The sequence below is a fragment of the Chitinophaga sp. ARDCPP14 genome (assembly GCF_051362515.1).
Taxonomy (GTDB): Bacteria; Bacteroidota; Bacteroidia; order Chitinophagales; family Chitinophagaceae; genus Chitinophaga.
In genome coordinates, this window is record NZ_JBKIXB010000004.1 from 461,372 (window position 1) to 648,565 (window position 187,194).

General features: G+C 46.4%; 143 protein-coding genes, 8 tRNA genes and 1 other RNA gene (1 of these 152 running past the window's edge). 59 read left to right on the forward strand and 93 right to left on the reverse strand.

Annotated elements, in window-relative coordinates; all coding sequences use genetic code 11:
* Together ACLHR0_RS14375 and ACLHR0_RS14380 are read left to right on the forward strand one after the other, a co-directional pair.
* Positions 1-508, forward strand: the 3' portion of a protein-coding gene (locus tag ACLHR0_RS14375) for a Fic family protein (RefSeq protein WP_436487429.1). Its footprint begins 455 nt before the window's first position; 508 of the gene's 963 nt are visible here — the last part of the coding sequence; its start codon lies off the left edge, out of view; it ends in the stop codon at positions 506-508.
* Positions 509-910: 402 nt separating this feature from the next.
* Positions 911-1,507 carry an RICIN domain-containing protein gene (locus ACLHR0_RS14380; RefSeq protein WP_436487431.1) on the forward strand — a complete coding sequence of 199 codons (597 nt, stop codon included), beginning with the start codon at positions 911-913 and terminating at the stop codon, positions 1,505-1,507.
* 118 nt (positions 1,508-1,625) lie between these two features.
* Here ACLHR0_RS14380 and ACLHR0_RS14385 read toward each other — a convergent pair whose 3' ends face one another.
* The 4 genes from ACLHR0_RS14385 to ACLHR0_RS14400 all read right to left on the reverse strand — a co-directional run bounded on the left by ACLHR0_RS14385 (position 1,626) and on the right by ACLHR0_RS14400 (position 8,302).
* Entirely contained in the window at positions 1,626-2,687 is a 1,062-nt protein-coding gene (locus tag ACLHR0_RS14385) for a nucleotidyl transferase AbiEii/AbiGii toxin family protein (RefSeq protein WP_436487433.1), read from the reverse strand.
* 1 nt (position 2,688) lies between these two features.
* A complete protein-coding gene (locus ACLHR0_RS14390; RefSeq protein ID WP_436487435.1) occupies positions 2,689-3,315 on the reverse strand; it encodes a DUF6088 family protein in 627 nt (208 codons plus the stop codon).
* A 349-nt stretch (positions 3,316-3,664) separates the two neighbouring features.
* Positions 3,665-5,095, reverse strand: a complete 1,431-nt coding sequence (locus tag ACLHR0_RS14395; RefSeq protein WP_436487437.1) for a SusD/RagB family nutrient-binding outer membrane lipoprotein — start codon at positions 5,093-5,095, stop codon at positions 3,665-3,667.
* Positions 5,096-5,107: 12 nt separating this feature from the next.
* Positions 5,108-8,302 (reverse strand): SusC/RagA family TonB-linked outer membrane protein, encoded by a 3,195-nt coding sequence (locus ACLHR0_RS14400; RefSeq protein WP_436487439.1) that lies wholly within the window; start codon positions 8,300-8,302, stop codon positions 5,108-5,110.
* A 127-nt stretch (positions 8,303-8,429) separates the two neighbouring features.
* Between ACLHR0_RS14400 and ACLHR0_RS14405 the strand changes: the two genes are divergently transcribed.
* From ACLHR0_RS14405 to ACLHR0_RS14415, 3 genes are all read left to right on the forward strand, one after another.
* Positions 8,430-9,197 carry a hypothetical protein gene (locus tag ACLHR0_RS14405; protein WP_436487441.1) on the forward strand — a complete coding sequence of 256 codons (768 nt, stop codon included), beginning with the start codon at positions 8,430-8,432 and terminating at the stop codon, positions 9,195-9,197.
* 354 nt (positions 9,198-9,551) lie between these two features.
* A complete protein-coding gene (locus tag ACLHR0_RS14410) occupies positions 9,552-10,400 on the forward strand; it encodes a hypothetical protein (RefSeq protein ID WP_429051079.1) in 849 nt (282 codons plus the stop codon).
* A 289-nt stretch (positions 10,401-10,689) separates the two neighbouring features.
* A complete protein-coding gene (locus ACLHR0_RS14415) occupies positions 10,690-12,291 on the forward strand; it encodes an NAD(P)/FAD-dependent oxidoreductase (protein ID WP_436487443.1) in 1,602 nt (533 codons plus the stop codon).
* A 65-nt stretch (positions 12,292-12,356) separates the two neighbouring features.
* Here ACLHR0_RS14415 and ACLHR0_RS14420 read toward each other — a convergent pair whose 3' ends face one another.
* The 6 genes from ACLHR0_RS14420 to ACLHR0_RS14445 form a co-directional block, all read right to left on the reverse strand.
* The gene (locus ACLHR0_RS14420; RefSeq protein WP_436487445.1) at positions 12,357-13,754 is read right to left on the reverse strand and encodes an alpha-L-fucosidase; all 1,398 of its coding nucleotides are present in this window, start codon (positions 13,752-13,754) and stop codon (positions 12,357-12,359) included.
* 37 nt (positions 13,755-13,791) lie between these two features.
* Positions 13,792-15,417, reverse strand: a complete 1,626-nt coding sequence (locus ACLHR0_RS14425; protein ID WP_436487447.1) for a RagB/SusD family nutrient uptake outer membrane protein — start codon at positions 15,415-15,417, stop codon at positions 13,792-13,794.
* A 29-nt stretch (positions 15,418-15,446) separates the two neighbouring features.
* A complete protein-coding gene (locus ACLHR0_RS14430; RefSeq protein WP_436487449.1) occupies positions 15,447-18,788 on the reverse strand; it encodes a SusC/RagA family TonB-linked outer membrane protein in 3,342 nt (1,113 codons plus the stop codon).
* 163 nt (positions 18,789-18,951) lie between these two features.
* On the reverse strand, positions 18,952-19,929 hold the full coding sequence (locus ACLHR0_RS14435) for a FecR family protein (protein ID WP_436487451.1): 978 nt from the start codon (positions 19,927-19,929) through the stop codon (positions 18,952-18,954).
* Positions 19,930-19,991: 62 nt separating this feature from the next.
* Positions 19,992-20,564 carry an RNA polymerase sigma-70 factor gene (locus ACLHR0_RS14440; RefSeq protein WP_436487452.1) on the reverse strand — a complete coding sequence of 191 codons (573 nt, stop codon included), beginning with the start codon at positions 20,562-20,564 and terminating at the stop codon, positions 19,992-19,994.
* A 129-nt stretch (positions 20,565-20,693) separates the two neighbouring features.
* Positions 20,694-23,144 (reverse strand): gliding motility-associated C-terminal domain-containing protein, encoded by a 2,451-nt coding sequence (locus ACLHR0_RS14445; RefSeq protein WP_436487454.1) that lies wholly within the window; start codon positions 23,142-23,144, stop codon positions 20,694-20,696.
* Between the two features lie 456 nt (positions 23,145-23,600).
* Here ACLHR0_RS14445 and ACLHR0_RS14450 point away from each other — a divergent pair, with 456 nt between their 5' ends.
* The 6 genes from ACLHR0_RS14450 (at position 23,601) to ACLHR0_RS14475 (ending at position 32,062) form a co-directional block, all read left to right on the forward strand.
* Positions 23,601-24,119: an RNA polymerase sigma factor gene (locus ACLHR0_RS14450; RefSeq protein ID WP_436487456.1), complete on the forward strand. Its 519-nt coding sequence runs from the start codon at positions 23,601-23,603 to the stop codon at positions 24,117-24,119.
* Between the two features lie 81 nt (positions 24,120-24,200).
* The gene (locus ACLHR0_RS14455) at positions 24,201-25,217 is read left to right on the forward strand and encodes a FecR family protein (RefSeq protein ID WP_436487458.1); all 1,017 of its coding nucleotides are present in this window, start codon (positions 24,201-24,203) and stop codon (positions 25,215-25,217) included.
* An 82-nt stretch (positions 25,218-25,299) separates the two neighbouring features.
* A complete protein-coding gene (locus ACLHR0_RS14460) occupies positions 25,300-28,458 on the forward strand; it encodes a TonB-dependent receptor domain-containing protein (protein WP_436487460.1) in 3,159 nt (1,052 codons plus the stop codon).
* A 19-nt stretch (positions 28,459-28,477) separates the two neighbouring features.
* Positions 28,478-30,184 (forward strand): hypothetical protein, encoded by a 1,707-nt coding sequence (locus ACLHR0_RS14465; protein ID WP_436487462.1) that lies wholly within the window; start codon positions 28,478-28,480, stop codon positions 30,182-30,184.
* A 14-nt stretch (positions 30,185-30,198) separates the two neighbouring features.
* Positions 30,199-30,930, forward strand: coding sequence for a DUF4397 domain-containing protein (locus tag ACLHR0_RS14470; RefSeq protein WP_436487464.1), 732 nt, complete (start codon positions 30,199-30,201; stop codon positions 30,928-30,930).
* 10 nt (positions 30,931-30,940) lie between these two features.
* On the forward strand, positions 30,941-32,062 hold the full coding sequence (locus ACLHR0_RS14475) for an IPT/TIG domain-containing protein (RefSeq protein ID WP_436487466.1): 1,122 nt from the start codon (positions 30,941-30,943) through the stop codon (positions 32,060-32,062).
* A gap of 59 nt (positions 32,063-32,121) precedes the next feature.
* On the opposite strand, the gene ACLHR0_RS14480 is transcribed toward ACLHR0_RS14475, so the two are convergent.
* The 5 genes from ACLHR0_RS14480 to ACLHR0_RS14500 all read right to left on the reverse strand — a co-directional run bounded on the left by ACLHR0_RS14480 (position 32,122) and on the right by ACLHR0_RS14500 (position 35,424).
* Positions 32,122-32,547 carry an immunity protein YezG family protein gene (locus tag ACLHR0_RS14480; RefSeq protein WP_436487468.1) on the reverse strand — a complete coding sequence of 142 codons (426 nt, stop codon included), beginning with the start codon at positions 32,545-32,547 and terminating at the stop codon, positions 32,122-32,124.
* 48 nt (positions 32,548-32,595) lie between these two features.
* On the reverse strand, positions 32,596-32,934 hold the full coding sequence (locus ACLHR0_RS14485; protein WP_436487470.1) for a hypothetical protein: 339 nt from the start codon (positions 32,932-32,934) through the stop codon (positions 32,596-32,598).
* A gap of 151 nt (positions 32,935-33,085) precedes the next feature.
* Positions 33,086-33,159, reverse strand: a tRNA-Gln gene (locus ACLHR0_RS14490).
* A gap of 50 nt (positions 33,160-33,209) precedes the next feature.
* Entirely contained in the window at positions 33,210-33,686 is a 477-nt protein-coding gene (locus tag ACLHR0_RS14495) for a DUF4126 family protein (protein WP_436487472.1), read from the reverse strand.
* A gap of 94 nt (positions 33,687-33,780) precedes the next feature.
* Positions 33,781-35,424, reverse strand: a complete 1,644-nt coding sequence (locus ACLHR0_RS14500) for an FAD-dependent oxidoreductase (RefSeq protein ID WP_436487473.1) — start codon at positions 35,422-35,424, stop codon at positions 33,781-33,783.
* Positions 35,425-35,666: 242 nt separating this feature from the next.
* Here ACLHR0_RS14500 and ACLHR0_RS14505 point away from each other — a divergent pair, with 242 nt between their 5' ends.
* From ACLHR0_RS14505 to ACLHR0_RS14515, 3 genes are read left to right on the forward strand one after another with little or no spacing between them, the layout of a single operon-like run.
* On the forward strand, positions 35,667-36,320 hold the full coding sequence (locus tag ACLHR0_RS14505; protein WP_370912220.1) for a FadR/GntR family transcriptional regulator: 654 nt from the start codon (positions 35,667-35,669) through the stop codon (positions 36,318-36,320).
* A 10-nt stretch (positions 36,321-36,330) separates the two neighbouring features.
* Complete coding sequence (locus ACLHR0_RS14510; RefSeq protein ID WP_429051098.1) at positions 36,331-37,164, forward strand: sulfite exporter TauE/SafE family protein; 834 nt, start codon at positions 36,331-36,333, stop codon at positions 37,162-37,164.
* A 10-nt stretch (positions 37,165-37,174) separates the two neighbouring features.
* Positions 37,175-37,570 (forward strand): DUF1634 domain-containing protein, encoded by a 396-nt coding sequence (locus tag ACLHR0_RS14515; RefSeq protein WP_436487476.1) that lies wholly within the window; start codon positions 37,175-37,177, stop codon positions 37,568-37,570.
* 2 nt (positions 37,571-37,572) lie between these two features.
* On the opposite strand, the gene ACLHR0_RS14520 is transcribed toward ACLHR0_RS14515, so the two are convergent.
* Together ACLHR0_RS14520 and ACLHR0_RS14525 are read right to left on the reverse strand one after the other, a co-directional pair.
* A complete protein-coding gene (locus ACLHR0_RS14520) occupies positions 37,573-37,965 on the reverse strand; it encodes an acyl-CoA thioesterase (RefSeq protein WP_370912218.1) in 393 nt (130 codons plus the stop codon).
* 52 nt (positions 37,966-38,017) lie between these two features.
* Positions 38,018-38,815, reverse strand: coding sequence for a TerC family protein (locus ACLHR0_RS14525; protein WP_429051100.1), 798 nt, complete (start codon positions 38,813-38,815; stop codon positions 38,018-38,020).
* 186 nt (positions 38,816-39,001) lie between these two features.
* Here ACLHR0_RS14525 and ACLHR0_RS14530 point away from each other — a divergent pair, with 186 nt between their 5' ends.
* Positions 39,002-40,102: a fatty acid desaturase family protein gene (locus tag ACLHR0_RS14530; RefSeq protein ID WP_436487478.1), complete on the forward strand. Its 1,101-nt coding sequence runs from the start codon at positions 39,002-39,004 to the stop codon at positions 40,100-40,102.
* Between the two features lie 53 nt (positions 40,103-40,155).
* Here ACLHR0_RS14530 and ACLHR0_RS14535 read toward each other — a convergent pair whose 3' ends face one another.
* A complete protein-coding gene (locus ACLHR0_RS14535; RefSeq protein WP_436487480.1) occupies positions 40,156-40,995 on the reverse strand; it encodes an AraC family transcriptional regulator in 840 nt (279 codons plus the stop codon).
* 91 nt (positions 40,996-41,086) lie between these two features.
* Between ACLHR0_RS14535 and ACLHR0_RS14540 the strand changes: the two genes are divergently transcribed.
* Positions 41,087-42,151, forward strand: a complete 1,065-nt coding sequence (locus tag ACLHR0_RS14540) for an SDR family oxidoreductase (protein WP_436487482.1) — start codon at positions 41,087-41,089, stop codon at positions 42,149-42,151.
* A gap of 1 nt (position 42,152) precedes the next feature.
* Here ACLHR0_RS14540 and ACLHR0_RS14545 read toward each other — a convergent pair whose 3' ends face one another.
* The gene (locus ACLHR0_RS14545) at positions 42,153-42,713 is read right to left on the reverse strand and encodes an RNA polymerase sigma-70 factor (RefSeq protein ID WP_429051104.1); all 561 of its coding nucleotides are present in this window, start codon (positions 42,711-42,713) and stop codon (positions 42,153-42,155) included.
* 218 nt (positions 42,714-42,931) lie between these two features.
* Between ACLHR0_RS14545 and ACLHR0_RS14550 the strand changes: the two genes are divergently transcribed.
* The 10 genes from ACLHR0_RS14550 (at position 42,932) to ACLHR0_RS14595 (ending at position 61,355) form a co-directional block, all read left to right on the forward strand.
* On the forward strand, positions 42,932-44,011 hold the full coding sequence (locus tag ACLHR0_RS14550; protein WP_436487485.1) for a FecR family protein: 1,080 nt from the start codon (positions 42,932-42,934) through the stop codon (positions 44,009-44,011).
* 247 nt (positions 44,012-44,258) lie between these two features.
* Positions 44,259-47,651, forward strand: a complete 3,393-nt coding sequence (locus tag ACLHR0_RS14555; protein ID WP_436487487.1) for a SusC/RagA family TonB-linked outer membrane protein — start codon at positions 44,259-44,261, stop codon at positions 47,649-47,651.
* A 19-nt stretch (positions 47,652-47,670) separates the two neighbouring features.
* Complete coding sequence (locus tag ACLHR0_RS14560) at positions 47,671-49,464, forward strand: RagB/SusD family nutrient uptake outer membrane protein (protein WP_436487489.1); 1,794 nt, start codon at positions 47,671-47,673, stop codon at positions 49,462-49,464.
* Positions 49,465-49,591: 127 nt separating this feature from the next.
* Positions 49,592-52,054 carry an outer membrane protein assembly factor BamB family protein gene (locus ACLHR0_RS14565; protein ID WP_436487491.1) on the forward strand — a complete coding sequence of 821 codons (2,463 nt, stop codon included), beginning with the start codon at positions 49,592-49,594 and terminating at the stop codon, positions 52,052-52,054.
* 151 nt (positions 52,055-52,205) lie between these two features.
* A complete protein-coding gene (locus tag ACLHR0_RS14570) occupies positions 52,206-52,802 on the forward strand; it encodes an RNA polymerase sigma factor (RefSeq protein WP_436487493.1) in 597 nt (198 codons plus the stop codon).
* Positions 52,803-52,893: 91 nt separating this feature from the next.
* Positions 52,894-54,063: a FecR family protein gene (locus ACLHR0_RS14575; protein ID WP_436487495.1), complete on the forward strand. Its 1,170-nt coding sequence runs from the start codon at positions 52,894-52,896 to the stop codon at positions 54,061-54,063.
* 132 nt (positions 54,064-54,195) lie between these two features.
* On the forward strand, positions 54,196-57,582 hold the full coding sequence (locus ACLHR0_RS14580; protein ID WP_436487497.1) for a SusC/RagA family TonB-linked outer membrane protein: 3,387 nt from the start codon (positions 54,196-54,198) through the stop codon (positions 57,580-57,582).
* 11 nt (positions 57,583-57,593) lie between these two features.
* Positions 57,594-59,033: a RagB/SusD family nutrient uptake outer membrane protein gene (locus ACLHR0_RS14585; protein WP_436487498.1), complete on the forward strand. Its 1,440-nt coding sequence runs from the start codon at positions 57,594-57,596 to the stop codon at positions 59,031-59,033.
* Positions 59,034-59,068: 35 nt separating this feature from the next.
* Entirely contained in the window at positions 59,069-59,824 is a 756-nt protein-coding gene (locus ACLHR0_RS14590; RefSeq protein WP_436487500.1) for a DUF4843 domain-containing protein, read from the forward strand.
* Positions 59,825-59,852: 28 nt separating this feature from the next.
* A complete protein-coding gene (locus ACLHR0_RS14595; protein WP_436487502.1) occupies positions 59,853-61,355 on the forward strand; it encodes a PKD-like family lipoprotein in 1,503 nt (500 codons plus the stop codon).
* Positions 61,356-61,425: 70 nt separating this feature from the next.
* On the opposite strand, the gene ACLHR0_RS14600 is transcribed toward ACLHR0_RS14595, so the two are convergent.
* The 4 genes from ACLHR0_RS14600 to ACLHR0_RS14615 form a co-directional block, all read right to left on the reverse strand.
* On the reverse strand, positions 61,426-62,517 hold the full coding sequence (locus ACLHR0_RS14600) for a sterol desaturase family protein (RefSeq protein ID WP_436487504.1): 1,092 nt from the start codon (positions 62,515-62,517) through the stop codon (positions 61,426-61,428).
* Positions 62,518-62,676: 159 nt separating this feature from the next.
* Positions 62,677-64,998, reverse strand: a complete 2,322-nt coding sequence (locus tag ACLHR0_RS14605) for an arylsulfatase (protein WP_436487506.1) — start codon at positions 64,996-64,998, stop codon at positions 62,677-62,679.
* A gap of 26 nt (positions 64,999-65,024) precedes the next feature.
* Complete coding sequence (locus ACLHR0_RS14610) at positions 65,025-66,521, reverse strand: SusD/RagB family nutrient-binding outer membrane lipoprotein (protein ID WP_436487508.1); 1,497 nt, start codon at positions 66,519-66,521, stop codon at positions 65,025-65,027.
* 20 nt (positions 66,522-66,541) lie between these two features.
* A complete protein-coding gene (locus ACLHR0_RS14615) occupies positions 66,542-69,763 on the reverse strand; it encodes a SusC/RagA family TonB-linked outer membrane protein (protein WP_436487510.1) in 3,222 nt (1,073 codons plus the stop codon).
* A gap of 342 nt (positions 69,764-70,105) precedes the next feature.
* Here ACLHR0_RS14615 and ACLHR0_RS14620 point away from each other — a divergent pair, with 342 nt between their 5' ends.
* The 3 genes from ACLHR0_RS14620 to ACLHR0_RS14630 all read left to right on the forward strand — a co-directional run bounded on the left by ACLHR0_RS14620 (position 70,106) and on the right by ACLHR0_RS14630 (position 72,581).
* Positions 70,106-70,798 carry a Crp/Fnr family transcriptional regulator gene (locus ACLHR0_RS14620; RefSeq protein ID WP_436487512.1) on the forward strand — a complete coding sequence of 231 codons (693 nt, stop codon included), beginning with the start codon at positions 70,106-70,108 and terminating at the stop codon, positions 70,796-70,798.
* An 86-nt stretch (positions 70,799-70,884) separates the two neighbouring features.
* Positions 70,885-71,850, forward strand: a complete 966-nt coding sequence (locus ACLHR0_RS14625) for an MBL fold metallo-hydrolase (RefSeq protein WP_436487514.1) — start codon at positions 70,885-70,887, stop codon at positions 71,848-71,850.
* A gap of 95 nt (positions 71,851-71,945) precedes the next feature.
* On the forward strand, positions 71,946-72,581 hold the full coding sequence (locus ACLHR0_RS14630) for a class I SAM-dependent methyltransferase (protein WP_436487517.1): 636 nt from the start codon (positions 71,946-71,948) through the stop codon (positions 72,579-72,581).
* Positions 72,582-72,642: 61 nt separating this feature from the next.
* On the opposite strand, the gene ACLHR0_RS14635 is transcribed toward ACLHR0_RS14630, so the two are convergent.
* The 33 genes from ACLHR0_RS14635 to ACLHR0_RS14795 all read right to left on the reverse strand — a co-directional run bounded on the left by ACLHR0_RS14635 (position 72,643) and on the right by ACLHR0_RS14795 (position 108,174).
* Positions 72,643-74,085: a pectate lyase family protein gene (locus ACLHR0_RS14635; protein WP_436487519.1), complete on the reverse strand. Its 1,443-nt coding sequence runs from the start codon at positions 74,083-74,085 to the stop codon at positions 72,643-72,645.
* 36 nt (positions 74,086-74,121) lie between these two features.
* A complete protein-coding gene (locus ACLHR0_RS14640; RefSeq protein WP_436487521.1) occupies positions 74,122-75,672 on the reverse strand; it encodes a DUF5123 domain-containing protein in 1,551 nt (516 codons plus the stop codon).
* A 34-nt stretch (positions 75,673-75,706) separates the two neighbouring features.
* Positions 75,707-77,515, reverse strand: coding sequence for a RagB/SusD family nutrient uptake outer membrane protein (locus ACLHR0_RS14645; RefSeq protein ID WP_436487523.1), 1,809 nt, complete (start codon positions 77,513-77,515; stop codon positions 75,707-75,709).
* Positions 77,516-77,543: 28 nt separating this feature from the next.
* A complete protein-coding gene (locus tag ACLHR0_RS14650; RefSeq protein WP_436487525.1) occupies positions 77,544-81,023 on the reverse strand; it encodes a TonB-dependent receptor in 3,480 nt (1,159 codons plus the stop codon).
* 206 nt (positions 81,024-81,229) lie between these two features.
* The gene (locus ACLHR0_RS14655) at positions 81,230-82,414 is read right to left on the reverse strand and encodes a FecR family protein (protein ID WP_436487527.1); all 1,185 of its coding nucleotides are present in this window, start codon (positions 82,412-82,414) and stop codon (positions 81,230-81,232) included.
* 73 nt (positions 82,415-82,487) lie between these two features.
* Entirely contained in the window at positions 82,488-83,096 is a 609-nt protein-coding gene (locus tag ACLHR0_RS14660; protein WP_429051132.1) for an RNA polymerase sigma factor, read from the reverse strand.
* Between the two features lie 281 nt (positions 83,097-83,377).
* Positions 83,378-83,448: transfer RNA gene (locus ACLHR0_RS14665), tRNA-Gln, on the reverse strand.
* 104 nt (positions 83,449-83,552) lie between these two features.
* Positions 83,553-84,593: a glycosyltransferase family 9 protein gene (locus tag ACLHR0_RS14670; protein WP_436487529.1), complete on the reverse strand. Its 1,041-nt coding sequence runs from the start codon at positions 84,591-84,593 to the stop codon at positions 83,553-83,555.
* Between the two features lie 10 nt (positions 84,594-84,603).
* Positions 84,604-85,209, reverse strand: a complete 606-nt coding sequence (locus tag ACLHR0_RS14675) for a DUF4254 domain-containing protein (RefSeq protein ID WP_429051134.1) — start codon at positions 85,207-85,209, stop codon at positions 84,604-84,606.
* Between the two features lie 610 nt (positions 85,210-85,819).
* On the reverse strand, positions 85,820-87,253 hold the full coding sequence (locus ACLHR0_RS14680) for an APC family permease (protein ID WP_436487532.1): 1,434 nt from the start codon (positions 87,251-87,253) through the stop codon (positions 85,820-85,822).
* Between the two features lie 78 nt (positions 87,254-87,331).
* A complete protein-coding gene (locus ACLHR0_RS14685; protein WP_429051137.1) occupies positions 87,332-87,946 on the reverse strand; it encodes an OmpH family outer membrane protein in 615 nt (204 codons plus the stop codon).
* Between the two features lie 117 nt (positions 87,947-88,063).
* A complete protein-coding gene (locus ACLHR0_RS14690; protein ID WP_370912185.1) occupies positions 88,064-89,062 on the reverse strand; it encodes a glycerophosphodiester phosphodiesterase in 999 nt (332 codons plus the stop codon).
* 132 nt (positions 89,063-89,194) lie between these two features.
* On the reverse strand, positions 89,195-89,887 hold the full coding sequence (locus tag ACLHR0_RS14695; protein WP_429051141.1) for a DUF4397 domain-containing protein: 693 nt from the start codon (positions 89,885-89,887) through the stop codon (positions 89,195-89,197).
* 98 nt (positions 89,888-89,985) lie between these two features.
* The gene (gene rpoC / locus ACLHR0_RS14700) at positions 89,986-94,284 is read right to left on the reverse strand and encodes a DNA-directed RNA polymerase subunit beta' (RefSeq protein WP_429051143.1); all 4,299 of its coding nucleotides are present in this window, start codon (positions 94,282-94,284) and stop codon (positions 89,986-89,988) included.
* A 121-nt stretch (positions 94,285-94,405) separates the two neighbouring features.
* The gene (gene rpoB, locus ACLHR0_RS14705; protein WP_370912182.1) at positions 94,406-98,215 is read right to left on the reverse strand and encodes a DNA-directed RNA polymerase subunit beta; all 3,810 of its coding nucleotides are present in this window, start codon (positions 98,213-98,215) and stop codon (positions 94,406-94,408) included.
* 219 nt (positions 98,216-98,434) lie between these two features.
* Positions 98,435-98,806, reverse strand: a complete 372-nt coding sequence (rplL, locus tag ACLHR0_RS14710; protein ID WP_370912181.1) for a 50S ribosomal protein L7/L12 — start codon at positions 98,804-98,806, stop codon at positions 98,435-98,437.
* Between the two features lie 96 nt (positions 98,807-98,902).
* Positions 98,903-99,430 carry a 50S ribosomal protein L10 gene (gene rplJ / locus ACLHR0_RS14715; RefSeq protein ID WP_079470669.1) on the reverse strand — a complete coding sequence of 176 codons (528 nt, stop codon included), beginning with the start codon at positions 99,428-99,430 and terminating at the stop codon, positions 98,903-98,905.
* 58 nt (positions 99,431-99,488) lie between these two features.
* Positions 99,489-100,178: a 50S ribosomal protein L1 gene (rplA, locus tag ACLHR0_RS14720; RefSeq protein ID WP_089902929.1), complete on the reverse strand. Its 690-nt coding sequence runs from the start codon at positions 100,176-100,178 to the stop codon at positions 99,489-99,491.
* Positions 100,179-100,222: 44 nt separating this feature from the next.
* On the reverse strand, positions 100,223-100,666 hold the full coding sequence (gene rplK / locus ACLHR0_RS14725) for a 50S ribosomal protein L11 (protein ID WP_079470671.1): 444 nt from the start codon (positions 100,664-100,666) through the stop codon (positions 100,223-100,225).
* Positions 100,667-100,893: 227 nt separating this feature from the next.
* Entirely contained in the window at positions 100,894-102,081 is a 1,188-nt protein-coding gene (locus ACLHR0_RS14730; protein WP_436487537.1) for a transglutaminase domain-containing protein, read from the reverse strand.
* Between the two features lie 89 nt (positions 102,082-102,170).
* Positions 102,171-102,737, reverse strand: a complete 567-nt coding sequence (nusG, locus tag ACLHR0_RS14735; RefSeq protein WP_079470673.1) for a transcription termination/antitermination protein NusG — start codon at positions 102,735-102,737, stop codon at positions 102,171-102,173.
* Positions 102,738-102,938, reverse strand: a complete 201-nt coding sequence (secE, locus tag ACLHR0_RS14740) for a preprotein translocase subunit SecE (RefSeq protein WP_079470674.1) — start codon at positions 102,936-102,938, stop codon at positions 102,738-102,740.
* Positions 102,939-103,038: 100 nt separating this feature from the next.
* Positions 103,039-103,109: transfer RNA gene (locus ACLHR0_RS14745), tRNA-Trp, on the reverse strand.
* 101 nt (positions 103,110-103,210) lie between these two features.
* Complete coding sequence (tuf, locus tag ACLHR0_RS14750) at positions 103,211-104,398, reverse strand: elongation factor Tu (RefSeq protein WP_370912179.1); 1,188 nt, start codon at positions 104,396-104,398, stop codon at positions 103,211-103,213.
* Positions 104,399-104,470: 72 nt separating this feature from the next.
* Positions 104,471-104,544: transfer RNA gene (locus tag ACLHR0_RS14755), tRNA-Lys, on the reverse strand.
* A gap of 114 nt (positions 104,545-104,658) precedes the next feature.
* A tRNA-Thr gene (locus tag ACLHR0_RS14760) sits at positions 104,659-104,730 on the reverse strand.
* Positions 104,731-104,753: 23 nt separating this feature from the next.
* Positions 104,754-104,826: transfer RNA gene (locus tag ACLHR0_RS14765), tRNA-Gly, on the reverse strand.
* Positions 104,827-105,024: 198 nt separating this feature from the next.
* A tRNA-Tyr gene (locus ACLHR0_RS14770) sits at positions 105,025-105,106 on the reverse strand.
* 57 nt (positions 105,107-105,163) lie between these two features.
* Positions 105,164-105,237: transfer RNA gene (locus ACLHR0_RS14775), tRNA-Thr, on the reverse strand.
* Positions 105,238-105,472: 235 nt separating this feature from the next.
* Positions 105,473-105,772: an HPF/RaiA family ribosome-associated protein gene (locus tag ACLHR0_RS14780; protein WP_079470676.1), complete on the reverse strand. Its 300-nt coding sequence runs from the start codon at positions 105,770-105,772 to the stop codon at positions 105,473-105,475.
* Between the two features lie 161 nt (positions 105,773-105,933).
* Positions 105,934-106,875, reverse strand: coding sequence for a tyrosine-type recombinase/integrase (locus tag ACLHR0_RS14785; RefSeq protein ID WP_436487598.1), 942 nt, complete (start codon positions 106,873-106,875; stop codon positions 105,934-105,936).
* Positions 106,876-106,961: 86 nt separating this feature from the next.
* Complete coding sequence (gene rpsU / locus ACLHR0_RS14790) at positions 106,962-107,159, reverse strand: 30S ribosomal protein S21 (RefSeq protein ID WP_079470678.1); 198 nt, start codon at positions 107,157-107,159, stop codon at positions 106,962-106,964.
* A 262-nt stretch (positions 107,160-107,421) separates the two neighbouring features.
* Positions 107,422-108,174 (reverse strand): XRE family transcriptional regulator, encoded by a 753-nt coding sequence (locus ACLHR0_RS14795; protein ID WP_079470680.1) that lies wholly within the window; start codon positions 108,172-108,174, stop codon positions 107,422-107,424.
* 109 nt (positions 108,175-108,283) lie between these two features.
* Here ACLHR0_RS14795 and ACLHR0_RS14800 point away from each other — a divergent pair, with 109 nt between their 5' ends.
* Positions 108,284-108,733, forward strand: a complete 450-nt coding sequence (locus ACLHR0_RS14800; protein ID WP_436487540.1) for a hypothetical protein — start codon at positions 108,284-108,286, stop codon at positions 108,731-108,733.
* Positions 108,734-108,826: 93 nt separating this feature from the next.
* Here the strand turns inward: ACLHR0_RS14800 and ACLHR0_RS14805 are convergent, their stop codons facing one another.
* Positions 108,827-109,498 carry an SdpI family protein gene (locus ACLHR0_RS14805; RefSeq protein ID WP_370912177.1) on the reverse strand — a complete coding sequence of 224 codons (672 nt, stop codon included), beginning with the start codon at positions 109,496-109,498 and terminating at the stop codon, positions 108,827-108,829.
* A gap of 308 nt (positions 109,499-109,806) precedes the next feature.
* On the opposite strand from ACLHR0_RS14805, the gene dinB reads away from it, so the two are divergent.
* From dinB to ACLHR0_RS14825, 4 genes are read left to right on the forward strand one after another with little or no spacing between them, the layout of a single operon-like run.
* Positions 109,807-111,018: a DNA polymerase IV gene (dinB, locus tag ACLHR0_RS14810; protein WP_429051151.1), complete on the forward strand. Its 1,212-nt coding sequence runs from the start codon at positions 109,807-109,809 to the stop codon at positions 111,016-111,018.
* 5 nt (positions 111,019-111,023) lie between these two features.
* Positions 111,024-113,981, forward strand: a complete 2,958-nt coding sequence (locus ACLHR0_RS14815) for a DNA polymerase III subunit alpha (RefSeq protein ID WP_436487542.1) — start codon at positions 111,024-111,026, stop codon at positions 113,979-113,981.
* A 41-nt stretch (positions 113,982-114,022) separates the two neighbouring features.
* Positions 114,023-114,478: a type II RES/Xre toxin-antitoxin system antitoxin gene (gene parS, locus ACLHR0_RS14820; protein WP_370912174.1), complete on the forward strand. Its 456-nt coding sequence runs from the start codon at positions 114,023-114,025 to the stop codon at positions 114,476-114,478.
* Positions 114,479-114,495: 17 nt separating this feature from the next.
* On the forward strand, positions 114,496-114,954 hold the full coding sequence (locus ACLHR0_RS14825) for an RES family NAD+ phosphorylase (protein ID WP_429051155.1): 459 nt from the start codon (positions 114,496-114,498) through the stop codon (positions 114,952-114,954).
* Between the two features lie 48 nt (positions 114,955-115,002).
* Here the strand turns inward: ACLHR0_RS14825 and ACLHR0_RS14830 are convergent, their stop codons facing one another.
* The 10 genes from ACLHR0_RS14830 to trpS all read right to left on the reverse strand — a co-directional run bounded on the left by ACLHR0_RS14830 (position 115,003) and on the right by trpS (position 128,839).
* Positions 115,003-116,325: an aspartate kinase gene (locus tag ACLHR0_RS14830; protein ID WP_370912172.1), complete on the reverse strand. Its 1,323-nt coding sequence runs from the start codon at positions 116,323-116,325 to the stop codon at positions 115,003-115,005.
* 78 nt (positions 116,326-116,403) lie between these two features.
* Positions 116,404-117,477: an Ldh family oxidoreductase gene (locus ACLHR0_RS14835; RefSeq protein WP_436487544.1), complete on the reverse strand. Its 1,074-nt coding sequence runs from the start codon at positions 117,475-117,477 to the stop codon at positions 116,404-116,406.
* An 11-nt stretch (positions 117,478-117,488) separates the two neighbouring features.
* On the reverse strand, positions 117,489-117,803 hold the full coding sequence (locus ACLHR0_RS14840; protein WP_079470689.1) for a DUF3467 domain-containing protein: 315 nt from the start codon (positions 117,801-117,803) through the stop codon (positions 117,489-117,491).
* Positions 117,804-117,885: 82 nt separating this feature from the next.
* Complete coding sequence (locus ACLHR0_RS14845) at positions 117,886-118,383, reverse strand: lipid-binding protein (protein ID WP_436487545.1); 498 nt, start codon at positions 118,381-118,383, stop codon at positions 117,886-117,888.
* 24 nt (positions 118,384-118,407) lie between these two features.
* Positions 118,408-119,895 carry a SusD/RagB family nutrient-binding outer membrane lipoprotein gene (locus ACLHR0_RS14850; RefSeq protein WP_429051160.1) on the reverse strand — a complete coding sequence of 496 codons (1,488 nt, stop codon included), beginning with the start codon at positions 119,893-119,895 and terminating at the stop codon, positions 118,408-118,410.
* 19 nt (positions 119,896-119,914) lie between these two features.
* Complete coding sequence (locus ACLHR0_RS14855) at positions 119,915-123,121, reverse strand: SusC/RagA family TonB-linked outer membrane protein (protein ID WP_429051161.1); 3,207 nt, start codon at positions 123,119-123,121, stop codon at positions 119,915-119,917.
* Positions 123,122-123,814: 693 nt separating this feature from the next.
* Positions 123,815-125,890, reverse strand: a complete 2,076-nt coding sequence (locus ACLHR0_RS14860) for a ComEA family DNA-binding protein (protein ID WP_436487547.1) — start codon at positions 125,888-125,890, stop codon at positions 123,815-123,817.
* A 90-nt stretch (positions 125,891-125,980) separates the two neighbouring features.
* Positions 125,981-126,775 carry a hypothetical protein gene (locus ACLHR0_RS14865; RefSeq protein WP_436487549.1) on the reverse strand — a complete coding sequence of 265 codons (795 nt, stop codon included), beginning with the start codon at positions 126,773-126,775 and terminating at the stop codon, positions 125,981-125,983.
* Positions 126,776-127,147: 372 nt separating this feature from the next.
* The gene (locus ACLHR0_RS14870) at positions 127,148-127,783 is read right to left on the reverse strand and encodes a deoxynucleoside kinase (RefSeq protein ID WP_079470695.1); all 636 of its coding nucleotides are present in this window, start codon (positions 127,781-127,783) and stop codon (positions 127,148-127,150) included.
* 48 nt (positions 127,784-127,831) lie between these two features.
* Entirely contained in the window at positions 127,832-128,839 is a 1,008-nt protein-coding gene (gene trpS / locus ACLHR0_RS14875; RefSeq protein ID WP_436487551.1) for a tryptophan--tRNA ligase, read from the reverse strand.
* Between the two features lie 185 nt (positions 128,840-129,024).
* On the opposite strand from trpS, the gene gatC reads away from it, so the two are divergent.
* The 5 genes from gatC to ACLHR0_RS14900 all read left to right on the forward strand — a co-directional run bounded on the left by gatC (position 129,025) and on the right by ACLHR0_RS14900 (position 132,012).
* Positions 129,025-129,315 carry an Asp-tRNA(Asn)/Glu-tRNA(Gln) amidotransferase subunit GatC gene (gene gatC, locus ACLHR0_RS14880; protein WP_079470697.1) on the forward strand — a complete coding sequence of 97 codons (291 nt, stop codon included), beginning with the start codon at positions 129,025-129,027 and terminating at the stop codon, positions 129,313-129,315.
* A gap of 5 nt (positions 129,316-129,320) precedes the next feature.
* A complete protein-coding gene (locus tag ACLHR0_RS14885) occupies positions 129,321-130,022 on the forward strand; it encodes an ABC transporter ATP-binding protein (protein WP_429051167.1) in 702 nt (233 codons plus the stop codon).
* 87 nt (positions 130,023-130,109) lie between these two features.
* Positions 130,110-130,670: a cob(I)yrinic acid a,c-diamide adenosyltransferase gene (locus ACLHR0_RS14890; RefSeq protein ID WP_429051168.1), complete on the forward strand. Its 561-nt coding sequence runs from the start codon at positions 130,110-130,112 to the stop codon at positions 130,668-130,670.
* A 21-nt stretch (positions 130,671-130,691) separates the two neighbouring features.
* Positions 130,692-131,282 carry a riboflavin synthase gene (locus tag ACLHR0_RS14895; RefSeq protein ID WP_436487553.1) on the forward strand — a complete coding sequence of 197 codons (591 nt, stop codon included), beginning with the start codon at positions 130,692-130,694 and terminating at the stop codon, positions 131,280-131,282.
* 40 nt (positions 131,283-131,322) lie between these two features.
* Positions 131,323-132,012, forward strand: coding sequence for a hypothetical protein (locus ACLHR0_RS14900; protein ID WP_436487555.1), 690 nt, complete (start codon positions 131,323-131,325; stop codon positions 132,010-132,012).
* A 5-nt stretch (positions 132,013-132,017) separates the two neighbouring features.
* Here the strand turns inward: ACLHR0_RS14900 and ACLHR0_RS14905 are convergent, their stop codons facing one another.
* From ACLHR0_RS14905 to ACLHR0_RS14935, 7 genes are all read right to left on the reverse strand, one after another.
* Positions 132,018-133,142, reverse strand: coding sequence for an FAD-dependent monooxygenase (locus tag ACLHR0_RS14905; RefSeq protein WP_436487557.1), 1,125 nt, complete (start codon positions 133,140-133,142; stop codon positions 132,018-132,020).
* Positions 133,143-133,222: 80 nt separating this feature from the next.
* Complete coding sequence (locus ACLHR0_RS14910) at positions 133,223-134,080, reverse strand: AraC family transcriptional regulator (RefSeq protein WP_436487559.1); 858 nt, start codon at positions 134,078-134,080, stop codon at positions 133,223-133,225.
* A 13-nt stretch (positions 134,081-134,093) separates the two neighbouring features.
* A complete protein-coding gene (locus ACLHR0_RS14915; RefSeq protein ID WP_436487561.1) occupies positions 134,094-135,446 on the reverse strand; it encodes a DUF58 domain-containing protein in 1,353 nt (450 codons plus the stop codon).
* A gap of 23 nt (positions 135,447-135,469) precedes the next feature.
* Positions 135,470-136,450, reverse strand: coding sequence for an AAA family ATPase (locus tag ACLHR0_RS14920; RefSeq protein ID WP_370913543.1), 981 nt, complete (start codon positions 136,448-136,450; stop codon positions 135,470-135,472).
* Between the two features lie 3 nt (positions 136,451-136,453).
* Complete coding sequence (locus tag ACLHR0_RS14925; protein WP_436487563.1) at positions 136,454-137,680, reverse strand: DUF4350 domain-containing protein; 1,227 nt, start codon at positions 137,678-137,680, stop codon at positions 136,454-136,456.
* Positions 137,677-138,489: a hypothetical protein gene (locus tag ACLHR0_RS14930; RefSeq protein ID WP_436487565.1), complete on the reverse strand. Its 813-nt coding sequence runs from the start codon at positions 138,487-138,489 to the stop codon at positions 137,677-137,679. Before ACLHR0_RS14930 ends, ACLHR0_RS14925 begins: the two co-directional genes overlap by 4 nt.
* A 1-nt stretch (position 138,490) precedes the next feature.
* Complete coding sequence (locus ACLHR0_RS14935; RefSeq protein WP_429051176.1) at positions 138,491-139,486, reverse strand: stage II sporulation protein M; 996 nt, start codon at positions 139,484-139,486, stop codon at positions 138,491-138,493.
* A 119-nt stretch (positions 139,487-139,605) separates the two neighbouring features.
* Here ACLHR0_RS14935 and ACLHR0_RS14940 point away from each other — a divergent pair, with 119 nt between their 5' ends.
* Together ACLHR0_RS14940 and ACLHR0_RS14945 are read left to right on the forward strand one after the other, a co-directional pair.
* On the forward strand, positions 139,606-140,346 hold the full coding sequence (locus ACLHR0_RS14940; protein ID WP_429051178.1) for an RDD family protein: 741 nt from the start codon (positions 139,606-139,608) through the stop codon (positions 140,344-140,346).
* Between the two features lie 122 nt (positions 140,347-140,468).
* Positions 140,469-141,683, forward strand: coding sequence for an amidohydrolase family protein (locus ACLHR0_RS14945; RefSeq protein ID WP_429062937.1), 1,215 nt, complete (start codon positions 140,469-140,471; stop codon positions 141,681-141,683).
* 59 nt (positions 141,684-141,742) lie between these two features.
* Here the strand turns inward: ACLHR0_RS14945 and ACLHR0_RS14950 are convergent, their stop codons facing one another.
* A complete protein-coding gene (locus ACLHR0_RS14950; RefSeq protein WP_436487567.1) occupies positions 141,743-142,186 on the reverse strand; it encodes a DUF5684 domain-containing protein in 444 nt (147 codons plus the stop codon).
* Between the two features lie 203 nt (positions 142,187-142,389).
* Here ACLHR0_RS14950 and ffs point away from each other — a divergent pair.
* The 5 genes from ffs (at position 142,390) to ACLHR0_RS14975 (ending at position 148,152) form a co-directional block, all read left to right on the forward strand.
* Positions 142,390-142,489: signal recognition particle sRNA small type (gene ffs, locus ACLHR0_RS14955), an RNA gene on the forward strand.
* A 120-nt stretch (positions 142,490-142,609) separates the two neighbouring features.
* The gene (gene fsa / locus ACLHR0_RS14960; RefSeq protein WP_079470709.1) at positions 142,610-143,260 is read left to right on the forward strand and encodes a fructose-6-phosphate aldolase; all 651 of its coding nucleotides are present in this window, start codon (positions 142,610-142,612) and stop codon (positions 143,258-143,260) included.
* Positions 143,261-143,606: 346 nt separating this feature from the next.
* Positions 143,607-145,100 carry a glycerol kinase GlpK gene (gene glpK / locus ACLHR0_RS14965; protein ID WP_370913550.1) on the forward strand — a complete coding sequence of 498 codons (1,494 nt, stop codon included), beginning with the start codon at positions 143,607-143,609 and terminating at the stop codon, positions 145,098-145,100.
* A 34-nt stretch (positions 145,101-145,134) separates the two neighbouring features.
* Positions 145,135-145,845: an MIP/aquaporin family protein gene (locus ACLHR0_RS14970; protein ID WP_436487570.1), complete on the forward strand. Its 711-nt coding sequence runs from the start codon at positions 145,135-145,137 to the stop codon at positions 145,843-145,845.
* 993 nt (positions 145,846-146,838) lie between these two features.
* Entirely contained in the window at positions 146,839-148,152 is a 1,314-nt protein-coding gene (locus ACLHR0_RS14975) for an NAD(P)/FAD-dependent oxidoreductase (RefSeq protein WP_436487572.1), read from the forward strand.
* 57 nt (positions 148,153-148,209) lie between these two features.
* Here the strand turns inward: ACLHR0_RS14975 and ACLHR0_RS14980 are convergent, their stop codons facing one another.
* On the reverse strand, positions 148,210-149,502 hold the full coding sequence (locus tag ACLHR0_RS14980) for a DUF5103 domain-containing protein (protein ID WP_429051187.1): 1,293 nt from the start codon (positions 149,500-149,502) through the stop codon (positions 148,210-148,212).
* 162 nt (positions 149,503-149,664) lie between these two features.
* Here ACLHR0_RS14980 and ACLHR0_RS14985 point away from each other — a divergent pair, with 162 nt between their 5' ends.
* On the forward strand, positions 149,665-150,900 hold the full coding sequence (locus ACLHR0_RS14985) for an ABC transporter permease (protein ID WP_429051188.1): 1,236 nt from the start codon (positions 149,665-149,667) through the stop codon (positions 150,898-150,900).
* Here ACLHR0_RS14985 and ACLHR0_RS14990 read toward each other — a convergent pair whose 3' ends face one another.
* From ACLHR0_RS14990 to ACLHR0_RS15000, 3 genes are read right to left on the reverse strand one after another with little or no spacing between them, the layout of a single operon-like run.
* A complete protein-coding gene (locus tag ACLHR0_RS14990; protein WP_436487574.1) occupies positions 150,901-153,231 on the reverse strand; it encodes a hypothetical protein in 2,331 nt (776 codons plus the stop codon). It abuts the gene before it with no gap.
* A complete protein-coding gene (locus ACLHR0_RS14995; protein WP_436487576.1) occupies positions 153,197-154,219 on the reverse strand; it encodes a hypothetical protein in 1,023 nt (340 codons plus the stop codon). The genes ACLHR0_RS14990 and ACLHR0_RS14995 overlap by 35 nt, the downstream gene beginning before the upstream one ends.
* Positions 154,220-154,225: 6 nt before the next feature.
* On the reverse strand, positions 154,226-154,966 hold the full coding sequence (locus ACLHR0_RS15000; protein ID WP_429051194.1) for a TrmH family RNA methyltransferase: 741 nt from the start codon (positions 154,964-154,966) through the stop codon (positions 154,226-154,228).
* Positions 154,967-155,068: 102 nt separating this feature from the next.
* Here ACLHR0_RS15000 and ACLHR0_RS15005 point away from each other — a divergent pair, with 102 nt between their 5' ends.
* Complete coding sequence (locus tag ACLHR0_RS15005; protein WP_436487599.1) at positions 155,069-157,498, forward strand: BamA/TamA family outer membrane protein; 2,430 nt, start codon at positions 155,069-155,071, stop codon at positions 157,496-157,498.
* Here ACLHR0_RS15005 and truB read toward each other — a convergent pair.
* Entirely contained in the window at positions 157,479-158,174 is a 696-nt protein-coding gene (gene truB / locus ACLHR0_RS15010) for a tRNA pseudouridine(55) synthase TruB (protein WP_429051196.1), read from the reverse strand. The two genes, ACLHR0_RS15005 and truB, sit on opposite strands and share 20 nt — an antisense overlap.
* Before the next feature lie 123 nt (positions 158,175-158,297).
* Between truB and ACLHR0_RS15015 the strand changes: the two genes are divergently transcribed.
* A complete protein-coding gene (locus ACLHR0_RS15015) occupies positions 158,298-159,095 on the forward strand; it encodes a class I SAM-dependent methyltransferase (RefSeq protein WP_429051198.1) in 798 nt (265 codons plus the stop codon).
* Between the two features lie 190 nt (positions 159,096-159,285).
* Here ACLHR0_RS15015 and ACLHR0_RS15020 read toward each other — a convergent pair whose 3' ends face one another.
* The 3 genes from ACLHR0_RS15020 to ACLHR0_RS15030 all read right to left on the reverse strand — a co-directional run bounded on the left by ACLHR0_RS15020 (position 159,286) and on the right by ACLHR0_RS15030 (position 162,493).
* Positions 159,286-160,017, reverse strand: coding sequence for a shikimate dehydrogenase family protein (locus tag ACLHR0_RS15020; RefSeq protein WP_436487579.1), 732 nt, complete (start codon positions 160,015-160,017; stop codon positions 159,286-159,288).
* A gap of 109 nt (positions 160,018-160,126) precedes the next feature.
* Positions 160,127-160,891 (reverse strand): phosphosulfolactate synthase, encoded by a 765-nt coding sequence (locus ACLHR0_RS15025; protein ID WP_370913561.1) that lies wholly within the window; start codon positions 160,889-160,891, stop codon positions 160,127-160,129.
* 180 nt (positions 160,892-161,071) lie between these two features.
* Complete coding sequence (locus tag ACLHR0_RS15030) at positions 161,072-162,493, reverse strand: tetratricopeptide repeat protein (RefSeq protein WP_370913562.1); 1,422 nt, start codon at positions 162,491-162,493, stop codon at positions 161,072-161,074.
* Positions 162,494-162,642: 149 nt separating this feature from the next.
* On the opposite strand from ACLHR0_RS15030, the gene ACLHR0_RS15035 reads away from it, so the two are divergent.
* Complete coding sequence (locus ACLHR0_RS15035) at positions 162,643-163,056, forward strand: hypothetical protein (protein ID WP_429051201.1); 414 nt, start codon at positions 162,643-162,645, stop codon at positions 163,054-163,056.
* Between the two features lie 472 nt (positions 163,057-163,528).
* Here the strand turns inward: ACLHR0_RS15035 and ACLHR0_RS15040 are convergent, their stop codons facing one another.
* From ACLHR0_RS15040 to pafA, 3 genes are read right to left on the reverse strand one after another with little or no spacing between them, the layout of a single operon-like run.
* Complete coding sequence (locus ACLHR0_RS15040) at positions 163,529-164,176, reverse strand: hypothetical protein (RefSeq protein WP_370912441.1); 648 nt, start codon at positions 164,174-164,176, stop codon at positions 163,529-163,531.
* A 39-nt stretch (positions 164,177-164,215) separates the two neighbouring features.
* Positions 164,216-164,995, reverse strand: a complete 780-nt coding sequence (locus ACLHR0_RS15045) for an enoyl-CoA hydratase/isomerase family protein (RefSeq protein ID WP_436487582.1) — start codon at positions 164,993-164,995, stop codon at positions 164,216-164,218.
* A gap of 49 nt (positions 164,996-165,044) precedes the next feature.
* Positions 165,045-166,709 carry an alkaline phosphatase PafA gene (pafA, locus tag ACLHR0_RS15050; protein WP_436487583.1) on the reverse strand — a complete coding sequence of 555 codons (1,665 nt, stop codon included), beginning with the start codon at positions 166,707-166,709 and terminating at the stop codon, positions 165,045-165,047.
* 174 nt (positions 166,710-166,883) lie between these two features.
* Between pafA and ACLHR0_RS15055 the strand changes: the two genes are divergently transcribed.
* The 3 genes from ACLHR0_RS15055 (at position 166,884) to ACLHR0_RS15065 (ending at position 171,959) form a co-directional block, all read left to right on the forward strand.
* On the forward strand, positions 166,884-168,125 hold the full coding sequence (locus ACLHR0_RS15055) for an aminotransferase class I/II-fold pyridoxal phosphate-dependent enzyme (protein WP_429051206.1): 1,242 nt from the start codon (positions 166,884-166,886) through the stop codon (positions 168,123-168,125).
* Between the two features lie 616 nt (positions 168,126-168,741).
* Positions 168,742-169,821, forward strand: coding sequence for a PepSY-associated TM helix domain-containing protein (locus ACLHR0_RS15060; RefSeq protein WP_436487585.1), 1,080 nt, complete (start codon positions 168,742-168,744; stop codon positions 169,819-169,821).
* Complete coding sequence (locus tag ACLHR0_RS15065; RefSeq protein ID WP_436487587.1) at positions 169,818-171,959, forward strand: TonB-dependent receptor; 2,142 nt, start codon at positions 169,818-169,820, stop codon at positions 171,957-171,959. The genes ACLHR0_RS15060 and ACLHR0_RS15065 overlap by 4 nt, the downstream gene beginning before the upstream one ends.
* Positions 171,960-172,032: 73 nt before the next feature.
* On the opposite strand, the gene purL is transcribed toward ACLHR0_RS15065, so the two are convergent.
* Positions 172,033-174,258: a phosphoribosylformylglycinamidine synthase subunit PurL gene (gene purL, locus ACLHR0_RS15070; RefSeq protein WP_429051212.1), complete on the reverse strand. Its 2,226-nt coding sequence runs from the start codon at positions 174,256-174,258 to the stop codon at positions 172,033-172,035.
* A gap of 290 nt (positions 174,259-174,548) precedes the next feature.
* On the opposite strand from purL, the gene ACLHR0_RS15075 reads away from it, so the two are divergent.
* Both ACLHR0_RS15075 and ACLHR0_RS15080 read left to right on the forward strand, forming a co-directional pair.
* Entirely contained in the window at positions 174,549-176,738 is a 2,190-nt protein-coding gene (locus tag ACLHR0_RS15075; RefSeq protein WP_429051213.1) for a glutamine synthetase III, read from the forward strand.
* Between the two features lie 212 nt (positions 176,739-176,950).
* Positions 176,951-177,760: a hypothetical protein gene (locus ACLHR0_RS15080; protein ID WP_436487589.1), complete on the forward strand. Its 810-nt coding sequence runs from the start codon at positions 176,951-176,953 to the stop codon at positions 177,758-177,760.
* A gap of 65 nt (positions 177,761-177,825) precedes the next feature.
* Here the strand turns inward: ACLHR0_RS15080 and accC are convergent, their stop codons facing one another.
* From accC to efp, 3 genes are all read right to left on the reverse strand, one after another.
* On the reverse strand, positions 177,826-179,163 hold the full coding sequence (gene accC, locus ACLHR0_RS15085) for an acetyl-CoA carboxylase biotin carboxylase subunit (protein ID WP_370912450.1): 1,338 nt from the start codon (positions 179,161-179,163) through the stop codon (positions 177,826-177,828).
* Between the two features lie 115 nt (positions 179,164-179,278).
* The gene (accB, locus tag ACLHR0_RS15090) at positions 179,279-179,758 is read right to left on the reverse strand and encodes an acetyl-CoA carboxylase biotin carboxyl carrier protein (RefSeq protein ID WP_429051217.1); all 480 of its coding nucleotides are present in this window, start codon (positions 179,756-179,758) and stop codon (positions 179,279-179,281) included.
* A gap of 136 nt (positions 179,759-179,894) precedes the next feature.
* A complete protein-coding gene (gene efp, locus ACLHR0_RS15095; protein ID WP_370912452.1) occupies positions 179,895-180,461 on the reverse strand; it encodes an elongation factor P in 567 nt (188 codons plus the stop codon).
* A 189-nt stretch (positions 180,462-180,650) separates the two neighbouring features.
* Between efp and ACLHR0_RS15100 the strand changes: the two genes are divergently transcribed.
* The 3 genes from ACLHR0_RS15100 to ACLHR0_RS15110 all read left to right on the forward strand — a co-directional run bounded on the left by ACLHR0_RS15100 (position 180,651) and on the right by ACLHR0_RS15110 (position 182,979).
* Positions 180,651-181,154: a peroxiredoxin family protein gene (locus ACLHR0_RS15100; RefSeq protein ID WP_429051220.1), complete on the forward strand. Its 504-nt coding sequence runs from the start codon at positions 180,651-180,653 to the stop codon at positions 181,152-181,154.
* Between the two features lie 98 nt (positions 181,155-181,252).
* A complete protein-coding gene (gene mdh / locus ACLHR0_RS15105; protein ID WP_370912454.1) occupies positions 181,253-182,194 on the forward strand; it encodes a malate dehydrogenase in 942 nt (313 codons plus the stop codon).
* A gap of 323 nt (positions 182,195-182,517) precedes the next feature.
* The gene (locus ACLHR0_RS15110; RefSeq protein WP_370912455.1) at positions 182,518-182,979 is read left to right on the forward strand and encodes a MarR family winged helix-turn-helix transcriptional regulator; all 462 of its coding nucleotides are present in this window, start codon (positions 182,518-182,520) and stop codon (positions 182,977-182,979) included.
* Here ACLHR0_RS15110 and ACLHR0_RS15115 read toward each other — a convergent pair whose 3' ends face one another.
* The 3 genes from ACLHR0_RS15115 to ACLHR0_RS15125 all read right to left on the reverse strand — a co-directional run bounded on the left by ACLHR0_RS15115 (position 182,980) and on the right by ACLHR0_RS15125 (position 186,323).
* Complete coding sequence (locus tag ACLHR0_RS15115) at positions 182,980-184,215, reverse strand: MFS transporter (protein ID WP_436487594.1); 1,236 nt, start codon at positions 184,213-184,215, stop codon at positions 182,980-182,982.
* A gap of 77 nt (positions 184,216-184,292) precedes the next feature.
* Positions 184,293-184,976: a DedA family protein gene (locus tag ACLHR0_RS15120; protein ID WP_370912457.1), complete on the reverse strand. Its 684-nt coding sequence runs from the start codon at positions 184,974-184,976 to the stop codon at positions 184,293-184,295.
* A 66-nt stretch (positions 184,977-185,042) separates the two neighbouring features.
* The gene (locus ACLHR0_RS15125) at positions 185,043-186,323 is read right to left on the reverse strand and encodes a dicarboxylate/amino acid:cation symporter (RefSeq protein ID WP_429051225.1); all 1,281 of its coding nucleotides are present in this window, start codon (positions 186,321-186,323) and stop codon (positions 185,043-185,045) included.
* A gap of 198 nt (positions 186,324-186,521) precedes the next feature.
* Between ACLHR0_RS15125 and ACLHR0_RS15130 the strand changes: the two genes are divergently transcribed.
* The coding region (locus tag ACLHR0_RS15130) for an amino acid permease (RefSeq protein WP_436487596.1) at positions 186,522-187,194 on the forward strand (673 nt) is incomplete at its 3' end.

The following is a 187,194-nucleotide window of genomic DNA, read 5'->3' on the forward strand; positions in this document are numbered from 1 at the left end:
CTATTTAAAAAGTAATGAAGACCTGCTCCTAATTAAAAGCTGCGTTTTCCATTATGAAATTGAGTTCATTCATCCATTCATCGATGGAAATGGAAGAATGGGACGCTTCTGGCAAACGATTATCCTCAAAGATCATTACCCTGTCTTTGAGTTTCTGCCAATTGAAACGGTGGTGAAAAGGAGACAGGCAGACTACTATAAAGCGCTTAGCATTGCCGGCAAATTGGGAAACTCCACTGTGTTTATTGAATTTATGCTGGCTGTAATAGAAGAGGCGTTGAACGAATTATCGCTGAATCAACTGCTTCCCATAAAAGGAAAAGACAGGATAACACAATTTGCAGCGCTAATAAAGGACGCCTCTTTTTCCAGAAAAGATTACCTGGAAAACTTTAAAAACATATCTGTTGCAACAGCAAGCCGGGATTTGAAAGAAGCAGTAAAAGCGGGTATGCTGGAAAAAACAGGAGATAAGAACACGGCAGTCTACAGATTTAAAAAGTATTGAGTATAAGGATCCGCTTAAAAAAATAAGTATTTTCACATTTGCGGATGGCTATTGCCTGACAATATAACGGTAGTACGACAGACTCTGACACTGTTTGTCTTGGTTTGAATCAGGTCAGACAACAAGCCGGCTAAAATCACAAAAACTTGATCGTAGGCAGCCCTATTGGTGTGGATGGCGCGATCAGTGATGATGAAGCTCTGGATTCGTTTTGTATAGTAATTATCAAGCAGAATATTTATTGAAAATTCTTCCGGTTTATAATTACATTAGGTGTACAGGTAACCAATTTAAAAAATAAAAATCTCCATGTGATCCTATGTACTATGACAAGAACCCAGTCATAGCAACTTATTGTACATGTTAACTATAATCAACATTAATTTTTCTAAACACAATTCCATGAATTATTGTAGCAAAATCATTTTAGTGTTGGCCATTGTTGCCGGACAATCCCTGATGACATCCTGCCGGAAAGAAATAGCAACACCAACCCCTGAAGAGACCGCACTGGTAAATAACACTGGTAAAACATCCCCCGATGGATCATTACTTGGGTACCCGAGCCAGTCCATTGCAAATGGCATTTATCAGTTAAAGGCAGTTCACAGCGGCAAAGCCATGGATGTAGATCGCTTCTCCATGGAGGATGGAACCCCTCTGCAACAGTTTACCTGGAACGGCGGTGATAACCAACACTGGCAGTTTACTTACCTGAACAATGGCTATTATAAAATAACAGCGGTACACAGCGGTAAAGCCATCACTACTACAAATGTCTTTCCTTCCGAAGGTGGACAAATCATTCAGAAAGAATGGGCGAATTTAGTATCCCAGTGGTGGATAGTAAATGACCTGGGTAACTACCAATACTCCATCGTACATGCTCTGAGTGGCAGATCGATCGGTGTTGCTGGCGGTGCCACCTTGGACGGCGCTAAATTAGTTCCACAAATATGGTACTCTTCAAACAGCCAGAAATGGTTTATTGCATACTGATACAGATACCTATATTATTTTAAACTAAAAGATGCCGGCTTCAATAAGGAGCCGGCATCTTTTCATTGACGTTGGACCAGGGCAACACCCGCACATCGGGAAAATTAATACCTCGCATTTACAAAAGGTGGCCGCTAACAGAAGATGGTAGTACCATCCTATTAATTTTGTCGTTTAAATTGTTTAGTTTTTGAATGAGGGAATCAAAATCCTCCGACTTACCATATATCATCTCAGAGCGCATTGTGGCATAGTCAGCCCGATAAATTTCTAAGATTTCTGCTGGAGGTCTGAAGTTTAAAGTTGCCGGCTGAAGTTTATCATAGTTCACCCCTTTCTGACGTATCCAGTATCGCCGGTGTAATAATAGTTTTTCATAAAACTGTGGATCGGTCAAAAGCTGATCTGCAATTCCTTTGTCATCCATTCTGATTAGATCGAATAAATGCCTGGACCCGCGTTCCAGCTTAACATCTTCGGGTAAAATCTGCCTTTGATTAATAATTTGAAATTTTTCATGAAGTAGGAACATCTTTTCCAATAGCGTCTTCATTGGATGGGTAGCTCTTATTTTAGATAACTGCTCCGCATATCTGGGATTAGGAAAATGTTGCCAAAGAAGAGATTGAATGTCCACTGTCTCAAATGGTTCAGTCAGGGATCTTACACTAAACTCAATCTTTACTTCATTTTTCAAATAAGGGTGGGGCTCAAATAAAGAGCGATACCGTACATAAATTGTTTGAGGATCTTTGTCCCGCATTAGAGGATCTATTGCTTCGGCGAACAATTCAATGTTGGCAAGATCTAATCCTGCCTGTTGTAGACTGACTGCCAATTCTTTAATTATAGTATCCGAAGTAAATGCACATCCTTCCCTTTTCAATCCCTTTACATAACTATGGGTAGGCTCATCCTTATACTTTTTACCAAAAGCTTCCGGGGACAGGGCTATATCTATGTCTTCAGAAAAACGCTCAATTAATCCAAACCCTTTACTTAAGGATGTACCACCTTTAAAAATAAAATGTCCTTCATTGGGGGTTGCAAAAAGTGCTTTAAGTACCAGGGTTACCCACCAGTCCTTTTCAATTGCAACAGGAATCACTCCCGATTTAACAGCAGCCTGGTTGAGTGAAGTTCGTCTTTGGGCATCTGTAAGATTTAGCCACTCGATCATTCTAATCGCTTAATAGATGTATAATAAAGTCATAAACCTGGGCAGGAGCTAAAGCCAAATCTTTTGTCAGTGCCTCACTTTTTTCGGTTTGAAGAATTTCCTTAATTCTTTTTTCAAATTCTGCTGAGAGATTTTTGGTTCCAATTTCTATGAGACCTAGTATAACAAGGCTACTTAACTCACCCTCAAATGCCATCTTTTTGGGAGTAGTAGGTTTAAACTCAATATACAAATTGCCCATTTTGATTTGCCTGCGCTCCCCGTCTGTTAAATAGGTCATTTTTGTTGGCACTTGGGTAGTAAGCCCTAATTTGTGCAGCGCCTGAGAACCCGTTGGCCTAATACGTACTTTTTCCTTTTTCGCTACAGCTTCTGCTACCTTTTCGGGATCTGGATATAATTCCCCAAATACGCGATCTTGTTTGGGAACATAATAAATTCCATGAGAAAGTCGCTTTAACTTCCCCTTTGCTGTAAGCCTGGATAATGCCATTTTAATGGCAGCACTTGAACCCTCCCCCCTGAAATCAGCAGGAAAAATGAGACTCCCTTTTTTAATGTGAGAAATTTTATGCTCAATATTGGTTTGAATACTTCCCATATATGCAAATATACCGAAAATCTTCAAAATTGTTACTTTTTTAATAAAAAAGGTAACAAAATTTCAAAACTAATTACTATTAAATCAGTTAAAATCAATTAGTTGTACAAAACATATAAATGCTAATATAGAGAAAATAACGAACCTAAAAAGGACTTCAAGGTCAATACGCAAATCCTTCAAACATTTGAAACTAGGTAGAACAATAACAGCTTATTAAAAGCTGTTATTTACAGATACAATATGAATATTATCAGGTTTGTTATATAATAAAAGTAAGATCCCTGTTAAATAAATAGCTGGTAATTCCTTTATTCGCCGCAAAATAAGCGGCGAATAAAGGAGCTATTATCCGCAGTCATATTCCAAAGCCCTCCTACCTCTCCACATCCCACCATACTCTCCCCGTCAAATCATCCTTGCCATGCAGCCCCGACTGCGCGGCAATAGCATCTTCCACATGCTTGGTATTCACATTGTGCTCCGAAAGCGGGTATCCCTGTCTCCGCGGAATAGGCGTGTTATTATTGTCCGGCGCAGGCGTCAACACAGGATAGCCTGTTCTTCGCCATTCTGCCCATGCTTCATAGCCATTCATATACAAATGCACCCAACGCTGATACGCAATCTGTTTAATGGCAGTAGCGGGATTATAAGCTACTTCCGGGCGTGCGAGATAAGCGGCAACACCGGTGGAAGAGCCCGTCCATTGATTAATGGAGGCGGTAACAGCGGCATTGTAATCCAGCAATGCAGCGGCATCGCCGCCGGGGACCCATCCCAGCTTCGCTGCTTCTGCACGGGCAAACAGCGCCTGCGCATAGGTCACCAAATAAACCGTAGCATCCTGTTTGCGGATAGCCGTGCCCTGGAAAGACACATTGCCCGCTGGTATATTCTGCGCCTCGTTTCCCTGGAGGCCGTAAGGCATGCCCACATAATCGCCACTGCCGGTGGTGCCTGCATATACTTTCAAACGGGGATCGCCCAGCGGCTTCATGTAATCTACCAGTGGCTTACTGATGCAATACCATCTGCGGCCCTGCACAGAATACACGTAATACCAATAGTTCTGGTAAGCTGCTTCTCCCAGGTGCTGTGAAATAGCGTTGTCGTCGTTACTGGTAAAAATGCCATCGCTCAGTGCTGCCGCAAATTCACGCTTGCCCCAGGCAGGATCTACTTTCGATAGCCGCAGTGCCATCAGCGCATGCAGGGTGCCTGCCAGGCGTTTCCATTTACTGATATCACCATAATATAGCACATCGCCTGCTGCTGCAGTTTTACTGTCTTCCAGCTGGGCGGCGGCTTCGGTTAATTCCTTAAACAGATCTGTATAAATATCTTTCTGGCTGTCGTAAGCAGGATCTATTTTTTCACGTCCCAGTAATGCTTCTTTATACGGTACATCTCCCCAGCGGTCTGTGATGAACCAGAAAAAATAAGCCCGGAGTATCCTCGCTACTGCTTTCTGATTATTAGCGGACCCTTCATCTTCATTAAAGTGAACGGTTTTAATGATCTTGTTCAGGTTCATCAAAGCGTCCGCATAGAAGCTGGAAAATTCAAAGGAGATGTTGATATAACGGGAAGCATCTGTATACACTTTTTCTGAAAGATGCTGCACATACAACAACCCATAAGGAGTGGCCATGGTAGTATCCATTCTAAGGATGGCATAGGTAAGCAACTTCGGATTGGAAAAAGTATCCGGCAGATTCGGGTTGCGGTTAATACTGTCTGAAAACTTGGTGCAGGATACTAACGTAAACGCAAGTACGATAACAATATATAATAGCTTCTTCATGATAGTCTGGGTTTACAGCGAAATGTTAAGATTAATGCCAAACGAGCGGGTGGTGGCTAACTGACCTGTTTCCAGCCAGCTGATAGACGACCGCCCGGTGGAAAGCTCGGAAGGATCAAGCCCTTTCGGCGCCTGCTGGTAAATCATAAAAGGATTACGTGCAATAAGCGCCACATTAATGCTGTTGAAAGGCATTTTCCGGTACACTTCACGACTAAACGTATAGCCTACACGGAGTTCCCTCATTTTAATATAGCTGGCATCATACAACCATTCTTCATATACCGATGTGCCCAGCACCGTACGGTAATACGATTTTGCGTCTACATAAGCAGTCACCTCCTCCCCTGTTACACTGGAAATACCATTTACTTTCACACCGCCGCCATCTGCCAGCGGATCACGCACATTCTTTCCTTTATCATTAATGGCTGCTGTTTCTTCTGCCTGACCGGATTTAACACTCAGCATTTTTGTCCAGCTGAAAAATTGTCCGCCCGACTGGAAATCAATCATCGCCGATACATCAAACCGGCCGATACGGAAACTATTCAGCCAGCCGCCGGTGAAATCCGGTACCACGCTGCCAAAATTGTGGTTCTCTTCAAACATCGGTAAATTGGCCGCATCCAGTAATATTTTACCCGTTTTAGCATCCCGCCGGTAAGCATTCCCTACCAGGGTGCCAAACGCAGCGTTTACGTCCGCATTCAGGTAAACGCTTACCCGCGAATAGGTATTCACATCCAGCTGCAGGGTATTTATACCGGGATACAATTCCTTTACCAGGCTCCTGTTCCTGCTCACATTCAGCGTGGAATTCCAGTTGAACACTTTTGTTTGTACAGGCATGGCAGTCAAACTCAGCTCCATGCCTTTATTCTGGATCTTACCGGCATTAATGATTGTATTCTCATAACCAATAGCACCCGACACAGGTATGCTCAGCACCTGGTCAATATTCTGCTGGTTATAATAAGTAAATGCAAGCCCTAAACGGTTTTTCAGCACCTTCAGGTCCAACCCTGTTTCAAAGGAGTTACCCAGCGATGGCCTGATCCCCGGGTTATTAAGCGTGGTAGGCAGGTGCATGGGGAGGTAGGTATTATCGTCACGTCCTTTATACGGCGCTTCCAATATATAAGACTCATAGATCTGGTAAGGGTCCAGGTCTGATCCGGCCTTCGCTAAACTGATACGGACCTTTCCATAAGAGAGCGGCTCCCATTGCAGCAACTCACTAAATACCATACTAAAAGAAACAGATGGGTACCAATAAGAATTATTACCTGCCGGCAAAGCGGAAGAAATATCATTACGTACCGTGGCATCCAGGTAATAAATGTTATCATAGCCAAACGAAACAGCTGCAAACGCACTGCGCACCTCCTTCCTGCGAAGATAATTGGATACATCCGGCCGGTCGATGGACGCGGAAAGATTATAGAAATTAACAACAGATAAACCACCCTGCGTTCTTCCCTGGATGCCGTTATAACGCTGCGTAAGCAGGTTACCGCCCACGTTAGCGTTAAAACTCAGTTTATCAAATGTTTTATTATACTGCGCCAATAGCTCGTAATTCATTTCCTTATTCTCAAATTTCGCTTCGTAGTATTCATTGATATCCCTGCCCCCGTAAGCCTTGCGCTGATCAATGCTCTGCGTATACATATCCCCTCTCACGGCGCCGCTTACTTTCAGGCCCGGTAATACATCATAGCTTAGTCCTACATTACCAAAGAAGCGGTCGCGCGTATCGTGATTAAGATTCTCGTATGCTTCAAAATAAGGGTTGTTCCAGTCGCTGCCCGGCTTCTTCAGGAAATCAGGATCATCAATATCTTCATGATTCCAGTGATAAAAAGTACCGTCAGGATATTTATACTGCTTCAACCGGTTCATATCCAGCGACCGCTCAAACCACTGATAAAAGTTGCGCGAACCCTGGTAATATCCCTGGGCCGGGCGCAAGCCTTTATTGTTGGCGTAATTGAAGCTGGTAGTCACCGTTAGTTTCGGCGTCAGGTTCAGCGAGCCATTGAAGCCCAGGTTATTTCTTTTGAGGTAGGTATTAGGCTCAATACCCTTGATATCAGTATGATTGAACGACAACCGGAAAGTGGTATTTTCGCCGCCACCAGACATGCTGATGTTGTTATTAAAAGTGGTACCCGTTACAAAATAATCCTTGATATTATCGGGATGCGGACTAAACGGCGTCAGCTTGCCATAATCGGGATCAGCAGGATAGAAACTATACATTTGTCTCACCGGTGTTCCATCCATTTTCGGGCCCCAGCTTTCATCTGTGCCGGAAGCCACCAACTGCTCTTGACCGTTCACGGTAATAGTACTGAATTGCTGGCTGCTGCCTGCGCCATAGATGTTCTGCAACGGCATAAAGTTGCCGGCTTTTTCCACAGAAAAAGCGGAGTTAACATCCACGTTCACTTTTCTGTTTCCCTTACGGCCGCCTTGCCGGGTGGTGATCAGGATCACGCCATACTGTCCCCTCAATCCATATAACGCAGAAGCAGCCGGACCTTTCAGCACATTCACGGACTCAATGTCTTCGGGGTTAATGTCCTGCGCCAGGTTTCCCAGATCCGGACCGTTTCTGCCCGCAAAGTTATTATTGGAAATGGGCGTTCCATCTACTACTATCAACGGCTCTTCCTGCCCGTTGATGGAGTTAATTCCCCGGAGCTTTATTTTCTGCGTGCCGCCCATACTGGCGCCGGATGCACCTACTACCTGCACGCCGGCTATTTTACCCGCCAGGGAGCCCAGCACATTCTGTTCTTTGGTAAGTGTAAGGTTGCTGCCTTTTACTTCCTGTACAGAATAACCTACTGCTCTTTCTTTACGGGAGATGCCCAACGCAGTAACCACCACCTGGTCCAGGTTCCGGGTGTCCTGTTTTAGTGTAACGGTAATGTTGCCCTTCCCGCCGGTATTTACTTCTGTGGTGAGATAGCCCACCAGCCGGAAAACCAGTGTCACATCCGTATTGCCGGCGTCCAGCCGGAAATTGCCATCGGTGTCTGTGGAGGTGCCTTTATTAGTGTTCTTTATCTGTACGCTCACGCCGGGCAGGCTTTCACCTTTTTCCCCTGTTACCTTACCGGTAACAATACCTGTTTGTGCAATGGAGGATAAGGAAAAGGTACAGTACACTAATAGGATAGTGAAGAATTTTTTCATTGAATAGAGGTTAGATTTTGGTTAAGATATACTATACAAAATAGCATATTAATCTCTTAATGTCAATAGCAGGGGGAAGCTCCTTTTTCGCTTTTTCTTCGTATTTTCAGTAGAAAAACAAATCGATATGGCAAAACAATCTGGGTTATTCCAATTCACCGGTAAGTTGGATAATGTGATCGGTTACCGGAGAAATGGGAGCTATTTTGTACGCACCATGCCGGTCACTGTAAAACAAACTGCCGCTACGCGGCAGGCATCCCGTAATTTCGGGATCGCCAGCAGGAAAGCAAAACTTATCCGGCAGGCCATTACGCCTCAACTGGAAATCAACCGCGACGGCTCCCTCGTGAACCGCCTCAACAAAGCATTGATTACCGCCGGAAAAGATCAGTGGAAACAAATAGAGGGCTTCCGGTTCAACAAACACACGGGAATCGATAAGTTCTTCCCCCTGCAGCCGGTCATACAAAACGGGAGGTTGAAAATACCCGCCCAAACATTACCGACGCAAGACGCCCTTACACACCTCGAAATAACAGTAATTGCCACACGAATCAGCTTCGTGGAACGGCGGATCACCCGGCAGCATTCCACCACCATAAAAGTGGATATCAACACGCCCTTCAGTGGAGCAGAACTGGATGCCTCCATCCCCGGGAAAGGCATACTATTCATCGTATTGCAGGTAACCGCCCGGAAAGGAGCCGATCTCACCAGGGACCGCCGCTTTATGGCCGCAGATATCCTTTTCACCAGCACACCGGCAACTAAGAAAGAAACTCCCAAAAGGAAACAACAAATACCGGATATTAGGAAGGTATTACCATACAAACCAGCAAAAATACCAGGCGCTCCGGCATTACGCACCGCCAATAAACAGCAACGGGAATGAATCCCCCACTGCATAAAACAATTAATAAAAAAATATCCCCTTACCCCCCGGAGCCATCGTTCCATGGAGCCGCCATGCGCCCCTGTAACACATCTCGCAAAAAAAATCAAAAATCCCCTATCCAACTACCAACAATCAAAAAAAATCATAAAAATCAAATCAAAAATCAAATCAAAAACAAAAACCAATCAAAAAACTAATCAACATAATCAGCGTAATCCTGGTTAAGACAAAATCCGCTTCAAGTCCACCTCCCATCCGTGTACACCGCGTGTATACTGTATATACACCGTATCCCCGAAGCCACCCCACCGCATACACGCAATATTTCCCCAGTTTTCCGTAATTTAACGCATGCGTTATATCACTATCTATATACTCATGCTCCTGTCCTCTATCACCACCGTGGCACAAACCGTAGCCCCGGTAGCGCTCGGCTCCCTGTCTTCCGACAAAATCAAAGAAGCCTCCGGCATCGCCTCCAGCTCCACCCTGAAAGGCTGCTACTGGACGCATAACGACAGTGGCAATAAACCAGAAGTATACCTGCTCAACAGTAAAGCGGCGCTGATTAGCACCGTGAAACTCACTGATGCAGGGAACCGCGACTGGGAAGATATCGCGGAAGGTATAGGCCCCGAAAAAGGCAAGCACTATGTATATGTTGGCGATATCGGCGATAACTCCGGCATCCGGAATCATATCCGCATTTACCGGTTCCAGGAACCCGATAAACTGCCCGCGGCACACGTGGAAGTTACCCCCGATGTGCTCACGCTGCACTACCCCAACAGCCCCCGCGATGCAGAGTCGCTCATGATTGATCCCATCAGCAAACAAATTTATATCCTCAGCAAAAGAGAAAAAGAAATAAGCCTGTATAAAACCAGCCAGCTGTTCTTTAAAGACGGCGATAAAGCTACCCTCGAGAAATTAATAAAACTCCCCTACACCTGGATCACCTCCGGCGATATCTCCAAAGACGGCCATCACATCGTTATTAAAACCCTCACCACCGTTTACTACTGGCACCGCAATACCAATGAAAGCGTGGAACAGGCCATGTCAAAACCTGCAAAAGAACTGCCTTATGTAACCGAGAAACAAGGCGAAGGCATTACCATCCTCCCCGACAACAGCGGCTATGTTACCATCAGCGAAGGAAAACACGCGCCCGTAAATTTTTATAAATGGAAATTCTGAACCGTTAACCTTTATTGCTGCCGTCGCATTTCAGTAACATCGTCTATACTTGTATAGTGCGGGCAGCCCTCATTATCTGCTGCTAACCCATATAATATACACCCTCAAAAAAAACAGGTAATTCCCTTGCCCGGAAATACCTGTCGTAAAACCATTTTTTCTACTATGCCACTAACAAACAGCTTCCACCATTTCTTTGCCCGGGGAATGCCTCTCCGGCAGGTAATTTCCGACAGGTAATTCACAACAGCTCACCTCAGAACCATTTATTCAATAACCTCATTCGCTCATGCAAAAGAAAGCTATCATCATTGGCGCTGGCCCTGCAGGGCTCACTGCTGCCTATGAACTACTACAGCGCACCAGTATCCTCCCTATTGTACTGGAAAAAAGCACAGACATCGGCGGCATCTCCAAAACGGTAAACTATAAAGGTAACCGCATCGATATCGGAGGCCACCGCTTCTTCTCCAAATCAGACCGCGTAATGGACTGGTGGATGAACATGATGCCGCTGGACAAAGAAGCCGCGGAAATATTCTCTATCAGCTATCAGCAAAAAACAAGAGAAGTAAAAGCCGCCCGCAACAGCAATAACACCGATACCCTGGTAGCTCCCGACCCCGACCTCATCATGCTGGTCAGAAAACGCCTCTCACGCATCTACTTCCTGCATAAATTCTTTACCTACCCTATTCAGCTGTCAGTAGATACCCTCCGCAAACTGGGCTTCTCCACCACCATCAGCATCATGGTATCATACCTGTGGGCACAGATCTTTCCCAGGAAAGATGAAAAATCGCTGGAAGACTTCATGGTAAACCGTTTTGGTCTTACCCTTTATCACCTCTTCTTCAAAGACTATACAGAAAAAGTGTGGGGCGTTTCCTGCAAAGCCATTTCTGCAGAATGGGGCGCACAAAGGATCAAAGGCATCTCCATCGGCAAAGCAATTTCGCATGCGGTAAAATCAGCTATCGAAGCAGGAAAGCCAAAAGACCTGAAACAAAAAAATGTAGAAACCAGCCTGATCGAGCAATTCCTGTACCCTAAACATGGTCCCGGCCAGCTTTGGGAAGAAGTAGCCCACCAGGTGATCAACAAAGGAGGCACGGTGCTCATGCAGCACGATGTGAAAAAGATCCGTACCTCCGGTAACCAGATCACGGCCATCGAAGCGCTGGACCGCACCACCGGTGAAGTAGTGCTCCTGGAAGGCGACTACTTCTTTTCCACCATGCCCATCAAAGAACTGGTAGCCGACCTGGAAGCAAATGTACCGGGTAATGTTAGGGAAATCGCGGCAGGATTGCATTACCGCGACTTTATCACCATCGGCATCCTGTTAAAAAACCTCAGCTTCGCGGATAAAAGAACCGGCGAACACAAACCACTGGAACTGAAAGACACCTGGATCTATATCCAGGAAAAAGATGTGAAAGTAGGACGGCTGCAATTATTCAACAACTGGAGCCCCTATATGGTGAAAGACCCCGACACTACCTGGGTGGGAATGGAATACTTCTGCAATAAAGGAGATGATTTCTGGGAACTGACAGACGAACAAATCCGGCAAACAGCCATCACAGAACTTTGTAAAATAGGACTGGCCCAACAGGCAGATGTGCTGGACGCCACCGTACTCAGAATGGAAAAAACATACCCCGCCTATTGGGGCACCTATGCCCGCTTTGAGGAATTGAAAAGTTATATAGATACCTTCGAAAACCTGTTCCTGGTTGGCCGCAACGGTATGCACAAATATAATAACTCCGACCACTCTATGCTCACCGCCATGGTAGCAGTAGATAATATTTCAAACGGCATCGTCACCAAATCAAATATCTGGTCTATCAACACAGAACAGGAATATCATGAAGAGAAAAAATAAAAAATCCGCAGACTTTGTTCCTGGAAATTATCTCCAGGAACAAAGTCTGCGGACAACATCCATTATTACCGTTTCTCGTTATACACGCCAAACTCTGCAATCGCAGGCGTTTCAGCGTAACCGTCTATCAGTATCCTTACTTTATTACCCCACACACGCGGAAAACGGTGAATCCTCACACGCCCCGCATTTTCCCCTGCTGACGGCAATGGCTTCCACTCCCCGTTCTCATTATACTCCAGCCTGTATTGTTTAAGACGCACTTTATCTTCCGTAATCACAATCATGTTAAAACCCTGCTGCCGGTCGAATTCCACTTCAAACCAGGGCTGCTTCACCGCGGGGTTCGACTGCCACGTACTTCTGAAACTATCGTCGTTTGCAAAATCCATGATGTTCATATCACTGCTCCAGCTGGAATTAGCCGCCTGGTGCTTGGCAATATTAGGAGAAATAATGGGAGAGGCATACGCAGGTAATGCCGCTACCGGCCCGTCATTTTTCCATTGTTTGCCCACTTGCTTTAATGTTTCCAGCGCATTGTTGTCAATCAATCCATCCCGGTTGGGCGCTACGTTTAAAATGAAATTACACCATGCTTTATTGAAAGGAACAATGTTTTCATTTACCAGTCTGTCCACACTCTTCACCGGCGTAGTAGGAAAATCAGCTTTCCAGAACCAAGCAGTATTGATAGGCAAACAGGACAGCGCCGGTAAACGGTTATTACCGGTGGAGATATGCTGGCCCGCACCCTGCTCGTAGGATTTGATATCGGTATAAAACAAAGCCTCCGTAGGATACTTGGCGGCATTCAAATCCATTACCAGGCATTTGGGCTGCAGCCTTTTGATCAGGCCGTAAATTTCCTCAAAAGGAACATCATCATAGGAAATCCTTGACCACGGCGCGTCCCAGCCGTCGATGATCAACGCCGTAATGTCGCCATAATTAGTGAGCAGTTCAGTGAGCTGCGCTTTGATCATCTTAATATGCTCCTTTGTAATTTGTCCCGGTCTGATTTTATGATGTGTATCCAGGATGGAATAATACAGCATCACCTTCAGCCCTTTCGCACGAAAAGCAGTGGTATACTCTTTTACCACATCCCTTTTCAACGGGCTGTTCATTACATTATAAGGAGTTGTTTTGGTATCCCAGATGGCAAAACCGCTGTGGTGCTTCGTAGTCAAACAACCGTAAGACATGTTCGCTGATTTGGCCGCTTCCGCCCACTGATTACAATCCAGTTTCTTTGGATTAAAAATAGCCGGCGATGCTTCCGGATCGGCCCAGTCATCATCCATAAAAGTAGGAATATTGAAATGGATAAACATACCAAAACGCAGATCTACAAACTGCTGCTGCAATGCTGGCAGCGACGGCGTTTGCTGCGCTCCTGCCCGCCCCGTTATAAGTAACAGTGCTGCTGCCAAAATGCTGATAACCTGATTCTTTTTCACAAGCTAATGAGTTAAAATATCAAAAAATAAAAAGTACCTACTTCCATTCGGGTTGTTGCACCAATTTGCGGCCCTGATCCAGTATGCCCTGTGGTATTGGCCATACATAAAATTTATCCGTAGTAAAATGCCGGTCTTCCAGCTTTGTTTTAGGATACTTATTTGTTTTGCCGCCAGTGGCAGGAATATCCGTTAAACCGGCAGATGCATCTATGGTGTAGACAGGCCCGTTCAATGCCTGCTGGCCGATCCGCCAGCGCAGGATGTCGAAGTAGCGGTGTCCTTCACCAGCCAGCTCTATCCGGCGCTCATGACGGATAAAAGTACGCAGCGTTTCCTTGCTCATACTCCATCCGTTGAGGGCAAAAGTGGCAGCTACATCGGGCATGCCGGCACGGCGCCTGATTTCATTCAGCGCATTGGTAATATCTGCAGATGGCCCGGTGGCTTCGTTAGCTGCTTCTGCATACGTAAGCAATACTTCTGCATAACGAAGGATCTTCCAGTCGTTGCCACCGTTATCGCGCGATTCCAGTTCTGTTTTATCGAAGATCTTCTTAAAGGCGTAGCCAGTGTATGTTGCTTTATCACCGCCTATTTTATCCAGCGTACTGTTAATAGGATCATACATCTTGGCATTTGCCAGTGTGCTGCCCGGGTAATAGATGGTGGCGTTTAAACGCGGATCGCGGTTCTTCCACGGTGCGTGCACATCATAGGCCGGGTCTTTGGTGTAAGGATAATAACCGGCAGCGCTTTCATAATCATCTACCAGCGAAGGCAAAGGATTCAGGTAAAGCGTACCTCCTGAAACGGAATTCACACCGGCAATATCACGCAGGCCATTGGGGCGTAACTCTTTTACGTGGATATAACTGATGATGCTTTCAGCAGAATAATCTCCCTCCTGCTGAAACAGGTTATAATAATCAGGATACAGGGAATACACCTTGCTGTCAATTACTTTCTTTGCTTCCGCAGCAGCGCCTGCATAATCGCCGGTATATAAGAGTACACGCGCTTTCAGTCCCCAGGCGGCGCCCTGTGTAAAGCGGCCTTTATCATCACCAGTGTAAGATGGCGGCAGGTCCGGCGCAGCTTCATCCAGCCATTTGATGGCCTGGGCAATCACCAGGGCTTTCTTGTCCTGCGGCACATCCGACTCCGCGGGAGTAGCAAATACTTTTGTCACCAAAGGCACATCCCTGAAAAGCGTAGCCATTATAAAATAGCGGTAAGCCAGTGATACCTTTACTTCTGCTTTTAATCTTTTCTTCAACCCCTCGTTCATATCAGGTACTTTGTCCACACGATCCAGGAATTCGAGGCAATGCCTCACCTGGTCGTATTTCCATTCGTCGCCAAGATTACCGGTGGTGGCTACAAAAGTGCTGTTGCCAATCAGCTGTGCATTGCGAAGGGTATTTCCCCAGGAAGCCGTTTTGGAAAAAGCGTTGTCGCTCATTCCTTCATAGCAAACAAAAAAATCGGCGGAAGGAAGGAACTCATATACCCTGGAAGCAAACTTCACCGCATCCGATTCAGTGGTCCAGTAGGTGTCATCAGAGTATTGATCCAGCGGCGCACGGTCGAGGTAATTTTTAGAGCAGGCAGCCAAAAGGCAGCAGGCGCATAATATAGTGAAGATGTGTAGTCGTTTCATGTTCTTGTTGTTTTGCAGTGATAGCGTCATCAGAATTTCAGGTTCAAACCAAAGGTGTATGTCTTCATTTGCGGGAAGTTTACACCCGACTGCCAGTTGTCGATTTCCGGGTCAAAGTTTTTCGGGAAACGTTTCGACTTCAGCGTCAGCGCATTTTCCATCATGAAATAAAAACGGAGCTGGCCAATCTTCGCACGCTGCAAAATATGCGTGGGCACATTATATCCCAGTTGCAGGTTCTTTAAACGTACATATTTTGAATCATACAGCCACCAGTCGGAAAGATCGTAGTTCACGCTCAGGTCCTGACGCATCAATGGATAGCGGGCGCCTTTATTCTCCGGTGTCCAGGAGTCCATCAGGTCGGTGGTAAAGGAACCGCCGTAGTTGAACGGGCTCACGGCATAGCCGGTGAGATAGGTTTTGTTTTTCAGCACCCCCTGGAATAACATGCTCAGGTCAAACTGCTTCCAGGAAAAATTGGCGTTCACGCCAAACATCACGTGCGGGTCTGCATCACCCAGTATTACACGGTCTTCCGGGGTAATTTTTCCATCGCCGTTGGTGTCCTGGTATTTGATATCGCCGGCTTTATTCTGCGGCTTATAGGTAGGCGATGCTTTCACTTCCTCGTCGGACTGATACAGGCCAAGCGCTTTATAGCCGTACCAGGTCCACCGCGACTGGCCCACCATGACAGGGTTTTCCTGCAATACATCCGGTGTGCCGCCCAGGTCAAGGATCTTGTTGCGGGAATCGTAGATATTCACCATTACGCCATACTTCAGCTTATTATCGCGGTTCTGGTAGCCGGCAGATACTTCCCATCCCCAGTTGCTCATGCGCCCCAGGTTCATTACGGGGGCATCACGGCCAAAGGTCGACGGCACACTGGGCGTTAATAAAATCCCGGTGGTCTTCTCTTTAAAAACATCAGCGGTAAGGGTAATTTTCTCATCTAAGAATCCTGCATCCACCCCGATGTTGCCGGTTACTTTTTCTTCCCAGGTAAGATCCGGGTTAGCGGTATTGTTATAGTAGGTAGTGGTTTGCGCCTTATCGTTGAAATAAGAAGCGCCGGTACCTATCAGGCTGGCCCAGGAATAGATACCACGTGTATCCGTTCCCGTTGCATTCTGGTTACCTACTTTACCGTAAGAGCCACGCAGCTTCAGGTTGCTGACAATATCAGACCCTTTCAGGAAATCTTCTTCCGAAATTCTCCATCCGGCAGAAACAGAAGGGAAGAATCCCCAGCGGTTATTCTTGAAACGGGAAGATCCGTCGTACCGGCCGTTTACTTCCAGCAGGTAGCGGTCTTTAAAGCTGTAAGACAACCGTCCGAACATCGACTGGATCGCCCACTCATACGCACCGCCGCCGGTAGTCCACTGGTCTTTTTCCATACTGCCGCCGTTGATGACGTGAATATCATTATTCAGAAAATCCTGGCGGCCCAGGGAATAGGAGTCATATTTCAGGCTTTCCTGGCTGTATCCCAGCAGGGCTTTAAAGTCGTGCTGCTTTACCTGTAATCCATAATTAAGCGTGCCAATAAAGGTTTGGTTAATGGTGGTATTATAATCGTCGTTCAGTGAATTGGGCGATTGCTGGGTGGTAACGAGGTTCTCCTCATCATCATACAACTTGTAGGTAGCCCTGAAAATTTTATGTTTGATATCGCGGGTGTTGTAAGAATACTGTCCTTTTACCGACAGGTTTTTAGCAATACCGTAATCCAGGGTCAGGTTGGTATTAAAGTAATTGTCTTTGTAATTTTCAAATCCGCCGTGATTGATAATCGCTACCGGCTGGGAACCACCGCGGTAGCTTCTGTCGCGGCCCTGCGGTGTATACGCCCATTCTGTAGGGTTTAAAATATACGCCCAGTGCATGGCGGTAGTGTAAATACCGGCGCCTGCAAAGCTTTTAGGGGCATTCATATACACGGTATTGATCCCAAACTTCAGGTTATCCAATATCTGAGTATTCACGTTTACCCTGGAGGTAAAGCGCTCGTTCATGACGCCTTCTACCAGTCCTTCCTGTTTCAGGTATCCAAGTGATACAAAGTAATCCGTATTTTTTGTTCCTCCGGAGATGCCAACGTTATGTTGCATCTGGAGTGCGTTTTCTTTGAAGATGGCACTGATCCAGTCGGTGCTGGGCAATTCGCCGCTGGCGTATTGCTGGATATTGGCGTCGGAAAAACGCACGGTGGCATCGGGATTATCGTTCAACTGGGATTCATTCCATTTGCGCATAAAGGATACTGCGTCTACCAGTTTTGGGAGATAGGTAGGTTGCTGTATGCCTGCGTAAGCATCGTAAGCGAGCGAAGGCTTGCTGTTCAGTTTACCTTTGCGGGTGGTAACGAGTATTACCCCGCCGGAAGCTCGCGCACCATAAATAGCGGTGGCAGAAGCATCTTTCAGGATACTGATGTTATCGATGTCCTGGGGATTTACGGTTTCCAGCTGACCGGCCACGCCGTCAATCAGCACCAGCACGGGGTTGCTGGATAAAGTGCTGATACCGCGGATATTCAGTTTGTTGTTGTTGGTGCCGGGCATACCATCGGTTTGTTGTATAAACAAACCAGGTACTTGTCCCTGTAAGGCGTTTACCACGTTAGGCACGGGCCTTTCCGCTACTGCGGCGCCTTTTACAGAGGATACCGCGCTGGTAAGACTGGCCCTTTTCTGGGAGCCATAGCCTACTACTACAATTTCACCGAGCTTTTTGGTGTCTTCCGTGAGTACGATACGGAGCTGGGTATCCTTACCGCTGGCTATCTCCTGGGTATTATATCCCATAAAAGATACTACGAGTATGGCATTTTCAGGAATTCCCTTCAGTAGGTATTCTCCTTTCTCATCAGTAACGGTTGCCATGGAAGCATCTTTTACCCGGATAGATACACCGGGTAAGGGATCGTCTTTTTCATTTACTACCTTGCCCCGGATATCTTTATACATCAGGCCCGCATCTGCGTCCAGCAGCATGTTTGCCAGCATTTCATTGCTGCGGCGGATGATCACTTTATCATCTGCTATAAAATATTCCAAAGAAAACGGCGCCAGGAGATCCTTCAGCACATTGCCTACTTTCTGGTGCTTTGCCCGGATAGTGACTATGCTGTTGAAAATTTCCTTATTCACCGCATAGCTGAAAGAAAGATTGGCGCTGGCGCCTATCTCATCCAAAGCATCATGCAATGCTCCTCCTTCCACTTTCAGCGTAATTCTTTTTTCAAGCAGTTGAGCTTCGGTATGCTTGGCCAGCAATGTTAGTGTGGTACTACATACAACGACTACAATACACAATGACATTTTCATTAGCATGCCTATTACAGGTACACATTTTTTCATACTTTTACGTAGATTAAGGTTGAGTAAAAACTAGCTGCCATCGGTTACCAGGCCAGTGTGGCATACTAGCGTTAAGACTTAACTTTCAGCCTCCCGCAAGGGAGGTTCTTTTTATGTAGGTGGCGCTTCTTTATGCATAGGTTGGTGGTTTATATCATAACGTTCAGCATTCCTTGTCCTTCCTGATGATGTAAGTGGTCCCTTTGTTTTCCAGTGTGGCATTGAGCGACAAACACAGTTGCCGCAACGCTTTCTCCAAAGTGCCGTTGGTATTAAATTCCCCGAAATAAAAACAGTTGGAAATATCTCCCGTGATCTCAATGTTTACGTTGTAGTAATATCCCAGGTCGGCCGCCACTTCCCGCAGCCCCGCCCGGTCATATTTCAGGATGCCTTCCCGCCTGCTCAGCAAGCCGTTGGTAGCTACCTGGTCTTCCTTCGTGATTTTACCCGTTGCCTTGCTGAATACCGCCCGCTGACTGGGAGATACATGCACCGCGCTATCCGCGTTGCCTACAGCTACCTTACCGGTTAATACGGTTACCGCTACATCCGGCTGCGCATCAAATGCCTGGATATTAAAAGAGGTGCCCAGCACCCGCGTATCTACGCGCCCGCTGTGAATAATAAAAGGCTGCCCGGCATCCGTAGCCACCTCAAAAAAGGCTTCGCCGCTCAATGTAAGTTCCCGGTTCCCTTTCCCGAAAGCATCCGAGTATTCCAGCCGGGAGGCTGGGCTGAGCCAAACAATGGTACTATCAGGCAGGAGCATCTTTTTATGCTCCCCCGCTTTAGTGGCCACTAATTGCTGTTGGGAATGAGCGGACGTTTGCACCGGGGGGCGCTGGAAATACCACCAGCCGGTGGCTATCAGCACCAGCACAACGGCTGCTGCCGCGGCCACCTTAGCCCACCAGATGCGTTTTACCGGCGCTGTTTCCGGCTGCGAGGTTCTGATGCGCAATAATAGCTGCTGCTCCATTTCTGCCTCCAGCAGGGCTTTAGCGCCAAGCTGCGCTTCATCCCATTCGGTGGTAGCCTTGAAGCTGTGATAGTAATTCATTAATGATTGCATCTCCTCCGTGCTCGCCGATCCGTCCATCCATTTATCTATCAATGAAAAAAACTCCTGTCTGTTCATACCGGGTATTTTATCACTAGTGACAAAAAACAAGGCCTACCCCCAAAGCAGGGCAAAAAAAATTATTTATTAACAAGCAGGAGAAGCAGCAAAGCATAGCCCAGGGCGGACCGCAGCTTACGGATGGCAATATTGATCTGGTTTTCAACGGTTTTCACCGAAACATTCAGCTGTGTGGCGATCTCTTTGTGGGAAAGATGTTGGTCCCGGCTCATCCGGAATATGATCCGGCATTTCTCCGGTAAAGTGTCTATCAGGGTATTCAGCAGGGATTGCAGCTCTTTTACGGCGAGCTTACTTTCCGGCGAAGCAGCTTCCATCCGCTCCATCATATGATCAAACAACTCCTCTCTCACCGGGTTTTGCCGGATATACCGGAATACTTTGTAACGGATACTGGCAGAAAGATAAGCTTTCAGGGAAACGGTTAACCGGATACGATGGGATTTTTGCCACAGCTCTGTAAATAGCTCCTGTACCAGGTCTTTACAGGCTTCTTTATCTTTCAGCACCTGGTAGGCCGACAAGAACAGTGGTTCCCAGTGCCGCTTATACAACAGGGTGAGCGCCTGTTCATTACCCGACTGCAGCAACAACAACAATTCTTCATCTGTTTGCCCCTCAATGGCCGGCATGGCTGATATTAATTTTTTATGGTGAAGGCGGAATCCCGGGGTAAATATAGAGTTTAAATTATTATACTTCGGGCAAAAAAGATGAGTGGTTATTTCACGCCGGCCAGGGTCATTTTTTAATTATGAGGACTACTTCAAAAGCGTAAAGGCGCCTTTTTGCAGGAGCATCTGGTTTTCAAAACCATAATACGAATACTGGATAAAATATACATATGCACCTATTGGCTGCAATACATTTTTGTAACGTCCATCCCAACCCATTTTGGTATTATTCGTTTCAAATATCATTTCGCCCCAGCGGTTATAAACGGCCAGGTGATATTTGGCTACTCCATTTATTCTTGGCCGGAAAACATCATTTATCCCATCATTATTAGGTGTAAAGGCATTGGGAACGTATAAGTTCCTTACACTGGATACGGTAACATGCAGCGTATCTGATTTAATGCAATTCAGCCCCGTTTTGGTTGTTACAATGTAGGTGGTATTCTGTAAAGGCATTGCAATTGGATTGGGGCAGGTAGCACAACTTAAACTTTCCGCAGGCGTCCATTCATAATCGGGCGCATTTACCGCTGTAAGTGAAATCGTTTCTCCCATATTTATGGCGATGTCGCTATTAAGGATCTGCACACGCGGATATATATTATTCACCAGGTTGATGGTGGTGTCCATACTGCATTTATTAACATCCAGGATCTTTAAATCATAACTGCCGGCGCCTAAGTTTTCAATAGGGGCCGTTGTTGGCATGCCCTCCCAGTACAAACTATACGGAGGCGTGCCGCCTTTGATGTCAGTTAGTACCTTTCCTGTTTTCCGGTCGCAAAGGTCATCCTCTGTCAGTACCTTCAAATCTATTACCCCGGGCGCCACTATCTCCAGGTAGGCACTATCCAGGCAAACCCCGTTGCGGGTATATACCATGTATTTACCGGGACCAATATCCGTTAAAACAGGTTGCGACTGGAACGGTTGCCCCTTGATAGCATACTCAAAAGGCGGTACTCCTTTTTGTACATTTATGGTAATAGTGCCGTCTGTTGTGGCATTACAGGTGGGCGGTGTGGAGGAAGCCGTTGTTTTGAGCAGTCTGTCTTCCGCTATTTTAACCGCTAAGGTGCTGGTAGTAGCACAACCGTTTTTATCCATTACCTTAAAAGTATAACTACCCTGTGGCAATTGATCAAAAAGAGGGTCTGTTCCCGGTGCAGCGCCATCAATGGAAAATGTATAAGGGGCTGTTCCCCCGGTGGCGGCCAGTTTTATTGCGCCCTGCTTCTCATTACAATCAATATCTGTAATAGTACTGCTAACAGCCACGTTATATATGTCTACTTGTACCTGGTCTTTCGCGGTACATCCGCCGTTACTTACTTCCACTTCATAAACACCGGGTTGGTCAACTGAAATTTTCCGGGTGGTTTCACCGGTATTCCATTTATAGGAAGAAAATCCGGCGCCGCCGTCTAACTCCACCATTGTGCCGTCACATACTACCCTGTCGGCACCCAGATCTACTACCGGCACAGGCAATACCACTATATTTTTACAAAAGGCGCTTTCTGTTAGGGTAAATTCATCCTTTAGCAGATTAATGGTGTAAATACCGGGCTGGTTATAAGAAAACACCGGAGGCTGTTTTGTATTGGCAGAGGGAATGCTGGAATTATTACAATTACTGAATACAAGCCTGGATAAGGTATTGTTATAGGCATTGGTAATAAAAGCATACAGGTTATTTCCTTCCCGGAAAACAGTAGAAATCGAATGGGGGAAGCTGAAATTTCCGTTGGCAGCGATGGAAGTTCCGGTTAACCCGAACGGCAGCTGGCTATTGATTCCATCTTTGAAATCAATTCTTACCATACTGTTGTCTCCCCTGTTTACTGCGAGTGCGAATATATTACCACAATCGTGGATGAGGGACAGGTCGCGGGGACTATTCAATATATTATCCGGATTACCGAGATTTACGCCAGTGGGCGTATTGGAAAGGGAGGTGCCCAAATCCAGCCTGGTAATGGAGGAAGATCCTTCATTGGTAACAAATAAATGCCACTCTCCGTTTTCTTTCATAGCAAAAATGCCGGTAGGATGATCCATTACCCCAAGATTACCAAAATTGGTAGCCACCGGTATATTACTGAACGAGTTACCAAATTCAAACCTGGTAACCGTATTGTTATAATAATTTACTGTAAATCCATACCAGTTCCCACTTTCCTGAGTGATATACAAATCAACCGGGTAATACAGCGAACCTATATTTCCCCAATCTGTCTGGCTAATCACTGCGTTAGCCAGTGAGTTACCCAGATCGAGTTTTACGATCTTTGCAGTGCCGGGATCATTGCCACCTACTATTATCAAATGCCAGCCGGTAGCATCCTTCACCACCTGCAATCCTTCGGTAGTATTGGTCAGCAATCCTCCAAAAGTTCCAAGATCCTGTGAAACCGGCGTATTCAATAAACTGGTACCAAACGATAGCCTCACCAGGTTACCAATGTTATTGGTGTAAAAAGCATAGTAATTAGCCCCCTCTTTCGCAGTCACCAAAAAAACAGGTAAATTCATTAGTCCACCAATGTTTCCCAGGTTTGTAACCTGGGGTGGATTATATAACCCCCCGGAACAGAAATTCCACAGGAAAGTATTCCCTCCAACAGAAGTGTTAGTTATGTTGACCGGCATATTTACACAAACGGTATCCGGCGCAGTGAAACTGGCCTGGCTAAATAATTGATTGGATATCAGGTTAAAAACTATGATACAAAATAAATACAGGGATATACGCATCAAACTATCGGGCTAAATTTAACTCAAGCTACTCAACCTTCCCGAATAAAAAAAGTGCCTCTGTAAATAATATACCGCCGCTAACCGTTCCTGGGCTCCTCCGGCGATTTAACCATCCGGACCGGTAAGGGTTCCATTCCTCCTCCTGACCTCTAAACATGCTTAACAATTTCTTAAAATGCCTCTGCCAGCCGATATGGTAACTTTGAGTACACCGGATCGCTTATACATGAAATGGATAACAGGGATGCCATCTTACAATTATACCAAACACATTATCACACGTTGTTTGCTGCAGGCTGTTATCTTACGGATGACAAGGAACTGATACGTGACTGTATCCACCAGCTGTTCCTCCATTGCTGGCAAAAAAAAGATGAGCTCTCCAAAATACTGCATCTGAAAAATTATCTCACCGTTGCATTACGCAACCGGCTGTTGACTGCCTTAAAGCAGCAGAACAAAATTATTCCCTACGAGCCCGGGGAAATGGATGGTATAGAATACTCTTATGAAGAAATACTGATACGTAAGGCAGATGAAACTGCGCTGCAGGAAAACCTGCAGCGCGCCCTGCAAAGCCTCCCGCCACGTTACAGGGAGGTGATAGAGATGCGTTTTTTCCGTCAATACAGTTACGAAGATATTGCCCGCATCACCGGCCAGCCGGTAAAAACTACCTATAATTATGTATATGAAGCCCTCGCAATGCTCCGTAAGCAGTTGAAGGCAAAACCCTCTCTCCCATATTAAGGAATCGTTAACTCCATTTTTCTTTCATGGAAATTTCTCCACCTTCTTTGTCCTACTAACGGAACAATAAACATTGGATCGTTGGAAGAACAATATTACGCGCTGCCGGAAGATTTTTTATCAGACATTTCGTTCTGCAACTATTGCAAAGGTGCGCCTGAAAAGGATGTGCGTTACTGGGCCAACTGGCTTAAAACGCATCCGGAAATGGCACACGTATTCCGGGAAGCAGAACATCTATACAAGATGATAGGCATTTATGATGAAGGCTACCAACAGGCTTTCGAGCGCTTCAGCAATGAGATCCATACTACTATACAGCCTAAACGCCGCTGGCTCAATGTACGCAATGCAGTGGCTGCAGCATGCGTGCTGGTGCTGGCATCCGCATCGCTTTATTATACTCTGCGTCCTGCAGGCAGTACTTTTATTGCACAAACAAACAGGCCGTTATATGATACAATAGATGCCGGCATTGGCCAGGTGCGCAGCATACAGCTGGCGGATAGCACTACAATAGTGCTCAACAGCCATTCGCGGTTGCTGGTTCCAACTGATTACAATAAACATCAAAGAACGGTAGTGCTTGCAGAAGGCGAGGCATTCTTTAATGTAACCCATCATGCTAACCACCCTTTCACTGTAAAAAGCAAAGGGGTGGAAACCAGGGTACTGGGTACTTCCTTTAACGTTCAGGCATATACGGAACAAGCAGGCATGCGTATCACGCTGCTCACCGGCTCAGTATCCGTGCATACCGGCATTGCGCCAAAGCCCATCCTGCTAAAGCCTGATGAGCAGCTAACAATTGCCGCTAACCGCACTTATGCCGTACAAAAGGTATCAGCCGCCCGGTACAGCAAATGGGTGAACGGTGAACTTGATTTCTACGGCCAGTCATTGCAGGATATTACCGCCATACTCTCCACCCGTTATGGCGCTGCTTTTGTATTTGAAGATAGTATATGCCGCAAGGAACTGTTCACTGCCACCTTTGATAAAGGCATGCCGCTCAAAAAGGTGTTGGCGCTATTAAGCACCAACCGCAACATTTATTTTGTACAAAAGGGAGATACCGTGCTCATTAATAGGCGATAACAAACATTCATATTCATTTCCAGGTCTGATATTACCGCAGCTTTACTGCGGCTGGCCGCTTATTGTCCCATAAAAAACAAATATGCATCAGAGAACTTTACGCTTTTGCTTAGGCTGGCTCCTGCTATCCCTGCTACCTTCATTTGCCGCGAAAGCTGTCGTGGAACAGCAGGAAACACTCGAAGCTGTACTAAACCGTATTGCAGATCATACCGGTTTTCACTTTATCTATGATCCCGCCATTGTGAAACAGAAGGTCGTAACCATTCCTATCACCGTTACCGGTCGAACAGGTATCCGTTCCTGCCTCGACCGGCTTTCTGCCAACACCGCCATGCAGTTTACAATTGATGGCAACAACATCATCGTATCCCTCAAACCCCAGGTGGTGTATGGCAGGATAACGGGCCGCATAGTGGATTTCGAAAGCAGTGAGCCTTTGATCGGCGCTACCGTAAGGGTGGCCAATACTTCCTTCGCCACTGTAACGGATGAAAAAGGATACTATACGATCGATAAAATTCCGCCCGGTAAATACAATCTTATGTTCAGCTATGTTGGGTACGAAACCGGCAGCCTGAACGGTGTAAAAGTAGAGAGCAAAACTACCTTACAGGCCAGTTTTAAGCTACAGCCGAAACGCGGACTGAAGGAAGTAGTGGTAAAAGGTATTTCACACCGTAAGGTCATCAATACCACCGATGCGCAGCTGATAGATGAGGTACGCCAGGCCCGCAGTGTGGTATCCGGCATCTCCAATGAGCAGATCTCCCGCAGCATGGATCGCGATGCGGCTGAAGTGGTGCGTCGCGTAGCCGGAGTGAATATCACAAACGACCGGTTCATTGTAGTACGTGGACTTAACCGCCGTTATAATGTCACCTTTCTGAACGACAACATCGCCCCTGCAACAGAGCTGGACAGCAAAGCATTTTCCTATGACCAGATTGCCAGCAGTATGATAGACCGGATCTTAATTTATAAATCACCCGCACCGGATCTTCCCGGCGATTTTGCAGGAGGCGTCGTAAAAATATACACCAAGAAAAGCCAGCTCACACGTCAATTCGATCTGCAACTCTCTGCTCAATACCGCCCCGGCTCCAGCTTCAGCAATATGTCTACCTACGCAGGTGGCCGTTACGACGCGCTTGGATTCGACGACGGTACACGCGCATTGCCCGCAGGCTTACCGGATTTAGTAACGTTCAATACCGGCGCCCCGAAAGATAACGCCCGCTACTGGAAAGCCTTTCCCAATAATTTCAAGTCCTTCAAGGTGAAAACCGATCTCGATAAACGGATACTGGCGAATTACTACGATGCCTGGAAAATAGGCCACAAGTATATTAACAACCTCACCTCCATTGCTTATACCAACACCACGCAAAATAATACCATACCAGTGTACGACAGCCGTAATGCCAATGGCTCGGAAGGCGTGATCCGCAGCGGCACGCAATCCGCACGTATCACCCTCATCCAGCAAAACACCCTGCCCGTTGGCGACAGCGCACACCTGGAATTAAAGCAATTTGTGAATCAGCTGGGCAACAAACAAATGATGTCGTATATCCTGTCAAGAGAAAGTGATTATAGCGGTCAGAGTAAAGACAACCAGCTGATATTTCAAAGCACCTTCCTCTACACCGCACAACTCAGCGCCTACTGGAACCTGAAGAACAAAGGAAACACCCATCTTTTCGCCAATACAGGTTATACTCTTGTGCGCAGGAACGATCCTGATACCCGCGAAATATGGTACCGCCGGAACAGCCAGGACAGTACTTACCCTGAACATATCGCCGGCGATCCCTGGTTGATAGGCAGTGCGGCGCAAACTTTCGGCATACGCCGCATTTACACCCGCATCAACGAAAATACCGCACAGGCCAATGCAGAGGCCGAGCATTGGTTGTTACCCTGGTGGTCTGCAAAAGCGGGATTCTTTTTCGAGCAGAAGGAAAGACGCGTGAACTTACGCCAGTTCGGCCTTAACCAGGGCGCCGCATATAATGGTGATTTTGAAAACGGCCATATCGGCTATCAGCTCACTGAAGAAATGCTGGATCATTATATGTCGCCGGACAATTTCCGGACAGACAATACCGGTCATACCTGGTTTGAAGAAACCAGCCCATACGACAGCTACTTTGCAGATAACCGTAATCTCTCCTACTTCCTGGCTACAGACATCCGCATCCCCCATTCCAATCTTTCCATCTTCGGCGGCCTGCGGGTGGAAAATAATCGTCTCCGGATTATTGGCGCACTAACAGCCGGCCAGGCCAATTATCCTTTAGTGGTAAAAAATTCCCGCACACATGCCCTTCCCTCCATAAACCTTAACTGGAAGCCCGCAGAACGTATCATTGTTCGGGCGGGATACGGCAAAACCCTTAACAGGCCCGAATTCCGTGAAGTAGCCCCATTCCCTTATGCAGATATAGAAAACTACCTGATGTATGTAGGTAACCCAACGCTGCAGACCGTGAATATTGACAACTATGATATACGACTGGAATGGTATCCCGAAAGCATGCTGAAAAATGAAATGTTTAACCTTGGCTTCTTTTATAAAACACTGGATAAACCTATCGAACAAATCCTGATCAGGGAAAACTACTACGCATCGTTCATCAACGAGATAGGCTTTATCAACTCTGGCCCAACAAAAGTATATGGAATAGAAGCAGAAATGCGTAAAAGTCTCAGCTTTATACCGGGCGCCTTGTTCCGCAATCTTTCCTTTATGATAAACGGGGCGTGGATACATAGCCGTGTAGATATGCAGCCGCAAGGTTCAGATGGTAACCAGGTAGGCCGTAAACGCCCACTGCAAGGACAGGCGCCTTATATCCTCAACTCCTCGCTCAATTATGAAGATCCGGCCATCGGCACCAAAATATCCCTCAGCTATAACATTACCGGCCCAATGATCCTGCTCCTGGGCACTAACAACCACCGGCCCGACGAACAAATTCGGGGTATACCGGATGTAATGCAACGTGGGCAACACCTGCTGGATTTTACCTGGAGCCAGCGCCTGAACAAACATATGCATCTCAAAGCCGGCGTACAAAATCTGCTGGATCAAAAACGGGAATTATTCCTCGACTTTAACCGCAACTATAAATACGATGGGGTAGTGAAAGACCGTAATAACTGGACAAAAGACAGGCCATACCAGCTTTTCAGCCCACGGCCTTATTACTCACTTGCCCTCAATTTTATTTACTAACCCGGATCAATCAATACATATGAATGAGATAAAATACTTCCTGCTACTATTACTACCGGTATGCTTTTCCTGCAAAAAAGCATTCGATGAAGAGCTGAACTCACGGGAGAGGGAATCAGGCATTGTTATGGCAGCCACGAACACGCCCGGTATCGCCATGCGCGGAGAGCCACTCACATTGTACGTAAAGCTCGGTAAGCCGGATGCCGATCTGAAGATTTTTATAGGCAATGCCGAAGCAACCGTGCTCACGCACGGACAAACAAAGCTGGAGGTGCCCATATCCAAATACACAGACGATAAAGAAACGATCGTAGCCGATACCTTCAGAATGTTAGTCCCTGACTCCTCACAGATCGGCGAAACCAGTATCTACATTATAGTAAACGGTATCAGGAGCGCACCTTTCAAATTCACCGTAAAGAAACCGGATATCCTGTATCCAGGCGACGTAACCGTAACCCCCTTGCTCATGACACCCAGCGCCGAGCGTGAACCTATAGACGGACCGGTGGGCACCGCCACCGTTGGGGCCGTGCACGATATAGGCATGGATAAGGAGGGAGCCATTTATTTCATTGATAACGGCGCCTACGATTTTAATCCCGAGCATGGATATAACAGACGTAACATGATCATCAGGAAGTTTGCAAACAACCAGATCGTAACCCTCGGTGGCGGAGGTAACAACGAATTTGCGACGCAGTTGAGTGATCTGAAACTGAACAGCATCGATGCTATGAGGATTGCTGAAGATGGCACCATCTATCTTGCAGTAACCAATGCACCATTAAGCCGTATAACACTCCCAGGCACCACAGAGGTAATAGAATTCGAATTTCGTTTTCATCGCATACTGAAGATCAATCCCCGCACCAATGAAGTGAAAACGCTGGTGGGACGTAACGACAAATATTGCATAGATAACGGTATGGTCTACGAGGTGATCATGGACGGACCTGCTGATAAGGCCATGATAGGTGCTGTAAGAGGTATGGAACTGGATAAAGCAGGTAACCTCTACTTCCTGGATGGCGGACTAACAGGAGGAGGAGCCGTGCTCCGCAAAATATCTGCCGATGGCATGGTGACCACAGAAGCCGGCGCAATAGACGACCTGGCGGATTACGTGTTCTATAACAACGATGGAACCCACCCGGAAACCATGAAAGCCGGCGCTATCGTGAACTCCGGCAGTAATACAGTGGACGGATTTGGTTCAAAAGCCAGGATCTGCTCCCCCAGAGGTATTGTGCTGGGAGGAAACGGCAAAATATATCTCGCGCAAGGAGCAGGCAGCGCTGAAATGAAAGAATGCGTACGGGAATACAATCCACTCACAAAGGAAGTGACTACCATCATTGGAAAGCCTGTCAACGCACCCGATAACTTCCTTTACTCAGGCACCTTTAAAGAAGTAGATATGCGCACCATTACTTCTTTTGATGCAGACTTCGACGGCAATATTCTTATCGGGTACGATGAGCAGATCTATGTGGAAGAACCCCGTGGTATTTATAAAATAGATGTGAATAAAGAAATGGTGTACAAAATAGCCGGTTATAAAGGAGCTTCCGATGCCACAAAGCCACAGCCGGGCCAAACAGCTATCGTAGGTGCGGTGAGCCGCATCCTGTTCGACCAGTTCGGGAAACTATATGTGGGCTATACCCGATACGATTTTTTTGACCAGATACATTTGTCCACCATCTCCATCACCAGGTAATAAATCATTTAACTATGCGAAATATCTTTTTCAGATTATTACTGCCGGTAACTTTTTGCTGGATAACGGCTTGCAATAAGTCAACAGAAGCACCCCCATCACCTGACATTACCCACCTGATGATTTATAATGGCAGCACGGCATTTATCAGTAAACTAAGCCAGGTGTTTGTAGATACCGCCTTTATAACTGCCAGGGCCTACAACGATATCGATGGTTCCGGAATGGGCATGTTTAACAAAGCCAGTTACAACTGGGTGGCTCCGGGCAAACATCGTATCGGCTTTACTGATACCAGTGGCAAGGTAAAGATTGCAGAAAAATACACTACCCTCACAAAGGATACCTGGTATACTTTTTACCTGGCAGATAGTTTAGGCTATTACCAGGTGCTGATGTCTGAAGAAAATATGGCAGATCGCCCGGAACACAAAGCCCGCATCAGGTTCGTGCATCTCTCACCCGACGCCGGACCGCTGGATTTTTTCATTGATACGGTAAAAGTGCCCGGGATGGATAGCCTGACCTATAAAACCATCACCCCCTTTATAGAAATAACTCCGGCAGAAAATCCGTCTTTCCGGGTAAAAAAAACAGGTGCAGCGAAAGATGAACCACACCTGCTCAGAAAGGCGTTTGCCACGTATGCAGGACGTTCCTATACCTTCATCTTCCGTGGATACATACAGCAGCAAGGAGAAGATCCCAACACCACCATCAATATGTCTGCAATTATCAACTTTTAAACATTTAAAAATGCGTATAGTCTATACCGTTATAATACTTGGAATACTGGCATCCTGCCGGCAGGACAAAGATGAGGTCCCTGCACTGCCAACCCCGGAGATCACGGCAATAAGCCGCGAAACTGTGCAATCGGGCGACACGCTGGAACTCTCCGGCAAAAACCTTCAACTTCCCGACTATTCCACGGAAGCTTTCATCGGTGACCGCCCCGCACGCATTATCAGTCAATCTGATACTAAATTACAATTGCTGGTACCTGAAAAAGTATTCACCGGCAATATCGTTGTGCACATAGGTCCGCAAACCACGCTGTGGCCTGAAGTAAAAGTGATCGGCTCTCCGAAAATAAAGGCTGCCAACCCACGCTATGCCTATGCCGGCGATACGATCCTCCTCACCGGCGAAAACCTCGGTAACGACCCCTCGATACTGAAAATATGGCTCGACGGCGTGCCCGTTAACATTGTCACTGTAAAGCCTGATACCGCCCGCATCATCACTCCTGCCGGAACAGGCATACGTGCAGTACTGAGCTGGCAAACCTACAACGGCCCAAAGTACAAGCAAGACGATCTGACCGTAGCAGTAAGGCCGGCGAACATCGTTGCTAACAGCATTCTTGAATACCTGCAAAAGGATCCGGGAATGGATCTTACCGGCGCAGTGATGGATTACATGTCGCTTACACCTGCTAACAAAAGCCTGAACGATACACTGCGTCAATACCTCACCGGCCAGATCCCCTGCATCATGTTCCTGCCTGATAACATTGCAATGAATGCAATAGGTATTTACCAGCACAGCGATGCGCCTAATGCGGGTCTTAATTTCAACGCCTTGCTGAACGGCGTATTGAAACAAACTACTGAGCCGGAGCCGGACAAGCTCTATCCGTCGGAATATACAAACTATGTGTACGAATACTTCGATGGCTTTCCCGACTGGCATGCGTTTATTGTGATCAGGGAAGTAAGTGGCCAGCGGTATGTGCTTTCCACCATCAACACTGCTGCAGACCAATCCATCTCCGAATATGGCCCGCAGCGGCGTATCATCAGGAAGCATCAATGCGGCAACAGTATAATATACGAAATAGATGGACCTATGACTTTTCCGATCGGCAACTGGTAATTAAAACAGCGATGGCGCCTTTCTAAGGCGCCTTTTTTATGTTACATGCAACGATCTTACTAAGAACCTACAAGATCGTGCAACCATTGTGGGATTAAAGCTTCATTACGCGGAAAGGTTTTCAGATCATCGATAAATTTTTCATTAGACGGCGTATATTCAAATTCAGGTTTATTGTCATAATCAAATTCAGTTTGGAACTTCCCGGTATTGTCCACCGTAAAATAAGCGGAATACCAGGCGCCATTACCAGGAGAGAGCCGGTACATTTGTTCGCGTAGGGATTTTATCTTCATAGTAATATCATTACCATTTTCTTCAGGATCAAATGAAAGCATTTTGCCGCCTTCTTCGCAAAAGGCTCCGATTTCTATCATTTTGTTTAATGCCTTTATTGTAATTGAAAGACTATCCCAGGTAGTTGAAGGTATATTGTCGCAAGCCCCCTGAATGATTTCCCTGATTAGTTGGTTCGTCTGTTCCATAACTTGTTTGTTTGCTGAAAAATATTGATTTCTTTAGTTATGCGGGTACTAACTTAACTTTTCAACCTGATCATGCAGCTCCTGGTCCCAAATGAATTCCATATCAAATTGGCCATCAGGGGTCAATGTAAAAATTGCTTTGTTCCATTTGTTATTGCCACCTTCTGTAGTAACTTTATGTAGTTCGTTTAACCAATCTGTAATATCATCATCAATGTTTTCTACCGACATATCCTTTTGCTCATTGTTTGCAAAATAATCTCCGGTATAACCAACAACACCATTACCAACAATCTCAATTTCCAACCTGGCGTTAGTCCAATTCCCGCTTTCAATAACATTAGAGATTTCCTGGCCGATTTTTAAATAAATTTCGTCTGCTGTCATGATAAGCATTTTAATTATTGACTTCTTTTGGATATTCTTCATCCATTTAGAAAGTTAACAATTTAATCGGGTATATTCTTGACGCTGGAATAATTATTGTTGGAGCCTAAAAACAAAAGAGAGAATGGAAATAATTCCATTCTCTCTAATTTGGTTGCCCAACCAGGATTCGAACCTAGACAAACAGAACCAAAATCTGTCGTACTACCATTATACTATTAGGCATTGTTCAATGGGGATGCAAATGTAGTTTTTTTCTCTATGAAAACAAGTATTTATCTTTTCCTCCTGATAGACAATGCCGCGATACCCACTGCCACAGCGTCTTCCAATCCGCCTACCGCTGCATCCCTTACGTGTAGTTTCCTGCCGGTAGCCTTGCGTAAATAGAAAAATGCATATGCTGCGGCTACTGCTGCCACGCCGCCAATCAGCGCCCCTTTCCAGGCTTTCTCACCTTTTGCCTGGTAGATCGTAGCTCCTGCCAATGCACCGGAAAGCGCCCTGCCCGTAATACCGGTAGCGGCTATACGATTTGGTGTACCCGGTGCTTTATCTATCACCAGTTCCCCGGCGGCCATGGTTTGTAAATAGCGGGAAGTCACGTTTTTTTGCATAAACCCCAAAGGCGACTTACGCAGCTTTTCCGAAGGTTGCCGGCTAACAAAATAACTGGCAAAAGCGGGGCCCATCGCGCCGCGCATTCCGGTAACAATACCCAGGCCAATAGCCCGGCAAATAGTAGGTATCATAGCTTTTTTCATACCGCAGCAGCCGCAATCATTGTGCCATCCATGCCGCTTTGCTTCTGCCCGCTGCGGCATGGATGGCCATTGAAATAGTAAGCTATCGCGCTGATAAGCGCTGATGGTCTTTCTCCAGTTGTGCCTTCAACTGCGCATAATCCACTTCCTGTACCGCCTTGTTCCCGTTAATGGCCAGTACTGCTGCCGTGGCAGCACTCTGACCCAGGATCATAAACACCGGCTCCATCCGGATAGAGCCATAGGCAATATGTGACGCCGACATGCATACCGGCACCAGCAGGTTACTGCACTCTTCCCGCTGCGGAAGTATGGACCCGTAAGATACCTGGTAAGGCTCCTTAATATCCACACCGATGTCGCCTTCATTCTGCACATACCCGTCTTTTTTCACATAACGTTGCGCATTATGCGCATCCAGGGTATAGGAACCCATCCCGATCGATTGCGGCACAGGACTTTCGCCAAGTACCGATTGCTGCGTCATCACATGCACGCCTTTCATTCGCCTTGCCTCGCGCACATACAGCTGGTGCGGCCAGTTCTTGTTGTCGCGGAATTCATCGGCCGACAATCCCCATGTTTGCATGCGTTGCTGAATAGCGGCCGGCACACGGGCATCGTGTGCAAGGAAATATAATAAGCCCTGCTGATACACTTCATGCTCATGGATAATCTCCTTCCGGCGTTCATACGTAGCTTCAGGATAATCGTAGTTCATGCCAATGTTATCAAAACTAAAGGGACCGTGATTGTTCACATCTGTTTTATGGTTGGGGATGGGATCAAACTTATTGAATACTTCGTTCCAACCGCTGTCCAGCACACGGATGAGTAATTCATACTGCGTGGCATCATATCCCTCCGGCTTTGGAAAAGGAATGCGGTTGGCAGGCTTATCGGTCAGGCACATACGGAAACAATATGCCTGGATCTTTTTATCTGCCGCTCCTTTTTCACCGGGGTCTTCGCCGGAAACACGGGGCAGTAATCCACTTTTCGCATCACCGGGAATGCGGTACGGACTAATGTTTTGCTTGAAATGATGCCCATGATGTAACACACCGGTTTGCACGCCGTTCCAGCTTTCGCCATAAGTGGCTACTGCTTCGCGTCCTACCGTGTAGCTTACGCCGGCAGCCGCCATCAGGTCGCCTTCATAGGTGGCATCAATAAATACTTTACCGCTATAGGTATGCCCGCTCAGGGTAGTAATTGCCGTTATCTTTCCTCCTTCCTTTTTTACGCCCTGCTGGCGATCCAGCCATTCGTCGCGGTAAATCTTAATATTATTCTCCCGGATATAATCTTCAAATACCTGTTCTGCTACATGCGGTTCAAAGATCCACATGGTGCGCTCCGTACCATCCATTGCCGGCGTGCCCTGGCCTTTATTGCCATACTCCGCCTGCTGTTGCCAGTTCCAGGCGGCAAGTTGCTGGTAGTGCAGCCAGATGCGGTGGTAAAAGTCGCGGGCCAGCCCCCCGATGACTGATTTATTGCCGGTATCGGTAAAACCAAGTCCGCCGGCCGAAAGACCGCCGACATGTTTATCCGGCGATACTACGATCACCGTTTTACCCATCTTATGCGCCTGCACCGCAGCCACAATCGCGGCCGAAGTGCCGCCATAAATAATTACGTCTGCCTTATCCACCGGCGCTCCTGCCCGGGAAAATAAATAAGGGATCACCAGGATCGTTGCTAACAGGACTATTTTTCTCATGTCATAAATTTTTTAAGATATGCGGGATAACTTTTCTTTCCTGATACTAAACGCGGAATGGCAACAAATAACCACTGTATTATAATTCTTCACGTGGAATCCAGCTCGCGTGGAAAGTAAACGGCAAAACTAAATTTACAATTTCACACGGTACCCTGCAACCGGCTAAATTATCATGATTAAAAAATAAAACATCAGATGTTTAACTAAACATCATACCTTTGTAGGGTAAATGAAAATTTATGGAGCAACCATCCAAATTGTCAGACCGCGTGATCAACGCCATCCAGAAAGATATCTCCCAGGGGAAATATAAACCCGGCCAGAAAATACCTGCAGAACCCGAGCTGATGGTACAATACGCCGTAGGCCGCTCTACCGTTCGTGAAGCCATTAAAACACTCGCCATGATGGGCATCCTGCGGGTACAGCAGGGCGCGGGTACTTTCGTCAATGAAACCGTGCAGGCGGAATCGCTGGACCAGCGGCTCAGGCGGGCCGACTTCGAAGAAATTAACCAGGTAAGGCGCATGCTCGACTATGAAATTGTGAAACTGGCCGCAGAAAACCATACCAAAGAAGATCTCCACCAGCTGAAATCATTACTGGAACAACGCAAAAAGGCCATCCTGGAACAAGCATACCAGGAATGCCTGGATGCCGACATCGCCTTTCACACCGCTATAGCAAACGCTTCAGGTAATAATGTGCTGGCCGATCTCTTTCGCAGCTTCACTGCTGTAATCCGCGACTTTTTCACTAAACGCGATACGCAAAGTATCAGTCACTTTGCCATCAGCCACCACCTGCATGAACAATTATACAAAGCCATTAAAAGTGGCAACGCCAAATTATCCCGGCAGGTAATGGAAGACATACTGGACAATAATTATTAAATATCAACAGATGAATATCCTGATCTTTAGCTTAATACTCCTGGCGGGCGCCTATGTGGCCGGGCTTTTAGGCTCCCTCACCGGCTTGGGCGGCGGCGTGATATTGATTCCATTACTCACACTCGTATTTCATGTAGATATCCGGTATGCCATCGGTGCAGCCCTGCTGGCTTCTATTGCCAATTCTTCCGGCGCCGCCACGGCGTATATAAAAGAAGGCATTACCAATATACGCCTGGGCATGTTCCTGGAAATAGCCACCACCGCGGGCGCGGTGGGAGGTGCGCTGCTGGCAATATTCACTCCCGTAAATACTATTGCCATCTTGCTTGGGGTAGTGCTGATATTTTCCGCCGCTATGACCATCCGGAAAAAGCATGAACATGCGGAGCAAACGGGCAGTAAATTATCTTATCTCTTAAAACTAAACAGCAGCTATCCAACACCCACCGGGGAAGTGAGTTACAAACTTAAAAATGTAGCCGGTGGCTTCAGCATCATGCTGATAGCAGGTGTGTTATCAGGCCTGCTGGGCATCGGATCAGGTGCATTAAAAGTACTGGCCATGGATAGCACCATGCGCATTCCTTTCAAAGTAAGTACCACTACCAGCAATTTTATGATCGGCGTTACCGCCGCAGCCAGTGCGGTGGTATACCTTCAACGGGGCTATATCGATCCCGGTATGGCCTTCCCGGTGGTACTGGGCGTATTGGGCGGAGCCTTTACCGGCGCCCGTTTGCTTACCTTCATCAACGCACGCACGCTACGCATCATCTTCTGCGCAGCCATCACATTTGTTGCGCTGGAAATGATCTATAACGGATTAAATCACCAGTTTTAATGAGGATGTTATGAATATATTTAAGAAAATGCTCGGCGACCGCGATATCGAATTACTCATCGGTAAACAACTGAGAACCGGGGTAATTACCGCCAGCTGCATTGCATTGCTGGGAGGCATCTTTTACCTCGTGCAACAGGGCGCTGCCAGCGTACCGGACTATTCGCACTTTAAGGGAGAAGACGCGGAATACACTTCTTTCCGGGGAATTTTTCACGGCGTAGCTACGGGCAGCGCCATCGAGTTTATACAACTGGGTGTACTGGTGCTTTTGGCCACACCTATCCTCCGCATCTTTTTTTCACTGATAGCGTTTGCCGTGGAAAAAGACAGGCTATATGTGTTTATTACTACGTTAGTGCTGGGGATTATTTTGTTCAGTATGTTCGGCGGACTGAAAATATAATACTATTCTTCTCTCAACCGTTCATCGGTATACGTAATGGCTGTTCTGCCATGGGGAACCGGTTTTCCCAGTTCATCCACACTTACAAATACCATTTTATCCACCGTAAGAATAGTTTTTTGTGTAATCTTATTCCGCACCTGGCAGGTAAGTGTAAGGGATGTTCTGCCAAAATGCGTGGCCTTAATACCCAATTCTACAATATCACCCTGACGGGCAGAATTGATAAAATTAATTTCAGACATGTACTTGGTTACACATCGGTTGGTGCCTAACTGGATGATAGAATATATAGCTGCTTCTTCATCAATCCAACGCAGCAAACTGCCGCCAAATAAAGTGCCGTGCGCATTCAGATCCTCCGGCTTTACCCATTTCCGTGTATAAAAATTCATGACCTGTATAATTTTATATCCTTCTCTCTTATTTTTTTGGAAGATGATGACGTTATTTTATTTCCCCCTTCGGAGGCATTTCAGCCTCATTATGCAGCTTCACCGGTTTCTCGGAACGCGATTTTACCTTCAGGTTCAGCACCTCGATAAATACAGAGAATGCCATCGCAAAATAAATATACCCTTTCGGAATATGCTGATCGAAGCTTTCCGCTAAAAGCGAAACGCCTATGAGCAACAGGAACGACAATGCCAGCATTTTCACCGTAGGATGCGTGTTCACAAAACGGCTGATAGATTCTGATGCCAGCAGCATGACGCCTACTGATACCACTACCGCAGCAATCATGATCTCAACATGATCTGCCATTCCCACCGCTGTAATCACGGAATCCAGTGAAAACACAATATCCAGTAACAGGATCTGCACAATCACCTGTCCAAACCTCATAGGTTTGGCGTTGGCGACGCCGTGTTCATCTCCTTCCAGTTTCTCATGGATCTCCGCAGTACTTTTATAAATAAGGAATAAACCTCCTACCAGTAAAATAAGGTCACGACCTGAAATGGCCAGCTTTCCAAGCCACTCCGTATTCTGCACACCAATCCAGTCGCCGATATTAAAAAGCGGTTTTGTCAGCGACATAATCCAGCTGATCGACAGCAGCAATAAAATACGTACAAACATGGCAAGTCCCAGCCCGAGGCGACGGGCCTTCTTTTGTTTATTTTCCGGCAGTTTCCCCGCCAGGATAGAAATAAACACAATGTTATCGATCCCCAACACTATTTCCAGGGCGGTTAACGTTAACAGGCTGACGAGCGAGTCAACGGTAAGCAGGTGTTCCATAATTGACAGTTATATAGATTATGTATGTGCAAACCCGAATATACTTCCTTTTTTGATAGTGATGAAATCTGCTAAACACGTGCTAAAAACATTTGTCGTAAATTGCAGGGTACATACACTGATTAGCACTTCTCCCCTCCTGCTCGTTTTCTGTATCACAACACGTTTTCTGATTAAAATAATAATATGAAAAAAGAGGAATGGCATATAGTGCGCTTTGCTTCGCGCGGTAACAACAGCTTTATTGAATCTGCAAAGGCTGCAGTACAGGATTATTTTTCCGCTAACAACATCTCTGTGTATGCCAACAGGGAAATGTGGATTAAAACGATCGTAATGCTCGCCTTATATTTTGTACCCTATACATTGATGGTGGTGGGCCTCGGCGCAGGAAGCGTATGGCTGTACCTCGGTTTGTGGCTGCTCAGTGGTCTGGGTGTTACAGGCATCGGCGCATCCATTATGCATGACGCCAATCACGGCTCCTTCTCTCCCAAAAAGAGCATCAACAATATGATGGGACATATCCTGGAAATTATTGGCGGATATGCGCCTACCTGGAAAATACAGCACAACGTGCTCCACCACACGTATACCAATGTGTCCGGTCTGGATGAAGATATAGACAGTATTAAACTGCTGCGCTTCTCCCCTAATCAGCCACGCGCCTGGTATCACCGTTACCAGCACATGTACGCATGGGGCTTTTACATGCTCATGACCCTTTTCTGGATGACAGCAAAAGATTACCTGCAGGTACTGCGCTATAAAAGTCATGGTCTGCTCTCAAAACAAAAAGTTACGTTAAAACAGGCCATGTTCAGGATCTCCGTATTCAAAGTATTTTACTACGGATATATCCTGGTGTTGCCGTTAATATTTTCCGGAATGCCCTGGTATTGGGTGCTGGCAGGATTCTTCCTCATGCATTTCACCGCCGGGTTACTGCTGGCCTGTATCTTCCAGCCGGCGCATGTTATGAGCTCTTCCGGGTATGCCGCTCCCGATGCAGACAGGAAAATGAAAGACAGCTGGGCCATTCATGAAATGGAAAACACCACCAACTATGCACCGCGCAGCCGTGTATTATCCTGGTGTATCGGTGGATTAAACTACCAGATAGAACATCACCTGTTTTCCGGCATCTGCCACGTGCATTACCGGAAACTGGCGCCTATTGTTAAAGAACAGGCGGCAGCCTTTAACATACCTTACCAGGTTCAACCTACCTTTATACGCGCCCTGTGGGAACATTCCCGCATGCTCAAAAAACTGGGCCGTCATTAAATATAAAATGGGGAGCACCGCCACCGGTACTCCCCATTTTATTTATATTCCTATTAGGCCAGCCCCTGTACCTGTTCGCGGTAAGCAGAAGGACTCATATCATGATATCTCCTGAAAAATTTATTCAGATGACTCTGATCGTTAAATCCCAGTTCATAACTGATTTCTTTCAAAGAAAAAACACTGTAATGCAACCTGTTTTCCAGCAATTGTAATTTATACTGGTTCACATAATCCCGCAGCGTAGTGCCGGTTTGCTCCTTAAAAAAAGCCCCCAGGTAATGTTTGGAAAACCCAAACAACTCCGCCAGTTGCTCTACCTGGATATCATCCGCCTGGTGAATATGCTCGTGAATATAGTTCAGGATATGCGTTACCCGCGCACCGCTTTTCGGGCCTGCCTCCAACAATTCATGATCCGCCACCTGTTTGATCATGGTAAACAACGCCTGCAACAAAAAGAAAACAGTATCACTGCTTTCCTGCCCGGCAGCTTTCCACTCTGCCGCCACCAGCTGTATCAATGGCTCCATACGCTGAATACCTGTCTTCATCATTTTCTTTTGCCGTGCCTGCAATAACAACTGATCCAGCTCCTGGTTCCAGCTTTGCTGCAGCCGCATATTGCCGGCGCCATGCAGGTACACATTGGTAAATTTGATAAAGGTAAACACCGTAGGCACGGTAATCTCAAAATGATGTGCATCACAGGGCGCCAGCAAAAACAAACACGGCCCCTCATACGGGATATTCATCCCCGAAATACAATGCGTACCGCTGCCTTTATGTATAAAGATGAGCTCAAAATGATTGTGGTTATGCACCGGATGCTCCCATTCCCGGGCAGTAAAGTGCGACACTTTCAGGTATTCGTGTTGTATGTATCTCTTCATTCTTTAAAATATACCAATGAACCCCGCGGATGTACAAGTAATCCTGAACCCGCAACGCTGATCTTTGTACCGTTAAAAATACAACACAGATATGGAACAGCATAATAATAAGAAAGTAGCCCTGATAGCAGGCGCACAGGGAGTAATAGGACGCAATCTTATCGATTACCTGCTTACGCAGCCCAACTGGGATATCATTGGTTTATCCCGGAGAGGTGGTACTGATACGGCCAAAGTAAAACACATCGCAGTAGACTTACTAAGCCTGGAAAACAGTGAACAGCAACTGAAGGCACTTACTACGGTGACGCATATATTTTACGCCGCCTACCAGGACCGCGGCAGCTGGGCAGAACTGGTGGCGCCCAACATGACCATGCTCCGCAACGTGATTGAAGTGGTAGCCCCCATTGCCACCAACCTGCAACACATCAGCCTGATGCAGGGATACAAAGTATACGGCGCCCACCTCGGTCCATTTAAAACACCCGCGCGCGAAACAGATGCAGGCAGCTTTATGCCGCCAGAATTCAATATGGAACAACAACGTTTCCTGGAAGCATATCAACAGGGCAAATCCTGGTCGTGGTCCGCCATCCGGCCCTCTGTAGTTGGTGGCTTTGCATTGGGCAATCCCATGAACCTCGCCATGGTGATCGCCGTATACGCCGCTATTTCAAAGGAACTTGGACTGCCGCTGCGCTTCCCCGGGAAACCAGGCGCCTACGATAAACTCATGGAAATGACCGATGCCGGCCTGCTGGCAAAAGCTACAGTATGGGCAGCCGAAAGTCCTGCCGGCGCCAATGAAGCCTTTAATATCAACAACGGCGACCTTTTCCGCTGGTCTGATCTCTGGCCGCGCATTGCCCGTTATTTTGGCATGGAAACAGCTGCCCCCCTGCCTATGCAGCTCGACGTAGTAATGGCCGACAAAGAGCCCTTGTGGAATGCCATGATGGAAAAATACGGATTGCAATACAGTTATGCGGAAGTATCTTCCTGGAAGTTCGGTGACTTTGTTTTTTCGTGGGACTACGACTTTTTTGCCGACGGCAGCAAAGCTCGCCGCGCAGGTTTTGGAGAGTTTGTAGATACGGAAGTTATGTTCCTGGAAATCTTTGAAAATTTTAAAAAGATGAAAGTGATACCCTGAACTATGCTTTCTCCAATGTGAAATTTACAGCAGCCGTAAGGCGTTTCATGGCAATAGCCAACTGGTTTTCCACCGTTTTAACCGAGAGGTTTAAAATGGTGGCTACCTCTTTATAACGAAGGTCGTATTGCTTTACCAGGATGTATACCATTTTGCATTTGGGAGGAAGCTGTTCGATGGTATGCTCCATTTTGCGGATCATCTCCGCAGAAATCATCAGTTGCTCCGGATCGCTTTCAAAGGCAATTTCCAGCTTATCTTCTTCCGCAAAAACTACCTGCCGGGAGCTGGCCTGTTTGCGCATATGATCAATCGCTTTATTTTTCGCTACCACAAACAGGTATACCTGCGGATTTTTTATGTCCGTCAGTGATTGCCTTTTTTGCCAGCAATACATAAAAACATCGTTCGTTATTTCTTCCGCCACCTCTTTATTACGGGTAAGCGAAAAAGAAAAACGTAACAACTTGATGAAGAAATGATGATAGAAAGCTTTGAAGGCCGCCTGATCATTGTTCACCGTGATGTTTTTAAATAATTCATTGATTGTACACTGATCCATCCCTTTTAAGCCACTGATATTGGTTGCAATAATATATAACGCAGATTACGCTAAAGTTAACAAAATAAATTATCCCGCAATTTATTTTTAAGATCCTCTTTTGGGGAGCCTGGAATGCTGATATCTGCCCGGATTCCGGGGAAAGAAAAAATTTGCCGGTGGCTTTGGGGGTTTTTCATTTTCTTTTCGTCCTTCTGATATAATATGGATAAAAATAAATGATCGAGCGCAACCGGGTAAATATATTGATGGCCAGGAAAGTATCGGGAGAGGCCACCGCAGCCGACCTGAAAGAACTGGAAACATTGCTGATGCAGTTTCCGGAGCTGCAGTACGCCTTTACTATTGTCAGTGATATCAGTTCCGTTAACAGTGCCAGGGGGTTTTCCCCGGCGGAGGAAGAACAGCTGGCCAGCGAAGGAATGGACCGCATCAACCTGTTCCTTCAGCAGGATCAGGAGCAGCCTCCCGCCAAACGGCTGATTCCCTGGCGGATGATCAGTGGTATTGCCGCCGGCATCGCCCTGCTCATCACCGCGTATTCCCTGTGGCCGGTCATGCCGCGCAAACAGGCTTTCCGCAATGAGGTGGTCACCAAAACCGGCTCTAAAACCAGCGTGGTACTCCCTGATGGCACCAGCGTAATACTCAACGCCTGCAGCCGTCTCCAGTACGACGCCACCCGTTTCCTGAACGGCGAGCGTGAAGTGAATCTGACAGGTGAAGCCTACTTTGATGTAAAGCACGACCCCGCGCACCCGTTCATCATCCAATCCGGTAACATCAATATCCGCGTACTGGGCACCGTATTTAATGTAAAGGCCTATACAGAGGATGCTACCGTGGAAACAACCTTACTCAGCGGAAAAGTGGAAGTGAACTTCCCGGATAACGATCATTCCGGAACGAGGAAAACCGTACAACTGCAACCGGAACAAAAGTTAATCATCGGCATAAAAGAAAACAAACAAATACCCGTAAACAGAAAAACCAATTTTAGCATTACACCGGTAAAAACAATCGCTGTTGCCGGCGCCCCTACAACAGCGGAAAAGCCAGCCACCGCCTGGGTGAACGACCGCTTCGACTTCGACAATGTCACTTTTGAACAATTGTCGCACGACCTGGAACGCTGGTTCAACGTAACCCTGCGTTTTAAAAACGATAAATATAAACACGAAGTATTTACCGGCGCATTCCGGAAACAAAGTATTGAAGATGTATTGCAGGCATTACAACTGATGTCTGGCTTTCATTATGAGGTGAACACGAAAGAAAATGTTATTTACATATGGTAAAACACAACATCCAAACGTCATCTATGGCTTGATAATCCACTGATTTTTCTTATTGCAGACAGCAAATAAAAAAAGGGAAATGCAGCAACATTCCCCCTTTTCAAAATGCTGGCTGAACAATGTAAACCGATTTCCTTACGATCTGGTAACGGCTCATTATTTAACCTAACGAAACAAATTTATGAAAAAAAGCTATTGGTGGCCTTCCCATATTCCCCAGCGGAATATGAGGAAACTATTATTGCGTATGAAACTAACCTCCGTATTGCTTTGTGCCGGGTTCTTACAACTAAGCGCACACGGGTTTTCACAGGAACGGATCAGTGTTAATTATAACAATATTAACATTGGTAAGCTGCTGACTGTCATCGGGCAGAAAAGCGACTACACTTTCGTGTACAAAAACGCCAGCATCCCCGACCGGAAAATCTCTATCTCCATGAAAGACGCTCCGGTAGCGGAAATCCTGGACAAGGCGCTCGCGGGCACCTCGCTGGGGTATAAAATCATGAAAGATAACCTGGTGGTAATCCTGGAAGCAGGTGAAACTGCACAGAATGTTCATATAAGAGGACGGGTAACCGATGAAGCCGGCAACCCGCTGATTGGCGTTACCGTGCTGGTAAAAGGTACCACCCAGGGCGCTAAAACAGATAACGAAGGCCGCTTCACCCTGGAAGCGCCGGAAAATGCCATCGTGGAATTTACCTACGTAGGCTACGAAGCCCAGCAGATGAAAGCACGCGAAGGCGCTACCTTTAACATCTCCCTGAAAGCCAATTCCAGCGGCCTTAATGAAGTAGTGGTAGTGGGTTATGGTAAACAGAAAAGGGCTAACCTCAGCGGCGCCGTAGACGCCATCTCCGGTAAAGAGCTGGAAAGCCGCCCCATCGCCAATGTGGGTAACGGCCTGCAGGGATTATTGCCCAACCTGAACATTACCAACGACAACGGCCGCGTATCTTCCGCACCAAAATTCAACCTGCGTGGTTTGACTTCTATCAACGGCGGCGACCCATTCATCCTGGTTGATAACATCCCCTTTACCAGCGACGAAGTATCGCGCCTCAATCCCGCCGACGTGGAAAGCGTAACCACCCTGAAAGACGCCGCCTCCGCCGCGATCTATGGCGCCCGCGCCGCTTTCGGAGTAGTACTCATTACCACCAAATCGGGTAAAGACAGCCGGCTCCAGATGAATGCCAACGCTAACTACGCCGTGCGCACACTGGGCCTGGTACCCAAAATCATTACAGACCCGCTCACCACCATGCAATACAAGCATGATGCCGCCACCCCGCTGTATGACCTCTATCCCGCTGCCGACAGGGCCTATGCAGAAAAACTGGCCAACGACCCTTCTCTGCCAAGAGTAATCGTAAGCCCCACCGATAAAACAAAGTACGCCTACTACGGATCTACCGACTGGCTCCATGAAGTATACCAGAAAACAGCGCCCGCCTATAATGCCAACTTCAGCATTTCCCGCGGAGATGAAAAACTGAATTACTACTTCTCCGGAGATTATTACAAACAGGATGGAATGCTCCGCTATAATCCCGATCAATATACGCGCTATAACATGCGCGCAAAAGCTACCTATACCATCAACGACCGCGTGAAGTTTGGTAGCAACACCATGTACACCAACACCACCTATTCACAACCCGCCAATACCGTTGATTACTTATTTTTTCACAATGCCAACCGCACACCTTCTTTATCGGTACCCCGCAACCCGGATGGAACCTGGACTTCAGACGGCGCGGCCTTACTGGGCAACCTGCAGGATGGCGGCCGCTCCGCAGATACCTGGAGCGAATTTATGACCACCCTCAATGCAGAAATAAACCTGGTAAAAGATGTGTGGACGCTGAAAGGAGATGCTACCTATCGCCGCGGAAATAATGTAGGTAAATCCTATACACTGCCGGTTCCTTACAGCAACGGTCCCGATCAGCCAACCCAATATACCAACGGCAACCAGTCGTCTGCCAACAACAGTACCAATGAACTGAAGTATAATGTGTATAACATTTATACCGACTTCCATAAAACATTTAATAAAAAACACGCCGTTGGCGCACTGGCAGGGTTTAACCAGGAATACCACTACACGAATATATTTAATGTAAACAGGCAGGGACTTATCAGTACTCAATACCCCACCCCGCAACTGGCTACCGGTAATATCACTGAAAAGCAAGCCATCGAAGACTGGGCCGTAAGAGGTATTTTCTACCGCCTGAATTATACTTACGATGATAAATATATTGTAGAAGTAAATGGTCGTAACGACGGATCATCGCGCTTCCGCGCCGATAACCGCTGGGGCTTCTTCCCGTCCGCTTCCGCCGCCTGGGTGATCTCCAAAGAAAAATTCTTCAGTAGTATTAAAGGCATCGACCTACTGAAACTCCGCGGCTCCTATGGTTCTCTCGGCGATCAGCAATGGAAAGCTTACGGCTACATGCCACTCATGTCCGCCGGAAACATCAACTCCGTGTTGAATGGTCAGCTGCCTATCGGCGTATACGCACCCACGCCGGTTACCGCCACCTACACCTGGCAGTCGGTAAAAACGGTTAACGGCGGTATCGACTTCAGCATGCTGAAAGAAAGATTATTTTTCAGCTACGACCGCTACACCCGTTACACCAACGGCATGTTCGCCAAAAGCCAGGAACTGCCCAACGTATACGGCGCCCCGGCTCCAAGAACCAATTCTGCCGACCTGAAAACACGTGGATGGGAAATGACCCTCTACTGGCGCGATCAGTTTAAAATCGGTAACAACGATTTCGGATACGGCGTGAAATTACTGGTGGCCGACAGCCGCTCCTTTATTACCCGCTTCACCAATCCTACCGGTACCCTCGCCAACTATGACGCCGGCTCGCTGGAAAACCGCAACTACTACAAAGGACAGGAAATAGGCGACATCTGGGGCCTTGTTACGGAAGGATTTTTCCAGAATGAAGACGAACTGAAATCACATGCCAACCAATCCAAAGTAGGTTCCGACGACCAGCAGTACCAGTTCTATGTGGGCGACCTGAAATTCAAAGATCTCAATGGCGACGGCTCGGTAGACTATGGCGATAACACCATCAGCAACCCAGGCGACAGGAAGATCATTGGTAACAACCAGCCGCGCTTTCCTTACAGCATTGACCTCACCGCTTCCTATAAAGGTTTCGATTTCCGCGCACTGATCCAGGGTATCGGGAAAAGAGACTGGTACCCCAACCCAGGTAACCACTACTTCTGGGGCGTATATGCACAACCGTGGACAAACGTACAGGTACACAACCTCGATCGCTGGACACCCGAAACACCCAATGGTTACTTCCCGCGCCTGAAATCATATATCGCGGAAGATGCTTCCGAACTGGGCGCACCACAAACCAGGTACCTGCAGAACGCTGCATATACCCGTCTTAAAAATGTTTCCATCGGTTATACTATTCCAAAGTCCTTCACAGAGAAGTATAAGATCTTCCGCTTCCGTGTTTATTTCAGTGCGGAAAATATCTTTACCATCTCCCATCTGAAAGCGAATATCGATCCCGAAGGACTGGACGGTTCTGTATATCCCTACCAGAAAACATACTCGTTCGGATTAAACCTGAACTTTTAATTAATTCAAACATCGGAACATGAAAAATAAAAGGCTTTATTTATCACTCATCATACTGGGCTGTGCAGCAGCTTCCTGTAACAAGGACTTCCTGCAACGCAACCCTCAAACGGAGATCTCACCGGAAGCATACTTTAATTCACCACAGGATCTGAATACCTACATCAACGGCTTATACGATGATAATCTTTCCGCACCGTATGATGATAACAATTCAGATAACGTTTCCGGTAACACCGGCAGCGAAATGGACAAGCTGGTGCACAACACCCTCGATGCAACTACCGTGGGCGGATGGGACGACTGGGACCGGCTGCGTGATATCAACTTCCTGCTGGACAATGCCGGCAAAGCAAAAGGAGATGCAGCCGATATTAATCACTACATCGGTATCGCCCGTTACTTCCGTGCAAGATTTTATTTTGAAAAGATAGCTACCTATTCTGATGTGCCCTGGTACGGTCACGCATTAACAGATGTGGACCCGGATCTGTACAAAGGTCGTGATCCGCGTTCTGCAGTAGCTGATTCTGTGCTCGCCGACCTGCAGTTTGCCGTGGATAATATTAAGGTAGATGATAAAGACAACGGTACCCGCGTAAATAAATACGCTGCCCTGGTGTTAATGTCCCGCTTGTGCCTCTTCGAAGGAACATTCAGAAAATACCACGAAGAAGTAAAACTTGCGAACACCGCAGACGCATTTCTCCAGAAAGCAGTATCAGCAGCTCAGCAGGTAATAAGCAGTAACCGCTATGTGATTTACAACACCGGTAAAGGTGGAGAAGATTACCGCGCTTTGTTTTCCAGCCTTTCATTAAACGGCAACAAAGAAATCATTCAATGGAGAGATTATCCGCAGAGCCTGGGTAAGGGAAACAATACCCATACCGTACTCGGATGGACCTGGTCACTCAGCCAGAGCCTTGTTTACAGCTACCTGATGAAAGACGGCAAGCCATTCACTTCACAACCAGGCTTTGATAAAATTGGCTTCACGGCAACTTTCAGGGACCGTGATCCCCGCCTGGCGGAAACGGTGGCCTACCCCGGCTTTTCCACCACGCAGGATAACAATGTGTACATTGCAAAACCGAACCTCGGCGCATACGACCAGCTGAAATTTTATCCGCGTGATCCGAAACAACGCCAGGGATGGGAAACCAACTACACCGCTTTACCCGTATACCGCTACGCGGAAGTACTGCTGAACTTTGCCGAAGCAAAAGCAGAACTGGGTACCCTCTCACAGGCCGATCTTGATGCATCCGTAAACCTGCTGCGCCGCAGGGTACAAATGCCTGATCTCAACCTCGCTGCCGCCAATGGAAACGTAGACCCGGTGCTGAATGCAGCCTACCTGGTAAGCGGACCCAATAAAGGCGTGCTGCTGGAAATACGCCGCGAAAGAAGAGTGGAACTGGCCTGCGAAGGACTGCGCCTCAAAGATATCAATCGCTGGAAAGCCGGGGCACGCCTCCAGGAAGCGCCACAGGGCATGTATGTTCCCGCACTCGGCGGCATTGATATGACCGGCGACAATGTAGCCGATATCGCCATCCTGCCCAATACTACAGATACCTCATCTATCGCCGGGTTACCCGCTGATGTAAGAGCAAAATTGTCGCGTTTCTATCTCATGGATAAAACCGGGGAGAATAACTTCTACCTCGAAAACGGCACCAACGGTCATATTAAATTTACTGCCGACCGCGCCGGTCGCACTTTTAAAGATCCTCAGTACTACTATCGTCCGATACCCAAACAACAGACGATACTGAATGATAAACTGAAACAGATATTCGGCTGGTAAACCGGATAAATAGTGATGAACCAGGATTACCATGATCCATGTTTTGCAGTGATATTATTCCCGCAACAACATGGATCATGGTAATCCTTTTTAATACCGCCATCATGCTTATAAAATAAACCCATTCATGAAGCAATTACTCTTAACCCTCCTCATCGCCTGCAGCCTGCAAACGCTGATGGCACAAGGATTCTCCGGCAAGGTGTTTATAGACAATAATACCAGCGGACAGCCAAACAACACAGAAAAAGGACTCGCAGGTGTTCGCGTATCCGATGGACTGCACGTGACCATCACCGATGCCAACGGTAACTATCACCTTCCCGGCCACGCAAAAATAAGGTTCATATTTATCACCACGCCGGCCGGGTACCGGTTCACCAAAACATTCTACATACCCGTGGACAGCGCCTTGCAGGCTTACGACTTTGGCGTACAGCCTGTAAATAAAGCCACCGCTGCCACCGCGAAATTCGTACGGCTTACAGACACCGAAACCTACCAGTTCAACAACTGGATCACCGATGCAAAGGCATATGCACAGAACGAAAACGCCGACTTCATGATCCACACGGGCGATATCTGTTACGAAAAAGGCATGGCATTCCACGCGCAATATATTAATACCCGCACCATGGGGTTACCCGTGTATTACTGCATCGGTAATCACGACCTGGTAAAAGGTCCGTACGGCGAAGCACTGTATGAATCCCTGTTTGGCCCGGTATGCTATTCCTTTGACGCCGGCCCCGCCCACTTCATTGTAACGCCCATGCGTAACGGCGATTATCAACCGTCCTACACCCTGGATGATGTGGTACAATGGCTCAAAAATGATCTCGCCAATACCGCACCGGAAAAGCCTGTGATCATATTCAATCACGACCTGCTCACTTATGATACGCTGTTTACCATCCGCTCAAAAAACGACAGCATCAACCTTAATGAGCACCACCTCAAAGCCTGGATCTATGGTCACTGGCATATTAATTTTGCCCGTACCCACGGCAACACCGGTATCCGCTCCCTTTGTGCAGCGCCGCCTCCCGGCGGCGGTATCGATAATTCCGCTTCCAACTTCGATGTAATCGGCGTGGATAAAAACGGACTTTCGTTTGTACAGCGGCGTTATACCTATGTACACGATCAGCTGGTAGCGGTATCGCCATCAGCAGCGGGCATCGCTTTCGACCAGGATAAAATGGTGATCAGTGCAAATGCTTATCATACTTCTTCGCCGGTAAATAAAGTGCTGTTCAGCTTATTCGATAAAAAAGGAAATCTCGTAAGGCAGGTGCCGCTGCAACCCCGCACCGATTGGAACTGGTTCGCCACCACCGCTATTCCCGGCAGCTGGTTAAACGGCGTATATACGGCTACGTTAGAAGCTACATTAGGCACCGGCAGGGTGCTGTTCCGCAGGGATACTTTTACACTGGCAAAAAATATCTCTGTAAAAAATAACGGTAACACACCCGACTGGCCGGAAGTATTACAGAACATACAACGTACAGGCGTTACCGCTATACCTACCGCCGGTCCGCTGCATTTAAACTGGACCGCAAACGTGGGAGGCAATATCTGGAAATCATCTCCCATCTGCGCAGCAGGTAAAATATTCACAGGCACTATTGATGACGAAGGTAATCACCATAGCAGCATCACCGCACTGGATGCACAAACCGGCAAACAGCTGTGGCAATTCCCCACCGGCAACTCCATTAAACACAGCATCAGCTACCACGATGGCCTGTTGCTGGCCACCGATGCAGAAGGCGTTACCTACGCCCTTGATGCCGCTACCGGGAAATTGAAATGGAAACATGCGGGCGATCTTAAAAACCTGCCTGCCTATAATTCTGCCGGCGCTATCCATGAGGACGTTTATTACACCGGCGCAGGCAATTACCTGCAAGCCCTGGATATCCATACCGGTGAGGTAAAATGGACCAACCACGACTGGACCGGCGGCGAAGGCACGCCTGCAGCAATGGCCATCCACAACGGGGTGCTCGTTACTTCCTCCAACTGGAACCACCTGTTTGCACACAATGCCGCCACCGGAAAACTACAATGGAAACGCAGCGATGAAGGTATCCGCTTCCGCAGCGGCACACCCGCTTTCTTTGACAACCGGCTGTATGTACACGGTATCAACAAACTTCATATCCTGGATCCTGCCACGGGGAAAACAACAGACAGCATTCCTCTTACCGAAGATCTGAAAACCATGACAGCGCCGCTGGTCACCAACCAGTATATCATTACCTGCACTGCCGCCGGTGGTATGCTGGCCTTCGACAAAAAAACAAAAAGGGAACTGTGGCGCTTTGTACCGGGTGAAGCCCTGTTTTACTCAGCGCCCTACTCTTCCCCTTCTTCCGCTACTATCGAATCCACACCGTTACTGGCCGGCAACCGCCTCATTGCAGGCGCGTCTGACGGGTATGTATATGTGATTGACCTTGCTACGGGGAAAATGATCAGTCGATTTAATACCGGCGCGCCCGTATTTGCCGATATGGCCGTGTATAACGGCATGCTGTACGTGGCAGATTTTTCAGGAAACGTGAATGCGTTCCGGTTATAAGAATAGCTATCCGGTACAAAAGAGGATATCTCCGTTAAAAGAGATATCCTCTTTTTATATATCAAATTATTGCGTTACGAATATTGCCTCCCTTTTTTAGATTTTTTATTATAGTTTGCAGCGGAAGAGGAATATTGAATACGGAAAGCAATTGCCAATCAACCAAACATATAACGGGAAGGAGCTTCTTTTACAGATAGCAGCGGGAGATGAACTTGCCTACAGGCAGGTATTTAACAGCCATTGGAACCAGATTTACCAGGTGGCCCTCAGCTTCCTCAAAACACCCGGAGAAGCGAAAGATGCGGTGCAAACGGTATTCATCAAACTATGGGAAAAAAGACACAAACTGCCGGAAGTCGAAAATTTCGATGCCTGGCTGTTTATTGTTGCCCGCAATACTATTGTCAACATCCTTCACCAGCAAGCCTCCTTTGTGGATGTTCATCATGTGGAGGATAGCGTTCCGGAAAATTATCTTATCCCCGACGCTTTGCTGGAATACAAGCAAACGGCCTCCCTTATCCAGGATGCCATTGCGCAGTTGCCACCACAACAGTCGCTCATTTTCCGTTTAAGCCGGGAGCAGGGTTTAACGCACCCGCAAATTGCAAAGGAGCTGAATATTGCGCCTGCTACCGTGAAAAGCCATATGGTACGGGCGCTCAACACCATCCGGGAATATGTCCGGAAGCAAGGAGGCAACGCATTGCTCCTCATCTGGCTGCTGGAAAAATTAGGAAAATAAAAAAAGTTTTCCCTCAACTGCACCTATCACCCTTTTTTATGGTCTTTATAGTAAAGACGCAATTTTTGATTGTCTTAAAATGTAATCGTGTATGCACGCTTCAGGGGAATTCCAGTCATTAATGGATAAATACCTCACCAACTCCATCACAGCAACGGAGAAGGAACTCCTGTTCGCCATGATCAGGAGCAGACAACATATGCCCACCCTGGAAAAAGTGGTGGACGATGCACTTGGAACACCCATTGAAGTAAACGAAGACACCCTCCTCAGGGAAGAAATCTTCGCCTATGTAAAAGCACATAACCAGCCGGTAAAAAAGATAAATCACTGGCAGCGCTATGCCGCTGCAGCAGCCATTTTACTGCTCATTGCCGCGGGCGCTTATTATTGGCTGCAACCATCCTCCAAAGCGCCTGCGCCGGCAGCCAACTATATCAGCACCGCTAAACCCGGCGTTAATAAGGCCATTCTCATACTGGCCGATGGCTCCAGCATTGCACTCGACAGCACGGGCGCGCAGCAATTGCAACAGGGCGGCACTTCCATCCGTCAACAGGGCAGCCAGTTGAAATACGATGTACAAAGCAGTGCCCCGGGCGTAAGCTACAATGTATTGCGCACCCCGCGTGGAGGCCAGTTCCAGCTAACATTACCGGATGGCACAAAAGCCTGGCTGAATGCCGCTTCATCCATCAGGTATCCTACCGCATTTACCGGTAAAGAAAGAAGAATAGAAATTACGGGAGAAGTATACCTGGAAGTAAGCCCTTTTAATACAGGCGCCGCGGAAAACACGCCTTTTATAGTGGTATCCGCACATCAACAGGTAACAGTACTCGGCACGCACTTTAATATCAATGCATACGAGGAAGAAGGAGCCACCAGCACCACATTAATTACCGGGAAAGTAAGGGTATCCGCGGGCGGTAACGCCGGCGTTATACTGGCGCCGGATCAACAGGCAGTAACGGCCCATAACGGCACTATCAACACCATCCCGGTACGGTCCGTGGAAACTTCAAAGGTAATAGCCTGGAAAAATGGCTATTTCGATTTTGAAGAAGAGCGCCTGTCCGTGGTTTTACGCCTCCTGTCGAGATGGTATAACGTGGATTTTGAGGCGGATCCCGCCATGCTTAACCTGAAATTCAGCGCGGTAATAGCCCGCTCATCTCAGATAAGCGAAGTATTGTCATTGTTGTCGGCCACCGGCGCCGTGAAGTTCAGGGAAGAAGGAAATAGAATTAGAGTATACTGATTTTTTTATACCAACTGTCTTTTAGAGCAAACCATGCGTACCACCGCGCATCGGGGTAAAGTTTGCTGTGCACTGCAGGCAAAGCAAATGATGCCATCATTCAATAACGCGATTAAACCAAAATCCACACAAATGAAACATTTGTGGCTTTATCATCATTTCCTGCACTATGGCAGCAGGACAAAGACCAAACCATTATCAACCATGAAGTTTAAAGCAATTTTTCTGTTGATGGCCTGCCTGCAGGTAGCAGCAACAGGCTTCTCCCAGGTAACGATCTCAAAAAACAGCACCACGCTGGCAGAGGTATTTAAAGAGATCCGGAAACAAACAGGTTATGTATTCATCTACAATAACGATATGTTACCGGAAGATAAACGGTTTGACCTGCATGTAAAAAATGCGCCGGTGAAAGACGTACTAACGCAATGCCTGAAGGGCTTACCCCTTACCTGGTCCATACGGGACGCCAATACCATCGTGATCAGTCCGTACAAACCATCCGGCAGCACAGACGACCAGGCGCAAACCGTAATACTGCGTGGGCGGGTCTTCGACACAAACGGACAACCATTACCCGGCGCCAGCGTAATCGTGAAAGGAACCCGCCAGGGTACCTCCACCCTTTCAGATGGCACTTTCCTTATCCGTGTACCGGACGAAAAGACGGCTGTCGTCATCACCTTTGTTGGCTTCAAACCGCTGGAACTGAAGCCCTGGAAGGAAGGAATCCGTACCATACAAATGGAAAGAAGCGCCGTGGAAATACAGGATGTAGTGGTGCGTACCGGGATGTTCGACAGGAATAAACTCACCTTTTCCGGTGCAGTAGCCTCCTTCAGCGGCAGGGAGCTACGTCAGGTTGGAAACCTCAACGTAGTCCAAAGCTTAAAAACGCTGGACCCTTCCTTTATCGTTACCACTAATAACATCCAGGGTTCCAATCCCAACCAGCTGCCCAATATAGAAGTGCGCGGCAAAACAAGTCTTTCCTCCAGCACCGTAAGAGACCAGTTTTCCAACGATCCTAACCAACCATTATTTATCCTGAATGGGATGGAAACCACCCTGAGCCAGATCGTTGATCTGGACATTAACCGGGTGGCTTCCATTACCCTGCTGAAAGACGCTGCCTCTACTGCGCTGTATGGCTCCCGCGCCGCTAACGGGGTAGTCATCGTGGAAACGATACAACCCAAACCCGGAGAGCTCAATGTGTCTTATACCGCTGATCTCCGCTGGGAAATACCCGATCTCCGCGATTATAACATGATGAATGCAGCAGAAAACCTGGAGTTTCAACAACTGGCCGGATTGTACAAAAAAGAGTTTGGCTACTCCGGTATCACCAACGACAACCTCTATAATCAACGGCTGGCAGCCGTGCGCAGCGGGGTTAACAGCTACTGGCTCAATGTTCCGCTGAGAAACAGCTTCACCAACGGGCACTCGCTCCGCGTTAGTGGCGGCAGCCAGGAATTTCAATACGGCATAGGACTGAACTACCGCGGGCTGAACGGCGTAATGATCGGGTCCGACAGAACTACCTGGGGCGCTACCGTGGATCTTGCCTACCGGAAGAAAAAACTGAACATCACCAACCAGCTGTATGTAAACGGTACCAACTCCAACGAATCGCCTTATGGCTCATTCAATGATTTCGTAAACATCAATCCCTACTACCGGAAAAAAAGAGACGACGGCAGCCTGAATACCGACCGGTACCTGGAAACATACCTGGTAAATACCAACTCCTTTATCCCGGATACGGTGAGAGTAGGCAACCCGTTATACAATGCCACGCTTAATTCAAAAAACAATACCAACACGCTCCTGCTCCAGAACAACCTGAACTTCATATATGATTTCACACAAAGCTTCCGGTTCTCCGGTGGCTTACAGGTACAGAAAGGCACCACCAAAGGCACCCTTTTTATTCCTGCCTCCAATACCATGTTCGACACGGTGGATACTTACCGGAAAGGCCGGTACACCGATTCCCGGACAGACAACATGAGCTACCAGGCCAACCTGATGCTTACTTACAGAAAAGTTTTCAACGAGGTGCATAGTCTTACCGGGAACGCCCGGACGGAAATGCAGGAACAAAGTCAAACGTATTCCGCGTACACCGCCACCGGTTTCCCCGAAGGCGTAAATCCCAACCCGGCTTTTGCCTATGGCTTCCTGCCAGATAGCAAACCCATATACCAGAAAACAACGGTAAGAAGGGTGAACGCACTGGGCAGTGTTAACTACGCATACGACAACCGCTATTTTGTAGATGCGAATTTCAGGATAGATGGCTCCACTTCTTTTGGCGCTGAAAATAAATACTCGCCTTTCTGGTCGGTAGGTGTTGGCTGGAACATCAGCAGCGAACATTTTATGTCGGAGATACAATGGTTAACCATGCTCCGGATCAGGGGAAACATAGGTACCACGGGTAACCAGGCATTAGGCAGCTATGCTTCCACATCTGTTTACGGGTATGAAAATAACCTGAACATTTATGGACAAGGTCTTTATCTCACCCAACTCGGTAACCCGCTGCTGGAATGGCAGAAAACACAAAGCACCAGCGTTGGTATAGACGCCTCCCTGTTTGACAACCGCTTCACCGCTACTTTCAACGCTTATGAGAAGCTGTCGAAACCACTGATCACCAACGGTTCCCTGCCCGCATCATCCGGCGTGGCCACCTATGTGCTGAACGTAGGAAACCTCCGTACCCGTGGCGTGGAAGCCATTGTACGGTATGCACCTGTCTACCAGCCAAAGAAAAATATCCTGTGGACACTCGGCTACACCGGAAGCTTATATAAAAGCAGGTATGAAGGATTTTCCAACATCCTCAAAAACCTGAATGATGAAGCACAGAAATCCAACTCCCTGCAACGCTATCTCGATGGTTACAGTCCTGATGAACTCTGGGCAGTAAAATCCTTCGGTATTGATCCTGCTTCAGGTAAAGAAGTATTCAGAAAAACAAACGGTGAAAAAACACTGGTATATGATCCTGCCGACATTGTTCCTATCGGCAACGGCAGGCCGCAGGTAGAAGGTGTGATCAGCTCCAATCTTAATATCAAAGGATTCCTGTTTGGCATCAACCTCCGTTACAGTATTGGCGCTTATATTTTCAACTCCGCCCTGTACAATAAAGTGGAAAACATCAGCTTCGATCAGCTGCAGTACAACCAGGATAAAAGAGCGCTGGAATTACGCTGGAAGCAACCGGGCGATGATGCCTTGTTCAAAGGTATCAGTCTCACCGATGTAACACCCATGTCGTCGCGCTTCATCCAGAAAGAGAATTACCTCACCGGTGAATCTATCAATGCAGGTTACGAATTCCGCTCCGTACAATATCCGTGGGTACGGCGCCTGAAACTGCAAACCATCCGGGTGAACGCGTACATGAACGATATCTTCCGCCTGTCGAATATAAAATCTGAAAGAGGAATCGATTATCCCTTCAGCAACGCGGTTTCTTTCAGCTTAAACATCTTCTTCTAAATATCTTTTTTATGCAACCGATAAAACGCATCATTCCGCTCCTGCTGCTTACCACCATCGTTCTTTCGCTGGTGTCCTGCAGTAAATATCTGGATGTACAGCCGGAAGACAAGTTCCTGGAAAACCAGGTATACGGCAGCCAGGCGTCCATTCGCAACGTCATTAACGGCATTTATCTGAACCTGGCCAAACCCACCGTGTATGGCCGTGAGCTCACCGCTACCACGCTCGATGTGCTGGCCCAGTACTATAACTGCGCCGCCTTCTCCCATCCCTTTTATACCACAGCAAGGTATACATACACAGATGCCGCCACTATGTCGCATACCACCGACATCTGGAACAATGCCTATACGGCTATCCTGAATATCAACCTCTTTATTCACAACCTGGATAGCACCAACAATGTATTAAGCGCAACAGAAAAAAGCCTGCTGCTGGGAGAAGCATACGGACTGCGGGCATTTGTAGCTTTTGATATGCTGCGTCTTTTCGGACCGGTATATGCCACCGACTCCGTTAAAGCTTCTATTCCATATCCTGTCACACCGGATTCGAAAATAGAGGCCCTGCTGCCCGCCAATACCGTTATTACAAATGTGCTGGCTGACCTTTCTACTGCGGCAACCCTGCTGGAAAAAGACCCGGTACGCACGGCCGGCATCACGGCCCCGGATGCTACCCCGGATAAATTCTTCAGCCTGCGCAACCGCCGCATGAACTATTATGCAGTGAAAACGCTGCAGGCCAGGGTATTGCTCTACCGGCGCGATAATACAGGAGCTGCCGCCGCAGCAACAGCTGTGATCAATGAAGCCGCTCCCTGGTTCCCGTGGAGCCCCTCTGCCCTCTCTGCTCCCGGCATCGTGAACCCCGACCGGATCTTTTCTTCTGAAGTTATTTTCGGACTGGAAAATGCAGATATGTATGCTACTCAAACCAGCTGGTTTGCCGCCAACCTTAACACCAACCTGCTGGCGCCGCTGCCACAGCGGCTTACCGCTATTTATGAAGATTATAACAATGATTACCGGTACCGGATCAATTTTGATGTGGACAGAACTTCTGTACGGACAGACAAAACTTTTTTCAAATATGCAGATATACAAAACAAAAACCTGCTTTACCGGAAACTGCAACCTTTAATGAGGCTTACGGAACTGTATTACATCGCCATAGAAGGAGAAACGGACGACAGCAGGGCCACCACGCTGTTGAATACCGTACGTTATAACAGGGGCCTGCCTCCCGTTACCATTAACGGCGATAAAAGAATCCAGCTCACTAAAGAGTATCAAAAAGAATTTTGGGGAGAAGGGCAACTGTTCTTCTACTACAAACGCATCAACCTCCCGGCCATCAGCAGCGGCGCTTCCGCCAATGCCACCATTACCATGACGCCGGAAAAATACGTAGTACCGCTTCCGTTATCCGAAACCACTTTCAGATAAAAAGTCTTTAGTCTCAAATGTATCAATGCAATAACATGAAATTTTTTCCAATATACTTCCTTCTCCTCGCCGGCCTGATAACGGGATGCACTAAAAGTGAACTGCTGCGCTATACGGAAGAAAATAACGTTTTCTTCTCCTACGTCCGGTCAGGTACTAACTATGATACTATCATGATCAATTTTGCCTTCCTGGGAAATAGAGCAGAAGACAGCGCCGGGTTTTATGTAAACCTGCTGGGAAAAGTCACCGCTGATGGCAGGTTGTTCAATATGACGGCAGACAAATCTACCACTACCGCGGTGGCAGATAAACATTATCGTTTACCCGTTACCGATAGCCTGCTTATTCCCGGAAACGCCAATGAAAAACTGGTATCTGTGAAAGTCTTCCGCCCGGCAGACCTGCGTGAAAAAACAGTATCGCTTTTTCTGAAGCTCAGTCCTAACAGCAACTTTCAAACAAACATGAGCGTGATCGACTTTGCAGCGACGAATGTAGTATCTGCCACTAACCTGGAAATTATCATACAGGATATTCTTCCAAAGCCAGATCTCTGGGATAACAACATCAACGCGCTGGGGGCATACTCGCGTAAAAAACTTGAACTGTTCATCGCCAACCAGTCGCTTTCGCTGGCGAAGTTCTACTCCGGCACGCTGTATTCCACCACACAGCTCACCAACTACGCCCGGCAATTCCAGGCCTATCTCAACAGCCAGAAGAGTGCAGGTAAAACAATTACAGAAGAAGATGGAACCGAAATGAAAATGGGATCCGCTGTTCAATAATATTCTTTCATCTTATTCAAATACAAACATGAACACTTATTATCTCAAACCAATACTCTTTGCCTTTATTCTTGCACTGCTGCTGCCGGCGTGCATGAAGGATAAAGGTAATTACACCTATACTCCGATCAACGCTATCACTATACAAGGGGTAGATTCTGTTTATTTACTGGATTACGGCAACCGCCTGCAGATCAAACCGGTGCTGAAATTTTCAAAAGATGATCACGAGGATACGGCCAACTATACGTATAACTGGGTAGCGGATCACCTGGTAGGATACACGATGGACCCTACCATCATTTCTACGGCAAGGAATCTTGATACCGTGATCACGCTTGACTATGGCCTCTATGCGATGTACTACCGCGTTACTGATAAAAGGACCGGCGTATTCACCGACAACTATTTTACATTGAACGTAGGCGCTCCTTCCTATGAAGGATGGATGATGCTGTGTGATATGGAAAATGGTAACAGCCGGCTGGATATGATTTCACATAAAGGCAATACCGATACCTTATACCCCGATATTCTTAAAGAAGTACACTCTTCTTACAAACCAACGGGCACTCCTGCTTTTATAGCTACCCAGTTCTCAGACATTGGCGGCCCTACCAACGGATCACTCGGCATATTTGTAGCCACCAGCAAAAATGCGGTGCTGCTCGGACTGGACTCACTGGATTATGTACCGGCTTACGACATGAAGAATTTTATGCAGGCGGCGGAACCTGTCAGCGACTGGACAGGCGCCGACATCTCCCTCCGGTTCTACGGCGGTTTGCTTTATGTCAACAACAATATATATGGAATAGGCTACAGCTCTATTACCAACCCCGTAAATACGCAGGACGGCGGCACCGCGCTTTTCAAACCATCGCGCTGGATGAGTCAGAACACATCGGGGCAGTCGATCCTCTTCAATGAAGACACCAAAACCTTTCTGCGCTATCCTGGCTCGGGTACTACCTGCCTCACACTTCCGGCTGGCGACCTATTTAATTTCAGCACGGGCATGGATTTAATATACAGCGCCTTTGCGCCTTTCAACAGCGGGGAAGTATTTGCCGTGCTGAAAAACAGTACCACCGGCAAACGGTACCTGGCGCGCTTCACAACAGCCGGTAAACAGAACTATTTTGCAGAAATCACCGGTGATGGCATTGCTGACGCTGAAAACTTTGCCGTGAGTCCTGATCTTGGCTACCTGTTTTATAACGTAGGCGGCAAGGTGTATGAATATGATCATGCTACAAAACGCAGCATCCTGATGCACGACTACGGCAACCGGAAAATTTCACTGATGAAGTTCCAGCCTTTTGCTTCTACATATGCCAGCGCAGCTAACGCTAACTATTATATCGGGCTAAGCAAAAAGTTACTGGTAGCCACCTATACCCAGGGGCAACCCGCGAACTCCGGCACACTTGATATCTATAACGTTCCTGACATCAATGCATCTTTACAGCTGTATAAATCATATACCGGAATGGGTAAAATTTCCTGCATCGCCTACCGCGAACGGTAACATCTCCATTAAAAAAGAAACCGCTGCAAACAAATGTTTGCAGCGGTTTCTTTTTGCTATATCCAATACGCTATACTGCTTCTGCGTGTACAATCGCCGCCACAGGCGGCGCTACCACCGGAACCGGTTCTTCTGTTACTTCATCTCCTACCACCGGCCCGTTATGCGCCAGCTCACTGCCTTCTTTCTTCGATTTAAAAATAGGCCATAACAACTGTGCATACCATTCCTCTTCTTTATAATGTTTCAATCCGTAAGCACTTGGATACTGACGGGTAATAATACCAGTACCAAAAATGATGTCCCAGATAAAAAACATATTCCCGAAGTTGCCTTTGTAGTTCCCTATGCCATCATCTGTGGTATCTGCATGGTGCGCATGATGCGTGGCCGGCGTTGAAATTAAACGCTCCATGATCCAGCCTATAGGATTGAGCCACCGGATGGTATAAAACGGCTTATCCCATTTTAGACTGGAATGCGCCGCAGTAGTAATCAGCGATTTTATACCGCCTACGAAAAGCGCCGGGTAGCCAAGACCCAGGTAGGTCAGCGTAACCGTCAGGTAGATCTGCGAAAAGAACGCCGTGTAAATAATATTCTGCCTGCTCGTCATAGCCATACCCATATAAGGCGCGGAATGATGCGTGCGGTGAAAGCGCCATAACAGCGGCAGCTGGTGATGCAGCCGGTGATACCAGTACTGCGTAAGGTCATCGGCAACAGCCATGATGGCAATACCCCACCAGAAAGGTACCCAGGCAAACGCATTCTTTGCATCCGGTAAAACAAATGGCAATAACTTCAACCCGAAATAAGCAATCATCGGACGCAACACAATTTTTGGAAGTATAAAACATACGATATCCAGTGTGCGTTCATTTTTTGTCCACTTGTTTTCGTACAGTCCTACCGAAAACTCTATCACCCCTACTACCAGCATAATAGCGGGTAACCCCCACGTTTTAAGATTATTAAATACCGCATCCAGGAATGCCGGCGCCCGGAAGGAAAGATGCTCAGAAGTGGCGTTCAGCCAAGGTTTGCTGCCACTGATATAAAACGACAGAAACATGAGCCCTATCGGCAATACATATAGCAGTAAACTAATCAGGGAGTCCTTCAGGATCACCTGCGTCTGCGTTTTTGCTGTTGTTGTCATACTTTATCTTTTTTATGTGATCAGTGATGTTGATTAAATAAAAAGTGTATCAGCCAGATGCTACCAGCAATAATTACCAGCGGTATCAGGAATATCAATATGCCGATGGCAATTTTTTTTGTTATTAAAACAAGATCTGCTAACGTCATAATAATGCATTTAAAGTGATGGATGTATAATTTCGATATGGTTAAGTTTACCGGTAAAATTGTAAGGCGACTTATACAACGGAGATACCGCCGAACCCTGGTCCCGCCCTACGTCCAGCCCTTCATCATAGGGTGAAATAGTAGCATCAGCTTTGCTGATGGCCCGTTCTGCCACCTTTTCATCATTGATATACAGTGCCTCTGTACCCGCCGGATCTGTGAGTCGCAATGCCGGTGTGTACGTCAGTTCATAACGGAGTATAGCCTTTCCCAACGGAAGCGCCTTACCCGAAGTAAGCGAAGTGAGTTGCCCGTTGTTGTTATGCACCGCCTGCAGTTTTCCTCCCTGCACAAAAAAAGTAAACCCTGAAAAACGCCCGCCCGTACTTAATAACACGCCTTCATTCTTTGCATCACTCAACTCCACATCTGCTTTAATAATAAACGATTGCTCTGAAAGAAAGGGAGCGGAACGGGAAGGCACCTGCGTGATACCCGGGTATAATATAGCGCTGGGGCGGCTATCCAATGGTCCCCTGGTAAGGATAGCCGGTGTAAGACGGGTGGTATCTCCCAGCAGAGGATACACTTTATACTTCCATGCCTCTGTGTCAAAAAGACTTTGTAACTCTTTCAGCTTCGCCGGGTTGCCGGCGGCCAGATCATGTTGTTCATTAAAATCTGTATTCAGATTATACAGTTCCCAGGTGTCTGTGGTGAACGGCGTACCCCGTTTGTGGCTCACAGCAGCTTTCCAGCCATCTTTGTAAATGGCGCGACCACCGGCTATTTCGTAATATTGTACATGATGCCTGCCTGGCGCCTTTTCATTATTGATCGTGTAAGCCAAACTGATGCCTTCGAGCGTATCCTGCGGATAACCATTGATCACCTTCGGTATTTTCAACCCGGCAATTTCCAGCACGGTAGGCGTCACGCTGTTTACATGCGAATACTGCGTACGTATGCCTCCTTTTTTGATCAGCTTTGGATAGAAAATCACCAGCGGATTACGGGTACCGCCTTCACTGTTCGCATCCTGTTTAAGATAACGGAAAGGTGTATTCGCCGCCTGCGCCCAGCCCACCGGGTAGTTGGGACCGGATTCCGGGCTTCCTATCTTCTCATATAAACTATCAATATCCTTTATCCTGCGGTCGTAGTTCTCGGTAAACAAACTGCCGTCGATATACTCATTAATGCCATGCACATGGCCGCTGAGTCCTCCTTCCTTGCTGGCGCCGTTATCTCCGATAATAAGCACGATCAGCGTATTATCCAGCTGCTTCGTATCCCGCAGGTAGTTTACCAGGCGTCCTACTTCATAATCCGTATGGGAAAGAAATCCGGCGTACACTTCAAAGAAGCGGGAAAACACTTTCTTTTCAGTGGCGGAAAGTGAGTCCCACGGCTTCACGCCCGGGTTGCGTGGTGGCAGGGTGGCATCCTTTGGCACCAGGCCCAGCGCCTTCTGACGCGCCAGCACCTGCTCGCGGTATACATCCCAGCCGGCATCAAATTTACCTTTGTACTTATCTATCCAGGTCCTGTCTACCTGGTGAGGCCCATGTGTAGCTCCCGGAGTAAAGTACAGGAAGAAAGGTTTATCGGGTGCAGCGGAGTGCTGCCCGGCGATGTAGGAAATCGCTTTATCTACCAGCACTGTTGTAAGATGTTTCCCCTGCAGATCCGGTTCTACCTTCACCGTGTTTTCCCAGAGCGCCGGTGTATACTGATCGGTTTCCCCGGCCATGAATCCAAAGAAGGCATCAAACCCGCGCCCTGTAGGCCAGCGGTTAAAAGGCCCTGCCGGTGTAAGATCCGGGCTGGGCGTTACATGCCATTTACCAACGGCATAAGTATTATATCCGTCTTCTCTTAATATCTCCGCTACGGTACCTTTTTCAAACGGCATATAACCGTTATGTCCCGGCAGGTTCACCGCGGCATCAATCACGGTAGGCACATTCACCGAATGATGGTTGCGGCCTGTGAGCAATGATGCACGCGTAGGCGAGCAGATAGCAGTAGTATGAAAGTTCGTATAGCGCAGGCCGTTATTAGCCAAACTATCAAAAACGGGCGTTTCCACTAATCCGCCAAACGCGCTACTGGCGCCCCATCCCACATCATCCAGCATCACATAAATAATATTGGGGGCACCTGCCGGGGCAACCGGGTTAAAAGGCGCAGGGGTAATAACTGATTGTGCAAGCGTGGTACCTGGCTTTCCGGCATAGCTTTTCTGCGGGCTGTACTGCGCATAAGCGCCCGATGCAGCGCCCAGCAGCATCAACGAAATGAAGGATCCGGAAGAGGTTGAAAATTTCATGTCTTATTATTTAGTTGGCTGATAGTTTATTTGTCCCACCACAAAGCAGGTGATTGATACCCCGATCCCGCCGGGGTGTTTTTATTCAACGATTGCTCATTCTGCGGGTAAGGAATCCTGCGCGGTATTTGTCCATTCGGATTGGCAACGCTGGTGGCGTTTTTAGCGAGCGGCAACGCCGGATAACCTGTTCTGCGGTAATCCGACCACGCCTCCGGCTGCAGGAACAATGCAATATATTTTTGGGTGATAATCGTATTCAGATCATTGCCGGAATCGCCGCTTAATATAGCCTTCGCCGTTATATATGCCTGTTGCTTCTCCGGTGTGGCATAAGGGTCCGCACTATTGCTGATTACCCGTTGAAAAGACGAACGTATCGCCGCTTCCAATGCTGTTTTAGCTAAAGGATCTGCGGGGTTTATCCTCCACCGCGCTTCCGCCTCCAGGAATTTTGCTTCTGCAAAACTGCTGATCACCACCGGCGAAGTAGCTGTTCCATAATAGCTGCCGATCACTGAAAAGGCGCCAGGCACGCCCGGAGCGCTCCCGCGGTAGGTACTGCTGCCCACAGGGTAAGGAGTGGCAAAATAAGCCCGTCTTGGGTCTACCAGCAGCCCTTCCGGCTTAGTGGGATCATCTGTTACAGCGTTTCCGTTCAACAGGTTTACAAAAGAAGCGCCCAGCCCTATCCATCCCGGCCTGTTGGTATTCTGCTGGTAAAAGGGATTCGCATTGGTAGTGGATGCACCAAATACCACCAGCGCATCTCCGGAGTTATCGGCGATTCCCCTGTAGCGGGCGCCGTCATACAATGCGTTCAAGGTGGCTTGTGCGGCAGTGGTGCTGTTTATTTTAGTAAGATGTATCGCGAAACGTGCTTTCAAAGTATACGCAAGCGATTTCCACCGCTCTATGTTACCGCCGTATATCACATCATCTGTGGCCGGCAATGCGCCCAGGTTACTGGCCGCCGGTAATGAAAGCTCTGCGATAGCGGAATCCAGCTGCTCCTGCAGCGATTTATAAATATCCTCCTGCTTGTCATATACGGGGTTGGTGATATTGTTGCCATACAGGGATTCTTTATAGGGGATATCTCCAAAAAGATCTGTTAAAGTGCCGTAAGTATATACGCTCAACACCCGTGCAATACCGCTGTAATAGGGCAACTGCTGTTGCGTTGCGGTGGTTCGCACAATCTTCAGTTCATCCAGCACCTCTACATAAAAGCCCCGCCAGGTTTGGTTAAAGTACTGGGTGGATGAAGCGTAGTTATCAAAGGACGCGGCATCACCGTTGGCGCCGGAAGCCTGTTGGATATAAATGTTGGCAATCAACCCGGCATTAACGCCCAGGTTAAAGCCCAGCGCTACTTCCGCGCCGGTTAACACCGCACTGACGGATACCTCCGTAGAGGCGTTAGGGTTAACATTGGTATCTTCAAGCGAGCAGGAAGCCTGCAGGGCTAACATACTCACTGCAATAAATAAACGTCCGATATTAGATGGATATATTCTCATTTTGCTGATTACTTAATGGATTAAAAAGAAACATTCAGTGCCACGCCATAACTTTTCGTGTTGGGCGTTGTCCAGAAGTCGATACCTGCTGCATTCGACAAACCATTGCGGCTTCCCAGGTCCGGATCACTACCGGTGTAATTAGTAGACAACAAAAAGTTCCTGGCGGTCAGCGTAACGCTTGCTGCAGATATGTGGGCCGGCTTCAACAGCTGTGCTGGTACAGCATACGTAAGATTCACATCTTTGAGCTTTATCCAGTAAAGATCATGCTCCACATAAAGCCCCTGTATATTGAAAGTGTTACGGTACCATGCCTGCGACAGCACCGCCCCAATGGTATTGGGTTCTCCTTTTGAAGCAGTAACGCCATCAAAAACGGTGGTAGTACCTCTTGCAGCCGTGGAGGCATCCACTCCATTAAACACCATCTGCAACCGCGGTGCATTGAACAGGTCAAAGCCAAAGCGGCCATCCAGTAAAAATGAAAAGCTGAAGGAACCATATCTCAGTTCATTACGCAACCCCACATTAAAGTCAGGATTGGGATCGCCGATTTTTGTGAACGTAGTATTTACCAATGGATAACCGTAGCTGGCACTATTGGGATTATCATCGATGATGGGCTTCCCTGCTGCATTACGTTTTACATCAGTGCCGTAGAATACGCCGTAGGGTTGGCCTGCCTGACCCCTCGCCTCCATCCATATGCCACCAAGACTCACACTGGAAATGTTATCGGCGATATAATTTACACGGCTGATGTTTTTGTTAAACAAAGCGGTGGCTGTCCATGAAAATTTCCGGCCGCTGACAATACGTTGCTGTAAGCTGGCTTCAACTCCTTTGTTAACGATGTTGCCCGCATTAGTAAGCGTGTAGGCGGCACCGGTAGAGTAAGGCAGCGTAACCGGTATAATCTGATCTTTACTGCTGTTGTAATAATAAACTCCCTCCAGTTGTGTTTTATCATGGAAGAAATGCAGATCCACGCCTGCTTCCCAGGTGCTGATGCGTTCGGGTTTAAGATTGGGGTTGCCGATAGTAGCGCTGTAACTGAGTCCCTGCTTGCCATTGAATGGAAAACTGATTCCGCTCTGTATCCATCCGCTGCTGGTGGTAGGCACATAATAAGTTTCAAGAGAATAAGGATCTGCGTCATTACCTACCTGCGCGTAAGTGGCGCGTATCTTACCAAAATTCAGGATACTGTTATTCAGGTGAAGTGCGTCTGTAAAAATAAAACTTGTACTGGCGGAAGGATAAAAGAAAGCATTTTTACCTTTGGCCAGCGTGGAAGTCCACTCGTTCCTGCCGGTCAGCTCCAGGTATAACCATTTCCTGTAGTCCAGCTTTACATCTGCGTATCCGGCCACCAATTTTCTCCGGATGGTTTGATTAAATGTTTGGGTAGATGACGCATTGGCGATATTAAAATTACCAGGGATTGTTAACCCGTCGCCACGGGTATTTACCTGGTTCTTCCAGGAATTATAATAGTTGTATCCCGCTACTACGGTAAGGTCCAGGTCTTTGTTAAGCTTCCGGTCTGCCACCAGTAAAACATCCAGGTTATTGTCTCTCCTGGAATAATTTACGTCATTGATGGTACCAGTACCTACGCCGGAGGTACCGCGACTAAAAGCGCCTTTCCTCACATCGGTATAGTTGTCGATGCCATAACGGGCAGTGGCTTTTAACCAGCTTGTAATATCCAGGCTGGCTTCTGCAAAAGTAATGAAGCGGTTCAGCTCATCGGTTTGCGGATTCATATTGAGCGACCAGTACGGATTATCCCAGCCAATACCGTTCGCGTATGAACGGCTGTCGCCCCACGGCTTGCTGGTGGTAGCCGGCAGCTTATAGGATTCGGGATGCTCCCATGGTTCGGAGTAACCATTGGTGATGTCAAAGTTTGCCGGGGAATTGATCAGCGCACGAACAACGTTGGTATTAAAACCTCCCATTAGAGCCCTGTTACCGGCGCCGTCTTTGATGTAATTGAGGCCACCGGATACTTTCAGCCGGTCGTTAACGGTATAGTCGCCGTTAAAACGGAAAGTATGCCGGAAGAAATCTGTTGTCGGAATAATACCTGTCTGTTTCAGGTTTCCATAAGAAAAATAATACCCGGCATTTCCTGTATTTCCATAAAAGCTGATGTTATGATCATTCGTATAGCCGTTAACGAAAAACTGCCCGATATTGTCATACCTGTTCACCGGTATGCCATTGGAGAGCGGGGAGCTTCGCCCTACTATCGTGCCGTTCTTATCAAAGTTGCTGGGCTGTGAGCTGTAAGTGAGTGTATCCAGCAATGCGCCCCAGTTTTCGTCGGAGCCGGTAGTGCCGGGTTTTACATATTGTCCGCCGATGCCATTGGAAAAACTGGTTTGCCGCGGCTGCATGCGGCGGTTTATTTTATCAACCGTAAATGATCCGCTGTAGCTTACCCCAAAAGATTTATCTGTGAGGGAACTGCCTCTTTTTGTATTGATCACCACGGCGCCGTTCGAAGCCCTGATGCCATACAATGCAGCCGCAGCGGGACCTTTTAAAACGGTTATGCTGGCAATGTCTGCACTGTTAATATCAATGCCCCTGTTGGATGGTGTAGCCAGGGATACACTGTTTGACACGGGAAGAATATCCTGGATAGAATTATCTACAGGTACGCCATCTAAAATAAATAACGGCGCATTATTTCCCAGCAGGGAACTGTTTCCCCTGATTTTTATGGTAGATGATCCACCGGGCGAACCACCGGAATTATTGATCTGCACACCAGCTACCTTTCCGCTGAGTGCCGCTACTATATTAGGTTCACGGCTGTCTTTCAATGCCGCGGCCTTTACTTCTCCCACACTGTAACCAAGTGATCGCGTGGCACTCCTGATGCCTACGGCCGTTACTACCACTTCAGATAATGCCTGCTGTTGTTCCAGCTTCACTACTTTGTTCAGGTCGTCTTTTGTAATCAGTACTTCCTGCGACTGATACCCAATAAAAGTAACGATGATGGTTTGCGGTAATTTCAACAGGCTTAGCTGGTAGGTGCCGGCAGCATCTGCGAGCGTGCCTGTGGCGCCGCCTTTGATACGCACGGATGCACCCGGTAGTGCTTCCTGTGTTTTATTATCAATTACTTTTCCTTTTAACAGCACAGGGGCCTGTGAATAAATGCTGGTGGTAAAGAATAACAAGGCAGCACTCAATAGTGTCTTTCGTAAATATTTGAACATACAAAGGGGAATTAGATGTTGGAAGAATGGGACAATACATGGCCATGATGACCACGCCAGGTGTCATTTAAATAATCGGATGTGCCAATCGGAAAGCCCTAACAACAACAGCAACACACGGATGTCACTGTATCCGCGTAAAATTTCCTTTTGCCTCTATTGTTGTACAATAGCTGATTCATTGTTGAAATGTTTATTAAACTGGTTGATCAGGTCGCCCCTGTAAGGCAACTTCAATAAAGAACACTAATTCAGATTTGCTTTGTATGGTGGGGACAAAGACTTTGGTGGTGGTAAATTCTATTAGTCTACTATTATTGTAGACAAATATACAACCGGGTTTTGGAAAACGCAAGCATCCAACAAAAAAAGTTTTCGGAGGGGCGGATTTCCTGCACCGGCACGGCATTTCGCGGCTACAGAAAAAACTCGCGCGGGGAATATGGCTATTCTTTACTTTTGATTATGGTACATCCATTAAGAACGCATATAGAAACCGTCTGTAAGCTGACAGACGAAGAGTTTGAATATATTTTATCGCACTTTACTCCTTTAAAACTGAAAAAACACAGATTACTGGTGAGAGAAGGTGATTGGGTGAAACACGAGTATTTTGTGCTAAAAGGCTGTCTTCGCTCCTATATTACAAACGCTGATTCGGGTAAGGAATTTACTTATCAGTTTGCGGCAGAGAACTGGTGGATATCGGAGCGGGAAGCTTTTTTAAAGCAAACACCGGCAACTACTGCTATTGAATGTATTGAAGATTGCGAGCTTTTGGGATTGAGCTATGAAAACCGGGGAAAATTAGGCCGGGAGATGTGGAAGTATGAACATTACGTAGCGGTGAAGTCAAATCTTGGATATGTAGCGTTGCAAAAAAGGCTGCAATTAATGATTATGGGTAGTACAAAAGAAAGGTTTGAAAACTTTGTGAAACAATATCCCAACTTGTATAGCCGGGTACCCAAAGCTGTAATAGCTTCCTACCTGGGTGTTTCAAGAGAAACCATAAGCCGTTTATACCGTAAATAATGGCAGATTTGTCACATTTTTAAAGTGATAAATGCCCTCCTGCATGGAAAATAAATAGGGGAATTTTGTAGAATAATTTTATAAAAATGAAAGTTCTACATGTATTTTCCCTCAGAGGGATATTCGTATCATTGCTGCTGTTAAACGGTTTGCTTGCTGTAAGATCACAACCGGCAGCGCCTAAATTGCCGGCCCAGCCCGGGTTTTATTCTATGCAGTTAGGCGATTTCCAGGTAATTGCATTGTCCGACGGAACGATTCCTTTAAACCTTAACGGGCTGTTGCATGAAACCCGGAAAGGTGAGGTGCAGGAGCTGCTTCATCAAAACTACCTTGACACTACTGTTGAAACCTCCATAACAGTTTATCTGGTGAGGAAGGACAATCAGCTGATATTAATTGATGCCGGATGTGGCAGCTTTCTCGGACCAACCCTGGGGAAACTAAAGACCAGCCTTCTTGCTGCGGGTTTTCATGCGGAAGATATCAGTGCCATATTGATTACACATCTTCATGCGGATCACGTTGGCGGACTTATAGACGGCGATAAAATCATGTTTCCCAACGCCACTATTTATATCAGCAAGCCGGAAGCGGCGTTCTGGTTAACATCTTCCAATAAACAAACCGCCAATAAAAGAGCGCAGCCTTTCTTCGATCCGGCACAGGCGGCTCTTACGCCGTATCAAAAAGCAGGCAAGATAAAATTGTATGATCCGGGTACATCAATTTTTCCGGGCATTTCGTCTATCAACACACCCGGCCATACTCCCGGTCATAGTTGCTACGCACTGGAAAGTAAAGGACAAAAGCTCGTTTTCTGGGGAGATGTTATTCATGCAGGCGCAGTTCAATTCGCCGATCCTTCGGTAACTATTGATTTTGATGTTGACTTATCCGCTGCAGCTGAAATGCGCCGGGAAACTTTTGAAGATGCAGCTAAAAGTGGCTACTGGATTGCGGCGCCGCATCTTTCCTTCCCGGGAATTGGGCATTTGCGCAGTAATGCACAGCATTATCAATGGCTCCCCGTCAATTATTCCATTAATTAATTAGTTTTTAACAGCGTAAAGCAATTATCCAGTAATGCAACAATGTTGCACTACTGGATAATTGTTTATCTTTATTCTCAAAAAGCTGGTTTATCATGGAAAATTTCTGGGAATCGAGTTTTATTGAAAAGCAGGAGATGTGGGGGTTTGAGCCATCCGAATCTGCCATTTCAGCAAAAGAATTTTTCTTAAAAGAAGGTATCAAAGACATACTGATCCCTGGTATCGGGTATGGCAGAAATGCCAAATTATTTGTAGACAACGGCATCAAAGTAACGGGTATTGAAATCTCCAAAACAGCCATTGATCTGGCAAAAGGCCATTATGGAGATCAAATGAAAATCTATCATGGTTCAGTAACCGAAATGCCGTTTGATCAGCATTTATATGAGGGCATCTTTAGCTACGGACTAATTTATTTGCTGGATAGCGAAGAACGGAGAAAGTTTATCCGTGATTGTTATAATCAATTGCAGCCGGACGGACACCTCTTCTTTTCAGTTATTTCAAAAAAATCTCCTAACTATGGAATGGGTACACAAATAGGTAAAGACCGCTTTGAAGCTACAAAAGGAGCCCAAATATTTTTCTATGACGAAGAATCCGTAAAAGAAGAATTCGGGAAATATGGATTGATAGATTTCTTTGAAATTGATGAACCCAATAAAATGATGCCGGGCAAACCTGCCTTCCGGTTTATCATTATAAAATGTAAAAAAGAACGCGCTTAAAGGAAAGCCCCGTCCTGAAAATACAGGGCGGGGCAGTAACTAACTGTTATGGCGGCATATACTACCGGCGTGTAAGACTGTTCAGGTAATTTTCCAGGTTGGTATAACCATTGACAGCATATCCGTTGCGATCGGCCGCATCATTGGGATTAAAGCCGTTAGCCGTTTCATAACTGTCGGGCATCCCGTCATGGTCGCTGTCGGCAGGCGCCGGCAAAGACGTTAACACTGGCCAGGCATTTACGGTTTGACTGTATGGTGTTCCATGAGGACAACCGCCCTGCACATCAATGATACCACCGGTTCTGTTGCGCACATCATTTACTATTCGCTGATCGAGCGTATCACGGCCCGGCAGCGAACAACCTGCACGCTGTAATACCGATTCAAAAGCATCTGCTGCTGGTTCCGTATTCACCGCATAACCATGATTAAACGGTGTGGACACCAGTACCTCCGCAGGATTAGTAGTACTCACTCCCGCGGTGTTATCAGCGGTGTTACCCGGCGAGCCATCTACATAATTCCCATTCACATACCATTTTCCAAAGGTAACCGTGGCACTGTTACTGGGATTGCAAATGCGGTACTTTACCCCGCTTCCCGTATTGGGACCGTATTTATAATAGTTATTGACGACGTTATAGTTTCCACCTTCCCCACCGTACACCGTGTTGATCCCCCAATTGTAAAGCACATTATTCCGGAAGTCTACATTCTCTATTCCCAGGGTAGAAGGCGTATAAGTGCTGATACCGGCAAAGCGTGGATTACGGTTGCGGCAATGCGCTATCAGGTTGTGATGCATGCTCCCTCTTTTCGCACCCCATATACCACCATAACCATGACGCTCATAATCAGTATCACCCGTTTCAAAATGGTAGGAATAATTCAGCGGCTCCGAGATCATGCACCATTGAATAGTGAGGTTGTCGCCACGGTAAATAGTCAGCGCTTCATCGTTACTCCAGCTGGCGGTGACGTGATCAACAATAATGTTGCTGGGACCCGTGCCGCCAAAAGCATCATCACCACCACTGCCGTCTACCGGGTTACCATTTGCATCCAGTTTCTGCTGATTCTTATCGCCCAAACGGAAACGCATATATCGAATGATAACATTGTCGCCGCTGATATGCACGGAATGATCCGCCACACAGATCCCGTCACCTGGCGCTGTTTGCCCTGCTATAGTTGTATTGGCTTTTATACTGAGACCGGAATTGAGATGGATGGTACCCGAAACACGGAACACCACGGTGCGGTAAGCGGCGGGCGCTGTTAAGGCGTAACGCAGGCTCCCTATGGAACCGTCATCCAGTAAATTTGTTACTTCAAAAACGGTGGTAGGCGCTGTGGCCGTGCCCCGTCCCCCTGTGGTAAACATGCCTGCTCCTTCCGCCCCGGGGAAGGCTGGCTGCTGCGCATACAAAACAGGCGTCTTGAATAAAGACAGCAATACTAGCAGGCAACTTGCCAGCGGCTTGATTCTGATATACAACATATAACTGGTTTGCTGTTTTCAAATTGACGAAAAAATTTATCTCCACCTGGGATCACCTGTACTGTTCCGGCCAGGATATGCATTATCTGCAATTTTGAAATCGCCAATACCAGGCGCCTGCCACAACTGTAGCGCCGGTCGCGTATAGGTGATGATGTTCGGGAAATCATTACCTGCCGACAAGTGATCGGACGTACGATAGTTATTACTGGCTCCAATCACAGTGCCGGCGCCCGCCCTCACATCTTTGACGGTAATAGCGCCTTTGCTGTCTTTCCCAATCCCGAAAATGCAATTGCTTACCGTAATTCCATTGGTCACCTCATTGGCATTATAATCAACATAATAATTTTTGCTGTTACCCAGCGGCGCCTCACTAAATGTGCAATCCGATATGCGTACCGCAGCGGAGCCTTGCGCGCTGGCAATCACACCCTCTACTTTGTAAATAGTGCTGTTGGTGATGGAAATATGATTGATCCTGCTGGAAGCACCGATATTCAATATAAAATAATTGCCTATACTGTCGATGATACAATTGTCGATAACAAAATCGTTGACGTTGGTAGTCCCCGATTGAAGCCGCACCATGCCCCGGAATATTTCTGCGCGGCTGTTAACGAACTTTATCTTTCCCACAGTAGCGCTGTTACTGTTGTTAAATACATAGCGACCTCCGTAATTATCTCCCAACATATAAATGTCATTAAATTCAAGAGAATCAATCACCGTCCCGGCTTCAAAATTGAAATTACTGGTAAAGAAAATCTTCGCCTGCGTGGTATTGGAGAGGTCCGGAGCGCTCATGATAACAAGCGATTTATTTAGGCTGACCGTGGAAGATATATTATAGGTTTCCCCTCTTTTCAGCAACACCGTACTACCGGAAGGAATCAGCGGCAACGTATCAGCCAATACACCGGGTCGTCCGGTGATGGCGGTTAAATCTACAATAGTACCTGAAAACGGTGCTTTGGTAGTAAAATCCGCATATCCCCTTTCTTCGTTGCCACTATACAGGAATATAATGTACCGGGTAGAAGCTTCCAGGCCTTCGGCTACTTTGAACTCGTTCACCAGGTCCCCTGCAGTTAACGCGACAGTTGATACCAGGGCTTTATCAGCAGCCTTCAAAATTTTTATGGACGTTACGGCAGCACCTTTTGTTGTCCAGCGTACCCGTACCGAATTATACGTGATATCGTCGATACCCGGCACTTTCAATATGGATGACAAGGTTTTAACAGCGCCCAGGTCTGACCATTTTGAATTGAGCAATGTATCAGCAGCAATGGCCTTTACCCGTACCTGGTATAATTGGTTGAACAATAACTTTTTCACGACAGCTGCATTCGTATCTAATGACAACGACAAATCGGTAGTCCGGAAGGTATCCCGGCTTAACTCTAATGCATAAGCAGCAGCGCCCGCAATTTTTTGCCAGGACGCAACAACCGTGTTGGAATCGGCGGTTAACTCACCGGCAATCACTGGTCTGAATAACCTCGATGGCGCAGTGTCGTCCTTCTTTTTGCAGGATATATAAATACAGGAAGTTATTGCAAGAATGACAGAAATCTTTTTCATAAATTGACTTATTTCCCCGGAAAAAATGTGCTAATTAATAACCATATTCATTCTTCAACGTACCCAAACTGTTCGATATCACAGAACTGTGTAGAGGCAGAACATAGCGTGGCGGAGTGTTTCCCGTATTATCGCTATATCCTCTCCATTGCCACAGCGTGTAATTCGCAGGGCCGTCTGTAGTTGTATTCCACAGGTTGCGCATCCAGTTTATTTTGATATTGTATTCGGCAGGAACAACACCGGATACTTTCTGAAAACGGTTTAAAAAGGAAAGGGTTTTGTCGCTGTTTCGTTTCGCATACAGATAGTCGGGGAGATGGCTGTACATACCAACACCTGCAATTGCGTCCTGCCCCATCTGGTTCAGCACTTTCCTGGTTTCGGCAATTTGTTTCCCGTACAGGTTCCATCTTACCAGGTCAAACTTCCGCACCATTTCACCGCCCAGTTCCCAGGCACGTTCATTCACAATAGCATTAAAGAACGATTGCTTGCTTCCGCCAACGGCAGTAATATAAATTTCTACTTTATCCCCCCACAACGCAGGAGGAAAAGCGCGCTGGCGAACTTTGCGCAAGGCATCCTTTGCATCGCCGGTAGGGCCGTACAGTTCGTTCTCACTTTCTGCCAGCATTAACAGCACATCGGCATAACGCATCAGCGGCCAGTTAATACTCGTGCCTTTTGATGATGATGGCCCCAGCGGCGTAGGCACCAGCATACGGTTCCATTTGTTTATAGTGATAGAAGTAGGCCCTGTGGATACCTGTGCCAATGTATCGTTATAAGCAATGATGGAACAGGTGGCAGCAAGCCGGAGGTCGGTTGTATCAAATGAGTAATAATAAGTAGGCGTAAGGCTCATTTGAATGGTGGTAGCGCCAAATGAATGATAACTGATTCCATTCGTTACACCTACTCCCACGCACCAGCCAACATCCCCAAAACCAGGGGCATAGGCCACTTCGTACAATATGTCACTGTTTAATGGTTTAATGTATTTGTTCTCATTCATAAATACAGTAGCAAAATCGGTTAACATTCTTGGCTTCATGCTTACTAATTTTTTACTGTAGGTATTAGCTATCTTATAATATTCCTGGTAATCAGCCTTCCGCTTCATGGTCATATCAGGATAAAGCCAGTAACCACCACGGATAAGCGATAGCCGGGCAATTAAACCCATCGCAAACTCCCGGTTAATACGCTCAATGCCATTATCCAGCTGATCTGCCCATTGCATTTTTGATTCAATGCCTATCAGGTCGTTGATCAAAAAAGTCAGGATAGAATCCCGTCCCGTCTTGGGCAGGTAAAAGTTATCCCCGGCGCGGGATGGTTTGATACTAAAAGGCACATCTCCCCAGTGATGCATCAATAACATATACCAATAAGCCCGCAAGACTTTTACTTCTCCCAGCAAATTGAGATACGTCGCATTTGTTGGATCTTTTACCAGGGAAATGGTGGTTAATCCATGTTCACATTCATTGGCTTTATTGATAGCGCTATACGCGTTGTTCCAAACGGTGAGCAGGTCGTTGTTGGAAGTAGTAGCTTCAAAGGACCACAGGTCACGGCGCGCGCCATCGGGCGAAGCACTTACCGAATTCCCTACTTCCACGTCGGTATTACCGGCAAAAAGTGTGGACACACGCGATGTAAACGCATCCTGGTTGAACATCGCATATACCATGTTCACTGTTTTTGTGGCGTCCGGCTCGGAGCCAAAAACATATTCTTCAGAAAATCTGGAAGCAGAATCAGATGTGAGATATTTCTTGCAGGAAACAAGCAGCAGAAATAATATAACGGTGGAAAAATATAAAGGACGTTTCATTGCTTTTTTATTAATGTCATGCTAAAAGTCAGAAGGTTACATTTACGCCCACAGTATACGAGCGGCTTTTGGGAAAGCCCGAGTAGTCTACTCCCGGCACCAGCTGATTATAACCATTGCTCCTTGTAGTGCTAACTTCCGGATCGTATCCGCTGTATTTTGTCCATACAAATGCGTTGTACACCGTGGCGTATATCCTGCACCTCGTCATGTAAGCGCTGGAGATTATTTTTTTGGGTAAAGAATATCCCAATGACAGTGTATTTAAACGCAGGAAAGATCCATCTTCAACAGCCCCTGAATGGAAATAAGGCGATGCAGTACCCATTGAAAAGGGCGACCAGGTTTTAGGATTAGGATTCAATGCTGCAAGCTCTTTCAGATCTGTCACCAGGTTACCCTGCGCATCGATATAGTGGAAGCGGTTGTCGTAGCTGGAAGTGCTCAACATGTTACCATAAGTGGTTCTGTAAAGCATGTTGAAAGAAATTTTGCCGGTGTTATAAACGTCATTACCGTACACCCAGTTAAAAATAGCCGACAGGTCAAACCCCTTATAAGTAGCATTCAATCCAAAACCGCCGGTAGCCTTTGGCAATGCGCTGCCGATAACGGTACGGTCACTGGCATCAATAACGCCGTTGCCATCAAGGTCTTTTAACTTCAGCACACCCGGCCGCAAACTGATCCCGCCCAAGTCCTGCTGAGCGGCGCCTTCCTTCACGATGTATTTCCTGGCTACCGGATCGTAAGAACTGAAATCATCAACGGTATACATACCGTTCTCCACATATCCATACATCAAACCGATGGTGCGGCCAACCATCAACCTGTAATCGTCAATGCCTTTCAGATCGGTACCGGCCCAGTTAGAGTTGAACGACCGCTCGTCTACTCCATCCAGTTTATCAATTCTTGCACGATTGATGCCTATATTAAAATTGGCGCTTAACCGGAACGCTTTCTTATTGATGATATCAGTGTTCAGCGCCAGTTCAATACCGCGGTTAGAGGTTTGTCCTATGTTTCGTTGCTGCGTGGAGAAACCCGTCGTTTGCGGAATGGCAGATTGCACCAGCAGGTCTTTAGTGGTGTTGTGGTAAAAGTCGAGCGTTGCCGATATCTTATTATTGAAAAGATCGAAATCGAAACCTACGTTACGGGTAACGGTAGTTTCCCATTTAACATCCGGGTTTGTTAACTGTGAGCTGGCATAGGTGTAATACGGATTGGGTATGTCACCGGCGCCATAAGGACGGTTACTGCTCGGCGCAAATAAAAGCCGCCACTGGTCAGATGCAATATTGTTGTTACCTACAATACCATAGCTGACCCTGAACTTCAGATCAGAAACAAACTTTACATTGTTCATGAATTCCTCCGAAGAAATACGCCAAGCAAACGAAGCCGCAGGGAATATTCCCCACTGTTTTCCAGGCGCAAAGCGTGTTGAACCATCGTAGCGCGCCGTTACATTCAGAATATATTTTTCATCGAGCTGGTAAATAGCGCGGCCAAAAAATGAAGCGGTTTTGTCCGGAGCAATTTCCGTTGTGCTGTGGATATCTTGTGTGCCCAGGCCCATTGTGGCAAACAGCTTCTCAGGCGTAATATCCATACTAAAATATTTCGCCCGGTTATACTCTTCAAAACCTTTTCCTCTTGACAGTATCTCCTGCCCTACCAGCAAATTCAGGTTGTGGCGGGAACCTTTCTCCCATTGATAATTAAGGGTATTTGTCAGGCGACAATCCTGCAACCGTGTTTGCGTGATTTCTCCCAATGGCAGGTTGCCGCCTTCGTTCCTGGCGGTACCGGTTAAAGGTCCGTAGTAACGGCGGTTCTCTGAAAAAGTCATTCCTAAACTATATTCAGAACGGTAAGTAATATTTTTGGTGATCAGCCAGGAAGCGCCGGCATTCACGTTAAAAATGCGGCTGGTACGCTTGCGGTAATCCTGTGTGGATAATTCCAATGGATTTATCAGGTTGCTCAAAAACTGTTCATAGTCATCACTGCTGCCGGGATCAATAATAATCATATCGGCAATTCCATTTACAGGACGCGTGGTGATACCATCTCCAATGCGGAAGCTGGCGCCCCCGGCCGAACCCGCGCCATTTATAACAGGATGCGTATAACGCATGGATATATCGAGCTTCAGGGCTTTGGAAATATCATGATTCAATTTAAAGTTCAGATAATTGCGTAAATAGTTGTTACTGGAAATTAAACCTGATTCTTTATTGTAAGTGTAGTTCACGGAAAATTTTGTGTGGTCATTTCCACCCGTCAGGCTGATATTATGCTGTTGGGAGAAAGCAGGGCTGCCATACAGTTCGTCCTGCCAGTCGGTTCCTTTCTGGGATTTGTAGATGTCCAGGTCATCGTAAACACCGAAGTATTTGGTGAAATTATCAACGTCGCTCTGGCTTCTCAGCCTTGCATACTCATATTGCGCAAGTACAAATTCGTACGGGGAAAGCACTTCCAGTTTACGTGGCAACTGCCTCGCCTGGGCAAAGCCGTTATAGGAAATTGTAGATTTACCACCTTTGGCACTTTTCGTGGTAACAATTACAACACCGTTAGCGCCTGCTGCGCCATATATGGCAGCGGTGGCCGCATCTTTCAGGATATCGATACTGGCTATGTCAGATGGCGCAATGTCATTAATATTATTCACCCTGAATCCATCCACAATAAACAACGGATCGTTACTGCCGGTAATAGAGCCCCCGCCACGAACACGTATTACAATCTCCGCTCCGGGTTGCCCGTCAACCGTAGTAACCTGTACACCAGGCAGCCGCCCCGTGAGCGCCTCCGCAACATTGGCTACCGGCGCTTTTTCCAGCTGCGCCCCGCTGATGGAAGATACTGTGCCGGTTAAGTTCTTTCGCTTTATACTCTGGTACCCGATCACCACCACTTCATTCATGTTCTTATTCTCTTCCTGGAGCATAATAATGATGGGCGACTTGCCGGTAGCAACAATTTCTTTCGACTGGTAACCAACATAAGAAACATACAGTCTTGCGTCTGGCCGGGAAACATTCATACTAAAGTTTCCGGCTTCATTGCTTAACGCTTTATTATTAGTTCCTTTCTCCACTATAGTAGCGCCGGGAAGCGGCTCCTTATTGCTGCCGGTTATGGTGCCGCTTATGGGGATAGCCGTACCGCCGCGGGAAGATGATGTCCCTTTAGCAGGCAGCTTTTCTGATACCACAATAGTTTTTTCCACAATGGAATAGGTGAATGGCAATTGTGAAAAGCAAAGTGCTAACGCCTGTTCAAGTGTGGCGTTGCCAACAACAACCGTCACCTTGTTTGCATTATTGAGAAGGCCGTCAACATAAAAGAAGGCATAACCCGTTTGACGGGTTATCTCGCGGAATACTTTCTCAACCGGGGCGTTTTTTTCATTCAGGATAATTCCCTGTGCAGAGATGTTAGCGCCCGCCTGCAGGTAAACCATCACCAGCAAGGCAAAGGTCAGTTTCATAACTTTCTGGAATTTATCGCCGGCTCCGGGACATAACGGGGCGGCGGGAAAGCATCTCTTTAACGATGCTTTTCCAAAGACAATCGATGACATAATTTATTCCTCTTTTGGTTGAAGAAAATAGTGGTGCTACATTTTTTACCTCAAAATTTTTCTGGTATTCAGGACTTCGTTCTTATGATCCGGCAGCTGCAGCACCGGTTTCATTACTGTTTAACTACAATGTTTTTCCCGTGGATTTCAAAACGTACTTTATTGGTTAATTCTAAAATTTTAAACAACTGTTCAGCATTGGCGCTTCTGGAAATCTGTCCTGAAAAGCGCGCGGAAATACCTCCCTTATACTCAATCTGGATATCATACCATCTTGCTGCCTGCCGTAAAACCGTTTCAATATCGGCCGCCTTGAACTGAAACATGCCGTTCTTCCATGCGATCACTTCTTCCGTATTTACATCGTCCTGCAACTTAATATCCCCGTTAGCGATAACCGAAGCCTCCTGTCCGGGTTTCAGCCTGCTGGCTTGTTTTCCGCTGGTAACTTTTACACTTCCCTCCAACAACGTGGTACGGATTACAGATTCATCTTTATAACTATTGATATTGAAATGCGTTCCTAACACTTCCACATCTATACTGTTTACTTTCACATGAAAGGGCATCGACTCATTCCTGGCTACTTCAAAATATCCTTCGCCGGTTAACTCCACCCTTCTTTCCTTTCCTGAAAAATTTGAAGGATATCGTAAGCTGGAAGAAGCATTCAGCCAAACTTTGGTACCATCTGCCAATGTAAGCTGGTATTGGCCTCCCCTGGGTGTAGTGATGGTATTATATACAATTTCCGCAGGCGTAGTACCCGTTATTTTATAAGATACCTGCCCGTTACCTGATTTAATAATTTTTGCCTGTCCTTGTTGCAGCAACATTCCTTCCGTTAAGCTGTCGAGCATCACCTCTGTACCATTGCCTAATTTTAGTACCGCCTTGTTGCTGCCGGGCGGAATCGGGATGTTCTTGTCAGGCACATTTGCCTGTGCCACTTCATTTTTCAATGGCGTCTTTAATACAAACCACCAGTAACCTACTCCGGCAAGTGTCAGCGCAAAAACAGCCGCAGCAGCCATTCTTTTTAAATAAAGGGAAAATGTTGGCGTTCTTTTTCCATCCGCCTTAATATGTTGCTGCAATTGATTTTGTATGCCTTCCAACACTTTATTATCAGGCTCCCCTTCCAGCGCGTGTTCCTTCAATTCGGTATCAATAATCGCTTCCAGCTGGCTTTCATGCTCCGGTTCTTTTAACATCTGGCTGAAAATCTTCCATTCCTGTTCAGTCATCCTGCCTGTCAGATATTTATCTAATAACTCCTGAAAAATATTGTTCTCCATAAACATTCAATTCAATTCCAAAAAGCAGCTGTATTATTAAAGACGCATAGCTAAACCAAAAGGGGACGTTGGTTTAAAAATAAATATGTGCAGGTCCATCAAAGAGGAGGTAAACAATTGATAAAAGCATCGTTATATCTAAATGACCGCTGATATAGGTTCTGAGAAAACCAAGCGCACGGCAAATATATTTCTTCACCGCTTCCTTTGATACCTGCATGTTCTTCGCTATTTCTTCATGAGACAAGCCCAGGTCGCGGCTCTGCAGATATGCGGTCTTTTGTTGCTGCGGCAATTGCTCAATCGCCCTCGCTATCAATTCCGACAGGTTTTTCTGTGATAAAATTTTATCGGGGAGATAATTTTTCTCTTCAATTTCCCATTCATCACGACTAAGGGGTAATTCTGTCTTCTTTCTCAGGGCGCTGATAATATGATTACGGGCGATAATAAACAAAAATGAGTCAAAACGTTCTACCCCGGAAAGCTTGTTTCTTTCCTGCCAGATCTTTAAAAACACATCCTGCACAATGTCCTGTGCCTGACAGGATGATTTTACATAACTCAGGGCCTGCCAATAGATGTTATTCCACTTCTGTGCTACAAGCACTGCAAAGGCCTTTTCGCTGCCTTCAGCAATTTGCCGCAGTAAAAGCCTTTCATCCATTGCATTTATGTTCATAACGTGAATTTTGCTATTAGGTTACCTGTGGAATTAAAAGGGAAATTAAACATTTGTCTATTTAAACAAGCTAAACAAGCCGGAAACCTACGGGAACGATTGCGTAAATAAAGTGGGAGAATAAAAAATGATGGAGATGGATGGGAATAACTTGCTTTACCTTTCTTTTTTATAACAGGGACGAAGGCGGAAAAAATGCAGGTAAAAAGAAAAAGCCTTTTTTAACACCCCTATGATTACCTGGATCATAAAGAAAGCTAAAAAAGGCCTGTGATATTTTGTTGCCCAACCAGGATTCGAACCTAGACAAACAGAACCAAAATCTGTCGTACTACCATTATACTATTGGGCAATACCCTTATTGTTTGGGATGGCAAAAGTATAACTTTTTTTATTTCTGCAAAAAAAACTTGCAATATTTTTAAAATATCCTTCAGAATCCTTTGCTGCAAAGACTTATAAAACTATCTCATTCACTTTTTCCGCTATCTGTGCTGGTTTTATCCACTCCATACAGGCGTAATCCCCTCTGAAGCAGGGTTTGTTACCGAATACGGAACAGGGCCGGCATGGCAGGTCATGAACCTGGATAGCATTTTCAGGCGACTGCCCATACCCCATAAATCCGGCAAAAGGGTGGGTGGCGCCCCAAACAGATACTACCGGCACCCCAAAGAGGGAAGCGAGGTGCATATTGGCTGAATCCATGCTGATCATCACATCCAGCTGGCTGATGATAGCCATTTCCTCCTCCAGGGAAAAACGCCCTGCCACCACAATTACCTGCGGATACTGGGCTGCCAGCTGCGTAAGCAATAACACCTCCTGCTTTCCACCGCCTAAAAGAAACACCTGTATCCCCTGTTCCTGCGCCAGCATACCCAAAACGGCCGCCATTTGCTCTAAAGGGTACATTTTTTCGCGGTAAGTGGCAAAAGGAGCCAGTCCTACCCATTTTTTATCCTTTTTTGCACCAGTAACCGCGGTCAGCGTTCCGGGCAACGCACGGGGCTGAAAAACGGGTTTGCGGCCCATTTCACAGCGAAGCCCCAGTTGCCGGAATACTTTCGCATACCTTTCTATGGTACTGGTTAACTGCTGCAATACCTTGTTGTCCTTCCGGGTCAGCGCCTTCTTTTCTGCGCGGCCTTTGTCAATAGCCGCTACGGGTGTACCGCTCAACCGGAAAAAAGTCCGGATGATCTGGGACCTCAGCACATTGTGCAGGTCTGCCACGGCAGTAACCCGATGCGCCTTTTTTACTTCACGGAACAAACGATACAGCCCTTTTACCCCCTTATGAATGCCTTTTACATCTGCCGGGAAAAAGGTCAGCCGCGAAATACCCGCGCATAAAGCGCCCCAGTTCCGGTTGGTCACAAAAACAATCTCCACATCCGGATTTTCATCCAGCACCTGCTTCATCACAGGAATGGTCATGGCTACATCGCCCATAGCAGACAACCGGGTAACCAATATCGTTTTAACTGCGCCCAAGTAGGAAGATTTATTTTTCGTTTTTGTATAAAACCGGGTTCAGGGAAGGATCATTATACATCTTCATTTGCTTGTATACCTTCATGAACTTTTTACCGGCGGCAATATCGGCCAGCAGCGCCTCAATGGCGGAACTCAGGTCCTGTTGCTGCTCCAGCAGGATATCCAGCTTGCGCTGGCACGCTGCACGATGTTCTGGTGTGGCATCCGCACGGGTGGCTTCTTCCTGCATGTGATAAATTTTCAACGCCAGAATAGACAAACGGTCTATTGCCCAGGCCGGACTTTCGGTATTAATACCAGCATCCGCAGCAGGTGCCGTTTTGCCATATTTTTCCAGGAAATAACTGTCGATGTATTCCACCACATCCGTGCGCTCCTGGTTGGAACGGTCTATCCAACGCTTAATACCCAATGCTTCTACGGGATCAATCTTCGGATCGCGGATAATATCCTCCAGGTGCCACTGCACCGTGTCTATCCAGTTTTTCAGGTAAAGCAGGTGCTCAATGCTGCTCTTTTCATAGGGATTGGAAATGGCCTGATGCACATCGTTGTGCTCATGGTAGGCCACGATACTCTGGTTAAATATCTTATTGCACAATTGTGTAAACATGCCGCAAATGTACAAAGGCTGGCGACAAAAAAGAAGCGCATGGTAGAGACCATACGCTTATTGTAAAAGATTGTCATGTGAATGTTCGAGAATGCAAATCGTGAAGGCTTTCAATGGTTATCTTGGGGTTGAGATGCCGTCAAGGTTATACCACCTTATTTTCCTTTTTTACCTTGTAATGATGTAATCACACCATATCGGCAAATAATATTTTTATGATTGTTTGTTTTTGAATATTTTTTGAATGCAGTAAAAATCAATCACTCTAATGGCTAAACGTTTTATTGAGGGTGTTCTAAAATGCTATAGCTGTTAACAAATTACCAGATCACTAATTACAGGGGCCAGGATCACAGACGTTATATTTCATAAACCTGGAGTGGCCTCTTACCACTACTTTTTATGGGAATCTTCTGCTAATGTTGACAACTTCATTTGTTTAATTCTACTCAAATAGTACCGGGTTTTCTAAAATTATCAGGGTTTAAGGTGGACATCTTTATGTCCGTGTGTCTTAGTGCAAATTAAAAGGGGCCACTGCATTTTGCACTGCAGTGGCCCCCTTTTTTTATACAACGTTTGTGGTAATTACAAGGTTTTCTTGTCCAAATTAGCTTTTGGTGGTAGCCGGTCGCGTAATCTTGGTAAGATAAAACAGCGGAATACCCAATAAAATAATTCCCAGTCCGGGTAAAGTATAGTTGGTTTCAAATACCAGCAACAAAGCTGCCAGCGATAATGCCACTATGATATAGATCATTGGCAGTACCGGGTAACCAAAAGCTTTGTAGGGTCTTTCTATCTCCGGGCGTTTCTTTCTTAAAATAAAAATTCCGAGGATCGTCAGCACATAAAATATCAATACCCCGAAAATTACCAATGCCAGCAAGTCGTTGTACCTGCCTGTCAAACACAACATGGATGCCCATGCACACTGGATCCACAAACCATAGGCGGGCACGCTGTGCTTATTCAGCTCACCTGCTTTTTTAAAGAACAATTTATCTTCCGCCATCGTGTAATAGATCCGCGCACCCGATAAAATCAACCCGTTATTACAACCAAAGGTGGAGATCATGATCATCACTGCAATAATAATAGCGCCGCTGGAACCAAAGATCTGCGCCGCTGCAGCCACCCCAACACGGTCGTTGGCAGCAAACGCAATTTCATTCAGTGGCAGCACAGCCAGGTACATCAGGTTACAGCTCACATAAATAATGGTCACAATCAGCGTTCCCAGGAAAAGGGAACGGCCGATATTTTTAGAAGGATTTTTGATCTCTCCTGCAATGAAGGTCACATTGTTCCAGGCATCACTGGAAAACAACGAGCCTTTCATGGAAACCGCGATGGCGCCAAACAACGCCAGCCCTGATAAAGCTGCCGTTACCACCGTACCGTTCTGTGATGAAACCGCTGCCGCATCCCAGGCATGCTGCCAGTTGGCCTGCCAGATCTCAGACTTTGCCCCAAACAGTAACCCGAAAATAATGAGTCCGAATAAAGACAACAGCTTCGCCAATGTAAATACGGTTTGTATCAGCTTACCGTGGTGCACACCACGTGTATTTATAAATGTTAGTAAGATGATAGATACAATAGCAACTATCTGCGCCGCAGAAATCTGCACAATACCGGCGTCCAGCAAAATGTTCTTCTCACTGAAACCCGGTATCAGGTAAGCAGTAAACTTTGCAAAGGCAACCGCCACAGCGGCAATGGTGCCGGTTTGAATAACACCGAACTGCGTCCAGCCAAATAAAAAGGCAATAAAAGGATTGTAGGCTTCCCGGAGATATACATACTGGCCGCCGGCTTTGGGGAACATTCCTGACAATTCACCATAACTCATGGCTGCAATCAGCGTAACAAAGCCCGCCAGTACCCACATAGCGGTAATCCAGCCTGCCCCTCCCACGCTACGGGCAATTTCTGCTGTTACAATAAAGATCCCGGAACCTATCATAGATCCGGCAACAATCATAGTAGCATCTAATAGGCCCAGGGATGGCTTGAATGATTTAGTTTGGTTGATTTCCATATTGATATTTATAAAAAATCCCGGCTCATAAGGGAACCGGGACTATAAGATAGAAAAAATTTCTGATGGTTTATTCGCTTATTTGGCAGGAGTGGCGGCGCTGTTATTATTCATTCCTTTAATAACGTCCGGTGTTACATCGTAAGCCGGATCTTTATACAGGATGTTGCTGGCGGTACTGCGGTAAGAGAAGATATACGCAAAACGCTTGTCGGCGTTAAATGATTTCAGGAAATCGTCCAGTCTCTTCTGCAGTTCTTCATTAAACTTAGTTTCCTGCTCGGTATAACTGGCACGCAGGTTCTGCGCTTCCTGCTCTAACTGCTGTTGTTTAGACATCAGGCTGCGTTGTGCTGCCTCTCCCTGTTCCTGGGTAAGGGTAGATGCTCTGCGTTGCAGGTCTTCATACTCACTCTGCAATGCACGGGCCTTGCCTTTCAGCTGGTTGTCCATCTGCTGCTGCTTCTGCTCCAATAAGCCTCTTTTTTCCTTGAAATACTCAAAATGCGCTTCCAGTGAATCCAGATCTACATAAGCAATTTTAAAACTACCCGCAGCAGGAGTACCGCTGTTTGCCGCACTTGATGCAGCTGGTGCACTGTTACCAGCTTTATTTCCCTGGCAAGACATCAATAAACCGGCTGAAAATGCCGCTAATAATCCTTTATTCACTAATTGTTTACAAGTGCGCATGTTAATAGGTGGATTTGCTTCTTTTAGTACATTTGAAAAATGGAACGGCTAAAATAAGGTTTTTAATGGATTTTCATATTCCCGTCCATTTTTTTAGCTAGGTTTTAACGAATATTATTACTTCACCTTCTCCAACAGGATCTCCGGCTCATTGGTGGTAATATAATCCACCCCGTTTTTTAATAAATCGTCCATTATTTCCGGATTATCTATCGTCCATGCATTGGTAGTTACTTTATGTTGCTTCGCAGTGGCAATGAGCTGCGGATCATTCCTGAATACCTGCTGATTGTAATCCAGTCCCCAGATACCATCGGCCTGCAACTGTGCGGGCGTTTTATCCCCATTCAGGTAAGCTATTTTAGCCGCGGGATCCAGCTCCTTTATTTTTTTGCAGATATTGTAGTCAAAGCTGATGTAGAACATCCACGCCTGGGCCTTCTTGGCCTGCACCATCGCTACTGCTTTGGTGGCCAGCAAATCGCCCCTGCCGGTACGGGAGGGCTTCAACTCCAGCACGAGCCGTGTACGGTGTTGTTCCTGGATCACATCAATAAACTCCTCCAATGTGGGAACCCGGTCGCCGTTTTTCAGCTGAACTGTTTGCAAATCCGCCAGCGTACTCTCTTCCACCTTCTTTCCCCCTATCTCCGGATCATGTGAAATTACCAGTTCATTATCTGACGATAACCACACATCAAATTCTGATCCTTCACAACCCAGCTTCATCGCATCTTTCAGGGAAGTAAGGCTATTCTGGCTGCCCGCCTGATGCTTCCATGCACCGCGGTGGGCCACTACCTTATTGCGGATAAAGTCATCCGCCACCAGCAGGAATTCAGCAGTGTCCGCCCCGGCTTTAATGCGGACCGGATACTTAAAATCACCTTCTTTGCCTACGGCAGCTTTCTTTTTCAGTTTCAATTCATGGCCGCTGACAGTAAATAACCCGGACTTGTCCTCCAGCAAGGTAGCCGCTGATAACTGCCCGTTCCTGTCATAGATTTTACCAATTACCGCGTTCTTTTGCTGAACGGGAATCGTATAGGCATCAAGGTAAGGAGCGCTGGCTTGCTGCGCCGCTGCAGCTGTACCTATCAAGGTTATTCCTGCCATCAGAAATATTTTTTTGCAATTGTTCATGTGGTCCGCGTTTGTGGCTAAAATAGCGCGCAATTTATTCATTTCCATCCCCTGGATGGAAAAACACTACGTTAAATTACTATAAAGCTTTAAGATGCGACTGCTTTAATTATGCTGTATCAGCAACACATTGAACCTGGCAGGATCCAGCGGATAACCGTTGCTGATAAGCGTATACACTTTACCGGCCTGGGTAGCCATGTCGAAGGTTTTCAACACTTTGGAGGAATCAATCCAGCGGAAATTGATCTTGTAATGGGCGCTGTCGCCGTAAAGCGGCGCAAATGCAGTTTGTGCAGGAAATGTCAACCCCCTGAAGAAGCGGGGAAACGTATCGGAATAAACATCAATGCCAAGCGGTGTACGGTTTGGCCTGAATGCCTGGGCAAAATTAATCACCCTGAATTTAGACATCCCTGCAGCCGGAGCGCTCAGGTCATCTTCGGTAGTGATCAGTATTTGATTGCCTGCACTGTCAGCGCCTACATAAGCAGAGTAAAAACGGTTGTTACGCAGAAAGATCTGCCCCTGGTATACGGCCACGCCAGGCTGCCTGGTGTTAGTAATAATCAGGTTGTATTTCTGGGCCCGGAAAGACTTATATCCCGTATTGGTTCCATAGCCTATATTGCTGGCAACAGTGAAGGTATCCAGCATCACATTAAACTGATCATTGCCGGGCGCTGCGTTTACAAACAAAAAGTTACCGTGGGTATCAGGTACCGCACTGTCACTGTTTTTCTTACAGGCGCCCAGTATCAACAACAATATTAAAACAGGAATGATCAGGTGTTTCATGAAATCCGCTTCTTTTTACGCACTCAAATGTAGTAATATTAAAACAAAAAGCGCCTGCCTTTGGGGCAAGCGCTTCCTGTTTTAATATCTGTGTAATACTATTCTTCTTCGTCAAACTGGAACACTTCCTTAGAAGAAGCCAGGATGTCGTATTCTTCCTTGGAACCTACGATCATGTTTTCAAACTCACGTAAACCAGTACCGGCAGGGATCAGGTGACCTGTGATCACATTCTCCTTCAGACCCATCATATCATCGGTTTTACCGTTGATAGCAGCCTGTGATAATACCTTCGTGGTTTCCTGGAACGAAGCAGCAGAGATCCAGCTACGGGTACCGAGGGATGCCTTGGTAATACCCTGCAGGAGCGGACTGGAAGTAGCCGGCTGTGCATCGCGGAATTCTACCAGTTTTTTATCTGCACGACGCAACAGGGAGTTTTCTTCACGAACCTGGCGCAGTGTTACTATCTGACCTGCTTTCAGGTTAGCAGATTCACCGGCTTCCGTTACCACCTTCTTATCGAAGATCATATCGTTTTCTTCGAAGAAATCAAACCTGTCTTCTGTATCTCCTTCGAGGAAGCGGGTATCACCCGGATCTTCGATGTTTACTTTACGCATCATCTGGCGAACAATCACCTCGATGTGTTTATCATTGATCTTCACACCCTGTAAACGGTATACTTCCTGGATTTCATTTACCAGGTATTCCTGTACAGCAAACGGTCCTTTGATAGACAGGATGTCTGCAGGAGTAGTAGAACCATCGGAGAGTGAAGTACCGGCCTTCACAAAGTCACCGTCCTGTACCAGGATATGACGTGTTAACGGCACCAGGTATTTCTTCACCTGGCCTTCACGGCTTTCAATGATGATTTCGCGGTTACCACGTTTGATGTTACCAAAAGCTACCACACCGTCGATTTCAGAAACGATGGCAGGATTGCTCGGGTTACGCGCTTCAAAGAGCTCAGTTACACGTGGCAAACCACCCGTGATATCTCGCAGTTTACCGATAATACGTGGGATCTTCACGATTACCTGACCGGCTCTCACCTTATCTCCTTCAGAGATAACAATGTGCGAACCTACCGGTAAGTTGTATGATTTCACCTCTTTATTACCATCTACCATGATAGACGGGATCTTATTCTTGTCTTTGGTTTCAATTACCACTTTCTCACGGTGACCGGTCTGTTCGTCTGCTTCTTCACGGAAGGTAATACCTTCAATGATGCTGTCGAAACGGATGGTACCCGGAATTTCAGACACGATAACGGCGTTGAACGGATCCCATGTGCAGAGCATATCACCTTTCACTACTTTCTGTCCGTCTTTCACTAACAGGGTAGAACCATAAGGAATGTTGTTGGTTACCAGCAGACGGTCATTTTTCACGTCCATGATACGCAACTCACCGGTACGACCGATAACGATCTGTACTTTTTCACCCTGGTTGTTTTCGTAAGTGGTAGTACGTAAGCCATCGAATTGAACGGTACCATCAAACTTAGCTGGCAAACCGGATTCAACGGAAGTAGAACCGGCAACACCACCCACGTGGAAGGTACGCAGTGTCAACTGTGTACCAGGCTCACCGATCGACTGTGCAGCGATGATACCCACGGCATCACCTTTCTGTGCAGTATAACCGCTGGCCAGGTTTTTACCGTAACATTTCACGCACACACCCCGACGGCTTTCGCAAGTCAGTACAGAGCGGATCTCTACGGTTTCAATAGCACTTTCTTCAATTCTGTGCGCAATTTCTTCAGTGATCTCAGCACCGGCAGCAACAATCAGTTCCTCATCACTATGAGGATCAAATACGTCGTGCAGGGAAGTACGTCCGAGGATACGGTCATACAGTGTTTCAATCACTTCTTCATTATCTTTCAATGCAGAAGTAGCAATACCACGGAGTGTACCACAATCTTCTTCATTAATTACCACATCCTGCGCAACGTCTACCAGACGACGGGTCAGGTAACCCGCATCCGCCGTTTTCAACGCCGTATCCGCAAGACCCTTACGGGCACCGTGTGTAGAGATGAAGTATTCCAATACGTTCAAACCATCTTTAAAGTTGGACAATACCGGGTTTTCGATGATCTCGGAACCGGTAGAACCACTCTTACGCGGCTTGGCCATCAGACCTCTGATACCAGCCAGCTGTTTGATCTGCTGCTTGGAACCACGCGCACCGGAATCCAACATCATGTATACAGAGTTGAATCCTTGCTTGTCAGTTGCCAGCTCACGGATCAGGGTTTCAGTCACCTTCGTATCCACACGTGACCAGATATCAATGATCTGGTTGTAGCGTTCGTTGTTGGTGATCAGACCCATGTTATAGTTATCCCAAACTTCTTCTACTTCACCGGCTGCACCATCAATCATGTCTTGCTTAACATCCGGAATGATCAGGTCATTAATGTTAAATGACAGACCACCGCGGAACGCCATGCGGAAACCTAATTGCTTGATGTCATCCAGGAACTTCGCAGTTTTTGGGATGTCTGTTGCTTTAATGATATCACCGATGATTTCACGCAGTGATTTCTTGGTCAGCAGGGCATTTACATAACCGGCTGCTTTAGGTACGTGCTGGTTAAACAGTACGCGGCCTACAGTAGTGTCGATCAGTTTTCTTTCCAGCTCACCGTTTGCATTTCTTACATCAGCTTTAACACGGATGTGAGCATGCAGATCGATACGGTCTTCGTTCAATGCGATGATTACTTCTTCAGCAGAGTAGAAAGCTTTACCTTCTCCTCTAACTACTACATCACCGATTGTTTTCTTACCCTTCGTGATATAATACAAACCAAGCACCATGTCCTGTGAAGGCAGGGTAATTGGCGTACCATTCTGCGGGTTAAGGATGTTATGGGAAGACAGCATCAGTAACTGGGCTTCCAGGATTGCAGCGTTGCTCAATGGAACGTGTACTGCCATCTGGTCACCATCGAAATCCGCGTTGAACGCAGAACATACGAGCGGGTGCAACTGGATCGCTTTACCTTCCACGAGTTTAGGCTGGAAAGCCTGTATGGACAAACGGTGCAGGGTTGGCGCACGGTTTAACATAACCGGATGACCTTTCAGCACGTTTTCCAGGATATCCCAAACCACCGCTTCTTTACGATCTACCAGCTTCTTCGCTGATTTCACGGTTTTAACGATGCCTCTTTCAATCAGCTTACGGATAATAAACGGTTTGAATAACTCAGCCGCCATATCTTTCGGTAAACCACACTCATGCAGTTTCAGTTCAGGTCCTACCACGATAACAGAACGTCCGGAATAATCCACACGTTTACCGAGTAAGTTCTGACGGAAACGGCCTTGTTTACCTTTCAGTACGTCTGACAGTGATTTCAGTGCACGACCACCTTCCGCTTTCACCGCGTTGGATTTACGGGAGTTGTCGAACAGGGAATCCACCGCTTCCTGCAGCATACGTTTTTCGTTACGAAGGATCACCTCAGGCGCCTTAATTTCGATCAAACGTTTCAGACGGTTGTTACGGATAATTACCCTGCGGTAAAGGTCGTTCAGATCGGAAGACGCAAAACGGCCACCATCCAAAGGAACTAACGGACGCAGTTCCGGCGGCACCACAGGAATATATTGCATTACCATCCATTCAGGACGGTTTTCCACACGGCCATTAGCTTCACGGAAAGCTTCCACCACGCTCAAACGCTTCAGCGCTTCCGCTTTACGTTGCTGGGAAGTTTCAGTAGCAGCCTGGTTACGTAACTGGTAAGAAAGACTGTCCAGATCAATCCTGGCCAGCATCATTTCTACCGCTTCCGCACCCATTTTAGCAATAAACTTGTTAGGATCTTCATCCGGTAACAGCTGATTGTCTTTTGGTAAGGTGTCCAGGATATCCAGGTACTCTTCTTCAGTGAGCAAATCACCGTAGTTCATGCCTTTCTCCTGTTTCATGCCCGCCTGGATTACTACGTATCTTTCATAGTAAACGATGGTTTCCAGTTTCTTGGAACTCATTCCAAGCAGGTAACCAATCTTGTTAGGCAGGGATTTGAAATACCATATATGTACAACGGGTACCACTAAACGAATGTGACCCATTCTCTCACGACGTACTTTCTTCTCCGTTACCTCAACACCACAACGGTCACACACGATACCCTTATAACGGATACGTTTGTATTTTCCGCAATAACATTCGTAGTCCTTTACAGGCCCGAATATCCTTTCGCAGAATAAACCATCACGTTCCGGCTTGTAAGTACGGTAGTTGATGGTTTCAGGTTTCAGCACTTCACCGTATGAACGCTCCAGGATAACATCCGGAGAGGCCAGACTGATGGTAATGCTGTTAAAATTTGATTTAGGACGATTTTCTTTTTTGATAGCCATCTGTAATTAGCTTTTAGCTGTTAGCCGTTGGTGGTAAGCCAGCGACAAAAATTTTATTCCTGCGAAATATCCAAGCTATCAGCCACTGGCATCACTGCCAATGGCTGGTAGCTAAAAGCTCTTAGTCAAATTTCAGATCCAGACCCAGACCACGCAATTCATGGATCAATACATTGAAGGATTCAGGCACACCGGCTTTCGGTATGTTGTCTCCTTTCACGATAGATTCATATGCTTTGGCACGACCCACGATATCATCGGATTTAATTGTAAGCAGTTCCTGCAGGATGTTGGACGCACCATATGCTTCCAGTGCCCATACCTCCATCTCACCAAAACGCTGACCACCAAACTGGGCTTTACCACCCAGCGGCTGTTGGGTAATGAGACTGTACGGTCCGATTGAACGGGCGTGCATCTTATCATCCACCATGTGGCTCAGTTTAAGCATGTAGATAACACCTACGGTTGCTTTCTGGTGGAAACGGTCGCCCGTTTCACCATCATGCAGGTAAGCGTGACCAAAGCTAGGTAAGCCTGCTTCCTTGATATAATCAGCAATTTCGTCTGTAGTAGCACCATCAAAGATCGGAGTCGCAAAACGTACGCCCAGTTTCAGACCTGCCCAACCTAATACGGTTTCATAGATCTGTCCGAGGTTCATACGGGAAGGTACCCCGAGTGGGTTCAGTACGATATCCAGTGGTGTACCATCTTCCAGGAACGGCATGTCTTCATCACGCACAATCTTGGCTACGATACCCTTGTTACCGTGACGTCCCGCCATCTTATCACCCACTTTCAACTTACGCTTGCTGGCCAGGTAAACCTTTGCCAGTTTCAGTACGCCCGCTGGCAGCTCATCACCGATAGAGATGTTGAACTTCTCACGTTTGTAACGACCCAGCTCTTCGTTGAACTTGATGTTATAGTTATGCAGCAGGGTATTGATCTGATCGTTCACCACTTCGTCTGTTGTCCAGCCCAGCGGATTCACGTTCATGAAATCAATATTTACCAGGTTCTTTGGAGAGAACTTGGAACCCTTTGAGATCAACACTTCACCGTAAGTATTGGTAATACCCTGAGAGGTTTTATCCTTCAGTAATACCAGCAACTTGCTCATCAGCACTTCCAGCAGGTCTTCCGCATTCTTCTGGTGAATTTTCTCCAGTTTCTCGATAGCTGCTTTCTCGCGGGTTTTGGAATTTTTATCTTTCTTGGCGCGACTGAACAGTTTCTTATCAATCACCACACCTTCTGTTGACGGAGGCGCTTTCAATGAAGCATCTTTCGCATCAGAAGCCTTGTCACCAAAGATCGCTCTTAACAGCTTTTCTTCAGGAGAAGGATCAGATTCACCACGCGGAGTGATTTTACCGATCAGGATATCGCCTTCCTTGATGTGTGCACCAACACGGATGATACCGTTCTGGTCGAGGTCTTTTGTAGCCTCTTCACTTACGTTAGGAATATCCGGAGTCAGTTCTTCTTCACCCAGTTTGGTATCACGAACTTCCAGTTCATATTCATCAATGTGGATGGAAGTAAACAGATCCTCACGTGCAACACGCTCAGAAATTACGATCGCATCCTCAAAGTTGTAACCTTTCCATGGCATGAACGCCACCTTCAGGTTGCGTCCCAGCGCCAGTTCACCACCACGGGTAGCATAACCTTCTGTTAAGAAGTCGCCATCCTTAACACGCTGACCTTTCTTAACGCAAGGTCTGAGGTTAATACAGGTGCTCTGGTTGGTTTTTACGAATTTGGTCAGTGTGTAAACGATCAGATCGTCTTCAAAGCTCACCAGTTTCTGCATTTCATCACGCTCGTAACGAACATGGATTTCATTTGCATCCACAAATTCGATCACACCATTACCATCTGCAGTAATCTGCAAACGGGAGTCACGCGCTGCCTTGCCTTCCAGGCCGGTACCTACAATAGGAACTTCCGGATTCAGCAGTGGCACGGCCTGACGTTGCATGTTTGATCCCATCAACGCACGGTTGGCATCATCATGCTCCAGGAACGGAATCAGTGATGCACTCAAACCTACGATCTGGTTAGGCGCCACGTCCATGAATTCCACTTCTTCTCTGTCGAGGATCGGGAAGTCACCGGTTTCGCGGGATTTTACCTTATCATTTATAAAGTGTCCTTTGTCATCCAGTGGGGCGTTGGCCTGTGCAATCTTCACAGAATCTTCTTCCTCAGCGCTCAGGAACTCCACTTTATGCATGTCCACTTTACCATCTCTTACTTTGCGGTAAGGCGTTTCAATAAAGCCCATCTCATTCACCTTCGCGTGAACGCAAAGGGTGGAGATCAGACCAATGTTCGGACCTTCCGGTGTTTCAATCGTACACAAACGGCCATAGTGGCTATAGTGAACGTCACGCACCTCAAAGCCTGCTCTTTCACGACTCAAACCACCGGGTCCGAGAGCGGAAATACGGCGTTTGTGGGTGATTTCAGACAGCGGGTTCGTTTGATCCAGGAACTGTGACAACTGGGAAGTACCAAAGAAGGAGTTGATCACGGAAGACAGGGTCCTCGCATTGATCAGGTCTACCGGCGTAAATACTTCGTTATCACGTACGTTCATTCTTTCACGGATGGTACGTGCCATACGTGCAAGACCAACACCAAACTGAGCATATAACTGCTCGCCTACAGTACGTACACGGCGGTTAGACAGGTGATCGATATCATCGATTTCTGCCTTACCATTTGTGAGCTGTACCAGGTACTTGATGATGGAGATGATGTCGTCCTTCGTCAGCACTTTCATGTCTAACGGAGTAGGAAGACCTAATTTTCTGTTGATCTTGTAACGACCTACGTCACCTAAATCGTAACGTTTGTCGGAGAAGAACAATTTATCAATAATACCCCTTGCTGTTTCATCATCCGGCGCATCCGCTCCGCGCAACTGGCGGTAGATGTGCTGAACGGCTTCCAGCTCAGAGTTAGATGTATCCTTGTTTAATGTATTGTAGATGATGGAGAAATCACCACTCACCTCTTCCTTCTGAACAAACACGCTTTTCAATCCCATGTCTACAATGGTTTCGATATTCGCTTCATCCAGGATGCTATCGCGCTCCAGCATAATTTCATTACGCTCGATGCTCACCACTTCACCGGTATCTTCATCCACAAAGTCTTCCACCCAGCTTCTTAAAACACGGGCAGCCAGCTTCTTGCCGGCATATTTATCAAGACTTTTTTTGTCTGCTTTTACTTCATCTGCCATGCCAAACAGCTGCAGAATATCTTTATCTGTTTCATAGCCGATGGCACGCAACAGGGTGGTAACCGGGAATTTCTTCTTACGGTCGATGTAAGCGTACATCACGTTGTTGATGTCCGTTGCAAACTCCATCCATGCGCCCTTGAACGGGATCACCCTTGCAGAGTAGATCTTGGTTCCGTTCGGATGTACAGATTGACCAAAGAAAACACCAGGTGAACGGTGCAGTTGGGATACAACAACACGCTCAGCACCATTAATAACGAAAGTACCTCTTGGAGTCATGTAAGGAATGTTACCTAAGAACACATCCTGGACAATCGTCTGGAAATCCACATGCTCCTCATCATTACAGCTGAGGCGGAGTTTCGCTTTCAACGGTACAGAATAAGTAAGCCCGCGCTCAATACACTCCTCGATCGTATAACGCGGCGGATCCACGAAATAATCAAGGAATTCCAGATTAAAGATATTTCTGGTATCCGTAATCGGGAAGTTCTCTTTAAATACTTTAAAAAGGCCTTCGTTGTTTCGCTTGTCTGGTGTGGTTTCTAATTGGAAGAAATCCTTGAAAGATTGGATTTGGATAGCCAACAGATCCGGTGTCTCAGTAACTTGTTTGATCTTTCCAAAATTTACTCTTTCGTTTGTTTGGGCTTTTTTTAGAGACATATTCGAAGTTAGCAGTTATATGACTTGTAAGAATTAGGGAAATTAAGATTTCTTTGCCAATACCATCCCAATTTATTTATGCCTTCTGCACGTGGTCAAAGTCACCTGTTAGTGATTCCCCCGTTTTGACTCTCTGAAAAAGACACTTTCCCAAAGGGAATAAGGCCAAAAGTGCAAAAGCACTTTTGACCTTTAAAAGATGTATACTTAAGCAAAGAATTACTGAATCTCAACATCAGCACCAGCTTCGGTCAGCTTAGCTTTCAGGTCTTCTGCCTCAGCTTTGCTAACGCCTTCCTTGATGGATTTAGGCGCACCGTCAACCAGTTCTTTCGCTTCTTTCAGACCTAAGCCGGTCAGATCTTTAACGATCTTAACAACGTTCAGTTTGCTTGCACCTGCAGCTTTCAGTACAACGTTGAAGGCAGTTTTCTCTTCAACAGCAGCAGCTTCGCCACCACCAGCAGCAACTACAACTGCAGCAGCAGCTGGTTCGATGCCATACTCAGATTTGAGTACATCTGCGAGATCTTGTACTTCCTTAACAGTTAAACCTACTAATTGTTCAGCTAATGCTTTTACGTCTGCCATTTTATAATGTTTTAATGTAATGTTTGTAATGTTGTTGTTAATTATATTGTGACTTGGAAGCCAATTTTGAATGCGGGTAGCCAAAGGCCATCCACACTATTCTGCTGCAGGTGCTTCCACCCCAGCTTCTTCTTTCTTGCCTTTTTCCAGTAAAGCAGCAATAACGCGCTTTGCAGGAGATTGCAACAGACCGATAACTTCGCCGATAAGCTCGTTCTTCGTCTTGATGTTGGTTAAAGCAACCAGCTGGTTGTCGCCTACGAATACTTCGTCAGCAACAAATGCAGCTTTCAGTACTGGTTTTTCCAGTTTACCGTTCGCTTTACGGAATGCAGAGATGATCAGAGCCGGCTCTTTCGGGCTGTCAGAGAACATCAGGGCAGTTACACCATGCAGACTGTCAAACACGCCTGCATATTTTTCGCTGTCCAGAGATTCCAAAGCCTTACGGATCAGGGTGTTCTTAGCCACCTTCATTTCCACCTGCTTGTCGAAGCACACTTTCCTCAGGTCATTCACCTGCGCTACCGTTAATGATTCGGTATTAGTGACATAAAAGTTGCTGTATTGAGAGAACTTACTTTTCAGCAGTTCGATCGCATCATTTTTTTGATCTTTATTCATATTATAACGTTTGTAGCAAGCCCCATCTTTGCAGATAACGGCTACAACTCGTGATCAATTAGTTTTGAACAGATTTAGTATCGATAACAATACCAGGACTCATGGTGCTAGCCATAGACAGACCTCTCAGGTAAGTACCTTTTGCAGTAGCCGGTTTCAGCTTGATGATAGCATTGATCAGCTCTAAAGAGTTCTGCTCAATTTTATCAGATGCGAAAGATACACGACCGATAGAAGCATGGATGATACCAGCCTTATCTACCTTGAAAGTGATTTTACCGCCTTTAACATCGTTCACTGCAGCTGCAACGTCGTTTGTAACAGTACCGGTCTTAGGGTTTGGCATCAGGTTACGAGGACCTAAAATCTTACCCAGTTTACCGATCTTCGGCATTACAGATGGAGTAGCTACGATTACATCTACATCAGTCCAGCCAGCTTCGATCTTCTGGATGAATTCATCCAGTCCAACGAAATCAGCACCTGCTTCTTTTGCAGCAGCTTCTTTATCAGGTGTGCAAAGCACTAACACCTTCTTAGTTTTACCAGTACCGTGTGGAAGCGTTACGGAACCACGGATAGCCTGGTCTGCTTTCTTAGGATCAACGCCTAAGCGGATATGTAAATCGACAGAGCTGTCGAATTTAGTACAGTTAATATCTTTAACTAAGCTGGAAGCCTCTTTCAGGCTGTAAACCTTATTTTTTTCGAGCTTAGCGTCAGCTACTTTTCTCTTTTTAGTTGCCATTTGTCAAAATGATTTTAAGATCCTGCCTCAACAGGGTGAAACAATTAGTTTTCCCAAGGGGCTTTACCATCAACAGTAATACCCATGCTACGAGCAGTACCAGCTACCATTTTCATAGCGCTGTTCAGCGTAAAGCAGTTCAGATCAGCCATCTTGTCTTGTGCAATAGCTTCTACCTGAGCCCAGGAAACTTTACCCACCTTGTTACGGTTAGGTTCTTTAGAACCACTCTGCAATTTAGCAGCTTCCAGCAGCTGTACAGGTGCCGGAGGAGTTTTAATTACGAAGTCGAAAGATTTGTCAGTGTAAACAGTCAGCAACACAGGCAATACTTTACCCATTTTATCCTGGGTACGGGCATTGAACTGTTTGCAGAACTCCATGATGTTCACACCTTTGGAACCCAGCGCGGGACCAATTGGAGGTGCAGGATTGGCCTGGCCGCCTTTCACCTGCAATTTCACGTACGTTGCGATTTCTTTTGCCATGTTTCTTAATTTAATTTGGTTAAACGCCCTCTGCCAAACAGAAGACTCCCAAAAGTAAAAGACTAAAAATAACCTTTTAAAGGGGATGCAAAGGTATATATTATTATGAAATTGTCAAAAAGTATTTGAAATTGGGCATCCTTTTTGCTCTGGATGGGATTTTTTTTACAAATCTATTGCATTTCCCATAAAATTTCCTTACTCTCCGAAGCCGGCAAAGTTACAACTTATCTCCCACTTGCATATAACAATTCTTTCCGCTTCCCTTTCTCCGTCTTTATATACTTACCTACAAACAACTGCTCATTTCCCACCTTTTCCTTCATCCCGGTAACCGCCTGCTGCAATGCCGCTATATTAGCGCTCATCGCATCATCATTACCTTCCAGCCCCGAAAGTGCCTTCTCCGCTGCTGCCAGCTTCCCTGCTATCCCGTCGATCATCTTCCTCAATACCTCATCCTTTACTTCCGGTACAAACTCACGGTTCTTAAAGTCCACATACTCATTATATAACCTCACCACGTCTGTGTAATCCCGGCTCACCCCGTTAAACTGATCCACCCGCCGGTTCCGCATCTCAATTTCCTGGTTGGCCGCCAGCACCTTTATCGACTGGTCCATCCAGTCCAGCTCCGTCATAATGAACGGATTGGCCGCTCCCCCAAACCGCCGGATCCTCGCAGCTGCATACTGTAACCGCTGCAGCCGCGATTGCCGGAACCAGTTATTCAGGGTATCGTTATAAGCAAAAACGGGGCGTTTGGCCGCAGCTGCAAAAGCCTGGCTGCCCAACTCATCATGACGCAGCGGAAACGGCAACATCTGCCACATCGGGTCGTAAGGCATGTGGGTTTTTACCGCTATCTGCGGCGCCGACTGGAACCACGTCCAGTTAGTCCGCTGAATAAAACGGCCGTTATCCACCACCCCGGCTCCCCAGGTGGGATCTGTTATCGTCCACTGACTTCCGTTCTTTACCACCACCCAGTCGTGCGAACCGGTTGGCAGCATAATATCGTTCTGTAATCCGTAACCCGTTACCACCACGGCTGTGATACCGGCCTCCCGGCATACCCGGGCATATAATACCGCATAATCAGTACTGAGTCCCTTGCGGGTACGCAACGTTTTCAACATCGCCGCTGCAGAATCCCGGTAACTGCTTACACGGTTTACATTCTCTGCATCATAGGCGATGTGCGTAGCCATCCAGTTAAACAAAGCACGTTGCAATGCCACACCGTTTCCTGTATGGGCTTTCAGCCATTTGGCCATTAGCTCGGGAGAAGTGGTGGCCTCTTCCGGGATGGAAATAATGGCCGCCGTTGCGGCCGGCTTAACAGATTTCCCGGACTGGGCGCCTGCAGCAGTAACCAGCAGGAGTCCGAGCATTACAGTAATCACTGACTTCATATCAATAGATATAGGAGCTATATTGGATAAACGAGAAAAAGCGTTCCGCATAAAACGGAACGCTTTTCAATAAAGAGTTATATAACTTACTAAGAAAGCTTTTCTACCTGCATAAAGTTCAGCTCTACCGGAGTAGCACGGCCAAAGATCTTTACAGTTACTTTCAGTTTTTTCTTGTCTTCAATTACTTCCTCAATCACACCATTGAAGTCGTTGAACGGACCATCAATAATCTTAATGGTTTCCCCAACAATGAAAGGCTCGCTCATGGTCAGTCCCTGATCGCTCAGTTCATCCACCTTACCTAACATCTTGTTTACTTCAGATTTACGGAGTGCGATAGGCTTTTCCTTTCCGAGAAAGTGGATAACACCGGATACGTTGCGTATTGCCTGTATTACTTCATCGGTCATCTTACCATCTACTGCTTCGATCATCACATATCCGGGATAGAAGTTCTTTTCGCGCATCACTTTTTTACCAGCCTGCACTTTATAAACTTTTTCTACCGGCAGGAAGATCTGGCTGATTACGTTACCCCAATCGGAGCGGCGTACTTCAATATCCAGGTATTCCTTCACTTTTTTTTCCTTGCCACTAACAACGCGGAGTACATACCACTTTGTTTCCTGAGCAGGAAGATTGGCTGCATCCATTTATTTAGCTTTGAAAATTTGGTAATAGTGAGTTAACACGAAGTTGGAAGCGGCATCCATACCCCAAACCAGCCCGGTAACAAATATTGTTGCTATCAGCACAATCATGGTAGAAGACTGGAGCTCTTGCCAGGTAGGCCAGGACACCTTGTAAACCAATTCATGATAAGACTCGCGGAAATAGTTTCTGATCTTATTCATTATATAAAGTTAACTATTTATGGTCAATTGTTTAAAGCCTAAAAATGGTTGACTTGTTTTCTTGTAACAACTCAACCATTTAATTATTTTCTAAACCTTGCACGGGTACTAGGATTCGAACCCAGATCAAAGGTTTTGGAGACCCGTATGCTACCGTTGCACCATACCCGTGTATAAAGCCATTAGCACTCAGCTTTCAGCGCCAGCAAATATATAAATAAATGTTGACATTTAACAGCCAAAGCTAATGGCTTTTAATATAATTCAGATGCTTACTTCAGGATTTCAGTAACCTGACCTGCACCTACTGTACGACCACCTTCACGGATAGCGAACTTCAGACCTTTGTCCATAGCGATAGGCTGGATCAGTTTAACTGTCAGGCTAACGTTATCACCAGGCATAACCATTTCAACACCTGCTGGTAATTCAACTTCACCGGTTACGTCAGTAGTACGGAAGTAGAACTGAGGACGGTATTTGTTGAAGAACGGAGTGTGACGGCCACCTTCTTCTTTGCTCAGTACGTATACTTCGCATTTGAATTCAGAGTGAGGTTTGATAGAACCTGGCTGGCAGATAACCATACCACGACGGATCTGAGTTTTCTCAATACCGCGGAGTAACAGACCAGCGTTATCACCTGCTTCACCTTCGTCGAGGAGTTTCTTAAACATCTCAACACCAGTACAAGTAGATTTCAGTGGTTCTTCCTGCAGACCTACGATTTCAACGTTCTCACCAACTTTGATGCGACCGCGTTCGATACGACCTGTAGCAACTGTACCACGACCAGTGATAGAGAATACATCTTCTACTGACATCAGGAACGGTTGATCAACCGGACGTGGAGGCAGTGGGATGTAAGTATCAACAGCTTCCATCAGTTGGTCGATAGCAGCAACCCATTTTTCGTCACCAGCGAGTGCGCCGGTTGCAGAACCCTGGATTACAGGAACGTTATCACCGTCAAAACCGTTAGAAGACAGCAGATCACGGATTTCGATTTCTACCAGTTCCAGCAGTTCCGGATCGTCTACCAGATCAACTTTGTTCATGAATACTACGATACGAGGTACACCTACCTGGCGAGCCAGCAGGATGTGCTCTCTTGTTTGCGGCATAGGACCATCTGTAGCTGCCACCACGAGGATAGCACCGTCCATCTGAGCAGCACCGGTAATCATGTTCTTCACATAATCCGCGTGACCAGGACAGTCAACGTGAGCGTAGTGACGAGCAACTGTCTGGTACTCAACGTGAGCTGTATTGATAGTAATACCTCTTTCTTTTTCTTCAGGAGCAGCATCGATCTCATCATATCCTCTCTTCTCTGCCAGACCTTTATTTGCCAAAATTGTGGTAATGGCAGCAGTCAAAGTAGTTTTACCATGATCCACGTGGCCGATGGTACCAATGTTTACGTGGGGTTTATCCCGCTTGAAGGTTTCTTTTGCCATTGTATTTTCTTTTTAGATGGTTTGTAAAGATTGTATTGATTGTTGTTTTAAAAAAACGGTTTTACAAACTTGTACCGTTGATGAGAATTGAACTCATGGCCTTCCCTAAATAAAAATGGGTTGCTCTTCCATTGAGCTACAACGCTAAGTTTTAATTTCGGAGTGCAGAATTTACAAATTCGAATTCCGAAATTCGAATTTTATGGAGTTTGTTGAGGCGATTGAAAAATTCACTACAACTATTCTTCTAAAATTCAATGAGCTGTTGAAGAGAATTGAACTCTCGACCTCTTCCTTACCAAGGAAGTGCTCTACCCCTGAGCTACAACAGCTTGAAAAATTGCTTTAAAATACGAGCGGGAGACGAGGTTCGAACCCGCGACCTACAGCTTGGAAGGCTGTCGCTCTACCAACTGAGCTACTCCCGCATTTTTTAATTCACTAAGCTTCCGGCAAACAACACTGCAACTTTCCACTTATAGAATTATTAGAATAAAAATAAGAGCTTTAAAGGCTGTTGTACCACAGGTTAGGGTATGCTGTCTACTACTTCTGAATTTCTCACCCTCTACTCAACAACTATGTTCCGCCTCTGCGAAGGGCAAAAGCGGAACACGCTGTTTTTGTGGGCAGGATAGGATTCGAACCTATGAAGACGTAGTCAGCGGATTTACAGTCCGCCCCATTTGGCCGCTCTGGAACCTGCCCCTAACTATCTTTTGATTTTGTCATCCGGCTTAATAAACAACCAAATAAAAATCGATGAGCCAGCAGAGGGATTCGAACCCCCGACCCACTGATTACAAATCAGTAGCTCTGGCCAACTGAGCTATGCTGGCATCTTTCAAAAAACATTCTTTCAATAAAGTAACTCGTTGAAAGAGAGCGCAAAATTAAGAGATTTTTTCAATTCTCAAAATCTTTTTTTCAGTTTGTTACAAATATCTAAAAATTTATCTGCTTCCCCGAAAACGCGCTACCATAAAGAACTTTGCTACCTTTACCAACCCTCTTTTTGAATCGGGATGGCAAAGGTAGCAAAGAGATTAATATTTCCAAAATTATTTCAGAGAATTATTGAAATTTCTTTTCCTTCTTTCTTTTTACCTGCTCAACGAGGGATTCAAAGGCAAGGTCGAAGGACTCTTCGAAGGATTTGGACTCGTGCTTAACAAACAGGTCCTGACGGGGTATTCGGACTCTTATCTCGGCTATTTTATCTTTAATTTGATGCGCTAAATTATCCACTTTTAAAAATACATCCACGCTAATGATACGGTCATAAAAAGTGTTCAGTTTCTGAACTTTCTTGTTCACATGATCTATCAATTTGGAATCAGCATCAAAATGCACAGTTTGAATTTGTACGTTCATAGCACTAATTTTTTAAATATTTAACAATCTAGGTTCTAGTTAGTAAAGGAAGGTCATAGGCATTCTCTTTTAGCATAATGAACTTGATTACTAATATAGTCACTTTTGCAATGCAATGCTGTTTAGCTGCGTAATATTTTGTTAAAAGCTTAAAATAACTGCTACGCTTTCGGGTGCGCCTGCTTATACACCTTCTTCAACTGCTCAATAGTATTATGCGTGTAAACCTGTGTGGCTGCGAGGCTCGAATGCCCCAGCAACTCTTTGATCGCATTCAGATCCGCACCATTGTTCGCAAGGTGTGTGGCAAACGTATGCCGTAATATATGTGGACTCTTTTTCTTTAAAGTGGTAATCTGGTGCTCTGTGAGATACTTCCGCACTGTCAGGTATACATATTTGGGATATAAACGGCGGCCGCTCTGCGGATGCACCAGCAATACCCCGCTCTCAAACTCCTCCAGGCAACGGCGCTTCTCATCCATGTATGCACGCATCTGTGCCAGGAGCTCCGGACTAACCGGTATGATCCGCTCCTTGCCCCCTTTCCCCATCACCTTCACAGATTTGTTCCCCTCATCTACCCGGAATTCCTGCAACGCAATCAATTCCGACAAACGGATACCCGTCTGGTAAAAGATCTCAAAAATAAGCCGGTGCGTAATGCCTTCGAAATCATTGGCAAAGATGTGCAGGGCGGTGACTGAAACCGGGCTCACATTGTCTTCCAGCGCCTGCATCCCCTTCTCCTCAATATAGCCGGGCAAACGACGGCTGATCTTGGGCGCAATGACCTTAATCATAGGCGACTGTTTAATAAGGCCCTGACGCAGACAGAATTTGAAAAAGGATTTAAGTGTGGAGATTTTGCGGTTAACACTTTTGGCGGTCATGGCATCTTCCATGAGCTTCGCCAGCCAGCTACGGATCATAATATGACTGAGGTCCCCAACCGGCGTACTGCCATAACTGAGGGTCACATAATCAAAAAACTGGAAAAGATCGTTGCGATAGGCAGTGCAGGTGTGCGCTGAATACCGTTTCTCGAGCTGGATATAGGATATGAATCGCTCTGCTAAGGAATATAAAGCTTCGTTCAACACAAAAAGATTGATGATTGTAAAGTTATTAAATAACCTTACAATCATCAAATATTTTGAGTTGCCAACGGCTTATCGCCTAAGCAATATTAATCTTCAAATTTACCTGTTGCCAACTGCTGTTTGTAAACGGCTTTTAACACCTGGTTACGACGTTTAACAGATGGTTTAGTAAAAGACTGGCGCGTTCTCAGCTGCAATAAAATGCGAGCTTTCTCAAACTTCTTTTTATATTTTTTAAGCGCCTTGTCTATGTTTTCGCAATCTTTAGAATCAATGATCAACATAATTTTTGCCTCTTATTTTTAGGAACGCAAAGATAACACAAGATTTGTAAAAAAACAAAAGACCAAAAGAATTATTCCATTTCCCCGCCTTCCTCTCCATAAAGATCACCCAATCGGCCATAAAATTCCGGAACCGGTGCGAGGCGTCCGGCAGGCACAAACAGGAAATCACCGCCCTCAGCCTTTACGAAGGATATAGCATGACGGCTGGACCGGAGCACATAAGCACCTCTGGTCCAGCCGCTTGTATAATAAACTCAATTTAGTCCTTCAACTTCTTCTTCAACAGGCTTACCTGGTCCTGCAGGTGGCTCACCATATCCGCCAGGTGGTTTACACTCATCCGGCTTTGTTGTCCTGCCTTACTGATCACGGCATCCGACTGCCACAATTCCAGCACTTCCTCCATATCCACGCCGTAAGGCTCAAACTGCGGATTGTCAGACACCAGCGTAATCTTCGATTTGGAACGGTTGTTTTTCAGGATCCTTTTAAAAACAATGCCTTCACGGGAGGTGATCACCACATAGGTTTCATTGTTCTTGATCTCGTCCCACCCCTCTACCTTGTGGCAAACGATTACAGAACCCGAGGTAACCGGCAGCATGGAATCTCCCGCTATTTCAAATGCCCTGTAATCACCCGCACCCAGCATGGGCAGTGTGAACGTGTTCAATTCCTCGATAAACTCATCATCATTATAACCGGCCAGGTAACCGGCGGCCGCTTTTACCGGCACAAACTGAATCGCCTGACGGGAACTTCCCAGCTTGAGCTGCCGGCGCTTCTCCAGGAAATTATCTTTCTGGGAGCCAAGATCACGACGAAGCAGATCATCAATAGACACCCGGAACATATCACTTACCTGTTCCAGGATCTCTGTACGGGGTTCTGCACGCTCCTCCTCATATGCACCCAACAGCGAACGCTTGATACCGAGTTTATCGGCAAACTCTTGCTGCGTCCAGGCTTTTTGCTTACGCAGGTATTTCAAATTCTGACATACTACGGACATAACCTAAATAATTTAGTACCTTGCTAACAAAATTAGCAAATATTTTTATGAATTACCAAATATATTCGGGGCGCTTCGCTTATTTTTGCCCGGTAAAATCCAACTCGATATGTTAATAAACTATGTACACTCGTTCTTAAGATGGGCTATATTGCTGGCAGGGCTCTGGGCGGTTATCCGCTCCCTGAAAGGCGTAACAGGCAAAACACCGTTCACCGCAGCAGACAGCAAAGCCGGGCTTTTCTTCATGATATGCTGCGATTTGCAGCTGGTAGTAGGATTGATCCTGTTTTTTATGAGCCCCCTTTCCCAGGCAGGTATAGCTAATATGGGAGGAGCCATGAAAGACCCTGTTTTACGATTCTTTACGGTAGAACACGAAGTAATGGCCATCATCGCCATTGCACTGGTACATATCGGTAAATCAAAAATAAAGAAAGCAGCCACGGATGCACAGAAACATAAACTGGGCCTGATCTTCTTTGGTCTTGCCTTCATCGTTATACTGGCCCTTATCCCATGGCCTTTCCGGGAAGCGCTCGGCAAAGCCTGGTTCTAAGCCTTTTCCGGTGAATCCGGCAACTGATAAAATTAAATGGCGCCCCTGTCAGGGACGCCATTCCTTTTTCCGATGTATTGATTGACCACTGAATTATCCTTTATCCTTATTATATAACCTGAAGGAATAAATATAGGGTAATGCCGCCAGTACAATCGCCGCAAAAAATATGATAAACACCCCGGTGATAAGCGAGAGGAAAAATCCGGCTATGATAATCACCACACCAGCGCTGATCCACAGGTTACTCGCCATCTGATGCGTTTCCATCCATACCTCGGGGCTTTGCAGGGTCCACGGCGTTCTCACCCCCACATAATTATTCGGCTTCAGCTTGCGCAGGTAAGCGCCTATGCCCACAATCAGCAAACCCACACCTATAAAGGCCCAGCGCTCCATGATAAACGGCTTGCCCTGGCTGACCAGGAAAATAATAATACAGGTAAACACTGCCTGGTAAGAATGGATCAGAAAGCGGATCCTGTAATACTCTTTATGCTCCATCTCAATGGCAGACGGCCGCAGCTGCGTTTCGCCGGCACGCGGAATATAGCGGAACAGAAAATAAATCAACCCATTCGTAAAAAAGAGAAAGATCATCAGCAGCAGGAAGTCATTTTTTGTCCCCATCTCAGGAGAACCCGCCGCATTAACAGTATTGGATAAAACAACTGGTAAGTCTTTAAAGACAACCGCCAGATAAACCATCGGCACCAGCAGCAAAGCGAGGATAAGTAATTCCCTGGTAAAATCCGGTTTTTTCATGTGAGATCAGTTTAAATGTTCTCATACTCCCTGTTTTCCTTCATTCCCATTCTCTTATCTATTACATATTGATTGCCAGATATGTTGTACTAAAGTTACGAAAATTGAACCGACCGGAAATTTCAATATTTTTTACTAATTTTCTTAGCATTACTAAATAAATTAGTACCTTTACTCCACATATAAAAGTGATCCCGGCTGGCAGGCCTGCTGCTATACTATCCTCCCTCTGCCCGGTCCGCCATCCGTAATCGCTTTTAACAGCCTGCCCTGTTCCGTCCTTTGTTTATCCATAAACCATTACCAGTATGATCACTTTACAACAGCGAACAATAGCGCACTTCGACCTGGACTGCTTCTTTGTATCAGTGGAATGCCAGCGGGACAGTCGCCTCCTCGGTAAACCAATCCTGGTAGGCGGCAGCAGTGATCGTGCGGTAGTAGCAGCCTGCAGTTACGAAGCACGGCGGTATGGTATTCATTCCGCCATGCCCATGAAAACCGCCCTGCGGCTTTGCCCACACGCCATTGTACGCAGCGGGGACATGGAACTGTACAGCACCAAATCCAGGGAAATCACGGAACTCATCGCCGGAAAGGCACCGCTTTACGAGAAATCATCTATCGATGAATTTTATCTCGACCTCTCCGGCATGGATAAGTTCTTTGGCTCATTGAAATGGACTTCGGAACTACGGAAAACCATCATGAAAGAATCCGGACTGCCTATTTCGTTCGGACTCGCCTCCAACAAACTGGTTTCCAAAGTAGCCACCGATGAAGCCAAACCTAATGGTCAGCTTGAAATCCTGTTCGGAGAAGAAAAAAATTTCCTGGCGCCGCTGGCGGTAGAAAAGATTCCAATGGTAGGCCGTGAAACCGGCGCCCTGCTGAGGCGCCGAGGCGTAGAAACCGTAAAGACACTGAGCGAAGTGCCCATCTCCCTGCTGGAAGCATGGATGGGAAAAAACGGAATAGCCCTCTGGAGAAAAGCCAATGGAATCGATGAATCGCCGGTGGTGCCTTTTTATGAACAGAAATCTATCTCGACGGAAAGTACATTTCCCGCAGATACGATCGATATGCAATTTCTCCACGCCGAACTGGTGCGTATGACGGAGAAAATTGCATTCGAACTGCGGCAGCAAAATAAACTGACCGGCTGCATCACCCTCAAAATCCGGTACTCCGATTTTGAAACCGTCACCAAACAAATGTCGATCCCCTACTCCTGCGCCGATCATGTGTTGCTGGAAAAAGTAAAAGACCTCTTCAAAAAACTGTACGACCGCCGGCTGCTCGTTCGCCTCATAGGCGTGCGTTTCAGCCACCTTGTACATGGCAACTACCAAATCAGCCTGTTCGACGATAAACAGGAAATGATCGCCTTATACCAGGCCATCGATCAGATTAAAAACCGCTTCGGATGGGAATATCTCATGAAAGGAACCAACGTCATACCACCCGGGAAGAAAGACCTGCACACCCCGAAAAAAGATATCATGCCATACTTTAAATAAACATCATGTTCCTTAACTGCAAAACATTTTTCAGCCTGCGCTATGGCACCATGCACGCAGAAATGCTGGTGCAAAAGGCGCATGAACTGGGCATCGGGTCACTTGCGCTCACCAACATCAACATCACCTCCGACGCCTGGGAGTTCGTAGACCTCTGCCGTAAACACGATATTAAACCTATACTCGGACTGGAATGCAGAAACGGAAACGATTTTAAATATCTCCTGCTGGCACGCAACCAGGAAGGCTGGCATCATATCAATGTTTTCTTATCCAAACACCTGCAATCCGAAAAACCTTTTCCCGATCAGGCGCCCGTTATCCCACACACCTGGGTGATTTATGCGCTGGGAACCCGCGCCCCTGAAACATTAGCGCCCCATGAGCTCATTGGTGTAAAGCCCTGGCAACGCAATAAATTATTCAGAACAGCTACCACTGCCCTCCGCGATAAACTGGTGATCCTTCAACCCGTCACCTTCCAGGACAACACCCATTATGAATTACACCAACTGCTGCGCGCCATCGATCAGAACATCCTGATCACGCAGCTGGAACCAGCCATGACAGGCCATCCGCAGGAACAATTTGTTACGCCCGCTTCCCTCGTGGAACACTTTGCAGATTACCCGTATATCGTACAGCGAACAGTGGAAGTGATGGAAGCATGCCACATAGAAATGGATATCCATCATTCCATCTCCCGTAATAAAAAATGCTTCCTCGGCAGCGTGGAAGAAGATCGCGCAAAGCTGCGGGAGCTTGCACTGGAAGGCATGATGTATCGCTATGGCCAACATCATGAAGAAGCTCTTCAGCGGATCGAAAAAGAACTGGCAATTGTTGCGCAACTAAATTTTGAATCTTATTTCCTCATCACCTGGGATATTATACGCTATGCGCAGGAACGCGGACTCTTTTACGTAGGCCGTGGAAGCGGCGCCAACTCCATTATTGCCTACTGCATAAAAATTACAGATGTAGATCCCATAGAACTGGATCTTTATTTTGAAAGATTTCTGAACCCTTACCGTACTTCGCCTCCGGATTTTGATATCGATTTTTCATGGCGCGACCGGGATGAAATTATCCAATATGTTTTTGACAAGTATGGTCCGCAACACACGGCCCTGCTGGGCACCGTGACCACCTTTCAAACCAATGCTGTGATCCGCGAACTGGGAAAAGTTTATGGTCTACCCAAAAAGGAAATCGATAAAATCCTCGAAAACGGCTTCCAGGTTAACCTGGAAGCCGACAGCATCCACCAGAAAATAGCATACTTCAGTAACCTGATGGATCAGGAAAAAGCATTCCCTAATCATCTCAGTATTCATGCCGGCGGCATTCTTATCAGCGATGCGCCTATTCACCAGTTCTGCACCACCTACCTGCCACCCAAAGGTTTTGTAACCGCGCAACTGGATATGTGGCAGGCGGAAAGGATAGGGCTGCATAAGTTTGATATCCTCAGCCAGCGCGGTCTCGGGCATATCCGTGACGCTATTGATATCATCAAAAAAAACCGGGATGTGGATATAGACATCCATGATGTAAAAGCCTTCCAGCTGGATCCGCTGGTGCGTAAAAACCTGTCCGGTGTAAATACCATCGGGTGTTTTTATATAGAATCGCCTGCCATGCGGCAACTGCTGCTGAAACTGGGATGTGATGATTACCTTACCCTGGTGGCGGCAAGTTCTATTATCCGGCCGGGCGTAGCGCAATCGGGCATGATGAAACAATACATACACCGCTACCGGCACCCCGAGGAAGTGGTTTACCTTCATCCTGTTATCGAAGAACTGCTGAAAGATACCTTCGGTATTATGGTATACCAGGAAGATGTTATTAAAGTAGCGCACAAATACGCAGATATGGAACTGGCGGATGCAGATAGCCTGCGAAGGGCCATGGCAGGGAAATACCGCGGGTCCAATGATTTCAGGGAAATACAAAAACGTTTCTTTGATAACTGCGAACGCCTGCAACGCCCGCCGGAAGTATCTGCAGAAGTATGGCGGCAGATCGCCAGCTTCGCTAACTTCTCCTTTTCCAAAGCCCACTCCGCCAGCTTCGCAGTGGAAAGCTACCAAAGCCTTTACCTGAAAACCTATTTCCCCGCAGAGTTCATGGTGGCTGTTATCAACAACTTCGGTGGCTTCTACAACCGGGAATTATATTTCCGGGAATTACTGAAAACCGGGGTAACACTGCACCCGCCTTGTATTAACCACAGCGACTATGCCACTAATATTACCGGCCGTGAGGTGTACGTAGGACTGATCCATGTAGAGGGACTGGAACAATTACTGGCAGAAAGAATATTGAAAGACCGCGAACAGTATGGTCCGTTTCTGCACCTGGAAGATTTTACCAGCCGGATTTCGCCGGGCCCGGAACAGCTGGAAATACTGATCCGCATTGGTTGTTTTAATTTTACCGGCTACACTAAAAAAGAACTGTTGTGGAAAAGCAGCTTGCTGGTAAGCAAGAAAGAAACCAATCCACACAGCATGTCTTTGTTTGGCAATACCACTACTGTTAATTGTGAACTGCCCACCCTCGCTTATCACGCCCATGAAGATGCCTTTGATGAAATAGATCTGCTGGGCTTCCCCCTGCAATCACCTTTTAAAGTATTGCAGCACGATCAAAGTGCGTATATGCCTGTCCGTGAGTTCGGAAAGTATATCGGTCAGCAGGTTACCACACTTGGCTACCTGGTAACCAACAAATTTCTGCGGAGCAGCAAAGGTGAACCGATGTGCTTTGGTACTTTCCTTGACCGCGACGGCGCCTTTATGGATACTATCCATTTCCCGGACAGCCTGCGGCAATATCCCTTTCAAAAGGGCGGCTTTTATGTGCTGCAAGGCAGGGTGGCGGAGGAATACGGCGTGATACAATTGGAAATCAATAAGATGTGGAAGATTGGTTATTTTGAAGATAAAAAAACATAATCCCGACAATTTGTTGTATTTTTGTGACAAATGTCGGGTATATGAAACATGTAAAAGGATACCGCGTGCAGGAAAATGCATTATTAATAGTAGAACAGCCAGGAGGAGCGGCGTATATTGCCAGCAGTGGCTACTTTGATTTTATACAGCTTTCCCGCAGTGGAATTATTAAAAGAGCTTTATTGAATCTGAGCAGGCAGCTGTCTTTTTCTTTATCAGAACTGGCGCAGGTAGTACATGTGTCAGAAAGAACGCTGCAGCGCTATGCAGACGACGAGAAATTGTCTGCCGACACGTCTGAACGTGCCATTTTACTCTCTCAGCTTTACCAGCGTGGTACCGAAGTATTCGGCCAGCTGGAAAACTTCAAGGAATGGATGAGAACTCCGTTACCTGCCTTCAACTATCAAACCCCTATTTCGCTGTTAGATACCACCTTTGGGTTTCAGCTTATCCAGGATGAGCTGGGGCGCATTGAACATGGCATCTTTGCATAATTTACGAAACCATTAACATGGAAGTATACAGGATCAGTAAGTGCGCTTACATCAATGATCTTAGTGGAACAGGTGCGCGCCTGTATGGCGGCCGCTGGAACAGCCCGGGGCATGCTATTGTGTATACTGCCGGCAGCCGGGCGTTATCGGCGCTGGAAGTACTGGTGCACATTCCGCTGAAAAACATAGTACAGGATTTCTGCATTGCTACCCTGCAGATTCCCGATGATATCGCCATCAAAGTACTTACCAAACATGATCTGCCATCCGGCTGGCAATCACTGGCGCCCTCACCGGAGCTGCAATGCATTGGAGATGAGTGGATAGATACGGCTAAGTACGCAGTGCTCCGGATTCCATCTGTAGTAATTGCAGATGAATATAACTACCTGATCAACCCGCTGCATCCGGACGCGACAAATATTACCATCCTGAATACACAGCCGTTTGTATTTGATCAGCGGTTAAAAAAATAAAAAAGCAGCGAAGTAATCTCCGCTGCTTTTTTTATCTGAAGCTTTTTTCTATTCCAGGCCAAATAAGCCCTTATTCAGCACCTGCAATGTTTTCTCTTTAAACTGACCATTGATCAGGATAGAAATATTATGCCTGCTGCCACCATAGGAAATCATGCGTAAAGGAATTTCTTCTATCGCATCAAATAATTTGGTGATAATGGAAGGAGTAGCCGCCACTTCGTTACCAACAATGGAAACGATTGTCTGATGATAATCCAGTTCCACGGTACCAAACGGTTGCAGCTCTTTCAGGATCTGATCGAGGTACTGCTGGTTATCGATGGTGATAGATACCGCTACTTCCGAAGTGGTGATCATATCGATCGGGGTGCGGTATTTCTCAAATATCTCAAAAATCTTGCGGAGGAAGCCGTACGCCAGCAACATGCGGCTCGACTTGATCTTAATAGCAATGATGCCGTCTTTTGCCGCGATAGCCTTCACACCGTTGCCGTTAGGCATTTCGGTAATGATGGTACCTTTTGCTTCGGGTTGCATGGTATTCAGCAGTTTCACCGGGATATTGAAGTGCTGTGCAGGCCAGATAGAAGCAGGGTGAAGGATCTTGGCGCCGAAGTAGGCCAGTTCCGCTGCTTCGTCAAATGACAGCTGCTCGATCGGAAAGGTTTTGTTCACCACCCGCGGATCGTTGTTGTGCATACCGTCGATATCTGTCCAGATCTGGACTTCATCTGCCTGGATAGCCGCGCCGATCAGGGATGCGGAGTAATCACTGCCACCACGTTTCAGGTTATCCACTTCGCCTCTGGCATTGCGGCAAATATATCCCTGGGTAATAAAAATACGCTGGCCTTTATGCTGGCTGATCAGGTTAGCCAGTTTAATTTTAATCTTTGGAATTTCCGGTTCTTCGTATTCGTCGATGCTCATGAAATCCAACGCAGGTAACAATACCGCAGGAATTCCGGCTTCTTCGAGATATACGCCAAAAAGACGTGTAGACAATAATTCTCCCTGTGCAAGGATATCTTTATTCAGTGCTTCATTGAAAGATATCTTCAGGATGATGTTCAGAAATTCGAAGTGTTCATCAACAATAGCCTTGGCATTTGCGCGGCCGGCTTCCTTCTTCACCAGGTCGTTGCAAAAGTTCCGGTAGTGGCTTTCCAGCTTGTCTATCTGCTGTTTTGCCTGTTCCTTCTTACCTTCTGACAGCGACTGACTGATTTCCACGAGGGAATTTGTGGTGCCTGACAGTGCAGACAGGACCACAATTTTCTGATCATTATCTGCTGTGATCAGTTGCGATACCGACTGCATACGCTCTGGTTTTCCCACGGAGGTTCCACCAAATTTTAACACTTTCATCTGAATGTATATTTTGCTTTAGCTACCCGAAACGCTGCATCAGCCTCATTCCGGGCGTTTTTTATGAACGATTGTAAATTAAAAATTCAAATTAAACTTAGCGGCAACTTCCTGCATGTCCTTTACCACTGCCGCTATTACCGGGATACCCTTTTCCAGCCGCTCGTGTTGCATTTCTCTTTCAGGATCTCCGGGGATCAATACTTTCTTTCCGGCTACCGGCTCTGCAGCACGGAAGCGGTTGATCCAGGTATCCATATTGGCCTTGAACTCATCTGCCGGCCGGAACGCATCTACACGCATAGCGCCAAAGAAATGTCCCAGGCCCTCTCCTACCGGATCCGGCGCTAATGGGAGAAAGCTCACAAAAGGCGGCGCCCACGGGCCATAATTGGCGCCTGAAAGAACGGCCGAAAATATATCAACAATTGCTCCCAAACAATACCCTTTATGACTTCCGTGCTCACGATCGCCGCCCAAAGGCAGCAAAGCCCCGCCACTCTTGAGTTCATGAGGATTGTTACTTGGGTTCCCTTCTTTATCCTGGATCCATCCGTAAGGAGCTTCTTCATTTTTACGCTGCAGGATCTCCAGTTTCCCGTTGGCCGCAGTGGTGGTGGCAAAATCCGCCACAAACGCCGGCTGCTCCTTTGCAGGAATAGCCACTGCAATGGGATTAGTACCCAGCATACGCACAGTGGAAAAGGTAGGCGCTACCAGCGGACTGGCATTGGTCATGGCCATACCAATCATATCCTGGTCCAGTGCCTTCATAGCATGATAACCTGCAATACCGAAGTGGTTGGAGTTTTTCACACTTACCCAGCCGGTACCTACGGCAGCCGCCTTCTGCATGGCTATTTCCATTGCGTATGGGGCTACTACCAGGCCCAGGCCTGCATCTCCGTCAATAACCGCCGTACTGGGCGTTTCATGTACTATCCGGATATGGGGTGTAGCGTTGATCCGCTTAGCCTCCCATAAACGAACATAGCCCGATAAGCGGGCTATTCCATGAGAATCGATACCTCTCAAATCTGCCGATACCAGCACTTCACTGGCCAGGGCTGCATGTTCCAGGCTGCACCCCATGTGGATAAATACTTCCCTGGTGAATTCTCTCAAATGATGATAAGAAAAAATATGTTCCATCTGTCAACAAGTTAGGCCTGAGCGGTAGGTCCGCCAAAATTCAATGGTACAGATACCTGCTCCTGATCCTGAATGGGGCCGTGTACAGATTCGTATTTCTTAATATTATCAAGCATGGCTTTCATAAAACGCTTGGCATGCTGCGGCGTGAGTATGATACGGGATTTCACCTTAGCCTTTGGCAGACCGGGCATCACGTTCACAAAGTCTACCACAAATTCGGCATTGGAATGAGTGATGATGGCGAGATTTGCGTATTGTCCCTCGGCGATTTCTTCATTCAACTCTATGTTAAGCTGATTCTGTTCTTCATGCTGATTTTCCATGTTGTATGATTTAGCCGTACAAAAATAGAAAAAGAGGACTCAAATGAGCCCTCTTTTTTTATAAACAGCGGATTGACCGGGATTAATAGTCGTCTTCGTCGAACTTGGTACGCAGGATACCCGCCACTACGTACTTCTTGCCGGGATCGGAAGATATTTGCAGTTCCATGTAAATACTGTCCGTTATGTGCCCGCCCTTCGATTTTCCGCCGTTGGGGAAAACTTTTCCGGCAGTGATGGTAACGGTCGCGTCACTGTTTTCGTCCTTGGCGTTGGTGGCGCTGAAGGTAAGATCAGACAAATTCACGTCCACCTTCGACTGGAAGTCGAATCCCAGTCCTGCATCCTGTACCCACATCTGCTTGCCATCATCGGCAGTGGTGTTAAATGTATTGATCTGCACATGGTCCCCATCGATCTGCGGGGCGCCGTTGAGCGACATGGTTACCCACCAGGTACCGGCCATTTTCACTACCTGCGTATTCTTTACCTCCGGCAAATCCTTTTCACAGGAAGAAAAAAGAACGGTAGCCACCAGCAGTAATCCTATGATATATTGTTTATTCATTATTGTTCTCATGGTAATTATTTTAAACCGTTAACATTATAAAGCCCACCAAACCTTTTGATAAATAGGTACTTCCGCTGGTGTATTACTATTCCGGCTCCTTTCCACATCCGGGAATACCAGGCGTTTAGGGAACTTACCAACGCCGGTAACACCATTACGGGAATATACCAGCTGGCCGGGGATGTAGGACGGATCAGTGGAATATACCGGGCTGTATTTGGGATAACCTGTTCTGTTTTGTTCCAGGAAGCCTTCCAGCGCATGTGTGCCGGGGAAAGAAGCCCATTTCTGTACAATGATGGCTTCGAGCTTCTTATCAAAAGTAGCTCCGGTTGGGTAAGCATATACCTTTCCGGGCAGAAGGAAAGTATCAGCACTTAATTTAAGCTGCTGAAATGCGGCCTGCACACCTGCATCATAATAGGCTTTTGCTTTAGTGCCACCGAAATAACGCTCATCTGCCTCTGCCAGCATCAGGTTGGCTTCAGCCCTGGATATCAGGTATGCAGTATCAATAGCTGTTTGCCTGTAGATAGCAGATTTATTGTAAATGGGAGACAAACTGGTGAAATCACCCTGGTTAATGCCATAATAAACACCGCTTGCCGCGCCCGGCGCGCGGAATATTTTGGTTATCCGCGAATCTTTATTTTTCTGTAACCACGATAACATGGTGTAACTAGCCCGGATATTGGTAGTCGTATTCAGGCTGCGGATATTTGATTCGTATAACGGATTGTCCTGGCCCGGTGCATCTTTAAAAGTACTGTAAGAAGCATCTACATCTGTAAGGAACTCAGCGCCGCTGTTAATCAGCTCCATGATCTTTGTTCTTGCCAGTGATGGATTTACATTCACCATACGCAGGTACATTTTCAGTTTCAGTGTATTCGCAAACTTTACCCATTTATCCATATCTCCCTTATAGATAATATCCTGTGCTGCATTCTCATCAAGGATAGTAACGGTCAGATCTTTTGATAAGGCAATATCCAGGTCTCTCAGCAACCAGGAGTAAATGCTATCTCCACGGTCAAACTTCGGCTGCAGCTGGTTTAACCCGCCAAACGCTTCCTGGTAAGGCACCTGGTCGTACAGGTCTACCAGTATCTGGTAAGAATATGCCTTCATCACGGTTCCCATCAAACCAAAGTTATAATCGTGCAGGCTGTCGCACAATTTGAGCATCAGGCTGTAATCCTGCAGTGCGCCTGAAAACATCTGCGTGTACAACGCATTGTAGTCCGTCCGCTGGATATTATACGCATCAATTGTTTTGTACTGGTTGGAGGCGTTGCTTTGCGTCCAGTATTGCGCCCAGATACCACCAATAACAGCGCCATCGGTGCCGGCGCACGATATGGTAGACATTACCGCCGGCGGGAACAACACATAAGGTGTAGCCTTCTCTAACGGCGGATTATTCGGATCGTTGTTGATATCCAGGTTCTTCTTGCAGGAAGCGCCTAACAATAGCACTGCTGAAAGTAGGAGGAGAATATATTGATTGTACGTTTTCATGATATCAGAATTTAAAAGATTAGAAGGATACCTTCAATGAAACACCATAAGACCTGGTAGTCGGCATGGATCTGAATTCACCAAACTCACTGTTCAGGTCATTACCATAGTTGGATACTTCGGGATCAATGAATGTATTTCCTTCCGGCGTCCACACAAACAGGTTGCGCGCAAAAACAGTCAGCATGAGATTGCTGGCAGCAATTTTTCTGGCGGCTGATGAAGGCAAACTGTAAGAGAGCGTGATATCACGCAGTTTCAAAAAAGTTTTATCAATAATACGCTGTGAATAAGCGCCGCCTTTATTGGTAGTATGATACCAATAAGCATCATAATTATAATCTGTGAGCGGAATGGTATTTTCACCATATACCGGTTTGGCCTGTGCATCCGTACCTACCTGCATTACAGAGTTAGGCACCACAAAGGCACGTCTGTCGTTATAAGTAGTTAACAAGGCGTTACCCACGAAGTAGGTCAGATCAGCTGTACCAGAGTAGAACACACCGCCTTTTCTCCAGTCGAAAGAGAAGCCCAGCGTTAAATCTTTATAACGGAGTGTGTTTATCAGCCCCATGGTAAAGTCGCGCTGAGAGGTACCATAATAACCGTCGGTATCTGCCGCCTTAGGCAAGCCGGTAGCATCCACAATTATTTTTCCATCCGGTGTGGTAGCAGGTACCGGTGCATAAAATACACCCAGTGGATCTCCCTTACGTGCAACAAATTTTGCATCGTAAGCGAAATTAAGCACTACCTGGTCCAAACCTGCAGGAAGCTCCTCTACTGTATTGCGGTTACGTGCGTATGTGTAGTTCAGGGTCCAGGTAAAATCTTTTGTTTCTACCGGTATGATGTTAACAGATAATTCTATACCCTTATTCCTCACTTTACCAAAGTTTTGCGTAATACTCGCATAACCGGAACTCGGCGTGGTAGGCACCGCCAGGATCTGCCCTTTGGTGAGTTTGTTATAGTAGGCAATATCAAAACCCAACCTGTTCCGCAGGAATTTTACTTCGCCACCTAATTCATACTCATTACTTAACTCAGGAGCAAGATCAGGATTACCGATGTTGTCACCTACTGTGTAACCGGGGATACCATTAAAAGGAAAATCCAGTGTACCAAATGGAAGATCTATGATCTGTCCGGTAGATAAGGTGGTTTTAGTGAGATAGGGACCAGCATCGTTGCCTGTTTTACCCCAGCTGGCGCGCAGTTTCGCAAAAGAAACACCGCGGTCATCCAGCTTCAGCGCTTCTGATAAAATGAAGGCAGCATTCACCGCAGGATAGAAATAGCTGTTGTTCTTTTCCGGTAATGTAGACGACCAGTCATTACGGGCATTCACCGTGAGGAACAGGTATTCGCGGAAGCCTAAGGTAGCCTGTCCGTAAAGGCCATAAATTCTGCGTCTGAATTCCTGTGTTTGTGACACCGGTGTATTGGGTGAGTTGGAGATCACATAGAAACCGGGAATTGCGAGGCCTTTCACAGCCGAAGTGAATATTTTTCCTTCCCGCTGGTTAACGTTAAAGCCTACCAGTCCATCGATAGTAAAATCTGAGCTCAGTTTTTTATTGGCAGTGAGCAGGAGATCGGAGTTGAACTCACCCCTGTAATCGCTGTTTTCCCTTACATAACCAACGTCCTCTTGCCGTTGCGATCCTTCCACATTATTACCATCATTCCAGCTGTCGAGTGATGGCCTGTTTTTCGCCTTATAGGTTTTAGACTGGCTGTTGGTGATATCTGCACCAAGGCGCCATTGTACACTTAACCAGTCATTGATACCATATTTAAGGTCAATGTTTCCGAAGATCCTGTTGCTTTTCAGGTTATTCCCATTTTCATACAGGGAATAGTAAGGATTCTCCGCGTAAGGCGTGAAGTAGTTATCAACGTTGTAATATTTGTTTTTGTAATCCTTAAACTGGGAAATGTTGATATCTACCGGGATCTGGATAATATCCTCAAACAAGGAAGAACCGAGTCCGGATTCACTGCGGGTAGATACTGCTTTCGCATTTTTATTTACGTAGTTAAAGGAAGCAGAAGCAGAGAACCTGCCGTATTTTGTAGAGGCTCTTGCAGAGAACGTATTTCTTTTATAAGAATCTGCGTCAGTGGGCAGGATACCATCGCTGTATATATTTCCATAAGACAGGAAGAAAGTGGATGTTTCATTTCCTCCGCTGATAGAAATGGTGTTGTTCAGTTCTTTACCGGTAGTGAAATAATCGCGTACGTTATCATCTACAAAAGAAAATGGTTTTGTTAATGACACACCGTCAACAGGTGCGCCCCACTCGCGGTTTTCGCCGGTCAACCGCGGACCCCAGCTACCATTCTCTGAGAGAATAAAAGTACCGCCCCATCCCTGGCCAAACTTTTCCTGCATGGTTGGCAACATGCCTACATTAGAAAAAGTGGCAGCAGAGGCCACATCTACTTTAAGTTTTCCGCTCTTACCTTTTTTGGTAGTGATCAATACCACACCACTGGCGGCCCTGGAACCGTAGATAGCGGTGGCAGCGGCGCCTTTCAAAATGCTGATTGCTTCAATATCATTTGGGTTGATGTCATTGGCATTATTACCAAAGTCGTAACCACCGTTGTTGACTCCTTTTCCATCAACGCTGGAACCGGGACGGTCGTTGTTCAATGGCACCCCATCTACTACATACAGTGGCTGGTTGTTGCCCTGCAGGGATGAATAACCACGGAGGATTACTTTATTGGATGCGCCCGGAGCGCCGCTGGTGGTGGATATTTCAGCACCGGCAATTTTTCCGGATAAACCATCCATCATACTTACAGGCGCTACCCTGTTAATTTGTTCTGTAGCAAAATTACTGGTGGCGTAACCAACGGTTTTCTTTTCACGCACCAGTCCCAAACCAGTTACCACTACTTCCTGCAGGTTCTTGTTATCTGCAATGAGTGTTACCTGGAGATTTGAACTTTCTCCCACGGTTATTTCCTGCGCTTTATATCCAACGCTTCTTATTACGAGCACGGTAGCGGCACCGGGCACACTCAGGTTGAATACGCCATTGTCATTGGCGGTGGTACCTGTGGTGCTGCCTTTAATCTGGATGGTGGCAAACGGAACCGGATTGCCATCGTTGCCCTTAACGGTACCTGTAACCGGTCGCTGCTGCGAGTAGGCCAGGTGAATGATTGCCATAACCATGGCAAAAAGGAGGAACCCCTTTTTCATAAAAGTTTCAGATTTTGGTTGAAGAAGAAATGCATCGGGTCTTATAAATGCTTACCTGGCAAACAATTGCCGGTAGCTGCTTCCGGATAAGATGTTTTATTTATTGTTGTATCATATTAGCACATTAAAATAATAGCATAAAAAATCCATATCATGTCTTTGTAAGCATGACTAACCATACAGAATACCATTCGGTTCTGCAGTTACAGCAAACAATCATCGCAACATACGGTCAGGTATATTGGCGACCGGCTATGTAAAAGGAGAAGTGTTTTTCTTCATAAACAGTTCTGATTTTGGTTGTACAAGTCAATAATAGATCAGCATGTGTTCTCTCGTCGGTAAATTGTTGTATTCGCTCGCTGTTGACAAACAGCTAATGATCTCAATTTCAGGAATGGTTACGTGCCTGTTATAGTTTAAATCGGTAAAAGCCTTACTAAGTCTCTCGTTGTGTCTTATTGATTTGAATCATGACAAGTATCCTGCTGCGGGTTTACAGCCATTATCACAAGCTTTTTTTCTTGCAGAAAGGTCTTTCTCATAAAGCAAATCAGATTTAGATTTTGGTTGACATCCACAAGTTAGAAAAAAAAAGTAAATCGTGATACATCTACTTAACATTATTTTAACAGCAGATAATTTTATCACCATAACAAACTGATAATCAATTTATAACCAGCCTAAAAAATTTCATTTTCCTGCTATTAAATATTGCAGCTGAAATTGAAGCAATGTTTTCTTATCTCCTGCAACAACGTCATTTCCACTACCAATACGGGTTTGACCAGGATACCGGCTCTGATGGCAACGTGCCCAGCATGCCAGCCGCCGGCTTACTTTCCATTTTATGTTGAGATAATATTGCCAGCCCTCGCCATACAGCTGCGATACCGCGTTTTCGTATAACACACTGCTTTCCGTTGCATATATCCTGCTATCGTAACTGCTGGTCTGAAACCGGGATACCCTGCCGCCGATTGATACAGGCAAATGTATAAAACGGTAACTGGCATCCTGGTAAATCATCCATCCCTGCTGCATATCCCCTGCCACTTCGTAACTGCTGTATTCTATCCTGGTTTTAACGTCCAATTGCTTATTTACTTTTATACTCCACTGAAAACGTATGTGCCTGGACGTTACCTCTGCCGGTACTTTGACCGGATTCTCCGGCAGCAACACGTTCTCTGCTCCCTGCCGGTAGTTGTAACGAAGTAACAGGGTCATTGTTTTCCCGGGAACATAGCTTCCCTGCACAAAGAAGTCCTTGCCATAAGAAGGTGCATTACTCCGGTACTTCAACCAGGGGAAGTGAAACACATCTGCATATGCATCCGCCTTTAAACGGGATGTTATTTTCAGGGTAACCGCCGTGTATATTCCCTGCTCATTAACGGTCCGGTAGCCATCCCCGAATCCTTTGGCATACAGCGACTGGTAGCCTTTATCATAATACCGGTACGCAATAGCCACATCCACCGCAGGCGCTACGCTGGTCAGCAATCCCTGAACTAGGGCAGGTTTGCCGTTACTGCTTACTGCTGCCTCCCCGAATAAGTGCACATTTTTCCAGCTGCCGGAATAATCAATACTGGCAGCCGTCAGCTGGTTACCATTAAAGTCGAACTGATTATAGGGCGCCGTTTCCTTTTGAAGTACCGGCGTTAAATGATGGCTGGTTACGTTTCCCCCTACCTGCCACCGGGCAGCCTGGTAGCGGATATTTCCACCAACGCTCACCTGTTGTACCTGTCCGCGTTTGGCTGCTTCTGTGACCGTGCGGTGGTAACCACTGCTGATAATACTGGCCGCCGTTACTTCGTCCATCAGTGTGTCTGTACTGGCGTCCTGTTTACGGAAAGAGGCAAAGGCGGTCAACTCCCAACGTTTTTGTTGTAACGTAACAGCAGCTCCCCTGAAAAAATAAAACTCTCCCGGCGAGGTGTAAGGCCGCAACACTTCTCCTTCCCGTTTTACCTGCATCACCGATGCTCCTTTACCATAAGCCTGGCCCTGCCAGTTCAGCAGGCCCTGTCCCATATTCACCGTATAATCGCCCAATGCCAGGGCTTTTATTTTCCGGTAGTTCCGGATAAAAATATGTGCACTGTAAAAATCAAATCCCTGCTTTTGCGCGCCTTTAAAAAAAGCTTCCCCGGCATCTTTCTCCATCACGATCCCCCAGCTCATATACCGGGGAAAGCTATAACGGTAACGCATAAACACTTTTTCCGGACTTCCCCTGTAGGCAGGTAAGGTGCTATCGGTATGCAGATATCCCTTTGCTTTCTCCGCTGCGCGGGCATAACGCAGCAGGAACGAATGATCACCCTTCTGCGTATAATCCCGTAAAGTATAATGTGGCGCCAGGTCATCGCCTACCGTTACGTAAGGCAATACGCGCCGGATAACATCCGGTTCAAACCCCGGCACCGCCTGTAGTTCATAAATACTGAGCAGATCTCCCAACAGCGCGCGGTACCGCAAAAACTGGCTGATCTGTAAAGGCGTGAGCAGTCCTATTGACTGCAACGTCGCTTCATCTGCTGTATTCAATTGTATCTTATGCCGGGCCAATGCATTTAAAGTTTGCCATTGCGCATCATCCTCCGGTACCGTTTCCGTACCAGCCGCTTCGTTCTCAAGGTTATTTTCCATTGCCTGCGGCAACGTCTCTTCCTGCTGACGGGCCCACGCTTTCCGCCCGCCCAGCAGCAACAACAAACAACCAGTGATGCCGCAAATCGCCGAGCGGATAGTTGCCATATCAATAACATTGAAAGTTTAGCTTCCCTACGTGATCTCCGGTAAAACCAAAGGCCACGCCTGGTTAACAAGTCCATAAACTTATACGCATCACTCCATCACCGGTGGTGGAGAAAGCTGCCATATCAATGAGGTAACGGGCGTAATACCCAGTTGCGGATGAAACCCCGCAGCGATATCTATCCGCAGGGATCTCAGGAATAATATCACTGCCGCACTGTTATAAGCCTGACCGGATGCAATACCCATTTCCAGCGCCAGCTGCCGGATAACCCGGTAATAAGCCGATGCCTTGACAGCAGTAAATGCACCCATAGAAACCACTTCACCGGTTAACAGGAAATCGCGCGATGCTTCAAAACCGAGGCCGCCACTATATAGAACAGACGCGTCTGCGGGTTTATACACATGAAGGCCGCCATGCCACTGCTCACTGATATGCCAGAGCATTCCGCCGTCAAAGCTGATGTTACCGGTCGTCCCCAGCCCCTGCACACTGGTGGTCTCATAATTAAACTGCAGCCCGATACCGGCCCGCCTTCCCAGCTGCATGCCATACGCGCCACTCAGCCGCTGCTGGTGCCACGCTGCATTGCCCAGCCGGGTAATACTTCCGCCGAAAGCGCCTGTACCCGCAGGAATAGCCACCATTGCAGCATACAACGAAGCCTCTTTTAACATAAACCGGTTCTCTGTATAAATACCCGCTGCAAAAGAAGATAAACAGGATAAGCCGGCAGGATTATACCAGGCAGATACCACCTGCTGGAAATGCCGGCTGTAACTGCCGCTGCCAGTGTTCTTTCCAACCGGCATTAACAATGGTTGTGCATACAACAGCGCTATCCACCACGTGAATAAGACGGTTAACAATAATTGTTTCATCAGGGAATTGGGTTTAACAATAAAATTCCGCGGGCTAACGGGTTAACTACTTGTTGCCGGCGAATACAAAAATAAGCAGCGGAAAAAATAGAAGTGTTAATGAAACATAAACGCGCGAGGTTTGTCTTTCTCAGGATTACGCTGATTATATTGATTTTAAGGATTTGAACATTTTGGATTTTAAATGATTTTGGGAGATACAAGCTGATATTTTCGCTTATAACTCCCAAAAAATTTATAAAAAAAGTAAAATCAAAAAAATAAAATCAGGTATCCGCCTACATCTCCCAAAATCATTTAAAATCCAAAATGTTCAAATCCTTAAAATCAATATAATCAGCGTAATCCTGAGAAAGACAACCTACGCGCGCGCTAAAACAAGCCGTATAACTGTGAATCGATCCGCGAAATAATTTCGCCCAGGTCTTCATCGCTCTCGGGGAATTTATTCTTATCAATATCAATGATCAGCAACGGGCCTTCTTTGTATTTCTCAATCCAGTTGTTGTAATATTCGTTCAGTCGTTTCAGATAGTCGAGCCGGATGTTTTCTTCATACTCCCTTCCCCGCTTCTGTATCTGCGCTACCAGTGTAGGCACAGATGCCTGCAGGTAGATCAGCAGATCCGGTGGTTTCACCATGCTTTTCAGCGTTTCAAAGAAGTTGAAATAATTATCAAAATCACGTTTGGTCATCAACCCCATTTCATACAGGTTGGGCGCAAAAATATGCGCGTCTTCATAAATGGTCCGGTCCTGTATAACGGTTTCTTTTCCGTTCTGCACTTCCAGCAGCTGCTTTAAGCGCCCGTTCAGAAAATATACCTGCAGGTTAAACGACCAGCGGGGCATATCTTCATAAAAATCGTTCAGATAAGGATTGTGCTCCACATCTTCATACTGCGGATGCCATTTATAATGCCTGCACAACATTTCTGTCAGCGTGGTTTTGCCGGCGCCGATGTTTCCGGCGATAGCTATATGTTTGATCTTATTCTGTTTTGCCATGCGATGTGAGGTGGTTAAAACTGAAAATAGCTACAGTTGGCGACTTTTTCAATAATAATTTATACCAATAAGTTTTTTCGCCTGTTGCAAAGTTTGTGCCGCATTCGCTCTGGCCTTTTCTGCACCGGCTTTCATAATCTTCTTCAGGTAGTCTGTATCCCGCTGTAACTCTTTCGCCTGCTCACGGATAGGAGAGATAAACTTCACCATGTCTTCACCCAATTGCTTTTTCAGATCCCCGAAACGGATAGTCCCGGTATTCTTCCATGCTTCTTCGTAGAAAGATACCGCATCTGGTGCAGACACCAGTTTCATCAGGTCCAGCAGGTTTTGTACCGTTTCTGGAATCGGCGAACCGGGTTCACCGGAACCACTGTCACTCTTTGCTTTCTTAAGCTTGGCAATGATCATGTCATCCTCGTCTGCCAGGTATAACGTGGCCATTTCATTCTCGCTCTTACTCATTTTACCTTTACCATCCAGGCTGGGGATACGTACCAGGCTATCGCCATAGTTGAACGCCTCCGGCTCGGGGAACAGGTCACCATAACGGTGATTGAAACGCTGGGCGAAGTTACGCGCCATTTCCAGGTGCTGTCCCTGGTCCTTACCCACCGGCACTTTCACCGCGCGCTGGATCAGGATGTCCACACTCATGAGCACCGGGTAGGTAAGCAGCCCTGCGTTCACGTTTTGAGGCTGCAACCGCACCTTATCTTTAAAAGTAGGTACTTTCTCCAGCTCACCTACATAAGCCAGCATATTCATCAGCAGGTATAATTCCGCAATTTCGGGCACGTCGCTCTGCACATACAGGGATACCTTTTCAGGATCCAGTCCGGATGCGATATTCTCTGCCAGTACCCGCATCACGTTCCCCGGAAGATCTTTCGGATCGGGATGGGTGGTCAGCGAATGCCAGTCTGCCACAAAAAAATAGCAGTTAAAATCTTCCTGCATCCGGATATAATTACGGATAGCGCCAAAATAATTGCCTAAATGCAAATAACCGGTAGGGCGTATGCCGCTTACCACAATTTCTTTTTCAGTAGCCATAACAGGGCGCAATTTAAAGAATAGCTTTTAGCTTTCAGCCATTAACACCGGGCTGTTTTGTAAAAAAAACGCCAAAAGCCAAAAGCAGATGATCAAAAGCACTTTATTCTGTCCGTTTATCCCTAATTTTGAGATACTATCATATTTACCATTTATATTTCATTATCTTTTGATTTAATTTGATTATGGAAGTGAACGACGTACTGGTGCAGCAACTGGCCGATCTGGCCAGGTTGGAATTCAACGACCAGGAGAAGATTGAAATACGCGGAGACCTCCAGAGGATGATCACCTTTGTGGAGAAACTGAATGAACTGGATACCACCGATGTGAAGCCATTACTTCACCTGACAGATGATTATAATGTTTTCAGGGAAGATAAGGTAATACCGGTAATCACCCGTGAAGAGGCCCTGAAAAACGCACCTTCCGCCACTGAGGAATACTTTAAAGTGCCGAAAATAATAAAGAAATAACCCACATGGAAAAGTCCGTCATACACCTGGAAGGAATCAGGAAAAGTTATTTTCTCGGTAAAAATGAATTACCGGTACTCAAAGGCGTATCGCTGGACATTTTCAAGAATGAATATGTGGCGCTCATGGGCCCCTCCGGCTCAGGAAAGTCTACCCTGATGAACATCCTCGGATGCCTGGACACGCCCACTGCCGGCAGGTACGTTCTCAGCGGACATGATGTGAGCAAAATGGAAGACAACGACCTGGCCATCGTACGCGGCAAGGAAATCGGCTTTGTATTCCAGCAGTTCAACCTCATGCCCCGCCTCACCGCCCTGGAAAATGTGGCCATTCCACTGATCTACGCCGGCATCAACAGAAAGGACAGGGAAGAAAGAGCCATCGCCATGCTGAAAAAAGTAGGCCTCGGCGACCGCTATAAACATAAACCCAATGAACTCTCCGGCGGACAATGCCAGCGCGTTGCCATCGCCCGCGCCCTGGTGAATAATCCGTCCCTTATCCTCGCAGATGAGCCCACCGGTAACCTCGACTCAAAAACGTCTGTGGAAATCATGGAAATCTTCGGGGCCATCCACGACTCCGGTAACACCGTAGTGCTGGTAACACACGAAGAAGACATTGCCGATCACGCCCGCCGCGTTATACGCCTGCGCGATGGCGTCATTGAATCAGACCGCATCAACGAAAAAGCACACGCATAAAATATTTCGATTACTGCATAACGGCGTTACAGGATACTTCCCGTAACGCCGTTATTCGTATTTTGCAACCGATCAACACCAACACCCATGTCTTTCAAAATATATACTAAAACGGGCGACAAAGGCAAAACATCCCTCATCGGCGGCACCAAAGTGCCTAAAAGCGATGTCCGCATCGATGCCTATGGCACCGTGGATGAACTCAACTCCTATATCGGCCTGGTAAACGATTACATCGCAGACCCGGACACCAAAAGCCTGCTCCGCGAAATACAGGACCGCCTCTTTACCATCGGCGCCGCACTGGCCTGCGACCCCGACAAAGAAACCAAACTGAAAATACCAGACCTCCACGAAGGCGATATCACCCTCCTGGAAAAAAGTATCGACCAGATGAATGAAGAGCTTCCCGTGATGAAATCATTCATCCTTCCCGGCGGACATGTAGCCGTATCTACCTGCCACATCGCCCGCTGCGTATGCCGCCGCACAGAACGCCTCTGCGTAGGCATGCAGGAGCACGATATGTTCATTGAACCGCTGGTACTCAAGTATATTAACCGCCTCAGCGATTACCTCTTTGTGCTGGCGCGTTGGACAGGGCACAAGCTGGGCGCGGAAGAAATTCCCTGGAAACCCCGGGTGTAGAAAAATGCTTAAATTTGCCGCATGTTTACAGGAATCATAGAAACACTAGCAGAAGTAGTATCCACCAGGAAGGAAGGCAGTAACCTGGTAATCACGATACAAACACCACTGGCAGCTGAATTAAAAATAGACCAGAGCGTGTCTCATAACGGCGTATGCTTAACGGTAACCAATATCCAGGGCGATACCTACGAAACCGTAGCGGTAGATGAAACCCTGCAGAAAACAAACCTCGGCCAGCTCACCCCTACACAATTCGTGAACCTCGAAAGAGCCATGGTGTTCAACGGCCGCATCGATGGCCACCTGGTGCAAGGCCATGTGGATAGCGTAGGAGAATGCCTCTCCTGCCAGGAACAGGATGGCAGCTGGTTATACCGCTTCCGCTACCCTGCCGAATTCGCCGCGCTGATTGTGGAAAAAGGAAGCATTTGCCTCAATGGTATCAGTCTCACCGTATTCAATGTCACCAACGATGAGTTCTCTGTTGCCATTATTCCATACACCTACGAATTTACCAACATCTCAAGTATAAAAACCGGCAGCCTGGTAAACCTGGAATTTGATATTCTCGGTAAATACGTAGCCAGGCAAATGGCGGTAAGAAATTAATCAGCCGGTTGTCCACCGGTGCTAAAACATTCCAAACCGCATGCTGAAATATCTCCTGCTCTGCACCTTACTTGTTATCACCCTGCCGGCAAATGCCCAACAGGCCAAAGTAGCGCGCATAGTGGCCTTTTACGATGCAGATGCTGTGACGGAATTGTACAACACCGCGCCCCTGGGCATCCGGATTATTTATACCGATAGCTCCACCCAGCAAACTACCGGACTCCTGGAAGGAAACCTCCGCTGGAACAAACTAACCGTTAGCAGCAGCAACGGGCAAATACAAAACGGCGTACTCCGTTTTAACAGGGAACAACTGGTAAAAGATAAATACCGTATAACCCTTACCGTTACTACACCCGACAACACCTCCCATCAAACCACCCTGCAACTCCCCGCCATTACCGCTATCCGGTTCAATCATTATGCCGACAGCATAAAACGCGATATCCGCTTCTACCTGAATATAGAAGGAAAATTCAGCAGCGGGAAAGTATTCCCGTTAGATACCAATGCCATCAGGTTCGCTGCCTCCGCAGGAAAAATAATCGGACAGGATTTATTACTCCCAAAAAATGATACCCTGAAATCAGTAACAGTGGAAGCCTGGTACAAACACAACGACCGCCTCTACCTGCGATCCGTGATACCAGTAAAACAGGCGCCGGACGCAGACTCCCTTATTTTGAAAAATACAGACGACCTGTTTAAAAAGAAGAGAAGACATTAGCCGGTCTAAAAACCAACACCTTCCGTGTTTCTTTTGCGAATAGCTTCTTCGGTTCCCGGAACAAGCGTTTCTAAACCCATGCGTATAGCTTCTGCCTGAACCTCCTCAATAAACGGACGGAAATTTTTGTTGTAATCCTGGAAGGCTAATTCAAAATCTCCATTGTGTTGCAGAAAAGCATCCGCTAATGCGGCAGCTCCATCTATTGCCAACGATCCGCCCTTTCCCGCAGCAGGAGAAGCACAATAGCCTGCGTCGCCCACCAGCGCCACCCTGCCTTTTGTCCACGATGGCATTTTTACCTGGCAAAGCTTATCGAAGTAAAAAGTTGTAGCATTCATTACTTCGTCCAATAATTCCGCAGTTCTCCAGCTTTGTTCTTGAAATTGTTCCAAAATGATTTTTCTTTGTTGTTCTTCATCACGATAATCGTAAGTAATTTCCTTCTCTGAACGAAAGCAGAAAATTATATCAGTTTTGTTATTGTAAGCATTTAGCATTACTGCCTTATCAGGCACGTTATAGAATTGCGTTGTATTTTGCTTTATCAGCAATTTATTTACGATGGTGATAGAGAAATATTGCCCGAGAAAATGCAGGTATCCCGCTTCATTGCCAAACCAGATCTTCCTTACCGCCGAATGTATGCCGTCGCAGCCGAACACTAAATCAAAAGCCTGTTGTGAGCGATCTTTAAAGGTAACTTCAACATCGTCGTTTGTTTCGTTTAAGGCGGTGATGCTGTTGTTGAAAATGAATTCAACGTCATTTTTCACCGTATCAAACAAGATATTGAGTAATGCGTTTCTTTCAATCTCGCATTCGTCTTCCCGCAGTTGTTCACCTTCCCTTTTTAATATCATGGTTCCTTCCGTAACATCATCTGCATTTTTAAATTCCAGCATTTCCATCTCCAATCTGGTTGATTTAATTTGCTCAAAGATTCCCATACGCTTAACAATATCAACAGTATTCCCTTCTATGTTAACAGGCGTTCCTCCCATTTTAAGGCCGTTTGCGATTTCAACAATAGTTACTTTGTAACCTAACTTATTCATCCAATAAGCGGTTGAAAGGCCGGCAAAACTTGCACCCGAAACGAGTACTTTTTTATCTTTTAATATTTTCATTTTTATACGATTTTATTTGACCATACAAAGGAACATCGTATAACAGGGAGAAAAAATAACAATACAAAGTAGATATTGGATCAACCGAGGTTTTTATTCCGGAAAGCTAAAGGGGTTATTCCTGTGATTTTGGTAAATAGCCGCGAAAAATAAGGGTAATCATCATACCCTAATGCGGTAGCGATTTCCTTTACCGATTTACCGGAATGGTAGAGTAAACGTTTTGCTTCTAAAATAACACGTTGCTGTATGTGATGCGATACAGAATGGCCCGTTGTATTTTTGACACATTCGTTCAGGTAAGGTGTGGATATATTTAGTTTTTGGGCGTAGGCTGCCGGGCGTTTGTCAGTGGTAAAATTATGCTCCAATGCTTCCCTGAAGGCTTTTGTAACCAATTCAAAGCGCGGAAATTTCTCTATTGGTGTAGATTGTTCTAAATACAGGGACACCACCAATGCGACCAGTGCATTACAGCTATCTTTCAGCAAGGAGTGATATAGTTTGTCGCTTGTTCGTTTTGAAAATTTCAGGCAAAGTGATACGGCTTCGGAAATAATGGAATACGTTTCTTTATTTAAGGATAATGGTTTTGTGGGTGTAATGTCTTCTAATAATCGGAGATATTCAGGGTTAATATCTACATTATTGATGGCCCAGGTGCTGACTTCTACATTTTCAAATGTTATTATACGGTGTACCTGATTTGGGTGCATGTAGATGATAGACGGAGACTGGATTTCATACTTTTGAAAATCAATTTCGATCGTAATGGCGCCTTCCTCAAGTAAGTGAAATGAATGACGATCATGCCGCTCAGATTGTTCCTCTCCTTCGAAACCGGGGAAATCTTTAAGAGATATCCGCTCAATGGAAATACCTGGATGATATTCACCTCCGAAATGATTTACAGGAATGGATCTTAGTTTTTTTGGCATTGCTTGTTGTGGCTTAGATCAACATACGTGATTTTAATTCCAGGTATTTATTTACCACGTTTAACGTCAATTGCTCCGGGGGACTCAGCAACGACATAATTCCATATTTCGCCAGCTCTTTTACAATCAACTTCTTATCATACGCAAACTTCTGTGCAATGGTCTGCCTGTAAATTCCCTCCACATCCTGCACCGTTTGTTCTGTTACCCTCTTCAGTTCTGTATTTTCAAAAAACACCACCAGTACCAGGTGATAACGTGCCAGGCGCCGCAGGAAGGGTAACTGCCGGTGCAAACTGGACATCGACTCAAAATTAGTATAGATCATGAGCAGGGACCGCGTAGATAAGCTACTGCGCAGCTGCACACTCAATGCTTCGTAATCACTTTCCTGCCACCGCGTTTCCTGTGCATACAACGTTTCCAGGATTTTATTTACCTGCACTTTCTTATTGCTGGCGGCCAACACTTCTACTTTATTTTCGTTGAAAGTAACCAACCCCGCCTTATCGCCTTTATCCACCGCCACATTGCTAAATACCAGCGACGCATTAATAGCGTAATCCAGCAACGATAAACCGTTGAAAGGCATCTTCATATTCCGGCCTTTGTCGATGATGGAATATACCTGCTGCGATCTTTCTTCCACGTAATTATTGATCATCAGGTTACCGCTGCGGGCCGTCGCTTTCCAGTTGAGCATACGCACATCATCCCCTTTTGTATACGGTTTGATATGATCAAACTCCATGCTATGGCCAATTACCCGGCGCTTATGCACACCCAGTTCATTCAGCCGGTTCATGTAGGAATACAATGCATAGTGCCGCAACTGGTGATAACTCGGATACACGCTGATCGTTTGTTCATTATCAAAAATGAACCGGCGGCTTACAATGCCCAATGCACTTCTAACAAATACGTTGCTGTAGCCAAAGTTATACAGCCCTCTTTCCAGCGGACGCAACACATACCGGAAAATATGAGAACCTCTTGCGGATACTTTTGCCTGTAAGAGAAAATCACGCTCCTGGAACTGAAGGGGCAATTCATCTATCACAGATACAAATACCGGAAAGGGGTACCGGCTGTGAAAATCCAGCAATACCTCGTTATCATCCCCGTTGCTAAAACGGTTACTGGTTTTCCGTTCCATCGATACAATACTGGCCGGTCGCAGGATCAGCAGGATCATATCCAGCAATACAATGCCCACCAGCACAATAAATGCAATCACAGCAATATTGAAAATGCGCGGAATAAAAAACGAAATGATAAATAACAGGATATTCCCTCCCAGCAGGAGGTAAAGCCTGTTGGTAAAAAAGAGTATCTGGAATAAATTATTCTTTACAGTGGCTGACATACTAATATCTTCTTGGGAGATGATTATCTCGGTACCTCTATCGTTTTTACGATCTGTGCAATCACGTCATCTGTTTTGATGCCTTCCATTTCTTTTTCGGGCGTCAGCATAATACGATGACGCAATACATGCGGCACCATTTCCACCACATCGTCAGGAATTACAAAATCCCGGTTCTTCATGGCAGCGGTGGCTTTTGCACAGTTCATAACAGCAATGGATGCACGCGGAGAAGCGCCCAGGTACAGCGAGGAGTTCATGCGCGTTTCATTGATAATAGACGCAATATAATGAAACAGCTTTTCGTCTATTATTACCTGCCGTACGAGGTTCTGAAATTCGATGATCTGCGTGGTAGTTATTACTTTGCTGATCATTTTTGTAAGATCTGTTTCCCCGTTGAAGTGATGAATACTGCGCAACACAGCTACTTCTTCTTCCAGGTTAGGATACCTTACTTCTATTTTAAAGAGGAACCTGTCGAGTTGTGCTTCCGGCAACCGGTAAGTACCCTCCTGTTCAATCGGATTTTGAGTGGCAATCACCATAAAGGGCCGGTCGAGCGACCAGGTGGTGCCGTCGTTGGTGATTTGTCTTTCTTCCATTACTTCAAACAACGCCGACTGTGTTTTAGCGGGGGCACGGTTTATTTCATCGATCAGTACCAGGTTACTGAAAATGGGTCCTTTCTTGTATTCAAACTCGCGTGTTTGCGGATTAAAAACGGAAGTGCCCAATACATCCGCCGGCATCAGGTCGGGTGTAAACTGGATACGGCTGAAGTCCGCATCCACGCATTGCGCCAGCAATTTTGCCGTGAGTGTTTTTGCAACGCCGGGAACACCTTCAATCAGCACATGTCCCTGTGTAAGCAAGCCTGCTATCAGCAGGTCTACCATCTGGTGCTGTCCTACAATTACTTTCCCTATCTGTTCCCTGATGGCTTCCACACCTTCATGCAAGGCAGAAAAATCAGTCCTGGGTTGAAATGTATTGGTATCCATTATTTATTTCGTGTTTATATAAAATTGTTGAATGCGGTTATAAAAATCTTTCAGATCATCGTCGCTGATATTTTCTTCCAGCTGTATATTGTGTACCATCTGCAACAACGCCCTGATATCCGCTTCCGGCACCAGCGACTTACGCGCCAGCGACGCAATAAATTCATCATTCAGCACATTAGTATTGAGATAATAACTGGAACGTATATACTCCATAAAATGAATGATCATTTTATGCGCCAGGTTGTAGTTGTTATGTTGCTGATAGTACAATTGACCAATAGCATCTACAAACTCCAGTGAAGTATTGTTTACGGCTGGTTTATCGGGGATAATCCGTTGCCGGCGTTTGCTTTCAAACACTACGTACAGCAGCAGCAATATCACCGACAGCCACAACGCCCAACGCATGGATGCATACCGCATCAGCACCTGCCACTCACTGAAGTCGCCCGACTGTGCGCTATGCTGACTGTTATAGAAATCATCCCAGTACACATTGCCGGCATCACTGATCAGGTACGACATCTGCGTTTCCAGCGCCTTTACATTCTGCTTGTGCAGTAAAAAATAATTCGTGAAAGTATATGGATTCAGCAGCAGGTAAATGAAACCGCCGCGATACGCAATACGGATGAAATCGGGCTTGTTTTTATAATTGTAGCCAAGTATACTGGTAGTATTACTATCTACCGATGAAAAATAACTTCCGCTTACTCTGCCAGGATAACTGAAAGAGGTATCCATTGGAATGGTTTCATCAGCATACCGTTGTACAACACCTTCTTTTTTGAGTTGCATATTATTGCTTTCCACCGTCACAAATTTCAGGTGTTTTTCCAGCAGAGGATCCGGCGTATTTACAGCAATAAACAACTCGTTTCCCCGTGATACATAATCCAGCATGGCCTCTATATCGCTTTCAGTGGTGAACAGCCGGTCGGCCACCAGGATGTATACATTGTTCCTGAATTTCAGCTCACTGTCCTTATCAAAAGTGCGGGCAAAAGGTTTCGTTACCACCTGCACAGAATTCCTTATAAACAGCTGGGGCAGCATCTTAAAAGCAGCATAGGCGCCGCCTGCTTTTTTATCCTTGCTGTAAAAAGAAGACTGGGTCATATCTGTGGATTGCTCATTTTTTTTGTTGGCGAGATTTCCACTCACCATGACCAGTACTACCAGCAGGAGCAAAACGAACAGGACGATATATAGAGGTTTGTTCTTCACGAAGTTTTTCCGATTGTGTTATTAAAATCCCTGAACTCCTGGTTAATATTCCTGAAATTCTCTTCACTCACTTCAAATCCGCCATACCAGATATATTCATAATCCAACGTCAGCGTAGCAAATTTTTTATAGTAGGGAGAACTCCGCATACTGCGCAGGTAATCGTTATTGGTTTTTTCTCTCCCCGGTACTATCAGCTCCCGGCCTGCCAGTTGAAACAAGGTATACAGGTACCACCAGCGGATAGCTTGTCTTGTTTCCCCGGCAGCTATTGCCGCTTTTATCTTTTCTTCATACTCCTGTGCACTTTGCAGGTCTTCTTCCTGTACTTCTGTTAATCCTTCTACCAGTTGCGGTTTACGGAAAAAGCTCATGCCATTGCTTTTCATAAACCAATACACCAGGAAGCCCAAACCGGCCAGCAGCAATAGCATCACAATGATGCGGATAGCACCGATCGATGAAAATAAAGCCATTAGGAAACGTTGCACCCAGCTATTATCCGGGGGCGGTTCCGGCGGTATTTCCTGGTATTGCAGCTTCTTATTTTCTTTCAGCGCTTTCACCAGTGAGTCCGGTACCTCACGCAATTCAAATGGTGGAATTTCTGTCGCATATTCTTCTTCGCCTTCCGCACGCTCCCGCTCTACCTGGATGGTAGCGAAGCTGTCTTCCGTTATCCTTGCCTGCAATAAGCTATCGTATTCTTCTTTATTTCGGGCTGTACCTTCATATTGCGCCATGCTTTGCAGGGCACAGCAAAGCAGCAGTAACAGCAGGCTGTATTTAATCCGGAGAAAATGATTCATGTTACTGCTTTGAAAGGGTAAATGGTGTTAATACTTTCCCTTCCGCACTCAGCCGGTATCCTTTTTTATGCAGGTAAATGGGATAAAAAATAAAATAGCCCAGGATAAAAGCCAGTGATGCCAGGAGGATAAAAAGACTTACCACCAGCGGCATTTCTGTATACCGGGTTACAAAGCTTTCCAGGAAAGCGGCCACAATGAATACCGGGATCAGGGTTACCATGATCTTGATACCGTCTTTTGCACCTTTACGCAGGGAATCGATCCGCTTGCGTGTACCGGGGAAAAGGATGCTCTTTCCCATGATAATGCCTGCACAGGCCGCGATCACAATACTGGATATTTCCAGGGTACCATGGATCCAGATCACCAGGATAGATTTCCAGCCGAGGCCATGCGAAAAGAAGATATACTGGAAAACGCCCAGCATCACACCATTGCGTATCAAGAGATATAAGGAACCAACACCCAGGAAAATGCCTCCAATATAACAATAGAAAGATACCATGATATTGTTGTAGGCAATCCGGAAAAACATCATCACCGGGTTACCGTCTTTATACACGCCGAAAGGATCTTTATTGGCAATATTGCGTTCCGTCATGTTTACATATTCATCGCCCAATACGCCACGCACAAACGTTTCATCGTGTGCTGATGAAAAGGCGCCAATAATACAGAACAATAAAAAGAAACAGAGCGTAAATAATAACAGGCGGTGGTGCTTACGGAACAACAGTGGTAATTCATATTTAAAAAACAACTGGAAGCGTCCTACATCTTCCTTACGGTTCTGGTAAATACGATGGTAGATACCCGCCGCCAGGCCGTTGATATAACGGGTTACTTTACTGAAGCTGTAAAAAGTTTTAGCGTAAGACAGATCATCTAGCAGTGATACAAATCTTTCCGCCATTTCATCAGGGTCATCTGTCGGTTCCTCCTGGTATTTCTTCCAGCGGGACAAATTTTTTTTGATAAACAGCGATTCTCTCATAGTGAGTCCTTTCCCTTTTAAATACAGATATCACCTACAGTAATGGGTTACTAATGGGGGAATACCGGCAAACATACTAAATCGTTCAACAATATATCAACAAATATGTAAATTTGAGTATGGCAGATATAAAAATACCGACTTCTTTCAATATAGACCTGGAATTTGAATCAGCAGACATCATGAAAAGATTCCTGGCGTGGCTCATTGATTTCGGCATCCGTTTTTTTTATTACCTGGTGGCGTATATGACATTGAGTTCTTTCCGTATAGAGATGGAAGGGCATGTCGGCATCTACTTTTTCCTGGTATTGCTGCCCCTGTTGTTTTACTTCCCTGTGGCGGAAATCGGCATGAAAGGACAAACACCCGGAAAAAAAATACTGCACCTGCAGGTGGTAAGTATGACCGGCAACCAGCCAAGTATAAGTCAGCACCTGATAAGATGGATATTCCGGATCATAGAAACACCGCTGTATTTTTTCGCCCTGGTACCGGTGATTATACCGGCAGTATCTATTGTGCGCACCCCTTATAACCAGCGGCTGGGCGACCTGGTAGCCGGCACCATTGTGATCAGCACCAAAAGAAAAGGCAGTATAGAAGAAACCATCTTCCGGGATCTTTCCAACAGCGATTACAAACCGCAGTTTCCACAGATCATGAAGCTGTCTGACAGGGATATGAATAAAGTGAAAGACCTGCTGGACCGCGCACTGAAGGCGAAAGACGACGAGCTCGCCGCCAGGGTGGCCATGCGGGTAAGAGAAGTATTGCATATTGAAACCGACCTGCCCAATACCTATTTCCTCGAAACGGTACTGAACGACTATAATTACTATACTACTAAAGAAAATTAATTTGCGCCTTCTGCAACGTATTTAAATACTTCCGTAACATTTATGACCGGTAGTAAGGGAGAATTATTAAATAGCACCTGATAAGACTTAATTTAAGCTGGTTCGTTCTTAATAATTATCTGATGAAAACATTATTGTTTTGTTTGCTGGTTCTTCTTTCCGGAAGTGTATATGCACAGGAGGATCTTGCACTGGTGGGCGCCACCATATATACCTCTCCCAAAACGGCACCAATTATATCAGGTGTGGTTATCATCAAAAACGGGAAAATTGCAGCGGCGGGCAAACAGGTAAAAGTGCCTGCACATATGAAAGTACTGGACTGCAAAGGCCTGGTGATGATGGCCGGCTTCTGGAACAGTCATGTTCATTTTATTGAACCCGGGTGGGACCATGCGGACAAGCAGCCGGCAGCGCAGCTCAATAACCGGATGGATAGCATGATCAACAGTCGTGGTTTTACACATGTATTTGACCTGGCGGCGCTGAACTATCCCAATTTGCTTGCCCTCCGGGCCAGGATTACATCAGGGGAGGTAAACGGCCCTGCTATCCTTACGGTGGGCGTTCCGTTTGTTCCGCCGCATGGAAGTCCTTTCTATATTCAGCCGCTTACCCTTCCGGAAATAAACACGCCGGAAGAAGCGGTGGCTTACGTTACTAAACAGATACAGGCCGGCGCAGACGGCATCAAGGTATGGTCCGCATCGCCGGATGGGCATGGGATTGTACCGATGCCTATAGACATCATCAAGGCTGCTACCAGCACTGCCCATAAATTTCATAAACCGGTTTTTGCCCATCCTACTGCCGATACCGGGATGAATATAGCGCTTGCCGGCGGCGTGGATATCCTTGCGCACGTGGCCCCGGATGGTTACCGCAGCTGGACGAAAAAAGAAATTGATCAACTGCTGCTGCATAAGGTAGCGCTCATTCCTACGCTGAAACTTTACAAATGGGAACTGGAAAGAAAGAACCTCCCGGTTAGTAATCCGTTGATGACAACCGCATTGCAGCAATTGGGCGCCTATGCCGGCGCAGGCGGTGAAATTTTATTCGGTACGGATGTGGGGTATATCACGGATTACGATACGTCCGACGAATTCCGGCTGATGTCTGACGCGGGGTTAAGCTTCGATGAGATACTAGCGGCGTTAACAACTGCTCCGGCAAAACGGTTTGGCATGGCGCAGCACAGCGGGCGTATCGCGAAAGGAATGGATGCGGATATTGTGTTGCTGAAAGCAGACCCGCATACAGATAGCCGCCACTTTTCAGAGGTGGCTTATACGATCCGTAATGGTAAAGTTATTTACAACGGTATTGACCGGTAACATCAAATAAAAAGAGGGCGCCTCAAAATGAGACGCCCTCTTTACTATCTTATTTTTGATCAGGCCGTTTTTCCTATTGAGTTCAGGTCTTCCGTAACATTATTAAAACGGGTGGGATCGCCTGCCGGTCCTTTGTACACGATGGTACGGTCGAACGCCAGGATAGGATAAAACACGATAGGCAGTAATACCAGGCCTACCGTAAATCCTTCTGATTTACCAAAACTTTTACTGAGCAGATTGGTTGCCCAAATACCCCAAATGGCTCCTACATAAGGAATACACATCAGGAGCAACCAATACCATGGTTTGCCAATAATCTGGGTAAGCACATAAATGTTGTAGATAGGGATAATTGCTTTCCAACCTTCCTGGCCGGCTTTCTCGAATACCTTCCACATACAGAAGGCGAAGAAAACGATAATTACCAGCATGATAATTAAAAAGACACCGCTAAACATGGCGCTAAAAACGCTGCCGCCTTCATAAGTAGTTGTTTCCATAATTGAGGTTTATATTGTTTTGAAAATGAATGATGACAATACTTTGGGATATGTTTACATTCCAAATATATATAATTTTTTCCATTACATAGCATTGTCAGTATTAACCTTAAAAGATTGCGTATTCCTACGGTGTTAAAAAAAGTTTCAACATTTCTGTTGCTAATGTTTGGATTTTCAACGCATTCTATTACCTTTGCAACCGGCAAGTCTTATACGACCAGCTCCTACTGAACTCCCCCAGGACAGGAATGTAGCAAGGGTAGGTGGTTGTAGCGGTGCGATATAAGTAACTTGCCTTTTTTTCTTTTTTTATTGTCATTAGTTGCTTGTCAATAGTATCTGGTTGCTATTTTCTCCACCTCTTTCACTAATGACAGCTTCTCCCAAATGTTCATTTCCTGACAACTAATTTATCATAGTATGAAATTCTTTATCGATACAGCTAATCTGGCGCAAATCAAAGAAGCTCACGATCTTGGCGTTCTCGATGGTGTAACCACCAATCCTTCCCTGATGGCCAAAGAAGGTATCAAAGGCGAAGCTGCAATTATCAAACATTACGAAGATATCTGCGAAATAGTAGATGGTGATGTAAGTGCAGAAGTATTATCTACAGATTTTAAATCTATCATTGAAGAAGGTAAGAAACTGGCTGCTATCCACCCGAACATCGTGGTGAAAGTGCCTATGATCAAAGACGGCGTAAAAGCCATCAAATGGTTTACCGACAATGGTATCAGAACTAACTGCACCCTGGTGTTCTCTGCCGGTCAGGCTATCCTGGCTGCCAAAGCGGGCGCAGCTTATGTTTCCCCATTCATTGGCCGTATCGACGATACCAACTGGGATGGTGTGGAACTGATCGCACAAATCGCACAGATCTACAGCTTACAGGGTTACAAAACTGAAATCCTGGCCGCCTCTATCCGTAGCGCACTCCACATTGTAAAATGTGCTGAAGTAGGCGCCGACGTATGTACCTGCCCGTTAGAATCTATTCTCGGTCTGCTGAAACATCCGTTAACTGATATCGGCCTGGCTAAGTTCCTGGAAGACGCAAAGAAAATGTAGTCTCCATATTTTTTAGATGGTATATCCCCGGTGCAGTAATTGCGCCGGGGATTTTTTTTGCGCATGCGGAGGTTGTCTTTCTCAGGATTACGCTGATTTTACTGATTGGCTTGATTTTTACTTTTATGATTTTACAAAGGATTAAGATAGATAAAAGCAGATATATTCGCTTATATCTACCCGAATCATTTAAAATCCAAAATGATCAAATCCTTAAAATCAGTAAAATCAGCGTAATCCTGCTCCAAGACAATTTAAAATCGCCGAAGGCGATCATATTCGGGAATTTATCTAAATTCAGTGATAATATCCACGTAAACCCGGTAACACACAAAATGAATAGCTAATGGGAAAATACATTCTTTCGCTGGATCAGGGCACCACCAGCTCCCGCGCCATTATTTTTGACCACGATGGCAGCATCAAAGCAGTTGCCCAGAAAGAATTTAAACAGATATTCCCACAACCCGGCTGGGTAGAACACGACGCCATGGAAATCTGGACTTCACAAGCCAGCGTGGCGGCAGAAGCTATACTGAAATTAAGAGTAACCGGTGAAAACATCGCCGCCATCGGCATCACCAACCAACGTGAAACCACCATCGTGTGGGACAAACGCACCGGTAAACCCATACACAACGCCATTGTGTGGCAAGACAGGCGCACCGCCGCCTACTGCGATTCCCTCATCAAAGAAGGAAAGGAACAACTTATCAAAGATAAAACCGGCCTCCGCATCGACGCCTATTTCTCCGGCACCAAATTAAAATGGATCCTGGACAACGTTCCCGATGCACGCAGAAAAGCAGAAAACGGCGAACTGGCTTTTGGAACCGTCGACAGCTGGCTCGTATGGAACTTCTCCAACGGCAAACTCCACATCACAGATGTGAGTAATGCCTCCCGGACATTGTTGTTCAATATCCACGACATGCATTGGGACAACGAACTACTCGCTCTCTTCGATATTCCCGCCTCTATGCTGCCGGAAGTAAAGCAGTCGAGCGAAGTATATGGCTACTCGGAAGCCAATCTTACGCCCTACCGCATCCCCATTGCCGGTATTGCCGGCGATCAGCAGGCAGCCCTCTTCGGGCAGATGTGCACGCAACCCGGTATGCTCAAAAACACTTATGGCACCGGTTGTTTTATGGTATTGAATACCGGCGATAAACCCATTCCTTCCAAAAATAACCTGCTCACCACCGTTGCCTGGAAAATAAATGGCAAAACCACCTACGCACTGGAAGGCAGTATTTTCATCGGCGGCGCCGTAGTACAATGGCTCCGCGATGGTCTCGGCATCATCCGCCACTCCGCGGATGTGGAAAAGCTCGCCGCTACCGTGCCTCACAGCGATGGCGTATATTTCGTGCCAGCCTTTGCAGGCCTCGGCGCACCCTACTGGAACCAGCATGCACGCGGTACGATGGTAGGATTGACCCGCGGCTCCACCGCCGCGCATATTGCCCGCGCAGCCCTCGATAGCATCGCCTTTCAAACCATGGATGTCATGAAAGCCATGGAAGCGGACGCCGGTATGCCCATCACCGAACTACGGGTAGACGGCGGCGCTACAAAAAACAACATGCTCATGCAATTCCAGGCGGACCTGCTTAATATCAGGGTAGTACGCCCCACCATCACCGAAACAACCGCACTCGGCGCGGCTTATCTCGCCGGGCTTGCCGTCGGCTACTGGGACAGCATTGAAACCATTGCGCAGCAATGGGAAATAGATGCCACCTTCGACGCGGCGATGGAACCCGCAGAAAATGAACGGCTGCGTAAAGAATGGAAACGCGCCATCAGGGCGGCCCAGGCATGGACCGAAGAATAAATTTATCCACGTTTATCAATACTCATATTAATTTATGTCACCTTATTTAGCAGAACTAATCGGCACCGCATTCCTCATTGTACTCGGCGATGGCGTAGTAGCCAGCGTGATCCTCAACAAGTCCAAAGGCAACCAGGGCGGCTGGATCGTTATCACCCTGGGATGGGGAATGGCCGTATTCATCGGCGTATATGCCACCGCCAAATACAGCGGCGCCCACCTCAACCCCGCCGTTACCTTTGCACAGGCGCTGCAGGGAAAGCTCGCCTGGGAGGAAGTTCCCGGCTATGTAGCCGCCCAACTGGCCGGCGCAATGCTGGGAGCCCTATTGGTATGGCTCACGTACAAAAAGCACTTCGACGAAACACCCGACGCCGACACCAAATTAGGCGTGTTCTGCACTATTCCTGCCATCCGTAACCCGAAATATAACTTCCTCACAGAATTCATCGCCACCATGGTATTCATCCTGGCTATCTCCTATATCACCGGTCCTACCGCTGGCATCGGCTCACTCGATGCCCTGCCCGTAGCCTTCGTAGTGCTGGCCATTGGCCTCTCGCTCGGTGGCCCCACCGGTTATGCCATCAACCCTGCACGTGACCTCGGACCACGACTCATGCACTTCCTCCTCCCCATTCCCGGCAAGCGGGACAGCGACTGGAGCTATGCCTGGATTCCTGTTCTCGGCCCGCTGGCGGGCGCGGCAGCGGCTGCGTTCCTGTATCAATACTGGCTTCATTAATTCGGAGCGGAGCGGAGATTGTAGCGAAGGTTGTCTTAAGCGCTGATTACGCTGATTTTGCTGATTGGCTTTTGGGATTTTAGCGGAGATGGAAGCGGAGGTTGTCTTTCTCAGGATTACGCTGATTTTGCTGATTGGCTTTTGGGATTTTAGCGGAGATTGTCGCGGAGGTTGTCTTGGGCGCTGATTACGCTGATTTTGTTGATTGGATTTTTGTGATTTTGAAAGAATTTTGGAATTTTCAGGGAAATTGATGGGATGAATTTTAAAGATTGAATAAAATTGGGAAAGGGTGGGTGGTTGAAGAAAGGTTGAATAAGATAGTATTAATATTGACCGTGGAATGCTTCATTTGTACTTTGCATAGGCTTAGCACATACTTAATGGATACTTAATGGATGCTTGATACATGCTTAATCTATGCTGATAACCCGGAGGTGATGTGGAGGTGATGTGGACTTGAAGCTAAGATCTTTTATGGTGCGGCATTACGAGCGAAAAAGCACATGGCGTTTAGACGCTGAAGTGCCATATAGCTGAAATAACGTGCCAACGTATCATTCAAATTCAATGACCGGCAGCCAAATCAATCACTGCCGTCAAATACCGCCCATCTTCCATAATTATTTAGTGAAAGCAAACCTTTTAATTTCCCTAAATTTTCCGAAAATCTCTTAAAAGAACAAAAAACAAACCAATTCTATGGACAAAATACTGATAGAAAAATAAAAATCCAGTAATGCTTTTCCACCTTTCAAAAGTCCATAATCATAAAATCCAATCAATAAAATCAGCGTAATCCTGAAAAAGACAACCTCCGCTCCCATCTTCCAAAATCTAAAAAAGTCAATCAGCAAAATCAGCGTAATCCTGAGAAAGACAACCTCCGCTCCAATCTCCGCCCCATAGTTTTCATTTTTTTCTGAAAGTTTCGTAACTTTGAGAATCTTATTACCATATCATCGCAACTGCGGCAATATAAAATGACGAATTATGATTCAGCCCAACATCCCGGAAACAAAACAACCGCGAATCGTTATAGTAGGTGGTGGATTCGGCGGCGTAAATCTTGCCAAACAACTTAAACATGCACCCGTACAGGTAGTACTGCTCGACCGGAACAACTATCACCTGTTTCAACCGCTGCTTTACCAGGTATCTACCGCTGGCCTGGAACCAGATAGCATCGCCTTCCCGTTGCGGGGAATCTTCCGGAAACAACGTAACCTCGTATTCCGCATGGCGGAAGTAACAGGTATCCGCTCTGAAGAAAATATACTGGAAACCGGTATCGGGGAAATACATTACGACTACCTCGTTTTTGCCACCGGCAGCAATACCAACTTCTTCGGAAATAAAGATATTGAGGACAATGCCATCGGCATGAAATCACTCATAGAGGCCGTGCAAATCAGGAACTATGTGGTGAAACAATTTGAAGAAAGCCTGTTGCTGCAAAACCCGGAAGAAATAAAACCAAAGCTCAATTTCGTGATGGTAGGCGGTGGCCCTACCGGCGTGGAACTGGCCGGCGCCTTTGCAGAACTCCGCAAATACATTATGCCGAAAGACTATCCCACCCTGCCCCAGTCGCTGATGAATGTTTACCTCATTGAAGCAGGACCAAAACTGCTGGCCTCCTTCAGTGAAAAAACATCACAGAAAACACTGGAGGCCCTGCAGGAAATTGGAGTCCGTGTACTAACCAATACCGGCGTAAAAGAATACGACGGCAAAACCGTTACCCTCAGCACGGGGGAACTGATTCAAACGCAATCACTCCTCTGGAGTGCCGGCGTAAAAGGCGTCCCGGTAAAAGGTATCCCGGCGGATATTGTCCTGCCAAACGGCCGCATCATCGTAAATGAACTGAACCAGCTCAAAGGATTCACCAACATATACGCCATCGGCGATATTGCCCAGATGACCAACGATCCCCGCTTCCCCAAAGGCTACCCGATGGTGGCGCAGGTGGCTATCCAACAAGGCAAAAACCTGGCACACAATCTCATGCTTTCACTGGAAAACAAACCCATGAAAGGATTTAATTATAAAGATCTCGGCAGCATGGCTACCATTGGCCGCAACAGGGCCGTAGCCGAATTTGCCGGTATGCGCATGAGCGGCTACCTCGCATGGATCGCATGGATGATCGTACACCTTCTCAGCCTGCTGGGATTCAGGAATAAACTGGTGGTATTCATCAATTGGTTTTACCGGTACTTCACCTACGAAAGAGGCACCCGCATCATCATCAAACGCGGCGCCGCCAATATTGTTAAACTACGCCAAAGCATCGGCGCATAAATAAAAAGCAACAGGGAGATGAATGATTTCATCTCCCTGTTGCTTTTTATTTATTCCTTACTTACGGTTAAGAATAGAATTCAATGTAATTGACGATACCAGCTCGTCAGACCGCCCACCCAGCGCCCGGTAATACAACAAAATGGTATAGTTGTTTTCCGTTTCCCAATGATCACCCTCTGTCATATCAGTGCTGAACTTTCCATTGGGATTGGTTTTATCTACCATCCCATAAATGTAATTATAGTATCCCTGCTTGAGGAAAATAGTGCCTTCATAAGCGCGACTGGCCCCATTATACGTAAGCTTATTCGCGTTGTTTAGCTCATAGTTGGTAAACTCGCCAAAGATATACATCTCATATCCCGCATAAGGCTCCGGCGCCCCAAATGAAAAATGTACGGAAGCATAATCCCCTTCAAAATTAGGATCATAGTCATCCAGCGTAGCCAGGTAATATTTTCCGTTGATATCTTTAATAAACTGATACGGCTTATCCGCCCTTTCCTGGTCCATTACCGCAAATACATCTGTACTGTTGTTATGATACTCGGAACGCTGCACCCTTTCGGTCTGCAACCGGAAGCTGCGCAGGTCAATCCAGCGGAATTCCTTACCTGCCGGCATGATACAGTCCTGTTCTGCATTGTATTTCAGGATGTTCCCATTAATGAACTGCGGCTTCAACGTGGTAAGCGCATTGTCCCAGCGGTAGTTCTGCAACACCACCACTTTGATCTGGTCAAAAGGATTCTGGATATTCAGGGAACCGGTATTTACTTCAAAATTGATCTTCTGGTGCGTACGGAATAGTTTAGGGGCAATGGGTTGCTGGATAAATCCTGCTATCCCTGCTTTATTTTCCACCACAAACATCCGGCGGGTAAATGCCAGCTGTGAGGTATCGCTGTCCAGATATACCTTCAGCAGGTAATTACCTGATTTCACCGGGTAACTGTTGGTACCCGGCAGCTGAATACTGTAATGGGTATAGCGCTGCAGCGACACACTGGATAACTTGTAATTCAGTATCCTGGTTTCCGAAAATCCCCGCATATAATCAAACTGGTTTACCTGTGCGGGTGTCCAGTCAGCATTACAAAGCACAAATGAATAATAGTAGTTTTTCACATCATTATCCAGGTCGTCAAACGACAGTTCCAGCTTCTCCCCTGTACCAATTGTATACATGGGTAAGCTTAACGGATCGCCGCTCTGGTTAAACTTCACGGATTTGATGTTATTGTAGTATACATGGTCCGGGGTAATAGCATTCACTTGCGCCGACGTGCTGCCGTTAAACAAACAGGAAACAAGGGCTATTGTAAAAATTAATGCTGCTGTACGCATACGAGGTAATTGATAGTATTCAAGTTACGATTAAAAGCGGAAAGCCGAACGCCAAAAGCCAGGTAGCAAATGATCCCGGCGAAGATAGAATATTTATCCCGCCCAATTACCGTTGGCATCCCTTTTTGCTTTGCACTTTCAGCTTTTCCCTATATTTGTTCCATGCGTTTATCATTTTTTATTGCCAGACGGATTGCTTTCAATAAGGGATCTTCTTTCTCAAAATTCATTATCAATATCGCAGTAGCCGCTACCGCGATAAGCGTAGCGGTAATGATCCTGGCAACAGCGCTGGTAAACGGTTTTCAGCAGGTGATCCAGGAGAAAATCTTCAGCTTCTGGGGACATATTCATATCAATGAATACCAACCCAACGCCGGTCCCCTCACGGAAGAAATCCCCTTCCACAGCCGCAAAAGCCTGATAGATAGCATTAAAACAGCACCGGGTATTAAAACCATCAGCAATTACGCTACCAAATCTGCCATCATCAAATCCGAAAAGGAAATAGACGGCATCATCTTCAAAGGAATAGATCAGGGATACGACTGGCCGCAACTGAAACGTTTCCTCCAGGCCGGCAAACTGCTGCAGTTCAACGACAGCTCCTATGCACCGGAAATTATGATCTCCGAATACATGGCAAAAGAACTGCAGCTGAAAGTAAATGATAAAGCCATCATCTATTTTATACAGGGAGGCGGATTACCGCCACGGGCCCGCAAACTAACGGTAACGGGCATATTCAAAACCGGTATCGAGGAATATGATAAAACTTATGTGATCGGCGACCTTAACCTGGTACGCAAGCTCAACGACTGGGACCCCGACCAGGTAGGCGGTTTCGAGGTATCCATCAATAACTACCGCAACATGGATTCCGTGGCGCGGTATATGGATAACAACGTATTGCCGGACCAATTGTTTACCCGCACCATCCGGGATATTTACCCGAATATTTTCGACTGGCTCCAGCTGCAAAACCAGAATGAACTGATCATTATCGTTATTATGACCATCGTAGCCATCATTAACATGATCACGGCTATTCTCATCCTCATCCTGGAACGTACCAATATGATAGGTATTGCCAAAGCACTCGGTATGCGTAACTGGGATATCCAGAAAGTATTTGTATATCAGGCGGCCTATATCGTTATACTGGGCATACTGATCGGCGACTTTTTCGGGCTGGGCATTGCTTTCCTCCAGCAGGCTACCGGCATCTTCAAGCTGCCGGAAGAATCCTATTACATGTCGGTAGCAGCGGTATCCCTTCACTGGGTAGACATTCTGCTCATCAACGTAGGCACATTCCTTATCTGCACATTGATACTGCAAATCCCTGCCAGGATTATCCGGCGCATTACGCCCGTAAAGGCCATCCAGTTTAAATAACTATTTCTTCCGGGTGCTTTTCACATAGTCACGCAGGTAACTGCACTGGTCATATGCCTGTTGGTAAAACTTCGTTTGCCCGTAATTACCCACCAGCAAAGGGAAGTAACGGTTATGGACCAACGCAGTTATATACTGATCGCCGTTGCCGTTATTGGCAGTATGTTTCTGTGAACAACGGGCAGCCATAAACGCGCACTTTGCCCTGAACTCCTTATCTGTACTGGCCTGCGCCGCTTTGAGGTAATAACTCTCTGCCGCATAGCATCCAAAATACTGCTTTTCAAAAGGATCTTTATCACATTCGGGAGCGTACCACCGTGTAGACGGGCGGTAGTCTTTTACAAAGTTCCAGGTTCTGCCATAATAGGAAATACTGAATAACGCCGTGGCATAATCGTAGTATACTTTTGCAGGTACTGGTGCTGTTTTCATCTTTTCCTGCAACTGTACCATACGTTCGCAAAACTGTAGTTGTGTAATGGCTTTTGTATAGGGCGCTTCAGCACTGTCTACCCCGAAGTCCTGCAACTGATCATGGAATACCTGGTAAGAAACAGCCAGCGCACCTGGTCCTGCTTTCTTAAACCACTCCCGCGCATTGCTGAAATCGTGTAAGCGCATATAGCTCACACCTATTGCCTGATCCAGGTTAATACCTTCGGGCAGGAACCCTGCGAGGTAAGATTCATACGGCGTTTTAACCGGTTGATGCAGGAAATCTTTCAGGCGCATCAGCGTTGCGGGGTTCATATCGTTGTTGATCTGATCCAGCGACGTTTGACCGGAAACAAAATAATCGTTCATTTTCAGCGAATCACAACGGCCCCTGATCAGCGACTCCTTCACAAAGTCGCCCTGCTGATGATAACGTGGCGCCAGTATCGCAAACAACAGGTTACGGTAGGTTTTACCAAAGGCGAAATTTTTGTTTTCCTCTCTTCCCCAGTAATTCGAGTAATTTTTATTGCCGGCAGTTTTCGTGTCCAGCCATTTAAAAGACGCCAGCAGTTTCGATTCAAAGGCACTGTCGATCGTTTTCTGTTGATTGATGTTTACCAGCAAGTTCACAATTTCCCATTGGTCTTTTACTTCCCGGTCTTTTGTTTTTATAGCTGCCAGTTGTTGGGCTGCTGCCGGGTAATTTTTTCGGATATAGGAAAGGTAGGCAGATGAAACCCGCCATAAGTCCACATCTTTTAATTTGCCCTGTTGAACCAGGCTATCCACTACGGTTTGCAGCTCCCTTAATTTGACAAGCAGCTTACTCTTTTCCGCAGGGGAATAGTCCTGTATACTCACGATGCCGGTATTTTGTCCGTCCATCAGCACCGGGCTGAAGTATGCGTCTTCCAGCTTATTGATTTCCCTTCCCAGCAATATATTCAGCGCAGGAGAAGCAGGGTCTGATGCATACACCTGCCGGATGGCGGTTACATCGGGCGCTGGATTGGTAAAGCCATAAATGGCTGCTACCATTGCCTTTTCATGGTCATCCTTGCACAGGGAATACACTTGTTCAGGCGTGGTATTGGCCCACATTAAGCTGACAAAACAGGAAAGCCGCAGGGAGGGCGCCTTCTCAAACACGCGGGAAAACAAATAAGCGCTCTGCACGGAGTCTTTCAAACGCAGTAAGGCGCCGGATTTCAACGCCAGTGCCTTGTAATACACCAATGATGAGCCTTCCTTTCCATCGAACAGCTGGTCGAAAGAAGTAACTGCTTCCCGGTATTGTTTGCTGTAATGCTGCAGCCGTACCAGCTGGAAGCTGTAACGGTCGCGGATATCTTTATCTTTTACTTTATCCCGCAGGCCTTGCCCCTCTGTATATAATGTAGACAGTAACGGGTTATTGCGCTCCGGCACTGACCACGGATCGGCGTTGATTACGGCAGGCTCGCACGATTTTGCAAACAACAGGTAGCGCGCTGCTTCCCTGTTCTTTTCCTTTCCCAGGAACTGGGCAAAGGTGTTTTTCTTCACACTATCCGGTAATGCCGCACTGCCTTCTGCAATCGCAGCCAGCTGCTCTTTCGGGTAAGTGTAAATGCATTCACGTATATCCTTATCCGTTACCTTATTGCCGGTATAGTTTTGCCAGTCGGCCACATTGGCTGTTTCCTCCGAAGGCGTTGGATCGCCAAAAAAATTGGTGAGCGCGGTGTAATAAAATGGCTCGTAGCCGGCGCCCTTTGCATACGGACTAAAAAAAGAAATGTAGTAGTCGTAAGGATCAGGGGTTGGTCCGCAGGATAAGGTATACACCACATTGCCAAAGAAAACGGCACAAAAGCTAATTAAAAAAACGACAAATTTTTTGTAGTTCATCCAATGGATATTTTTTCAGGGTTGTTGAATCAAGATGATAAAATATAATAACCGGATCGGGTGTCTGCAACTGTTTTGCCACCAACTGTGCAGCCGTTTCCAATGCCTGCTGGTCAATGGTTTCACGCCGGATCACACTTCCTTCTTTTAAGGGATATCCATTTAATGTAGTATCCTTTCTGATGGTATACAGTTGTTTATCACCGGCTGCAAAGATAGTGGTATCCTGCAATTCCGCCGTACCAATGTTTCTTAAAATACCGGTATACTCCGTTCCGTTCCGGAATAAAACGCTCCAGCTGAATAAAGGCAAAGCGATATCCAAAGGTAAGGGATACGCTGCAACCCGTTGCTCACCCAGGTAGGATTCCATGGCAGGTATATCGAGGATGGAATTATGCGATCCCGGCTTACGCAGGTCGCCCATGTTATAACACATCAGCAACCCTCTGTCTACCGGCGGTATGCCGGTACGTACTTTATACTTCACCTGGTACATCCGGATGGTAGCGGATACCCGGCGGTGCCGGAAAAAAGGGGTTTGGCGGATTTGTTTTATAAAAGAGAAGTAGGCTTCGCTGGTGGTTTGGGTCCAGTCGCAATCCAGCTGGATCTCTTTTATACTGGCAGCGGGTAGCGAGTCGCACAGCTGCTCTATCAGCCGGGATACGTTGGCGGCCAGCTGAGGGCCCGGGTTTGCCCATACTTCATTCAATAGGAATACTACCGGCACTATTTCCACGCCTGCGGGGAAAGGGGCTTTCTGCCGGAATATGGCTACCGGTGCGGGCGCTTTGGTTACTTCGTCAACAGCTACATCAAACAGTTTTATATACAGTCGCCCTGCGGGCAGGTCGTGCATATATTTCAGTTCGGCGGTGTTGCCTGTCCATGTTTGCTTCCAGTAATAGAATGCGGGTGTTACGTTCCGTTTCGCAGCGTGGTTACAGGAAAGCAATAATATGATGAGCAGTATCCGGGGGTTCATGAGCAGTTAAATAAGCAGGCGGCCGCAGATAATACCTGCAGCTACTGCGGCATTCAATGATTCGGCGCCACCGATCCGGGGGATGGTGATCCGGTGTGTAGCCAGGGCAGTTACATCTTCCGTTAATCCCCTTCCTTCATTACCGATCAGGATAATACCTTCTTTGATAGCGGGAAAGGTCGCGATATTTTTTCCGTGGAGGGTAGCCGCAAAAGAGGGCAGCTTTGTTTGCTGCAGTAGTTCGCGGATATCGTATTCGGCTATACGAACCCGTATCATACTACCCATAGTGGCTTGTATGGTTTTAGGATTATATACGTCTACGCAATCCGGTGAGCAAATGATCTGCGGAATTCCAAACCAGTCGGCTATACGAATAAGCGTTCCCATATTGCCGGGGTCCTGGATCGCTTCCAGCGCCAGTGCCACCGTTCCGGCTGCAGGCAGCGGGTTTGCGGGGACAGGCATATCCAGCAAAGCCATTGCCCGGTTGGGGGTGGTGAGCGACGACAGTTGTTTGAGCACAGCAGCATCCACTTCAGTTACAGTGCCTGCCGGCATACGATCTACCAGGGAGCGATGCTGCTCCAGCCAATCGGCTGTTGCATATACCCCTTTCACGGGCATGCCCGCCTGTAGCAGCTCCTGCACAATCTTATCACCCTCTGCCACATACTGGCTGGATTTTTGCCTGTTTTTTTTGTGCTGTAATGATTGAATATATTTAATTTGCGCCTTTGACAACATGGGGCCAAACCTACACGATTTCTTTTAATCAGCCAAGAAGAGGCATGGTTACCCGTTCGTCAGTATTGGCTTTTAAAATTTTTAACAACGTTTTCGCCCGTGATGCAGCTGCTTCCCAATTCAAAAATTTTATTGCTGAAACAATTGCTGCTACTGGCTGTAATACTTACGTTGGCGGCCTGCTCCAATACCAAATATCTCCAGAAAGATCAAACACTGTATACCAGCGCCAAAGTAGATGTGAAGGGCGAAATCCTCAATTCTGAAAAACAGGATCTGCGCAGCTCCCTCTCTTCCAAATCGCTGATGACGCAGCAACCCAATAAAAAACTGCTCAACAGCCGTATCAAAGTATGGCTGTATAATCAGAAGTACAACGAGAAAAAGTCGAACTGGTTCTGGAACCTGGTACTCGCCAAAAGGAACCTGGAAGAACCGGTAATCTATGATTCTACCAAAACCAAAGAATCAGTGGCGCGCATGACCAGCTACCTCCACAACCAGGGATTCTTTTATGTAACGGTAAATTATGAGGAGGAAACTTCCCGGCGTAAAACCAATGTTACCTACCAGGTAAATACAGGACGAAACTTCGTAATTGATAAAATTACCTATGCGGTACCGGATTCCGCCATCCTGCGGATCGTAAAAGCCAATGAAAAATTATCACTGGTGCAGAAAGGCGTTGCTTTTAAATCGGCTACCCTGGGCAGCGAAAGGGAAAGGCTCACCCGTCTCATCAAAGATGCCGGGTACTACAAATTTAACCGCGACGCCATAGAATTCAGTGTGGATACGCTCAACAAGGCCCTGTTCCGGAATACCCTCAACCCTTTTGAAGGGTTTGTAAACATCTTCAATGAAAATAAAGGCAGGGATAAACTGACGATGGATGTGGAAATCCGGATTAAAAACCCGGAAGACAGCACCGCTAACTGGCAACAGTATCATATCGGCAAAATATACGCCTATCCTGACTTTTCATTGAATGCCAATCCAAACGACAGTACCCTGAAACAGGACGAGCGCAAGTATATTACCATCCGCTCCCACCAGGAACTACTGAAACCAAAGATTCTCTCCAGGTCTATCTTATTGCGGCCAGGAGAAACCTATTCCATGCAGCGGTATAATAATACCGTCAATAAATTATACGATATCGGCGTATGGCAGTTTGTAACGCTGCAATACAAAGAACCGAAAGACTCCGTAAATACACTGGATGCATATGTGTTTCTTACCCCCAGGCGCAGGCAGGAACTGGGTTTGACCTTTGAATTAAGTAACAGTTCGGACTATACGCTGGGATCGGGCGTAACCCTGAACTACCGGCACATTAACCTGAATAAAACGGCTACGCAACTGGGTATGGCGCTCAGTACCGGTATTGAACTGGTACGCCAGGAGTCGGGATGGGAGCTGCAGTCGAAACAGTTTGGGGGTGAGGTGAGTCTTACCTGGCCACGTTTTGCGCTGCCATTTAACATCAAACAAAGCAGCCGCTCCAATGTAAAAACAAGATTAACGCTTGGCGCCAACTACCTCTCCCGCGTGGAGAAGTTTGATGTAACCAGCATCAACGCCTCCTATGGGTACGATTGGAATGAAAGCCTTTACAAACGGTGGATCATGCGGCCCATTACGCTCAACTATGTAGGCGTGAGCCTGGACCCGACTTTCCGCGACAGCGTGGTAAATACCAATCCGTATCTGAAACGCAGCTTTGAGCCGGCGTTAATTGGCGGGGAAAGCGTTTCGTTTATTTTCAGCAACCAGGACCTGCTGCATCAGCAGCACTACAGCTACTTCCGGGTGAACGTGGAAGAATCAGGACTCTGGCTCAGTGGCATCAACAGCCTCATGAACGGCATCAGCGGCAAAAAAACCAACCTGGAAACGCTGACCAACGTAAATATTTCAAATTTTGTAAAGATAGAAGCAGATTACCGTCACTTCTGGAAACTGGGGCTCCACAGCGGGCTGGCCAGCAGGGTTTATGCCGGCGTAGGTATTCCGTACAGTTATTCACAGGTACTGCCTTATATCAGGCAGTTTACTTCCGGTGGTCCCAACAGTATCCGCGCGTGGCGCTTACGCACACTTGGTCCCGGCTCTTTTAAAGATTCCTCTGCTACCGCGCAGGCATTCCCCGATCAAACCGGCGACATGAAGCTGGAGGGAAACCTCGAATACCGCTTCGACCTGTTGAGGATGTTTGGCGGTAGCGTAAACCTGAAAGGCGCCACCTTCCTGGACATGGGTAATATCTGGATGATCCGCAAGGACTCCACCCGGCCCGGCTCGGAATTCCGCTTCAACCAGCTGTATCATGACCTGGCGATGGGTACGGGCGCGGGCCTGCGACTGGATTTCTCTTTCTTCCTCGTCCGCCTGGATTGGGGCATACCGCTAAAGGTTCCTTACTTCACCGGTAATAAAAACGGCTGGTATGTGAGTGAGTGGGATCTGAAAGACAGCCGCTGGCGCCGTGAAAATATTATCTGGAATATTGCTATTGGTTATCCGTTTTAGGAACGGCGTTGGCAGCAATGAAATCTTCCATGTCAGTAGCTTCCGACAAGCTGAAATTACCGATGCGGGTTCTGCAAAGACTACTCAGGTAGGCGCCGCAACCTAATTGTGCGCCATAGTCATTTGCCAGGGAGCGTATATACGTACCCGTACTGCATACTACTCTGAAATGTACTTCCGGTAAATCTATCTTAGTGATCTCAAATGCGGCAATGGTTAATTTCCGCGGTTCTACTTTTACATCTACTCCTTTCCTGGCCAGCAGGTAAATAGGTTTTCCATTTTGCTTGATGGCAGAATGGATAGGAGGCAGCTGCATAATTTCACCGATGAACGGTTGGGTGGCAGCCATGATGGCCGCTTCATCAAGGTGGCTGATATCTTTAAAATTCTCCGGCTCAGACTCCTTATCGAATGTAGGTGTGGTAGCGCCTAAAGTAAAAGTGCCGGTGTATTCTTTCTCCTGCGCCTGGTATTCATTGATTTTCTTGGTCATTTTCCCCGTACAGCAGATCAGCAGTCCGGTAGCTAAAGGATCCAGCGTGCCGGCGTGACCTATTTTAGCTTTGGTGAGATTTCTTATCTTACGCACTACATCGAAGGAGGTCCATGTTAAAGGCTTATTGATCAATATCACGGCTCCTTCCTGGTAATTTGTTTTTTCGTTCGTTTGCATGCCCGCAAAGATAGCTATTAGCAGCTAGCTGTCAGCATGCGGCCGCTAATTATAGGATTTATTTAAGATCCTGAAAAGCTAAAAGCTAAGGGCTTTTTACTAAATTCACGCAATTTTAAATACATGGCATTAGAACATCATTTAGACGCAACGCTACGGCACAAGCAACAGGTGGACAATTCGCGCGACTATGTGCTGCCATTCATACAGCAGGAGTTTCCGCAACTGGAAGGCCTGCGTGTAATGGAGGTGGGATGTGGGGAAGGCGGTGTGCTTACTCCTTTGCTGGAAAAAGGGTGTAACTGCGTAGGCGTGGATCTTGCACCGGACCGGATAGAACTGGCCAAAACTTTTTTGCAGCAATACCTGGACAATGGACAATTAAAACTGATTGCCAAAAATATCTATGACCTGGATTTCCTCGGAGAATTCCGGAATTCTTTTGATGTAATTATTTTGAAAGATGCCATTGAACACATTCCTGACCAGGAAAAAATCATCGGTCATCTGAAACAGTTGCTGAGTCCCCGCGGGCAGGTGTATTTTGGTTTTCCGCCGTGGTATATGCCTCATGGAGGACATCAGCAGATCTGCAAGAACAAATTCCTCAGCATGGTACCTTATATTCATTTGCTTCCCAGGCCGCTCTACAAAGGTGTATTGCGGCTATTTGGCGAAGGAGATGATGTAGTGATCGACCTGATGGATGTAAAATCCACCGGCATTTCCATTGAACGTTTTGAACGTATTGTAAAGCGCCAGCAATATAAAATTACGCAACGCCGGTTTTACCTGATCAATCCTATCTATAAATATAAATTCGGCGTAAGCGCGCGGGTGCAGTGGAAGCCCATTGCTGCGATTCCTTTCTTCCGGAACTTCGTTACCACGTGCGTGTACTACATGATAAAGCCAGCGTAGGTTGTCTTACTCAGGATTACCCTGATTTTACTGATTAACTGGATTTTTACTTTTTTGATTTTATAAAGGATTAAGGGAGATAGAAGCGGATATTCGCTCTCATCTCCCTTAGTTATTATTAAATCTAAAAATCTAAAGAAAATCCAAAAGAAAAAATCAGTAAAATCAGCGTAATCCTGAGTAAGACAACCTACGCGTTCCAGATTTCCCACGAGGCTTCTGCCTGGAGGATCAGCATTTCGTGGCCGTTTTTGATGGTGGCGCCCTGTGCGGCGCCCCGTTGCAGGAAGGAGGTTTCTGCCGGGTTATACACCAGGTCGTACAGCAGGTGCCTGGAAGTGAGGTACTGGTAAGGGATTTCGGGGTAGGTATCTGTTTTCGGATACATGCCCAGGGGTGTTGTATTCACAATTATGGTGTGTTGTTCCATTACCTGTTGGTTCAGTGACTCGTAAGATACGGCTCCGTTCACCGGTTGCCGGCTTACTACGGTATAGGTAATGCCCAGCTGTTCCAGCGCATACATAATAGCTTTGGCGGCGCCGCCGGTGCCCAGTACCAGTGCGTGCTTATGATGGGCCTGCAGCAGGGGTTGCAGCGATTTGGTAAACCCGATTACATCCGTGTTGTAGCCCGTTTTTTTTCCGTCCCTGAAGTCGATACAGTTTACAGCGCCGATTTTCGCGGCGGCATCGCTGAGATTATCCAGGAAGGGGATTACCACTTCCTTATAGGGGATGGTAACGTTGAGGCCATGCAGTTGCGGATGCTGCTCCAGCAGGGAGGTAAATTCAGAGATGCCTGGAATCGGGAAGTTATCATATACACATCCTGATATATTTTCCTTTTCAAATTTTTCTTTAAAGAAACCTTTGGAGAAGGAGTGACTGAGCGGATAGCCAATAAGTCCGTAAATTTTCATGTACCAGGTAATTGATCATTACCAATTATGAATTACAAATCAGGGATTTGTGTTGATGTTATCCACAAATCCGTCATTCGTAATTCATAATCTGTAATTATTTAAAAAACTATTCTCTGTCGAGGAACAGGTTAAAGGTATCTCCTCTGAGGCCGATGCGCATGGCTTCCAGGGAGATCACTTCATTAGGAGCCAGGTTGCCCAGGTTGGCATTGCAGCCTACCAGTTCCAGGAAGTAAAGCTGTTGGGCTTTTTGTGGCGCTTCCCAGATAATTTTTTCGGCGGGGATCTGTGTCAGGATTTCCTGTACCAGGCCTTCGCGTACTTCGCCGCTACCGCGGTAGATGCCTACGTTACCGCTTTCGCGGGCTTCAGCAATCACATAAGTGGCGCCGGCGGAGAGCTCAGCGCTCATCAGTTCAATCCACTTATAGGGAGGGATAATGTGTTCAGCATCTTTGGAGCCTACTTCGCTCAGTACCAGCCCTATTTTTGCCAGTTTTTCAATATAACCGCATTTTTCAGCATGCGGGATAGTGATAGAGCCGTCGGAAACTTCCATGTAGCTGATACCGTAATCTTTTACCACGTTGATGTATTCTTCAAACTGGTTACGGATTACAAAGGCTTCGAACAGGGTTCCGCCAAAGTATACGGGAATGTTTGCCGACTGGTAAAGTTCAATTTTTGCGCGCAGGTTGGGCGTAACGTAAGCAGTGCCAAAACCCAGTTTCAGGATATCAATGTGAGGACCTGCTGCGGATAAAAAATTTCGTGCTTCTTCCAAACTCAGCCCTTTGTCCATTACCATAGTGAGTCCATGTGTGCGGGGCTTCTTTGTCCTTTCCGGGATTTGTGTCAGATTAAAATTCATTTGAAATATTTTTATCTTCTTATTGGTCAGTAAAACACATGCTAATTTTCGCCAGGCACTTCGGGATAGCGTAGATGCAATTTTAGTAACCGGAAATACTATTGACTTTTGTCCATGACAATTAAAAGCCGGCGCAAAAATAAGAAGTATACTTTATTTTATTAAAGTAAATAACACTGGTTAACGTTTGCGGCGATATTGGGCGATCAGATCTACCACACTCACATGCTGTAACACAGCAGGGTCGAGCTCTACGAGCTTTTTAACAATCTTTGGAGCCTGTTGCAGGGCTGTTTCCAGGTGCAGTAACCCTTCTTTTGTTTTACCCATGGCTATCAGGATAGCGGCCCGGTAATAGATAAAGATAGGTTTACGGCCCGCCTTTTCCTCTGCTATGGCTAATTGTACAAGGGCTTCATCAAGGAATCCGGATACATACAGTCCCTTTAACAGTTCCTGCCAGGTAACGGCGCTTTTGGGCCTGGTACGTACGGCATTCATAAAATGTACCAGTGCATCCTTGTTCTTTCCGAGCTCCAGGTAGCATTCACCCAGGCTCATATTGTACTCTGCGTTGGTTTTATTTATTTTCAGTGCGCTCATTAACGATTTAACGGCATTTTCCCAGTTGGCTTCCATCATATAGGCCACCGCAATCTTGTAGTACAGCTTATCATCGCTGGGACTCAGATGCGAAGCTTTACGGTAGTAATAACGTGCCTGGGTAAACTTCCGTTGTCTTTCGTAACAATGACCGATAGCTTCATAGATGACATCCTCCGGCTTGGCGATTTCCAGGTGTTTCTGGAGCACTTCTATGGCTTCGGCATACTTGCGCATCCGGATATAGGCATCGCCCATATTACGGTAGGCATAATCGAATTTCTCATCTATGGCCACCGCATATTGGTATGCGTCTATCGCTTTTTCGTATAATTTAAGTCCCTGGAATGCTGTGCCCAGGTTAAACCAGGCCAGCTGGTTATAGGGATGCTCGTCGATAATGGCGCTATGCAGGCGGATGCTCTCTTCATTGCGACCGGTAAATTCTGTCCAGAAACAGATTTTATGTAATGCTTCCTCACTGGTAGGATCATATTCCAGCGCCAGTTTCAGGCAATCAAACACTTTCTCAAACTCCTCCCAGTCGTCGTATACGTCGGCCAGTTCCAGCAATAATTCTGTCCTGTCTTCCCCTGAAAACTGTTCAATCTGTTCTTCCAGCACAGCAGCTGCCTTCTGATGCTGGTTCAGCGCCAGGTAAACGTCTGTTTGCAGTATATAAAGATTGATATCAGTACGGTCCAGCACTTCTGCTTTCTCGAGCAAGTCCAATGCTTCCTTATATTTTTTGGTTTCTATCAGTAAGTTGGCCTTTTTGAGAAGTAAAGTGGAGGAATAGGGGAATTGTTCGATGGCTATTTCTGCGGCCTGCAATGCGATCGGCATTTCGTCATGCTCGTCATAATAGTCTATGATCTGCTCAAATGAATCTTCGTCCAAAAAAGAATGAGACTTACCAGCCCTGAGGTTTTCAAACTGCTGCAACAAGTCTCTCAGATCATCAAAATCCTCGTTTAAAAATGAAAAGTCTTTACTCATTACTGTAAATATAGTACTTTTATCTATGCCCAAATATGGGGTGAAATCAATGTGCTAAAAAATTTTTAACAATTCTTTGTGATTTCTTCGTATCTTGCGTTAAGAATATGTTATATAATATATCAAAAAGTTTGTACATTTGTGTTACAATGAAAGCGAAAACATACATATCACGCACCTTTTCATTGTCTTGCTTGTTAGCGGGCGCATTAGCGTTTTTTGCTCTCAATGCGGCGGCAAATAATGGCTTTTTGCCCACCGATAATAATAAAGACAAAGTGAAAAAGACAGCTGACAGCCAACATTTTGTGCTGAATACAGCTATGCCTAAAACCAATCTGAGCCTTGATGCTGGCTACCGCTTTTCGGGTACCTTCAACTCAGACTTTAAGTTTACTACTACCAATAACTATAATAATGTCATTAACCTGAAAGCGGTAATGACCTATACGAAAGGTAATGTCACTTATGTAGTTCCAACCAATGTCCAGGTGCAGTCACAACCTCCTGGAAACATGAACTTTCAGAAACTGCAGATTATTCTGCCGCTTAAGAAAGGGTAATAAACTTAACGTTTCTTCAATTACAATATGGGCCGGTTAAAAAGTTCTACAGCTTTTTAACCGGCTCTTTTTTTGCGCCGGAGCGGAGGTTGTCTTACTCAGGATTACGCTGATTTTATTGATTTAGGGGATTTGAACATTTTTGATTTTAAAAGATTCGGGGAGATATAAGCGAAAATATCCGCTTATTCTCCCCGAATCTTTTAAAATCAAAAAGTGATCAAATCAGCGTAATCAGTGTAATAAGTTTAATCCTGAGAAAGACAACCTCCGCGTTCCCGCTTATATCTCCCCGAATCTTTTAAAATCAAAAGTGATCAAATCAGCGTAATCAGTGTAATAAGTTTAATCCTGAGAAAGACAACCTCCGCGTTCCCGCTTATATCTCCCAGAATCTTTTAAAATCAAAAATGTTCAAATCCCCTAAATCAATAAAATCAGCGTAATCCTGAGTAAGACAAAATCCGCTCCTCTACATATTCTGCAGCTCCTTTTGGCTCACTTCCTTGTAGCCTGTTTTGGGCACATCAAAATAGGAGGCGGGGATCGGGTATAATTCTATCTTTGTGGCCACTACCCTGGTTTTGGAGCCGGTTTTGGTGATAATCTCGAACTCCAGCGGAATACCTTTCAGGTTCACAAAACGACGGTTGTATTGTTTATTTTCCGGCACCAGGTCGAGGGCATAATACACCTCAAAGGTTTTGCCATCGGGCATGGTACCAATGGCTTTACGGCAATCGTAGCCTGCTATTTTCTTGGTTTCAGACTGGTCCTGGAACTGGATGCTTTCGTATTGTTTCAGGTCCTTCTGGTATTGCTCTTTCCCTGCGCGTATCAGGTATTTGTTCCCATGCTGGTCTATCAGTGTGGTCATTGTTTCTGTTTTACTGTTGATCAGGTAGGTGTAGTGAACAATATTGAAATTCATATCAATCCTGCTCAGTGGTCCGCGCATATATTGGGTAAAGGTGCTGCCTTCGAGCATGGCATCCATTTGGAGCTGCTCAGGTGGCAGTTCCATTTTGTAAACGATTTTGGCATCAGAAATAACACGCTGCGCCAGCAATGAGCCGGTGCAGCACAGGAAGATAAAAGTTAATAACAACCGGTATGACATAGTGTGGTGTATTAATAATAAAATGGCCTCAGTGAACCGTTACCAGTTAAGCTTCTCTTTGTTTAAAAACGCAGCTATTCCGCGTTTACAATCATCATGACCGCGGGTGGCCGCATTGAGTATGGCTGCGTGCGCCAACCCATCCGCTACCGGTAAGTCCAACACTGTGCCAATCAATTTTTTGGTCACTTTCAGGGAGTTGGCAGAAGCTTCATTACATAGGCTGGCAGCCACTTTAGCTACCTTTTGGGCGATTTCTGAAGCAGGAACCACTGCGGTGATCAGCCCATCGGCGGCCGCTTTTTCCGCTGTTACCAGTTTGCCGGTTAATAACAGCTCCCGGGAGCGGCCCTCTCCTATTTTGCGAACCAGGAAAACAGCTACCAGGGCGGGAATAAACCCGATTTTTACCTCGGTATATCCCATCAGCGCTTCCGGTACCGCGTAACTGAGGTCGCAGAGGGTTACAAGCCCGCAACCACCGGCCACCGCATGTCCCTCTACCTGGCCAATTACTATCTTATCAAGATCATAGATCTCCCGGAATAACTGCATCAGTTCCCGGGAATCAGCGAGATTTTCATCATAGGTATTTTGCTGCAGTTGTTGCAGGTATTCGAGATCGGCGCCTGCGCAAAAAGCTTCGCCGTTACCCTTCAACACCACTACTTTCACGGCTTCATCGGCTTCCGCCGCACGGAATGCAGCCCGGAGTTCAGCTACCATGGGCCCGTTGAGCGCATTACGCTTCTCAGGCCGGTTCAGCGCGATGGTGGCCACCCGCTCCACCACTGTATACTGGATAAAAGAAAATGCCATAAACAAAGAATTACAAGGCCTTGTTTATGGCAATCTAAGCAAAAAAAATTTAATGGGTAATCTCCTGTATTACCTGACCTACATTGCCGCTGGGCATCTGGATATGCAACAAAGCAGCCAGGGTAGGCGTAATATCCGTCATACCAACAGTACGGTTGGTTTTACCCGGGCGAACACCCCAGCCCATCCACACCAGCGGGATATGCGCATCATAAGGATACCATAACCCGTGCGTGGTGCCCACATTGGTACCATCGATATAACCAGGCGTTAATACCACCTGTATATCACCGCTCCTTTTGGTGTTAAAGCCATTGGACAGCATCGTGCGCATGGGTTCCGGCAAGGTGGTGCCCATGAGATTATCTATAGAAAAGGCTTTGGCGACCGCGGGTGATTTAAGCAACTCCCGGATCATAAACTGGCGGATGTCGGCTTCACTTTTACCTGCCTGCTCAATAGCGTCGTGGTTCAGCCAGAGCTGGTAGTTATCGGTGGCTTTCACCGCATTTTTCACCCCAAATTTGGCTGATACCTGGTCGTTCAGGGTAGCTACTGCTGCTTTGTCGTCCCATGTGCCGCCCGGCAGTTTGTTTTCCGCCATAAAACCAGGTACATGGGCAACGCCATGATCGGCTGTGATAAAGAACAGGTACTGCCCCTTGCCCACTTTCGCATCGAGATAGGTGAAGAACGCGGCCAGATCCTGGTCCAGGCGCAGGTAGGTATCTTCAGCTTCCACTGAGTTGGGGCCGAACTGATGGCCTACATAATCAGGAGAAGAAAGACTGACAGCCAGCAAATCCGTTACCGGGCCTTTTCCCAGGCCATATGCTTCCATTGCTTTTTTGGCAAATTCCAGGGTCATGGTATTACCGTAAGGCGATGCGGAAATAGCAGTATTGGCGATCTCCGAGAGGTTGTGCGGGAAGGAGGTGTTACCGGCATTTTTATACTTTCCTTCGTAAGGTTTCTCATCGGCTGTACTAAGGGTATAGGTAGATGCTGGATACAGGGTAGTCCACGGTTTGCTGAGATATTGCTGCGGGAATTTCTGCTGGTTGAATTCCTGCGTCCATGCAGGCAATTCATTCATGTAATAGGTGCTGCTCACCCAGTTACCGGTGCTGGCATCATACCAGAAAGCTGCGTTGGCACTGTGCCCGGCAGGAAGAATAGCACCCCTGTCTTTAATAGCAACACCTATCACCTTACTCTGGAAATTATTGGATAACTTCAATTCGTCGCCGATAGTGGTTACCAGCATATTCCGGGGGCTCATTTTACCGGCGGCGGAGGAGCTGCCGACGGTGGTTACCGTGGTATCTTCCGCACAATACATCGTACGACCCAGTTCCGGGCTGTACCAGGTGTTGCCGATAATACCGTGGATAGCCGGCACAGATCCTGTATAGATACAGGTATGACCACAGGCCGTGATGGTGGGGGTGTAATTGATCAGCGTATTTTCACAGGAGAAGCCTTCCTGCAGCAGGCGCTTAAAACCACCGGCGCCATACCTGCCGGCGTAGCGGTACAGGTAATCCCACCGCATCTGGTCTACCACCAGGCCTACAACGAGTTTGGGGCGGGCAGCGATACTGGTGTTTTTAGCCGCAGGAAGACGATGAAGCGGCTTTGAAGGAGCGTTTTGCGCTTTGCCGGCCGTGGCAGATAACAGGAATGCGACTGCCAGGAATTGTGTAAATTTCATTAGATTGTAATAATTTAAAAGTCACTGTAATACAACAAGATAGATGGTTATCTGGCATCAACAACGGCATAAAATAGCTGGTGCCAAATGTAAACCAAGTTTACAAAAAGTAATATTTTAATACCTTTGTGTCCATTTTAAATGGAATGAATTAACCATTACATAATATATCGTATGGATATTTTCGAGAAACTGCTGAAACATCTGGGCCCTATCGGGGAACATTCAGACAGAGCCCACGGCTATTTTGCCTTTCCTAAACTGGAAGGAGAAATAGGCCCCCGTATGAACTTCCGGGGTAATGAAAAGATTGTCTGGAGCCTGAACAACTATCTGGGTTTGGCCAACCACCCGGAGGTGCGCGCTACCGACGCCAAAGCTGCCGCAGACTATGGAATGGCCTCTCCAATGGGAGCGCGTATGATGAGCGGAAATACCAACTACCATGAGCAGCTGGAGAATGAGCTGTCTGACTACATGGGCAAAGAAGCAACTACCTTACTGAACTACGGTTACCAGGGCATCATGAGCGCCATTGATGCAGTAGTAGGCCGCAGGGATGTAATTGTATATGACGCAGAGTGCCACGCCAGTATCCTGGATGGTTTACGCCTGCACCCCGGCAAACGTTATGTGTTCAAGCATAACGATATGGAAGATTTCGACAAGCAGATGAAACGTGCTACGGAACTGGCTAAAACCCAGGGTGGTGGTATACTCGTGGTTACAGAAGGCGTGTTTGGCATGGCCGGCGACCAGGGTAAACTGAAGGAAATTGCTGCATTTAAAGATAAATATGAGTTCCGCCTGCTGGTTGATGATGCCCATGGCTTTGGAACAATGGGTAAAACCGGCGCCGGTACCGGTGAAGAACAAGGCGTTCAGGATAAGATCGACCTGCTGTTCAATACCTTTGCAAAGTCCGGTGCTTCTATCGGCGCTTTCATCAGCGGCGAAAAACAGATCATCAATTACCTGCGCTATAACATGCGCTCCCAGATCTTCGCGAAATCCATTCCTTTACCGATCGTTATCGGCCACCTGAAACGTGTGCAGTTGATGCGTCAGCATCCGGAAATGAAGGCTAAACTGTGGGAGAATGTGAATAAACTGCAGAGTGGTCTGAAAGAACGTGGATTCAATATTGGCAGAACCAATTCCCCGGTAACACCTATCTACCTGCAGGGCGATATCCCCGAGGCGACTGCTATGTGCCTGGATCTGCGCGAGAATTATAACATCTTCTGTTCTATCGTGGTATACCCTGTTATTCCAAAAGGACAGATCATTTACCGCCTGATCCCAACTGCTGCGCACAGCGATGAAGATATTGAACTTACCCTCAAGGCATTCAGCGAAACCAAAGCAAAACTGGACGAGAAAGTGTACGAGGTGGCAGAGATCCCAATGGTATAACTGACACACGCTATCATATTAAAAGCCTTCCTGCTTTCCAGGAAGGCTTTTCTATTTAAAATGGGAAAAGGCCAGAGGGGTTATGGCAAAAGAAGGTACGGCAAAATAACCGGGAAAAACAAAAAGGGCTGATTTTAGTCAGCCCTTTACTTCAAATCGTTCTTTCACTAGGTGTAATTTTTCATTAGATTTCATCAGGACATGGTAGAGAACAACTGGTTTTCATAGAAATTGGAATAACCAAGTGATTCCAAGTATTTTATAAGCGTTCTTTTATTTTAATTCGGTCTTTTTATTCATTGATGCTTATCAAAAATAGCTCAGATTTCACCAAAAAATATAACACATACGTTGGATTTTGTTAATGGCTTGTTAAAGATTTCAACTGCAACAATAAATCACCAGGATGTTAATGCAGCCATTTTTTTCCCATCCGATCAATAATTTTCCCCTTTGCGTAAACGGTTTCCCGCATCCCGCGGTAACTTCGCGGCGGAAGCAATACATACTCAACCTTTTAACCATTATGGCGGTGACGAGGTGAGGCGGCAAAAGTGTCTATAGCACTTTCGTTAACGCCGGGTATAATTTTTTAAGTCAAACTGATAAAAGACAGGTGTTCAACATTCAATGGAGCAAGCAATTTTTCCGCCTGCACAGAATTACCGGGCTGATAGCCGGCGCTATGCTGCTATTGGTGAGCATTACCGGCAGCATGCTGGTATTCAGCGATGAAATAGATCATGCGGTGTATGCCCATGCCTATCACGTTCCGCCGCAGGCAGTTCCCAGAACATTGCAGGAACAAATGAAAGACGCCCGCCAGGCGCTTCCCGGAAATCCCTACCTGTTTTTTGTAAGACTCCCGCAGTCGCCCGGCGAAAGTACCGTGCTGCGGGCCGAATATTCAGCAGATCACAAAGTATACATCTTCCTGAACCCCTATACCGGCAAAATATTACAACAATACGCCAATACAGACCATTTTACAGGCTACGTCATGTATCTGCACTTCACCCTGCTAAGTGGCAAAACAGGGGCTGTAATCGTCTTAATTACAGGAATAGGACTGTTTTTATCTGTTCTCACCGGCCTGTTTGTATACCGGCATTCACTGGGCAAAGTACTCACCTTCCGGCAGCCGCTGGAATGGCATAACCGCACCCGGCGCTGGCGTAACCTGCACCGCATCGTCGGCGTGTGGGCGCTGCTTTTCAACCTCCTCATCTCTTTTACCGGCTTCATGATGGAACTGAAAGTAATTGACGCGCGGAAAAACACCAAGGCAGGATATACGGCTGTTCCTTTTCCCGGTGAATATGAACCCCTGCTCATCAAAGCTGCGGCTACTATCCCCGGCTTCCAGGCCACCGGTCTCCGCCCTCCTAAAAAAGCAGGCGACCCGGTACGGATACTCGGTCATGCCCATGAATCCGCATTCTTCGGAGAATACGCTTCGTCGGTATCCATCGATGAACAAGGCGCCGTTAAAAAAAAGGTGGACTTCCGCAACGCCTCTTTCAGCGATAAGTTCAATGCCTCTATCGCTCCCCTCCACTTCGGCAACTACGGTGGCATCTTCCTGAAAATCATTTATTCACTGCTTGCCCTAACCCCCGGCGTGTTATCCGTATCAGGATTCCTGATCTGGTACCGCAGAAAATTTATTATCAAAATACACGGAAACAGAAAATGAAGAAGGCTTTAGTAGCAGCATTAATAGTCATTGCAGCCACCATGCAGGCAGCAGCACAGCAAATACAGGGTACTCCCGCGCCCACAACTGACAGTATCATTCAACCATCTGATGTAGGTCTGAATGAAATAGTGGTAACCGCCAGCCGTAATAAAGAAACACTGGGCACCGTGCCATCTTCCATTACCATCATCTCCGGAAAACGATTAAGGGAACAAAGCGCGATCACCACTGATATTAACCAGCTGCTCAGCATGAATGTACCCGGACTTACACTGGGCACCAATACTTCCACCAACAAAGGACAAACCCTGCGCGGCCGCGGCATGCTCATCATGATCGATGGCATCCCGCAATCCACCCCGCTGCGCAACGGCGATAAAGATATGCGCAGTATAGACGTGTCCGTTATTGAAAGAGTGGAGGTGATCAAAGGCTCCACTGCTATTTATGGCAATGGCGCCGACGGCGGTATCATTAACTTCATTACCATCAAAGCCAACCCGGACAAACGTTTCAGCGGAAGCACCGATATCAGCACCGCCGGTTCCCTTACAAATGGCGCCAACAGCCTCGGTGGCCGCATCTCCCAGAACTTCTCCGGCAAACTCAATAAATTTGATTACGTGGTAAGCGGTACCTATGAACAAACAGGTGTGAACAAAGATGCAAACGGTGAAGTAATCGCCCCTTTCCAGTCGCTCAGCCAGAATGAAAACGTAAACCTGTTTGCAAAACTGGGATACGATATCAATGCCAATAACCGCATCGAAGTGATGTACAACTATTACCGCACCATGCAAAACAGCACCTACGTGGATGAAGGCGGCGAATTTGGCAAAAGCCCGATCATTGGCGTAGTGGGCACCAATCCCGGTGATAAACAAGGCACCCCCTATAATCACAATGCTTACGTGAATTATACCAATAAAAATATTTTCCGCAACACCTCACTGAATGTAAACCTTTACTATCAAGACTTCTACACGGTATTTGAATGGTCCGATTTTTATGCGCCTCCGGGCAATTCTGCCATTGCTTCCAAAAAAATGGGCGCGCGGCTGAACTTCAACACCGTTTTCAATTTCCATCCCAATTTATCCGGAGATGTTACCTGGGGTGTGGATATCCTTAATGATAAAACATCCCAGCCACTCACCGACGGCCGTCCGTTTGTGCCGGAGATGAATATGAAAAACTATGCGCCCTATGCACAACTGAAAACGGTAGTCTTCAAAGATTTCCTGGTGAAGGCAGGCGTACGGTATGAAAATATTTCCCTGGACATCCCAGATTATACAACTATCAAATTTGGTAACTATGCCGGCGGCGTATTTGTAAAAGGCGGCGAACTTCCTTACGAAGCGCTGGTATTCAACGCAGGCTTACGGTATACGAAGTTCCCGGTGTTCAATCCTTTTGTGAGTTATTCACAGAGCTTCTCGCTGTACGACCTGGGCCGCACGCTGCGACTGGCAAAAGCAGTCAGCAATGGCGCCACCAGTATCAATACCATTGAAACTGAAGCCATTATCACCAACAACTATGAAGCTGGCTTTAACAGTAACATCGGGAAGTTCAATGCATCCGGTTCGTATTTTATCAGCACCTCCGATCTTGGTACCAGCCTGAAAGATGTAAACGGTGTAGCAGTGCCGGAGCGCGCTCCTGAACGGGTACAGGGCTTTGAATTTACAGCCGGCTACCAGTTCCTGCCTAACCTGTATGCCAGCGGTGCCTATTCTCATGTAGAAGGAAAGAAAGAGGTGAACGGCACTAAAACCTATTTGCCTACCACCCGCATTTCACCCGATAAAATGACATTCAACGTGAACTATTCCCCGCTGAAGCAGTGGGATCTTGGGGTGTACTACATTTATTCCGGCGTGCGCAAACGCTTTGACGTAAACGCCACAACCGGTCAGTACGACCTGGGCAGTGGTCCCGTGGGGGATTTCTACCTGGTGAACTTATATACCGGCTACCGTTTCAGCCAGGCTGCATCCATCCGCCTGGGTGTGGATAACCTGTTGAATGCCGATTACTACCCTGTTACCTCACAAGGAAGGGTGCGTACCGATTCCTATATCAAAGGAAGTGGCGCTAGATTTAACCTGGGATTCAAATACAGCTTCTGATAATTCACCGAAATAAAAAGGGTTCGCATAAAAGCTATGCGAACCCTTTTTTATGTTGTTGAAAAGCGGACGATTATTTCTTCAGATGCTCTTCAATGGCGGTATCATATGTTTTTTTCCAGGTACTTACATTGCCCCAGTCATCCCCATTTACTTTAATGGATTCACCGGTTACAACACCTAGTTTCTCGTAGCGTACAGAGTTATCTGACGCATCTACCAAACCGTGTAACAGCGCTTCGAACTTCTCTTTATCTGCCGGCTTAACGGTTACCACTACACGGCTCTGGCTTTCACCGAAGAGGTAAGCATCTTTACGGAATTTGTTGTTGAGCGCCAGTTCAAAGCCCAGGCCGGATGGCATAGCGCTTTCGAGCAGGGTAACAAATAAACCGCCGTCGCTTACATCGTGTGCAGACTGGATCAGTTTTGCTTTGTTCAGTTTGGTGATTGCCTGTTGCAGGTGCAGTTCTTCATCGAGATTGAAATGCGGTGCAGGGCTGTATTCTATACCAATGATCTTGTGCAGGTATTCAGAGCTGTTGATATCGTTGCGGCTGCGGCCTACCAGGTATACCAGGTCGCCTTCTTCCTTGAAGTTAAGGGTGATACGCTGATCGAGCGTGTCGAGGATACCCACCATACCGATGGTTGGTGTAGGATAAACCGGACCGTCGGGTGACTGGTTATAGAAGCTCACGTTACCACCGGTAACGGGTGTATTGAATTTACGGCAGGCTTCACCCATACCTTGTACGGCGTGTACAAACTGGTAGTACACTTCCGGATCGTAGGGGTTACCGAAGTTGAGGCAGTTGGTGATAGCAACTGGTTCGCCACCGGAGCAAACGATGTTACGTGCAGCTTCTGCCACCGCTATCTGTCCGCCTTTATGAGGATCGGCAAATACGTAACGGCCGTTACAGTCGGTAGTCATTGCCAATGCTTTCTTCGTTGGTTTTACCAATACGATAGCAGCATCGCTTGGTGCGTTGGTGGTGGCGTTTGCAGTACCCACCATGCTGTCGTACTGGTTATAGATCCAGCGTTTGGAAGCGATGTTTGGTAATGCAACCATTCTTTCTGCTACAAAACGCGGATGTTCTGTATCAGGGATATTCTGAATATCGAATGCTTTTACTTTAGCGAAGTAGGCTGGTTCTGTGTAAGCGCGGTGATATTGGGGAGCGCCGCCACCCAGTACCATACTTTCTGCAGGAACATCTGCTTCCAGTTCGCCGTTCATATAGAACTTCAGGTTTTTATCTTTGGTAACTTCACCGATCTGAACGCAGTGCAGGTCCCATTTTTCGAAGATGTCCAGCACTGGTTTTTCTTCTCCTTTCTTCACTACTATCAGCATGCGCTCCTGGCTTTCGCTCAGCAGCATTTCCCATGCTTTCATATCTTTCTGGCGGGTAGGTACTTTATCTAACCAGATGTTCATACCATGTTCGCCTTTCGCGCTCATTTCTGCAGTGGAGCAGGTGATACCGGCAGCGCCCATATCCTGCATACCAATGATAGCATTGGTTTTGATGATTTCCAGGCAGGCTTCCAGCAGTTTCTTTTCCTGGAAAGGATCTCCAACCTGAACGGCAGGCAAATCTTCCACGCTGTCTTCCGTGATATTGGCAGAAGCAAAGGAAGCTCCTCCGATACCGTCTTTACCGGTAGCAGAGCCAACAATGAAAACAGGATTTCCTTCACCGTATGAAGTAGCGGAAACAGTTTGACCTACTTTTACGATACCTGCGCTGAATGCGTTTACGAGCGGGTTGGTACCGTAGCATTCTTCAAAATAAGTTTCGCCGCCTACGGTAGGAACGCCGAAGCAGTTACCGTAGTGGCCTATACCATGTACAATACCTTTTACCAGGTGTTGTGTTTTCTTATCATTAATATTACCAAAGCGAAGGGAGTTCAGTGCGGCAATGGGACGTGCACCCATTGTAAAGATATCGCGGTGAATGCCACCAACGCCGGTAGCGGCGCCCTGGAAGGGTTCGATAGCGGAGGGGTGGTTATGCGATTCTATTTTAAATACCACCGCGTAGCCATCACCTATATCTACCAGACCGGCATTTTCTTCTCCTGCTTTAACCAGGAGCCTGTCGCCTTCGCGGGGCAGAGACTTCAGCCAAACGATTGAGTTTTTGTAAGAGCAGTGCTCACTCCACATTACTGAGTACATACTTAACTCGGTAAAATTGGGGGTACGGCCTAAAATAGATTTAATTCGTTCAAACTCGTCAGCGGTAAGTCCTAGCTGTTCAGCAATTTCTACGGTGGTTTGCATGTATTTAAGTATAAAAAACGAGATATTTAAAAGAAGTCGCAAAAGTACATGATTTTCCTGCAAATGCCAAGAGTACCCTGTGGTGGCTTTTCTGCAGTTTTTTTGCAGGCAGGTATCATATTATTTATTTTTAAATTCATCAGATTTAAAGTCTATCTGCTCCAAATATTTAATGAAATGATAAAAAAATACCCCTTTTAAAGCCCTAAATGTAATTTTTCAGTTAAAATGAACAATTTATTTGCATTTATAGCGATGGATGCGTTCTTTTGTGTAAAATAATTTACAGCATGCAATCGTTACGTTTCAAAGCGCTGGAAGGATTAGCTGGCGTAGACTCCACTCTCACCGAACATGACGGTAAAATTACCGATGTATTTGGCAGCAATGTTTTCTCTGGTAAAGTTGTTCGGGAATATCTGAGCGATGAGGCTTATAAAAGCCTGATGAACTCTGTTAAAAATGGCACCAAGCTGGAACGTAAAATGTCCGAGCAGATCGCTTCAGGCATGAAAGCATGGGCGATGAAAAAAGGTGTGACTCATTACACACACTGGTTTCAGCCATTGACCGGCACTACCGCAGAAAAACATGATTCATTTTTCACTTTGAAAGGTGATGGCACTGCACTGGAAACCTTTGATGGTGATGCACTGGTACAACAGGAACCAGATGCTTCCAGTTTCCCTAACGGTGGTTTGAGAGCTACCTTCGAAGCCCGCGGCTACACTGCCTGGGATCCTTCCTCTCCTGCATTTATCCTTGAGCAGGGTTATGGTAAAACACTCTGCATACCTACGATCTTTGTTGCCTACACCGGCGAATCCCTGGACTACAAAGCACCACTGCTGAAAGCACTGGCTGCAATGGACAAAGCTGCAGTAGACGTATGTAACTATTTCGATAAAAACGTTACCAAAGTAACCGGTACCCTGGGTTGGGAACAGGAATACTTCCTGGTAGACGAAACAATGGCGAACGCCCGTCCTGATCTGATCATGACTGGCCGCACTGTTGTTGGTCATGCTCCTTCCAAAGGTCAGCAGCTGGAAGATCACTACTTCGGTGCTATTCCTGAGCGTGCTTACGCTTACATGCGCGATTTCGAAGTAGAATCCTACAAACTGGGTATTCCTTTGAGAACGCGTCATAATGAAGTTGCTCCTTCACAGTTCGAGTGCGCTCCTATATTTGAAGAAGTAAACATCGCAGTGGATCACAACTCCCTGCTGATGGATGTAATGAATAAAGTGGCAAAACGTCACAAACTGAAAGTGTTACTGCACGAGAAACCTTTTGCAGGCATCAACGGTTCCGGTAAACACAACAACTGGAGCATGTCCACCGATACCGGTGTAAACCTGCTGGCTCCCGGTAAAACTCCGAAGACCAACCTGATGTTCCTCACTTTCTTTGTGAACACTATTAAAGCGGTGCATGACTACGCTGACCTGATGAGAGCTGCTATTGCTTCTCCAAGCAACGACTTCCGTCTGGGCGCTAACGAAGCACCTCCTGCCATCATCTCCGTATTTACCGGTAAATACCTGTTTGATGTACTGCAGGAAGTTAAAAACCGTGTAAACAACAAGTTCGACGAACAGGACGAAGCTATCCTGAAACTGGATCTGCACCGTCATATTCCTGAACTGTTGCTGGATAACACTGACCGTAACCGTACTTCTCCTTTTGCTTTCACCGGCAACAAGTTTGAATTCCGCGCGGTAGGTTCTTCTGCCAACTGTGCTTCTGCAATGACCGTTCTGAATACTATCATGGCTAAAACCCTGGTTGACTTTAAAGCGGAAGTAGATTCACTGATCGAAAAAGGTGAGAAAAAAGAGATTGCGATCATGCAAACTCTTCGTAAATATATTGTAGATTCGGAAAAGATACTGTTCGAAGGCGACGGATACAGCGAAGAATGGGAGAAAGAAGCTGAAAGAAGAGGTTTACCAAACGTAAAAACCACTCCTAAAGCTTTGGATGCAATGATCACTCCTAAAGCAACCAAACTTTATGCTGACACCGGCGTTTACAACGAAAAAGAACTGCACGCACGCCATGAAATTCTGCTGGAAGATTATGTGAAGAAAGTGCAGATCGAAGCCCGTGTAATCGGCGATCTCGCTACCAACACCATCCTCCCGTCTGCTATCAGCTACCTGAACGACCTGGTAGTCAATATCAACGGTCTGAAAGGAATTGGCCTGGGCGACGAATCAGTAAAAGCTCAAAAACAAATTGCTGCTAAAATAGCTGAACATATTAATGTTATTAGTGAAAATGTACAGGCTATGATCGAGGCGCGTAAGGTAACTAATAAGCTTACCGACAGCCGTCAGAAAGCGATTGACTACTGTGAAAAGATTAAGCCGTACTTTGATGTTATCCGCTACCACTCCGACAAACTGGAGTTCCTGGTGGACGACAAAAAATGGGCGCTGCCTAAATACAGAGAGCTGCTTTTCTTGCGATAAAACCGTAAGATTGTTTTGGTGTATGATTAGCCCCGGATTTTCATCCGGGGCTTTGTTTTGAGATCCACCTGAGCAAGTATTGGTTTAACCTCAGATTATCCCTATCTTCATATTATACCTATATACCAATACCCCATATAACGTTTAGATTTTCCTGTACCGTACGCACCACGTTTATTTAATCAGAATTATTTAAAAACAAGTTACCCAAAATGAAAAGACAACTTTTACAAACGCTTTGCGTCATGGCTATTGCCATCCCTTTACTGCTCCAAAGCTGCCTCAAACCACCGGTAATCATTCCTGGCCCCAACCACTACAGGATCGTGCAACTGAAAGGTATTCACGGGTACGATGACCTGCTGGATTCTGTCCGGATCTCTTACAACAATAAAGGAAACCCGGTTAGCCTGATTGCCACACAGGTGACAACCGGTTATCCGCAGTTCCTGATAGGATATGATAACAAACACACGCTCAAATGTATTATCGGCGCCTATTCAGATGACCTCCCCTTTTTTGAAATAGCCCACAAATACATCACCGATAACAAAGGCAGAGTGACCACCGACAGCACATTTACTATTGGGATCTATGATCGTAGTACCATGACAGTCACCTCCGGGTATAATACCGCAGTGGAGTATTTCAGCTATGACAATAAGGACAGGATTGTAAAATCCGTCAGGAAACAATTTCCGGAAGAATATTACGGCATAACCACCGTTTACTATCATTACAATGCCGCCGGCAATGCATATAAGATTTCCACGGTTAACTTCTGGCAGGGACAAACCTCTCCTCCCATTGATGTGTACCCCATTTACGATGATAAATTAAACCCGCATCAGCTTCATAAAATATGGATGTTCAACGACAGGGACTACAGTGTTAACAATCCCTTTGTGGCAGATCAGTACAATAACTACGGCCTGCCGGTTAGCATCACTGCAAAAGAAACACATCAGGAGTTCCAATTCCTGAATTTCAACTTCAAAAAACTGTTGATTAAATATAATTAACAACAAACGAAAAAGTCCCCCTGGTCAAACCAGGAGGACTTTTCCAAATAGTATATCCGTTACCGTTATACCAGCTTAAACGTTTCTGTAAACTTCGTGGTAAAGTTACCTTTACGGAAGTTTTCATCGCGCATCAGCTGCTGGTGGAAAGGAATCGTTGTTTTTACCCCTTCAATTACAAACTCACTCAGGGCTCGTTCCATTGTGTTGATCGCTTCTTCACGGGTTTGCGCCATCGTGATAATTTTCGCTACCATGGAATCATAGTAAGGCGGAATTACATAACCGGCATAGATGTGTGAATCCACTCTCACACCATGACCACCGGGGATATGCAGGGTAGTAATTTTACCGGGAGATGGGCGGAAATCGTTGTAAGGATCTTCCGCATTGATACGGCACTCGATGGCATGCATCTGTGGCGTATAATTTTTTCCGGAGATAGGAATCCCCGCAGCAATTTTGATCTGCTCTTTTACCAGGTCGAAGTTGATCACTTCTTCTGTAACCCCGTGTTCTACCTGGATACGTGTGTTCATTTCCATGAAGTAGAAGTTGCGGTGCTTGTCTACCAGGAATTCAATGGTACCCACGCTTTCGTAATTGATAGCGCTGGCCGCCCTGATAGCAGCATCCCCCATTTTCTCACGCAGCTCAGGCGTCATAAACGGAGAAGGTGATTCTTCTACCAGCTTCTGGTGACGACGCTGGATAGAGCAATCCCTTTCACTGAGGTGACATACTTTACCGTATTGATCACCCGCAACCTGGATTTCAATATGGCGGGGTTCTTCCACGAATTTCTCCATGTAGATACCGTCATTACTGAAGGAGGCACGTGCTTCATTTTTAGCCATGTTGTAGGCTGTTTCCAGCTCACTTTCTTCCCATACCACACGCATACCTTTACCACCGCCACCGGCGGTAGCTTTGATGATTACGGGAAGTCCCATGTTTTTAGCGATGACTTTCGCCTCTTCCACGCTCTGGAGCAAACCTTCAGAACCTGGAATAACCGGTACGCCGGCCGCAATCATGGTTTCTTTGGCAGTCATCTTATCCCCCATTTTCCGGATCATTTCCGGCGTGGGGCCAATAAATTTGATACCATGTTCACCACAGATTTCAGCGAAACGGGCATTTTCTGCCAGGAAGCCGTATCCAGGGTGGATCGCATCTGCATTGGTGATTTCTGCAGCCGCCATCAGGTGAGGGATGTTCAGATAAGACTCTGAGCTTTGTGGCTTGCCGATGCATACTGCTTCATCGGCAAATTTCACATGCAGACTGTCTTTATCCGCTGTTGAATAAACCGCCACCGTTTTAATACCCATTTCCTTACAGGTACGGATAATCCGAAGGGCAATTTCACCACGGTTGGCAATCAATATTTTTTTGAACATTGTTTTCCTTATAAGTTTAATAATAGCTGTTAGCATTTAGCTGTTAGCCTTTAGCCATCAGCGCACTGCCATTTGGCAAGTCTGAAAGCTAAAGGCTAACGGGTAAAGGCTATTATTATGGTTCAACTAAAAATAAAGGTTGATCGTATTCTACCGGAGAAGCGTCATCTACCAGTACTTTCACAATTTTCCCACTTACTTCACTCTCTATTTCGTTGAATAACTTCATTGCTTCGATGATGCACACCACTTTACCGGAAGTTACTTCGTCACCAACATTTACGAATGGTGCTTTATCCGGACCGGCGCTGCGGTAGAAGGTACCAATCATGGGAGATTTGATGGTTACCAGGTTATCTGCTTTGGCAGGGGCAGCAGGTGCAGCGGCTGATGCTGCGGTGGCCGGAGCTGCTGCAGGAGTTACAGCGGCTACTGCCTGAACGGGTGCCATGGTTGCAGGAACAGTGATTACCTGCTGAACTTCATTATCCTTCTGCTTTATTGTAATCTTAAACTTGTCCTGTTCAATGCTCAGTTCACTGATATTTGATTTGTTGATCATTTTTACCAGTTCCTGAATCTGTTTAAAGTCCATGTAGACAGTTTTTGGTTTAGAAATATATAGAATATGACAAATACTTTTTCACGCATTCAGCAACTTTGTTTCAGAACATATCTTTCTGAAACAAAGTTGCTTTTCTCTGAAAACCAGTATTTCAGAAATGATTTATTTATGCTTTTACTCTTTCGATGTACTCACCATTTTTGGTGTTTACACGGATCAGTTCTCCTTCGTCTACAAACAGTGGAACCATCACAGTGGCACCGGTTTCAACGGTAGCTGGTTTCAGGGTACGGGTAGCCGTATCACCTTTCACACCGGGTTCAGAATAAGTAACCAGTACTACAATTTTATCAGGCAGTTCAACAGCCATGTACTGTTCAGTTTCTGTATTGATCTGTACACTTACTTCCTGTCCTTCTTTCAGAAACTGAGGTGCATCGATTGCTGTTTCCGGCATAGCGATCTGCTCAAATGTTTCATTGTCCATGAAATTGTAGCCGGTATCATCTTTATATAAATACTGAAAAGGTTTCTTCTCAATACGGATTGGAAAGATAGTATCACCTGAGTTCCAGGTGTGCTCAATGGAACGGCTATTATCAACGCCTTTCAATTTAGCCCAAACCTTTGCGGCTGCACGGGCGGTTTTGTTCTGACCAAACTCTACAACAGAATACAAGCTGTTATCCAGCTTGATAATTAATCCTGTTCTGATATCTGCGGTGGTAGCCATAAATAGGTTACTGATTTTAAGTTAAAAATTTATACGGATTGCAAAAGTAAAAATTTTCGCATATGAACAAGCAACTAATTCCCAAAATTAGAGAGATTAGTCCCTTTTCGGCTCAATTTTCGGCTTTTTTATTCAAATAATGACATTTATCCGGTAATTTTAAACTCAAATCAAGAAACTTTTATAAGTATGCGCTACGTGTTTTTCGTTATTTTAAGCTGTTTACCTGTGTTTTTGATGGCCCAAACGCCTGCTAATTCCAGCACCAAAGCACCTTATTTACAATACCCGATCATCCCCGCTTTTCCGTTGAGCCTTGTTGATGGCCACACTATCACCAAAAACGACCTGAAGAAAAATGAGAAGACCATGCTCTTTGTATTCAGTGTTGACTGTGACCACTGCAAACACCTCACCGAGGAAATGCTGAAAAATATTGACAAGTTCAAAAAAACACAGATCGTGATGGTCACTCCCTTCAAAGTGGAACAAATGAAGGAATATTACGATCATTATAAGATCCAGAACTATCCCAACATCATTATGGCGAGTGAACCTTCCCGGCAGATCATGTACTTCTATGACCTCCATTATTTCCCTGGTTTGTATATATATAATAAGAAACAACAGTTTGTAAAAGGTTTTGAGGGAACAGTAAAGCTCGATTCCCTGCTGCTTTATCTCAACAAATAATGCTTTGTGAAAATGTAGCCGCCAGCGGATTATTGTAAGGCCGAATCCTTACATTTGTTCAATCACATTCATTCTTCACTTTTAAAGCTAAAGACAAAATGAAAGTTACAGTAGTAGGAGCCGGGAATGTAGGCGCAACGTGTGCCAATGTACTGGCCCACAAAGATTTTCTGCAGGAGGTGGTTTTATTGGATATTAAAGAAGGAACGGCTGAAGGTAAGGCGCTGGACACATGGCAGCAGGCTCCCATTGATTATTACAGCACCAAAATTACAGGGGTAACCAACGATTACACCAAAACCGCGAACAGCGATGTAGTGGTAATTACTTCCGGACTTCCCCGTAAACCCGGTATGAGCAGGGACGACCTGATTTCTACCAATGCCAATATTGTGAAATCGGTTACCGAAAATATTACAAAACATTCCCCGGATGCTATCATTATCATTGTAAGCAACCCGCTGGATGTAATGACCTATTGCAGCTATCTCACTGCAAAGAAAAACAGCAGCAAGGTATTTGGTATGGCAGGCATCCTGGATACCGCCCGTTACCGCGCTTTCCTGGCTGATGAAATAGGTTGCTCACCCAAAGACATCCAGGCGATCCTGATGGGTGGTCATGGCGATACAATGGTTCCTTTGCCCCGTTATACCACCGTTGGCGGTATCCCGGTAACTGAACTGGTAGCCACCGAAAAACTGGATGCTATTATCCAGCGCACAAAAGTAGGCGGTGGTGAAATTGTAAACCTGCTCGGTACTTCTGCATGGTACGCACCCGGCGCCGCCGCTGCACAAATGGTGGAAGCCATTGTAAAAGATGAAAAACGCATTTTCCCCGTTTGCGCATGGCTTACCGGCGAATACGGACTGAAAGATATTTACCTGGGTGTACCCGTAGTATTGGGTAAGAACGGCATCGAAAAGATCATCGAACTACAGCTCAATCCTGCCGAAAAAGAATTATTGAATACCTCTGCACAACACGTTAAAGAAGTAATGGACGTACTGGACAAAATGCAATCCGCTACAGCGTAATGCGGATTTTGTCTTTCCCAGGATTACGCTGATTTTACAGATTATACAGATTTGATCCTGTTTGATTTTTTAAAGATTAAGGGAGATAACAGCGGATATACTCACTGTTATCTCCCTTAATCTTTAAAAAATCAACACGTAATCAATCAAAACAATCAGTTTAATCAGTGTAATCCTGAGAAAGACAATTTAAAATCGCCGAAGGCGATCCTGACTATAAATCCACATTTATTCGTAATTTTACCCCGATCCTGTATTGGCTAAAGCCGTCTAAATGAAGCAGTTCTAATTAGTTTCATAAAATTTGGTTTAACTCTGAATGTATGTCTAACCTGGAAAAACTGATTACGCAGAAAACATTTGAAAACGAAAATCAGCGCGGCCTGATAAGCCTGATTTTCATCGGGAACTGGATAACGTCCCGTCACCAGCAATTTTTTAAACGTTATGGAATCACCATGCAGCAGTTCAATATACTGCGGATCCTTCGCGGTCAGCATCCACAGGCTGCCAGCATCAACATCTTAAAGGAAAGAATGCTCGATAAAATGAGCGACGTATCGCGCCTGGTGGAAAGGCTCCGCAAAGCAGACCTGGTAGAACGTAAGAACAGTGAAATGGACAGGCGCGCAGTAGACGTACGTATCAACGATAAGGGCCTGCAACTGCTGAAAGAAATCGATACCGAAATCAGGCAGCTGGACAACACACTCCAGTCGTTAAACGAAAAAGAGGTTATCCAGCTGAATAAATTACTGGATAAAATGCTGGATAGCTATCATTAATTAAATCTCTTCCAGGTAGTTAAGATCTTTGCCAAATGTTTCTTCCACCTTCCAGGCTGTAATCAACGCAACGCCAATACATACCACTGCCACAATAGCCCCGCTTTGAAGGAAAGTAAAATATTTCTGTACTTGTATAAATAATATAGAGATCAACGGTAGCATTCCCCTCGCAAAATTCGGAACAGTAGTAGCCACGGTAGCCCGCAGATTGGTACCAAAGCTTTCAGCTGCAATCGTTACAAAAATTGCCCAGAAGCCCACGCTGAAACCGAGTATACAACATACGGTATAGAACACCCATGTTTCTACGCCATGCAGGTTTAAATATACAGTTACCATTATACCGGTGAAAACGAGGAACAATAACATCACCTTCCGGCGGCTTCTCCATAGCTGGCTGATCAAACCGGAGGCGAAATCACCTACTACCAGCCCTGCATAACAAAACGCTATCGCGTCGCCGGGGCTGATGGCGCCTTTTACGTTCATCATAGTGGCAAACTTGTTGGAAAAAGCAATGAGGATCCCTACCACAAACCAGGTAGGAGTACCCAGCAGCATACATTTCAGGTATTTGATAAACCGCTCGCGGTTAGTAAACAAAGCCATAAAACTGCCCCTGGAAGCGGATGAACTTTTCACCACATTAAATAAATGGGATTCCATTACGCTAACCCGCAGGACCAGCAGTGCCAGTCCTAAACCGCCGCCTATGAAATAACAGATCCGCCAGTCGCCTACCAGCTTGGCAATCAGGTTGGCAGCCACTGCGCCGGAAACCCCTACAGTAGCCACAATCATGGTACCATAGCCCCGCTTCTCTTTTGGCAGTATCTCCGATACCAGCGTAATACCGGCGCCCAGCTCTCCCGCCAGCCCAAAGCCGGCCACAAAGCGCCATAGCACATACCCGTTGATCCCCTGAACAAAACCATTGGCAATATTGGCAACAGAATAAATGAGGATAGAACCGAACAAAACGCTCAGCCTCCCCTTTTTATCTCCGATAATACCCCAGAAAATACCCCCGATGAGCAATCCTACCATCTGGATATTAATAAGCAGCATACCGGCGCCGGCATCAATTTCACTATCAGGCAGCCCCAGTGATTTCAAACTCGGAACCCTTACAATTGTAAACAGCAGGAGATCATAAATATCTACGAAATAGCCCAGTGATGCCACTATAACGGCAATGTTGAAAATGGAGACGGGACGGTTGTCGGCTTTCATTTCTTAATTTGGTTGACGATAATAACGGGAATAAAAAAAAGGGCCTCATTTAAAGGCCCTTTTAAAGATATAAAAAATTATATTGGAGAATCAGTTTTTTCTGTTTCAGCAGGTGTGTGCGCCGGCTGTTGTTTTACCTTACCAAATACTACTTTAATAAGTACTGGTAAAGTAGTGATCACCACTATGACCAGGATGATCAGTTCCAGGTGATCTTTCAGGTTGGGGAAGGCTTTATCCAGGTAGTGACCCGCCAGCATCATGGAAAATACCCATGCAAAGGAGCCGATTATATTAAAGAACATGAATTTCTTACCATCCATACCCACAATACCCGCCACTATAGGCGCAAAGGTACGGATGATAGGCAGGAAGCGGGCAAAGAAGATAGCGCCGCCGCCATACTTTACAAAAAACTCATGGGCCTGGTGCAGGTGCTTCTTCCTGAAAAAGAAAGTATCCTTCTTCTTAAATAAAATAGGTCCGGATTTTTTACCAAACCAGAAGCCAACCATATTTCCTAGCACACCGGCGGTGGCAATCAGGAACATAATCACCACAAATGGAAGATCAAAGAAGCTGCGGCAAAGGTCTTCGCTGTAGATACCCGCTACGAAGAGCAGGGAATCCCCTGGCAAAAAGAATCCAATGAAAAGACCTGTTTCTGCAAAAATAATTCCCAGTAACAGGTAAAGGCCACCATGTTCAATAATCCACGAGGGATTAATGAGGTGTTTAAAAAACTCAATAATCTGGTCCATGCTAAATACGCTATTTCTATTTCTGAAGTGGTAAAATAATCAATAAACTGTTACGCATTTGTTAAGTTAGGCTTTGGCAGCATCTTCTGTTGGCGGCGTAAGCTTATTTTCCCATTTGGAAACAACGGCGGTAGCCATCGCGTTTCCGATAACATTTGTGGCAGAACGGCCCATGTCCAGCAAATGATCCACGCCCAGCAGCAGTATAAGGCCGGCTTCGGGGATCTTGAACATTGACAGCGTGCCTGCAATCACCACCAGGGAAGCACGGGGTACGCCCGCAATGCCTTTACTGGTAATCATTAATACCAGCAACATGGTAATCTGCTGGTCGATGCTCAGGTGCATACCATAAGCCTGGGCAATAAATAAACTGGCAAAGGTCATATACATCATGGAGCCATCCAGGTTAAAGGAATAGCCCAGGGGTAATACAAAGCTAACAATGCGGCTGTCGCAACCAAACTTCTCCAGCTCTTCCATTGTACGCGGATAGGCCGCCTCACTGCTGGCGGTACCAAAAGCCAGTAGCAGCGGGTCTTTAATCATTCCCAGGAGCTTGAATACCCGTTTGCCCAGGATCAGGCTTCCTACCAGGGAAATAACCACCCACAAACAGAGCAGCCCAAAATAGAACTGCAAAATAAACTTACCATAAGTTACCAGTACAATGGGGCCCTTCAGCGCAATGATACCGGCCATAGCGCCAAATACCGCGAAGGGGGCGAAGTTCATTACAAAACCCGTTACTTTCAGCATGATATGGGCAACGCTGTCCAGCAGTTTCACTACCGGGTTGGCTTTTTCGCCTATGGCTGCCGCCGCTACACCGAAGAAAATGGCAAATACCACGATCTGCAGTATTTCATTATGGGCCATTGCATCCACTACGCTATCCGGTACTACATGGCGGAAAAATCCTTTCAGGGTCATATCTGCCTTGGCGATGCCGGAAGAGGCATGTTCATCAGGCAGTGGCAATGCCAGTGATAATCCTGGTTTCAGCAGGTTAACCAATACCAAGCCGAGAAACAATGATACAAAGGTTGCACTGATAAACCACAGCATTGTTTTTCCGCCGATGCGGCCAACAGCTTTTATGTCGCCCAGCTTGGCCACACCCACCACGAGGGTGGAAAATACCAGCGGGGCAATGATCATTTTAACAAGACGCAGGAAGATATCGGTAAGAATGGAGATATTATCAGCGAAGATCTGCGGGGTATCCTTGGCTCCTGTTGTAACAGGCGCATTGCCATAAGTAAGGAAAACACCATAACCAGTGCCTATTCCGATTACCATAGCAATGAATATATATAAAGTAAGCAGATTCGATGATTTCTTCATGCTAGCCAGAATTTATCTTGTAATAATTAAAAGTTGTAACCGGAAAATTTCCCAAAAATAAGGTTAAGCAGCTAAACATGCGCTTTGGCAGGTAAAATAAAACTATCTGTTTTTGATTTTAGATATTATATTTGGCGATCAACAGAAATACAACAACAACTAAACTACCTTAAAACATCAACCACAATACGACTGCGTATGAGCAAACTCTTTGCTAAAAAACAACTGTCTGTTTTATTGGCCGAAGCTGGAGAATCTGAAAAGGGTCTGAAAAGGACGCTTGGTGCAGGTTCTCTTATAGCATTAGGTATTGGCGCTATTATTGGCGCCGGCCTCTTTGTAAGAACAGCTGCAGCTGCCGGTCAACATGCCGGACCTGCTGTCACCATTTCCTTTATTATTGCTGCTATAGGTTGTGCGCTGGCTGGTTTATGCTACGCAGAATTTGCGTCCATGATCCCTATTGCGGGAAGCGCCTACACCTATTCCTATGCCACACTGGGAGAATTTATTGCCTGGATCATTGGATGGGATCTTGTGCTGGAATATGCGCTGGGAGCGGCTACCGTAGCTATTGGCTGGTCGCAGTATCTCAATAAGCTGCTTACCAATGTCTTTCATGTCACGATACCGTACCAGTGGTGTCACAGTCCTTTTGAAACTTCTGATGCCGGTGTACAGGGTATCATGAACGTTCCATCGCTGTTTATCCTGCTGGCGCTCACTTTGCTGCTCATCAGGGGAACACAGGGTTCTGCCATTGTGAATAACATCATTGTTATCACTAAAGTAGCCATCGTGATGTTATTCATCTTCCTGGGATGGAAATTTATCAATCCTGCCAACCATACGCCATTTACCATTCCTGGAG

Excerpts from the sequence above, each read along its gene's own strand:
- ACLHR0_RS14380 (WP_436487431.1), top strand. The coding sequence starts at position 911 with ATGAATTATTGTAGCAAAATCATTTTAGTGTTGGCCATTGTTGCCGGA.
- ACLHR0_RS14385 (WP_436487433.1), bottom strand. The coding sequence starts at position 2,687 with ATGATCGAGTGGCTAAATCTTACAGATGCCCAAAGACGAACTTCACTC.
- ACLHR0_RS14395 (WP_436487437.1), bottom strand. The coding sequence starts at position 5,095 with ATGAAGAAGCTATTATATATTGTTATCGTACTTGCGTTTACGTTAGTA.
- ACLHR0_RS14400 (WP_436487439.1), bottom strand. The coding sequence starts at position 8,302 with ATGAAAAAATTCTTCACTATCCTATTAGTGTACTGTACCTTTTCCTTA.
- ACLHR0_RS14405 (WP_436487441.1), top strand. The coding sequence starts at position 8,430 with ATGGCAAAACAATCTGGGTTATTCCAATTCACCGGTAAGTTGGATAAT.
- ACLHR0_RS14410 (WP_429051079.1), top strand. The coding sequence starts at position 9,552 with ATGCGTTATATCACTATCTATATACTCATGCTCCTGTCCTCTATCACC.
- ACLHR0_RS14415 (WP_436487443.1), top strand. The coding sequence starts at position 10,690 with ATGCAAAAGAAAGCTATCATCATTGGCGCTGGCCCTGCAGGGCTCACT.
- ACLHR0_RS14425 (WP_436487447.1), bottom strand. The coding sequence starts at position 15,417 with ATGAAACGACTACACATCTTCACTATATTATGCGCCTGCTGCCTTTTG.
- ACLHR0_RS14430 (WP_436487449.1), bottom strand. The coding sequence starts at position 18,788 with ATGAAAAAATGTGTACCTGTAATAGGCATGCTAATGAAAATGTCATTG.
- ACLHR0_RS14435 (WP_436487451.1), bottom strand. The coding sequence starts at position 19,929 with ATGAACAGACAGGAGTTTTTTTCATTGATAGATAAATGGATGGACGGA.
- ACLHR0_RS14440 (WP_436487452.1), bottom strand. The coding sequence starts at position 20,564 with ATGCCGGCCATTGAGGGGCAAACAGATGAAGAATTGTTGTTGTTGCTG.
- ACLHR0_RS14445 (WP_436487454.1), bottom strand. The coding sequence starts at position 23,144 with ATGAATTTACCTGTTTTTTTGGTGACTGCGAAAGAGGGGGCTAATTAC.
- ACLHR0_RS14450 (WP_436487456.1), top strand. The coding sequence starts at position 23,601 with ATGGATAACAGGGATGCCATCTTACAATTATACCAAACACATTATCAC.
- ACLHR0_RS14460 (WP_436487460.1), top strand. The coding sequence starts at position 25,300 with ATGCATCAGAGAACTTTACGCTTTTGCTTAGGCTGGCTCCTGCTATCC.
- ACLHR0_RS14465 (WP_436487462.1), top strand. The coding sequence starts at position 28,478 with ATGAATGAGATAAAATACTTCCTGCTACTATTACTACCGGTATGCTTT.
- ACLHR0_RS14470 (WP_436487464.1), top strand. The coding sequence starts at position 30,199 with ATGCGAAATATCTTTTTCAGATTATTACTGCCGGTAACTTTTTGCTGG.
- ACLHR0_RS14475 (WP_436487466.1), top strand. The coding sequence starts at position 30,941 with ATGCGTATAGTCTATACCGTTATAATACTTGGAATACTGGCATCCTGC.
- ACLHR0_RS14480 (WP_436487468.1), bottom strand. The coding sequence starts at position 32,547 with ATGGAACAGACGAACCAACTAATCAGGGAAATCATTCAGGGGGCTTGC.
- ACLHR0_RS14485 (WP_436487470.1), bottom strand. The coding sequence starts at position 32,934 with ATGACAGCAGACGAAATTTATTTAAAAATCGGCCAGGAAATCTCTAAT.
- ACLHR0_RS14495 (WP_436487472.1), bottom strand. The coding sequence starts at position 33,686 with ATGATACCTACTATTTGCCGGGCTATTGGCCTGGGTATTGTTACCGGA.
- ACLHR0_RS14500 (WP_436487473.1), bottom strand. The coding sequence starts at position 35,424 with ATGAGAAAAATAGTCCTGTTAGCAACGATCCTGGTGATCCCTTATTTA.
- ACLHR0_RS14505 (WP_370912220.1), top strand. The coding sequence starts at position 35,667 with ATGGAGCAACCATCCAAATTGTCAGACCGCGTGATCAACGCCATCCAG.
- ACLHR0_RS14510 (WP_429051098.1), top strand. The coding sequence starts at position 36,331 with ATGAATATCCTGATCTTTAGCTTAATACTCCTGGCGGGCGCCTATGTG.
- ACLHR0_RS14515 (WP_436487476.1), top strand. The coding sequence starts at position 37,175 with ATGAATATATTTAAGAAAATGCTCGGCGACCGCGATATCGAATTACTC.
- ACLHR0_RS14520 (WP_370912218.1), bottom strand. The coding sequence starts at position 37,965 with ATGAATTTTTATACACGGAAATGGGTAAAGCCGGAGGATCTGAATGCG.
- ACLHR0_RS14525 (WP_429051100.1), bottom strand. The coding sequence starts at position 38,815 with ATGGAACACCTGCTTACCGTTGACTCGCTCGTCAGCCTGTTAACGTTA.
- ACLHR0_RS14530 (WP_436487478.1), top strand. The coding sequence starts at position 39,002 with ATGAAAAAAGAGGAATGGCATATAGTGCGCTTTGCTTCGCGCGGTAAC.
- ACLHR0_RS14535 (WP_436487480.1), bottom strand. The coding sequence starts at position 40,995 with ATGAAGAGATACATACAACACGAATACCTGAAAGTGTCGCACTTTACT.
- ACLHR0_RS14540 (WP_436487482.1), top strand. The coding sequence starts at position 41,087 with ATGGAACAGCATAATAATAAGAAAGTAGCCCTGATAGCAGGCGCACAG.
- ACLHR0_RS14545 (WP_429051104.1), bottom strand. The coding sequence starts at position 42,713 with ATGGATCAGTGTACAATCAATGAATTATTTAAAAACATCACGGTGAAC.
- ACLHR0_RS14550 (WP_436487485.1), top strand. The coding sequence starts at position 42,932 with ATGATCGAGCGCAACCGGGTAAATATATTGATGGCCAGGAAAGTATCG.
- ACLHR0_RS14555 (WP_436487487.1), top strand. The coding sequence starts at position 44,259 with ATGAAACTAACCTCCGTATTGCTTTGTGCCGGGTTCTTACAACTAAGC.
- ACLHR0_RS14560 (WP_436487489.1), top strand. The coding sequence starts at position 47,671 with ATGAAAAATAAAAGGCTTTATTTATCACTCATCATACTGGGCTGTGCA.
- ACLHR0_RS14565 (WP_436487491.1), top strand. The coding sequence starts at position 49,592 with ATGAAGCAATTACTCTTAACCCTCCTCATCGCCTGCAGCCTGCAAACG.
- ACLHR0_RS14575 (WP_436487495.1), top strand. The coding sequence starts at position 52,894 with ATGCACGCTTCAGGGGAATTCCAGTCATTAATGGATAAATACCTCACC.
- ACLHR0_RS14580 (WP_436487497.1), top strand. The coding sequence starts at position 54,196 with ATGAAACATTTGTGGCTTTATCATCATTTCCTGCACTATGGCAGCAGG.
- ACLHR0_RS14585 (WP_436487498.1), top strand. The coding sequence starts at position 57,594 with ATGCAACCGATAAAACGCATCATTCCGCTCCTGCTGCTTACCACCATC.
- ACLHR0_RS14590 (WP_436487500.1), top strand. The coding sequence starts at position 59,069 with ATGAAATTTTTTCCAATATACTTCCTTCTCCTCGCCGGCCTGATAACG.
- ACLHR0_RS14595 (WP_436487502.1), top strand. The coding sequence starts at position 59,853 with ATGAACACTTATTATCTCAAACCAATACTCTTTGCCTTTATTCTTGCA.
- ACLHR0_RS14600 (WP_436487504.1), bottom strand. The coding sequence starts at position 62,517 with ATGACAACAACAGCAAAAACGCAGACGCAGGTGATCCTGAAGGACTCC.
- ACLHR0_RS14605 (WP_436487506.1), bottom strand. The coding sequence starts at position 64,998 with ATGAAATTTTCAACCTCTTCCGGATCCTTCATTTCGTTGATGCTGCTG.
- ACLHR0_RS14610 (WP_436487508.1), bottom strand. The coding sequence starts at position 66,521 with ATGAGAATATATCCATCTAATATCGGACGTTTATTTATTGCAGTGAGT.
- ACLHR0_RS14615 (WP_436487510.1), bottom strand. The coding sequence starts at position 69,763 with ATGTTCAAATATTTACGAAAGACACTATTGAGTGCTGCCTTGTTATTC.
- ACLHR0_RS14625 (WP_436487514.1), top strand. The coding sequence starts at position 70,885 with ATGAAAGTTCTACATGTATTTTCCCTCAGAGGGATATTCGTATCATTG.
- ACLHR0_RS14630 (WP_436487517.1), top strand. The coding sequence starts at position 71,946 with ATGGAAAATTTCTGGGAATCGAGTTTTATTGAAAAGCAGGAGATGTGG.
- ACLHR0_RS14635 (WP_436487519.1), bottom strand. The coding sequence starts at position 74,085 with ATGTTGTATATCAGAATCAAGCCGCTGGCAAGTTGCCTGCTAGTATTG.
- ACLHR0_RS14640 (WP_436487521.1), bottom strand. The coding sequence starts at position 75,672 with ATGAAAAAGATTTCTGTCATTCTTGCAATAACTTCCTGTATTTATATA.
- ACLHR0_RS14645 (WP_436487523.1), bottom strand. The coding sequence starts at position 77,515 with ATGAAACGTCCTTTATATTTTTCCACCGTTATATTATTTCTGCTGCTT.
- ACLHR0_RS14650 (WP_436487525.1), bottom strand. The coding sequence starts at position 81,023 with ATGAAACTGACCTTTGCCTTGCTGGTGATGGTTTACCTGCAGGCGGGC.
- ACLHR0_RS14655 (WP_436487527.1), bottom strand. The coding sequence starts at position 82,414 with ATGGAGAACAATATTTTTCAGGAGTTATTAGATAAATATCTGACAGGC.
- ACLHR0_RS14660 (WP_429051132.1), bottom strand. The coding sequence starts at position 83,096 with ATGAACATAAATGCAATGGATGAAAGGCTTTTACTGCGGCAAATTGCT.
- ACLHR0_RS14675 (WP_429051134.1), bottom strand. The coding sequence starts at position 85,209 with ATGTTTACACAATTGTGCAATAAGATATTTAACCAGAGTATCGTGGCC.
- ACLHR0_RS14680 (WP_436487532.1), bottom strand. The coding sequence starts at position 87,253 with ATGGAAATCAACCAAACTAAATCATTCAAGCCATCCCTGGGCCTATTA.
- ACLHR0_RS14685 (WP_429051137.1), bottom strand. The coding sequence starts at position 87,946 with ATGCGCACTTGTAAACAATTAGTGAATAAAGGATTATTAGCGGCATTT.
- ACLHR0_RS14690 (WP_370912185.1), bottom strand. The coding sequence starts at position 89,062 with ATGGCAGGAATAACCTTGATAGGTACAGCTGCAGCGGCGCAGCAAGCC.
- ACLHR0_RS14695 (WP_429051141.1), bottom strand. The coding sequence starts at position 89,887 with ATGAAACACCTGATCATTCCTGTTTTAATATTGTTGTTGATACTGGGC.
- rpoC (WP_429051143.1), bottom strand. The coding sequence starts at position 94,284 with ATGGCTATCAAAAAAGAAAATCGTCCTAAATCAAATTTTAACAGCATT.
- rpoB (WP_370912182.1), bottom strand. The coding sequence starts at position 98,215 with ATGTCTCTAAAAAAAGCCCAAACAAACGAAAGAGTAAATTTTGGAAAG.
- rplL (WP_370912181.1), bottom strand. The coding sequence starts at position 98,806 with ATGGCAGACGTAAAAGCATTAGCTGAACAATTAGTAGGTTTAACTGTT.
- rplJ (WP_079470669.1), bottom strand. The coding sequence starts at position 99,430 with ATGAATAAAGATCAAAAAAATGATGCGATCGAACTGCTGAAAAGTAAG.
- rplA (WP_089902929.1), bottom strand. The coding sequence starts at position 100,178 with ATGGCAACTAAAAAGAGAAAAGTAGCTGACGCTAAGCTCGAAAAAAAT.
- rplK (WP_079470671.1), bottom strand. The coding sequence starts at position 100,666 with ATGGCAAAAGAAATCGCAACGTACGTGAAATTGCAGGTGAAAGGCGGC.
- ACLHR0_RS14730 (WP_436487537.1), bottom strand. The coding sequence starts at position 102,081 with ATGAAGTCAGTGATTACTGTAATGCTCGGACTCCTGCTGGTTACTGCT.
- nusG (WP_079470673.1), bottom strand. The coding sequence starts at position 102,737 with ATGGATGCAGCCAATCTTCCTGCTCAGGAAACAAAGTGGTATGTACTC.
- secE (WP_079470674.1), bottom strand. The coding sequence starts at position 102,938 with ATGAATAAGATCAGAAACTATTTCCGCGAGTCTTATCATGAATTGGTT.
- tuf (WP_370912179.1), bottom strand. The coding sequence starts at position 104,398 with ATGGCAAAAGAAACCTTCAAGCGGGATAAACCCCACGTAAACATTGGT.
- ACLHR0_RS14780 (WP_079470676.1), bottom strand. The coding sequence starts at position 105,772 with ATGAACGTACAAATTCAAACTGTGCATTTTGATGCTGATTCCAAATTG.
- rpsU (WP_079470678.1), bottom strand. The coding sequence starts at position 107,159 with ATGTTGATCATTGATTCTAAAGATTGCGAAAACATAGACAAGGCGCTT.
- ACLHR0_RS14795 (WP_079470680.1), bottom strand. The coding sequence starts at position 108,174 with ATGTCCGTAGTATGTCAGAATTTGAAATACCTGCGTAAGCAAAAAGCC.
- ACLHR0_RS14800 (WP_436487540.1), top strand. The coding sequence starts at position 108,284 with ATGTTAATAAACTATGTACACTCGTTCTTAAGATGGGCTATATTGCTG.
- ACLHR0_RS14805 (WP_370912177.1), bottom strand. The coding sequence starts at position 109,498 with ATGAAAAAACCGGATTTTACCAGGGAATTACTTATCCTCGCTTTGCTG.
- dinB (WP_429051151.1), top strand. The coding sequence starts at position 109,807 with ATGATCACTTTACAACAGCGAACAATAGCGCACTTCGACCTGGACTGC.
- ACLHR0_RS14815 (WP_436487542.1), top strand. The coding sequence starts at position 111,024 with ATGTTCCTTAACTGCAAAACATTTTTCAGCCTGCGCTATGGCACCATG.
- parS (WP_370912174.1), top strand. The coding sequence starts at position 114,023 with ATGAAACATGTAAAAGGATACCGCGTGCAGGAAAATGCATTATTAATA.
- ACLHR0_RS14825 (WP_429051155.1), top strand. The coding sequence starts at position 114,496 with ATGGAAGTATACAGGATCAGTAAGTGCGCTTACATCAATGATCTTAGT.
- ACLHR0_RS14830 (WP_370912172.1), bottom strand. The coding sequence starts at position 116,325 with ATGAAAGTGTTAAAATTTGGTGGAACCTCCGTGGGAAAACCAGAGCGT.
- ACLHR0_RS14835 (WP_436487544.1), bottom strand. The coding sequence starts at position 117,477 with ATGGAACATATTTTTTCTTATCATCATTTGAGAGAATTCACCAGGGAA.
- ACLHR0_RS14840 (WP_079470689.1), bottom strand. The coding sequence starts at position 117,803 with ATGGAAAATCAGCATGAAGAACAGAATCAGCTTAACATAGAGTTGAAT.
- ACLHR0_RS14845 (WP_436487545.1), bottom strand. The coding sequence starts at position 118,383 with ATGAGAACAATAATGAATAAACAATATATCATAGGATTACTGCTGGTG.
- ACLHR0_RS14850 (WP_429051160.1), bottom strand. The coding sequence starts at position 119,895 with ATGAAAACGTACAATCAATATATTCTCCTCCTACTTTCAGCAGTGCTA.
- ACLHR0_RS14855 (WP_429051161.1), bottom strand. The coding sequence starts at position 123,121 with ATGAAAAAGGGGTTCCTCCTTTTTGCCATGGTTATGGCAATCATTCAC.
- ACLHR0_RS14860 (WP_436487547.1), bottom strand. The coding sequence starts at position 125,890 with ATGGCAACTATCCGCTCGGCGATTTGCGGCATCACTGGTTGTTTGTTG.
- ACLHR0_RS14865 (WP_436487549.1), bottom strand. The coding sequence starts at position 126,775 with ATGAAACAATTATTGTTAACCGTCTTATTCACGTGGTGGATAGCGCTG.
- ACLHR0_RS14870 (WP_079470695.1), bottom strand. The coding sequence starts at position 127,783 with ATGGCAAAACAGAATAAGATCAAACATATAGCTATCGCCGGAAACATC.
- trpS (WP_436487551.1), bottom strand. The coding sequence starts at position 128,839 with ATGGCTACTGAAAAAGAAATTGTGGTAAGCGGCATACGCCCTACCGGT.
- gatC (WP_079470697.1), top strand. The coding sequence starts at position 129,025 with ATGGAAGTGAACGACGTACTGGTGCAGCAACTGGCCGATCTGGCCAGG.
- ACLHR0_RS14885 (WP_429051167.1), top strand. The coding sequence starts at position 129,321 with ATGGAAAAGTCCGTCATACACCTGGAAGGAATCAGGAAAAGTTATTTT.
- ACLHR0_RS14890 (WP_429051168.1), top strand. The coding sequence starts at position 130,110 with ATGTCTTTCAAAATATATACTAAAACGGGCGACAAAGGCAAAACATCC.
- ACLHR0_RS14895 (WP_436487553.1), top strand. The coding sequence starts at position 130,692 with ATGTTTACAGGAATCATAGAAACACTAGCAGAAGTAGTATCCACCAGG.
- ACLHR0_RS14900 (WP_436487555.1), top strand. The coding sequence starts at position 131,323 with ATGCTGAAATATCTCCTGCTCTGCACCTTACTTGTTATCACCCTGCCG.
- ACLHR0_RS14905 (WP_436487557.1), bottom strand. The coding sequence starts at position 133,142 with ATGAAAATATTAAAAGATAAAAAAGTACTCGTTTCGGGTGCAAGTTTT.
- ACLHR0_RS14910 (WP_436487559.1), bottom strand. The coding sequence starts at position 134,080 with ATGCCAAAAAAACTAAGATCCATTCCTGTAAATCATTTCGGAGGTGAA.
- ACLHR0_RS14915 (WP_436487561.1), bottom strand. The coding sequence starts at position 135,446 with ATGTCAGCCACTGTAAAGAATAATTTATTCCAGATACTCTTTTTTACC.
- ACLHR0_RS14920 (WP_370913543.1), bottom strand. The coding sequence starts at position 136,450 with ATGGATACCAATACATTTCAACCCAGGACTGATTTTTCTGCCTTGCAT.
- ACLHR0_RS14930 (WP_436487565.1), bottom strand. The coding sequence starts at position 138,489 with ATGAATCATTTTCTCCGGATTAAATACAGCCTGCTGTTACTGCTGCTT.
- ACLHR0_RS14935 (WP_429051176.1), bottom strand. The coding sequence starts at position 139,486 with ATGAGAGAATCGCTGTTTATCAAAAAAAATTTGTCCCGCTGGAAGAAA.
- ACLHR0_RS14940 (WP_429051178.1), top strand. The coding sequence starts at position 139,606 with ATGGCAGATATAAAAATACCGACTTCTTTCAATATAGACCTGGAATTT.
- ACLHR0_RS14945 (WP_429062937.1), top strand. The coding sequence starts at position 140,469 with ATGAAAACATTATTGTTTTGTTTGCTGGTTCTTCTTTCCGGAAGTGTA.
- ACLHR0_RS14950 (WP_436487567.1), bottom strand. The coding sequence starts at position 142,186 with ATGGAAACAACTACTTATGAAGGCGGCAGCGTTTTTAGCGCCATGTTT.
- fsa (WP_079470709.1), top strand. The coding sequence starts at position 142,610 with ATGAAATTCTTTATCGATACAGCTAATCTGGCGCAAATCAAAGAAGCT.
- glpK (WP_370913550.1), top strand. The coding sequence starts at position 143,607 with ATGGGAAAATACATTCTTTCGCTGGATCAGGGCACCACCAGCTCCCGC.
- ACLHR0_RS14970 (WP_436487570.1), top strand. The coding sequence starts at position 145,135 with ATGTCACCTTATTTAGCAGAACTAATCGGCACCGCATTCCTCATTGTA.
- ACLHR0_RS14975 (WP_436487572.1), top strand. The coding sequence starts at position 146,839 with ATGATTCAGCCCAACATCCCGGAAACAAAACAACCGCGAATCGTTATA.
- ACLHR0_RS14980 (WP_429051187.1), bottom strand. The coding sequence starts at position 149,502 with ATGCGTACAGCAGCATTAATTTTTACAATAGCCCTTGTTTCCTGTTTG.
- ACLHR0_RS14985 (WP_429051188.1), top strand. The coding sequence starts at position 149,665 with ATGCGTTTATCATTTTTTATTGCCAGACGGATTGCTTTCAATAAGGGA.
- ACLHR0_RS14990 (WP_436487574.1), bottom strand. The coding sequence starts at position 153,231 with ATGAACTACAAAAAATTTGTCGTTTTTTTAATTAGCTTTTGTGCCGTT.
- ACLHR0_RS14995 (WP_436487576.1), bottom strand. The coding sequence starts at position 154,219 with ATGAACCCCCGGATACTGCTCATCATATTATTGCTTTCCTGTAACCAC.
- ACLHR0_RS15000 (WP_429051194.1), bottom strand. The coding sequence starts at position 154,966 with ATGTTGTCAAAGGCGCAAATTAAATATATTCAATCATTACAGCACAAA.
- ACLHR0_RS15005 (WP_436487599.1), top strand. The coding sequence starts at position 155,069 with ATGCAGCTGCTTCCCAATTCAAAAATTTTATTGCTGAAACAATTGCTG.
- truB (WP_429051196.1), bottom strand. The coding sequence starts at position 158,174 with ATGCAAACGAACGAAAAAACAAATTACCAGGAAGGAGCCGTGATATTG.
- ACLHR0_RS15015 (WP_429051198.1), top strand. The coding sequence starts at position 158,298 with ATGGCATTAGAACATCATTTAGACGCAACGCTACGGCACAAGCAACAG.
- ACLHR0_RS15020 (WP_436487579.1), bottom strand. The coding sequence starts at position 160,017 with ATGAAAATTTACGGACTTATTGGCTATCCGCTCAGTCACTCCTTCTCC.
- ACLHR0_RS15025 (WP_370913561.1), bottom strand. The coding sequence starts at position 160,891 with ATGAATTTTAATCTGACACAAATCCCGGAAAGGACAAAGAAGCCCCGC.
- ACLHR0_RS15030 (WP_370913562.1), bottom strand. The coding sequence starts at position 162,493 with ATGAGTAAAGACTTTTCATTTTTAAACGAGGATTTTGATGATCTGAGA.
- ACLHR0_RS15035 (WP_429051201.1), top strand. The coding sequence starts at position 162,643 with ATGAAAGCGAAAACATACATATCACGCACCTTTTCATTGTCTTGCTTG.
- ACLHR0_RS15040 (WP_370912441.1), bottom strand. The coding sequence starts at position 164,176 with ATGTCATACCGGTTGTTATTAACTTTTATCTTCCTGTGCTGCACCGGC.
- ACLHR0_RS15045 (WP_436487582.1), bottom strand. The coding sequence starts at position 164,995 with ATGGCATTTTCTTTTATCCAGTATACAGTGGTGGAGCGGGTGGCCACC.
- pafA (WP_436487583.1), bottom strand. The coding sequence starts at position 166,709 with ATGAAATTTACACAATTCCTGGCAGTCGCATTCCTGTTATCTGCCACG.
- ACLHR0_RS15055 (WP_429051206.1), top strand. The coding sequence starts at position 166,884 with ATGGATATTTTCGAGAAACTGCTGAAACATCTGGGCCCTATCGGGGAA.
- ACLHR0_RS15065 (WP_436487587.1), top strand. The coding sequence starts at position 169,818 with ATGAAGAAGGCTTTAGTAGCAGCATTAATAGTCATTGCAGCCACCATG.
- purL (WP_429051212.1), bottom strand. The coding sequence starts at position 174,258 with ATGCAAACCACCGTAGAAATTGCTGAACAGCTAGGACTTACCGCTGAC.
- ACLHR0_RS15075 (WP_429051213.1), top strand. The coding sequence starts at position 174,549 with ATGCAATCGTTACGTTTCAAAGCGCTGGAAGGATTAGCTGGCGTAGAC.
- ACLHR0_RS15080 (WP_436487589.1), top strand. The coding sequence starts at position 176,951 with ATGAAAAGACAACTTTTACAAACGCTTTGCGTCATGGCTATTGCCATC.
- accC (WP_370912450.1), bottom strand. The coding sequence starts at position 179,163 with ATGTTCAAAAAAATATTGATTGCCAACCGTGGTGAAATTGCCCTTCGG.
- accB (WP_429051217.1), bottom strand. The coding sequence starts at position 179,758 with ATGGACTTTAAACAGATTCAGGAACTGGTAAAAATGATCAACAAATCA.
- efp (WP_370912452.1), bottom strand. The coding sequence starts at position 180,461 with ATGGCTACCACCGCAGATATCAGAACAGGATTAATTATCAAGCTGGAT.
- ACLHR0_RS15100 (WP_429051220.1), top strand. The coding sequence starts at position 180,651 with ATGCGCTACGTGTTTTTCGTTATTTTAAGCTGTTTACCTGTGTTTTTG.
- mdh (WP_370912454.1), top strand. The coding sequence starts at position 181,253 with ATGAAAGTTACAGTAGTAGGAGCCGGGAATGTAGGCGCAACGTGTGCC.
- ACLHR0_RS15110 (WP_370912455.1), top strand. The coding sequence starts at position 182,518 with ATGTCTAACCTGGAAAAACTGATTACGCAGAAAACATTTGAAAACGAA.
- ACLHR0_RS15115 (WP_436487594.1), bottom strand. The coding sequence starts at position 184,215 with ATGAAAGCCGACAACCGTCCCGTCTCCATTTTCAACATTGCCGTTATA.
- ACLHR0_RS15120 (WP_370912457.1), bottom strand. The coding sequence starts at position 184,976 with ATGGACCAGATTATTGAGTTTTTTAAACACCTCATTAATCCCTCGTGG.
- ACLHR0_RS15125 (WP_429051225.1), bottom strand. The coding sequence starts at position 186,323 with ATGAAGAAATCATCGAATCTGCTTACTTTATATATATTCATTGCTATG.